The sequence below is a fragment of the Tepidibacillus fermentans genome, assembly GCF_004342885.1.
Classification (GTDB): domain Bacteria; phylum Bacillota; class Bacilli; order Tepidibacillales; family Tepidibacillaceae; genus Tepidibacillus; species Tepidibacillus fermentans.
On the sequence record NZ_SMAB01000004.1, the window covers coordinates 1 to 166,284 of the forward strand.

The 166,284-nt window shown below is 36.9% G+C and carries 158 protein-coding genes, 19 tRNA genes, 2 rRNA genes, 2 pseudogenes, 1 riboswitch and 2 other annotated features; of the genes and pseudogenes, 39 read left to right on the forward strand and 142 right to left on the reverse strand.

Going from position 1 to position 166,284, the window contains the following annotated elements:
* Positions 1-223 precede the first annotated feature (223 nt).
* A complete protein-coding gene (locus EDD72_RS12475; RefSeq protein WP_165894955.1) occupies positions 224-385 on the forward strand; it encodes a hypothetical protein in 162 nt (53 codons plus the stop codon).
* On the opposite strand, the gene EDD72_RS03505 is transcribed toward EDD72_RS12475, so the two are convergent.
* The 6 genes from EDD72_RS03505 to EDD72_RS03525 form a co-directional block, all read right to left on the reverse strand.
* On the reverse strand, positions 378-1,379 hold the full coding sequence (locus EDD72_RS03505; RefSeq protein ID WP_132767303.1) for a phosphotransferase: 1,002 nt from the start codon (positions 1,377-1,379) through the stop codon (positions 378-380). The two genes, EDD72_RS12475 and EDD72_RS03505, sit on opposite strands and share 8 nt — an antisense overlap.
* A 48-nt stretch (positions 1,380-1,427) precedes the next feature.
* A complete protein-coding gene (locus tag EDD72_RS03510; RefSeq protein ID WP_132767306.1) occupies positions 1,428-2,408 on the reverse strand; it encodes a protein kinase family protein in 981 nt (326 codons plus the stop codon).
* Positions 2,409-2,426: 18 nt separating this feature from the next.
* Complete coding sequence (locus EDD72_RS03515) at positions 2,427-3,833, reverse strand: LysM peptidoglycan-binding domain-containing protein (protein WP_165894956.1); 1,407 nt, start codon at positions 3,831-3,833, stop codon at positions 2,427-2,429.
* Between the two features lie 113 nt (positions 3,834-3,946).
* Complete coding sequence (locus EDD72_RS03520; RefSeq protein ID WP_132767310.1) at positions 3,947-4,453, reverse strand: ferritin; 507 nt, start codon at positions 4,451-4,453, stop codon at positions 3,947-3,949.
* Between the two features lie 95 nt (positions 4,454-4,548).
* Complete coding sequence (locus EDD72_RS12930; RefSeq protein ID WP_279388081.1) at positions 4,549-4,680, reverse strand: hypothetical protein; 132 nt, start codon at positions 4,678-4,680, stop codon at positions 4,549-4,551.
* Between the two features lie 70 nt (positions 4,681-4,750).
* Complete coding sequence (locus tag EDD72_RS03525; RefSeq protein WP_132767313.1) at positions 4,751-5,656, reverse strand: LysR family transcriptional regulator; 906 nt, start codon at positions 5,654-5,656, stop codon at positions 4,751-4,753.
* Positions 5,657-5,903: 247 nt separating this feature from the next.
* Between EDD72_RS03525 and EDD72_RS03530 the strand changes: the two genes are divergently transcribed.
* On the forward strand, positions 5,904-6,326 hold the full coding sequence (locus EDD72_RS03530) for a universal stress protein (RefSeq protein WP_132767315.1): 423 nt from the start codon (positions 5,904-5,906) through the stop codon (positions 6,324-6,326).
* A gap of 25 nt (positions 6,327-6,351) precedes the next feature.
* Positions 6,352-7,386, forward strand: coding sequence for a YeiH family protein (locus EDD72_RS03535; RefSeq protein WP_132767317.1), 1,035 nt, complete (start codon positions 6,352-6,354; stop codon positions 7,384-7,386).
* A 71-nt stretch (positions 7,387-7,457) separates the two neighbouring features.
* Here EDD72_RS03535 and uptA read toward each other — a convergent pair whose 3' ends face one another.
* The 9 genes from uptA to hemA all read right to left on the reverse strand — a co-directional run bounded on the left by uptA (position 7,458) and on the right by hemA (position 16,920).
* On the reverse strand, positions 7,458-8,045 hold the full coding sequence (gene uptA / locus EDD72_RS03540) for an undecaprenyl phosphate transporter UptA (protein ID WP_132767319.1): 588 nt from the start codon (positions 8,043-8,045) through the stop codon (positions 7,458-7,460).
* 148 nt (positions 8,046-8,193) lie between these two features.
* Entirely contained in the window at positions 8,194-9,486 is a 1,293-nt protein-coding gene (hemL, locus tag EDD72_RS03545; RefSeq protein WP_207893635.1) for a glutamate-1-semialdehyde 2,1-aminomutase, read from the reverse strand.
* 5 nt (positions 9,487-9,491) lie between these two features.
* Entirely contained in the window at positions 9,492-10,544 is a 1,053-nt protein-coding gene (gene ahbA / locus EDD72_RS03550) for a siroheme decarboxylase subunit alpha (protein WP_132767321.1), read from the reverse strand.
* Between the two features lies 1 nt (position 10,545).
* On the reverse strand, positions 10,546-11,526 hold the full coding sequence (gene hemB / locus EDD72_RS03555) for a porphobilinogen synthase (protein ID WP_132767323.1): 981 nt from the start codon (positions 11,524-11,526) through the stop codon (positions 10,546-10,548).
* A gap of 105 nt (positions 11,527-11,631) precedes the next feature.
* A complete protein-coding gene (gene cobA, locus EDD72_RS03560) occupies positions 11,632-13,140 on the reverse strand; it encodes a uroporphyrinogen-III C-methyltransferase (protein WP_132767326.1) in 1,509 nt (502 codons plus the stop codon).
* Positions 13,141-13,145: 5 nt separating this feature from the next.
* The gene (gene hemC / locus EDD72_RS03565; RefSeq protein ID WP_132767328.1) at positions 13,146-14,069 is read right to left on the reverse strand and encodes a hydroxymethylbilane synthase; all 924 of its coding nucleotides are present in this window, start codon (positions 14,067-14,069) and stop codon (positions 13,146-13,148) included.
* Between the two features lie 2 nt (positions 14,070-14,071).
* Positions 14,072-14,716, reverse strand: coding sequence for a precorrin-2 dehydrogenase/sirohydrochlorin ferrochelatase family protein (locus tag EDD72_RS03570; RefSeq protein ID WP_132767329.1), 645 nt, complete (start codon positions 14,714-14,716; stop codon positions 14,072-14,074).
* Positions 14,717-14,725: 9 nt separating this feature from the next.
* Complete coding sequence (gene ccsA / locus EDD72_RS03575; protein ID WP_132767332.1) at positions 14,726-15,544, reverse strand: cytochrome c biogenesis protein CcsA; 819 nt, start codon at positions 15,542-15,544, stop codon at positions 14,726-14,728.
* 14 nt (positions 15,545-15,558) lie between these two features.
* Entirely contained in the window at positions 15,559-16,920 is a 1,362-nt protein-coding gene (hemA, locus tag EDD72_RS03580; RefSeq protein WP_132767334.1) for a glutamyl-tRNA reductase, read from the reverse strand.
* Between the two features lie 161 nt (positions 16,921-17,081).
* Here hemA and EDD72_RS03585 point away from each other — a divergent pair, with 161 nt between their 5' ends.
* Positions 17,082-18,086 carry an ABC transporter substrate-binding protein gene (locus EDD72_RS03585; protein ID WP_243643766.1) on the forward strand — a complete coding sequence of 335 codons (1,005 nt, stop codon included), beginning with the start codon at positions 17,082-17,084 and terminating at the stop codon, positions 18,084-18,086.
* A 165-nt stretch (positions 18,087-18,251) separates the two neighbouring features.
* Here EDD72_RS03585 and EDD72_RS03590 read toward each other — a convergent pair whose 3' ends face one another.
* The gene (locus tag EDD72_RS03590) at positions 18,252-20,021 is read right to left on the reverse strand and encodes a M3 family oligoendopeptidase (protein WP_132767338.1); all 1,770 of its coding nucleotides are present in this window, start codon (positions 20,019-20,021) and stop codon (positions 18,252-18,254) included.
* Positions 20,022-20,190: 169 nt separating this feature from the next.
* Between EDD72_RS03590 and EDD72_RS03595 the strand changes: the two genes are divergently transcribed.
* The 4 genes from EDD72_RS03595 (at position 20,191) to EDD72_RS03610 (ending at position 24,655) form a co-directional block, all read left to right on the forward strand.
* The gene (locus EDD72_RS03595; protein WP_132767340.1) at positions 20,191-20,961 is read left to right on the forward strand and encodes an ABC transporter ATP-binding protein; all 771 of its coding nucleotides are present in this window, start codon (positions 20,191-20,193) and stop codon (positions 20,959-20,961) included.
* Positions 20,948-21,775 (forward strand): ABC transporter permease, encoded by an 828-nt coding sequence (locus EDD72_RS03600; protein WP_243643767.1) that lies wholly within the window; start codon positions 20,948-20,950, stop codon positions 21,773-21,775. The genes EDD72_RS03595 and EDD72_RS03600 overlap by 14 nt, the downstream gene beginning before the upstream one ends.
* A 247-nt stretch (positions 21,776-22,022) precedes the next feature.
* Positions 22,023-23,711 (forward strand): HD domain-containing phosphohydrolase, encoded by a 1,689-nt coding sequence (locus tag EDD72_RS03605; protein WP_132767342.1) that lies wholly within the window; start codon positions 22,023-22,025, stop codon positions 23,709-23,711.
* Positions 23,712-23,728: 17 nt separating this feature from the next.
* Positions 23,729-24,655, forward strand: coding sequence for a DMT family transporter (locus EDD72_RS03610; RefSeq protein ID WP_132767344.1), 927 nt, complete (start codon positions 23,729-23,731; stop codon positions 24,653-24,655).
* Here the strand turns inward: EDD72_RS03610 and yihA are convergent.
* The 15 genes from yihA to EDD72_RS03685 form a co-directional block, all read right to left on the reverse strand.
* The gene (yihA, locus tag EDD72_RS03615; RefSeq protein ID WP_132767346.1) at positions 24,650-25,234 is read right to left on the reverse strand and encodes a ribosome biogenesis GTP-binding protein YihA/YsxC; all 585 of its coding nucleotides are present in this window, start codon (positions 25,232-25,234) and stop codon (positions 24,650-24,652) included. The two genes, EDD72_RS03610 and yihA, sit on opposite strands and share 6 nt — an antisense overlap.
* Complete coding sequence (gene lon / locus EDD72_RS03620) at positions 25,231-27,555, reverse strand: endopeptidase La (RefSeq protein ID WP_132767348.1); 2,325 nt, start codon at positions 27,553-27,555, stop codon at positions 25,231-25,233. Before lon ends, yihA begins: the two co-directional genes overlap by 4 nt.
* 47 nt (positions 27,556-27,602) lie before the next feature.
* The gene (gene lonB / locus EDD72_RS03625) at positions 27,603-29,294 is read right to left on the reverse strand and encodes an ATP-dependent protease LonB (protein WP_132767350.1); all 1,692 of its coding nucleotides are present in this window, start codon (positions 29,292-29,294) and stop codon (positions 27,603-27,605) included.
* Between the two features lie 243 nt (positions 29,295-29,537).
* Positions 29,538-30,806, reverse strand: a complete 1,269-nt coding sequence (gene clpX, locus EDD72_RS03630; RefSeq protein ID WP_132767352.1) for an ATP-dependent protease ATP-binding subunit ClpX — start codon at positions 30,804-30,806, stop codon at positions 29,538-29,540.
* 98 nt (positions 30,807-30,904) lie between these two features.
* Complete coding sequence (tig, locus tag EDD72_RS03635) at positions 30,905-32,188, reverse strand: trigger factor (protein ID WP_132767354.1); 1,284 nt, start codon at positions 32,186-32,188, stop codon at positions 30,905-30,907.
* 359 nt (positions 32,189-32,547) lie between these two features.
* A tRNA-Arg gene (locus EDD72_RS03640) sits at positions 32,548-32,624 on the reverse strand.
* 9 nt (positions 32,625-32,633) lie between these two features.
* Positions 32,634-32,707 (reverse strand) — tRNA-Gly (locus EDD72_RS03645).
* 352 nt (positions 32,708-33,059) lie between these two features.
* Positions 33,060-33,680, reverse strand: coding sequence for an XTP/dITP diphosphatase (locus tag EDD72_RS03650; RefSeq protein WP_132767356.1), 621 nt, complete (start codon positions 33,678-33,680; stop codon positions 33,060-33,062).
* Positions 33,652-34,440: a ribonuclease PH gene (rph, locus tag EDD72_RS03655; protein ID WP_132767358.1), complete on the reverse strand. Its 789-nt coding sequence runs from the start codon at positions 34,438-34,440 to the stop codon at positions 33,652-33,654. Before rph ends, EDD72_RS03650 begins: the two co-directional genes overlap by 29 nt.
* 188 nt (positions 34,441-34,628) lie before the next feature.
* Complete coding sequence (locus tag EDD72_RS03660) at positions 34,629-35,690, reverse strand: GerMN domain-containing protein (RefSeq protein ID WP_132767360.1); 1,062 nt, start codon at positions 35,688-35,690, stop codon at positions 34,629-34,631.
* An 84-nt stretch (positions 35,691-35,774) separates the two neighbouring features.
* Positions 35,775-36,608 carry a glutamate racemase gene (gene racE, locus EDD72_RS03665; protein ID WP_132767362.1) on the reverse strand — a complete coding sequence of 278 codons (834 nt, stop codon included), beginning with the start codon at positions 36,606-36,608 and terminating at the stop codon, positions 35,775-35,777.
* Between the two features lie 56 nt (positions 36,609-36,664).
* Positions 36,665-37,102 (reverse strand): MarR family winged helix-turn-helix transcriptional regulator, encoded by a 438-nt coding sequence (locus tag EDD72_RS03670; RefSeq protein ID WP_132767612.1) that lies wholly within the window; start codon positions 37,100-37,102, stop codon positions 36,665-36,667.
* Between the two features lie 126 nt (positions 37,103-37,228).
* Positions 37,229-37,453 carry a helix-turn-helix domain-containing protein gene (locus EDD72_RS03675; RefSeq protein ID WP_132767364.1) on the reverse strand — a complete coding sequence of 75 codons (225 nt, stop codon included), beginning with the start codon at positions 37,451-37,453 and terminating at the stop codon, positions 37,229-37,231.
* A 137-nt stretch (positions 37,454-37,590) separates the two neighbouring features.
* Complete coding sequence (locus EDD72_RS03680) at positions 37,591-38,781, reverse strand: M24 family metallopeptidase (RefSeq protein ID WP_132767366.1); 1,191 nt, start codon at positions 38,779-38,781, stop codon at positions 37,591-37,593.
* A 63-nt stretch (positions 38,782-38,844) separates the two neighbouring features.
* Complete coding sequence (locus EDD72_RS03685) at positions 38,845-39,243, reverse strand: hypothetical protein (protein ID WP_132767368.1); 399 nt, start codon at positions 39,241-39,243, stop codon at positions 38,845-38,847.
* Between the two features lie 118 nt (positions 39,244-39,361).
* Here EDD72_RS03685 and EDD72_RS03690 point away from each other — a divergent pair, with 118 nt between their 5' ends.
* The 3 genes from EDD72_RS03690 to EDD72_RS03700 all read left to right on the forward strand — a co-directional run bounded on the left by EDD72_RS03690 (position 39,362) and on the right by EDD72_RS03700 (position 42,683).
* Positions 39,362-40,273, forward strand: a complete 912-nt coding sequence (locus EDD72_RS03690) for an RluA family pseudouridine synthase (RefSeq protein WP_132767370.1) — start codon at positions 39,362-39,364, stop codon at positions 40,271-40,273.
* 371 nt (positions 40,274-40,644) lie between these two features.
* Positions 40,645-41,151 (forward strand): thiol peroxidase, encoded by a 507-nt coding sequence (gene tpx / locus EDD72_RS03695; protein WP_132767373.1) that lies wholly within the window; start codon positions 40,645-40,647, stop codon positions 41,149-41,151.
* 248 nt (positions 41,152-41,399) lie between these two features.
* Entirely contained in the window at positions 41,400-42,683 is a 1,284-nt protein-coding gene (locus EDD72_RS03700) for an Nramp family divalent metal transporter (RefSeq protein ID WP_132767375.1), read from the forward strand.
* Between the two features lie 208 nt (positions 42,684-42,891).
* On the opposite strand, the gene sdhB is transcribed toward EDD72_RS03700, so the two are convergent.
* From sdhB to EDD72_RS03745, 9 genes are all read right to left on the reverse strand, one after another.
* The gene (gene sdhB, locus EDD72_RS03705; protein ID WP_132767377.1) at positions 42,892-43,641 is read right to left on the reverse strand and encodes a succinate dehydrogenase iron-sulfur subunit; all 750 of its coding nucleotides are present in this window, start codon (positions 43,639-43,641) and stop codon (positions 42,892-42,894) included.
* Positions 43,638-45,398 carry a succinate dehydrogenase flavoprotein subunit gene (gene sdhA / locus EDD72_RS03710; RefSeq protein WP_132767379.1) on the reverse strand — a complete coding sequence of 587 codons (1,761 nt, stop codon included), beginning with the start codon at positions 45,396-45,398 and terminating at the stop codon, positions 43,638-43,640. Before sdhA ends, sdhB begins: the two co-directional genes overlap by 4 nt.
* A gap of 15 nt (positions 45,399-45,413) precedes the next feature.
* Complete coding sequence (locus EDD72_RS03715) at positions 45,414-46,064, reverse strand: succinate dehydrogenase cytochrome b558 subunit (protein WP_132767381.1); 651 nt, start codon at positions 46,062-46,064, stop codon at positions 45,414-45,416.
* 525 nt (positions 46,065-46,589) lie between these two features.
* Complete coding sequence (locus tag EDD72_RS03720) at positions 46,590-47,801, reverse strand: aspartate kinase (protein ID WP_132767383.1); 1,212 nt, start codon at positions 47,799-47,801, stop codon at positions 46,590-46,592.
* A gap of 118 nt (positions 47,802-47,919) precedes the next feature.
* Positions 47,920-48,110: riboswitch (Lysine riboswitch) on the reverse strand.
* Between the two features lie 79 nt (positions 48,111-48,189).
* Complete coding sequence (gene uvrC, locus EDD72_RS03725; RefSeq protein ID WP_132767385.1) at positions 48,190-49,980, reverse strand: excinuclease ABC subunit UvrC; 1,791 nt, start codon at positions 49,978-49,980, stop codon at positions 48,190-48,192.
* A gap of 371 nt (positions 49,981-50,351) precedes the next feature.
* Positions 50,352-50,669: a thioredoxin gene (gene trxA, locus EDD72_RS03730; RefSeq protein WP_132767387.1), complete on the reverse strand. Its 318-nt coding sequence runs from the start codon at positions 50,667-50,669 to the stop codon at positions 50,352-50,354.
* A 138-nt stretch (positions 50,670-50,807) separates the two neighbouring features.
* Positions 50,808-52,223 carry a spore germination protein gene (locus EDD72_RS03735; RefSeq protein WP_424565523.1) on the reverse strand — a complete coding sequence of 472 codons (1,416 nt, stop codon included), beginning with the start codon at positions 52,221-52,223 and terminating at the stop codon, positions 50,808-50,810.
* A 76-nt stretch (positions 52,224-52,299) separates the two neighbouring features.
* On the reverse strand, positions 52,300-53,535 hold the full coding sequence (locus tag EDD72_RS03740) for an MFS transporter (RefSeq protein WP_132767391.1): 1,236 nt from the start codon (positions 53,533-53,535) through the stop codon (positions 52,300-52,302).
* A gap of 103 nt (positions 53,536-53,638) precedes the next feature.
* A complete protein-coding gene (locus tag EDD72_RS03745; RefSeq protein WP_132767393.1) occupies positions 53,639-55,990 on the reverse strand; it encodes an endonuclease MutS2 in 2,352 nt (783 codons plus the stop codon).
* A 172-nt stretch (positions 55,991-56,162) separates the two neighbouring features.
* Here EDD72_RS03745 and EDD72_RS03750 point away from each other — a divergent pair, with 172 nt between their 5' ends.
* Together EDD72_RS03750 and EDD72_RS03755 are read left to right on the forward strand one after the other, a co-directional pair.
* Positions 56,163-56,516, forward strand: a complete 354-nt coding sequence (locus tag EDD72_RS03750) for a phage holin family protein (RefSeq protein WP_132767395.1) — start codon at positions 56,163-56,165, stop codon at positions 56,514-56,516.
* 73 nt (positions 56,517-56,589) lie between these two features.
* Entirely contained in the window at positions 56,590-56,796 is a 207-nt protein-coding gene (locus tag EDD72_RS03755; protein ID WP_132767397.1) for a DUF1657 domain-containing protein, read from the forward strand.
* Between the two features lie 16 nt (positions 56,797-56,812).
* On the opposite strand, the gene EDD72_RS03760 is transcribed toward EDD72_RS03755, so the two are convergent.
* From EDD72_RS03760 to EDD72_RS03825, 14 genes are all read right to left on the reverse strand, one after another.
* Positions 56,813-57,538 (reverse strand): prolipoprotein diacylglyceryl transferase family protein, encoded by a 726-nt coding sequence (locus EDD72_RS03760; RefSeq protein WP_132767399.1) that lies wholly within the window; start codon positions 57,536-57,538, stop codon positions 56,813-56,815.
* A gap of 3 nt (positions 57,539-57,541) precedes the next feature.
* Positions 57,542-58,078, reverse strand: coding sequence for a TlpA family protein disulfide reductase (locus EDD72_RS03765; protein WP_132767401.1), 537 nt, complete (start codon positions 58,076-58,078; stop codon positions 57,542-57,544).
* A 160-nt stretch (positions 58,079-58,238) separates the two neighbouring features.
* On the reverse strand, positions 58,239-58,445 hold the full coding sequence (gene copZ / locus EDD72_RS03770) for a copper chaperone CopZ (protein ID WP_132767403.1): 207 nt from the start codon (positions 58,443-58,445) through the stop codon (positions 58,239-58,241).
* An 83-nt stretch (positions 58,446-58,528) separates the two neighbouring features.
* A complete protein-coding gene (locus EDD72_RS03775; protein ID WP_424565524.1) occupies positions 58,529-60,919 on the reverse strand; it encodes a heavy metal translocating P-type ATPase in 2,391 nt (796 codons plus the stop codon).
* Positions 60,920-60,937: 18 nt separating this feature from the next.
* Positions 60,938-61,228, reverse strand: coding sequence for a metal-sensitive transcriptional regulator (locus EDD72_RS03780; RefSeq protein ID WP_132767407.1), 291 nt, complete (start codon positions 61,226-61,228; stop codon positions 60,938-60,940).
* Between the two features lie 219 nt (positions 61,229-61,447).
* Positions 61,448-61,681 (reverse strand): DUF302 domain-containing protein, encoded by a 234-nt coding sequence (locus EDD72_RS03785; RefSeq protein ID WP_132767409.1) that lies wholly within the window; start codon positions 61,679-61,681, stop codon positions 61,448-61,450.
* A 56-nt stretch (positions 61,682-61,737) separates the two neighbouring features.
* Positions 61,738-62,307, reverse strand: a complete 570-nt coding sequence (locus tag EDD72_RS03790) for a class I SAM-dependent methyltransferase (protein WP_132767411.1) — start codon at positions 62,305-62,307, stop codon at positions 61,738-61,740.
* A gap of 136 nt (positions 62,308-62,443) precedes the next feature.
* Positions 62,444-62,710 (reverse strand): metal-sensing transcriptional repressor, encoded by a 267-nt coding sequence (locus EDD72_RS03795; RefSeq protein WP_132767413.1) that lies wholly within the window; start codon positions 62,708-62,710, stop codon positions 62,444-62,446.
* A 100-nt stretch (positions 62,711-62,810) separates the two neighbouring features.
* Positions 62,811-63,362: a CvpA family protein gene (locus EDD72_RS03800; protein ID WP_132767415.1), complete on the reverse strand. Its 552-nt coding sequence runs from the start codon at positions 63,360-63,362 to the stop codon at positions 62,811-62,813.
* A gap of 9 nt (positions 63,363-63,371) precedes the next feature.
* A complete protein-coding gene (gene zapA / locus EDD72_RS03805) occupies positions 63,372-63,665 on the reverse strand; it encodes a cell division protein ZapA (RefSeq protein ID WP_424565525.1) in 294 nt (97 codons plus the stop codon).
* A 396-nt stretch (positions 63,666-64,061) separates the two neighbouring features.
* Positions 64,062-66,476 carry a phenylalanine--tRNA ligase subunit beta gene (pheT, locus tag EDD72_RS03810; RefSeq protein ID WP_132767419.1) on the reverse strand — a complete coding sequence of 805 codons (2,415 nt, stop codon included), beginning with the start codon at positions 66,474-66,476 and terminating at the stop codon, positions 64,062-64,064.
* Positions 66,477-66,489: 13 nt separating this feature from the next.
* On the reverse strand, positions 66,490-67,524 hold the full coding sequence (gene pheS / locus EDD72_RS03815; protein ID WP_132767421.1) for a phenylalanine--tRNA ligase subunit alpha: 1,035 nt from the start codon (positions 67,522-67,524) through the stop codon (positions 66,490-66,492).
* Positions 67,525-67,562: 38 nt separating this feature from the next.
* Positions 67,563-67,822 (reverse strand) — a binding site (T-box leader).
* Between the two features lie 46 nt (positions 67,823-67,868).
* Positions 67,869-68,675 (reverse strand): TrmH family RNA methyltransferase, encoded by an 807-nt coding sequence (locus tag EDD72_RS03820; RefSeq protein ID WP_132767423.1) that lies wholly within the window; start codon positions 68,673-68,675, stop codon positions 67,869-67,871.
* 6 nt (positions 68,676-68,681) lie between these two features.
* Positions 68,682-69,350 (reverse strand): potassium channel family protein, encoded by a 669-nt coding sequence (locus tag EDD72_RS03825; protein ID WP_132767425.1) that lies wholly within the window; start codon positions 69,348-69,350, stop codon positions 68,682-68,684.
* Positions 69,351-69,498: 148 nt separating this feature from the next.
* Between EDD72_RS03825 and sspI the strand changes: the two genes are divergently transcribed.
* A complete protein-coding gene (gene sspI, locus EDD72_RS03830) occupies positions 69,499-69,708 on the forward strand; it encodes a small acid-soluble spore protein SspI (protein ID WP_341539464.1) in 210 nt (69 codons plus the stop codon).
* A gap of 49 nt (positions 69,709-69,757) precedes the next feature.
* On the opposite strand, the gene EDD72_RS03835 is transcribed toward sspI, so the two are convergent.
* The 8 genes from EDD72_RS03835 to EDD72_RS03870 all read right to left on the reverse strand — a co-directional run bounded on the left by EDD72_RS03835 (position 69,758) and on the right by EDD72_RS03870 (position 78,142).
* Complete coding sequence (locus tag EDD72_RS03835; protein WP_132767427.1) at positions 69,758-70,834, reverse strand: M42 family metallopeptidase; 1,077 nt, start codon at positions 70,832-70,834, stop codon at positions 69,758-69,760.
* A 149-nt stretch (positions 70,835-70,983) separates the two neighbouring features.
* Positions 70,984-72,132 carry a Na+/H+ antiporter NhaA gene (locus tag EDD72_RS03840; protein WP_132767429.1) on the reverse strand — a complete coding sequence of 383 codons (1,149 nt, stop codon included), beginning with the start codon at positions 72,130-72,132 and terminating at the stop codon, positions 70,984-70,986.
* A gap of 77 nt (positions 72,133-72,209) precedes the next feature.
* Positions 72,210-73,949 carry a B12-binding domain-containing radical SAM protein gene (locus EDD72_RS03845; protein ID WP_132767431.1) on the reverse strand — a complete coding sequence of 580 codons (1,740 nt, stop codon included), beginning with the start codon at positions 73,947-73,949 and terminating at the stop codon, positions 72,210-72,212.
* Between the two features lie 224 nt (positions 73,950-74,173).
* On the reverse strand, positions 74,174-74,533 hold the full coding sequence (gene rplT / locus EDD72_RS03850; protein ID WP_132767433.1) for a 50S ribosomal protein L20: 360 nt from the start codon (positions 74,531-74,533) through the stop codon (positions 74,174-74,176).
* A 36-nt stretch (positions 74,534-74,569) separates the two neighbouring features.
* Positions 74,570-74,767, reverse strand: coding sequence for a 50S ribosomal protein L35 (gene rpmI, locus EDD72_RS03855; protein ID WP_132767435.1), 198 nt, complete (start codon positions 74,765-74,767; stop codon positions 74,570-74,572).
* 28 nt (positions 74,768-74,795) lie between these two features.
* Positions 74,796-75,287 carry a translation initiation factor IF-3 gene (gene infC / locus EDD72_RS03860; RefSeq protein ID WP_243643769.1) on the reverse strand — a complete coding sequence of 164 codons (492 nt, stop codon included), beginning with the start codon at positions 75,285-75,287 and terminating at the stop codon, positions 74,796-74,798.
* Positions 75,288-75,345: 58 nt separating this feature from the next.
* Positions 75,346-75,457 (reverse strand) — a sequence feature (ribosomal protein L20 leader region).
* 51 nt (positions 75,458-75,508) lie between these two features.
* Complete coding sequence (gene thrS / locus EDD72_RS03865; protein ID WP_132767437.1) at positions 75,509-77,422, reverse strand: threonine--tRNA ligase; 1,914 nt, start codon at positions 77,420-77,422, stop codon at positions 75,509-75,511.
* Positions 77,423-77,758: 336 nt separating this feature from the next.
* Positions 77,759-78,142: a putative ABC transporter permease gene (locus EDD72_RS03870; protein WP_132767439.1), complete on the reverse strand. Its 384-nt coding sequence runs from the start codon at positions 78,140-78,142 to the stop codon at positions 77,759-77,761.
* 145 nt (positions 78,143-78,287) lie between these two features.
* On the opposite strand from EDD72_RS03870, the gene EDD72_RS03875 reads away from it, so the two are divergent.
* From EDD72_RS03875 to EDD72_RS03895, 5 genes are all read left to right on the forward strand, one after another.
* Complete coding sequence (locus EDD72_RS03875; RefSeq protein ID WP_132767441.1) at positions 78,288-78,896, forward strand: FmdE family protein; 609 nt, start codon at positions 78,288-78,290, stop codon at positions 78,894-78,896.
* A 12-nt stretch (positions 78,897-78,908) separates the two neighbouring features.
* Positions 78,909-79,715 (forward strand): sulfite exporter TauE/SafE family protein, encoded by an 807-nt coding sequence (locus EDD72_RS03880; RefSeq protein ID WP_207893636.1) that lies wholly within the window; start codon positions 78,909-78,911, stop codon positions 79,713-79,715.
* 134 nt (positions 79,716-79,849) lie between these two features.
* Complete coding sequence (arsB, locus tag EDD72_RS03885) at positions 79,850-80,902, forward strand: ACR3 family arsenite efflux transporter (protein WP_132767443.1); 1,053 nt, start codon at positions 79,850-79,852, stop codon at positions 80,900-80,902.
* A gap of 26 nt (positions 80,903-80,928) precedes the next feature.
* On the forward strand, positions 80,929-81,372 hold the full coding sequence (gene arsC, locus EDD72_RS03890) for an arsenate reductase (thioredoxin) (protein WP_132767445.1): 444 nt from the start codon (positions 80,929-80,931) through the stop codon (positions 81,370-81,372).
* Positions 81,373-81,408: 36 nt separating this feature from the next.
* Positions 81,409-81,732 (forward strand): ArsR/SmtB family transcription factor, encoded by a 324-nt coding sequence (locus EDD72_RS03895; RefSeq protein ID WP_132767621.1) that lies wholly within the window; start codon positions 81,409-81,411, stop codon positions 81,730-81,732.
* A 105-nt stretch (positions 81,733-81,837) separates the two neighbouring features.
* On the opposite strand, the gene EDD72_RS03900 is transcribed toward EDD72_RS03895, so the two are convergent.
* The 7 genes from EDD72_RS03900 to EDD72_RS03930 all read right to left on the reverse strand — a co-directional run bounded on the left by EDD72_RS03900 (position 81,838) and on the right by EDD72_RS03930 (position 87,656).
* Entirely contained in the window at positions 81,838-82,230 is a 393-nt protein-coding gene (locus EDD72_RS03900) for a DUF6858 family protein (RefSeq protein WP_132767447.1), read from the reverse strand.
* Between the two features lie 84 nt (positions 82,231-82,314).
* Positions 82,315-82,971 carry a phosphate signaling complex protein PhoU gene (gene phoU / locus EDD72_RS03905; protein WP_132767449.1) on the reverse strand — a complete coding sequence of 219 codons (657 nt, stop codon included), beginning with the start codon at positions 82,969-82,971 and terminating at the stop codon, positions 82,315-82,317.
* A gap of 15 nt (positions 82,972-82,986) precedes the next feature.
* Positions 82,987-83,739, reverse strand: coding sequence for a phosphate ABC transporter ATP-binding protein PstB (gene pstB / locus EDD72_RS03910; RefSeq protein WP_132767451.1), 753 nt, complete (start codon positions 83,737-83,739; stop codon positions 82,987-82,989).
* Positions 83,740-83,762: 23 nt separating this feature from the next.
* Positions 83,763-84,599 (reverse strand): phosphate ABC transporter permease PstA, encoded by an 837-nt coding sequence (pstA, locus tag EDD72_RS03915; protein WP_132767453.1) that lies wholly within the window; start codon positions 84,597-84,599, stop codon positions 83,763-83,765.
* Entirely contained in the window at positions 84,599-85,522 is a 924-nt protein-coding gene (gene pstC, locus EDD72_RS03920) for a phosphate ABC transporter permease subunit PstC (protein ID WP_207893637.1), read from the reverse strand. Before pstC ends, pstA begins: the two co-directional genes overlap by 1 nt.
* 92 nt (positions 85,523-85,614) lie before the next feature.
* Positions 85,615-86,706: a phosphate ABC transporter substrate-binding protein PstS gene (gene pstS / locus EDD72_RS03925; protein ID WP_165894960.1), complete on the reverse strand. Its 1,092-nt coding sequence runs from the start codon at positions 86,704-86,706 to the stop codon at positions 85,615-85,617.
* Positions 86,707-86,882: 176 nt separating this feature from the next.
* Positions 86,883-87,656, reverse strand: coding sequence for a Cof-type HAD-IIB family hydrolase (locus tag EDD72_RS03930; protein WP_132767457.1), 774 nt, complete (start codon positions 87,654-87,656; stop codon positions 86,883-86,885).
* Positions 87,657-87,833: 177 nt separating this feature from the next.
* Between EDD72_RS03930 and EDD72_RS03935 the strand changes: the two genes are divergently transcribed.
* Positions 87,834-88,133 (forward strand): MTH1187 family thiamine-binding protein, encoded by a 300-nt coding sequence (locus EDD72_RS03935; RefSeq protein WP_132767459.1) that lies wholly within the window; start codon positions 87,834-87,836, stop codon positions 88,131-88,133.
* A gap of 41 nt (positions 88,134-88,174) precedes the next feature.
* Here the strand turns inward: EDD72_RS03935 and thiC are convergent, their stop codons facing one another.
* The 6 genes from thiC to EDD72_RS03965 all read right to left on the reverse strand — a co-directional run bounded on the left by thiC (position 88,175) and on the right by EDD72_RS03965 (position 92,354).
* A complete protein-coding gene (gene thiC, locus EDD72_RS03940) occupies positions 88,175-89,947 on the reverse strand; it encodes a phosphomethylpyrimidine synthase ThiC (RefSeq protein WP_132767461.1) in 1,773 nt (590 codons plus the stop codon).
* A gap of 313 nt (positions 89,948-90,260) precedes the next feature.
* A complete protein-coding gene (gene mqnC / locus EDD72_RS03945) occupies positions 90,261-91,373 on the reverse strand; it encodes a cyclic dehypoxanthinyl futalosine synthase (protein ID WP_132767463.1) in 1,113 nt (370 codons plus the stop codon).
* A 340-nt stretch (positions 91,374-91,713) separates the two neighbouring features.
* Positions 91,714-91,802, reverse strand: a tRNA-Leu gene (locus tag EDD72_RS03950).
* Between the two features lie 14 nt (positions 91,803-91,816).
* Positions 91,817-91,891: transfer RNA gene (locus EDD72_RS03955), tRNA-Gly, on the reverse strand.
* Between the two features lie 43 nt (positions 91,892-91,934).
* A tRNA-Phe gene (locus EDD72_RS03960) sits at positions 91,935-92,010 on the reverse strand.
* A gap of 65 nt (positions 92,011-92,075) precedes the next feature.
* Positions 92,076-92,354: a hypothetical protein gene (locus tag EDD72_RS03965; RefSeq protein WP_132767465.1), complete on the reverse strand. Its 279-nt coding sequence runs from the start codon at positions 92,352-92,354 to the stop codon at positions 92,076-92,078.
* Positions 92,355-92,663: 309 nt separating this feature from the next.
* On the opposite strand from EDD72_RS03965, the gene EDD72_RS03970 reads away from it, so the two are divergent.
* From EDD72_RS03970 to ilvE, 4 genes are all read left to right on the forward strand, one after another.
* Positions 92,664-93,803: an NAD(P)/FAD-dependent oxidoreductase gene (locus EDD72_RS03970; protein ID WP_132767467.1), complete on the forward strand. Its 1,140-nt coding sequence runs from the start codon at positions 92,664-92,666 to the stop codon at positions 93,801-93,803.
* 16 nt (positions 93,804-93,819) lie between these two features.
* A complete protein-coding gene (locus tag EDD72_RS03975; RefSeq protein ID WP_132767469.1) occupies positions 93,820-94,227 on the forward strand; it encodes a DUF1641 domain-containing protein in 408 nt (135 codons plus the stop codon).
* A 259-nt stretch (positions 94,228-94,486) separates the two neighbouring features.
* Entirely contained in the window at positions 94,487-95,365 is an 879-nt protein-coding gene (pheA, locus tag EDD72_RS03980) for a prephenate dehydratase (RefSeq protein ID WP_132767471.1), read from the forward strand.
* Between the two features lie 61 nt (positions 95,366-95,426).
* Positions 95,427-96,332 carry a branched-chain-amino-acid transaminase gene (gene ilvE, locus EDD72_RS03985; RefSeq protein WP_424565526.1) on the forward strand — a complete coding sequence of 302 codons (906 nt, stop codon included), beginning with the start codon at positions 95,427-95,429 and terminating at the stop codon, positions 96,330-96,332.
* A 64-nt stretch (positions 96,333-96,396) separates the two neighbouring features.
* Here the strand turns inward: ilvE and EDD72_RS03990 are convergent, their stop codons facing one another.
* From EDD72_RS03990 to EDD72_RS04005, 4 genes are all read right to left on the reverse strand, one after another.
* On the reverse strand, positions 96,397-97,569 hold the full coding sequence (locus EDD72_RS03990) for an LL-diaminopimelate aminotransferase (RefSeq protein WP_132767473.1): 1,173 nt from the start codon (positions 97,567-97,569) through the stop codon (positions 96,397-96,399).
* Positions 97,570-97,758: 189 nt separating this feature from the next.
* A tRNA-Ala gene (locus EDD72_RS03995) sits at positions 97,759-97,834 on the reverse strand.
* Between the two features lie 50 nt (positions 97,835-97,884).
* Positions 97,885-98,814: a primosomal protein DnaI gene (dnaI, locus tag EDD72_RS04000; protein ID WP_132767475.1), complete on the reverse strand. Its 930-nt coding sequence runs from the start codon at positions 98,812-98,814 to the stop codon at positions 97,885-97,887.
* Positions 98,811-100,277, reverse strand: a complete 1,467-nt coding sequence (locus tag EDD72_RS04005; RefSeq protein ID WP_132767477.1) for a replication initiation and membrane attachment family protein — start codon at positions 100,275-100,277, stop codon at positions 98,811-98,813. Before EDD72_RS04005 ends, dnaI begins: the two co-directional genes overlap by 4 nt.
* A 170-nt stretch (positions 100,278-100,447) precedes the next feature.
* Between EDD72_RS04005 and EDD72_RS13010 the strand changes: the two genes are divergently transcribed.
* Positions 100,448-100,741, forward strand: a complete 294-nt coding sequence (locus EDD72_RS13010) for an IscA/HesB family protein (RefSeq protein ID WP_341539465.1) — start codon at positions 100,448-100,450, stop codon at positions 100,739-100,741.
* Between the two features lie 45 nt (positions 100,742-100,786).
* On the opposite strand, the gene nrdR is transcribed toward EDD72_RS13010, so the two are convergent.
* A complete protein-coding gene (nrdR, locus tag EDD72_RS04015) occupies positions 100,787-101,242 on the reverse strand; it encodes a transcriptional regulator NrdR (protein ID WP_132767627.1) in 456 nt (151 codons plus the stop codon).
* Between the two features lie 247 nt (positions 101,243-101,489).
* Positions 101,490-101,876: an adenosylmethionine decarboxylase gene (gene speD, locus EDD72_RS04020; protein WP_132767481.1), complete on the reverse strand. Its 387-nt coding sequence runs from the start codon at positions 101,874-101,876 to the stop codon at positions 101,490-101,492.
* Positions 101,877-102,196: 320 nt separating this feature from the next.
* On the opposite strand from speD, the gene EDD72_RS04025 reads away from it, so the two are divergent.
* Positions 102,197-102,433: an alpha/beta-type small acid-soluble spore protein gene (locus tag EDD72_RS04025; RefSeq protein ID WP_132767484.1), complete on the forward strand. Its 237-nt coding sequence runs from the start codon at positions 102,197-102,199 to the stop codon at positions 102,431-102,433.
* Positions 102,434-102,604: 171 nt separating this feature from the next.
* Here EDD72_RS04025 and EDD72_RS04030 read toward each other — a convergent pair whose 3' ends face one another.
* The 10 genes and pseudogenes from EDD72_RS04030 to EDD72_RS04070 form a co-directional block, all read right to left on the reverse strand.
* A complete protein-coding gene (locus tag EDD72_RS04030) occupies positions 102,605-103,642 on the reverse strand; it encodes a glyceraldehyde-3-phosphate dehydrogenase (protein ID WP_132767486.1) in 1,038 nt (345 codons plus the stop codon).
* A 231-nt stretch (positions 103,643-103,873) separates the two neighbouring features.
* On the reverse strand, positions 103,874-104,443 hold the full coding sequence (locus EDD72_RS04035; RefSeq protein ID WP_132767488.1) for a lytic transglycosylase domain-containing protein: 570 nt from the start codon (positions 104,441-104,443) through the stop codon (positions 103,874-103,876).
* 5 nt (positions 104,444-104,448) lie between these two features.
* Positions 104,449-105,045 carry a dephospho-CoA kinase gene (gene coaE / locus EDD72_RS04040; protein ID WP_132767490.1) on the reverse strand — a complete coding sequence of 199 codons (597 nt, stop codon included), beginning with the start codon at positions 105,043-105,045 and terminating at the stop codon, positions 104,449-104,451.
* A 63-nt stretch (positions 105,046-105,108) separates the two neighbouring features.
* Positions 105,109-105,753, reverse strand: a complete 645-nt coding sequence (gene ytaF, locus EDD72_RS04045) for a sporulation membrane protein YtaF (RefSeq protein ID WP_132767492.1) — start codon at positions 105,751-105,753, stop codon at positions 105,109-105,111.
* 66 nt (positions 105,754-105,819) lie between these two features.
* Positions 105,820-106,656 carry a DNA-formamidopyrimidine glycosylase gene (mutM, locus tag EDD72_RS04050; protein ID WP_132767494.1) on the reverse strand — a complete coding sequence of 279 codons (837 nt, stop codon included), beginning with the start codon at positions 106,654-106,656 and terminating at the stop codon, positions 105,820-105,822.
* A gap of 17 nt (positions 106,657-106,673) precedes the next feature.
* Positions 106,674-109,331, reverse strand: coding sequence for a DNA polymerase I (polA, locus tag EDD72_RS04055; RefSeq protein ID WP_132767496.1), 2,658 nt, complete (start codon positions 109,329-109,331; stop codon positions 106,674-106,676).
* A 147-nt stretch (positions 109,332-109,478) separates the two neighbouring features.
* The gene (locus tag EDD72_RS04060) at positions 109,479-110,321 is read right to left on the reverse strand and encodes a prohibitin family protein (protein WP_132767498.1); all 843 of its coding nucleotides are present in this window, start codon (positions 110,319-110,321) and stop codon (positions 109,479-109,481) included.
* A gap of 57 nt (positions 110,322-110,378) precedes the next feature.
* Complete coding sequence (gene pnpS, locus EDD72_RS04065; protein ID WP_481557236.1) at positions 110,379-111,707, reverse strand: two-component system histidine kinase PnpS; 1,329 nt, start codon at positions 111,705-111,707, stop codon at positions 110,379-110,381.
* Positions 111,708-112,151 (reverse strand): annotated as a pseudogene (locus tag EDD72_RS13155) (hypothetical protein); the annotation flags it as partial. It lies immediately after the preceding gene.
* Positions 112,148-112,855, reverse strand: a complete 708-nt coding sequence (locus EDD72_RS04070; RefSeq protein WP_132767502.1) for a response regulator transcription factor — start codon at positions 112,853-112,855, stop codon at positions 112,148-112,150. The pseudogene EDD72_RS13155 and the gene EDD72_RS04070, both read right to left, overlap by 4 nt.
* Positions 112,856-113,020: 165 nt before the next feature.
* On the opposite strand from EDD72_RS04070, the gene EDD72_RS04075 reads away from it, so the two are divergent.
* Complete coding sequence (locus tag EDD72_RS04075) at positions 113,021-113,416, forward strand: DUF3899 domain-containing protein (RefSeq protein WP_165894961.1); 396 nt, start codon at positions 113,021-113,023, stop codon at positions 113,414-113,416.
* Positions 113,417-113,519: 103 nt separating this feature from the next.
* Here the strand turns inward: EDD72_RS04075 and EDD72_RS04080 are convergent, their stop codons facing one another.
* The 20 genes from EDD72_RS04080 to EDD72_RS04175 form a co-directional block, all read right to left on the reverse strand.
* Positions 113,520-114,500: an ABC transporter ATP-binding protein gene (locus tag EDD72_RS04080; RefSeq protein ID WP_132767506.1), complete on the reverse strand. Its 981-nt coding sequence runs from the start codon at positions 114,498-114,500 to the stop codon at positions 113,520-113,522.
* Positions 114,490-115,515, reverse strand: coding sequence for an ABC transporter ATP-binding protein (locus EDD72_RS04085; RefSeq protein WP_132767508.1), 1,026 nt, complete (start codon positions 115,513-115,515; stop codon positions 114,490-114,492). Before EDD72_RS04085 ends, EDD72_RS04080 begins: the two co-directional genes overlap by 11 nt.
* 13 nt (positions 115,516-115,528) lie before the next feature.
* Positions 115,529-116,449 (reverse strand): ABC transporter permease, encoded by a 921-nt coding sequence (locus EDD72_RS04090; RefSeq protein ID WP_132767510.1) that lies wholly within the window; start codon positions 116,447-116,449, stop codon positions 115,529-115,531.
* Positions 116,450-116,451: 2 nt separating this feature from the next.
* On the reverse strand, positions 116,452-117,384 hold the full coding sequence (locus EDD72_RS04095; protein ID WP_132767512.1) for an ABC transporter permease: 933 nt from the start codon (positions 117,382-117,384) through the stop codon (positions 116,452-116,454).
* Between the two features lie 123 nt (positions 117,385-117,507).
* Positions 117,508-119,133: a peptide ABC transporter substrate-binding protein gene (locus EDD72_RS04100; RefSeq protein WP_132767514.1), complete on the reverse strand. Its 1,626-nt coding sequence runs from the start codon at positions 119,131-119,133 to the stop codon at positions 117,508-117,510.
* Between the two features lie 277 nt (positions 119,134-119,410).
* On the reverse strand, positions 119,411-119,965 hold the full coding sequence (locus EDD72_RS04105; RefSeq protein ID WP_132767516.1) for a Fe-S-containing hydro-lyase: 555 nt from the start codon (positions 119,963-119,965) through the stop codon (positions 119,411-119,413).
* A gap of 23 nt (positions 119,966-119,988) precedes the next feature.
* Entirely contained in the window at positions 119,989-120,831 is an 843-nt protein-coding gene (locus EDD72_RS04110) for a fumarate hydratase (RefSeq protein WP_132767518.1), read from the reverse strand.
* A gap of 163 nt (positions 120,832-120,994) precedes the next feature.
* Positions 120,995-121,933 (reverse strand): malate dehydrogenase, encoded by a 939-nt coding sequence (gene mdh, locus EDD72_RS04115; RefSeq protein ID WP_132767520.1) that lies wholly within the window; start codon positions 121,931-121,933, stop codon positions 120,995-120,997.
* Between the two features lie 90 nt (positions 121,934-122,023).
* The gene (gene icd, locus EDD72_RS04120) at positions 122,024-123,319 is read right to left on the reverse strand and encodes an NADP-dependent isocitrate dehydrogenase (protein WP_132767522.1); all 1,296 of its coding nucleotides are present in this window, start codon (positions 123,317-123,319) and stop codon (positions 122,024-122,026) included.
* A 274-nt stretch (positions 123,320-123,593) separates the two neighbouring features.
* Positions 123,594-124,931: a citrate (Si)-synthase gene (locus EDD72_RS04125; RefSeq protein ID WP_132767524.1), complete on the reverse strand. Its 1,338-nt coding sequence runs from the start codon at positions 124,929-124,931 to the stop codon at positions 123,594-123,596.
* A 381-nt stretch (positions 124,932-125,312) separates the two neighbouring features.
* A complete protein-coding gene (locus tag EDD72_RS04130; protein WP_243643770.1) occupies positions 125,313-125,708 on the reverse strand; it encodes an FxsA family protein in 396 nt (131 codons plus the stop codon).
* A 12-nt stretch (positions 125,709-125,720) separates the two neighbouring features.
* Positions 125,721-126,146 carry an acyl-CoA thioesterase gene (locus EDD72_RS04135; RefSeq protein WP_132767526.1) on the reverse strand — a complete coding sequence of 142 codons (426 nt, stop codon included), beginning with the start codon at positions 126,144-126,146 and terminating at the stop codon, positions 125,721-125,723.
* Between the two features lie 274 nt (positions 126,147-126,420).
* A complete protein-coding gene (gene pyk, locus EDD72_RS04140) occupies positions 126,421-128,169 on the reverse strand; it encodes a pyruvate kinase (protein ID WP_132767528.1) in 1,749 nt (582 codons plus the stop codon).
* Positions 128,170-128,199: 30 nt separating this feature from the next.
* Positions 128,200-129,159: a 6-phosphofructokinase gene (gene pfkA / locus EDD72_RS04145; RefSeq protein WP_132767530.1), complete on the reverse strand. Its 960-nt coding sequence runs from the start codon at positions 129,157-129,159 to the stop codon at positions 128,200-128,202.
* A 160-nt stretch (positions 129,160-129,319) separates the two neighbouring features.
* Entirely contained in the window at positions 129,320-130,276 is a 957-nt protein-coding gene (locus EDD72_RS04150) for an acetyl-CoA carboxylase carboxyltransferase subunit alpha (protein WP_132767532.1), read from the reverse strand.
* Positions 130,276-131,133 (reverse strand): acetyl-CoA carboxylase, carboxyltransferase subunit beta, encoded by an 858-nt coding sequence (accD, locus tag EDD72_RS04155; RefSeq protein WP_132767534.1) that lies wholly within the window; start codon positions 131,131-131,133, stop codon positions 130,276-130,278. Before accD ends, EDD72_RS04150 begins: the two co-directional genes overlap by 1 nt.
* A 37-nt stretch (positions 131,134-131,170) precedes the next feature.
* Positions 131,171-131,353, reverse strand: coding sequence for a glutamate decarboxylase (locus EDD72_RS04160; protein ID WP_132767536.1), 183 nt, complete (start codon positions 131,351-131,353; stop codon positions 131,171-131,173).
* A 76-nt stretch (positions 131,354-131,429) separates the two neighbouring features.
* Positions 131,430-132,107, reverse strand: coding sequence for a FadR/GntR family transcriptional regulator (locus EDD72_RS04165; protein ID WP_132767538.1), 678 nt, complete (start codon positions 132,105-132,107; stop codon positions 131,430-131,432).
* Positions 132,108-132,142: 35 nt separating this feature from the next.
* Positions 132,143-133,375, reverse strand: coding sequence for an NADP-dependent malic enzyme (ystJ, locus tag EDD72_RS04170; RefSeq protein ID WP_279388082.1), 1,233 nt, complete (start codon positions 133,373-133,375; stop codon positions 132,143-132,145).
* Between the two features lie 162 nt (positions 133,376-133,537).
* Complete coding sequence (locus EDD72_RS04175) at positions 133,538-136,951, reverse strand: DNA polymerase III subunit alpha (RefSeq protein ID WP_132767540.1); 3,414 nt, start codon at positions 136,949-136,951, stop codon at positions 133,538-133,540.
* A 121-nt stretch (positions 136,952-137,072) separates the two neighbouring features.
* On the opposite strand from EDD72_RS04175, the gene EDD72_RS04180 reads away from it, so the two are divergent.
* Entirely contained in the window at positions 137,073-137,402 is a 330-nt protein-coding gene (locus tag EDD72_RS04180; protein ID WP_132767542.1) for a YtrH family sporulation protein, read from the forward strand.
* Positions 137,402-137,881, forward strand: a complete 480-nt coding sequence (locus EDD72_RS04185; RefSeq protein ID WP_132767544.1) for a sporulation membrane protein YtrI — start codon at positions 137,402-137,404, stop codon at positions 137,879-137,881. The genes EDD72_RS04180 and EDD72_RS04185 overlap by 1 nt, the downstream gene beginning before the upstream one ends.
* Before the next feature lie 104 nt (positions 137,882-137,985).
* Here the strand turns inward: EDD72_RS04185 and EDD72_RS04190 are convergent, their stop codons facing one another.
* The 4 genes from EDD72_RS04190 to EDD72_RS04205 all read right to left on the reverse strand — a co-directional run bounded on the left by EDD72_RS04190 (position 137,986) and on the right by EDD72_RS04205 (position 141,775).
* Positions 137,986-139,299 (reverse strand): DRTGG domain-containing protein, encoded by a 1,314-nt coding sequence (locus EDD72_RS04190; RefSeq protein ID WP_132767546.1) that lies wholly within the window; start codon positions 139,297-139,299, stop codon positions 137,986-137,988.
* 133 nt (positions 139,300-139,432) lie between these two features.
* Positions 139,433-139,720 (reverse strand): hypothetical protein, encoded by a 288-nt coding sequence (locus tag EDD72_RS04195; protein WP_132767549.1) that lies wholly within the window; start codon positions 139,718-139,720, stop codon positions 139,433-139,435.
* Positions 139,721-139,832: 112 nt separating this feature from the next.
* Complete coding sequence (locus EDD72_RS04200) at positions 139,833-140,519, reverse strand: metal-dependent hydrolase (protein ID WP_132767551.1); 687 nt, start codon at positions 140,517-140,519, stop codon at positions 139,833-139,835.
* Positions 140,520-140,674: 155 nt separating this feature from the next.
* On the reverse strand, positions 140,675-141,775 hold the full coding sequence (locus tag EDD72_RS04205; protein WP_132767553.1) for a DUF445 family protein: 1,101 nt from the start codon (positions 141,773-141,775) through the stop codon (positions 140,675-140,677).
* Between the two features lie 99 nt (positions 141,776-141,874).
* Between EDD72_RS04205 and EDD72_RS04210 the strand changes: the two genes are divergently transcribed.
* The 5 genes from EDD72_RS04210 (at position 141,875) to EDD72_RS04230 (ending at position 147,567) form a co-directional block, all read left to right on the forward strand.
* Positions 141,875-143,242 (forward strand): YheC/YheD family endospore coat-associated protein, encoded by a 1,368-nt coding sequence (locus tag EDD72_RS04210; RefSeq protein WP_132767555.1) that lies wholly within the window; start codon positions 141,875-141,877, stop codon positions 143,240-143,242.
* 17 nt (positions 143,243-143,259) lie between these two features.
* Positions 143,260-144,375, forward strand: coding sequence for a YheC/YheD family endospore coat-associated protein (locus EDD72_RS04215; protein WP_132767557.1), 1,116 nt, complete (start codon positions 143,260-143,262; stop codon positions 144,373-144,375).
* Between the two features lie 68 nt (positions 144,376-144,443).
* Positions 144,444-145,748: a YheC/YheD family endospore coat-associated protein gene (locus EDD72_RS04220; RefSeq protein WP_165894962.1), complete on the forward strand. Its 1,305-nt coding sequence runs from the start codon at positions 144,444-144,446 to the stop codon at positions 145,746-145,748.
* A gap of 26 nt (positions 145,749-145,774) precedes the next feature.
* The gene (locus tag EDD72_RS04225; RefSeq protein ID WP_132767561.1) at positions 145,775-147,091 is read left to right on the forward strand and encodes a YheC/YheD family endospore coat-associated protein; all 1,317 of its coding nucleotides are present in this window, start codon (positions 145,775-145,777) and stop codon (positions 147,089-147,091) included.
* On the forward strand, positions 147,088-147,567 hold the full coding sequence (locus tag EDD72_RS04230; RefSeq protein WP_132767563.1) for a GNAT family N-acetyltransferase: 480 nt from the start codon (positions 147,088-147,090) through the stop codon (positions 147,565-147,567). Before EDD72_RS04225 ends, EDD72_RS04230 begins: the two co-directional genes overlap by 4 nt.
* 121 nt (positions 147,568-147,688) lie before the next feature.
* Here the strand turns inward: EDD72_RS04230 and EDD72_RS04235 are convergent, their stop codons facing one another.
* Entirely contained in the window at positions 147,689-148,699 is a 1,011-nt protein-coding gene (locus EDD72_RS04235; RefSeq protein WP_132767565.1) for a C40 family peptidase, read from the reverse strand.
* A gap of 248 nt (positions 148,700-148,947) precedes the next feature.
* On the opposite strand from EDD72_RS04235, the gene EDD72_RS04240 reads away from it, so the two are divergent.
* From EDD72_RS04240 to EDD72_RS04260, 5 genes are all read left to right on the forward strand, one after another.
* On the forward strand, positions 148,948-150,546 hold the full coding sequence (locus tag EDD72_RS04240) for a spore germination protein (RefSeq protein ID WP_132767567.1): 1,599 nt from the start codon (positions 148,948-148,950) through the stop codon (positions 150,544-150,546).
* The gene (locus tag EDD72_RS04245) at positions 150,543-151,727 is read left to right on the forward strand and encodes a Ger(x)C family spore germination protein (protein WP_132767569.1); all 1,185 of its coding nucleotides are present in this window, start codon (positions 150,543-150,545) and stop codon (positions 151,725-151,727) included. Before EDD72_RS04240 ends, EDD72_RS04245 begins: the two co-directional genes overlap by 4 nt.
* Positions 151,728-151,763: 36 nt before the next feature.
* Positions 151,764-151,994: a hypothetical protein gene (locus tag EDD72_RS04250; protein WP_132767572.1), complete on the forward strand. Its 231-nt coding sequence runs from the start codon at positions 151,764-151,766 to the stop codon at positions 151,992-151,994.
* Between the two features lie 26 nt (positions 151,995-152,020).
* Positions 152,021-153,124 carry a GerAB/ArcD/ProY family transporter gene (locus EDD72_RS04255; RefSeq protein ID WP_132767574.1) on the forward strand — a complete coding sequence of 368 codons (1,104 nt, stop codon included), beginning with the start codon at positions 152,021-152,023 and terminating at the stop codon, positions 153,122-153,124.
* An 80-nt stretch (positions 153,125-153,204) separates the two neighbouring features.
* Positions 153,205-153,960 carry an ATP-binding protein gene (locus EDD72_RS04260; RefSeq protein WP_207893639.1) on the forward strand — a complete coding sequence of 252 codons (756 nt, stop codon included), beginning with the start codon at positions 153,205-153,207 and terminating at the stop codon, positions 153,958-153,960.
* 45 nt (positions 153,961-154,005) lie between these two features.
* Here EDD72_RS04260 and EDD72_RS04265 read toward each other — a convergent pair whose 3' ends face one another.
* From EDD72_RS04265 to EDD72_RS04390, 26 genes and pseudogenes are all read right to left on the reverse strand, one after another.
* Complete coding sequence (locus EDD72_RS04265) at positions 154,006-155,415, reverse strand: SpoVR family protein (RefSeq protein WP_132767579.1); 1,410 nt, start codon at positions 155,413-155,415, stop codon at positions 154,006-154,008.
* A 14-nt stretch (positions 155,416-155,429) separates the two neighbouring features.
* On the reverse strand, positions 155,430-156,578 hold the full coding sequence (gene yhbH, locus EDD72_RS04270; RefSeq protein WP_132767581.1) for a sporulation protein YhbH: 1,149 nt from the start codon (positions 156,576-156,578) through the stop codon (positions 155,430-155,432).
* Positions 156,579-156,598: 20 nt separating this feature from the next.
* Positions 156,599-158,494 carry a PrkA family serine protein kinase gene (locus tag EDD72_RS04275; protein WP_132767583.1) on the reverse strand — a complete coding sequence of 632 codons (1,896 nt, stop codon included), beginning with the start codon at positions 158,492-158,494 and terminating at the stop codon, positions 156,599-156,601.
* Positions 158,495-158,773: 279 nt separating this feature from the next.
* Positions 158,774-159,058 (reverse strand): antibiotic biosynthesis monooxygenase family protein, encoded by a 285-nt coding sequence (locus tag EDD72_RS04280; RefSeq protein ID WP_132767585.1) that lies wholly within the window; start codon positions 159,056-159,058, stop codon positions 158,774-158,776.
* A 53-nt stretch (positions 159,059-159,111) separates the two neighbouring features.
* A complete protein-coding gene (locus EDD72_RS04285; protein WP_132767588.1) occupies positions 159,112-159,600 on the reverse strand; it encodes a metallophosphoesterase family protein in 489 nt (162 codons plus the stop codon).
* 68 nt (positions 159,601-159,668) lie between these two features.
* Positions 159,669-160,505: an MTAP family purine nucleoside phosphorylase gene (locus EDD72_RS04290; protein ID WP_132767590.1), complete on the reverse strand. Its 837-nt coding sequence runs from the start codon at positions 160,503-160,505 to the stop codon at positions 159,669-159,671.
* Positions 160,506-160,519: 14 nt separating this feature from the next.
* The gene (gene trmL / locus EDD72_RS04295; RefSeq protein WP_132767593.1) at positions 160,520-160,984 is read right to left on the reverse strand and encodes a tRNA (uridine(34)/cytosine(34)/5-carboxymethylaminomethyluridine(34)-2'-O)-methyltransferase TrmL; all 465 of its coding nucleotides are present in this window, start codon (positions 160,982-160,984) and stop codon (positions 160,520-160,522) included.
* A 140-nt stretch (positions 160,985-161,124) separates the two neighbouring features.
* Positions 161,125-161,622 (reverse strand): annotated as a pseudogene (locus EDD72_RS04300) (amidase domain-containing protein); the annotation flags it as partial.
* 101 nt (positions 161,623-161,723) lie between these two features.
* Positions 161,724-162,257 (reverse strand): methylated-DNA--[protein]-cysteine S-methyltransferase, encoded by a 534-nt coding sequence (locus EDD72_RS12815; RefSeq protein WP_132767599.1) that lies wholly within the window; start codon positions 162,255-162,257, stop codon positions 161,724-161,726.
* Positions 162,258-162,299: 42 nt separating this feature from the next.
* On the reverse strand, positions 162,300-163,466 hold the full coding sequence (queG, locus tag EDD72_RS04310) for a tRNA epoxyqueuosine(34) reductase QueG (RefSeq protein ID WP_424565527.1): 1,167 nt from the start codon (positions 163,464-163,466) through the stop codon (positions 162,300-162,302).
* Between the two features lie 94 nt (positions 163,467-163,560).
* The gene (locus EDD72_RS04315) at positions 163,561-164,154 is read right to left on the reverse strand and encodes a ribonuclease H family protein (RefSeq protein ID WP_132767604.1); all 594 of its coding nucleotides are present in this window, start codon (positions 164,152-164,154) and stop codon (positions 163,561-163,563) included.
* Between the two features lie 402 nt (positions 164,155-164,556).
* Positions 164,557-164,642, reverse strand: a tRNA-Leu gene (locus EDD72_RS04320).
* A gap of 86 nt (positions 164,643-164,728) precedes the next feature.
* Positions 164,729-164,817: transfer RNA gene (locus EDD72_RS04325), tRNA-Leu, on the reverse strand.
* Between the two features lie 12 nt (positions 164,818-164,829).
* A tRNA-Cys gene (locus EDD72_RS04330) sits at positions 164,830-164,903 on the reverse strand.
* Between the two features lie 6 nt (positions 164,904-164,909).
* Positions 164,910-164,984: transfer RNA gene (locus EDD72_RS04335), tRNA-Gly, on the reverse strand.
* A gap of 21 nt (positions 164,985-165,005) precedes the next feature.
* Positions 165,006-165,081 (reverse strand) — tRNA-His (locus tag EDD72_RS04340).
* 15 nt (positions 165,082-165,096) lie between these two features.
* Positions 165,097-165,170, reverse strand: a tRNA-Trp gene (locus tag EDD72_RS04345).
* A gap of 3 nt (positions 165,171-165,173) precedes the next feature.
* Positions 165,174-165,257: transfer RNA gene (locus EDD72_RS04350), tRNA-Tyr, on the reverse strand.
* Positions 165,258-165,351: 94 nt separating this feature from the next.
* A tRNA-Thr gene (locus EDD72_RS04355) sits at positions 165,352-165,427 on the reverse strand.
* 7 nt (positions 165,428-165,434) lie between these two features.
* Positions 165,435-165,510: transfer RNA gene (locus tag EDD72_RS04360), tRNA-Phe, on the reverse strand.
* A gap of 88 nt (positions 165,511-165,598) precedes the next feature.
* Positions 165,599-165,675, reverse strand: a tRNA-Asp gene (locus EDD72_RS04365).
* A 14-nt stretch (positions 165,676-165,689) separates the two neighbouring features.
* Positions 165,690-165,765, reverse strand: a tRNA-Met gene (locus EDD72_RS04370).
* Between the two features lie 20 nt (positions 165,766-165,785).
* Positions 165,786-165,877: transfer RNA gene (locus EDD72_RS04375), tRNA-Ser, on the reverse strand.
* Between the two features lie 4 nt (positions 165,878-165,881).
* A tRNA-Asn gene (locus tag EDD72_RS04380) sits at positions 165,882-165,957 on the reverse strand.
* A gap of 13 nt (positions 165,958-165,970) precedes the next feature.
* Positions 165,971-166,087: ribosomal RNA gene (gene rrf, locus EDD72_RS04385) — 5S ribosomal RNA — on the reverse strand.
* Between the two features lie 103 nt (positions 166,088-166,190).
* Positions 166,191-166,284, reverse strand: a 23S ribosomal RNA gene (locus tag EDD72_RS04390); the annotation flags it as partial.

A 166,284-nucleotide genomic window follows, 5' to 3' on the forward strand; every position in this document is an offset into this window, starting at 1 on the left:
TGCTTACGCTTAGTGTCCTCCTCATCCAGACAACAGAAATTCCGTTATCTGGATGAAGAGGTTATTTTTTCTCCCACAATAATTTTACTCATACTAAGGTAACAAGGTATCATCTTTCAAAAACGAACGTTGAAGATCGATTTGCTTCTTATGGGCAAGAACGAAATGAAAAATTAGATCATAACATATGGATAGAAGTACCGATATACTAGGAGTGAGAACCATGGATAAATACAAAAAATTTCGGGAAGCATTTCGCGTGATTTTATTTCCTTTAATTATTCTTCAGTTTTTACGAACGATGTTTTTTCCTACACCAGTTGACGTCTTTATTTTGTTTTTGTTTTTTGTGATCTATGTCAGTATCATGATGAACATTATTTGAGATTTTGATCGATAAACCAGAGTAATTCCCGCATCTGATTCCAACGAACTTGTAGCTTCTTTAAATAAGTTTCTTCTGACCAATGCTTTTCTTTGTCTTCATACCCTTTTATTAAAGAAAACATTCGTTCAGGAAAAAGAAGAAAAATGGATAATAATCTTTTTTCTGCTTCGTTTAAGGGCATTATTTTTTGATAGGCTTCTAACCATTCCATCGCCAAGATCCGATTTCCCTTATTTAAAATATAATGACGGATAAATTGAGCGATATCCCGAACTGGTGTGTCAAATGATACTTCATGAAAATCTAGAACAACGATTTTTCTTTGGTGAAGGATAAGATTCCGATGATGAAAATTACCATGACAAATTGTTTTTCTTTGATTCACAATCGAATGATATTCAATGACCCATTGTTCTAACTGTTCAATTGCTTCTTCTCCCCAGTCCTTTAAAAAAGGAATATAGGTAGATACCACATGTTCAAATGTCGATAGCCCTGTTTTCCGACGTAATTGTTTTTGGTATTTTTTTAACCAGATCATTCTCTGTTTCCAAGTATGAAGAATCTGAATTTCATTCATACTTGGGTAATTAGAGAGTTTTGGCGAGAAGTCTAGTCCCAATTTATGCATTTTGGCCATAACCTTAGTTGCTGCTAAAAAGTGGGGATGGTAATTCAATTTCAGATGTTCCCCCTCAACCCATTTCCTTACATAAACAAGCCCATCCCCAACAGGTACATATAGATCGCCAAATTTATTTCGGATCAACTGATTCACGAAAAATTGTTGATCATCGTAATATCTCAATACTTCTGACATACGATCCAATTGTTCAGGTTTCATATTTGTTTTTTTCATAGCAAATTCTCCAAGTTGTGTGGTCAATTTGATCGTTGAATGGTAGATTTCAGCTTGTTGAATCTCAAAATCGTATTCTCGAAATACATGGGGATGGATCCCTATCTTTTCTAGGCCACGAACTTGAAACATCGTAAGGCCTCCTTTGAACCATTCGTGGTTATGAGCCGACACCTAGTGCTAGAGCTGAAAATAACGATAGAGTGAACGATAAAGACGCTCATGATGTTTTTGTAAGTCAATCAATTGAAAATATTGTTGTTCATTCGCAAAGCGTGTTTGTGAAAATCTACTTAAATATCGGATGTATAAGAATTTCCAAAGATGATGGGGAAATGTAATGTAGGTTAAAATCCACAGTTTCTCTTCTTTTTCTAAAGGGATGAATTCTTGATAGGTATTCAAAAATTGAAATACAGGCTCCTCTTGATAATTTGCCTTCAAATATAAGTGGACAAGGAATTTCGCAACGTCATACGCTGGTATATCATAAACTGGAATCCCAAAATGGATGAGCCATGGCACATCAAACTGATCAATTCGGAACCATTTTAAGTCCAGATTTCCATGACACCATTGGGGTATTCTACCAGAGCGAAAATGATTTTTTTCGACTTTGTCTGCCATTAATATACTTTGTTTAATCTGTTCAATTTGAGAGTCAATGTGTGTCAATATTGCCTCATCGAAAGAATTTTTTTTACCTTTTGTTATAATCTTGTCCTTTATCTGGTGTAAATGTTGTAAACCATGGTCAAATTGCTTCGACCATGGTTCCCAGTCTTGATCAACACGAATTTTTGCTAAACCTATATGAAGTTTTGCGATTTGTTTACTGACCCTTTTCAGATCATCCTTATTGGTAACCTGAGGGATCCGACCATCGATCCAATCCGTAATGACCATATATTCATCACCATTAAGAATATATGGCTCACCTGATGTGGTACGAATAAACCGATCGATGGTCCGAAAACCGCTATAGGCTAATTGTTCACGAAGGTGAAAGGCGCTAGAAAGTGTTTCATTATCATTCCATACCTTTACCAATTTAATCCCCCGATTGGTATATAGTTTATAGCTACCTTGGTAGTGATCCCATTTCTCGATGTTTAAATCGTAATTTTCTTTGATCCGATCATGTAGAAGATATTGGGTCATCGAGCTAACTTCCTTTCTTTACCTTCCAATCGGGAGATAAAGGATTTGTCCTTCATGAATCTCTTGGATAGATAAATGATTCTTCTCTACTATCGTTTGTACCTTGATTTGATATTTTTCAGCGATACTTTGTAAGGTATCATTCTTCTGAACAAAATAGAGTTTCATTGTTGTCCGTGATTCTTCGTTACCTTGCAATAAACTGTATAATAGACTTTTACTCCTTTGCTTTGTTTGTTCTTCTTCTCTTTCTTTCACTTGTGTTTCTTCTATTCGTTCAGTTTCCCCTTCTTGAACTGGTTTTTCACGAATGACCTCTTCGACAATTTTTACAGATTCTTCAATTGGTTCTTTCTTTTCGTTACTGTTAAAAGCTACATCCGTAGGACTTTCATCTATTTCCATACTTAAAGGCTGCTCAATCGTATTTTCTGAGTTATCTTCACTCATACTTTCTTGTTTTTCCTTTTTAATTAATGAATACAAAGGATTCGAACCAATAAACTCATTTTGTTTTGGAGCATTTTCTTTCTTCTTAAACCCAATTTTCATCTTTGGAGCTAGTTGTTCTGAACTATCCTTTGATTCTTCTATAAGTGATTGATTCTGATCAACAGGTTCTAAATTCGTTTCTTTCAGAGCAACGATTTCTTCTGTCTCTAGTTCTTCCATCGTATCTATTGCTTCTTGTTGCTCTTCTTTTGCTTCTACTTGTTCCACTTCTTTTTGTTGACCTTCTTTGGCTTCTACTTGTTCAACATCTTCCTCCTTCTTCTCATTGTCTTTCATTTGTTTAACTTCTTCTACATCCCCTTGTTCTGATGCTGTTTCCGCCATATTTTGCATTGTCGACTGCTCATTTTTCTCAGGATCATTCGATATATTGGCTGAACCTTCTTGGTAAGCTTGCTCATTTGAAGAGGAGTCAGAAGAAGATTCTTCAACCATTAACCCTTCGGCGTTAAGAGACAAATCGACGGGTGTGTCTTGTTGTTTGTAGGGATGAACACCTAATAATTTCACATGAGCAATTAATTCCATCTCATTGTCTGATAGAATCTCATAATCAAAAAAATCAATATCGATAAATATTTCTGAAGGTTCTTTAACGCGATCTGCTTGGATTTGAATAGAAATCGGAATTTGATACTGAAAATTCAATGGTTCATCCGTCTGGTCAAAAATTGACCCCGAATGGACTCCATCCGATTGTTCATATTGTTCTTCCCATTCATCATCAACTTCATCTTTTACGAATTCACCGTTCAATACTAAATAACCTGAGATTTCTATGTTATGTTCCGATTCATAAACTTTAACAATCGGTTGTAACTCTAAACTGGCTAATTGGTAAAAACTATTATTCTCTTTTAATTGACTCACTTTCTCACGTATTTCAAATTTCATAAATGGCTGTTCCGACAACATGATCACCCCTTGCATAGGTTTCCTCGAATAAAATATATGACCATGCTGTCTAGAATAGAACTTTTTTAAAAAAATTGACCCCGTTATGGGGCCTATTTTTGATTATTCCATTATTCGGTAGGTGGTGTAAAAACTCGCTTAGCTAACTCTGCATCGAGTTGGTAAAGGGCATTTATATCTGTACCAATTCGTTCCAGCTTTTTTATGATTGTTTTAAATGTTGCTTCTTCCTCTACTTGTTCATCAATGAACCATTTTAGGAAGCTGATTGTCGCATGCTCTTTTTCTTCCATTGCTAAGTCTGAAAGTTTATAGATACGGTTAGTTACTTCTTGTTCGTGTTCATATGCTTTTTGGAATACATCAAGTATCGACTCATAATCGTTTTGCGGAGTTTCGATTCCTTGAATTCTTACTCGACCATCACGATCATTGATGAAACGGAAGAATTTCATCGCATGGAAATTCTCTTCTTGGGCTTGTACCTCAAAAAAATGAGCAAATCCATCAAAATCTTCTGAATAACAATAAGCTGCCATTGCTAAATACAAATTTTCTGAGTAAAATTCAAATTTCACTTGTTCATTTAATTCGTGTAATAAATTATCACTAATCAAAAGAATTCCCTCCTTCATTTCTTTACATCTATAATATCATCACATTCATGGTAATGTAAAACATACTACAATCGCACTGAATTTCTACATATTTTTTACATGTTCAATTTCCTCATCAGAAAGAATCTCATAATAAAATATTCAATGTCCACAAATACTTGTGATGGTTCGGTCACCCGATTGGCTTGAATAATGGCTGTTCCGCCAACATGATCACCCCTTGGCATAGGTTTCCTCGAATAAAATATTGTCTAAAATAGAACCTTTACCATCATGAATTTTTCTCTTAACAAAGTTTTATCTCTCTAAGAAATTTTGTTGATTTGCAAGATAGTGATGAAGTGTATCGATAAACGTCTTTAACGCCTTTATTTGATAGGGAGTATTTGTAATCATTGAAAAATCGCGCTTAAATGGTAATCCTTTTACATTAATAATTTCAATCGAATGGTTCGTTAACTCCTTTTCAATCGCCCATCGCGATAATAAAGTGATTCCAAGACCTGCCTCAACAGATTCTTTTATAAGTTGAGTACTACCAAATTCTCTCAATCTTTTCGGATTCAATTTATGCATTCGAAAAAAATTTTCTGTAGCTTCTCTGGTTCCTGATCCAATTTCTCTTAAAATCCAAGTTTCTTTATCTAAATCAGAAATACAAATTTCTTTTTGCATTTTAAATAATGGATGTTTTGGAGAAGCGACGATAAACATCTCATCTTCTAAGATCACTTCACTTGTTAAGTGCTCATTCTTTAAATTCCCTTCAATAAATCCAACATCCAATTGATGATCCAACACAAGTTCTATAATTTCTTTCGTATTATGTATCTGAATTGAAGGAGTAATTTCTGGATAATTTTGTTGTAATTGCGCAATAATGTGCGGTAGAATATATTCCCCAAATGTATAGCTAGCCCCAATTATAATGGAACCAGTCGCCTTATTGATTAAATCATCAACTGAATTCTGCATTTTTACGTAAAGCCCTAGGATCTCTTTTGCATAATGAAAAACAATTTCTCCTGCTTTATTTAAACGAACATATTTATTGCTCCGCTCTAATAATCGGGTACCCATTGATTCCTCTAATGCTCGAATATATTGACTTACTGCTGGTTGGGTCATATGGAGTTCTTCTGCAGCTCTAGAAAAATTTTTTTTCTCAGCAACCATTACAAACACCTCTAAATATTGTTTCATTGATAAACCCTCCCCTAGACAGAACTACTACTCGTATTATAACAATAACTGTTCATTGTTTACTTCGATTTTATATCTAACACACATACATAAGTTTTTACTTATCATCATCATTACAATGATTTATTTAATTTATGTGAAGATTTGCTTTATACTTACTACTGAATTGAAGCAAATGATTATAGTTTATGTTTAATGAATACTTCTCACATGAACTTACAAAATTTGATCATGGAGGTTGATTATAATGAATAAGATTCTTTTTGCAACAGATGGCTCTGAGTATTCTGAACATGCTGCGAAAATGACAAAAGAATTTTTAGAGGCTTGGCCTAAAGCAACAGCCATTGTACTATACGTTACTGTTAAAGAAAATTACGCATATGACCTCGTACCAAATGTTGTAGACAGATATGAAGAAACCATCACAAGACAAATTGAAAACGACGTGAAGAATCGGTTATTTTCTTCTTTGAAAGACCGGATACAATTTATGCATCGAACAGGCCATGCAAGTATAACGATTTGCAATGTTGCTGAAGAAGAGCAAGTTGATCTCATTATTGTTGGAAGTCATGGGAGAGGATTCATTGATCGCGCATTTTTAGGTAGCGTAGCACAAGGTGTGATGCACCGATCTTCAATTCCTGTATTAATCGTTAAAAAGTAAAAATTCAAATTAAAGAGGAGATATCATGGAAAATCAAAATGCAAAGATTGTTAAAAAACCTTTAGTTAATTCTAATTCTAAAGGATTATGGTTAGCAGGTATTGCCTTTACTTTTGTAATCGCTGCTTTTGGATTTGCACTCTCAACGATACCAGGATTTAGTCGAATAGGTCCGCTTGCTAGTGCAATCATTATTGCAGTAATCTATCGTCAGTTTTTCGGCTATCCAGAAGCAATTCGGTCAGGCATCCAATTTTCAGCAAAACGTTTATTACGGTTCGCAATTATTTTATATGGATTAAAATTAAATATTGATGTCGTCATTCATCAAGGTTTAGGACTTATCGTTCGCGATTTGTTTGTCATTACTTTTGCTATTTTAGTTACTGTATGGTTAGGAAAGCTTCTGAAAGCTGATTCTTCTATCTCTTTACTTCTAGGTGTCGGCACAGGGGTATGTGGAGCAGCCGCCATTGCCGCAGTCTCTCCAATCTTAAAGGCAAAAGATGACGATACAGCAATCTCTGTAGGTATTATTGCATTAGTAGGAACTGTCTTTTCGATCACTTATACGATTCTAAGGCCTATTCTTCCTTTATCTAACATTCAATATGGCATATGGAGTGGAATTAGTCTTCACGAGATTGCTCATGTAGCGTTAGCTGGAGCACCAGCAGGCCAAGATGCTTTAGCAATCGCTTTATTAGCAAAACTAGGTAGGGTTCTATTACTTGTACCCTTAAGTTTTATTTTAATGTATTGGATGAATCGAAAAAATGCCGCAGTTTCTGGAACTACAAAAATTGAGTTTCCTTGGTTTTTAATTGGCTTTATTCTCATGAGTTTATTTGGAAGCTATGTTCTAGGGAAGTATATTACGATTTCAAAAAGTACTTTAAATGACATTTCCAATTTTACGTCTTTTATCTTAACAACCGCAATGGTGGGTCTTGGCTTAAACGTTAGTCTTCGTGACCTGCGCACAAAAGCATTAAAACCTTTAATTGCAATGTTAATATCATCTATCCTCCTTTCCATTCTTGCTTTTTTTATTGCGTAAAATGACTTATATAATACAAAGGAGTCCTTGATCTAGCAATAAGATCAAGGACTTTTTTGGTGTTTATTTTTTTACCTTTTTTTCCTCATGTTAAATAGAAAATACAGAAGAATAAGAACGACTGCTGCGATGGCTAGCGGTGTGGTATACTTACTAGCAACGTCTCCAATCTGATCCCAACGATTCCCAAGTTGAATCCCCAACATAATAAAGAGGATCGACCAGGGAATAATTGCCAATGTGGTATATATGATGAACTTCCATACCGACATTTTCGCAATCCCTGCTGGAATCGAGATGGCGTGTCGAACCACAGGAATAAAGCGAGCCGTAAAGATGACACCTACACCATATTTGTTAAACCAGTTTTCGGCCACATCAAGGTGATGTTTCTTTATCAATAAGTACTTCCCGTATTTGTCCAACACAGGACGACCGCCATAATAGCCTAACCAATACAAGAATAATTGAGAGAAAACCCCGCCAATTGTTCCAGCAATCACAGATCCGACGATGGTGATCTCCCCTTTTGAAACCAAATAGCCTCCATAGGCTAATACGATCTCACTAGGAATCACCTCAACCATTAAACCTAGCATAATCCCAAAATACCCTAAATCCATAACCCAAGATAATATTGTTGATACTAAATTCGCCATTATCTTCCATCTCTCCAATATCTTTTAATATAAGAACTATAACTGCAAACAAAAAGGCATGTCAAGCAGACATGTCTTTTTGAAATTGTATTCCTGTTAAAGGACGGAAGTAAATTGAAAAAAGTTCTTTCAGTAAAAAGAACGATGATTATCTTTTTAACGCCTTAAAGGCCTCATATTGAATTTCTAACGTTTTAGCAATATCTTCATCCGTATGAACCGTTGACATAAAAACTCCCTCAAATTGGGATGGTGGAATATGAATGCCATGATCAAGCATATAGCCATGATATTGCTTGAAATACTCAAGATTGGATGTCTTTGCCGTCTCATAGTTGTATACTTCTTCTCCTGTAAAGAAGAAACCAATCATGGCTCCTACACGGTTAATATGATGAGGGATCTCCAATTCTTTCGCATTTTTATCCATGCCTTCTGCTAATAAGCGTGATTTGCGCTCTAATTCCTCATAAACTCCTGGCTCTTTTAATAATTGAATCGTTGCAATGCCTGCCGCCATCGCCACAGGATTGCCTGATAAGGTTCCTGCTTGGTATATTTTACCTACAGGAGCAATTTGTTCCATGATTTCACGTTTTCCACCATAAGCTCCAACTGGTAGACCGCCGCCAATGATCTTCCCTAATGTCGTTAAATCTGGAGTAACGTCATATAATCCTTGAGCACTATTTGGTCCTACACGGAAGCCAGTCATTACCTCATCAAAAATTAATAAAGCACCATATTGTTCCGTAATATTTCGAAGACCTTGTAAGAATCCTGGTTTTGGTGGAACAACTCCCATGTTACCAGCAACGGGTTCAACGATAATCGCGGCAATGTCTTGTCCGAATTTTTCAAATGCAATTCTTACTCCTTCTAAATCGTTATAGGGGACCGTAATCGTTTGTGCGGCTGTTCCTTCTGGAACACCAGGGCTATCTGGTAGTCCGAGCGTCGCAACTCCTGATCCTGCTTTAATTAATAAACTATCACTATGTCCATGATAACTTCCTTCAAATTTAAGGATCTTGCTTCTTCCTGTATATCCTCTTGCTAGGCGAATTGCACTCATCGTTGCCTCTGTACCAGAATTGACCATTCGAACCATTTCAACAGAAGGCACTAATTCAATAATGAGCTTGGCCATTTCCGTTTCCAATTCCGTGGGTGTACCAAAGCTTGTTCCCTTTGCTAAGACTTCTTGGACAAAGGAAATGACCTTAGGATGAGCATGTCCAACAATAAGGGGACCCCATGAAGCCACATAATCGATATATTCATTACCATCGATATCGTAGACCTTTGAACCTCTTCCATGATCCATATAAACAGGATTGCGTGAAACAGAACGAAAAGCACGAACTGGACTATTCACACCGCCAGGCATTAACTCTTTGGCAATTGCATATTGTTCGATTGAATTTCGATATCGTTCCATCATTCTTACTCCTTTATCTGATATTGACGAATAACATTTTCTTCCCATTCTTCCATTTCTTTTGTAAAATATTGCACTCTTGTCTTTTTGTATTCCTTTGTCGAATATAGAACCGCACGCTCTGTAATTCCTGTTTCTTTTGCCATCATCTCAAGAATTTCTTCCACTTCTTGTTCACTTCGTCCATGAACCATCGTAAAGATGTTATATGGCCAATCTGGATAAGTTGGACGAAGATAACAATGGCTTACTGCTTGGTAAGCAGCCATTTTATACCCTATTTCTTCTTGAATTTCTTCAGGAACGTTCCATACGCCCATACCATTCGCGGTAAATCCTGCTTTTCGATGGTGTAAGACGGCAGCAAACCGTCGCATTTGCCCTTTTTCTTTAAAAACCTTCGCTTGATCCAGTAACTCTTGTACCGTAACTCCTGCTTCTTCAGCTAATGAATCAAAAGGACGAGGAATAATTTCTAAATCTTTTTGTAAAACACGAATCATTTGAATCTCTTTCTCGGTTAATGGTTGGATTTCTTTTCTTTTTTTCTCACTATAAATTGGTGCTTCGGTTTTGCTTTTTGTTTCTTTCCCTGTCATATCTAGCTGAACGCCGATTTTAAATAGTTTTAAGGTTGGTAAGACCCGAATGGATTCTACTTCAGCCATCTGACCAAGTATCTCTATCGTCTTTTCCAAACCTAATTTGCTATTTGGAGGAATTGCAATGGTAAACCAAAGATTAAATTCATGATTCCGTTTATAATTATGAGAAACTCCTGGGTGTTGATTGATGATTTGCGCAGCTTGATCTAATCGTTCTTGGGTTACTTTCGCAGCCACAAGACTAGATTGATAGCCAAGACTCCTTGTATCAAAGATGGCAGAAATTTGCCGAATCACTGTTCCTTTTAATGCTAGTAAACGTTCGATCACTTCTTTTTCAGAAATTCCTAATTTCTCTCCCATTGCAAGGAAAGGTTGTTCTACTAAAGGGAAATCTTTTTGGATGAGATTCAATAATTCTTGGTTGATGGTATCAATTGGTTGCACACTCATGTTAATTCCTCCCTTGTAACCACTTGGCCACATCCTTGGCGAAGTAGGTAATAATCATATCCGCTCCTGCTCGTTTCATTCCTGTTAACATTTCTAGGACAATCTTTTGTTCATCAATCCAACCGTTTTGCGCTGCAGCTTTGATCATGGCATATTCGCCGCTTACATTATAGGCAACCACTGGAAGGTTAAATTGCTCTCTTACTCGCTGAATAATATCCATATAAGCCATTGCAGGTTTTACGATTAATAAATCTGCACCTTCAGCAACATCGGATTCAGCCTCACGAAGCGCTTCTCTAGCATTTGCAGGATCCATTTGATAGGTTTTGCGGTCACCAAATTGTGGGGTGGAATGGGCCGCATCTCGAAATGGACCGTAGAAAGCAGATGCATATTTGACGGCATAGGACATAATCGGTACGTCAGTAAATCCCGCTTGATCAAGACCATAGCGAATTGCTGCCACAAATCCATCCATCATGTTCGAAGGGGCAATGATATCCGCTCCTGCTCTCGCTTGAGAAACTGCCGTTCTTGCCAACAGGTCAAGTGATGGATCGTTTAGAATCTTGCCCTCATGAACCAGACCACAATGTCCATGATCGGTAAATTCACAAAGACAGGTATCCGCAATTACAATTAGTTCTGGAGCCAACTTCTTGATGAGACGAATCGCTTCTTGGACGATACCATGATCATCATAAGCTCCGCTTCCTACTTCATCTTTGCTTTCAGGAATTCCAAAAAGAATCACAGCTTGAATATTGAGATCAACGACTTCTTTGATTTCTTTTTCTAGTTCATCTAAGGATAGTTGGAATACCCCAGGCATAGAGGGTACTTCATTTCGAACTTTTTCTCCATAAGTAACAAATATAGGATAGATGAAATCATAAGGATGAAGTTGGGTTTCACGTACTAAGTTACGAATTGCTGCATTTTGGCGTAATCGACGATGTCGTTTAAATTGTAGTTCCATATTGCTACTCCTTTCATGAGAAATGTTATTGCAACGCGTCTGTGTTCTCCGTGCACTCCGTAAAGTCGTCGCTTTTGCAAATCACGAACCCCTTTGATAGAGTACTCATTCAGAAATTGCTTTTACCAGTCCTGGTATGGTATATTCATCGGCCGTAACCGTTACATTCAAGCCAAGAGATGTAGCTGTATCAGTCGTAATAGGTCCAATACTCGCTAAAGTAACACCCTCAAGCAACTCTTGTAGTGGCTCCTCCTTAAAGGCTTCTACAAAGTTGCGAACCGTTGATGAACTGGTAAATGTAATGATATCGATCTTCTTCTCTTTTAATAGTTCCAGAATCTCATCTTTATTTTCCGCATCGATCACCGTCTCATAAGCATCGATTTCTACTACTTCTAAGCCTTTTTCTCTTAATTGTTCAGGTAGAATCTTTCTTGCAATGTCTGCTCGAGGTAGTAAAACTTTTTGAGCTGGCTGTAATTGGTCTTTGATCGAATCAAGCAACCCCTCCGCTCGGAATTCTTGGGGAAGTACATCGACAATAAGGCCTTTTTCTTCTAATAGTTGAGCGGTTTTGGGGCCAATGGCTGCAATCCGAGCCTTTGTCATTTTCCGAATATCCACTCTCATCTCTTTTAGCTTATCAAAAAAGGATTGAACACCATTAACACTGGTAAAAATCACCCAATCAAATTGTTCTAACTGTTGAATCGCTTGGTTATATCCTGAAGAATCTTTTGGTGGGACGATTTTAATCACAGGGAATTCTACAGGTTCCCCTCCCAATTCTTGAATCAATGAAGATAATTCACTTGCCTGACTTCTCGCCCTTGTAACAAGGATTCGTTTGCCAAATAAAGGCTTTTTCTCAAACCATTGTAGTTTTTCTCGCAGTGTAACGACTTCGCCAATAATGATGATCGCAGGAGAAGTTAATTTTGCTTCTTCTACTCTTTGAACGATATCTTTTAACGTACCAACAACGGTTTTCTGTTCAACACGTGTTCCATAACGAATCAAGGCAATAGGTGTATTTTCATCTCTTCCATGTTCAATCAGTTTCTTTTGAATAAGCGGGAGATTGGCAACTCCCATCAAGAAGATTAACGTACCTGTTGCGGTAGATAGTTTCGCCCAATCAATATTGGATTCGTTCTTAGTCGGATCTTCATGACCTGTAACAATGGCAAGAGATGAAGTGAAATGACGATGTGTGACAGGAATACCGGCATAAGCAGGAACGGCAATTGCTGAAGTAATCCCTGGGACGATTTCAAATGGGATATCATGTTCAGCTAAGCTTTCAGCTTCTTCCCCTACACGTCCAAAAATAGTAGGATCTCCACCTTTTAGACGAGTCACAATATGACCCGCAAGCGCTTTGTCCACTAATAATTGATTGATTTCTTCCTGCTGCAATGTATGGTGATCCGGTCGCTTCCCTACATAAATTTTTTCCGCACCTTTTTTGACGTATTTTAACAGGGAGGGATGGGCAAGACGGTCGTAAACGATCACATCTGCTTGTTCAATTGCTTCTATTCCCCGAAGCGTAATCAACTTAGGATCACCAGGACCAGCCCCAACTAAAAACACTTTTCCAGTCCTCATTCATTTCATTCTCCTTTCACTTGAGCTAAAATTTGATCAGCTCCCATTTCTAATAAATGCTCTGCCACTCTTATTCCTAAAGCGATCGCCTCGTCCTTTGTTCCGTTATCTTGATATTTCAACACCGTTTCTCCATCTACTGAAGCAACTAGACCAACTAGGTAAATCTTGTCATCCTTCCATTTTGCATATGCTCCTATTGGAATCTGACACCCGCCTTGTAACCGATGAAGAAACGCTCTTTCCGCAGATACCAGAGTTCTCGTTGACGGATGGTCAATTTTCGCTAACATTTGCAGAATGTTGCCGTCATCTTCTCTTGCTTGAATCCCTAATGCACCCTGACCGACTGCAGGGATCGAAATCATCGGATCAAGATACTGTGTGATTCGCTCATTCCACCCCATCCGATGAAGGCCAGCTGCTGCTAAAATGATGGCATCTAATCCTTCTGACTCTAGTTTGATAAGTCTCGTATTGATATTTCCCCGAATCGATTCGATCTTAAGGTCATTCCGATAAGCAAGAATCTGAGCCGCTCGTCGCAAACTACTGGTTCCTACTTTAGCCCCCTTTGGTAAGGTGTCAATAGTGTAATTATGCCGCGAAATGAGACAATCTCTTGGATCTTCACGCTTCGGAACTGCTGCCAATGTCAACCCCTTTGGCATCTGTGCTGGCATATCTTTCATACTATGTACTGCAAAATCGATTTCACTATCCAATAACGCTTGTTCGATTTCTTTGACAAATAAGCCTTTTCCCCCCACTTTTGAGAGGGTGACATCAAGAATTTTATCTCCTTTTGTAACAATCTCTTTAATCTCAAATTGAACATCGGGATAAAAGGTTTTCAATTGCTGGATCACCCATTCGGTTTGAACGAGTGCCAATTGGCTTCTCCTTGAACCAACGATGATTTTTTTCATTTTCAAACATTCCTTTTCTGAATAATCTCTTGCTTGATTTCATCCATTACCCGCTCTTTTCCACCCTTTTTTATCCGGGTCAATATCTCATCTTCTAACATTTTCGCAAAATAGTATTGCCGAGTTCTAGCATTTAAATTTTGTTGTAAAATCCACTCTCTCATTTCGGCTAAAAAAAGAGTATAGGTTTCATATTCTTCTCCAAATGTGTCCTCAATTTCTTGACGGATTTTTTTTGCTAAACCTGGACTAGCTCCGTTTGTTGAGATTGAGATCTGTAAATATCCTCTTGTTACAGTTGATGGAACGATAAACGTACATAAATCAGGAGCATCCACAACGTTCACCAATTGGTACTGATGATTGACTTCCTGATAAATCAGTTGATTCATTTCTGCTTGATCCGTCGCGATAATGACCAAGAAATACCCTTCTAAATCTCCTCTTTTATATTCCCTTTCTTTCCAAATGATTTGTTGTTGGTCTACCCATTGTCGGATTTGTTCTGTAATGGAGGGGCTGATCACCGTCAAATGGGCTCCAACTTGAAGCAATCGTCCAATTTTCCTTTCAGCAACCTTTCCTCCACCAATGACAATACAGGGACGGTTTTTCATCTGAACAAACATCGAGTAATACGCTTTCATTAGTTCCTCCTACAACCAATGGTGAAAAGATTCGAAATAGTAGGAAATTAAAAAGTTAATTAATACCATCACAAAACTGAGTAAATTCCACTGGGATAATTGTTTACTGATCCAATTTCCCTTTTGCCTTTGTATTAAAAATACAAGATACATGATGAATACGATGATCGAGATTATCACTTTAAGATCGTAGAAAAATTTCAAGTGAAAAAAAGAAGTGGCCCAGATCGAACCAAACAACAATCCCATAAACAATAATAAAGTACCAAAGAGATTGGCTAAAAATATATTCTTCTCTAATCGCTGCAGACTTGGCATCTTTTTCGTTAACAAATTCCATTTCTTCTGTTTCAACAATCGATCATACATGAGAAAGAAGATTGAAAATAAAGCTGAGAGTGAAAAAACTCCATAGCTAGTTAACGTTAAACCAATATGCAAAAATAAAAATCGAGATAAAAAGTGTTCATCAATCGTAGGTGAAGTTTCCCCGACTGATTCTGCAAGTAGCAATAAGATCAACCCGATAAATAAAACGAATAGAATTAGAATCTCAAAAACATCCACTTGAAAAAATTGCTGAATGAAGATAGCAAGAATAATCATAATGAAAGAATAAAAATAAAGAACTTCAAAGATGGTTAATAAAGGAAAATAACCTTTTTCTATGAAATTGATGAGAAAAATCAATAGATGAAGCAAGCCTCCAAAGAGCAGACTTATTTTAGCCCATTTTTTCAGCTTGAATGATGTAATGAACTGATTCGTCATTCGTATTCCAAAACTAGATGAATAGATAAGCAAAAGAAAAAGAATCCATCCATTCATATTTATCACAAAACCTACTTAAATAAAGATGTTTTCAGTTCAAATCTTCGCTCGGATTGGTAAATCTCTTTATTTTTTCTATGCTCGTATTGTACTGATTCCCTTAGTTCTCCCTCTTCGATCCCAAAAATCTTCCTGAAATACTCCATCATTAATTCTGCGTCAGGTTTGATTGCATTTTCTTTCAAATTGAGAATTGGCTCTTTTAACATCTGATTCACAATACTTTTGGTATGTTTGCGAATAATGGTTAAATCCCGCTCAGATAGATGAGAAAGTTTATTCTCAAGGGATTTCATTGTTTCTTCTTGGATTTTCTCACTCTTCTCCCGCAATTTGGAAATTAATGGAATAACACCAAGCGTATTCACCCATTGGTAGAATTGATCAACTTCAACAGTAATTTTCACTTGAACCTCACCAGCAATCCGTTGTCTTTCACGAATGTTCCCATCTACAATTTCTTGTAGGTCATCAATATTAAATAAATATACATTCTCACAATCCTGAATAGCTGGATCGAGATCCCGTGGAACAGCAATATCAATCATAAATAGCGGTCTGTTTCCTCTTTTTTTCATTACGTCAGCAACTTGTGCACGTGATAGAATCAATGAATCAGCTCCTGTCGAACTGATCACAATATCTGCTTTTAATAAAGCGTGGGATAAATCTTCCATCGAATAAGCTTTTCCACGAAAGGTCAAAGCTAGTTCTTCTGCCTTCTCTATCGTTCGATTGGCAACCATCACGTTTTGAACACCTTGGGAATGAAGGTGAATAGCGGTTAATTCACTCATTTCCCCTGCCCCAATAATCAATACTGATTTATCTTCAAAGTGTTCAAATACCTTCTTTGTTAATTCAACCGCAGCATAACTGATCGATACAGCATTTTGGCCAATTCCCGTTTCAGTATGAACTCTTTTTCCAAACGTAATTGCCTGTTTAAATAAACGATTAAATAAAGTGCCTGTTGTCTTATATGTTTGTGCTATAAAAAATGCTTCCCGAACCTGCCCTAAAATCTGAGTTTCCCCGACGATCATCGAATCTAAGCCTGCAATCACATGAAAAAGATGTTCAGTTGCTTCCCTATCTTGCTTCACATATAAGTGATGAGCGAATTCCTCTTTTGGAAGATGAAACCATTCAGAAAAAAATCTCTTAATAAAATGTTCTCCGGTATGCAACTGATCAACCACAGCATAAATTTCCGTTCGATTACAGGTGCTGATGATCACGGCTTCTAAGATACTTTTCATTTGCTTTAGTCGTGTTAATGCATCTGGTAGTTCTTGTTCTTGAAAGGTAAATTTTTCGCGAATCTCTATAGGGGTTGTTCGATAATTTAACCCAACGACCATCACATACATTTCTTATTCCCACCCATAGTTCCAGTTTAAATACGTATCCATTTCAATTTAACTTCATTATAACATTGAAAGTTCATTTCCACACATTTTTTTGAACCGATTCTGATACTCTTTCATATGATATTGGTGATAGAAATAGGCAAATGCGGAGGTGTTTGATCTTGACAAAAGCTTTAAAGATAAGTTTCATCATTCTAATCTTTACAACATTTACCTTTTTCGCAGGATGCTCTGATTCAGCCACACCCAAAACTCAAGAGAAAATTCGTTTAGCAGAAGTGACTCATTCCATCTTCTATACCCCATTATATGTAGCAATTGAGAAAGGATTCTTTAAAGAACAAGGATTAGAAGTCGAACTATTTAATGCCAATGGTGGGGATAAAACAATGACAGCACTTGTCAGTGGCAGTGCAGACATCATTTTGGTCGGAACGGAAACGACCATCTATGTATATAGCCAAAATCCGAAAGACCCTGCCATTAACTTTGCTCAATTAACGCAAACAGATGGATCGTTCCTCGTGTCAAGAAAACCCATTGATTTCTTTAAATGGGATATGTTAAAAGGAAAAGTCCTCCTTGGTCAAAGAAAAGGCGGAATGCCGGAAATGGTTAGTGAGTATGTGCAAGTGAAACAGGGAATTCGCCCAAAAGTGGATAACACTATTATTCAAAATGTGGACTTTGCTAACTTAGGTACAGCATTTGTCTCTGGTACCGGTGACTTTGTCCAATTATTCGAGCCGGTTGCTTCCAAAATTGAAGCAGAAGGAAAAGGCTATGTGGTCGCTTCTTTTGGAAAAGATAGTGGAAAATTGCCTTATACCGTATTTATTACTCGCCAAAGCATGATTAACCAAAGTCCCGAGAAAGTACAAAAATTCACCAATGCCATATATAAAGCACAACAATGGGTCGAAAATCACACGATTGAGGAAATCGCAGACGTAATCCAACCCCAATTCCAAGACTTGGATCGCAAAATTATGTTGCGAGTCCTTGATCGTTATCGTTCTCAAGGTTCATGGGCAACTGATCCAATTATTGATGAGGCTGAATACCATAACCTTGAAAGAGTAATGGAAAATGCCGGCGAATTGAAGTCGAAAGCCCCTTATGAAAAAATCGTAAATACTGATTTTGCAAGAAAAGCAATGAGATAAGAAAAAATCATATTTCTTAGAAAAACGGAGCATTCCGCTCCGTTTTTCTCATTATGTGGTTTGTGATTGCAACGCGTCTCCGTTCTCCGTACCTTTTTCTAATTAAAGTAATCGGTGAAAAAGGTACTCCGCAAAGTCGTCGCTTTTGTAACTCACAAACCACCTTTATGTTAAATTCACAAACGTCTCAATATCTTGCTCAATCAATTTGAGTGAATTACGCCAAAAATCAACCTGTGTCACATCAATCCCCATGGTTTTGGTGACATCAGCAATCTTCATTTTTCCTGTCACCGACAGAAGTTGATCGTACTCTTTGACAAATTCTTTTCCCCGTTTTAGATACTCTGCATATAACCCTTTAGCAAATAATAAGCCAAAGGCATAGGGAAAGTTATAAAAATTATAATCGGCAAAATAATAGTGAGGCTTACATACCCACATGTATGGATGTAAGTATTGATGATCTAACCCATTGCCATATGCTTCTTTTTGCGCATTGAGCATCACTTCTTTTAGTTCATCCACCGATAATGAGCCTTCTTCCCTTCGTTTAAAGACTTCACTTTCAAAGAGAAAACGGCTATAGATATCGACGATGACCTGACCCGCATCGGAAATATCGTTTTCTAAAATGAATAAGGCTTCCTCTTCTTCAGCCTGTTGTAAAGCTGCATTCTTAACGATCGTCTCACAAAAGATGGATGCTGTCTCTGCAAGGGGCATGGGATAATCGCTATTTAAAATCGATTCTTCTGCTAGACAAGCCCCGTGATAAGCATGACCCAATTCATGGGCTAAAGTGGTGACATCGCTAAAACTACCTGTAAAGTTCGATAAGATACGGCTTTCTTTAATTTCATGTAAATTGGAACAAAAAGCTCCACCGCGTTTTCCTTCTCTCGGTTCTGCATCAATCCACTGATGTGTAAACGCATGCTCGGCAAAATCGGCTAGACGGTCACTAAATTGGCGGAAATGAGTCACGATGAAATCCCTTGCCTCTTCATAGGTATACTTTTTGTCAACTTTACCGATTGGTGCAAATAAGTCGTAAAAGGGTAGACCATTTTGATGCCCTAATATTTCGGCTTTTTTGCGATAGAATCGATGGAAAGATGGTAGACTTTCGCGAATGGCGGTAAGCATTGCGTCTAAAATTTTCTGATCCATTCTAGAATCGATTAAGGTTTTTTCTAATGGTGATGTATAACCTCTCATTTTACTTTCAGTAATCACTTCACCTTTAATTCCGTTAAGACTTGCCGCTGAAGATTCTTCAATCTTTCTATAAGCTTTAAGTTCTGTTTCATAAGCTGTTTTTCGAACGGTAGGGTTCGCATCATAAGCCATATTTCTGACAACAGGCAAAGGGAGTTGTTTGTCTTCACCATCAATCGTAATGTCAACGAGTAAAGTAGAAGTTAATAATTCCTGCAATTTCGACCAAGCACTAGATCCCGTATTTTTCATTTTTGCAAGAACCACTTCTTCTTTATCACTTAGAAGATAGCGGCTTTTCTCCACTAACTCTTGGAGATAAAAACGATGTTCCTCAAGGGTTGGTGAGGTTGAGATCAATTTTTCTAAGTTAGGGATTTGGGAAAGCCACTTTTGGAATTTGACATTAGGTTCCTTTAATTCTGTCCCTAATTCTTCTAATTGTTCCAGAGTTTTTAAAGCCTTTTCATTTTTTGCTTCTACACTTAAGGTTAACTCAGCGAAATGGTAGAGGCGACTGTATTGGTTTAAAAAAGATATTTGCATTTGTAGATAGTCTTCTATCTTTTTCACGGCATTCTCTAAAGAATCCAACTCAATCTCGGCCCATTTCTTTATGTTCTCAATTTCCTGAACCGTAGCTTCAAAATCTCTTTTTAATTTTTCGGAATCTATGGATGAATATAACGCATCTAAATTCCATCTCATCTCCATGGTCTATTTCTCCTTTGCAAAAAGTTTCTAAAGATATTTTAGCAATTATGATTTGATCCGCTATTATAAGCATTTCCACTATATTCAAGAAAATCCTTCCTAATGATTACATTTCCTCATGAACCCAACTCCTGCCTAGTGAATAGGATAATACGAGGGAGTGATGAGGATGAATAACATCTCCATTACATTAGATAAGGTTAGCAAAAACTACCATACAAAATCAGAAGAAATCATCGCAGTAAAAGATATCACTTTTACGGTAAATAAAGGTGAGTTTGTCAGCTTAGTTGGACCAAGCGGATGTGGGAAAAGTACGATTTTATCCATGATCGCAGGATTATTCCCTCCGTCTGAAGGAAAAATTATGATCGATGAACAAATTGTAGAAGGTCCTTCGCGAAAAATCGGCTATATGCTACAACAAGATTACCTATTAAAATGGAGAACGATTGAAGACAATATCTTTTTAGGTCTTGAAATTCAAGGACGTTTAAATGCAATTACCAAAAAAAATGCTCTATATCTATTAGATGAAATGGGATTATCTGAATATGCAAAAACCTATCCGAATCAACTTTCAGGAGGAATGAGACAGCGTGTTGCACTAGTAAGAACACTAGCAACCAATCCAGATATTCTTTTGCTTGATGAACCTTTTTCTGCCCTTGACTATCAAACGAAACTAAAATTAGAAGACCTTGTTGCAAAAACCATTAAAAAGCATCAAAAAACTGCGATTTTGGTTACTCATGACCTTGGTGAAGCGATTGCCATGTCTGATCGAGTGATTATTCTTGGGAAAAACCCCGGCTATATCAAAAAAATCATTGAAATCCCAGAGTCCCTAAGAAATACAACGCCATTCTTAACGAGAGAAAAACCCGAATTTCAAACCTATTTTGAGATGATTTGGGAGGAGATGGATGACCATGATTAAACGCTTTTTAAGCCAGGGTGCCAAGTCAGAAGATCATGCACAATATCTTATCCAAATTCGCAAGAATCAAATCTATGTAAAAATTACACAAATCATTTTATTAATTTTTTTAATCGGAATATGGGAAGTATCTGTTCGTTTTGGCCTTCTCGATGAATTCATATTTAGTCGTCCGAGCAAAATTTGGAGTCTTTTCCTGCAAATGCTTGCTACTGGAGAACTACAACATCATATTTATGTGACATTGCTTGAAACAGTTATTGGTTTTATTTTAGGCACCGTTCTTGGGACACTCATAGCCACCTTGATATGGATCTCCCCTTTTATGGCTAAAGTCTTGGATCCTTATTTGGTAGTTTTAAATGGAATGCCAAAAGTCGCTCTTGGTCCTATTTTTATTGTTTCTTTTGGGGCTGGATACGTATCGATTATTGCAATGGCATTAGCGATATCGATTATCATTACTACGATTGTCGTATATACAAGTTTTAAAGAAGTAGACCCTAATTACTTAAAACTGGCGCAAACATTTGGTGCGAAAAAATATCAAATTTTTTTCAAAATTATATTGCCTGCATCGTTTCCTACGATCGTTTCTACGTTAAAGGTTAATGTTGGCTTATCTTGGGTTGGTGTGATCGTTGGTGAATTTCTTGTTTCCAAAGCAGGATTAGGTTATTTGATCATTTATGGATTTCAAGTGTTTAATCTTGCATTAGTCATGATGAGTCTGTTAATTATTAGTATTGCAGCGACACTCATGTACCAAATCGTTGCTTATATTGAAAAGAAAATCCTATCGATCCATGAATAGTTTACTATTGTTACTTCTACATAAGGCTACCATCTGGTGGCCTTCATTTTTTGTAAAGTAAAATTTTTCTATAAGAAGGCAGGATTATATCCAATTAAACTAGAATTATTATAATCTAGGATAGCAATCAGACAAATTCCTGATAAAAATATGAACTTTTAATGGAAGTCCAAAAAAAAGATAGGTGTTTTCGACAAAATCTGCTATATTCAAACTAGAATTACTTTTAAAAAAGGGAGATTTTTTAATGCGACTGCGGAACCAACTGCTCCTTTATATTTCCATTTATATTCTCATTCCTTTTCTTATTTTTGCATCAGTAGCGATTTATCTCGTCTATCAATCTTCGATGCAAAAAGAAAAAGAATACTTTATAAAAAACATTGATAATCTATCAATGGAAATGAGTCAATACCTATCTTCTGTTGAATCAAGCTTAGATATATTTTCGCGAAACTCAGCAATCGTTTCATCCTCTCTCAATGAGAAAAGAGCGTTATTAAAAAATTTTTATGATCAGATGGACAATGTGGTTAAAACGATTTATCTGATCGATCAAAGGGGGCAAATCATTACCCTCTATCCAGAAGCAAAAGAAGCTGCTTCCCTAACGTTTAAAAATAAACCTTGTTTTCTAGAAGTAAAAAAAAGTAAAGAGAAACTTTTCACTGGACAAACCACTTCATTGCTTACGAAGAAACCAACTTCTTGTATCGCAGAACCCTTACTTCTTTCGGATGGTCGATTTGCTGGAATGATCGGCGTTGAATTAAGTTTTGATAAAGTAAAAGAGAACATTCTAAAAAAAGGGTATTCTGACTATTCCTATTTTCTATTAGATGGAAATCAAAATATCATAGTATCGGACCAAAGAGATTTAAATCCCCATCCAACTTTCTTTAAAAACTTAGTAAATGATTCTTCTCCATTACAAATTCAAGAGATCACATTAAATGATGAAAAACATTATGTAACCTATTCTACTTTAAAAGATTACCCTTATACGATTGCCGCATTTGTACCTGAAGAGCGGTTTTTAAAACCTGTCTATCAATTACAACTTCAATTCATCATCTGGGTGATCTTCTCGATTGGTAGTGTGTTACTACTCGGTTATGTATTTCGCAAAAAAATCTTAGATCCGTTAGAGCAATTTGCAAAAATGACGAGAAGAATAACCGAAGAAGTCTTGGGTGATTCTCTTTCTTCATTCAATGAAAGGATTGAAATTAAGAATAAAGGGGAACTCAGTGATCTAAGTGAACATTTTAATCAGATGCTGCACGCATTAAAATTAAGAGAAGATCGCCTCTATCAACGAAGGCTTGACCTTATCCGAACGACTGTTGAATTGCTAGAATTAAATGATCCTTATACTGCTGGACATTCCTATCGCGTCTATGAATATTCTTCTTTAATCGCAAGTAAGCTCGGATTACCGAAAGATCAGATCCGGGATATTGAAACAGCAGCGATTCTTCATGATATCGGCAAAATCGGGATTTCATTAGACATTTTAAATAAACCGGGTAAATTAAATCCGAATGAATATAAGTGTATCAAACAACACCCTGTGATCGGTGCGCAAGTTCTCGAAAGAATTGACCAATTTGATCGGGTAAAAAATGCAATCCTTCACCATCATGAACGTTTTGATGGAAATGGGTACCCTGCAATGCTTAAAGGCGAAGAAATCCCAATTGAAGCTCGAATTATTAGTGTGGCAGATGCATTTGATGCAATGATTTCCAATCGTCCCTATCGCCGAGGCATGAGTATGGAACAAGCTTTTCATATAATTGAAGAAGAAAGTGGAAAACAATTCGACTCCCTAGTTGTTGAAGCCTTCACAAGTGTATATAATCAGCATTATGATCTATTAAAACAAATCAATATGACCCAAGAATATGGCCTTGTTTCCTATTTAGCGAATTGAAGAGTGGAGGATTTGCAGTGAAAAAGAGAATGATTGCTGATTTGATCTTATTATCGGTGGCTCTAATTTGGGGGACCACCTTTGTTGTTGTTCAAAATGCGATTGCGATTTTACCCCCATATACGTTTAACGGGATTCGTTTCTCTATCGCATCGATTCTTTTACTTCTTTATATCCTGATGAAAAATCGAAAAGGAGTCGTTGATCTTGGTAAGAAAGGATGGCGTTCAGGGATTATTCTTGGAATCTTCCTTTTTGGCGGATATGCCTTCCAAACCATTGGATTAGTCTATACAACTGCAGCAAAAGCAGGGTTTATTACAGGATTATCTGTGGTTTTGGTTCCTTTATTTTCTATTTTCTTGCTAAAAATTTTGCCAAAATGGCCAACGATTCTAGGAGTATCGTTAGCTACCATTGGCCTTTATTTGATGACGATGATTGAGGGAGGACGTTTTGCATGGGGGGATACACTTGTGTTCCTTTGTGCGATCTTTTTTGCTTTACATATCGTATTTATGGGGAGATTTGCTCCCCAATATGAAACCCTTCCCCTTGCTTGGATCCAAATTACGACGGTTGCATTATTAAATGGAATCATGATGTTCTTTTTTGATGATTTCGAGCAACTAAGTTTTCACAATTTCATTCAAAAGGATGTTTTGATTGCAATATTGATTACTTCACTTTTTGCAACAGTATTCGCATATGTTGCCCAAACAACGTTTCAAAGTTATACCACACCTACAAGAGTAGCAATTATTTTTGCAATGGAACCTGTATTTGCTGCCATTACCTCCTACATCGTTCACGATGAGGTGATGAACCATTGGACCATCATAGGAGGTTTACTGATTTTTATCGGTATGATTATGGTCGAATTGCCCAAAGATCTATTCCAATCCTTCTTTCAATTGATAAAGCGAAAAGGTCGCGTCTCATGACACGACCTTTTTTAGTTCATCCCACAATTGATCCCGACCCATTCCTGTCTCTGAAGAAAAAAGAATAAAGGTATCATTTGAGTCCAATTGCAAGGTCTCTTTTGCGATTTTCTTATGGTTTTCCCATTTTCCTCGGGGGATTTTGTCAGCTTTGGTTCCGATTACTATAACAGGAATATCATAATGTTTTAGCCAATCATACATCATCTGATCGTCTTTGGTGGGAGGATGACGTAAATCGATAATTAATAAAACGACCTTTAAATTCTCCCGACTGGTTAGGTACTTCTCGATCATTTTTCCCCATTGTTCACGAACCGTTTTTGACACCTGTGCAAACCCATAGCCGGGTAAATCAACAAAATAAAAATTTTTGTTAATCCGATAGAAATTAATCGTTTGCGTTTTTCCAGGTTTGGAGCTGGTACGTGCTAAGGATCTTCGTTGCAACATTTTGTTAATTAATGAAGACTTTCCAACATTGGAACGCCCTGCCAAAGCAATTTCTGGTAGTGTATCTTTTGGATACTGTTCTGGTTTTACCGCACTAATTACCATTTCTGCATCGACGATTTTCATTCTCTCACCAGTGCCTTTTCTAAGACCTGATCCAAATGTTCAACGGGTATAAATTCAATGTCCTCTTTAATACTTTCGGGGATATCCTCTAAATCTTTTTCATTCTCTTTTGGAATAATAACAATTTTAATGCCTGCTCGATGGGCTGCTAAGGATTTTTCTTTTAATCCTCCAATCGGTAGAACTCTTCCTCGTAATGTAATCTCTCCAGTCATTGCAATATTTTTTGAAACCGGTATTCCTGTTAATGCTGAAACGAGTGCAGTTGCCATCGTGATTCCAGCTGAGGGTCCATCCTTAGGAATTGCGCCTTCGGGTACATGAATATGGATATCGTTTTTCTCCGTAAATTCTGGGTCAATATTCAATTCTTTGGCTTTCGAACGAATATAGCTAAATGCAGCCTGAGCCGATTCACGCATCACATCGCCAAGTTGTCCTGTCAAGGTAAGTTTCCCTTTACCTGGGAAAATTGAGACTTCAATTGTTAGCGTATCTCCACCCACCGGGGTCCATGCCAATCCCGTGACAGCCCCAACCTGATCTTCTGTCTCGGCCATTCCATAACGATATACCGGTTTTCCTAAGAATTGATTTAGGTTCTTTGCAGTGACAATCACTTTTTTCTTTTCTAAAGAAACTATCATTTTGGCTGCTTTTCGACAGATGGTAGCCAAGGTTCTTTCGAGATTTCGTACACCTGCTTCTCTCGTATAACGACGGATAATGTCCATAATGGCTTCATCCTGAACCTGTATCTTATCTTTTGCCAAACCATGTTCTTTCATCTGCTTAGGTAAAAGGTAGTTTTTGGCAATATGCAACTTTTCCAATTCGGTATAGCCTGAAATCTGTAATACTTCCATTCGGTCCAAAAGAGGTCTAGGAATGGTGTGAATCGAATTCGCTGTAGTGATGAACATGACTTTCGATAGGTCATAGGGTATTTCGATATAATGATCACTAAAGGAATAATTTTGTTCAGGGTCAAGAACTTCTAAAAGTGCCGATGCTGGGTCGCCGCGAAAATCAGAAGCCATCTTATCAATTTCATCTAGAATAAACACTGGATTCACGGTACCTGCGGTTTTCATTCCTTGAATAATCCGTCCTGGCATAGCTCCTACATAAGTCCTACGGTGACCTCGTATTTCCGATTCGTCTCGAACTCCTCCTAAAGAAATGCGCACGAATTTTCTTCCGAGTGCCCGGGCAATCGATTTTGCTAAAGAGGTTTTTCCTACACCTGGAGGACCAACTAAACAAAGGATCGGCCCTTTTAATTTTTTCACTAACTTTTGTACAGCAAGATACTCAAGAACTCGTTCCTTTGCCTTTTCTAACCCATAATGATCTTCATTTAAAACCTCTTCTGCATGTTTAATATCTAAATCATCTTCTGTACTTTCTGTCCACGGCAAATCTAGTAGCCAGTCGACATAGGTACGAATCACTCCACCCTCCGCAGAAGTGGTTGGAATCTTTTCCAATCGATCGATCTCTTTTTCTATCTTCTCTTTGACATAATCAGGAGCCTCTAATTTCTTAAGTTTTTCTCGCAGTTCATCAACTTCTGCTTGACGACCTTCTTTGTCTCCTAATTCTTTTTGAATGGCTTTCATTTGTTCACGCAAATAATATTCTTTTTGTGTCTTTTCCATTTGTTTTTTGACACGTTGGTTAATTTTTTTCTCTAATTCTAGAACTTCTCTTTCATTGTTTAAGATATTTAATATTTTCTCTAACCGTTCTTTTACCGAGGTGATCTCTAAGATCTCTTGTTTGTCTTTGATTTTTAAAGGTAGATGGGATGCAATGACATCCGCTAACTTTCCTGCATCATCAATATCACTCACCGCTGCTAAGGTTTCTGGAGTGATCTTTTTCGATACTTTTCCATATTGGTCAAATTGCTCTAAAACCATGCGCATTAGAGCTTCAATTTCGATCCCTGTAGTGTCAGTTTCCTCTAATTTGGTGAATAATACTTCGAAATATGTATCTTCTTTTAAATACTCTATAATTTTTGCTCGAAAAAGCCCTTCAACCAATACACGAATCGTTCCATTCGGGAGTTTTAACATTTGTCGTACTTTTGCCACTGTACCGACCCGATAGATGTCGTGGATACTCGGCTCATCGATTTGAACTTCTTCTTGTGTTGCTAAAAAAATCAATGTATCTTCATTTATCATGGCTTGATCTAGGGCTTTCACTGATTTCTCTCGCCCTACATCTAAGTGAATTACCATGCCTGGAAAAACCAAAAGTCCTCGCAATGACAATAATGGGAGTACATTTCTTTCTTGATTTGTTGCCATGATCGTCACCTCCATGCTGAAATTTTATCCTATCTTGATGTTTTTGTCTAATTCATAGGATCAAAATGAATCGTAGCTGGTGTAGCAGAATATACTTCAGCAGTTCCGAGATACGATTTGTCTGTTTCGTTTACCAGTGCAATTGCTAGTACTTCTTCAATATTTTCTACTTTCACAATTTTAATTCCTGGATAATCTTGAAAACTTTGTTGCCAATTATCTTTTGGAATGATGACTCTTTTAACTCCTGCCTCTTTTGCCGCTTCAATCTTAGCGATCACTCCACCGATTGGTTTTACTTTCCCATAGATACTAATCTCGCCAGTCATCGCTATCTTGGAATCTACAGGAATCTTCTTAATAGCGGAATAGATCGCAGTTGTCATCGTTATCCCTGCTGATGGCCCATCAATCGGTGTTCCTCCTGGAAAATTCACATGGATATCATAATCGTATGGATTGATATCTGTTTGATGATGAAGAACGGTAAGAACATTCTCTAATGAACCTAGTGCCATACTTTTACGGCGAATTGTTTTTAGGCCACCACCAATTTCTTCTTCTTCGACAATTCCTGTAATCTTTAATTTTCCTTGGCCTGTTCTCACCTTTTTTGCAGTTACTTCCACTTCTAGAAGTGTTCCCATATTTGGCCCATAAACTGCCAATCCATTCACGATTCCAATTTGTGGTTCAGAGGATACTTTTCGATCAGGTCGAGGCGAGATCTGACTACTATTAATGACCCATTCCATATCTTTCACTTCAACTCGCTTCCTCTGTTCGGATAGTGCTATACCTGCGGCAATCTGAACTAAGTTTACTGCCTCCCGACCATTGGTAGCATAGCGTTTTCCTACTTCAATAACCTCTGGGTCATAATCTAACGCGATTTTCTCAATTGCATTTTTCATAATCTCTGCAATATGTTCCATTGTAAGTGGTTTAAAAAAGATTTCTAAACAACGCGAACGGATCGCAGCAGGAATCTCATGTGGTTGTCTTGTTGTTGCCCCTACAAGGCGAAAATCTGCCGGTAATCCATTCTGAAATATGTCATGGATATGTTTGGGAATATTTGAATCTTCCGAATTGTAGTAGGCACTTTCTAACATAACCTTACGATCTTCTAAAACTTTTAGTAGTTTATTCATCTGTATCGGATGCAATTCTCCAATCTCGTCAATAAACAAAATACCGCCATGAGCTCTTGTCGCAGCTCCTGGCTTTGGTTGCGGAATGCCTGCTACTCCCATAGCTCCAGCCCCTTGATAGATTGGATCATGGACAGAGCCAATCAATGGATCAGCGATTCCACGTTCATCAAAGCGTGCTGTAGTCGCATCCACTTCAACAAAGTTTGAGTCTTGATTAAAAGGTGAATAGGGAAGTTGTTTGGCTTCGTCAAGGACTAAGCGGGCGGCAGCAGTTTTTCCAACGCCCGGTGGACCGTAAATGATCACGTGTTGGGGATTAGGACTGCACAAAGCTGCGCGTAAAGCTTTTAATCCTTCTTCTTGTCCTACGATTTCTTTAAAATTACGAGGTCTTGTTCTTTCTGCTAAAGGTTCTGTAAGAGAGATTTGTCTAAGTTTATATAATTTTTCTAATTCTTTTTTTGAATCACGATCAATTGCCGTTTTATTTTGATGTTGGCTTTTTAATAGATTCCAAAAATACAAGCCGATTACAATTCCAAAAAAAACTTGTATACTCACTAACAATGCTGTAATATTCATATTTACCTCCCAAAAGCGATTTACATTTTTTTACTCGATAAATTATAGTATTACCTATTGGGAGGAGCCATAATCAATAGAAACGAAAATACATGGTAATTTTAGATGTTAAAGGTGAGATGTGGAGGTTGGATTAATAAGTTGAAATTGACGTATGGCAATTTCTAAATAAAAATAGGTTTGTATATTCCAACCTTATTGAACATACAAACCTTCAGAACACTTCCGATTGTGACTTCTGTATTACGCACTTTCTTCTTGCGGAGTTAAACGGACAATTCTTCCTTCTTTATTATAAAGTGTAGGGGGGAATTTCTTGATAATCGTATCTTCCGAGATTACACATTTGGAAACATCTTGTCGTGAAGGCAACTCATACATCACATTTAATAACGCTGTTTCAATAATCGAACGTAATCCCCGCGCACCTGTATTTCGCTTTAAAGCCTCTTTTGCTATCGCAATTAAAGCTTCTTGTTCAAATTCAAGTTCAATATTATCCATTTCTAAGATTTTTTGATACTGTTTCACTAAAGCGTTTTTCGGTTCAGTCAGAATACGAATTAATGCATTTTCATCAAGTTGTTGCAACGTTGCGATGACTGGTAGTCGACCGACAAACTCAGGGATTAATCCGAATTTTAGTAAGTCCTCAGGTAAGACTTTGGTCAAAATATCATCGTTTTTCAATTCTGTGTTGACATGATCCGCACCAAAACCGATTACTTTCTTTCCAATACGGCGCTTAATAATATTTTCGACTCCATCAAAAGCACCGCCAACAATAAAGAGGATATTAGTGGTATCAATTTGAATAAATTCTTGATGTGGGTGTTTTCTTCCCCCTTGTGGAGGTACACTTGCCACTGTGCCTTCTAGGATTTTCAGCAAGGCTTGTTGAACACCTTCACCAGAAACATCACGAGTAATGGATGGATTTTCCGATTTCCTCGCAATTTTATCAATTTCATCAATGTAGATGATTCCTTTTTCTGCCCTTTCAATATCATAATCTGCGGCTTGAATTAATTTGAGTAAAATATTCTCAACATCTTCACCAACATATCCAGCTTCAGTCAACGAAGTAGCATCAGCAATTGCAAAGGGCACATGTAAGATTTTGGCTAATGTTTGGGCTAAGAGCGTTTTACCACTTCCAGTCGGTCCGATTAACAGAATATTACTCTTCTGAAGTTCCACATCATCAAACTTCTGTTGAGTATGAATTCGTTTATAGTGATTATATACAGCAACAGAAAGTGTTTTCTTGGCATTTTCCTGACCAATCACGTATTGGTCCAAAATCTCTTTAATCTCTGTAGGTTTTGGTACTTCTTGTAAAGTGAGATTTTCTTCTGTTCCAATTTCTTCTTCAATGATTTCATTACATAGTTCAATACATTCATCACAAATATATACTCCGGGACCGGCTACAAGCTTGCGTACTTGCTCCTGAGATTTTCCGCAGAAAGAACATTTTAGGGTTCCTTTTTCATCACTAAATTTAAACATTTAAATTCTACGCCCCTTCTACAAAGGTACTAAGAAAACAAATCTTGTGAAAAAGAAGGCACGGATTTCCGTGCCCTGTTTATTTTATTGTAATTCGATTATTTGCTTTGTTCAACTAAGAAGTCAATGGTTTTACGAATTTGGATATCGGATTTTATTCCTTCTAAACCATTAGAACGCGCTGTGAATAAGGAACGGATTTCTTCTACATCACGCTTGTATTGCTCTGCAAGTTTTTCAAGTTCTTTTTCTACTTCTTCATCAGTAACCTCAATATTTTCTGCCTTAGCAATCGCTTCGAGAACAAGGTTCGTTTTTACACGTTTTTCTGCATCATTTTTAAATTGCTCTTTTAAAGCTGCTTCATCGGAATTGGTGAATTGATAATATAGATCAAGGTTTAACCCCTGGTAAGCCAACTGTTGCTCGAATTCACGAATCATAGCCTGAATTTCATTCTCAATCATGACTTCTGGAATCTCAACAGTTGCATTTTCCGTTGCCTTTTCAATGACAGTGTCACGACGGTAATGTTCTTCCTCATGTTTTGCACGTTCTTCAAGTTTGTTTTTAATATCCGCTTTTAACTCTTCTAACGTTTCGAAATCAACATCTTTCGCAAATTCATCATCTAATTCTGGAAGTTTTTTACGTTTAATATCATGTACTTTTACTTTGAATGTCGTTTCTTTTCCTGCTAAATCTTCGTTATGGTAGTTTTCAGGGAAAGTGACTTGAATTTCTTTTTCCTCTCCCTTTTTCATTCCAATAAGTTGTTCTTCAAAACCAGGGATGAAGGTACCAGAACCGATTTCTAAGGAATACTTTTCACCTTTTCCACCTTCAAAAGGTTCACCATTTAGGAAACCTTCAAAGTCGATAACAGCGATATCACCATTTTGAACTTCTCCATCTTCAACAACTTCTAACTCAGCATGACGGTTTTGGAGTTGTTTTAATTCTGCTTCGATATCTTCTTCTTTTACCGAGAAATCTTTTTCTGGAACCTCTAATGCTTTATATTCACCAAGTTCAACTTCTGGTTTCACGATGACCGTCGCAGTAAATACAAATGGTTTACCTTTTTCAATAGTTTCAATATCAATTTCTGGACGATCTACCGGCTCAATACCATTCTCGTTGATGGCTTGCTCATACGCTTCAGGTAATAAAATATCTAAAGCATCATTATATAAAGCTTCTACCCCAAAACGAGACTCAAAAATTTTGCGAGGTACTTTACCTTTTCGGAAACCTGGTACATTAATACGTTTAACTACTTTTTTAAATGCTTTGTCTAATGCTTCGTCTAGTTTTTCAGCCTCAACTTCTACATGTAGGTTTACTTTATTTTTTTCTATTTTTTCCCATTTTGTTTGCATTCTATACTTTTCCCCTCCTAGTACTCTTCCAAACGGATCGTTTACAAAGGTTTTTTCCAAATATGTACTGAAACACTCTATCTGACAGTATAACCACTTCATTATAACATAAACCTTTTTCTTTTGAAACTCATGAAAAAACCTTTTACCACATGAAAAAAACGTCTTCTAGGTTGAAGGCGCTACATTAAATATACCTAATATTTGATTTGAAAACAATAGAATTTTATGGATATTGTCAAACCTTTTTATCCATTACGTATACACACATCGAAGAATAAGTAAAAAAAAAGAAGAATAAGTAAAAAAAAAAACGTTTCTTATAGACGTATATAAGAAACGTTAATTTGATTATGTAATGGCGTCCCAGGAGGGATTCGAACCCCCGACACACGGCTTAGAAGGCCGTTGCTCTATCCAGCTGAGCTACTGAGACAGATTGTTATGGAGCGGATGACGGGAATCGAACCCGCGTTGTCGGCTTGGGAAGCCGATGTTCTACCATTGAACTACATCCGCAAAAATATTCAATATCTCAAAGACAAAAGATATTATAACAAGTTTAAAATTCAAGGTCAATATTTATAGATGATTTTTTTCTGTTTTATGTAAAATTGTTTGTATATTCCAACGCGCTCCGTTGTCCGTACTTCGCACTCCCAAAAGTCGCTGCTTATGGAATATACAAACCCACTATCTTCGAATCACTGGCTTGTACGATTCTATAAGCTGCGACATAGCACGAATTGCAACTTTAGTTGCATAGCGTGACTTGTACCCTATGGGTGCTTTAGCGAGCGCGCTTTCATACCGACCGTTTATTCATGGAAAGCCATAAGGTTAGGAGCAGAGTTAGAACATACTAGCCCCGCTATTGTTCCCATTCACCTTTCAATAGATGAAATAATCTTCTCATTGCTTTACCACGATGGCTAATTTGATTTTTTATTTCTGGATCAAGCTCTGCCATTGTTTTGCCCAACTCAGGCAGATAAAATAATGGATCATATCCAAACCCACGTTGCCCCCTTGGAGACTCAAGGATATACCCCTCTACTATATCTTCTACACCGATTGTTTCTTTATTGGGAACGGCAAAGGCTAAATATGCGACAAAACGAGCTTTGCGTTTTTCCTTTGGTATACCTGCTAATGCATGTAACAGCTTCTGATTGTTTTGTTCATCGGTTGCGTTTTCGCCAGCATAGCGAGCAGAATTAATGCCTGGAGCTCCAGCCAATGCATCCACAACTAAACCAGAATCATCAGCAATGGTCGGTAACCTTGTAAATTGGCAAATCGTTTCTGCTTTCTTCTTGGCATTTTCTTCAAAACTAGTTCCATCTTCAATGATTTCAGGGACATTCTCAAATTCTTTTAACGATAAAATTTCAATACCAAGTCCTGAAAATAGCGTTTTAAATTCCTGAATTTTTCCTTGGTTTTTCGTGGCGAGAACGATTTTATTGTTGGGTGCTTGTCTGTTGTTCAACTTGCGTTTCTCCTTCAACCTCTATTTTTCCAATAAGATCAACATATTCTTTCATCACTTCTTTTTGAACTTGGATCAATTCTTCCACACCTTTTTTCCCTAAACGTAGTAACTGATCTAATTCATTTGCAGTAAAAGGAGTCTCTTCACCAGTTCCTTGTAGTTCAACATATTTTCCTTGATCGGTCATCACAATGTTCATATCAACGATTGCTTGAGAATCCTCTTCGTAGGATAGATCTAATCTCACTTCATTTTCGATAATGCCGACACTTGTTGCTGCAACAAAATTTTGAATAGGCATTTTGTTTACTTTTCCTTCTTGAACTAACCGATGACAAGCATCTGCCATTGCAACAAAAGCCCCTGTAATCGAAGCCGTTCTGGTTCCACCATCTGCTTGAATCACATCGCAATCAATCCAAATCGTTCTTTCTCCTAACGCTTCTAAATCAACAACAGATCGCAATGCTCTGCCAATTAATCGGGAAATCTCCATTGTTCGACCACTAACTTTTCCTTTCGTTGATTCTCTCGCATTTCGTGTATGAGTTGCTCTTGGAATCATTGCATATTCAGCAGTGATCCATCCCTTTCCTTCACCTCGCATAAAAGGAGGAACTTTTTCTTCAATTGTTGCTGTACAAATAACCTTTGTATCTCCCACTTCAATTAAAACAGAGCCTTCTGCATGCTTAATATAATGATTTGTGATTTTTACTTTTCGTAGTTCATCTACATTTCTGTTATCAGGTCTCATTTTCTTCCTCCAGTTCTTTTACTTCCTATTCATTTTCTATTATTTACATCTTTTCATTGGACATCCAACATTTTAGAAGATAGAGATCAGAAGTCAGATTTGATAAAATTGGAACGAAAAAGAAAAAGGGGTAGTTTACTACCTCCTTAATTTTTCGTTTTTCCTTATTATACTAGATTTTTTGCCATTCACAAAATTGAAGTATTAATTTTTTCTGGACGCATGATCGGTTTTGCTAAGTTATCTGTAAGAGTATCTGTTTTTCCATTCACTTTGATTTGAACTGATTTTGCACCCGTGTTTTCTGTTAATGACCAAACGAGAATATCCAATTCTTCCTTTGATACTTCTTTATTGGGACCTAAAATTTGATTATCAAAATTTGCAATGACCATTTGTCGTTCTACTTTTACATCAAGTATTTTGGTAGATGGTAAGATTGGCGATGTTAAACCTGTTCCTGCTTTTGGGCCAATTACTAATTGTTCAAGTGTTGCTTTTGCAAGATCGTTTGTCTCAGGAACCATTCTCGTTACAGGAACAAGATATTGTTTATCACCCATACTCCGATAAAAATATAGTGTTACGGTGGTGGTTTGACCAATCTTAATGTTATTTCCTAATTCCATATTGATTCCATCTGCTCTACTCAAAGGTCCAACAATCGGTGTTTTCCATGTTGGCATCGACTCTAACGGATAACCATTCACGCGAATTTCCACTTTATCAATGGTTGGAAATTCTGTTAATGTCCATGTAATCGCATCTAAAATTTTTTTCTCATCTGCAGCAGACTTTGCCTCATAAGATAAAAATTCCTTGGAGAAATCGACGATTGCTAATTTTTGATCGGCCTTCACAGTCATTGAAGACTTCGTACCTTTTGGTAAAACAGCTTTAAATCCTTGAGGGATTTTACCTTCAGCTGGACCACCAACAGTCATATATTTTAATACTTCTTGCCCAATTCCTTCCACCTTTGGGATATCCATTGTATATGGAACAACATCCCTTTTTTCATCGAAAAAGTAGATCGTAAATTTCACTTGCTGTTTTTGATCAGCCGTCGTTGCATCTCCATTTTCCTCTGTTGTTACATCTACCGTTCCTGTACTATCCTTTGCATCCAATGCAGGTGGTGGATCAATGTCTTTTGAAGTTTCTTCTGGCCCATATATTCCACAACCAGATAGTAGAGTGAATACTAGACTCAAGATTATCAATAATGATAATTTGTTTCGTTTAAACATTTTTTTCCCCTCCTCAAGGCAATTCTACTTCTATGTATACGAGCCTTGAGGAAATTTAGTACAATTTTGTCCAAAAAAATCCTATCATTTTTTGATAGAACTTTTTTCCTCATTTTTCTTTGCAAGTTCGATATGAGTGACTTCAATGGCTCTACCTAACCATTTCTCAGCAATTTGTTTAAAATGAACCACATCACCCGTAGTATAGAAATGATGTTCGGGTTCATTTTCCGTCTGATTGAGAAGGTTTTGGTGATGAAGAATGGTACTTACTTCCCTAGCTGTCTCTTCCGCTGAACTTAGTAATTTGACCTGATCACCAACTACTTCCTGGATGTATTTACTAATAAGTGGATAATGAGTACAACCTAATATTAATGAATCCATCTTTTGACTCAAAATCGGTTTTAAGGCGTCTTTCACGACTTGACGGATCGTGATTTCATCTTCAATACCGCTTTCGACAAGAGGAACCAAAGTTGGACAAGCATGACTAGTAACCTTTAATTTGGGATTAATTTGTTTTAAGGTATTTTCATATGCACCACTTTGAATGGTTCCTTCCGTCCCGATTACACCAATTTCTCCAGTTTGAGTATGTTTGATCGCTGATAAACTTCCTGGACGGATCACTCCAACAACAGGAATCTTGACCTTCTTTTTCACCTCTTGTAAGGCTGCAGCGGTTGCTGTATTACAAGCGATTACGATCATTTTAACGTTTTGTGCTAACAAAAAATCTACGATTTCTAATGTAAACTCTTTTACTTCCTCAAGTAAGCGAGGGCCATATGGACACCTAGCTGTATCACCAAAATAGATGACTTTTTCCTTTGGTAATTGTCGAAATACTTCTTTCACAACAGTCAAACCACCAACACCTGAATCCAAGATTCCTATTGCTTTTTGTTCTTCCATGTTTCGGTTCCTCCTAGAATTTTTGCAACTATTATATGTATGATCACAACAAAAGTTTAAACTTCTTCATCCATTTTTTTTAAAAGTTTTTTAAGTGAAATTGCCATTTGATCAACTTCTTCTTGATTCATATTCTCTAGAATATGGGCAAGGTATTCTCGTCTTGCTTCTAATACCTCGTTAATAATTTCTTTTCCTTTATTTAAAAGATGAATCTGAACCACTCTTCGATCTTTTTGATCCCGTACCCTTTCCACTAACCCATTTTTCTCCATTCGATCGACGAGATCAGTGGTTGTGCTAAATGCGAGATACATTTTGTTGCTTAATTCCCCAATAGTCATATCTCCGTCTTCATTTAACCATTGTAAAGCAATAAATTGTGGGAGGGTTATTGGAAAATCGTTGAGAATCTCTCTACCTTTCTGTTTGATAATTCCACTAATTTTGCGTAATAGATATTCAATTTCGCTGATTAGCTCAGGAGAATGCATCATGGATCTCCCTCCAAAAATGTTCAATCTAATGGCTTTATTATATCAAAGAACAAATCATTCGTAAAAAACATAAAAAACCCGACTAGTTAACCTAGTTGGGTTTTTTTCGGGGGTTCTCGAGGGTTAAATTTTCAGTTCCCCGAGCCGAACCAATTCAACAACCGCTTGCGAACGACCCTTCACACCTAGCTTTTGCATCACATTGCTAATATGGTTACGAACGGTTTTTTCACTTATGAATAGTTGCTTAGCAATTTCTTTGGTCGTTTTGTCTTGCACTAGTAATTCGAATACTTCTCTTTCTCGGTTTGTTAACAGTGGTTTAGCGTGCTGGTCATTACCCTTCAAAAGTTCCACCCCTCCTTGCTCGGGCTCATCAACTCACAAGGGAGATTTCAGATTATTTTATGTGTCTGGTGTTCAATAAGTGCATAACGGATTGAGGTTCATTCACCTATCTTTTTGAAGGGTAATGGAAGATGATGTTATTTTATTCGAATAATTTCTTCTGGTGCATAGGATAATGCCTGTAATCCATTTTCTGTCACAACATAAGTGTTTTCAATACCAACTACACCTTTCCCAGGAAAAGTGAATTTCGGTTCGATGGCAATGACCATTCCTACTTCTAAAGGCTGATCCAATCCTTTTGCTAGAACGGGTAACTCATCTAACTCAATTCCTACTCCATGGCCGAGGAATTTCGCCTGATCTTGCTTAAATCCCATAAAATAATCTTTTAGCCCTACCTCTTCTGCCATTTTAACCGCATGGAGATAATGTTCAGACCATAATGTTCCTGGTCTTGCATTCTTTTCTGTTTCTTTGATAATCGATAAAGCTACTTGATAAGCCTCTTCTAATTGAGGTTCTAATTCTCCGATCACAGCTATCCGTGATTGATCAACGATATAACCATTTACCGCTACTGCAATATCGATTAAAATCGGTTCATTTTCTCTAATTACTTTCCATCCAGCTCCTTGGGGCATTGCTGGGGATAGCCCTTCCCCTCCTGCTGGACCATCAAAGCCAGTCGGTTTTGCAGCAGCTTCACCCGAAACAACCATTCCGAGAAAAAGTTCTTGATTGAATGCCCGAAGCCTCATATTTCCAATGTGTCCCCGCAAACGCACAAACTTTTCTATCTCAGCGACAAAATCAATTTCTCTCATATTCGGTTTTAGAATCTTTGGCACTTCTAGTATCGCTTCATATGCAACTTTTGCAGACTGACGAATCAACTCAATCTCATATGGTGATTTTACACTTCTTTGGGCACGAATGATTGGCGAAATATCGACTAACTCAGTTGCTGCAAATACTTTTTGAATCCGTGCATACTGTCCATAAGGAAGAACGTCTAATTCTAAACCCATTTTCTGTAAATAAATACCTCTTTCCATCAATTGGTCAGGAAACTGTTTCAGACTAGGCATTGGCAACGTTTCGATCATTGTTTCTCTTTTTGCCCGTTCCAAGCTTTTTTTAACGAAAAGAATTGCTTCTCCAGTAGCAGGAATGACCATCATTGCGTTTTGCATGGTACCAGAATAATAAAATAAATCCACATGTTGGATGATCAATGCGCTATCAATTCCTTTTTTTTGCAATTGCATTTGTAGTTTTTCGATTCTTGACTTAATCTCACTTTCAGGTACCAAAGAGTAATTCATACTTACCTCCACCTTTCATTTTCATAAAATTCTTACAATTTATATTCTAGCGGAAATATTTGTTTATGAAAACATTTTCTTGACCATGATAAAAACAGGAATCTGTGGATAAAGTCTTTTTATTTTATTTATTAGTTCACGATTTTGAATGAAAATGGCCTTTGCTTTACGGGTATCGACTACAGGAACCCCTACCTCATGAGGAGAGAGTTGTAAAAGAGGTTGAGGTAACGATGAAAAAGCAAAGATCACGTTACCAAAATTAAAGCAAGCGTTTAAACATTTTTTTACAGAATAAGTTTTACTAGACTCTAAAAAATGCACAGGTTCAAAGCCAAATTGTTCTAATAAGTGTTTTCGGTCCTCTTTTTGAGAATGATTTTGCTGAAGAATGGTTAAACGTGGGGATAATACTGGAAATTGAATCAATAAATGTTGATAGTCGATTCCATGAAAAAACATTTTCCCTTCATTATCCTTTCAAAAAAATATGTTATGATGTAAAAGTATATTTAGTATTAGAATGATATGGATGTTCAAAAATAATTCTAAGGATAATCTTTTAAGAAGGAGTTTTCCTATGAATCCATTAATCCAAGTATCAATACCGATGGAATGGGACGGTTTAATGATCAAAGAGATTCTGTTTAATCATTATCAATTTTCACGAAAATCTTTAAGTAAAGTTAAAAATACAAAAGGAATCTATTTAAATGGTGAGCCGGTATATGTGACCGTACGTGTTCATCGTGGCGACCTTTTACAGATTTATGTACCGATTGAAACATCAGAATTTATTCCACCTGAACCGGTTGACTTTGAGATCGTTTATGAAGATCAGGATATTGTGGTTGTAAATAAACCTGCTGGTATTGTTGTTCATCCTACAAAGTCTCACCCAAACAGAACTTTGGCCAATGGTTTGGTTTATTATTGGAAAGCAAAAGGTGAACGATTTCGCTTTCGACCAGTGCATCGGCTTGATCGTGATACTTCTGGGTTACTTGTGATTGCCAAAAATCAATACGCTCATCATAAACTTGCTCTTCAGCTACAAGACCGAACCTTAAAAAGAACATATCGTGCCATTGTTCATGGTTACGTAGCCGAGGATAAAGGGATTATCGATGCACCTATTATGAAGGATCCAGAACATGCTTTGCGGCGAATTGTCGTAACTGATCTTCATCCCGAAACCAAACCTGCGATCACTTATTATAAAGTCATTGAACGATTCAGTGATGCAACTTTAATTGAACTGCAGTTAGCAACAGGAAGAACCCATCAAATCCGAGTCCATATGAGTTACATCGGTCACCCTCTTGTTGGTGATGAATTGTATGGTGGGGAAATAGGAGAAAATGGGATGCAAAGACAAGCCCTTCATGCCATTGAATTAGAGTTTCATCACCCAACAACAGAAAAGTCTCTACACTATCATGCACCTTTACCGTTAGATATGCAAAGTTTCCTTTTTCAACATCTGGCCTAATTTTTGTGCATTCGCTGAAAAATAAACGATCGATCATACACATCTCCCTATACAGAACCATATTCTGTGTTACTTTTTTATTCAATGGTCAAAATGCTTGGTTAAGTCGTGTGATTACAATTTTTTATGTAAAAAAAAGACCAAGGATCAAAAGCCTTGGTTAGTAAAAATTTACCGGGGGACAGTTTAATAAGGGGGGTTTTTGTTTTCACTGTATTATATTACCTAAACAAAAAAGTGTGATAAAAATAATTTGGAATATTTTCATTGATGAAGTGTAGTCATATCTTTACTTCTAATTTCTTCATTGTTATTATTGAAACATAATAAAATTATTACTATAAAAAAATTGTTAATTAAGGAGGATACACATGGAAGAACGTAATGGAGTAGTTACTTTTGGAGGAAAACCCGTCACTTTACTTGGACCAGAGATTAAGGTTGGAGATAAAGCTCCTGATTTTACCGTCGTAGATAACAGCTTAAACCCAAAATCACTAAAGGATTTCGAAGGAGTAAAATTAATTAGCGTCGTTCCTTCTTTAGACACACCTGTTTGTGATGCACAAACAAGACGTTTTAATGAAGAAGCTGCTAAATTAAATGCAACCATTTTAACGATAAGTGTTGATTTACCTTTTGCACAAAAACGCTGGTGTGGAGCAGCAGGAATTGATAAAGTGATTACATTATCTGATTATCAAACCATGTCCTTTGGTAGTGCATATGGTACATATATTAAAGATCTACGTTTAGAAGCTCGTGCTGTTTTTGTAATCAATTCGAAAAATGAAGTTACTTATGTTGAATATGTAAAAGAAGTTACTGAACATCCAAATTATGAAAAAGCACTAGAAGCTGTAAAAGCAGCACAATAATTTATTTGCATAGAGGGGGATGACTCATAGGGTTAACTCCTATCATAGGATAATTCTTCTAAGGACCTAGGAAATATGTATATTTGATGGCTGATCCTTTACTTTAAGGGTCAGCCTTTTTATTTGAAGTTTTTTTAGAATAAAAGCCCCATTCACATTAATGCATCTTTACACTATAATAATAGTATAAATGTTGCATTGAGGAAAAATTTTTTTGATTGTCTAACTTCACGATGGAGGTGAAGCTGATGAATACAAAACCATTGAATCGTTCCGTTTCAACAACTGCGATAGAGCAATTCCGTCAATTTTTTGATAAATGTTCATTAAAAAAATGGTTACCATTTATGGGGCCAGCCTATCTTGTTAGTGTTGGCTATATTGATCCTGGTAACTGGGCAACAAATATTGAAGGTGGGGCCCGTTTTGGTTACCAGCTTCTTTGGGTCTTGTTAATTAGTAATCTTATGGCAATTATTTTACAAAGCCTTTCCGTGAAATTAGGAATTGCTACAGGTAAATCTTTAGCAGAAAATATGAAAATACATTTTGCAAAGCCTCTTTATTTTTTTCTTTTTATGACCGCGCTAATTGCAGCGATGGCCACAGATTTAGCTGAATTTTTTGGAGCTGCATTGGGAATTCATATTTTATTTGGAATACCACTATTTCCATCTGCCTTTATTACTGGAATTATTGTCTTTGCAATCTTAGCTTTACACCGATATGGCTACCGACAAATTGAAATGATTATTTTTGGATTTGTTAGTATCGTTGCTTTTGCCTATATCTTGGAATTATTCCTTGTAAAACCAGATGTAGGTCTAATTATGAAACATACCTTTATTCCAGAATTAGATGCAAAGAGTATCTTTGTCGCAATAGGTATGTTAGGGGCTACTGTGATGCCACATAATCTTTTTCTACACTCTGGTGTTGTGATAACAAGAATTAATTCAGATCTAGAACACAATAAAAAAATATATAAATATGCGATCATAGATTCCCTATTTGCCTTAAATACAGCGTGGTTCATTAACTCTTCGATGATCATCATGGCAGCAGCAGCTTTTTTCAGCAATGGCCATATTGTTTCTTCCATCGAAGGAGCTTATCAAACATTGACTCCATTACTTGGAGGGTTTGCTAGTTTTGCTTTTGCTATCGCCTTACTATCATCAGGGTTGTCCTCTTCTGTTACTGGAACAATTGCTGGTCAATACATTCTACAAGGTTTTATTAATCGTTCTATTCCTTTTTGGGTTCAACGTTTGGTAACAATGATACCAGCTTTAATCGTGATTGGATTAGGGGTAAATACGTTTAAAGCACTCATCACTAGCCAAGTGATTCTCAGCTTGCAATTACCATTTACGATTATTCCCTTAATAATCTTGACGCGAAATAAAGAGGTGATGGGTAAATACTTTGTGAATAAACCGTACATGAATAAAATAGCTGGGACAATCGCATTGCTGATCATCTTTTTAAATAGTCTTTTACTTTACCAAACTTTTAGTGGAATGTTTTAAGTTTTTACAGATAAAAATAGGCTTGTATGATTCTATAAGCAAGGAAAGCCGTAAGGTTAGGAGCAGCGTTAGAACATACAATTCATTTCAGATTACACGAGCTAAAGCTGTTATCATGCTATGTAGCTGCTTATGGGAATATACAAAAAGGGCTTACCCCTTAAGGCATAAAGCTTTTGGGGTAGCCCTTTCATATTTTTCATATTTATTAACTTACAAAGAATTTCTTAAAGGAATAAATTGTTAATTGACGGTTAATATCAGCAATAGAAGTCGTTAATGGAATTCCTTTTGGACAAGCTTGAACACAGTTCTGTGAGTTACCACAATCTGTCGCACCACCATCACCCATCAGTGCCTCTAAACGTTCCCACTTATTCATTGCCCCTGTTGGATGAGTATTGAATAAACGGACTTGACTGATTGCAAATGGTCCAATAAATGCAGACTTGCTATTTACGTTTGGACATGCTTCCATACATACTCCACAAGTCATACATTTGGATAATTCATATGCCCATTGACGTGTATGCTCAGGCATTCTTGGACCAGGCCCTAAATCATAGGTTCCATCAATTGGAATCCAAGCCTTCACACGTTTTAAGGCATCAAACATTCTACTGCGATCAACCATCAAGTCGCGAATTACTGGGAATGTGCTCATTGGTTCTAAGCGAATAGGTTGTTCTAATTGGTCAATTAATGCACTACAAGATTGTCTTGGTTTGCCGTTGATCACCATAGAACAAGCACCGCAAACCTCTTCCAAACAGTTCATTTCCCAAACAACAGGTGTTGTTTTTTCACCTTTAGCATTGACTGGATTCTTTTGTATTTCCATCAAAGCACTAATTACGTTCATATTTGGGCGGTAACGAACCTTAAATTCTTCCTTATAGGGTTTGGAGTCTGGTCCATCTTGACGGGTTATAATTAAATGAATTGTTTTTTCACTCATTTTATCGTCTCCTCCTTAGACACTGCATAATTTCGAAGTCTAGGCTTAATTAAAGAGACATCCACATCTTCATATTCAAATTTAGGACCATCTGGTGTATAAGATGCCTTGGTTGTCTTTAACCATTCCTCATCATTACGATTTGGAAACTCCGGTTTGTAATGAGCACCACGGCTTTCATTACGATGATAAGCACCCAATGTAATAGCACGCGCTAAGACAAGCATACCTTCTAATTGACGTGTAAATATGGTAGCCTGATTACTCCATTTGGAAGCATCATCAATATTAATCCGCTTATAGCGTTCCATAAGCTCTTGAATCTTTTCATCTGTTTTGAGGAGACGATCATTATAACGAACGACAGTAACGTTCTCAGTCATCCATTTTCCAAGCTCTTCATGGAGTTTATATGGATTTTCATTACCGTTCATCTTAGTGATGGAATCGTATTTTTGTTGTTCTTTCCGCTTTTGCTCTTCAAAGAATTTACTTGATACATCAGCAGAAGCTTTCTTTAATCCTTTGATATACTGAACCATCTTAGGACCTGTGATCATGCCACTATAAATCGCAGATAATAAAGAGTTTGCTCCTAAACGATTAGCACCATGATATTGGTAATCCACTTCTCCAGCAGCAAAGAGACCAGGAATATTGGTCATATGATCGTAATCAACCCATAATCCACCCATTGAATAGTGAACGCTTGGGAAGATCTTCATTGGGACTTTTCTTGGATCATCACCGACGAATTTCTCATAAATTTCCATGATACCGCCAAGTTTAATATCTAATTCTTTTGGATCTTTATGAGATAAATCAAGATAAACTTTGTTTTCCCCATCTACCCCTAGGCCAAGGTCAACAACAACGTGGAAAATTTCTCTGGTTGCTATATCGCGTGGAACGAGGTTTCCATAAGCTGGATACTTTTCTTCTAAGAAGTACCAAGGCTTACCATCTTTATAAGTCCATACTCTTCCACCTTCTCCGCGAGCAGACTCAGACATTAATCGGTCTTTGTCATCACCAGGAATAGCGGTTGGATGAATTTGAATAAATTCTGGGTTTCCATAATATGCACCCTGACGATAAACTGCACTTGTTGCATAACCGGTATTAATCACCGAGTTGGTTGATTTACCGAAGATCATACCCAGTCCACCTGTTGCTAATAAGACTGCGTCACCGACAAAAGTATGTATCTCCATGCTTCTTAAATCTTGGGCTACAATACCTCTTGCTCTTCCTTCATCATCAAGGACAACGGATAAGAATTCCCAGTGTTCGTATTTCGTTACTAACCCTGCTACTTCCCAACGACGAACCTGTTCATCAGCAGCATAAAGTAATTGTTGTCCTGTTGTTGCACCAGCAAAGGCGGTACGATGATGTTGTGTACCACCGAAACGACGGAAATCAAGAAGTCCTTCAGGAGTTCTATTAAACATAACACCCATTCGGTCAAACAGATGGATGATTCCAGGAGCTGCTTCTGCCATCGCTTTAACAGGAGGTTGGTTTGCTAAGAAATCTCCACCATATACGGTATCGTCAAAATGAATCCATGGGGAGTCACCCTCACCCTTGGTATTTACAGCACCATTAATTCCACCTTGCGCACAAACGGAATGAGAGCGCTTAACTGGTACTAAAGAAAATAAATCAACATGTACACCTGCTTCTGCAACTTTGACAGCTGCCATCAAACCTGCCAATCCACCACCAACTATGATTATCCTCTGATTACTCATATTCTCACTCCCCCCTTAATGAGTAGTTAATTTCGCTGCTTCTTTAATATACTCCGCATTTGTGAAAGAGAATAGCGCAGAAACAGCAACGATCGAGACTAGTACAAATACGGTCATCCATACATAGGTTGAAATTCTTTGTGAACGTGGACCAATCGTAATTCCCCAACTTACTAAGAACGACCACATTCCATTAGAAAAATGGAAGACTGCAGAAATCACACCAACTAAATAAAAGGCCATCATCCAATTATTTTGTAAAATATCAGCCATCATGTTAAAGTTCAGTTCCTTCGTTCCCAAAGCCATCTGAGCACGTGTTTCCCAAACATGCCAACCAACAAAGATTAAAGTAATAATACCTGTGTATCGTTGTAACATAAACATTACGTTACGGAAGTAACCAAAGTTACCTACGTTATGCTTTGCTTGGAGTGCAATATAAAGTCCATAAATTGCATGGTATAAAAGTGGTAAGAAAATCAATACCCACTCAAGAACAGCGAGATAAGGTAGGCTTTCCATGAATCCTGCTGCATTATTAAAAGACTCTGGACCTCTTGTAGCCATGTAATTAACCGTTAAATGAATCAATAAAAACACACCTACAGGAATAATTCCTAACAAAGAGTGCAACCTACGATTAAAAAAATGCGAAGTTGCCATAAACAATTTCCCCCCTTTTAAGATTGAAAAGCAAAATGTGTGATTCCTTCATTCCTAGACCTCTTTAACTCCCTCCCCTTAACTTCCATTTTTAAAATTCTAAAAACTAGCAGAATCAGGTTTCATTTTTGAAACCAAAAAAAGGAACATTTTATGACAAATTTATTGTACTCCTCTGTCCTATAAAGCGTCAAAAAGGACAGGATGAAAAGAATAGGCATGAATCTAAGGAAATCATGGATATATCGCTCTTTTTGTTGTTTTTTAAAAAATTTAGAAAATATCAATGATTAAATAAATATTTTTATTTCTATCTATCATTTTTAATAAATTTTATTCTTTTTTAAAATGATTAAAAATAATTATATTATTTTAATTCTTCCTTTTTTTCTCTAATCCTTCTTAAAAAACAAAAAATTTAATTGATCAAGTTTAACTTAATTTTATTGCTTTCATGAGTAAACCTTTTCTCTACAGTAAAATGAAAATCCCTTCAAAGTTTGAAGGGATTTTGGGCTATTCAAGTTATTCCTTTCCTAGTTCAAAAGCGTCGTGTAAAGCTTGAACGGCTTCTTTTGCTTGTATCTTTGGCACTAGACAAGATACTTTAATCTCAGAAGTAGTAACCATATGAATCGTGATTCCTGCATCACTTAGGATCTTGAACATTTTTGCAGCGACTCCAGGGTTAGAAATCATACCGGCTCCAACGATAGAAACCTTTGCCAAATGATGATCATGACTGACTTTTGCTTGTTCTCCAAATTTTCGTTCTAATACTTTTAGGGTTGCATGAATATCTTGATCGGAGATAGAAAAAGAGACATTAATCCGATCTTTTTCATAATCACTGGTCACAATCATATCGACGTTGATGCTTTCATTCGCCAAAGTCGTAAATAAATCAGCTAATGCATCGATTTTGTTCTCTAAATCGACTACTTGAATGCGTGTCACATCCATATCGTAAGCTACCCCTGTAACGACGTGAACATTCTCCATTGATTTCTCCTCCTTAATTTCAGTTCCGGGAGTATCGACAAAACTGGAACGGACAACGAGTTTCACTCCATGATGTTTGGCATTTTCAACGGAACGCGGATGCAATACTACCGCTCCTAAATTTGCAAGTTCTAACATTTCATCATAACTTACCTCATCTAATTTTTTTGCATTCTTCACAGCCCTGGGGTCAGTCGTATATACTCCCTCAACATCGGTATAAATTTCACAAATATCTGCATGAAGAGCAGCAGCTAAAGCGACAGCACTTGTGTCTGAGCCACCTCTTCCTAATGTTGTGATTTCTTGATTGGCAAAAACACCTTGGAATCCAGCAACAATCACAACTTGATCATGATCTAATTCTTTGAAAATTCGTTCCGTATTAATATTGGTAATTCGTGCTTTTCCATGAACATCTTCCGTTTCAATACCTGCTTGCCAACCTGTAAGGGAGATCGCCCGATGTCCCATCTCTTGTAAGGTCATCGCTAATAAAGAGATAGATACCTGTTCCCCAGTCGTCAATAGCATATCCAATTCCCTAGAAGAAGGATTCGCCGAAATCTGATGGGCTAAGTCTAACAATTCATCTGTATGATCTCCCATTGCGGAAACAACCACAACACATTGATGTCCTTGATCTTTTGTATTCGCGATGATTTTTGCTACTGCTTTGATTCGGTCAACATTTGCTACCGACGAGCCACCAAACTTTTTTACAATGATCCCCATATTACTCACTCCAATACACTAGCCATTTGTAAGATAAAGAATGATTCCTACGATAAATAAAAACAACAGGTAGACTTTACCTGTTGCCGTTGACAACAAAAAGTCCTTCACCTCCCAAGATCAAGATAGTTCTCCACAGTTAAATTGGGATGTTTAACTGTGACAGTCTTACACCTATTCGATGTAAGCCCAGCTATACTTATGCGGGATTCATAAGTATGCTTCGGCAAAATCCCCTTTTATCTACGTTCATCATTTTCCCGACATTCCCGTAGACGACTCATGAATTTTGCAACCCCTACCTCACAATGGAAAGTGAGGCATCTTAATAATTTTTTGTATTATAACATAGATTAAGTCTTTTTTGAGTTCCTTTTTCGAGAATTTTCTAATCTTTTTTTTCCTCAGAGCGTAGAGCGGTTAAAATCTGTTGTGCTAATTTATCCCCTATGCCAATTTTTCGAAACTCTTCCACCGTTGCTTCCCGCATATTTTTGATCGAGCCAAAATGCTTTAACAATAATTTTTTTCTTTTCTCTCCGACACCAGGTATCTCATCTAATTGAGAATACAACATACTTTTACTTCGGGCCTGACGATGAAAGGAAATCGCAAAACGGTGTACCTCATCTTGGATTCGTTGCAAAAGATAAAATTCTTGGCTATTCCTCTCCATCAGAATTGGTTCTAACGGATCGCCATAAAGTAACAATGCTGTTCGATGCTTTTCATCTTTCTTTAAGCCAGCTACTGGAATCGATAAACCCAATTCATTTTCAAGCACATCTATGGCTGCAATGATTTGCTGTTTGCCACCATCGACAATAATTAAATCAGGAAGGTTTAATCCTTCTTTCAATATTCTAGTATATCTTCGACGAATGACCTCCTGCATGGTATGAAAATCGTCTGGCCCTTTTACATCCTTTACTTTATATTTACGGTAGCTTGATTTGTCAGGATAACCATCGATAAATACCACCATGGCAGAAACAGGATCGGTGCCTTGAATATTGGAGTTATCAAAAGCTTCAATTCGATGCGGGGTATGAATGCCTAGTAACTCTCCTAACCGTTGAACAGCTTGAATTGTTTTTGCCTCATTTCTTGCTTCTAGATTGAATTTTTCCTCTAGTGCTGCCTTGGCATTTTCCATTGCCATTTCAACCAATTTTCTTTTTTGACCTCTTTTTGGTTGATGAATTTTGATTTGTAGCCATTCTTCTAATAGTGCATAATCCAATTCAATATCTTCTGAAAGTAAGATTTCTTTTGGAAGAACAGGATTTTCAAAATAAAATTGAGTAATAAAGGACATAAAGTCTTCTTCTTTTGTTCCGTAATAGGGAAACATTGAGACTTCTCGTTCAATTAGATTTCCCTGTCTCATATAAAAGACTTGAACACACATCCATCCTTTATCAGTATACATCCCAAAAATATCGCGATCCATCCGATCGTTTAAAGTGATCACTTGTTTTGACATAATATTTTCGATATCTTTTAATTGGTCGCGATATTCTTTTGCCCGTTCAAACTCTAGATTTTCTGCTGCTTGTTCCATTTTTCGTATTAATTCATCAGCAATCTCTTTATAATCTCCTTGTAAAAAACGTGAAATCTTTTTCGTGATCTCTTCATAAATTTCTTGATTAACCTCGTATTCACAAGGCGCTAGGCATTGATCTAGATGATAGTAAAGGCATACACGGTCTTTTAAATTTTTACATTTACGTAAGGGATAGATTTTATCTAATAATTTCTTAACTTGTTGAGCTGATCCCGCATTGGGATAAGGTCCAAAGTACTTCGCTTTGTCTTTTTTAACTTTTCTTGTTACTTCAAGCCGGGGGTGTTCATCTGCAGTTAATTTGATATACGGGTAAGTTTTGTCATCTTTTAGCATAATATTATAATGAGGACGATATTTTTTGATTAAATTGTTCTCTAAGATGAGTGCTTCGACATTCGAATCGGTAATAATATATTCAAAGTCTACAATTTCACTAACTAATTTTTGTGTTTTCGCATCATGACTTCCTGTAAAATAGGAACGAACACGGTTTTTAAGAACTTTTGCTTTGCCAACATAAATGACTTGCCCATCCTTATTTTTCATCAGATAACAGCCTGGTTTATCAGGGAGTAGTGCAAGTTTCTCCTTAATGTTCAGATTCATTTGATCACCTCCTAGGGAAATAAATTTGACTTTGCTGTAATGTTAGGAAAAGATTTGTATATTCCAATGCGCTCCGTTGTCCGTGTATTTCTTTTGAATGAAAGGGATAAGCAATCAATGGCTTGTATGATTCTGTAAGCTGCGACATAGCACGACTTGCAACGTTAGTTGCATAGCGTAACTTGTATCCTATGGATGCTTTAGCGAGCATGCTTTCCCACTTACCTTATTTACGGAAAGCCGTAAGGTTAAGAGCAGCGTTAGAACATACAAGCCATTTCATGTTTTGTAAGGGAGTTTCTTATCTTTTTAAAAAACCCCCTAGTAAATAGGGGGTTTTTGATTAAGTATCCTATATTGATTCAATCAAATTATAGATGCTTGCTTAAAGTTGCCATTAATTGAGCTTTTGGTTGATAACCAACGATTTTCTCTACTGGTTTTCCATTTTGGAAAAGCAATAAAGTTGGGATTCCCATAATTCCATATTTTGCAGCGGAAGCTGGATTATCATCAACATTTAACTTTGCAATCGTTAATTTATCTCCGATTTCCTGATCGATTTCCTCAAGTACAGGCGCAATCATTTTGCAAGGTCCACACCAAGGTGCCCAGAAGTCAACAAGAACTGTACCTGTGCTTTCTACTTCAGTAGCAAAAGATTGATCAGTAACATGAACAATTGCCATTTTGAAAAGTCCTCCTTTTATAATAAAAATCTCGCAACAGATAAAAGTATAGCAAAGAATGAAGTTTCTTTGCAACCAAATTCGGTACTTCGTAACAAACAACTTAACACAGTTTGGTGAGAATAACAATTGAAAATTTTATTCCCCTGGACTTCGATCTAGATCCTTTGGAGATAGGATTCTCGGGCGTTTATTTTTATAAGGTATCGGTGATCGAACAATAACATCTAACAAAGCCTTCCCGTTAAACGGAATAAGTGGCCAAAGATAGGGTGTATCAAGAGACTTTGAGAACCCTAAAAGCAAAAACCAAAGAATAAGTCCAATTAGAAGTCCTATTACCCCAAATAGTTCAACAAGAATAATCAAGATGATCCGTACGATTCGATTCGCAAGACTTAGTTCATAGCTTGGCGTCGCAAATGTTCCAATTCCGGCTATTGATAAGTATAAAATCACTTCCTTTGTAAATAAACCAACATCAATTGCCATTTGACCAATCACGATCGCTGCAATTAATCCCATTGCTGTCGCTAAAGAGGAAGGAGTATGGATTGCTGCCATTCGCAAAATATCCAATCCAAGCTCAGCAAACATAAATTGCCAAAACAAGTGAATTTCACCTGGTTTTTTCGGTTCGAGAAAATGTAAAGAGTCTGGAAGTATGGAAGGATCCTTAACAGCCGCATACCATAAAGGTAACAAAATGACAGACATTATTAATGCAATAAAACGTACCCAACGTAAATAAGCACCAATTACCGGTTTTTGCCGATATTCTTCTGCATGTTGGACATGGTGAAATAACGTAGTTGGCGTAATCATCACACTAGGCGACGTATCCACATAAATCAGAACATGTCCCTCGAGTAGATGTACAGCCGCTACATCTGGTCTCTCCGTATAGCGAACCATCGGATAAGGGTTCCAATGATTTGGAAAAAGATACTCCTCTAATGTTTTTTCTGCCATGGGTAACCCATCAATTTCCATCTTATTGATTTTTTCTTTAATCAATTCTACCAAGTTAGGATTGGCTACATCTTCAAGATAAGCTAAAACAATATCTGTTTTTGAACGTTCCCCTACCTGCAAATATTCCATCCGTAAAGAAGGATCTCGTAAACGTCTTCGGGTGAGAGCGGTATTAAAAATTAAGGTTTCGACAAAACCATCACGGGATCCACGCACCACCCGTTCAATATCTGGTTCCTGTGGCCCCCTTGCAGGATAAGTTCTTGCGTCAATAAGAATCGCTTTGTCTTCTCCCTCGATGAATAAAGCCAATGGCCCAGCAAGGATTTGTGAAACAATCTTTTTAAAATCATCAGCTTCTTCAACTTCCAAATAGCCAATATGGGTTTGTAACAACCGTTTTAATGTATCAGGGGTTAAATCTTTCGGTTCTAACTTTCCTAAATATCTCATAATTTGGTTCATAATATCATCTTTCGCAAAGCCATCAATAAAATAAAGGGCAAATTCCTTTCCTCCATAATGGAGTTTGCGGTAGATCACATCAAAACTCTTATTGATACCCAAAAATTGGTTCATGAAATTTATGTTCTCTTGGAGATTTGAACTTAATTTTCTTTCTTTGATTTGGCCCATTGTGAATCTTTCACACCTTTCAGCTAGAAGCTAATACTTTTCTAAACGATAGCCACGTAACAACTTGTAACGTACCAGAGATTAAAAGAATGTAGCGAAGATGGTGAAGTCCAACCCATTTGATAAAAACGATAAACACTAGAAGTATCATCATTCTACCAAGGTTTGAGCCAATTTCCCTCAAAACAATATACTCAGATCTTAAACTCACCGTTTCTTCATTTTTACCGATGAAGTCAAAAACGACAGAAGTTAAAGGGATGAAATAAAGTGGTGCAAACAAACTGGTTCCAATTCCATAAATCAATAATGTGGTATAGGATGTCTTTAAAAACATAGGGATCACAACCACTGCCATCATCAATGAACCGATCATCATCGACCGATTTCGCGACACTTTTTTCATCCATTTTCCGGCTAGAAAATAACTGACAAGTGCGACAAGTGAAATCAACATCGAATAGGTACCTAAAGAAAACTCATTATTCGTTGAAATATAAACCAATAATCCTGTAAGGAAAGTAATCACCCCTTCTCTTCCACCTTGAGCCATCATTCCCAGGGAAATATTACGCCAAGGTGTTTGGGTGATACTTTGTTTTAATACTTTGGTTAAACGATACCTTCCCTTTAAAGGACGCTTATAAAAGAGAAAACTAACCATAACGGCAAGCAAAAATACAAATAAGGAGATAAAAAATATGAGTCGGTAGCCAGTAAAACCCGGTTTATGCGAAATAAACCATCCTGATAAAAATGGTGCTACAATCCCCCCAGCAGAAGTAAATAAACCATTCCACCCATTAAAAATATCCCGATTTTTCGATGTTGTAATCTCAAAGTATAAATGATTGAAGGAAAACCAATAAAATCCCTGACCAATTCCAAGCAAAGATCCTAATAAAACCGAATGTTCGGCAGAGCGAGAGCCAAGAACAAGGACAACAAGGTAAAAAATTGTCAATATCACTACGCCGATTCGAAGTAAAATTACACGATCTAAATTCTTGGACAATTTCCCCGCAAGAACAAAAATGATTAATGTTGTTAAATATTGCGAAAAATTGAACCACCCAATCAGGATATAATTTTTCTCTAATTTCCACAAATATACATTTACAAATGTATTTGATAATGCGATGGCAATCGTATATAAAGTACTCACTAGTAAAAGTAGACGAGCATCTTTATTTAATATTTTGGGGTGATTGATTTTCATTTTATGACTTAATTTATGATGAATTTTTTGTTCCACCAATATCACTCCAAAAAAAGTGTCTTTTTCATCATTCCCCAATTTCAATGAAAAATGAATAAAAAAAGGTTGGTTTTTCAACCAGCCTATTTTTTAACCTTCATTATGCTTTTAATTCAACAACAGTTACGCCATTACCACCTTCACCATATTGTCCCATCCGAATGGATTTCGTTAATTTATGTCGTTTCAAAAAATCCTGAACCCCGATTCGTAGGGCTCCTGTTCCCTTCCCATGGATGATGGATACTTGTTTATATCCAGCCATCAACGCATCAGCTAAATAACGATCAATATCAATCAATGCTTCATCTACCGTCTTCCCTCGAAGATCTAATTCTGGTTTTACAAAGTCTTTTGTTCGTTTTACTCCTGTCATCATCATCTTAGGTGTTGAATTTTTCTGCTCTTCAACTAATTCTAAATCCTGTTTGTTAACCTTGGTTTTGATAATTCCAATTTGAACAATATATTCGTCCTTACTAACTTGTTCAACGATCAACCCTTTTTGACCTAAACTTGAAACCTTTACTTCATCGCCGACTTTAATCTTCTGGTTTCGCTTTTTAGAAACAAGTTGTGGTTTTTCTAATTCAGGTGCAGACTCATTTAACCGCCTTTTCATCTCAATAAATTCATGTTCTTTTACATCTGCTCGTCTTTCCTGAGCCAATTTTCTTAATTCACGAATAATCCCATCTGCTTCTTGGGTTGCTTTCCGAATAATTTGGACAGCTTCTTTCTTAGCTTCTTCAAGGATTCGATATCTGGTTGCTTCTAAAGAATCCAGTTTCTCTTCTACTTCTTTTTTCATCTCTTCCGTTTGCTTCCTTAAACGTTCTGCTTCTTCCCGTTCTTTTTCTGCTTTTCTTTGGTTCCATTCTAGGGAATGAATCATCGATTCCACGTGTAAATCTTCTTCACTCACTTGATTCTTAGCAAATTGAATCATATCCTCAGGAAGCCCTAACCTCTTTGCAATCGCAAAAGCATTACTTCGACCAGGAACACCAATTAATAATCGGTAGGTTGGCCTTAATGTTTCCACATCAAATTCAACGCTCGCGTTTATCACACCTGGGTTGTTATAGGCATATGCTTTTAGTTCACTGTAATGAGTCGTAGCAACGACCTTTGCATGAAGTGAACGTATTTTTTCTAAGATTGCGATCGCTAATGCCGCCCCTTCGGTTGGGTCAGTACCTGCTCCCAATTCATCTAATAAAACTAAACTATTCGAATCCATTTTCTTTAAGATCTGAATAATATTTTTTAAATGACTGGAAAATGTACTTAGACTTTGTTCGATACTTTGTTCATCACCAATATCTGCAAAGATTGATGAAAAAACAGCAACTTCACTATCTTCTTCTGCAGGAATATACAAACCAGACATCGACATTAAAGTTAGTAAACCAATCGTTTTTAAGGTAACGGTTTTTCCCCCTGTATTTGGCCCAGTAATGATTAAGGAGTGAAACTCTTTTCCTAAATGAACATCGATGGGAACGACCTCATCCATCTTAATTAATGGATGTCGTGCCTTTTTTAGATTTATAAATCCTTGTTGATTTAGTTTTGGTTGAGTCGCTTTCATCTCTCGTGCAAGATCGGCTTTTGCTTGGATAAAATCCAATACTCCCAAGTGTTCCATCATCTCTTCAAGGTGATTTGCATCAAGACGGATTAATTCTGTCAATTGTTTTAGGATTTTTTCAATTTCCTTTTCTTCTTTTAATTGAGACTCTCGAAGTCGGTTGTTCATTTGAACAACAGATTCAGGTTCAATAAATAAAGTAGCTCCTGATGCAGACTGGTCATGAACGATACCACCAAAAACCGCCCTATATTCTTGTTTTACAGGGATAACATATCGTTGATTCCGAATCGTAATAATCGGATCTTGTAACATTTTTTGATACGCAGGGTTTCGTAAGATAAATTCTAATTTTTCTTTCACCCTCGTTTCAATCGTGCGAATTTGCTGGCGGATCGTCTTTAATTCATGACTAGCAGAATCCATGATCTCATTATATTCATTGATACTTTCATTTATTTTCCCTTCGATTTCCATAAAATTCCCTATAAGTTCAGCATGGGATTGTAAGATTGGTAATGGAAATTCTTCATTTAATTGCAGAATCAACTTCTTTATTTTCCTTCCTGCCATTAATGTGGTAGATATTTGTCGCAATTGTTCTGCGCTAAGCATTCCACCAATTCTTGCTCGCTTAATCGACCCACGAATATCATGAACACCATGAAAAGGGATTCCGCCTTTTAAGCGAATCAGATTAAAGCCTTCATAGGTTTCTTGTTGACGGTAAACAGCTTCTTCGAAATGATAAGTAGGTAATAAAGATGCTGCTAATTCCTTGCCCATTTCAGTAGCCGCTTTTGCAATTAACCTCTCAATAATTTTATGAAATTCTAAAATCGTGAATCCGCGATCCACATGAAGTCCTCCTTATTCAAGAACATACTTTTTATATTATAGCATTCTAAGATAAAAATAACTTCTTAACTTTTTTTAATGAAAAATGTTTATCTGATAAATAAAAGCAACACAATAGGGAAAAGATATGAATATCCTTGATTTCATTTATTAAAAGGGAGGATAAAAGATAATGACAATTATTAGACATATTGTTCGTTTTATCGTTGCAGCCTTAGTTTTATTATTTGTAGGAGCTATCGTTCCAAACTTTGTGATCAATGGTTTTTGGAACGCATTTTTAGCAGCACTCGTCATTGCAGTGCTTGGATGGATTATTGAGGCCATTTTCGGAGAGAATGTTTCCCCATTTAGTCGTGGCATTGTCGGCTTTCTTACAAGCGCCTTAGTCATCTATCTAACCCAATTTTTTATCCCAGGTGTAAGAGTCACCGTTGTAGGTGCTTTAATTGCAGCTTTAGTGATTGGAATTATCGACCTATTCGTTCCAATAAAAAGAAAATTTACTGGTGAGGAAAGATCATAATTTACAGAAACTTACATTTATATTTAAGAAACGGTCAGGACATTATAATCTCTGTGAAAGTGAGGTGAATCGAATGACTGTTGGTACACAATTACAACAAACGATTGCAAGTGCTCAAAGTGTAGCTGCCAACTTAAAATCTTTTGCTCTTCAAACTCAAGATCAACAAGCAAAACAAATGTTTAACCAACTTGCTCAAAATATGGATAACACCATTTCTGCATTACAAGCAAGATTTAACTATATCTCGAGTGAAGAGCCGCAATATAAGCAACAATAAATGGAAAAGGAAGGCATTAACTTATGCCTTCCTTTTTTTTCAACATGCCAATGATCCCAATACAAGCAAGGATAAAATTTCGCCATTGTTCTAGTGTCAATCCGAAGACCAAATTCATACTTACATCAAAGATCGAAATGATTAATAAGCCAAATCCTAGTCCGATATATAAAAACATTAGCCGAGTATAAGTTATCTCTTTTCTCCAAAAGTAAAACAGGAGCAAAAAAAATCCTAACCATAAGGATCGATAAATATTTACAGGATGATAGTGAATCCGGGATTGATCATCCGCTTGAATCGAAAGGAAAAAGTTTGTCGCTTTCCCATAATCTTTAACAAGAAAAGAATAGAAAAAAAGTGTAATGGTAAAAGTTAACCATAAAAATTGCAAAATATCAATCCAAGAAAACCTTTCTTTTCTAACTTTGAGAAAAAAATAGAAACCTGCGACCAAAATTCCTAACCAGAAACTAGCATTTGTTCCCGAAGTCCAGATGATCGCTTGTGGATTTTGGATCACTCGTTTTAAATCAAACATAATCCAACCAAATTTATAAATCACTAAAACGATTAAAACAGAAGTAAAAACGAAATCTGACCATTTCTCTTTTTCCCATCTTTTTGTTCGTGCCACTTGTTCACTGACCAAAGTTCCGATAAAAAGCCCAATAAATAAAATGATCCATTGAATGGGAAGTTGAATCGGACCGATTTGAAAAATTTGACTCTCCTCGAACATCCATTACTCCCCCAAAATCTCTTTAATATTTGCTTCAATTGTTTTATAATCCATCGCTCCCGTATGTTTTACTCGAATCACACCCTCCTTGTCGATAAAGAAACTAGTCGGAATGGTATTGGCTCGATACAATTTGGCAACTGTATGATCTGGGTTTGGATTTTCATCGAATAAGATCGGCATTTGATACCCGTTTGATTTCATGAAATTGATTGCCTCAGATTTTGAATCATTAAAGGTTAGATTAATTCCATAAAAAGCGACCTGATTTTTATATTTTTCATACGCTTGTTGAATATATGGCATTTCTACTTTACATGGGGGACACCAAGAGGCCCAAAAGTTTAAAAATACTGGCTTTCCTTTTAACTGACTTAATGAAATGCTTTCTCCCTGTTCATTTTTTAAAGTAAAATCAGGGGCAAGAAACCCTTCTTCAGGTCGAACATCCTTCTGCCCGCCTCCACTGGTTTGATTATAATAGATAATTCCTCCAACCAGTAAGATCGCAATGAGAACACTAATCCATCCTTTTTTCAAAGCACCCTACCTTCTTTCTATATATTTTTTCTTTTCTCTATCTACATTTTTTATCAAGATATGGTAACTTCGTCAATGATTGAAACATTATAGGAACCAAAAACGAATGATGGCTATTGATAATTTCCATCAATAGCCATTTTACCCATCTTAGATTCCTTTAGTCAACAACATCATATCCTTGATCTTCAATTGCTTCTTTCATCTGTTCAAATGTTACTTTTTCTTCATCAAAAGTTACGGTAACATTTTTATTTTCAAGACTTACAACCGCATTAATAACACCACTTAATTTTTTTAATGCACCTTCTACTGCCATTTTACAATGATTGCAAGTCATTCCTTCGACACGAATTATTTTTTCCATTTGTTATTCCCTCCAATACAAATTTTTATTTTATATGAAACCCTTTCTTTTTTTGTTAGGGTCACAAGCGAAAATCGTCATCTTTATACTTTTATATTTTTTAAGCGCAAGGAATTTAAGACAACGGATACTGAACTCAATGCCATTGCTGCCCCAGCTATCCAAGGAGCTAGTAAACCGGAAATGGCCACAGGAATACTAATTGAGTTGTAAAATAAAGAAGCAAAAAGATTCTGCTTAATATTTTTTAAGGTTTGCTTACTTATATAAATCGCATCTGCGACCCCTTTTAGGCTGCCACCAATTAATGTTACATCAGCAGCTTCAATTGCGATATCTGCCCCAGTACCAATGGCAATTCCTACGTCAGCTGTTGCTAATGCAGGAGCATCATTAATCCCATCACCAACCATAGCGACAATATAGCCTTGGTCTTTCAATTTTTGCACTTCTTTTGCTTTATCTTCTGGTAAGACTTCTGCCCGAATTTCATCTACACCCACTTGCTCCGCAATACTCCTAGCTGTACGCTGGTTGTCACCAGTAATCATCACAACTTTGATGCCCATCTCTTTTAATTTCCGAATTGCCTCTTTTGAATCATGTTTTACAGTATCTGCTACAGCAATCAATCCTAAAATCCTTGTTTCAGTTGCAGCTAGTACAACGGTTTTCCCCTGTTCTTCAAATCTAGCCATTTTTTCTTCTATGGTTTCAATACTCAATCCTAACTCACTGATTAATTTACGCGTTCCAATATAGACCATTACTTCATTTACTTTCGCTTTTAGACCTTTTCCTGGAATAATTTCAAAATCACTTACAGGTAATAGAGGAATTCCTTTATCTTCCATTCCTTTTACAATAGCTTTACCAATGGGGTGCTCAGAACTTTTCTCTACAGAGCCTACGAGTTGTAGTAATTCTTCTTCTGAAGCATTTACAGGAATTGTATCCGTTAATTCAGGCTCACCTTTTGTAATCGTTCCTGTCTTATCCAAGACAATCGCATTGATTTTCTTGGCATTCTCTAAATGTTCTCCACCTTTAAACAAAATGCCATGCTCTGCTGCCTTACCCGTTCCAACCATAATCGAAGTTGGTGTTGCTAAACCTAAAGCACATGGACAAGCGATAACAAGAACAGCAATTGCATTCACAAGCGCGTGTTCAAAATTATAAGGATCTACAAAGAAATAATATCCTAAGAAGGTGAGTAATGCGATGGCAACAACGATTGGAACAAAGATCCCTGAAATGACATCAGCCATACGTTGAATGGGAGCTTTGGTACTATTTGCTTCTTCTACTGCTTTGATAATTTGAGCTAAAGCGGTATCCTTCCCAACCTTAGTTGCTTTAAATTTAAAAGTGCCATGTTTATTAATCGTTGCACCAATAACGGTATCCCCTATTTTTTTATCAACCGGGATACTTTCACCCGTTAACATGGATTCATCTACCGAAGAGAAACCATCGATAATTTCACCATCGACAGGAATTTTTTCCCCAGGGCGAACCATCACGATATCGCCTTTCACAACCTCTTTAATGGGAACTTCAATAAACTCTCCATCTCTTTGTACCATCGCCGTTTTGGCCTGTAAATCGATCAGCTTTTTAATCGCATCAGATGTTCTACCTTTTGCCAACGCTTCTAAATATTTACCAAAAAGTACTAAAGTTATTAAGATTGCACTTGTTTCAAAATAGAGTTGATGTGTTCCCACAATCATTCCATAAATACTATAGAAATAGGCGGCTGAAGTTCCAAGTGCAACAAGAACGTCCATATTGGCACTACCATTTTTCAATGCTGAATATGCACCATGGTAAAATTGATAACCAATATAAAACTGAACGGGAGTGGCTAAAAGAAGTTGAAACCAAGGGTTCATCATAAATCCTGGAACTAAAAACATCGCTCCCATATGACCAAGCATTGTCCATAATAACGGCAAAGACAAAATTGCAGAAGTAATTAATTTATTTCGCTTTTTCCGTAATTCCTTTTCCTTCGCTGATTCACCGATTTGTTCATCTTCATGAGCTTTGCCATCGTAACCTAAATCTCGAATCTTTTTAATGAAATCATCGAGATCGACTTCATCGGCATTGTATTCGATAACTGCCCTCTCCATTGCAAGATTTACCGTTGCAGAATAAACACCTGGCATTTTATTTAGACCTTTTTCAATTCTTGCTGAACAAGCCGCACAAGTCATACCGAAAATATCTAATTCTACTTTCTCTTTCCTTACACCATAGCCTAAATCTTTAATTTTTTGTTCAATTTGTTCTAACGTTACTTTACTAGGATCATAAGTAATCGCAGCTTTTTCTAAGGTTAAATTTAAAGATGCATTTACCCCATCTAATTTATTTAACCCTTTTTCGATCCTTGTTGAACAAGTTGCACATGTCATCCCCTCAATTTTTAATGTAGCTTTCGCTTCACTCGCCACGCAACTCACTCCTCATATACTTACGATCTATTTAATAAAAAGATTGATAACATCCATTAATTCATCAATAATAGCGTCGCCTTCACCTGATTTAATCGCCTTTTGGACACAACCATGCGTATGTTTTTCTAAAACTGCTAATCCTACTTTATCTAAAGCAGCTCGAACAGCAGCAATTTGCGTAAGTATATCAACGCAGTAGCGTTTATCCTCAACCATTTTTTGAATGCCACGTACTTGGCCTTCGATTCGTTTTAATCTTCGAAGAATCTTTTGATCTGTCTCATTTGGTAACAGATCACCCGTTAAACGTTCCATACCTATACCCCCTTTAGGTATTATTATAAAAGATTTTATTTAAAATGGGAAGAACTGATTAACTTTATATTTTATATCATGATTTTTCAAGTTATCCGTTAATTTATTTTTCAAATTTAAACTATGTTTTTATTAATACCCTATATAGGTATTATTTAATAAATAAGATTGGAAACTGAAAAAAAACGGCCGAAGTTGGCCGTTTATTTATTCATCTACTTATACTGCCTTTTCAATCGCTTGAATTAATTTATTTTCGATTTTCTTTGCAATCTCCGTTAGGTTTTCTTGTTCCATAAGCCCAATTAGTATTGATGGACGAACCAATCCCACTTTTGTTTGTCCTTTTTGTTCGGAAACGATAATCTTGCAAGGCAAGAAATAGCTAGACATCGGGTCTGCTGCTATAATTTCTGACGATTCATTCGGATTACATACTTCTAAAACAACGATTTTATGTTATCTGTGAATCAGCAAAAAATAATAATCTGAACTTTCTCTGATCTCATTCAGTCCTTTTTTAATTCTCCAATTAGTAGGTATTGATCTGGATTTATCCGTTTTAGAGAGACTTGAAAATAGTTGTCCTCCAACACCCGTTTTAATTGAAAGGATTCTAATCGTTCCTCAATCGGAGGACCGGATTTACTTATTTTCTTCTCCCACTCAATGACTAATAATTTACCTTTAGGATGTAATACCCGTCTAATTTCCCTAATTGTCTGATTTAAATCTTTCACTTCGTGTAATACTAGAGATAAAATGACTTTATCTGCAATCCGGTCATTAAATGGTAAGGTTTCTATTTCGTGTAGAATCGTCTCGATATTATCTATTTTTTCACGTTCCAATTCTTGCTTCAGATGATCCAGCATTTCCTCTGACACATCAACTGAAATGACTTTTTTTACCAGTTTTGCGATTGGTATAGAAAAATAACCTGTACCTGCTCCTAAATCAAGCACAGTATCCTCTTTCTTCAAATCTAGATATTGCAGAACTTTATCAGGAGGTAACATTTTTCTTCTTTCCTCGTTATTTAATTTCCCCGCATGTATTGGATCAAAACGGTGCCCCATAAAACAATCAACTCCTGTAAATGTTTAACTAAGTATATTTTTACCAAATTCATTGAAAAACTATCAAAGTTTAAAGTGTGAATTTTACACTTCAGAAAAAAAAGACCAGAGAAATATATCCCTGGCCATAATTAAACTATTTGATTTTTAATAGAAGTTGTAGTGTGTCTTTTATAATTTTATCTGTATCCAGTTGATCCTTATCTTTTAGATGCTCGACTAAGCAATTACCCATATCCACTCCAACCACATTCACAATAATCCGGTCTACAGCATTTCGTATTGCAGATAATTGGTGTATGACATCCTCACATGCTTTTCCATCTTCCATCATTTTAAGGACGCCACGTATCTGGCCTTCGACTCTTTTCATGCGGTTTAATACATCTGTCGGATATTCCAAAAAGTTCACCTCTTTGAGAATAAAATTGCTCCGCAACATTATTCAGCACTAATCCCTATACCCTTAAAGGTATTATAGTATACCATCCATGGGAAGGCAATCAGAGAGAACTGATCGTCGATGTATTCCAAAGATTATACAACTCTTTTGTAATCATGGGTGTCCATTTATATATATATTGGGAGAAAAGAGAGCCTTCTATCCATCGATTAAGCTCAAGAGATGGCATAACAGAAAGGATATTCACTAGAATAATCAAAATGAGAAGCATTTGAATGAAACCTAAGGTTGCACCTAGAGTCTGATTTACAATCGCTAGACCAGGTAAGCTGGCTACTTGATGAAGAATTGCTCCGCCCAAATTTAATACAAACTTCGTCAACATAAAAATAAGAAAGAAAGCAATCGCATGATAAAACATGACTTCCAATTGAAATGTGTCCGAGAACATTCGGACTGAGGATTGCTGAAAGGTTGGTGTTGGAACGATTTGTTGAATCCAAGGAACAATGTCCTTAGAAAAGTGAAAGGCCATAAAAAATGCCACGAAATAACCAACAAAGTGAATGACTTGACGAATAAGACCGATCTGATATCCTCTCATGATCGAACCGACCAAAGCGAAAATAATAATTAGGTCTAAAAGATTCATCTTATCCCTCTATTCTCCATCTTCAATTAACTTTCGTAATTCGTCATATTCTTGCTTTAAACGAAAATATTCATCGGCAATATTGACTGCTGTTAAAACAGCAATTTTCGTTGTATCAAGCCTTGCATTTGATCCTGCGATTTGCCTCATTTTATCATCTACATACCCGGAAACCATTCTTAGATAATTAGAACTTGCCTTCCCTACTATTGTATATTGTTGTCCATATATGGAAATCGTTAAACGATTTTTTTGCTCTTCATTCACTCGGCAGTTCCTCCCTGCTGCAAAATTAAAATCCATCCATAATGATAAGTATACCATGGATAAAATAAAATTGCCCCGCAAATTTATTGCGCCATTAAAATAGGTTTGTATATTCCAACTTGCTCCACTTTCTTTAAATATTGATTAGGTGAGAAAGTGGCTACCAAAAGCACACAAAGTGTACAAGTTACGCTACACAGCTAAAGTTGCTAGTCGTGCTATGTCGCTACTTATGGAATATACAAACACACTTCTTCGAACCACTTGTTTGTATGATTCTATAAGCTGATTCTTTAGAGTGAGCTTTCCCACTTACCTTATTTACGGAAAGCCGTAAGGTTAGGAGCAGCGTTAGAACATACAAGCCATTTCATGTTTTGTAGGAGAAAAAGACTGTTGGAAGTTTTTCTTTCCAACAGTCTGAAATAGGACCTATCGAAGTTCTGCGTGAATTTTTTCCTTTAGTGCTTGAATCACTTTCTCTTGCATGGATACAATCTCTTCGTCTGTTAATGTACGCTCTTTGTTTCGATAGGTTAAGGAGAAAGCCATACTTTTTTTATCTTTGCCTAATTTCTCACTTTTGTACACATCAAATAAAGTAACCGATTCAAGTAAGTGACCTGCTGCAGCTTCAATAATATCGATTAATTGTTGTGAGGTCACGTCATTTGAAACTACTACAGCCAAATCTCGTTCTACTGCTGGATATTTTGGCAATGGACGATAAACAATCTCCCTATCAGCAAGTTCAAGTAAAATATTTAGGTCTAATTCAAAAACATAAGTCTCGTCTAAATCATATTGTTGTTGAACTTTGGGATGGATTTGACCCACATAACCTAATAAAATGCCATCTTTTTTCAATGCTGCAGTTCTCCCAGGGTGATAACCTTTAATTGAAACAGGATCAATTTCGATAGAGTCGATTCCTAATCCTGTTAGGATCTGTTCCACGATTCCTTTCGTATAATAAAAATCATAAGTTTCATTTGTTTTCTTCCAATAAGTTGGTACCTCACCCGTTACAAGTCCAGCGATTAGCTGTTTTTCTTTTGGCAATGTTGTTAAATTGATTTCATCAGAACTAAACACTGTTCCTAATTCATAGATTCGGATATTGAATTGATTTCGATTTCGATTATACTGTGCTACTTCTAAAAGATGTGGGAGCAAATCGGTTCGTAAAAATTGTCTTTCTTCACTCATGGGAAGAGCTAGCGAAATCGGTTTTTGACCTGTTACTACTCCTTGATTCAATTGAAGTTGTTGTTCCCCTGTAAAAGTGTAAGTGATCACTTCTTGTAGTCCCATTGCTTCTAATTGATCTTTGATTAATCGTCTAAGTTGTTGATTTCGCTTTAGCCCACCTTGCGAGTACTTACCACTTGGCATTGTCGTTGGTATCTCATCATAACCGTATATTCTTGCAATTTCTTCGATTAAGTCCACCTCTTGGATAATATCTGGTCGTCTAGTGGGCACAGTAACAATCAATCCATCATCTACCTGATTTGTATCAAATTGCAATCGTTCAAAGATCTTTTTCATTTCATAAACCGTTATCTGGGTACCTAATACTTTATTCACCCAATCTGTCCTTAGATGGATTTTTATGTTTTCAGGTTCTGAAACTTTCTTTTCTGTGATATCTCCTTCAATACTTGCTCCGGCTAATTGTTGTAAAAGGGTTGCAGCACGATTGACAGCCGCATAAATGCGACTAGGATCTACTCCTTTTTCAAAACGCATACTTGCCTCTGAACGAAGTCCTAACTTCTTCGATGTTTTGCGAATAGAGATACCGTCAAAGTAAGCCGATTCTAACAGAATTTGAGTCGTATGCTCTGTGACTTCACTATTTGCTCCACCCATGACACCTGCTATGGCGATCGGTTTAACTCCATCTGTAATTAAGAGCATCTCTTCATCTAATGTTCGTTCCTGATCATCGAGAGTGACGATTTTTTCCCCTGGCTTTGCCAATCGAACAACAATCTTGGATTGATCTAACCGATCAAAATCGAAAGCATGTAATGGTTGCCCATACTCTAACATCACATAGTTTGTGACATCGACGACGTTATTGATGGGGCGAATTCCTGCTGCGATCAATCGATTTTGCAGCCACTGGGGCGATTCTGCAATCTGAATATTTTTAACAAGACGTGCTGCATAATGTTTACATGCTTGAGGAGCATCGATTTCAATTTGCACAAAATGGTTGGTATCAATTTTGACCCCTAATAGATCTTCTGGTAATTTTATTGGTCGATCTAAAATCGCGGCAACTTCATAAGCCACTCCAATCATACTTAGGCAATCTGAACGATTAGGGGTTAAATCAAGCTCTAAAACATAGTCATCAAACCCAAATAAGGGTTCAATCGACTCACCAATTGGTGCATCCTCTTGTAAAACTAAAATCCCTTCTGTTTTTTCTTTAGAAAGATAACGTTCATTCATACCAAGCTCTTCGGCTGAACAAATCATTCCTTGGGATTCAACGCCACGTAATTTTGCCTTCTTAATCTTCACCCCACCAGGTAATTTGGCACCAACTAAGGCAACTGGGACCTTTTGTCCTGCTGCAACATTGGCTGCTCCACAAACAATTTGTAAAATTTCCTCTTGACCTACATCAACTTTACAAATATTTAATTTATTAGCCTCAGGGTGTTTTGTTGTCTCAAGAACATGACCGATTACCACCTTCTCTAAGTCGGGGTTGACTTGTTGAACCACATCAACAGCAATACCACTTCTCGTTAATTTTTCTGCCAATTCATAAGGACTTATATCATCAATATCTACATATTGGGATAACCATTGGTAGGACACTTTCATTCCATTTACCTCCTTACATCCGTTTAAATTGATTGAGTAAACGCAGATCGTTGGTATAAAATTGGCGAATATCATCGATTCCATATTTCAACATGGCAATTCTTTCTACTCCCATACCAAAGGCAAAACCAGTATATTTGTTGGGATCATAACCTGCATTTTCTAATACTTTTGGATGTACCATCCCTGCTCCTAGGATTTCAATCCATCCTGTTTCTTTACATACGCGACATCCCTCTCCATGGCAGATCATACAGGAAACATCGACTTCTGCACTAGGTTCAGTAAAGGGGAAGAAGCTCGGACGCAAACGAATTTTGGAATGTTCACCAAACATGCGCTTAGCAAAACTTAATAATACCCCTTTTAAATCACCCATACTGATGTTCTCGTCAACAACTAATCCCTCAATCTGTGTAAACTGATGCGAATGGGTCGCGTCATCATCATCCCGACGATAAACCTTTCCAGGGCAAATAATTTTAACAGGCACTTCTCCTTTTTTTTCTAGCATTGTACGGACTTGAACAGGAGAGGTATGCGTACGCATTAAGATATCATCTGTAATATAGAAAGTATCTTGCATATCTCGCGCTGGATGATCTTTTGGCAAATTAAGTGCTTCAAAATTATAATAATCCGATTCTACCTCTGGTCCTTCTGCTACTTCGAAGCCCATGCCGCTAAAGATATTCTCAATTTCTTCAATGATTCTCGTTAACGGATGACGATTACCTTGGATTGATGGTTTTCCAGGCAAAGTGACATCGATGGTTTCTTCTTTTAATCTTTGTTCCATTTCTTTTTCTTGAAGGAATTCTTCTTTTTGTCTCAATACCTGTTCAATTTCTTCACGAATCTCATTGACTAATTTGCCGATCAGAGGACGTCCCTCGGGAGATAGGGATCCCATTCCTCGTAATACCTCGGTAATTGGGCCTTTCTTTCCTAAATATTTAATACGAACCGATTGAAGGGATTGCAAATCAGCTACTCGATCAATCTCAGCTAAAGCATCCACTCGAATTTGCTTCAACTTTTCTTGCATATCTCAAAACCTCCTTAAAAATAAAAGGCTTTTCATCCCTAAGGGACGAAAAGCCGTGTTACCACCCTAATTCAAGGAAAAATTGCTCCCCTGTTCTTTACTTTAATCACCACATAACATGAAGAGTTTTTTCCTCCTCGATGTCTTAACGTCGACAAACGGAATACTCCTACTGTCTTTCAGAGTTCTGCTCCAGAGTGAACTTCAACAACATGATCTTAAAAATGCTTTCAGTCTATGGCATCTTCTCCCTAAGAAGATCAAATTTGTTGTCTACTCTCTCTTTCCTTGCATTTTATATGTATAATTTTTATTCCCTATTATAACGATCTGAAAATAAAACTTCAAGCCTGTTTCAATAATTGTCTTACTCTTTCAAATAAGATGATACTAGTAGCTGTCGCTACATTTAAAGATTCAGCCTGCCCCATAAATGGAATCTTTACCATTTGGTCAACCTGATCTTTTCTTGATTCGGATAATCCTCTTGATTCATTGCCAACAAGAATCACTGTTTTTTGTTTGTAATCGACATCAAAGTATGCCTTTTCTGCATAAGGACTGGTCCCAATCACTTGGAAATCAGATTGCTGCAAGTGGAAAATCACTTCATCTAAACTGGCTTTTACAATGGGAAGATGAAATATTGAACCCATTGCAGAGCGGATCACTTTATCATTATACGGATCGACCGTTCCATTCCCTAAAATAATTCCTTCAACTCCTGCGGCATCCGCACTCCGAATGATCGTTCCTAGGTTCCCTGGATCTTGGATTTCATCAACAAGAAGTAAAAACGATCGTGATTTCAAAGTTTCAAGAGAATGTTGTTCTTGTTTCAATATGGCAAAAAAACCTTGGGGAGTTTTGGTGTCGGATAACTTATCAACGATACTTTGGCTAACCTGATAAAAATTTATCGGTTGCATGGATTGTTCTATTTGAATTTGCCAAGAATCCGGAATCTCCTTGTCTCTTGTATAAATAATACTCATAACTTCTTGTCTAGAATTCAATGCTTCTTCGATGATCTTTATCCCTTCAATCAGATATAACCCTTGTTCGTTTCTTCCCTGTTTAGTCTTTAAGTTCATCCATGTTTTAACTTTTGGGTTTTTTAACGATTGTATGATTTCGAAATTTTTTTTCATCTATTTTCATCGCTTTCCATTCATGACAAAGTCTTGGAATTTTTTTAGATCATTGTTATGACCAATGACAACCATGATATCTCCCTCATGGATAATATCTTTTGCACTTGGTGCAATATTAATCTGATCTTGATTTTTAATCGCCATTACGTTACAGCCAAACCTTGCACGAATATTCAATTCGACTAAATTTTTCCCTGCTAATTTTTCACTGGCAATAATTTCAACAATGCTATATTCATCAGAGAGTTCAATATAGTCAAGAATATTGGGCGTAACTAAATTGTGTGCTACTCTTGCTCCCATATCTCGTTCTGGGAAAACAACTTTTGTTGCCCCGATTTTATATAACACCTTAGCATGAAGTTGGTTTTGTGCTTTTACCACAATGGTTTCTACACCTAATTCTTTTAGAATTAATGTGGTTAAAATACTGGATTGGATATCTTGTCCAATGGCAACCACCACAACATCAAAATTTCGAATTCCTAATGATTTTAAAGCCATTTCATCGGTTGAATCGGCTTGTACCACATGAGTAACCAAGTTCATATTTTCTTGAATTCTTTCACTATCTTTATCAATCGCTAAGACTTCATAATCTAATTCGTGTAATGTTTGCGCCACACTTAACCCAAATCGGCCCATGCCAATCACCGCAAACTGCTTTTTCATATGAAATCTCCCTTCAAAGCATTTTAAAATTCATTATAACATAATCTTTGTTTCAAATCGAATTGGGTATACTAAATAAAGCCCTATTATCTAAAGTTTTGACCATTCATTTTCTATTTTGGCCACAATGGAAAAAGGAGGTTCTTCAATGAATATGAATTTTGATCTTCGTCAAGCGATTATCAATAACATCAAAGGAAAAACAGAAGAAGAGTTAAAAGATATGATCGTTACTTCCATCGAAGAACATGAAGAAAGAACGTTACCTGGTTTAGGGGTTATTTTTGAAGTGATCTGGACACACGCGGATCCAAACACACAAGAGTATATGGTCGAAACTTTAAGTAAAAATATTTAAGCGAGTGGAAAAAGAGTGCTGCCAATCGGAGCACTCTTGCTTTTATTGATTATGCTTGCTTCTTAATTTGATTCACTGTATCTTCATCTAATCGCTTGATCACCTTAACGAGAAGTTCAACGGCTTGTTCAAAATCATCTCGGTGTATAATCGCCGCATGGCTATGAATATAACGAGTAGCTATACCAATAACAAGAGAAGGAACCCCTTTGCCATGTAAGTGAAAACGTCCTGCATCGGTACCGCCGCCAGCCATTGCATCAAACTGGAAGGGGATCTTTTCCTCTTCCGCTATATTAATCACAAAATCACGGAGACCACGATGAGGAACCATGGTTGCATCATAGAGTAGGATTTGTGGTCCTTTTCCCATCTTACTTGCAGCTTCATCCGCAGTAATACCAGGTGTATCACCTGCAATACCAACATCAATCGCAAAGGCAATATCAGGTTGAACCGTATTGACAACGGTTTGGGCTCCCCGTAATCCTACTTCTTCTTGAACAGTACCTGCGCCAAAAACAATATTTGGATGTTGTTCATTCTTTAATCGTTTTAACACTTCAATCGCAATCGCACAACCAATTCGATTATCCCAGGCTTTTGCCATGAGCATCTTTGGATTTTTCATCACCGTAAATGGAGATATTGGGGTAATTGGATCTCCAGGACGTACTCCAAATTCCTCTGCCTCTTCTTTACTTGTTGCCCCAATATCGATGAACATATCCTTTTTCTCCACTGGTTTTTTCCGGGCTTCTGCTGGCAAAATATGTGGGGGTTTGGAACCTATAATGCCAATAACTTCTCCTTTGCGAGTATGTACAGTAACACGTTGGGCAAGCATCACTTGCTCCCACCAGCCACCTAATGGTTGAAATTTTAGAAAACCTTCATCAGTAATCCGTGTTACCATAAAGCCAACTTCATCGAGGTGACCGGCAATAAGGATTTTTGGCCCTTTATCCCCTTTTCGAGCAATTAGACTTCCAAGATGATCTGTAAAGACTTCATCGGCATATGGAGAAATATATTTTCTCATGACCTCACGAGCAGGACCTTCATTACCAGGAACCCCAGGTGCTTCTGTTAATTCTTTCAACATTTGTAAAGTTTGGTCTTCCATTTCGCTAAACCTCCTTGATTAAGATTAGTACGTTTAAACAAACTTATTATACCGAAAAATAAAAACACTTTATACAAATATTTCGGGAGGCGAATAAATAAAAAAGGATTGAAAAGAGTTGATTCTCTAATCAATCCTGAATTCAGAGGTTAATTGATCTTCTTTACCCTTAACATTTTACCAACAATAAAAGCAATCAGGGCAGTACTTGCGCTAAAGAGCGCTCCCATTTTCGCTGCACCTTGGATTTTCAGATCTGTAAATGCTGCTCCAGCAACAAATAGAGCAACCGTTAATCCCATCGCAGCAACAACCCCTGCTAAAAACAGCTCTTTTTTACCCATGCCGTTTGGTAATGGAAATCCTATTAGATTAGCGATCAAACCTAATGTAAAGATCCCCAATGTTTTACCGACAAGTAGTGCAATAAACACTAACCATGTCGCAGTAGCGATTTCAGAGAATTCAACTCCTGCATTTGCCAAGCCAAAGGTAAATAGGCCAAAATCAACGAAGGCTTTCCACTGATGCTCAAACTGATGTAATGTTGACATATCTGATTCATCTTCTTCAAATAACTCCCCAGGATTTTGAATAGGATGGGGTAAAAATGGAATGATGAAGACCAAAGCTAATGCAGGATGCAAGTGGGCATTGTGCAAGCCTGTCCAACTTAATGCTCCGCCTATGATAAGATATGGCCAATAGCTCTTTACATTCGCTTTTCTTAAAATAAAAGCAACAGCCATCCCTGCTAATGTTAATAATAACCATATAGGTTCAACAGGATGGGCAGGATCTGGGTAAAAAATAGCGATAATGGCCAATCCAATGGCGTCATCTGCGATCGCTAATAAAAGTAAGAAAGACACAGCCGGGTGCTTATTACCAAAGACAAATCTTGCAACCAACCAAGCTAAAGCAATATCTGTTGCTGTTGGTATACCCCAACCCCGAAAGAGTTCTGGTGAGCCAATGATCGCATTTAATGTCATATAGACAATAGCTGGTCCTAATACCCCACCCAAAGTGGCCATAAGTGGGTTAACCGCTTTTTTGATGGGATTTAAAGCACCGCCTGGCATAAAGCTTTGCGTAATCTCAACCGCAGCAATCGCAAAGAAAAAGACCATAAAAATATCATTAACAAAAAAATGAAAATCATATTCACCAAATAATTTTCCGTAAACAAAGCTTTTATAACTCTCTGGTGAGAGATTCGCCCATATTAATGCGACAATGACACCGGAAATCAATGGAATTGAGAATTCTCTTAATAAATTTACCGTTTTTCGCAATCAGCATCCCCCTTTTGTAGTTCAATTCTGTCACAATACTATAACAAATCCGATTTTAACTTTACTTCCTTAGGATGTCAAATCTCTTTTAAAAAATAAATAGGGTCTTTCGGAGGATTAAAGTAAACAAGGAATAAGGTATCTTTTTTGACCATTGCTCCTGTTTCAAAATAATGTCCTAGATCATAAGGAAGGATCTCTACCATCGTATGTTTATGCAAATCTTTTTCGCTCAAACCTAGCATCTGGAATTTAGCAGAAAGTTTTTCAGGTTGTTGAACCAACTGGTTAAAAATCTCATTCAATTTCTGTTTAGAAATCGCAAATTCCCACCAAGTTTTCCTCGGCTTATGGTTAAAATTTAAAAAGTAGTCAAATTTCATTAAACTGATAATAAAATCGATGTTGTTTGTTTTCCGATTCTTGAGAAATTCAAGCAACCTTTGGAATAAAGTTTCTAATTGATGTCCGATCCGATTCCATCCTTTTTCTGTCCAATAATCACCCAATTCCTGAAAAAAATCAAACGGGGAAGAAAATTCGTTTTCAATTAAATATTCCACTGTTTGGTCCATCCGGTGGGAGTTCCAATATTTTTCTAACACATCCTCTACTCTTTTGATGCGAATCACATCGTCAAATGGCAAAACGTCATTTTTCAGAATTTCATAAGGAGCATAATCTTGATAGACATATCCATATTGTTCTGCTTCATACCAGATTTTTGTTCCCCGCAACATCTTGAGAAATCCAAGTTGTAATTCTTCAGGTCGCAGTGCGAATACATCATTAAATGTATTACGAAAAGAAGCATAATCTTCTCTAGGTAGCCCGGCGATTAAATCTAGATGTTGATCGATTTTTCCACTTTCTTTGATTTTCAAAACCGTTTGGCTTAGTTTTTTGAAGTTCTGTTTTCGATTCACAAGGGCATTCGTATAGTCATTGGTCGATTGAACGCCGATTTCGAAACGAAAAATCCCCTTTGGCGCATGATCGACAAGATATTGAAGGACATCTTCCTTCATAATATCAGCGGTGATCTCAAATTGAAAAACAGTCCCCTGATGATTCTCAACTAAAAACTGGAAGATCTCCATTGCATACTTTTTATTTAGATTAAACGTTCGATCAACAAATTTAATGGTCTTAACCCCGTGTTGAATCAATCGGAGTAGATCCTCTTTTACCCGGTCAATAGCAAAATAACGGACCCCAGTTTCGACTGAAGATAAGCAATAGGCACAGGAAAATGGACAGCCACGACTAGCTTCAAAATAAACGATTTTATCTCGTAATGAGGCTAAATCTTCTTCATCTTGGTACGGGCTTGGAATCTGATTGAGATCCAATTTTGGCCGAGGAGGATTAATATAATAACCCGTATCTGTTCGATAAGCAATTCCTTGTACCTGATTTAATGTTTCTCCCTTTTGAAGAGTTTGCAAAAGATGAAGAAATGTTGCCTCTCCCTCACCGTAAACAATCACATCAATTTCTTCTATACGATTAAACCAATAGGAGATATCGTAAGAAACTTCAGGCCCACCTAAAACGATCGTTAAATCAAGTTTTACCTTCTTTAACATCTGAATCAATTGGATCGTCTCTTCAATATTCCATATGTAACATGAAAGCCCGATCACATCTGGTTTTCTTTCATAAAGATCGGTTAAAATCGTCATTAAGGGTTCATTAATGGAATACTCACAGATTTCAATATTAGGAAACTCTTTTTGACTATATGCCTTGAGATAGCGTAAAGCAAGTGACGAATGGATGTATTTCGCATTCAAGGTTGATAAGATGATTTTCATCGCAATCCTCTTCCTTTTTACTAAAAATAGGTTTGTATATTCCAACGCGCTCCGTTGTCCATGTATAAATACACTCCCAAAAGTCGCTGCTTATGGAATATACAAACCCAGTTAGAACATACAAGCCATTTCACGTTTTGTAAGGGAGCTATTGCTTCAAAATATTATGCTTTCTTATCTTTGAAAAAAAACACCCGCTAAGGGTGCTTTTTTCAATAATCATATTAAGCATTGATTTTTTCTTTTGCTAATTGTGCTAACTCAGAAAATGCTTTTGCATCATTTACAGCTAAGTCAGCTAATACTTTACGGTTCATATCTACGCCAGCTACTTTTAAACCATACATAAATTTGCTATAGGATAAACCATTCATGCGAGCAGCTGCGTTGATACGAGCAATCCATAGCTTACGGAAATCGCGCTTACGTTGACGACGGTCACGGTAAGCATATAACAAAGATTTCATCACTTGCGCATTTGCTGTTTTAAATAAACGGTGTTTAGAACCGAAATAACCTTTTGCTAATTTTAATACTTTTTTACGACGACGACGACTTACATATCCGCCTTTTACTCTTGGCATATCTATTTCCCTCCTAGATCATTACCATGTTCAATATTATAGATAAGTCACCAATTGTTGAATACGTTTTTGGTCACCTTTGCTTACCAAAGCACCTTTACGTAAATGACGAGCACGTTTTGGGCTTTTACTTTCTAAAAGGTGGCTAGTATAAGCATGACTTCTTTTTAATTTACCACTACCCGTTTTCTTAAAACGTTTTGCTGCTCCACGATGTGTTTTCATTTTTGGCATAACGAATTCCTCCAATCTATCATGACTCTTATTTAGGCGCTAAAATCATAACCATACTTCGACCTTCCAGTTTTGGCTTACGCTCAATAACAGAGATCTCTTCTACTTCTTTGGCTAAACGATTTAAGACATTTTCACCAATATTTTGATGAGTAATTTCACGTCCACGAAAGCGAATCGTAACTTTTACTTTATTGCCGGCTTTTAAAAATTTAATCGCATTACGAAGCTTGGTTTGAAAGTCGTTTTCTTCAATCGTTGGACTTAGTCGAATCTCTTTCGTATTGATTACTTTTTGATTCTTCCGTGCTTCTTTTTCCTTTTTACTTTGTTCGTAACGGAACTTCCCGTAATCCATAATCCGGCAAACGGGTGGTTTTGCTGTTGGAGCAATATTCACTAAATCAAGATTTTTCTCCTCAGCAATTCTCAATGCTTCTTTTAAAGGAACAATCCCAATCTGTTCACCATCTGGCCCGATTAGACGAACTTCACGTGCACGAATGTCCTCATTAACCAAATATTCTTTGCTAATAACTTGCCACCTCCAAAAAACTTTCCATGGATAAAAAAGCAAGAAAAAAGAAAAAGTGTAGACACAACACGCCCACACTTAATAAACCATCATGTTCATATTAACCCATTGACCCTTGTCAATAAGGTGAGAAGCGGGCGCTTCTGCTTGATTATCCATATGATTTCTAGATAAGAATAACATAATTTTATATCAATGTCAACAAACTATCTTGCTTTTGATTTTATTTCTTCTACAATTTGAGCAATCACTTCGTCAACCGGTTTAGCTCCTAAATCCCCGTGACCACGTTTGCGAACAGATAGAGTTCCATTTTCTACTTCTTTATCCCCGATGACTAACATATAAGGAACCTTATGCAACTGAGCTTCACGAATCTTATAACCGATCTTTTCATTTCGAGCATCCACTTGTACACGGATTCCATATTCCCGCATTTTTTTGTAGACTTCATTTGCATATTCGATATGTGGCTCTGCAATTGGAAGTAATTTTACCTGAACAGGTGCTAACCAGACTGGAAATGCCCCTGCAAAATGTTCGGTGATGATTCCAATAAAACGATCGATGGAACCCATAATCGCGCGATGAATAACAACTGGGCGATGACGACTATTATCTTCAGCAATATAATGTAAATCGAATTTCTCTGGCATTTGGAAATCAAGTTGGATTGTTGCTAACTGCCAGCTTCGTTTTAAGGCATCAAGGATATGGAAGTCAATCTTTGGTCCATAAAATGCCCCGTCCCCTTCGTTAATGACATAATCCATACCTAAATGGTCGAGGACATTTTTTAATGCGGTTTCTGCTTGCTCCCATAACTCATCTGATCCCATCGAATCTTCTGGACGAGTGGATAGTTCAACGCGGTAATCAAAACCAAACACACCATAAATTTGATCAATGAGACTAATCACGTTTTTGATTTCTGATTCAATTTGATCAGGGCGAACAAAGATATGGGCATCATCTTGAGTAAAAGTACGAACACGCATCATTCCATTTAAGGCTCCAGATAATTCATGGCGATGAACCTGTCCAAATTCTGCGATCCGAAGTGGCAAATCGCGATAGGAATGAAGTTGACTTTTATAGATTAACATATGTCCTGGGCAGTTCATTGGTTTTAGCGCAAACTTTGTATCATCTACTTCTGTAAAATACATATTCTCATGATAATGATCCCAATGTCCCGATTGTTCCCAAAGACGCTGATTCATCATTAAAGGGGTGCGGACTTCCTTATAGCCAGCACGCTCTTGTAGTTTTCGCGAGAAGTTCTCCAGTTCATTACGAATAATCATTCCCTTTTCAAGGTAAAAAGGCATTCCAGGAGCTTCTTCTGAGAACATAAAGAGTTCCAGTTCGCGACCTAATTTGCGATGATCGCGTTTTTTTGCTTCTTCTAGGAAATGTAGATATTCTTCAAGCTGAGATTCTTTCGGGAAAGAAGTTCCGTAAACTCGCTGTAACATTTGGCGGCTAGAATCCCCTTTCCAATAAGCACCAGCTACATTTAATAGTTTAATCGCTTTTATTTTTCCTGTGGAAGGAAGGTGTGGCCCACGACAAAGGTCAAAGAATTCTCCTTGCTCATAAATGGAAATTTCTGCATCTTCAGGTAACTCTTCGATGATTTCCAGCTTAAGATTGTCACCTATTTCGTTAAAAATCCGTAAGGCTTCTTCACGTGACACCACGCGACGCCGAATCGGTAAGTCTTCTTTAATAATTTTTTTCATTTCGTTCTCAATTTTTTCAAGATCTTCACTTGATAAGGTAACAGGTACATCCATATCATAATAAAATCCATCTTCAATGACTGGCCCGATTCCAAACTTTGTTCCAGGGTATAAGCGATTGACCGCTTGCGCAAGGAGGTGGGCAGAACTATGGCGATAAACTTCTAATCCATCTTCCGAGTCTAGTGTAACGACTTCAAGTGTCGCATCTTCTTCAATGGGGATATATAGATCGACCAGTTTCCCATTTACTTTTCCTGCGACAGCTTTTTTCTTAAGACTAGGGCTAATCGATTCTGCGATTTGTTCTGTCGTAATACCTCTTTCATACTCCTTTACAGATCCATCAGGTAATGTAATCTTGATGTTGTCCATTTCTTTCACTCCTTTTTTTGTGTTATAAACAAAAAAGACACGTATCATCCCTATGGGACGATCGTGTCGTGGTTCCACCCAAATTCGGTTTAGATGTGTAAACAGAAATCTATACATTGATCTAAACCCTCTTCGTTGATAACGGGGCCATTCCCGATCAAAGCTACTGGTTTCACCTTGATTTCTTCGAGGTGGTAAATCATCATTCTTCGTTAAGAACCTTTCAGCCAGTGGGTTCTCTCTCTGGAAACGGGTGTTCTGATGATTCATGTCCTCATCATCGAATCTGAAATTCATCAAGTTGTAGCATTGATAAAAATTATAGTGATTCCATAGTCAAAAGTCAAGTTTTTCAAACAAAAGCCCAACAGTGAACCATGCAGGAAAATAATCATAGCGAATCAAACCCATCAATGTTATGCTTGTAGTCTGTCGATAATCCCATGGACATTCTCCCAAAATGAGTTGTAGTAAATATCCAGTTAAGAACTCTATAGCAAAAATAAGAATCGCCCATGTCGATCCCCGAATAATAAAATGCCACCTCCTGATCCGACCATGAATGGGCTCTAAGAAAACCGCTGAACCATAAATGAAAAACATCCAAATATACGTGTGTCCTGATAATGCCAGATTTCCAGAGAGAAGGGACCAAAAACCTGTCCAGATCACTTTCATTAATAATCCGAGAAATCCGTAGATTAGAAAATGCGTTTTCATCGTAGTGTTATGGTTACCAACATATGGCTTGCATATTCTTTTTACAAAAGATTCATAAATTCAAAAAGAATTATTGTAATTAAAAGAGTAAAATTATTCTATAATTAAATTAGTAATTAATTATATAATGATGGGAGAGATTAAAATGGTAAATCCAAAAGATTATTTAGAAGCTGGTCAAAAATTCCACGGACATAAGTGTCCAGCCATGCCAATGGGGTTACGTGTAGGTGCAGCAGCGATGAATAAATTAGGAGTAGATCGTGCTAAAGATGGTCAACTCATCGCATTGGTCGAAATCGGAAAGGATCACTGTGCGACTTGTTTTGCCGATGGCATACAAATGATCACGGGTTGTACCCTTGGAAAAGGAAATATCCAAAAACTGAATTACGGAAAATGGGGCGTAACTCTAATTGATCGTAAAAGTGGAAAAGCGGTTCGTGTGGCTCCAAAGGCCGAAGCCATGGCCAACAATAAAAAGTCCAAATTCTTTAGCGATTATCGAATGAAAGGTCTTCCTGCAAGTTCTATTCCAGCTGAAATTGCCGATCCACTAGTGGAAAATGTCATGAATGCCCCAGATGAAAAGATTCTTATTATTGGCGATGTATTTGATTATCAAGTAGAAAATCATCCACATACTTTCGATTCTTTTGTTTGTGAAGAATGTGGGGAAATGGTAGTCGAAGCTTACGGTCGAATTAAAGGGGACAAAAAGGTTTGTATCCCATGTTCGGGTTGGGAAGCGTAATCAGGTGGTCCTATGTTTACTTTGATCATTTTCACTCTCATATTATTATCATCCTTTCTCTTCGCCATGCTTGGGCTTGGCGGAGGGATGGTTTATATTCCAATCCTTAAGTGGGCAGGACTTGATTTTAAGGAGATCGTCATTCCTTTAGGATTGTTATTAAACGGATTAAACACTTTATTAGCACTCATCCCTTATCATAAAGCAAAACTCGTCGATTATAAAGGGATGTGGCCAATGGGTGTTACAGCAGTGATCTTTGCACCGATTGGAGCATTGGTCACACCTTATATCTCGAAACCAGTATTAATTGTATTATTTGCAATCCTTGTTCTTCTAGCGGCTTTTAAAGTCTTTTACGATTTGAATAAAGCGAAGAAGAAACAAAAAATTGCTGCGACGAGCAGTTTGTCGAGAGAAATTGCAGCAACTTCCGAAGCAAGAGTGTACACATTACGACAAAAACAAATCATAGGTGCTTCCACTGGTGCAGGAATTGGCTTTATTGGCGGACTTTTAGGCGTTGGCGGCGGCTTTATTATTGCTCCGATCCTAATGATGCTTGGTTATAAAACGAAGGAAGCTGCAGCCACAACCGCATTTGTTGTTACCTTCTCCTCGTTTTCGGGATATTTAGGTCACCTTAGCAAAGGGCTTCCATTAACTTGGTTAACCTTTTTCGCCATTCTCGCCGTAATCATTGGTTCACAGATTGGCAGCAATTTTATGGTGAAAAAAGCAAAAGGTTCAACCGTCAAAATGATTTACGGAATTACTCTTGTTCTAATTGCAATTAAGCTTATTGTTGATTTATTTTAATCAATTCGAAATTTGAGATAGACCTTTGTACCTTTTTTTGAAGGTCTATCTTGTTTTTTAGGACTTTTTAATTTAATATATAAGCATGTAATTATATTTTACATAGTTTTGAAGGTAAGGGAGTGTGTTTACAGTTGAGTGAAAAAGTCAGCAAAAGATTATCTTTTTTGGATCGTTATCTTACGATATGGATTTTTACAGCGATGATTGTTGGGATTGGGGCTGGATTTTTGTTTCCTAACTTTGTTTCCTACTTAAATCAATTTCAAGTGGGAACGACCTCTATTCCAATTGCAATTGGATTAATCCTGATGATGTATCCTCCATTAGCAAAAGTTCGTTATGAGGAGATGGGTCAAGTTTTTCGTAATGGCAAAGTTTTAGGACTTTCGTTAATCCAAAACTGGCTAATCGGTCCATTATTCATGTTTTTCCTTGCCATTATCTTCTTACGAGATTATCCAGAATACATGATTGGTTTGATTATGATCGGATTGGCCCGTTGTATTGCTATGGTTATCGTTTGGAACGATCTTGCCAAAGGAGATACCGAATACGCAGCTGGTCTTGTAGCGTTTAATTCTATTTTCCAAGTGTTATTTTATTCCCTTTACACCTATATTTTCATTACTATCTTACCAGGTTGGTTTGGTTTACAAGGATTTGCTGTCGATATTACGATTGCTGAAGTGGCGAAAAGTGTCTTTATCTATTTAGGGGTACCTTTTATTGCCGGAATGATTACTCGCTATTCTTTAGTCAAAACAAAAGGAAAGGAATGGTATGAGAAAAAGTTCATTCCAAAGATCAGTCCAATCACATTGATTTCATTGCTCTTTACGATTATTGTTATGTTTTCTTTAAAAGGAAACATGATTATTAAATTACCTCTTGATGTAGTTCGTATCGCTATTCCTTTATTGATCTATTTTGTGGTTATGTTTTTAGTCTCTTTCTATATTAGTAAAAAAGCCAGCGCTAACTATTCCATTTCCACGACCTTATCCTTTACTGCTGCAAGTAACAACTTTGAATTAGCGATTGCTGTTGCTGTAGGCGTATTTGGAATCAATTCTGGAGCCGCTTTTGCTGCTGTTATCGGTCCACTTGTAGAGGTTCCAGTTATGATTGGTTTAGTGAATGTAGCATTATGGTTTCAAAAGAAATATTTTCCACAATCTATGTAAAATTCTAAGAATGTGAGGTTGACATCATGGCAAAAAACAAACCAATTATCTACTTTATTTGTACAGGGAACTCTTGCCGTAGTCAAATGGCCGAAGGCTTTGGGAAAAAATATGCGGGTGGAGACTTTGAAATCTATAGCGCAGGTGTCGAAGCCCATGGATTGAACAAAAGAGCGGTGGAAGTAATGAAAGAAGTTGGAGTAGATATTAGCAATCATACATCCGATATCATTGACCCAGAAATTCTAAATAACGCTCTTTATGCGATCACATTATGTGGCGATGCAGAAGAACGTTGCCCATACACCCCTCCACACGTGAAGCGAATTCACTGGCCACTGCAAGATCCAGCGAAAGCGAAGGGGACACAAGAAGAAATTATGGCTGTTTTCCGTAAAGTAAGGGATCAAATTGACAAATTAGTTTATGACATCATTGAAGAAGCAAGGCAAACGTTAAAGGAGGAATGATCTTTGGACAATCCTCATATCCAAAAAATTGATGAGATGGCAGAACTATTAAAAATACTTGGGGATAAAACGAGACTCACTCTTTTTTCCCTATTAAAGGTAAGAGAGCTATGTGTTTGTGAGCTTACCGAATTACTTGATGTTTCTCAACCAGCCATCTCTCAACACCTGCGTAAGTTGAAACTATTGAATCTGGTAAAAGAGCGAAAACAAGGACAGTGGGTCTACTATTCCCTACGAGTACCAGAGGAAAGTGATCCATTGCGAAAAGCAATTATTGAGCTATTACCTGATCTCACAAATTGGGTCAACTCTATTGATGTGGGAGATACTTGTAGCTTGCCTCCTAGTAAAAAGTAAGATTCGTTCCTGTGAATGCTACAAACTATCCCCACTCAAGAACCAAAAACCCGTATGATTTTTTCATTTATACGGGTTTCTTTATATTTTTTTTACTTACTTCCTTTACTTATTTTCTATGGACTCTACCCATTCTATCATTGTTTTGTTAGCATTCTCCATTGGTGCCTCCATAAAACTTAGGACAAACTTATCTTCATATTCCACAACCCCAATCGAACGAGGACGTAATGCTAAGGTATTGGGATTTGGGATTCTCACGCCAAAGCAAAAGATGAAATTCTTTGCATCGATGATTCCCTCCGCAATTTCTCCATTTTCTAGATTTTTTGTATGTTGATAATGGTCATATATTGCAATAAATTCTGCTGCTGGATGTGCTGTCGCTTTTTGTTTCAGATGCTCCATAATTTCATTGACAGTTTGATATGTGCTGTTTGCTTTCAAAATGGTCTTGGTATAAATCGAATAATTCTCCATAAATGTAATCTTTTCCATTTATGATCCCTCCGATGTAGTGTTTGATAATGAAAAAAGGATTGCAAAATTAATTATCTCGCAATCCTTTATTCTTCCGCAATACTATAAGTTTAAGTCAGGCTTTTTCCCCTTAACTAAATAAATCACACTTTCTCCAATGTTTGTTGCGTGGTCTCCGATTCGTTCTATGTAACGAGCAACAAAAGATAAGAGCATGGCTTGACTTAACGTTTCTGGTCTTTCTGTCATAATCTCTAATAGATCACGTAAAACTTGACTGTATAATTTGTCTACTCGATCGTCAATTTCTGCCAACCCAAATGCCAATTCTACCTTTTCATGAATATAGGATTCTATCCCATTTGCAAGCATTTCTTTAACCATTTCTGCCATCTTTGGTATATCAATGAGTGGTTTCATTAGTTGATCTTCCTGAATACGAATCGTCACTTTTGCGATGTCAACAGAAAGATCTGCCATTCTTTCCAAACTACTTGCAATTTTAATTGCAGCTATGATTTTACGCAAATCCTTTGCAACGGGTTGTTGTGTTGCAATTAATTGAAGAGCCAACATTTCAATTTCAGCTTCCATTTCATTGACTTTAATATCATCATCTACCACTTTTCTAGCAAGCTCACGATTCAAATTAGATAAGGATTCTAACGCTCGTTCTAATGCTTGCTCAACAAACTGGCCCATATGAACGAGTTTCTGTTGCAAGTTGTTCAATTCTTGGTCAAAAGTTTTGCGATGCATATGATCACTCCTTTATTAACCAAAACGACCAGTAATATAATCTTCGGTCTTTTGGTTCTTTGGATTTGAAAAGATGGTTACAGTATCATCATATTCAATTAATTCCCCACTTAGGAAAAATGCGGTTTTATCAGATACACGAGCTGCTTGTTGCATATTATGGGTAACAATAATAATGGTATATTGATTTTTTAAAGAGTGAACGAGTTCTTCTACTCTTAAAGTAGAAATAGGGTCAAGCGCTGAAGTTGGTTCATCCATTAAAATAATACTAGGCTCTACAGCTAAAGTTCTTGCAATACATAAACGTTGTTGCTGACCACCAGATAAACCCATTGCGTTTTTATTTAAACGATCTTTAACCTCATCCCAGAGGTTAGCTTGAATTAAACTTTTTTCTACAACCTCATCTAATATTTTCTTGTTTTTAATTCCATTTAGACGTAATCCTGCTACAACATTATCATAAATGGACATGGTTGGAAATGGATTCGGTTTTTGAAAAACCATTCCAATCTTATGGCGAACGTTTACTGGATCAACATCCGAATCATATATATTTTTCCCATCAACAATAATTTCACCCGAGACTCTTGCTCCTTCTACCACTTCATGCATACGGTTAATGGTACGTAAAAAAGTTGATTTTCCGCATCCCGAAGGTCCGATTAATGCAGTTACTTGTTTATCGGCAATATCTAAATTTATATCTTTAATCGCATGAAAATCCCCATACCAAGCATTTAAATTGTTGACTTGAATCGACATTGTTTCACCTCATTTGAACAAAATCACGATGATCTTTGTCTTGTTAAAAACCGCGCAGAAACATTAAATAATAAGACCAAAAGAATTAATGTTAAAGCCCCAGCCCATGCTTGAGCTTGCCAATCTTTATATGGAGATGTGGCATAAGTATAGACTTGAACAGGCAGAGAAGCCATTGGTTGTAATAAAGATGTACTAAAATAAGAATTACCAAAAGCCGTAAATAATAAGGGCGCTGTTTCTCCAGATACACGTGCCACAGCTAACATGACGCCCGTCACAATTCCTCGTAAAGCAGAAGGAATGACAATAAATAAGATGACTCTCCACTTTGGTAAACCAAGGGCTAATCCAGCTTCACGAATATCGTTTGGGATTAGTTTTAGCATTTCTTCTGTGGTACGTGTAACCGCAGGAATCATAATGATCGCCAAAGCTACACCACCAGCGATTGCGGTAAAACCGCCCATTGGAATAACTAATAGTGTGTATACGACAATTCCTACAACAATAGAAGGTACTCCAATTAAGATATCTGTTAAGAAACTGATGATCTTCCCTAAACGATTTCTCCCATACTCAGATAGATAGATACCGGCCATTAAACCAATTGGAATTCCTATTAATGATGCAAGTATAATTAAAATCAATGTTCCTATTATGGCCTGTGCCATTCCTCCTCCTGGTTCACCAGCAGGTGCAGGAAGTTGGGTAAAGAAATCAATATTTAATGCAGGTAAACCTTTTGCAAGTACATAACCAAAAATACTAAAAAGGGGGATTAAAGCAGCAATTGTGAATATAACTGTGATGCTAATCATGAGGGCACTTTTTATTTTTCTACCTTTTAATGACTTCATCATTTCACCTCTTGGACTCCCTTTGAAACAGACCAAATTAATAATCTTGCAATAATATTAATTAACAATGTAACTCCAAATAGTAAGAGACCAATCTCGATTAATGCAGATAGATATAGGTTAGAAGATGCTTCAGTAAATTCGTTTGCAATAACACTAGCCATCGAATAGGCAGGTTGGAAAATCGTTTCTGCAATAGCAGGACGGTTTCCAATCACCATCGTAACAGCCATGGTTTCCCCAATCGCTCGTCCTAATCCAATAATCATACCACCAATGATTCCTGTTCTCGCATAGGTTAATACAGCCATACGAATCATTTCCCATTTTGTTGCACCCAATGCTAATGCAGCTTCCCGTTGAGTATTTGGCACAGTCATAATGACTTCTTTTGCTATTGAGGCAATGGTTGGTGTAATCATGATGGCTAAAATAATTCCTGCTGTAATGAGTCCAACCCCAAACGAAGGACCTCTAAAAAAAGGAATGATTTGGCCAAGGGTCTTATCAACAAACGGTGCTACATCTTCGGCAATGATCGGGGACAACACAAAAATGCCCCATAAACCATAAACTATCGATGGAATGGCAGCCAAGAGCTCAATCATAAAGCCAACCACATTGCGAACCCATTTTGGTGCCACTTCTACTAAATAAATACCAATTCCTACACTGATTGGCGTTGCGATCAATAACGCAATCAAGGAAGATACAATGGTTCCATAAATAAAAGTCAAAGCTCCAAAGTTTTCTTCAACAGGATTCCAATCTTTTTGAAAGATAAACCCTAGCCCAAACTCACTCATCGATAATTTTGAGCCCTGATACATTTCGTAGACCATGAAAAGCAATAAAAAAAGAATCGAAAACCCAAAAACATATGCGATTCCTTTAAAAATTTTATCCCCTAAATGTTTTTTCAAGCCATACACTCCTTGCCAGATAAAATACACAAGCTAAAGCAAAAAACCCTAATGGAAGGGCTTTTTGCTTTAGCAGAACCACTATGATTTTACTATTTTACTTTCACTTTGTCTAATTCTTTTAGATCAAGCTCCTGAATTTCTTTTGGTAATGGAGCATACCCTAAAGCTTCTGCATATTGCTGACCGTCTGTTACTAAATATTTTAAGAAGTCAACGACTTGTTTTGTTTTTGTAGCATCTAATGGAGATTGCTCATATACTAATGCCCATGTCGTTCCGACGATCGGATAGCTATCTTTCCCTGGCTGATTCACTAAAGAACTTTTCATATCTTTTACAAAGCTTTGTGCTGCACCTACCGCTGCCGCAGTAACAGAAGCAAGAGTTGGTTTTACAAATTGACCGTCTTTGTTTTGAATGGAAGCAGCAGTCATATTATTTTGAATCACATAAGCTAACTCAACATATCCAATAGCACCTTTTGTATTTTGGATTTGAGCTGCTACCCCAGCATTTCCTTTCGCACCAATAGCATTTTTATTCGCAGCCATATCGATGTTTTTATCCACTTTCTCTTTTGTCCAAATGCTTGGAGCCGCTGCATTTAAATAACTTGTGAAGATAAAGGTTGTTCCAGATCCTTCTGAACGATATACAGGAGCAATTAATAAATCAGGTAATTGAACCCCAGGATTTAGATCTGCAATCTTCTTATCATTCCATTTTGTAATTTTCCCCGTATAGATTTCAGCGATGATATCAGCGGTTAATTTTAGATCCTTTACCCCTTCTAAGTTATAGGAGATAGCTACTCCACCAAGGGTAACTGGAATATGAAGGACATTTCCGCCAGCTTTCTGAATTTCATCTTCTTTCATCGGAGCATCAGAAGCACCGAATTCAACAGTTTTTGCAATCAATTGCTGAATTCCAGCACCACTACCAGTGCCTTTGTAATTCACGCGAATTCCCGCTTTTTGTTCGTACTCTGCCCTTGCTTTGTCAATCAATGGATAAACAAAAGTAGATCCAGAACCATTAATAAGTGTTCCATTTCCCTTTGCTGGTTGATTATTGTTGGATGCACCTTGCCCACCTTGTGGTTGTTGAGCTTGACATGCTCCTAAAGTAAAGATAATCACTAATGCTAAGAAAAACAAGCCTATTTTTTTTAAATTCACGATCGCTTTTCCTCCTCAAATTTTCGTGTTTTCTTAACTTACATTTTGGATTATAGCTCGTCTTTTTCAAGCTTACATGAACAGAATGTTAAGAAATTGTAAATTCGTAAAGATTATTTTTTCATATGTTCCCCTCATCTTATGTTTTCATGCTTAATATTTTTGGTTTTCCAAAATTAAATCAGACATAGTTGTTTAAGGGCATAACTGATACCGCCATTGTTAACATGTTTTGTGACGAACTTGGCAAAAGGTTTTACTTCTTCATGAGCGTTTCCCATCGCAATTCCTGCACCGACAAAAGAAAGCATCTCTCGATCGTTTAAACCGTCACCAAAAGCTACAGCCTCTGATGGAGAGATCCCTAAGTAATTAAGCATCATCTCGATTCCTTTAGCCTTTGAGCCCCCTTTTGGAATAACATCCATCGAATATTGATGCCAACGAACAAATTGAAGATCAATAAAGCTCTTGATATAATAACTTTCTTCATGATCTTGACAATAGAGTAATGCTTGGTAAATGGTTTCTTCCTGCCAATAAGATTGACGGTAATTTGGCGAATTTAATTTTAAAGAATGAAAAGATTCAATGATATGGTGATGATCCTTTACATTAGCAAAACAATCTTTATCACTCAAATAAACTATCGGATGATTCCTTTCATTTGCGTGTTGCTCTAGTAATGCCAAATCGTTCTTGCTAATAGAATGTTGATATATAATTTTGCCTTTATAAACAACATAAGAACCATTAAAACTGATAAAAGAATCAATCCCTAATTCTTCTCTTATTTCTTCAAAGTGAAAAGGAGCTCGTCCTGTAGCTATTGCAATGAGAATTCCCTTATTCTTTAAGTCTTGCAATGCTTCTTTGGTATCGGGGAGAATCCTTTTTTCTTCGTCCACTAATGTTCCGTCAATATCAAAAAAGACAATTTTGTATGACATGTTTCACGCTCCTAATTTCATAACAAATTTCAATACATAGGAAATTATATCATAGGAATATGCTGTTTTTGGATTAAGATGTTTGTTGTGTTTTATTTTATCTACTTCGTATAAATTCTGCTTTATTAACCATTCTATAAATAAAGCGAAAACCAATCAATCAAAGGAGTGACAAACATGCCATTGCTTGAAATCAGCGTTGTTCCCGTTGGGACAAATTCGCCAAGTTTTAGTTCCCATGTCTCCAATGCTGTACGTTTAATTGAACAAAAGGGATTAAAATATCAGATTACCCCTACAGCAACGATCATTGAAGGAGACATTAATCAATTAATGGATGTAGCAAAGGAGATTCATCAAAATGCCATAACCAATGGGGTACAGCGTGTCATCACGAATATAAGTATTGATGATCGCGTAGATAAAAATATGGAAATGAATCAACAAGTATCTGCCATTCAACAATCGTTACATTAATCAAAAAAAAGATGCCACTTTGTTGTGACATCTTTTTATCATTATTTATAAATCTCACTACCACTTTCTCTAAATTCTATTGCCTTTTCTTTTAGCCCTTCATCTATTGCCTCTTCAAACGAGATTCCTTTCTTTCTCGCATATTCGCGAATATCCTGAGTAATCCTCATACTACAGAATTTTGGCCCGCACATGGAACAGAAATGGACCGTTTTGGCTGCTTCTTCTGGAAGGGTTTCGTCATGATATTCCATTGCCTTTTCTGGATCAAGGGAAAGATTAAACTGATCGCGCCAGCGAAATTCAAACCGTGCCTTAGAAAGGGCATCATCTCTTATTTGCGCCCCTGGATGTCCTTTGGCAAGATCAGCAGCATGAGCAGCAATCTTGTAAGCAATCACTCCTTCTCGCACATCATTTTTATTTGGTAATCCAAGATGTTCCTTTGGCGTTACATAACATAGCATCGAGGTGCCAAACCAGCCAATCATCGCCGCGCCAATTGCTGAAGTAATATGATCGTATCCAGGAGCAATATCGGTGGTTATAGGACCTAACGTATAGAATGGGGCTTCATGGCAAACTTCAAGTTGGCGTTCCACATTTTCTTTAATCTTATGCATGGGAACATGACCTGGACCTTCGATCATTACTTGAACGTCGTGCTTCCAAGCGATCTTTGTTAGTTCCCCGAGAGTCTCTAATTCAGCGAATTGTGCTTCATCATTGGCATCAGCAATTGAACCAGGACGAAGACCATCGCCAAGGGAAATAGCCACATCATAGGTCTTTAAAATCTCGCAAATCTCTTCAAAATGGGTATAGAGGAAGTTCTCCTCATGATGAGCAAGACACCAAGCAGCCATGATGGAACCGCCCCGAGATACGATCCCTGTCACCCGTTTTGCTGTCAAAGGAATATAACGCAGTAAAACCCCTGCATGGATGGTAAAATAATCCACCCCTTGCTCTGCTTGCTCAATTAAGGTATCCCGGAAAATTTCCCACGTTAAATCCTCTGCTTTTCCATTCACTTTTTCTAACGCTTGATAGATGGGAACCGTTCCAACAGGAACAGGAGAATTGCGAATGATCCATTCCCGTGTGGTATGAATATTTTTCCCAGTAGAAAGATCCATGATCGTATCTGCGCCCCAGTGGATTGCCCAAGTCATTTTTTCCACTTCTTCTTCAATGGAAGAAGTAACAGCTGAATTCCCAATATTGGCGTTGATTTTAACATGGAAATTACGGCCAATGATCATCGGTTCACTTTCTGGATGATTAATATTGGCAGGAATAATTGCCCGTCCCCTTGCTATTTCTTGCCGTACAAACTCTGGTGACACATTTTCACGAATGGCAACAAATTCCATTTCAGGAGTAATGATTCCTTGACGAGCATAGTGCATTTGGGTTACAGTTCGTCCAGCTTTTGCCCTAAGGGGTTTTCTTTTAAAGCTAGATGGAATTTCCAGATCATTCTTCGTCTCACCTTTACGGAATCCATTATCCTCTGGTTTAACTTTACGTCCTAGATATTCTTCCACGTCCCCCCGTTCTAAAATCCACTGACGGCGAAGAGCAGGTAATCCTTTACGAACATCGACAGAGTAGGAAGGATCGGTATAAGGGCCACTTGTGTCGTAAACACGGACTGGCGGATTTTTCTCTTCTCCAAATGGGCCTATAGACGTAGCTAGTTCGATTTCTCGCATTGGCACTTTTAAATCTGACCTCGACCCTTGAACATATACTTTTTTACTCCCAGGAAACTCTTTTATCATGATAACAACCTCCTTTAAAATATCCATTATTAACTGAAAATTGAACCTTCTCTAGGAGGCGGAGAAAAAACATGTAAACAAAAAAGACCGCCTAGGTAAAAGCGGTCTTATGATTACATGTTCTTTGTACATCTAGATGTTTAATCGTGATCCCATTGTACGTTGATTCCTCCGCTGGCATTACCCAGTTCAGGTTCGGCGGTCGATAACAGAATAGTTATCCTCTCAGCCTAGTTCCCCTAAGCTCCCGCATGATTCAATTTTAAATTAAAATTATCTAAATTTTTTCTTTTTGTCAATCTATTTTAACCTTAGTTTCTTTATCAAACCTTTATTTTGATTAATTTTGCATGATAAAATCTTTTTCGGCCTTTTCATCTTGATCAAAGATATGGAGAATCTCATATTTTGTATTTCTTTGTGCAGGAATATGCCCCGTTTCACGAATGAGTTGAATGATTAAATTTGTATTTACTTTATGTGTTGTACCTGCTGCTGATACAACATTTTCTTCCATCATGGTACTCCCAAAATCATTGCAACCGTAAAATAGAGATTGTTTACCAACTTCCGCTCCCATCGTCACCCATGAGGATTGAATGTTAGGAATATTATCCAACATCAGTCGGCTAATGGCTACTGTTTTCAAATATTCTTCAGGCGTTACTTTTTCTGCTTTTAAGTTCGTATTATCAGGTTGAAATGTCCATGGAATAAACGCAAGAAATCCACCTGTTTCATCCTGAGCTTCACGAATTCGAATTAAATGTAGAGCGCGTTCTTCCATCGATTCACCAAAGCCAATCACCATTGTACCTGTCGTCGTCATTCCAATCTTATTTGCTGTTTTCATCACCTTGATCCAATCTTTCCAAGAACCTTTCTTTTTGCTAATTTTCATCCTCGTACGATCATCAAGAATTTCTGCTCCTGCTCCAGGTAAAGAATCAAGCCCTGCCTCATGCAACAATCGGATCGTTTCTTCTAAAGTAAGACCAGATATTTCTTTCATTTTCAAAATTTCCGCCGGCGAAAAAGAGTGCATATGTATATTTGGAAAATGCCGTTTAATCTCCCTTAATAAATTAAGATAATAATCAAATGGTAAATTGGGATGGGTTCCCCCTTGCATTAATACTTCCGTACCACCAACATCCACGAGTTCTTGAATCTTATGTAAAATTTCCTCATTCGATAGTACATAAGCGCCTTCTTCTCCTGGCTTTTTATAAAAGGCACAAAAACGACAATAGGTATCACAAACATTGGAATAGTTGATATTTCTGCCAATGACAAAGGTCGTAATCGGTTCTGGATGGAGTCGTTTTTTGATCTCATTGGCTGCTTGACCGATTTTTTCAACCTCATTACTCTCAAATAGTTCTATTCCATCTTCCAGCGTTAATCGTTCTCCATTTAACGCTTTTTCTAAAATTTGATCGATATGCGACATATTTCTCCCTCCACGATGTCCAAATCACTCATTTCCATCGTAACATAAACCAGAAAATTTGCCTATATTTCAGGGGTATTCATCAGGACCTTAATGATATTTATCACTGTTAAAGTAGTATAAGATATGGTTAGCTTTACATGATATGGAGGTTTAAATATGTCATGATATTCAACAAATGATTCAACAACATGAACTTGTAAATAGCCAACACGACGAATTCGCAAAACTAGTATTCAACAGCTAGAATTGGCAATTAAAAAATAATAAAGAGATAAAACAAAAAAAACCCACATCATATTCAAATGAGGGGTAATTTTTATGTAATATTCAAAATAAATGGTGCCGAGGACCGGACTTGAACCGGTACGGTAGTCACCTACCGCAGGATTTTAAGTCCTGTGCGTCTGCCAATTCCGCCACCCCGGCAGTTTAAGATAATATGGAGCGGACGACGGGATTCGAACCCGCGACCCTCGCCTTGGCAAGGCGATACTCTACCACTGAGCCACGTCCGCATACTAGATGTGAGAAGTGAGGAGTTTGATGCTTGATAAAAAATGGTGGCTCGGGACGGAATCGAACCGCCGACACGAGGATTTTCAGTCCTCTGCTCTACCGACTGAGCTACCGAGCCTTTTTTCGGACAAAAATTATGTTATCATTTCTCAAATTTCATGTCAACGTTTTTAAAAAATTTTTTTACTTTTCCTGACTATTATTATTCTTTCTATTAGCTACATATTCCATTGTATTTTTCCCTGTAGAATAAATTCCTATAGCTACAACACCATCACGTATTCCCTGCCTAATCGCATCGATTACTGCATGATCGCCAAATAGAATCGTATTCGCGATATTTAAAAGTACAATCAATACAAGTGCCGTCCAAGCTCGCATTTTTTTATGGATATGAAGCTTTTCGCTTATTATTGGTGTTAAAGAAATGGCCATTGCAATGATAATACCGATATCAATCATCCGTACCCCTCCCTTAAATTATCTTTTGATTTATTATATGTACATCTTTTTTTCTCTCCTATGTATTTGTCTATTAATTTTTGTCTATAGATATTTTTAGAAAATTATAATCAGTATTTTATTATAATGCCTAAAAACCATTGGAATTTTGTCTAAACTTGTATAAAATATTTGTTAGAGAATTAACGTCTATAATCTTTGTTTATAAGAATTTTAATTCTAATCATAATAAGTTCATTATTGAACAAAGATGAATTGGACGTCTCAAATGATTTAAGAGAGAAAAAGCAATAAGGAGGGTAAAAAGAAATGGCTAAAAACATTGTAATCCTTGGCGGTGGTACTGGCGGTACAATGGTAGCGAACCACTTAGCAAAAGGATTAAAGCATGACATTAAAAAAGGTGATGTGAAAATCACCATGATCACAAATGCAGAGGAACATATTTATCAGCCTGGTTGGTTATTTGTCGCTTTTGGTCTTCAACATCCTGAGCACTACATCAAAAAACAAAGAGCAATTACACATCCTAGTATAAATCTTGTGATTGCAGAAGCAACCAAAATTGACAAAGACAAAAAAGTCGTACATACCAACAAAGGTGATTTCTCCTATGATTATTTGGTCATTGGTACAGGAGCAGTTCCTCGTTTCGATTTGATCCCTGGATTGCCAGAAGCAGGGGACGATTTCTATTCACCAGAAGGTGCTCTTAAATTAAGAGAGAAAATCACCAACTTCAAGGGTGGAAAAATTTTGATTACTATGGGTATGCCCCATAAATGTCCAGTTGCACCTATAGAGTTTTATCTCATGGCACATGAATTCTTTGAAAAGAAAGGAATTCGTGATAAGGTTGAACTTGTTTATACTTACCCATTAGAAACTGTACACTCTGCAGCTAATGTAGCAGCTTGGTATAAACCTCAAATGGAAAAACGTAATATCCGTTACGTAACCGAATTCGTTCCTGCAAAAGTTGATCCTCAAAAGAAAATCCTTTACTCCAAAGATGGCAAAGAAGAATCTTTTGACTTGTTAGTATCTATCCCACCTCATCGTGGTGCAAAAGTGATTTTTGACTCTGGCCTAGGAAATGAAATGGGCTTTATTCCTGTTAACCAGTATACATTAAAGGCCATCAACGATAACTATATTTACGTGATTGGTGACGCTACTGCATTACAAATTAGTAAAGCTGGTTCTACCGCTCACTATGAGTCTGAATACGTCGCTAAGAATATCGAACAGGAGCTACACGGTCAAACACCTACCAACTTCTATGATGGTAAAGTATTCTGCTTCATTGAGGCGGGTCTAGAAGAAGGAACATACATCAATATGGATTACAATCATCCGCCAAATCCAGTTCCACAATCTGCAATGATCCATTGGTTTAAACATGCATTTAATGAAATGTATTGGATGACAGCTCGGGGACTATTATAGAAAGGGGTGTTGAAAAATGAGTGTTGCAAATGAACAACAATTACAATTAACCGCGGAAGAAATGGCAATGGTCAAAGAATTATTGCAAACTCTTAGCGTTTTAAAGGAAAAAAATGTATTAAAAGATCTAGTAGAATTAGCTACTTTTGTTTCAAGTGCAACTAGAGCTTTAAATACAGGTGCAGTTATTAAATTAGCAGCGATTGCAGGTACAGCGATGGAATATGGTGATCGTGTTTTTGCAGATATCGGTGGTATGGACACTATTGACAAACTACTTGATGCTGTTGAAGAGACTCAACAACAAATTAAAGATGATACCTCTAAAGTAGGTATTGGCTCTTTATTAAAGCTATTAAAAGATCCTGGAGTTCAAAAAGCTCTAAAATTTGTGCTAACCCTATCCAAAAATTTATCAAAATAATCTTCATTTGAAACAAAACCCCTTTTTAACGAAGCTGGTTAAAAGGGGGTTTATCTTTTAGATTCGTATAGGGAATTTTGTTCTTGTATACGCCCAATTGAAAAATTAGTTATAAATCCCCGAACAGGTGTAATTTTCTTCTATTTTCATCGAATTTAAGCGGTTTCATACAGGAAAAAGCAGAAAATTAATCGATTGACATCGCACCTGTAAAGTAGTAAAGTTTATAAAAATCAAAACCTTCTGAAGGAGATGAAAAATGTCAAAAAAGATTGCATTCTTAGGTCCACATGGAACATTCACAGAAGAAGCTGCCCATTCCATTTTTGAAAATGATCAAGTACAATATATTTCTTTTGGTAGTATTCCAGATGTCCTTGATGCTGTTGCCATGAAGAAGGTTGATTATGCAGTTGTTCCATTAGAAAATTCAATAGAAGGCTCTGTTAATCTAACCCTTGATTGGATCATTCATGAAATGGAATTACCTATATTAGCTGAGCTGGTATTACCGATTGCTCAACATTTATTCGTTTCAACAGCTCAATCTTCCATTTCTCTTTCACAGATTCAAAGAATATATTCGCATCCTCAAGCAATTGCCCAGTGTCGTCGCTTTATACATAACCATCTAACACATGCTGAGATCATCTATACAAATAGTACGGCAGAAGCAGCAGAAACCGTTAGCGAAAATCCTGAAAAACCATGGGCTGCTATAGGTACACGACTGGCGAAAGAACTTTATTCATTAACTTTTTTGAAAGAGAGTATCGAAGATTATAAAGATAATTACACCCGTTTTATTGTCGTGGGAGAAAATCCATTACAGTTAAGATCAACACAAACTCCTTCATATCGTACCATGATCCTTGTTACACTACCAAAAGATTATCCTGGAGCCTTATATCAAGTTTTAGCAGCTTTCGCTTGGAGGAAAATCAACCTATCGCGAATTGAATCCAGACCTACTAAGAAAGGGCTTGGAAACTACTATTTTATTATTGACATTGAACAGAAAATGGACGACGTCTTACTACCTGGGGCCTTTGCTGAAATTGAGGCTTTAGGATGTCAAATACGAATCTTAGGAAGTTATCCGTATGATGTGAAAACAAAAGATGAAGTTCACTCTTGATTATTTCTTTTGGTCTCGTAAATTATCAAAATATTTTAAATTATTTCAAGGGGGAAAAATTATGCCTGATTGGATCTATATGAACGGGAAATACGTAAAAAAGGAAGATGCAAAAGTTTCAGTATTTGACCATGGGTTTTTATATGGGGATGGAATTTTTGAAGGAATTCGTGTATATAACGGAAATGTTTTTCGATTAGATGAACATATTAAGCGACTTTACGATTCTGCAAAGTCGATTATGCTCGAAATTGGAATGACTCCAGAAGAAATGACAGAAGCAGTCGTTGCAACCGTTCGAAAGAATAATTATCGTGATGCCTATATAAGACTTGTTGTTTCTCGTGGTGTAGGCGATTTAGGATTAGATCCTTACAAATGTGAGAAACCAGAAGTGATTATTATTGTTCAACCCCTTGCACTATTTCCAAAGGAACATTACGAAAAAGGGATACGGATTGTTACGGTTCCAACAAGAAGAAATACGCCAGATGCTCTAAATCCACAGATTAAATCATTAAACTATCTCAATAATGTTCTTGTAAAGATTGAGGCAAATCGTGCAGGTGCCAGTGAAGCTTTAATGTTAAATGCAAATGGTTATGTAGCTGAGGGGTCAGGGGACAATATCTTTATTGTAAAAAATGGTGTACTCTATACTCCACCTACGTATCTCGGTGCACTTGAAGGAATTACCCGAAAAGCCATCATGGATATCGCAAAAAAATTGGGGTATCAAGTGATCGAACAACCATTTACACGTCATGATGTGTATGTTGCAGATGAGGTATTGTTAACAGGAACAGCCGCCGAGGTGATTGCAGTTATTGATGTAGATGGTAGACAAATTGGTGAGGGAGTTCCTGGGCCAATTACCAAACATCTATTAACAGAGTTTCGGAAAATTGTTCAAATTGAAGGTACAAAGGTTTACCAAGATCTAGAACAAAAAGCACAAATTCTATAATGTGAATGTGAACAACGATACCAAAAGTCTACATGCTTTAAGCAAGTAGACTTTTTTCATGGATTTATATCTTTCTCTTCAAAATTCCACTTCGATCAATCAATTGAATCGCTCTTTTCAATTTTTCCTCTGATTGAACTAAAGCAATCCGTACATACCCCTCTCCTTGTGCGCCAAACGCATTTCCAGGAGTTACCACAACACCAGCTTTGATCAATTCTAATGCAAATTCCTTTGAAGCCCAACCTTTAGGGATTTCGGCCCAAACAAACATGGTAGCTGGTGGTTTATCCACATGCCACCCGATCGCTGATAACCCATCCACTAATACATCCCGACGATCCTGATAGATTTTCGCATTTTTTGTCAAAAATTCGGAATCATCTTTTAAAGCAGTAGCTGCTGCCTTTTGAATCGGTAAAAAGGTTCCATAATCTAGATTCGATTTCACTTTCGCTATTTCTTCAATAATTTCTTCATTTCCAACAATATAACCGATACGAGCTCCTGCCATGTTAAAACTTTTTGATAGAGAATTAAATTCAATGCTAACTTCTTTCGCCCCGTCAATTTCTAAAAAACTAATTTTCTGATGTCCATCAAAAATTAATTCGGAATAAGCAAAATCATGAATCACAATGATCTCGTATTTTCTTGCAAATTGAACAACTTCCTCGAAAAATTCCTTTGTCGCTAAAGCAGGAACTGGATTACCTGGGAAATTTAAAATCATTACTTTTGCTTTTCTTGCAATCTCTTCAGGGATCTCATCAAGACGTGGTAAAAATTGATATTCTTTTTTTAATGGCATTGGATAGAGTGTAGCACTCGCAAGATGAACCCCTGCTTCATAAGCCGTATAACCTGGATCTGGAACAAGAATCACATCACCAGGATCAGCAAAGATCATCGGTAGATGAACTAGGCCATCCTGAGAACCCATAAGCTGTAAAACCTCTTTTTTGGGATTCAGTTGAACGGAAAACCTTTTATGATAATAATCAGCCACTGCTTCATGAAACTCATCTGTTCCCTTTAGTGCATATCCGTATTGAGTTGGATCCTTTACCGCATCGACCAAAGCTTCCATTACATATACAGGTGGTGGTAAGTCAGGACTACCAACACTTAAATCGATCACTTCTAAACCTTGTTCGATTCGTTGTTTTTTGTAATTGGCTAACTCAGAAAAAACATTCGTTTGGAAAACCTTCACCCGATCTGATATTGAAATCATACTCACTCCCCCAATAGAACCCAATACTAAACCATTATTTTGAATAAATAATCAAAATATTTACATATATATTACGATAAAGTTTCTTGAAAAACTAGTAGAAAACACGGTTTCTATTGTGGATTAGTAGACATAAAAAAAGCAAGGTATGTATATTACATAACCCCTTGCTATTACTGGCTTTATTTATGGTGGAGCATAGGGGGCTCGAACCCCTGACCTCTACGCTGCCAGCGTAGCGCTCTCCCAGCTGAGCTAATGCCCCATTTGAACAATAAAGATTATAGCATGTCCATTTTGGACACGCAAGTCCTTTTATCCAACGTATTCTTTTCTCCGATTAGGCCCATCGAGAAAATAAGGTACGGTATAATGACGAATTCTCTCCATGATCCGTTTCGCTTTCAGCTCTTCAATTCCACCTTTGTTCGAATAGGATAAGTGTTCTTCTAGATCATCATAATTCAAATTCGAGGTATACAAAGTATGCAACCCTTTTACCATTCTGGCTTGGAGAATTGCTCCCAGAATTTCATCTCTTTCCCATTGAGAGATCGTTTCTGCCCCAATATCATCTAAGATTAGAACCTCAATCTCTTTCAATAATTTCATTTTCTCATGTAATGATTGATCTTGGATTGAGTTTTTTATTTCCCGGAAAAAGTCAGGAACATAAATCATCAATGTCGATATCCCTTTGTCCGCTAGTAGTTTTGCTGTTGCAGCCATTAGATGACTTTTTCCTACTCCTAATGGACCATAGAGATAGATCCCTTTTTGTTTCTTACCTGCTTGTAGATTAGCGATGAACATCAATAACGCTTTTATGACCTCTTGTCTTTCAACAGTTTTGTCTAGATCTTTAAATGAAGCATTAAGTACATCCTTCGCAATATATTGACTATGAAACAATTTTTCTTTATAGATTTGTTCTTGATGTTGAATCAAATAATGACATTTCGTCAAACTAGATTGAATTTGTCCATAGGAAAAATTCAAACGTGTATAATGCCCTTTTAGAAGGTTTTGACAATTGTCTAGTCCCTTACACATTTCACAATGTTTTTTTTCTTCAATATATTGATATAGCTGATTAAAAGCAGGTAATATTTGATCTTTTGTAAGTTGATTACGTTCAATCATTCCTTGTAATTCAGGATGATGTTCAAAATATTGCAACCAATTTTGTTGATCAATCAGTAGATGAGGGAGCATTTCACTTAATACTTCTCCTAAACGGTTCATTTTTTCACTTCTTCCTCCGTCTCTCCCAATTTTCTCAATAATTCTTCGATCTCTTCTTGCGTTTTGGGATCTATTTCTTTCGAAGATTTCGCGCTTGATTCCCTATGATAATTCTTTTCCTGATTCAAAATGTAATCTGGAACTTTTTCTCTCTTTTCTGTGTTTCTTCCTCTATTCGTTCTCGTCGTTCCATTTGTTGCTTTCTTATTTCCTTCTTTCCATCCTCTATATAATTGATGCTCTTTTTTCGCAATTTGTAATGCCTCTTCAACAGTTGTGATCTTTAATCTTTTCCAATGACCAGCAATCTTTTCTGTTAATTTTTTCGGTAATTTGTATTGATTAGATAATAGGATATATTCGATTAAAACATTTACCACCTGGAAAGGTAATTGATAATCGCGAACAAGCCCCTCGACTAAAGCTAAATCCGCTTCAGGGATTTTCGCACCGCCTTGGTATTGCTTTAGTAGTTCAATTGGGGAATAATGTTCCAAAATCCATTTATGTCTTTTTTCTATATCACCATGATTGATTGGCTGACCTTCCCTTTGTGAGCTAGAGATTCCTTCTTTTTCAATGATCAGCATTTCTTTTTGTTCAAACTGTAATCGATCTTTGACTCGTTCTCGCAAAAGCTCTTCCTGAATCATTCCTGATGAGTCATAAATATAGGGATCATGTAGTAAATGAATAATGTCCATTTCCGATAATTGATAAAGAAAAGCAAGTTCATGAAAGAGTTGGATGTTTTCTTTTGAAAAAATCTGCTCAACTTGAAATAAGTTGCTCATCATGCCTTTGATAAATTCAATATCTAAATACTGGTCTTTAATTACAATTGGTTTTCTCGTTGATTCTTTCTCTGGAGTTAGGGAATAAGGCTTAATTAACTGATCTACCTCTGACCCAGGTTTAACTGTAATCTCGGAGAATAAGATAGAATCAAAAACCTCATCAAAAGATTTTGTGATTTCGCTCTCAATATATTCAGATGGAATCGTCGTTTTTTCATAGGTTAGTAATTGTTCCATCAGCTCTAGATATGCATTTTTCCCAATTCGATTTAATAACAAAATACTTAAAATGTCACTTTGGAAGAAATTCACAGGGTCTAATGGTGGAACAAGAATATATTCAATAAATTGTTTTTCTTCAACTTGATGTTGGTATTTCTTGGTTCGTAATAAACCAACAGCTTCTAAAGTTTTCCTTGCTTTCATCAGAACATGAAAGGGAACAAATAATTGGTTTGCTAAATGACGATGGAGATGTTGTGAAGAAACACCTATATATTGTAATGGCAAATGATTCCGTAATGTCAGATATAAACTGACAGCTTCAGGTCCAATAATCGGTTGATATAAATGAATAAGATAGGAGATTTGAGATATCTCAATCGATTCAAACATTCTCACTTGATATTGGTCTTGTGGTGTGATTTCATTAGAAGTATATCGCATGATCTCATCCCCTTTATATTCAACAGATCATTTTTTTATTATACCATCAGTTGAAATTGGACGAAACTATCTATTGCTCTATCGCACTAAACTATATATAATGTTTTTATGAGTTATAATAATTATTATCTTATACCTTGTTTTTTTGAGATTAGGAAAGGAGATTAAGGATGGTAACCGTTACACCTAATGCTAAGGATAAGCTAGCACAGATCCTTAAAGAGAAAGAAAGCAGTGCAGCAATCCGTGTATATATTGCTGGTTTTGGCTGAGGAGGTCCCTCTTTAGGGTTGGCTCTGGATGAGCCAAATGATGAAGATAAAGTATTTGATCAAGGTCTTTTTAAAGTTGTTGTGAATGCCCAAGAATTAGAAAATATTGGTGAAGTAGAGATCGATTTCAAAGATTCCCGTTTTGGAAGTGGATTTACAGTAAGATCTACTTATGGTTCGACTTGTTCATAATAAAGAAGAGATATGCCCCTCGAAGAGGGGCTTTTTGTTTTCAAATCATGATTTTCGCAAAAGTTCTGTAATTTCTTTTAAAAAGACATTAATATCTTTAAATTGCCGATATACAGAAGCAAATCGAACATAAGCGATTTCGTCAGTGTGATATAAACGTTCCATCACCATTTCTCCAATTTTTTGACTTTCCACTTCGGAACGCAAATCGTTCCTTAATTCTCTCTCAATATCGGCAACAATACTTTCTAATTTTTCCAGTCCAACCGGTCTCTTTTCACAGGCTCTTATTAACCCGCGTAATATTTTTTCTCTACTAAATTCTTCACGACTTCCATCTTTTTTGATCACAAGGATTGGAGTTTCCTCTACTTCTTCATACGTATTAAATCTTCGGCCACAGGATTCGCATTCCCGTCTTCTTCGTATCGATTTGCCGTCATTAATCGGTCTAGAGTCTAAAACTTTTGTTCCATTATAATTACAATAAGGACAACGCATAGTCCTATTCACCTCAATTTTTCTAACTATCGCTATTATTAGTTTCTCCTACTTTGTAAATATGGTCAAGTAAATTAAAAATAGGTTTGTATAATTCATGGAAAGCCGTAAGATTAGGAGTAGCGTTAGAACATACAAGTCATGTTTTGTAAGAGAGCTAAGCTATTGTTCCCAAAATCTTATACTTTCTTTTACGCTAAAAAAGGAAGGATATGATTCATATCCTTCCTTTTGACTCCATTTTAAATTAAGCAAAAGTTTCTACTTTCATTGGGTCAATTTTGACAGGACCCATACCTCGAGGCACTTGAACAGATTCACGTGTCTTTGCTTCTAATTGTTTGGTAATGTAATCTGCAGCAACTTTTGGATCAATTCGATCGCCGCAAGTATAAACATCAATACTTGCATAGCCATGTTCTGGAAAACTATGGATAGTCAAGTGGGACTCAGATATAATCACCACTCCACTTACTCCCATTGGCGCAAATTTATGAAAAGCTACTTCACGAATTTCTGCACCAGCTTCTAATGCTGCATCTACCATCATTTTTTCAATAAATTTAAAATCGTTTAGTTTTTCGACGTTACATCCCCATAATTCTGCAATAATGTGACGTCCCATAGTATCCATCATTCAATCCCCCTTGAATCAATAATTTCATGCCCTTTCAAGCATGCGGGACCTACGCCATCTACCACGGGGGCAAGTTAGTCCGATGAGGTCCTAACCCTTTAAGTAGATACTGGTTCCTTAGTTATTTAAACGTAATGAATTTCACGAATTTCAGTATACTGGTTTTAATCTAGTTTTGCAAGAATTTTTTTTATGTATTTTCACATCTCAGCATGATGAGAAAATATGCGAAGTTAGCAAAACAGGAATGACTTACCTGTATTTGTTTTAAAAATTTAATACAAACTACAAATACAAACCTAAAGGAGGTGACAATCATGGCAAAAGGTCAAGAACGTAGTAGCAACCAATTACTTGTACCACAGGCTAACCAAGCTTTAGACCAACTTAAATTTGAAATGGCTACTCAATTAGGAATTCAAATACCTCAAGATGGTTACATGGGCTTTATCGCTTCCCGTGATAACGGTGCTATTGGGGGCCACATTACTCGTCATTTAGTCCAAATTGCTGAACAACAACTTGCAGGAGGAACAACATTTCCTCAAGCTTAATTGAATATCCTTTTTTCTAACCATTTGGAAATATGGTAGAAAAATATGGAGAGGGCGAGATATCTCGGCCTCTCCAATATTAAAAGTGAGAAGTTAGAAATGAGATGTTAAACTGAAACGACCCTATGTAAAAAAGCACTAAGGATATCCCTAGCGCTATTATTTATGGCTTCACGCAGATAATACCTTGTTTTCTTGTTTACTTACTTGATAATTCGATACGAATCGAGCTAAATCAACGACTCGACAAGAATAACCCCATTCATTATCATACCAAGCCATAACCTTAATCTGATGTTCACCAATAACCATTGTTGATAACGCATCTACAATCGAAGAATGCTCATTTCCAATAAAATCGGCAGAGACTAAAGGTTCTTCACAGTATTGAAGAATTCCCTTTAATTCTTCCTGACTCGCTTTTTTCAATACTTCATTGACCTGTTCAACTGTAACTGCTTCTTTTACATTTACTACTAGGTCTACAATTGAAACATCAGGCGTCGGTACACGAAGTGCAATTCCGTTTAATTTACCTTTTAATTCTGGTAAGACAAGTGAGACAGCTTTGGCTGCTCCGGTAGTTGTTGGGATAATAGCTTGACCTGCACTTCTAGCTCTTCTTAAATCTTTATGCATATTATCAAGAACTCTTTGGTCATTAGTATAGGAGTGAACAGTGGTCATCATCCCTTCTTTAATGATGAAATGGTCATGTAATACTTTTGCAACAGGTGCTAAGCAATTGGTTGTACAAGACGCATTGGATATAATGTGATGTTTTTCATGATCATAGATTTCCTGGTTTACTCCCATTACAATCGTTACATCTTCACCTTTAGCTGGAGCTGTAATGATTACTTTTTGCGCACCGGCAGTTAAATGTTTGCCAGCACTTTCACGATCTCGATGTTTACCCGTTGATTCAATCACAATTTCTATATCCATCTCTTTCCAAGGTAAATTTTCTGGATTTCGCTCAGGTATGATTTTGGTTTCTCTTCCATTCACAATAATCGAATCATTAGTCGCTTCAATTTCAGCATCTAACTTTCCGTGAACGGTATCATATTTTAACATATGCGCCAAAATTTCAGGTTTATAACTCGCATTGATTGCCACAATCTGAATTTCTGGAAATTGTATCGCACGTCGGAATACCATCCTTCCGATTCTCCCAAAGCCACTGATCGCCATTCTAATTGACATTATTTGTTTCTCCTCCCCATATTTATTACATACTATTTATATAATTCATTATAATCAGCATAACATATTTTGCAACAAGATGGTAAAAATAATTTTTTGGACAAATAATTTTCGCTAAAAAATCCTCTTTATTTATAAATGTGTTATATTAACGAAACATTATTATTTTATTACTTTTTTAAAAAAAATAGCACTTCAAAATCTGAAGTGCTTCGAGAATATCATGTAAGATTAAAAATCATATTTGTAGATCCATTGATATCGATCATAAAAATGTAAAACTCTTTGTACATAATGTCTGGTTTCTCCAAATGGAATCCTATCCAAGTGTTCCAAAGAACCATCCCAAAGACCTTGTTGAATCCATTTTTCAACATTACCTGGCCCAGCATTGTAAGCTGCAATCGTGGCATAAATATTACCGTTAAACTGTTGATTCATTTTGGATAAGTACCAACTCCCAAATGCAATATTATTCTCAGGCTGGTGTAAATTTTGAACCATTTCCGAGGGAAATTCCGCCCTTTTAGCGATCCAATTCGCCGTTTCCGGCATAATTTGCATCAATCCTACTGCACCCTTTGGAGAATGCTTATCTTTCTGAAAACGTGTTTCCACTTGAATAATAGCCAAAACCAAATAGGGATCGACATGAAACTTTGAAGTATAGATCTTAATTTGCTTCTCGTATTTAATCGGATACATAAACTTCCAAACAGTACGAGAATTGATTGAAAGAAAGACAAGGAATAATAAAAAAAAGAAAAAAAGCGGCTTTTTATAACGTTTTAATTGTAACATTTGAATTAAAACCTCTTACTTTGCCAATCCGTTATAATTTTTACTACTTGTTCTTCCGTTTGTTCGATCCCCTTATCATTATAGATAACTATATCTGCCTTTTTTTTCTTTTCCTCTAAGTCAATCTGTGACTTCATTTTTCTTATTGCTTCCTCTTTGGAAATTTGATCTCGTTTCATTAAACGCTTTAGTTGAATGGCAAAAGGAACATAAACCACAATGATTTGATCAAATAACTTTTCTCTTTTTGACTCAAATAATAATGGAATATCAACAATTACGTAGGAGTTCTTTTTCTCCAATTCCTTCGCATTTTCTATTGCTGTTCGAATAATTATAGGGTGAGTGATTTCATTTAAAATTTTTCTTTCCTTTTCATCTTGAAAAATAATATTTCCTAATTTTTTGCGGTCGATCTGTTGATTCGGTAACAAAATTTTCTCTCCAAAATGTTCGATTATTTTCCTCCATGCTTCCTTACCCGGTTCAACAACTTCGCGAGCAATCAAATCAACATCAACAACGGGAACCCCATATTTTCTGAAAAGCTTTGCTACGGTACTTTTTCCACTACCTATTCCCCCAGTTAAACCAATAATCAATTGACTCACCCCAATATTAGAATTTAAAAATTAGAAATTTGACTTTTTTCAATCTAAACCTCATCAAAAAAAACGATAAAAACCCATTAAAATCAAAATAATCCCTGGTATTAGAGTAAATTTCTTCAACCATCTGATTTCCGAAAACCAAAATCCAATCTTTATACCAATTAAAATAAAAAGTCCACTCATCCCTGCGATTGTAATCGCAGTTATTAAAGGCTTAAAACCAATTAAGGAAGCACCTAGACCTGCTCCAAAAGCATCTAGAGAAAGAGCCAAACCTAAAAAAATAGCCTCGATTGAAGATATACTTCCCGATCGATCAATATCTGCTTTCATCGGTGTTTTTAAGATTTGAATCATCAAACCTAATTTTTTCAATTCAATTGTCAATATTTTTTGAATGTCATAACTAATTTCATGATCGTCATCTTCATTTTTTTGACGAAAAACTTGGATAATCGCCCATAAACCAATAAAAATCAAAATTGTCGCTCCAGTAAATTTTGCCACGTGGGGCGATAAGAAATATTGGATCCAAATCCCTAACTGCATGGACAACAAAATCATTGTTGCCGAGGCAATGCTTATGATCATAATCGAATAAATCGGAATAATCACTTTACGAAGCCCATAAGTCACACCCACACTAAAGCTATCTAAACTTACAGCCAGTGATAAAATTAGTAGTGATACGATATTCAAACTGCATCTCTCCCTCTCCAATCTTCATTAGATATATTATGGAAAGGGATAAAGAGAAGTGCTTATTTATTCTTTTGCTGCCTTTTGGCAATGAGGACAGAAATGGGTGCCTCTACCTGCCACTCGAATTTTTTCGATCGGGGTACCACAGACGATACAAGGTTTTCCTGTTCGACCATAAACAATGAGGTGGTCTTGCATCGAACCTCTTCCATAAAATGACTCAAAAGAACGGATCGTTGATCCACCTTTTTCAATTGCTTTTTCCAACACCTGCTTCATGGACATAATTAAGTTTGCGATTTCATCATCGGTTAATGATTTTCCTGACCGTAATGGATGGATTTTACTCAGAGCCAGACTATCATCCACATAAATATTTCCTAAACCACTGATGATTTCTTGATTGAGTAATATCTGTTTAATCGGTGCCATTCTTTGTTTTACCTGCTTTTTAAATCGTTCTAAATTAAATTCGGGATCGATTGGTTCTTGTCCTAATTTCTTGATCCCTTCTAATTCTGTTTCGCCGTCCCTTTTTACCACATCCATTGTCCCAAATTTTCGTACATCTCGATAACGTAATTGGGAGCCATCGGTAAAAGAAAATATCACGTGAGTATGTTTATCATAAGGCTCATTCGGATTTTCGGTATAGATATACTTTCCTTCCATACGCAGATGGGAAACAAGTGTATCATCTGTAAGATGAAAAAGCAAATATTTTCCTCTCCTACCGATCGATTGAATCACTTGCCCGATAAGAAGAAATTTAAATTGTTCAGTATCTTGCGGAGACCGAATAATTTTTGGATAATAAACCTGAATATCTTTTATTTTTTTCCCTACTATAACCAATTCTAATCCACGTCTAACAGTCTCTACTTCTGGTAGTTCAGGCATATTCATCCTCTTTCTTATTATTTTGCATCATACCAAGTTTTCCCAAAGTGAAGATCCACTTTTAAAGGAACTTTTAATTGGATAGCGTTCTCCATCGTATTTTTTACAAGGCTCATCATCATCTCTTTTTCATCTGGATGAACTTCAAAGATTAATTCATCATGTACCTGTAATAATAAACGACTTTTAAGGTATAAACGTCTCATCTCTTGATCGATATTGATCATGGCAATTTTTATGATATCAGCAGCTGTCCCCTGAATCGGTGTATTCATCGCTGTCCGTTCAGCAAAACTACGTATATTGAAATTGGAACTATGAATATCAGGTAGATATCTCCTGCGATTCATTAAGGTACTGACATAGCCATCTCGTTTCGCTTGTTCAACAATCTTTTTCATATAGGTTTTCACTCCGGAAAAGACGGAGAAATAGCGCTCTATAAACTCAGCAGCCTCTTTTCTTGAAATATTTAAGTTTTGTGATAGACCGTAATCGCTAATTCCATAGACGATTCCAAAATTGACCGCTTTGGCCTGTCTTCGCATTAATGATGTAACCTCATCTTCTTTGACTCCAAATACATCCATTGCTGTCTTTGTATGAATATCCATATCCTGATTAAACGCTTCAATCAAGTTTTCATCTTCAGCTATATGGGCAAGTACACGAAGTTCAATTTGTGAATAATCAGAGGAAAGAATCAGCCAATCTTCGTACGAAGGGATAAAAGCCTGACGAATTTTTCTACCCTCTTCTAAGCGAATCGGAATGTTTTGTAAGTTAGGTTCCGTACTGCTTAACCGGCCAGTCGCTGTAATCGCTTGATTAAATGAAGTGTGAATTCGCTGAGTTTCTTTGTCCACCATCTTTAATAAACCTTCGATATAGGTCGATTGCAATTTGCCAATTTGGCGATACTTCAGAATCAGCCCGATGATTGGATGGTGTGGTTCCAATTTTTCCAACACATCTGCGCTGGTTGAATAACCTGTTTTTGTTTTCTTGATGATGGGAAGTTGAAGTTTATCAAAAAGGATTTCTCCTAATTGTTTTGGTGAATTAATATTGAATTCTGTACCCGCAAGTTCATAGATTTCTTCCATTAAAGTAATAAGTGTTTGATTCAGTTCTTCTCCCATCTCTTTTAAACGTTGGCTATCAATCCGAACACCGATTTTCTCCATTTTCGCTAAAACTCTAGACAATGGAAGTTCTATTTCGTAAAATAATCGGTCTAGATTTGTTTCCTTTAATTTTTCATCAATCGTAGGAATTAAAGCAAAAATGGCATGGGCTTTTCGGCTAATATGATCTACATAGACCGTTTCTTTAGGAATTGCATATTTGGCCCCCTTACCATAAACCAACTCATCATCTTGCAGACCAGAATAATGATACTGTTTGGCAATCTCAGCTAAACTCGGTGAACCATCTTGTGGATTGAGCAAATATGCCCCTAACAACAAATCGGAGGCGATCCCTTTTATTTCTATTTGGTTCCAAAAAAAGACCATCTCTACTCTTTTCCCGTCAAAAACCCATTTCGTTTTTGAAGAATCTTGTAGCCATTCCTGAAAATCTGTCCATTGTTTTAATTGCTGATCATTAATAAATAAGATTTCTTTTCCATTCGTTACGGCTAATCCCAAAATTTGGCGACCATGAGGTTGTTCACCAATCGTCTCCACATAAATGGCATGTGGGCCTTCCTCACCCAATATTTTCTCCCACTTTGTTTTGTTCTTCTCTGTAAGTCGATCGATCAACAATACATCTTTTTGCTCAGTCTCTTCCTCTTTCGATTTTTGCATACCTAAACGTTCGATCAAACTATGAAATTCCCATTTCACAAATAATTGATAAACCTCATCACGATGATACCCTTTATCATCCACTTTTAAATCTTCCCATTGAATCTCGATCGGAACTTGCCGATAAATGGTAGCAAGCTGTTTGCTTAAAATGGCTTGGTCTTGGTAAGTCGTCAAATTCTCCTTCAATTTCTTAGCTGTAATCTGATCTAAATGAGTATATACTCCTTCTACCGTTTGGTATTCATGCAATAACTTCAAAGCTGTTTTTTCGCCGATTCCTGGAACACCTGGAATGTTATCTGAAGGATCCCCCATTAAACCTTTTAAGTCAATAATTTGCTTCGGTTCTAGACCATACTTGTCCATAATCTCTTTGGGTCCGAATGGTTCTACTTCGGTGATTCCTTTTCGAGTTAAATAAATCATAACAGAATCAGATGCCAGTTGAAGCATATCTTTGTCCCCAGTATAAATAACCGTTTCGATTCCTATTTCTTCAGCTCTTTTAGAAAGAGTACCAATGATATCGTCTGCTTCATATCCTTCTAATTCAAAATGTTGTAAATGAAACGCATCTAATAGTTCACGAATCATCGGAAATTGCCCCGATAATTCAGATGGGGTTTTCATTCGTTTTCCTTTATATTCCTTAAAATCGCTATGGCGAAATGTAACTTTTCCAGCATCAAACGCAACTAAGAAATAATCTGGTTTCATTTCCTCTAATATTTTTAATAAAATTTGTGTAAATCCATAAACTGCATTGGTAAAGAGACCTTGCTTATTACTTAGCAATGGCAAAGCATAAAAAGCACGATTTGAAATACTATTTCCGTCAATTAAGACTAACTTTTTCATGAAACTTCTCCTCTTTCATTATTCTTCAACTATCATATCATAAGCAGAATTTGATGCAAAACTACCATAATCCTTTTTTCAATAAACGAAAAACTTTAACAACAAAAACAGCCTTCAATAAAGAAGACTGTTGCGAATTGATAATTTTCATTTTTGTAGTCCATTCACATCAATAAATGGAACACTACCTCCAGTTACATTAGGTAATTTCCCATCCCATTTCTTGATCGCTTCCATTTGTGCTTCAATCTTTCGCAGTTCAATTAATTCTTTGGTTACTTCTTGTTTTTGTAATTTTAAGGATTCAGCTTCTGCTTTTGCCTGTTCAATCTTTTGTTTTGCCTCAATCTCTACTCGTTGGAGATCAAGTTTTGCTTTTAAGGCTTGTTGTTCAGCAATTTGCTTTTGTTCAATGGCTTGGTTATATTCGTCACTAAATTTAAATTCCGTTATATTAATCTCATCCAATTGCATATAATATGTTGCTAATTTTTTGGCTAGTGTTTCTTTTACTTTTGTACTTACTTCTTGACGTTTAGAAATCAGTTCCTCTGCTGTATATTGAGCTGTCACGGCTTTTAATGATTCACCAATTGCTGGTGCAACAATCCGTTCTTTGTAAGACATACCCACTTGTTGATAAAGCTTATTTACTATATCAGGATTTAAGTGAAAGTTGACCGCTACTGTGGTTGTAACTACTTGCAGATCTTTTGATGCAGCTGTTTGTTCTGTTTGTTCTTTTTGTACGCGAACCTCCATAGGAATTATCTCTTGGATAAAAGGTATTTTAAAATGTAATCCTTCATTTAGAACACGATCTTGAACAGCTCCTAGTTGTGTGACGACACCACGATTACCTGCATCAACAATAACAAAGGAATTAAAGATTAATAAAATTACAATGAAAATAATGAAAGAGAAAACGAATATTTTTTTTAAGTTTTTGGGATTCTTTGGAATCATATCCACAACTTTTTCTGTTTCCATACTTTTCTCCTCTTCATATTTTTATTCTTACCAAATCATTATTCTTCTAAGAAAAATCTATACCTTAAATCTCTTTTTCGGGAGTAAAATGGAGAATTTCGTTCCCTTTTGCACCTCACTTTCTACCCTGATATTTCCACTATGGGATTCAACAATATGTTTCACAATGGCTAGTCCTAATCCAGTTCCACCTGATTCCCTAGATCTTGCCTTATCTACCCGGTAAAACCGTTCAAAAATTCGGGGTAAACTTTTCTTCGGAATTCCAATTCCAGTGTCCTCTACCTCTATCGTAAAAATTTCTTCTGAATCTTCATAAAGACGAATCGTAATCGTACCTTTTGGTGGAGTATATGCGATGGCATTGGTTAATAAATTAATAACGACTTGGCGAATACGATCTTCGTCCACTTCTGCTTGAATCGGGTTTAATTCTTCGATGATTGTAAGTTCTTTTTTTAACGCTTCGGGTCTAACCATTTCAATCGTAGATTCAATAAATGGTTTCAGATCTACTAGTGTATATTTAAGTAGATCTTGATTAAATTCTATTTTTGAAAGATCAAGAAGATCATGAATCAAACGATGAAGGCGATCACTCTCTTTGTAAATAATTTGGAGAAACGACTTACAGATTTCTTCATCTTTCATCGCACCATCTAATAATGTTTCTGCAAATCCCCTTACAGCTGTAATGGGAGTTCGTAACTCATGAGATACATTTGCCACAAATTCTTTTCGCATATTCTCAAGATTCTTCAATTTTGTTATATCATGTAAAACGGCAACAACGCCATTAATTTCACCTTTTGCATCATGTATCGGTGCTAAACTGCTATCTAACGATTTTTTAGTGGGATAATAGGTATCGATTTCGGTACGAATGGATTCGCCTGTGTTTAACGATCGCTCTATCAATTCACTCAAAAGATAGTTATGGCCAACCTCCATATGATATTTGCCAACCAGTTCTTCCACTTTAACTCCAAGTAGCCATTCTAAAGCAGGATTTGCCAAGATGATTTTCCCTTTGCGGTCAACTAAAATGATTCCAGAAGTCATATTATTGAGGACCGTACTTAATTTACTTTGATTTTCATGAATCATTTCAATTTGATTTTGCAAACTATCAGCCATCAAATTAATAACAGCAGCTAATTGACCAATCTCATCTTTAGAATGAACTTGGACACGTGCATGATAATCTCGATTGGTGATTCGTTTTGCAATATAGGTAATATGCTCAATTGGTCTAGTGATCTTCGTAGCTACTTGATTACTAATGAAAATGGTAATGAGGAAAACAATCGTTAAGCTAAATACAAGGCTGTACCAAAAATAGTTGATGGAATTTTTAATTTCTTGAAAGGGAATAGCTAGACGAATAGCTCCTACAAGGTGCTTTTCGTAATATACTGGTGATGCAATATATAACATTTCCATTCCTAATGTACGACTATAACGTATTTCTTTTCCTACACCACCTGCTAATGCTTGCTTAAATTCAGGACGAGAAGCATGATTTTCCATTTTTTTTTGATCAAAATCGGATTCTGCTAACACATATCCATGAATATCGATCATCGTAACTCTTGCGTTCAACTTTTCTTTTATTCGTGTCGCATCTTTTCTAAGAGCTGTTGTTTCAGCAAAATTCATTGCCCAGGAAATTTCTTCACCTAAAAGTGTAGATTCTTTAGTGAGTCGATCCCCAATTGCATCAATATAAGTATCTTCAATTAATTTTGTTAAAAATATACCTAAACCAACGACAAAAATCCCAATAAGAATAATATAGGTTAACGTCAAACGAGTTTTTAACTTATTCATTTTTGTGGATCACCAAATTTATAACCAATTCCACGAACCGTTTTGATATATTTAGGTTGCTTCGTATCTTCCTCAATTTTCTCTCTTAAGTGACTAATATGAACGTCCACAATTCTGGAGTCCCCTATATAATCATAATTCCATACTGCATTTAATAATTGATCTCTGGTTAATACTTTCCCTTGGTTCTTCGCTAAATAAAGTAAAAGCTCAAACTCTTTTGGAGTGAATTCTAATAATTCTCCCTTTAATCTTGCCTCAAACTTTTCTGGCTCAACCACTAAATCACCAATAACAATTTTCTCCGAAATTTCTTCCTCTACATAAGTTGGCGTGACTGAAAAACGACGTAAAACTGCCTTCACCCTTGCCGTTAATTCTCGTGGACTAAACGGCTTTGTCATATAATCATCTGCCCCAAGTTCTAGACCTAAAACTTTATCAAATTCATCGTCCTTTGCTGTTAACATTAGTATTGGAATGTTAATCTGTTTCTTTTTTAGCTCTTTTACAACTTCTAACCCATCTAACTCGGGTAACATGACATCGAGTACCATAAGATCATATTGAACTCTTTCACAACGTTCCACAGCTTGTCTACCATCAGAAACTGTTTCCACATCAAAACCAGCCTTCTCAAGATTAAACTTCACGAGAGTTACAATTGATGGTTCATCATCGACCACTAAGATTTTCTTTGCCAAATAATTCAGCTCCTTTTACCTTACTCTCTTATGATTATTTTATCATTTCAATTACAAATATCATAATAATTTTCAATCATAATTACTATTGAGCTTTTGATACAAAATATCATATAATACCTCTTGTTTATAGGTTATATTATAATTCTGGGAAAGAAGATGGATATGATAAAACGAATTTGGTTCATTCGAGCAATCATGAGTCTTTTATTTACGCTTATTTCCATTCTCATTGCTTTTTTTCATAAGGGCAATTTTCTTTTAAACTATTCTAATACAACATTTATGATTGGATTGACTCTTTTGTTAATATCTGGTATTATGATCGTTCACATTTCTGGCTTTTTCCGTGTGTTTTGGCTTGGTTGGAAAAAGATGTTCTTTCGAGAAGACCCTTATACTGATTCTGCGCATTGGAGTCAGGAAAAAACAGAAATACCTGATGAAATGGCATTGCGAAGAAAACAAGCAAAATATGAACTTTTAATCTACCTCCCATTATTCATCGCATTAATTCTTATTTGCCAAGCGGTTCTATTTTTATTTCTCCTATTAAAATAGGTTTGTATATTCCAACGCTCTCCGTTGTCCGAATATTTCTTTTAAATAAATATAGATAAAAAAACTCCTTTATCGATTAATCGATAAAGGAGTTTTTATTTCATTAGTTATATAAATGACATGCTACAAAGTGACCCGGTTTTATCTCTTTTAATTTTGGTGTTTCAATCGCACACTCAGGCATTGCCTTAGGACAACGCGTCCGAAAACGGCAACCACTTGGAGGATTCATTGGGCTTGGGACATCCCCCTCTAAGATAATCCGTTCTCTAGTCCGTTCAACCTTTGGATCGGGTAATGGAATAGCAGATAATAATGCTTCTGTATACGGATGTAATGGGCTCTCATATAACTCAACACTTTCTGCTAACTCTACTAAATTACCTAAATACATAACCCCAATTCGATCACTGATATGCTTCACCATTGATAAATCGTGGGCAATAAATAAATAGGTTAACCCTTTCTCTTTTTGTAAATCTTGTAGCAAGTTAACGACCTGCGCTTGGATTGAAACGTCAAGAGCTGAGATAGGTTCATCAGCAATAATAAAATCAGGTTCAACTGCTAATGCACGAGCAATACCTATCCTTTGACGCTGCCCACCACTGAACTCATGGGGAAAACGATTTGCATGTTCTTTATTCAATCCAACTGTTTCTAACAAATGATAGATTCGTTCCATTCTTTCCTTGCCTGTTGCCAAATTATGAATATCAATACCTTCACCGATGATATCAGCTACAGTCATCCTAGGATTTAAAGAAGCATAAGGATCTTGGAAAATCATTTGCATTTCACGGTTAAATTGCTTTAGTTTTTTTCCTTTTAATTTTTCAATTTTATTTCCTTTAAAGATAATTTCGCCACCTGTAGGTTCATATAATTGGATAATCGTTCTACCTGTAGTAGATTTACCACATCCAGACTCACCAACTAATCCCAAGGTTTCACCCTTTTTCACACTAAAAGTAACACCATCAACAGCCTTAACTATACCTTTTCCAACATGAAAATGTTTCTTCAAATCTTTTACTTCTAAAATATACTCATTGTTGTTTTGATTTGTCAGCTTATCTGCCATTATGAGCACCTCCTATTTTTACAGGAACATCATCTTTTGGTGCATCGGGGTGCTGTAACCAACAATAGGTTTTATGTCCAGGTACAACCTCTGTCTCATCTGGGAAATGTGTTGTGCATATTTCCATCGCGTAAGGACAGCGAGGATAAAATGGACAACCCTTTGGAGGTGATAATAAGTCTGGCGGAGTCCCTTCGATTGATTCTAAACGATGACCCTTAGAATCTAATCTTGGTACAGACCGTAATAATCCCCATGTATACGGATGTTGCGGGTTATAGAAAATCTCATCGACTGAACCTTGTTCAACTACTTTTCCTGCATACATGACAATAACTTTTTGGGCAATATCAGCCACAACCCCTAAGTCATGAGTAATGATAATAATGGATGTATCTAATTTGTTCTGCAAGTCCTTCATTAAGTCGATGATCTGTGCTTGTATTGTAACATCTAGAGCTGTCGTTGGCTCGTCAGCAATTAATAATTTTGGACTACATGCAAGGGCAATTGCAATCATTACCCTTTGTCTCATACCACCACTGAATTCGTGAGGATATTGTTTTATACGGACTTCAGGATTCGGTATACCAACCAGTTTTAACATTTCAACCGCACGTTTCATCGCATCAGACTTACTTAAACCCTGATGTTTCATAAGTCCTTCAACAATTTGTCTTCCTACGGTCATCGTTGGATTTAACGATGTCATTGGATCCTGGAAGATCATGCCGATCTCCGAACCGCGAATCGACTCCATTTCTTTATTTGAAAGTTTAATTAGATCTTTGCCGCCAAACAAAATTTGGCCGTTTTTGTATACACCAGGTGGTGTAGGAATTAATTTCATGATGGCTTGTGAAGTAACGCTTTTCCCACTACCTGATTCACCAACAATAGCGACTGCTTCCCCTTTTTCCACATCAAACGAAAGGCCGCGTACCGCTTTCACCTCTCCAGCATATGTCAAGAAGGAGACTTCTAAGTCTTTAACTTGTAGTATTTTTTCAGCCATACTTTCTCCTCCCTTATTTTCGTAATTTAGGATCTAATGCATCTCGTAATCCATCTCCAAAAACGTTAAATGCAAACATCGTTAGTGAGATTAAGGTTGCTGGGAAAAATAATCGCCACCAGTAACCCGAGATAATTGTTACAACAGCATCATTAACCATTGTTCCCCAGCTAGCAAGTGGAGGTGTAACACCTAGTCCAATAAAACTTAAAAATGCTTCACCAAATATCGCACCTGGTACAGATAATGTCATACTGACAATAATTGGACCTAACGTATTTGGAATTAAATGAGTAAAGAGTAATCTCTTTGTATCAGCCCCTAATGTTCTGGCAGCTAATACGAATTCCATCTGCTTTAGTTGCAAAATTTGTCCTCGAACTAAACGTGCCATTCCAATCCAACCAGTAGCACCTAATGCTACAATGATCGGAAATAGTCCTTGTTCCATTACAACCATAAGCAATATAACCACGATTAGATAAGGTAGTCCATAAAGGACATCCACAATTCGCATCATAATTTGATCAATTTTTCCACCTTTAAATCCAGAAATACCACCATATACTACTCCTATTAAAAGGTCAAACATCGCAGCTGCAAAACCGATAAATAATGAGATACGCGCTCCTTCCCAAGATCTCGCAAATACATCTCGCCCTAAGTCATCTGTTCCAAACCAATGCTTTGCTGATATTGGTTGATTCGTATTACTTAGATTTTGTGTCTTATAATCATATGGGATCAAATGTGGACCAATAATTGCCATTAATATTAAAAAGATGATAATTCCTAGTCCAAACATCGCTAACTTGTTTTTCTTCAGGCGTCGCCACGCATCCTGCCAGAAATTGATACTAGGACGGCTAATTTGCTCTGACTGATGAATATCTCTTTCAATTCGTTTGAAGCTGTCTTTTGTGATTTCTGGCATTCTTATTCCCCCTTAGCTCCTATTTTGATTCTTGGATCAATCAGTCCATATGCGATATCTACTAAAAAATTAGCCGTAATCAGAATTGCACTGTAGAAAATCGTAGTCCCTAAAATCATTGGGTAATCTCGGTCACTAACACTTTGAACAAAGTATTTTCCTAGACCAGGAATACCGAAGATCTGCTCGACAACGAATGTACCAGTCAATAATGTAGCGGCTAATGGACCTAGAATGGTAATAACGGGTAAAATTGCATTTCGGATTGTATGTCTCCAGACAACAACAAAAGAACTAAGCCCTTTTGAACGAGCCGTACGAATATAATCTTGGTTAAGTACCTCAAGCATATTGGAACGCATTAATCGTGCGATGACAGCCATCGAATGAGCCCCTAATGCAATCGATGGTAATACCGTATGTGCAAAAGTTCCCCACATCGCAATTGGGAACCACTTAAGTTTCACCGCAAAAATATTGATCAAAATAGGAGCTAAGACGATATTTGGCACAGAAACCCCTAAAACAGCAATAATCATCGCTGTATAATCTAATGCAGTATTATGCCTAAGGGAAGCAATGACTCCTAAGGTCAACCCAAAAACAAGTGCTATTAACAATGACTGAATACCTAGTTGAGCAGATACTGGGAAGTTATTTGCAATATAATCATTTACTGTTAATGTTTTCGATTTAAAAGATGGGCCAAAATCTTGATGAACAACGATATTCTTCAAATAATTCACATATTGAACGGGTAAAGGTTTGTCCAATCCATAAAACGCTTTTAAATTTTGAATGGTTGACTCAGGTAATTTTTTCTCTGAAGTAAAAGGATCACCTGGTATGGCATGCATGAGTATGAATGTTAGTGTGATTACAACCCATAACGTAACCAATAACATGGTTAATCTTTGTAGTACATATCTTAGCAAGTATAACACCTCCGGATAAATGGATAAAAGACGGAATCAGAGAGGTATACTACACCATAGCATACCTCTCTGTTTCCATATGTTATTTCTTGGTCTATTCAATTGTTCGGAAATTGATATTAATTATTCGATATATGCCCAAGCATATTCAGTGGTACCATCGGCATGACGAACTACGCCTTTTACATTATCTTTTTGCATATATACTCGAGTATAATAGTAAATTGGTGCAATTGGCATTTCGTCCATAAGAATTTTCTCTGCTTTTAACATAGCATCCATGCGAACTTTTTGGTCCCCAGTAGATTTTGCTTGTTGAACTAATGCATCGTATTCTTTGTTGCCCCATCCTGTATTGTTATTTCCACCATTAGTTACAAAATAATCAATAAATGTCATGGGATCCATATAGTCCGCTAACCAACCCATACGAGAAATTTGGAAATCGCCAGCATTTAAGGTATTAAGATATACTTTCCATTCTTGGTTTTTCAATTCAACGTCAACACCAAGATTTTGTTTCCACATTGCTTGGATCGCCTCAGCAATTTTCTTATGGCCTTCACTTGTGTTATAAAGAAGTGTTACTTTTGGCAATGTTTTAAGCCCTAGTTCTTGCAAACCTTTTTGTAACAATGCTTTTGCATCAGCTGGTTTTTTCACAAAATCCCCGTTTTCTTTGCGGAAATCAGCTCCCATATCCGGAGAAGCATTTGGTGGAACTAAAGCATATGCTGGGATTTGGCCGCCTTTAGTTACATTATTAATCAACGCTTCACGGTCAATCGCTGCTGCAAATGCTTGACGAATATATTTATTGTTGAATGGCGGTTTTTTCACATTAAATTGATACCAATAATTACCTAATATTGGCTCAGCTTTTGCCTCACCTTTATCAATTAATTCTTTGGTTAATTCTGTAGGAGGTGCAGCAATATCGAATTGATTGTTTTGATATAATTGATACTCAGTGTTCTCATCGTTTATCATTGCCCAAGTAATCTTGTTAAGTTTAACTTTATCTTTATTCCAGTAGTCTGGGTTTTTCTCCAACACAACTTCTTTATCATGTTCCCATTTCGTTAATTTGAATGGGCCATTAGATACATAAGTAGAAGCTTCAGCCGCCCAGTTTTTGTTAGCCTCCACTACTTTTTTGTTAACAGGCATTAAAGTATAGAATGCTGTTAATTGCAAGAAATATGGTGTTGGGGCTTTTAATTCCACTTCCAAAGTATAATCATCAGTTGCTTTAACCCCTACATCCTCCGCTTTTGCTTTACCTGCATTATACTCTTCGGCATTTTTTATATAGAATAATTGATACGCATAGTCAGCAGCAGTCTTTGGATCTAATACGCGTTTCCATGCATACTCAAAATCATGTGCTGTTACAGGATCACCATTGGTCCATTTCAGACCCTTTTTCAACTTAAAGGTATACTTAAGACCATCTTCACTAATTGTCCAGTCTTCAGCAACACCAGAACCTTTCTCTACTTGGCTTTTCTCATTCAATCGAACAAGGCCCTCCATTACTTCACGTAGGATATCCCCTGAAGTAGAATCAGTTGCCGTAGCTGGATCTAAACTTGGTGGCTCAGTTCTTGCATTTAATTTTAAAACTTGTTCTTTAGCTGGTTGTGCTTTCTCCCCGGTTGAGCTTCCACCACCACAGCCTACTAAGCCAACGCTTGCAACCATGATGATTGCAATCATAAGTGCTAGCCATTTGTTAGCTTTTTTCATGTATTAACCCCCTTAATTTTTGTATATGTTAAGGTTGATTACAACCTTAAACTCTATTATTACCAAATTCATACTTGACGATTTTTAAAATAATCGCAAATATAATCGTCTGAATATTTTGTTAATCATGATTATTAATAAATATACTTCAAACAAACTACATATTCATTATACATAGAATGTATCAGATGACAAGTATTATTTTTTTCCTATACTTTGTGGATGAATAACCACAAAGTATAGGATGATCGATATTTTTACAACTTTTTTTAAATTACTAGTCAATTCGATATTTTGCAGCACCTTGAATGTATAGATCATTTCCATGGACATCGTTTACGACGATCGCAGGGAAATTCTCAACGACTAATTTGCGGATCGCTTCCGTTCCTAAGTCTTCATAGGCAATAACTTCTGCACTTTTAATAGTTTTTGCAATCAAGGCAGCAGCACCGCCAACAGCTGCTAAATATACGGCTTTATTCTTCACCATCGAATCCTTTACTTCTTGGCTTCTACTTCCTTTACCAATCATTCCTCTTAAACCAAGGTCTAAAAGTGTAGGAGAATATTTATCCATACGGTAACTCGTCGTTGGTCCTGCAGATCCTATGACTTGACCAGGTTTAGCTGGAGTTGGCCCGACAAAGTAAATAAATTGATCTTTCACATCAAAAGGAAGCTCCTTACCTTGTTCAACTAATTCCACAAGGCGTTTATGAGCAGCATCCCTAGCAGTATAAATCACACCTGAAATCAATACCTGGTCTCCAGCATTTAACTTGGAGACTTCTTCGGCTGAAACAGGAGTTGTGATATGAACGGTTGCCATTTTCCTCTCCCCCTTCTTCCTCTTTATAATACTACTTCTTTATGCCGTGAAGCATGGCAGTTAATATTGACTGCAACAGGCAAAGAAGCAATATGGGCTGGATAAATTTCAATATGAAGGTCAAGTGCGGTTGTTCTGCCGCCTAACCCCTGTGGTCCAATCCCTAATTTATTTATTTTCTCTAATAACTCTTCTTCTAATTGTGCGATATCTTCTAAGTGACTACGTTTTCCAACCTCACGGAATAAAGATTTTTTTGCTAAATAAGCGGCTTTTTCAAATGTTCCACCAATTCCAACACCTACTACAATCGGTGGACATGGATTAGGTCCTGCTTGTCTAACACAGTCAATGATAAATTCTTTTACTCCTTCTACTCCATCAGATGGTTTCATCATTTTTACGAAGGACATATTTTCACTACCGCCACCCTTAGCAGCCATATGGATCTTCATTTGATCACCATCAACGATTTCTACATGAATGACGGCCGGCGTGTTATCTCCAGTATTTTTCCTTTCTAGTGGATGCCCAACAATGGATTTGCGAAGATAGCCATCTCGATAGCCTCGACGTACCCCTTCATTGATTGCATCGTTAAGATTGCCACCTACCACATGTACATCTTGGCCTAGCTCAACAATAAAAACTGCAAAACCTGTATCTTGGCAAATCGGAACTCTTTCCGTTCTAGCAATTTCATAGTTTTGAAGCAATTGATTCAATACATCTTTTCCAGTTTGTGACTCTTCTGTGTTAAGTGCATTTTTGATAGCGTTTTCAACATCTTGTCCTAAATCATAGTTCGCTTCTTGAACCATCTCTGCTACTGCATCTATAATTTGGTCCACATGTATTTCCCTCACAATTTCTCCCCCCAACCTATTAACGATGATTGTGCTATAAGTTCATCTTTATTGTAACATAATTTTTTAAATCTTCACTTAATTTTTTTAAATCATTTTTTCAAAAAACCCCAGAGAACTCTCTGGGGTGTCTTTCTATTTAACGTCTATTATTTAACGTCTATTATCTTACGAGTTTAATTACACTTTCAACTGCTTCAGCTGATTTGTCTAATGCAGCTTTTTCTTCTTCAGTTAATTCTAATTCAAACACTTTTTCGATACCATTTCCACCAATTAGGGTTGGTACACCTAAATAAATGTCATGATATCCATATTCTCCTTCGAGATAGGCAATGGTAGGGATAATTCTCTTCTTATCTTTTAAGATGGCTTCTGCCATTTGGGCTAAAGCAGCTGCTGGAGCATAGTAAGCACTACCATTTCCTAATAAGTTAACGATTTCCCCGCCGCCTTTTCTTGTGCGCTCAACGATAGCATCCAATTGATCCTTTGGTAATAATTTTTCTAAAGGAATTCCACCAGCGAAAGAATAACGGATTAATGGAACCATGGTATCTCCATGCCCACCTAACACGAAACCGTTAACATCTTCCACAGAAACATTAAGGGCTTGAGCTACGAATGTACGGAATCTAGCTGTGTCAAGTACTCCAGATTGACCAATCACGCGTTCTTTTGGAAAACCTGTTGTCTTATATGCAACATATGTCATTGCATCGACTGGATTGGATAATACGATTACGTAAGAGTTCGGCGCGTATTCTTTTACTTGCTCAGCTACAGATCTCATAATATTTGCATTGGTATTCACAAGATCATCGCGACTCATACCAGGTTTTCTAGCAATACCAGCCGTAATAATAACTAGATCAGAATCCTTAATATCTTCATAATTACTCGTACCAATGATATTGGCATCAACTCCTAAGACTGGAGTAGCCTCAAGCATATCTAATGCTTTTCCTTTTGTTGGGTTCTCTAATTGTGGAATATCTACTAAAACAACATCACCCAATTCTTTTTGTGCCAAGTACAATGCAGTCGTTGCCCCCGTAAAACCAGCACCAATGACAGCAATTTTTCTACGTGTGAAAGCCATTTCATTCCCCTCCTAATTCAAATTCTTTTTATAAATTTGAATCTACAGATATAAACACCCTTTATACCTGCAGATATTTTTTGAAAAAAATTACATATTTTTAATCAACTCATCACCAAATTCAGAACATTTTAGTTCTGTAGCACCTTCCATTAAACGCGCAAAGTCGTAAGTAACGGTTTTATTGGAGATGGTTTTTTCCATTGCAGAAATGATAAGATCTGCTGCTTCGTTCCAACCCATGTAACGTAACATCATTTCACCAGAAAGAATAACAGAAGATGGGTTTACTTTATCTAATCCAGCATATTTTGGTGCAGTACCGTGAGTTGCTTCAAATAATGCAACACCTGTATCGTAATTAATATTTGCACCTGGAGCGATACCAATACCACCAACTTGTGCTGCTAGAGCATCAGAAATGTAGTCTCCATTTAGGTTCAATGTGGCAATTACATCATATTCTTTTGGTCGAGTTAAAATTTGCTGTAAGAAAGCGTCTGCAATAACATCCTTAATTAAAAGTTTACCAGCAGCAAGCGCTTCCTCTTGGGCTTTATTTGCAGCTTCTGTACCTTGCTCTGCTGCAATACGATCATATTGAGCCCAAGTAAATACCTTGTCGCCAAATTCCTTCTCAGCAACTTCATAACCCCAGTTTTTAAATGCACCTTCCGTAAACTTCATGATGTTTCCTTTATGCACAAGGGTTACACTCTTACGATTATTATCTAAAGCATATTGAATTGCAGAACGTACGAGACGATATGTACCTTCTTTCGATACTGGCTTAATACCGATACCAGAGGTTTCTGGGAATCGAATCTTCTTCACGCCCATCTCGTCAATTAAGAAGCGAATGACTTTTTTCACTTCTTCTGTTCCTTCTTGCCATTCAATACCGGCATAAATATCTTCGGCATTTTCACGGAAGATGACCATGTCTGTCCACTCCGGATGTTTGATTGGTGAAGGAACACCTTTAAAATAACGTACTGGACGTACACAAGCGTAAAGATCTAACTCTTGACGCAAAGCTACGTTTAAAGAACGAATTCCTCCACCGATAGGAGTGGTTAAAGGTCCTTTAATACCAACCAAATATTCTCTCATCGCTGTCAATGTATCTTGTGGTAACCATTCGCCCCATTTATCAAAGGATTTTTCTCCAGTGTATACTTCAAACCATTCGATTTTTCTTTCACCTTTATATGCCTTTTCTACCGCTGCGTCTAATACTCTTACAGAAGCAGCCCAAATATCTGGACCTGTTCCATCCCCCTCAATAAATGGAATAATTGGATTGTTTGGTACTTTTAACTTTCCATTTTCAATCGTGATCTTTTCCCCTCTAGTTGGCATGTCGAACTTCTCAAAAATTGACATCGTCAGTTACCTCCCCATTCTCCATAAATAATTATTTATAAGAAATTATACATTATGTATAACTCCTTATTAAATTAACACAAGTATGTTTCAGGAATTTCTTCCTGAAACCCCTCGTCCTATTTCTATTCTGTACCCAAACAGAATAGAACGTCAATCTATTTTTTGTTCTTTTCTAAAATTTTTATATTTTATAATTATTGTTCATGATCAAGGGATTATTGTTCATGATCAAGGGGAAACGCTTTCAAAACATTTCCCCTATCACTGAAGATTAAGCAGTATGTCCGTTTTCCTTTGCTTCTTGAGCCTGTTTAGCAAACTCCTCTAACATATCGGTTGTAACTGATTTTGGTCTTTCGATTGGATACCCAAGCGCACGATCCCAAGTAATATTGGATAGAACTCCCAAAGCTCTTCCGATTCCAAAGAGCACGGTGTAAAAATCGTATTCAGTTAGACCATAGTACCATTGAATTACACCAGATTGAGCATCCACGTTTGGCCATGGATTTTTTGCTTTACCGTGTTGTTTAAGAATATCAGGAACTACATCATAAAGTTTGCTAACAAGTTGGAATAATGGATAATCAGGTAAATATTTTAAGCAATATTCTCTTTGCGCTGTATATCTTGGGTCTGTTTTACGAAGAACAGCATGACCATAACCAGGAATTACCTGACCGCTATTGAGCGTATCCCATACCGCTTGCTTTAATTGCTCCTCTGTAGGAACTCCTCCACCGAATTTTTCCATGAATTTTTGAATCCAAGCCAATACTTCTTGATTAGCAAGCCCGTGTAACGGACCAGCCAATCCGTTAATACCAGCAGCAAGTGAATAATAAGCATCAGATAGAGCAGATGCTACTAAGTGAGTAGTATGAGCAGAAACATTACCGCTTTCATGATCAGAGTGAAGAATGAAATACATTCTAGCTACTTCGTCATATGGCGGATCGATTCCCATCATACGTGCAAAGTTACCGCCAAAATCTAAATTTGGATCTGGATCAATCTGTGTATCACCTTTATATTTCAATCGATAAATAAATGCACCGATTTGTGGAAGCTTAGCTAATAAATTTAATACATCTTCATACATGTATTCCCAGCTGTTGTATTTATTAAATTTACCTTCGCTGTAAGCCTTTGCAAACACGGATTCTCTTTGCATGGATACGATTGCTGCAGAGAACATCGCCATGGGATGTGAATCTCTTGGCAACGCTCTTAGCATATCAAATACATATTGAGGTACTTGAGATCTCTTCCTCATATCTTCAACTACTTCTAAAGCTTGCTCTTTTGTAGGAATATCACCAGTTAATAGTAGATACAAAAAACCTTCCACATATGGATAATCTTTACCTTCAGGTTTTGGTAATTTCTCCATTACTTCTTGAATGGTATAACCTCTAAACCGAATCCCCTCGTATGGATCTAGATAGGAAATGTCTGTTACTAAACTTTTTACCCCTCTCATTCCCCCAATCGCTTGCGCAATCGTAACTTCACTAATCTTGACGTCACCATGTTCTACTAATAGCTTTGTTGTTCTTTTTCTGTGTTCTTCGATTTTTTTCGCTAGTACTTCCTTCAAAGTTGTCATAAAAATACCTCCCTTACCTATCCCCTTTTTATTTAAATTACTTACTATTTTAGAAGATAATGAATATCTTCCAAATAACCAATTATCGTATTGATAAGCCTACCGCTTTTGTAGCCTTTTTCTTTTCGTTTGATTATTATTTTAAACTATTTTGACTATTTTGTGAACTACTAATCGAAATTTTCTTAAAATTATATTTTTTTATATTTATTGATTTTTAGATTCATTATTTTTATACGATTATATTTCATTTACTCTTCCTTATATTCCACAATTTTTTTGACATAAAAAAACTACTTCATTACTAAGTAGTTGAAAATTTGCTATGTTCATCTCTACACAAACTTTTTTAAGAAATATAAAATTCAAAATATCCGCAAATTAACGCCGAATAAAAAAATAATATTGCCCACTACGAATTTTCTTTTCTAACCACTTTTTTATGTAGTATTGAAAAATACGTCGAGTAAATGGGTAAATCAACAAAAAGCCGATTGTATCTGTAAAAAAACCTGGTGTTAATAAAAGCATTCCTCCTGTAAACACACTTAAGCCATCTAGAATCGCTTGGCCAGGTATATGTCCGAAACTTAATTCTTTTTGTGCCTTCTTCCAAATCTTAAGTCCTTCTTTTTTTGCTAGATAAGCCCCAATCACACCTGTTGAGATAATCACTAAAAAAGTTTGCCATCCACCGATCCATTGAGCCGCCTTTACAATTCCCCAAATTTCTAAAGCAGGAACAAGTATCATCAATAATACAATAATTCGAAACAAAAAAATACCCCCTTAGTTTTCCGTATTCATTTGTGTGCGTAAAACTTGATCTATCTCAGATGCAAACCGATCTAGGCGAACAGGTCGATACTCTTGATCTAACCATACATGCTTTGTCTTTCCAGTAGCCAAAAGTTTTCCGTCTTCTTTACGAATCACTTCATATTCCATGGTTAGTCGCAAGCTACTATATTCTGCGATCCTTGAACGCACAATAATTTCATCATCATATTTTGCTGACAGTTTATATTGACAGCTAACATCTACGACAGGGAGATATAACCCCATTTTTTCTAATTTTCTGTAATCTACTCCTAATGCTCTTACCAGTTCTGTACGAGCAACTTCAAACCAAACAAGATAATTGGCATGGTAAACGACCCCCATTTGGTCCGTTTCTTGATATCTTACTCGAATTTCTGTATCATACCATTTCATGGTCCATTCCCCCTTACCCAATTCCAAACAGACAACTTAATAATATGTTTGTATATTCCATAAGCAGCGACATAGCACGACTAACAGCTTTAGCTATGTAGCGTGACTTGTACACTTTGTATGCTTTTGGTAGCCACTTTCTCACCTAAACCATTATTAAAAGAAAGTGGCGTACAACGGAGCGCGTTGGAATATACAAACCTATAGACAAGCCATTTTAATCTTTTTCAAAAAAAGAGACTGTCTAAAACAGCCTCTCCTATTTTATACCATATTATATCATTTTATTTCCTGCGTAAACATGTCCACGTTCAGGATCAACGGTCACATACATTCCATCTTCAAACTTTTCATAAGCCTTTTCCGCACCAACAATCACTGGAATACCATGGTTAATCCCTACTACAGCAGCATGGGAAGTTAATCCGCCTTCTTCCGTGATCACCGCTGCAGCCTTTTCAATCGATTTCATCATATCTTTATCGGTTGCAATCGTAACTAAAATCGCTCCTTCTTTCATCTTTGCTTCGATTTCTTCAGGAGTTTTTCCTTTTACAACTACTCCTGTGATGATCTTATTCCCAATACCTTGACCTTTCGTAGCAATGTCTCCAACCAAATGAACTTTCATTAAGTTTGTTGTTCCAACTTTTCCTACAGGAACACCTGCTGTGATAATCACAAGATCACCATGTTTAATATATTTTGCTGCTAAGGCCACATCAACCGATTCTTTTAACATTTCATCAGTATTTTCAACTTTTTTACCTAAAAGTGGATAGACTCCCCAACTCAAGCTTAACTTTTTCAATACTTTTTCATTTGGAGTAATCGCAATTATTGGTGCTTGTGGGCGATATTTCGAAACGAGTCTTGCCGTTTGGCCACTCTCAGTTGGAGTTAGGATTGCATCTGCATCTAAATCAATGGCAGTATTCACTACAGCTTGGCTAATCGCATCTGTAACATTGGTTTGTTGGAATGTGCTCCTTTTACGGAAAATCTCTGAATATTTTAATGCTTCTTCCGTTCGTAGGGCAATGCGAGCCATCGTAGCAACGGATTCTACGGGATATTTTCCTGCTGCCGTCTCACCGGATAACATAATGGCATCTGTTCCATCAAATATTGCATTTGCAACGTCACTTGCTTCTGCGCGAGTTGGTCTTGGATTTCGTTGCATCGAATCGAGCATTTGGGTTGCGGTAATAACAGGTTTCCCCGCTTTATTACATTTTTCAATAATCATCTTTTGTACTAGAGGAACTTCCTCAGCAGGAATTTCAACCCCTAAATCTCCTCTCGCAACCATGATTCCATCAGAGACTTGAAGAATTTCATCAATATTTTCAACACCCTCATGATTTTCAATTTTAGAGATGATGAGAATATCTGCGTTATATTCTTCTAAAATCTCTCGGATTTCTAATACATCTTGTGCCTTACGAACAAAAGAAGCAGCAATAATGTCGATTCCTTGTTCAATACCAAAGCGAATATCGTCCGCATCCTTTTCTGTAATTCCAGGGAGATTGATTCTTACACCCGGAACATTGACCCCTTTTTTACTTTTCAATATTCCCGTGTTTAAAATCTTACAATAAATTTCTGTTCCTTCAATTTTTTCAACTTCCAAACCAATTAATCCATCATCAATAAGAATTCTTGAACCTGGATGAACATCTTCTGGAAGACCTTTATACGTAACAGACACACGAGTTCCGTCGCCAACAATTTCTTCTGTAGTTAAAATAATGGAATCTCCCTGTTTTAATTCTACCTCAGGTACCCCAAGGACGCCTGTTCGAATTTCTGGACCTTTTGTATCTAAAAGAATGGCAACAGTTTTTCCTGTCTCTTTTGCGGCTTGACGAATATTTTGGATTCGGTTCCCATGTTCCTTATGATCTCCATGAGAAAAATTCAAACGTGCTACATTCATTCCAGCATCAATTAATTCTTTTAAAACTGCAACTTTCTCACTAGCAGGTCCAATCGTACAAACAATCTTCGTCTTTCTCATGTAAATAATATCCACCCTTCTCACATTCAATTATATCGCTAAGATACTAGCTAGTTGATATAATGAAAGGTCTACAGTATGTTTTTGCATTAATGCTTCATCGATACCTAAAGAGATAATTTGATTGTTTTTAATCCCTACCATTTTACCTGACTGATTTTTCAATAATAATTCTACCGCTTCAGCACCAAGGCGACTGGCTAATACACGGTCAAAAGCAGTAGGTGATCCCCCTCGTTGAATATGACCAAGAACGGTTACTCTTGTTTCAAAACCAGTTTTTTGTTTAATTTGATTACCAAACTCAATACCACTACCAACACCTTCAGCAACAATAATAATACTATGTTTTTTGCCACGTGAATGGCCATGCTTTAATCGTTCAATAATTTCATCCATTTCATAGTAGGCTTCGGGAATAATAATCGACTCAGCTCCATCTGCTAATCCTGACCATAGTGCAATATCACCAGCATTTCTTCCCATTACCTCAATAATATATGTTCTTTCATGTGAAGTAGCAGTATCACGGATTTTGTCAATCGCATTGATGACAGTATTTACTGCTGTATCAAATCCAATCGTAAAATCTGTTGCAGGAATATCATTATCGATGGTTCCAGGAACACCAACTGTTAAAATCCCTTGTTGTGCTAATTTTTGAGCTCCACGGAATGAACCATCTCCACCGATAACGACTAAACCCTCAATCCCATATTTATTTAATTGTTCAATGGCTTTCTTTTGCCCTTCAGGGGTTTTAAATTCCTCACTTCTCGCTGTATATAACATCGTTCCGCCTCTATGTATGATATCCCCTACAGAACCAAGATCCAATTGTTTAATCTCTCCATTGATTAAACCACTATAACCATGATAAATCCCAAAAACTTCTAAATTGTGGTAATAACCTTTCCTGACCACAGCTCGAATAGCCGCATTCATTCCAGGGGCGTCTCCTCCACTTGTTAACACACCAATTCGTTTCATCCATCACACCTCTTTCTACTGACCGGAAAAATGTCCAATAGGGATAATTTGAGTCCATATATGGCTAAAAAATAGTGTACCCTTATTAGGGTACCCTTTTTTTGTTTCCTTATTGAAGTATAACATGAAAAACGTCGTTTTGATTATCTTTTTAAACTTTCTAAATGATTGAAACATATTCTCCAATTGAACGGAATTTATGATATCGATGTTCCACCAATTCTTCGCGACTTAGAGCTGATAAGTCCTTCAACCCTTGTTCGATATACTTTTTGATCTGCATCGATTGAAAATCCACATCTTTATGAGCACCACCAAGTGGTTCTGGGATGATACCATCACAAATTCCAAAGTGAAATAAATCTTGTGCAGTAATTTTCATCGAGTTAGCTGCTTTCTCCGCTTTCGAACCATCCCGCCAAAGAATAGTCGCTGCTCCCTCTGGCGAAATAACCGAATATATAGTATTCTCCAACATATAGAGATAATTTCCTACTCCTAATGCTAAGGCTCCTCCACTTCCACCTTCTCCAATGACAATACAAATCATTGGAACCTGGAACAAAGCCATCTCTCTAAGATTTCTTGCGATCGCCTCACTTTGTCCTCTTTCTTCTGCACCGATTCCCGGGTATGCACCTGGTGTATCAATAAAGCAAATAATCGGACGGTTAAATTTATCCGCTTGTTGCATTAAACGTAGTGCTTTTCGATATCCTTCTGGGTGAGGCATCCCAAAATTCCGGTAAATATTTTCTTTCGTATCCCTACCTTTTTGATGACCAATGACCGTAACTGGAATTCCATTGAACTTGGCGATTCCGCCAACAATCGCTTTATCATCTCCAAATGCTCGGTCACCATGTAATTCGATAAAATCTGTAAAGATACGTTCAATATAATCTAGTGTCGTCGGTCTTTGGGGTAATCTAGCAATCTGTGTTTTTTGCCATGAGGTCATTTTCCCATAGATTTGTTGTTCTAGGTCTTTTGCTTTTTTTTCTAATTCCTCAATTTCATTTGAGAAATCAATACCCTCAAGATGTGTAAATCGCTTTAACTCTTCAATTTTTTTCCGTAATTCAATGAGAGGGCGTTCAAATGATAAATCAGCCATTACATCCTCCCCTTTACCATATGTAAATCTAATAATTGATTCAGCGTAGCCTTTAGATCTTTACGATGAACAATCAGATCGAGTTGACCATGTTCTAATAAAAATTCGGAGGTTTGGAATCCTTCAGGTAGCTTTTGACGAATGATTTGTTCAATGACTCTTGGCCCCGCAAAACCGATTAAAGCCCCTGGTTCCGCTATATTAATATCTCCTAGAGAAGCAAAGCTGGCAGATACTCCACCTGTTGTCGGATTCGTCAATACAGAAATAAATAGAATCCCCTCTTGGTGAAGTTTGGCTAAAGCAGCGCTCGTTTTGGCCATTTGCATCAAACTAATAATTCCTTCTTGCATTCTAGCTCCACCTGAAGCCGAAAACATGATAAAGGGATAACGTTTAATAACGGCTCTTTCAATGGCCCTTGCAATTTTTTCACCAACCACAGCACCCATACTTCCCATTCGAAAGCGGGTGTCCATGACGCCAATAACAACAGGAAAACCTCCAATTGTTCCCTCTCCAGTTACTACAGCTTCATTTAGGTTGGATTTCCTCATATCGCTTTTTAATTTTTCAGTATAACCTTCGAACTTTAATGGATCGGAAGAGATTAAATCAGAATCGTATTCAAAAAAATGCCCTTGATCCATGATCATTTTGATTCTTTCTGGGGCAGATAGGGCAAAGTGATAGTCACATGTGGAACATACGTATAGGTTCTTTTCTAATTCCTTGACGAACGTAATCGTACCACAATGCTCGCACTTTTTCACTCTTCCTTCAGGAATATCTTTCTTCGCATGTTCCGACGGAATGGTAGCAAATCTTTTTTGTTTAAAAAAGAAATCTTTTAACACATCAACACCTCACATGGGATTGTAAAGAAAAGCCAAGTTAAGATAGGATCGTTGCCAAAACTTCTTGTATCTCCCTTAATTCTCCTTTTGGTACTAAGATTTCAAATTGTTTTGAAACCTGACTTTCTCTTATTTTTACTAGGAATCCTTCAGCAGTTAGTTGGTCTTTGATTTTGCTTGCGACATTTTCGTTTGGTGCTATATAGATGACTGTCCACATGATGATCCTCCTCGTAACTCCTAGCTTATTACAAGACCATTTCTTCTATTTTAGTCGATTTTTCTTAGGGATACAATCAAGCAAAGAATTGGCTTTTCTCTAAGTGCATTTTCATCCGTCTCTCCGCTTCTTCTCTATCTTTCATTTTGAGCGCTTCTAAAATATACCGATGCTCTTGAATGGAGATTTCTGATCTCCCATGACGTTCAAGTGAGTCTTTTAAAATGGTTCGACCAAAATCGATAATCGACCGCCAAATACGATACAATAAATAATTATTAGTTGCAAGTGCGATATATTGATGGAAGAGGAAATCTTCTTGTACAGGTAATAATCCCGATTTAATTCGTTGTTCTGTCTTATCTAATAAACGCTCGATTTTTTGAATTTGTTCTTTCTTCATTCTTTCCGCTGCTAATCGCACAGCATCTAATTCAATGATCTTTCTCATTTCTAAAAGATCTTTTTTTGATTTTTGATCTCTTAAGATAAAGAAAGCAAGTATCTCCACAAGATGATGTGAAGTCGATTCCTCGATAAACGTCCCTTCTCCATGGCGAGTCGATATTAAACCAAGTAACTCTAATGCTCTCAACGCTTCACGAACAGATGACCTTCCCACATTGAGTCGTTCTGCTAGTTCCCGTTCCGAAGGTAACCGATCACCTACTTTGAGATCATCCTCTTTGATAATCTCGTTTATCTGAACCAAAACTTCTTGATATAATTTTCGATTCTTCGTATCATCGAGCATTGAGCCACCCTCATTCTACTATAACTAAATTCTCATTATTTAATAACAGATAATCTTCTTGTTTTCTCTTCAATTTCTTTCACATCTACTTGAATACGTGCAACCCCTGTATCCATTGCTGCTTTTGCAACAGCTCCTGCTACTTTTGGAGCGACTCTAGGATCAAATGGATTTGGAATCACATAATCTTCCGTTAATTCCTTTTCTTCAATTAGATCAGCGATCGCATAAGCTGCTGCAATTTTCATCTCTTCATTAATCTCTCTCGCACGAACATCAAGTGCCCCTCTAAAGATTCCTGGGAATGCTGATACATTGTTCACTTGATTTGGTAAGTCCGAACGACCTGTACCAACGACTCTAGCGCCTGCTGCTTTTGCTTCATCTGGGAAAATCTCTGGTACTGGATTTGCCATGGCAAAAATAATTGCATCTTTGTTCATTGATTTTACCATATCCTGAGTAACTGCACCCGCTACAGATACACCGATGAAAACATCGGCACCTTTTAATGCATCTGCAAGAGTACCTTGTAATTTTTCTTTATTCGTAATCTTTGCAATTTCCTCTTTTACAGGGTTCATACCAACCTGACGACCCTCATAGATAATTCCTTTTGTATCACACATAATCACATCTTTTACGCCAACGCTAATTAATAATTTAATGATTGCAATACCTGCAGCGCCAGCACCATTCGCAACCACTTTAATCTCATCCATCTTTTTATTCACAAGTTTAAGCGCATTAATTAAACCAGCTAAGGTTACAATCGCTGTTCCATGTTGATCATCATGAAAAACAGGAATATTTAATTCTTTTTTCAAACGTTCTTCAATAATAAAACAATTCGGAGCTGCAATGTCTTCTAAGTTCACCCCACCAAAAGTAGGTTCTAGGAGTTTAACAGTTTCTACAATTTTATCAACATCTGTTGTATTTAGACAAATCGGGAAAGCATCCACACCTGCAAAATTCTTAAATAGGACCGATTTTCCTTCCATTACAGGCATAGCTGCTTCTGGTCCAATGTTACCAAGCCCGAGCACAGCAGTCCCATCAGTTACAACGGCAACGGTGTTTCCTTTCATCGTATACTCGTAAACTTTTTCCTTGTCATCATGGATCGCCATGCACGGGTCGGCTACTCCTGGTGAATAAGCCAAACTGAGATCGTGTGCGTTCATTAGTGGTACTTTTGCACTCACTTGCAATTTCCCATGATTTTCACGATGCATCTTTAAAGCTTCTTCTTTTAATGTAGACAAGATCAACAACTCCCCTACTTTATTTTTCTAAATAGATAATCCAGACAGTCATCCGCAGTGGTCTGACCACTACCATTATAGCAAAAGTTTCAATTACGCAACACAAAAAAATTCGACTTGAACCAAAATTTACGCCATAAAGAATATTCTGAATATGTTCAACTACCCAAAATGAATAGCATAACTATTCTTTCCAAGAATGGTTTCGATTTCTTCTTTCAGTGTTTGGTCGACCTCAATCCAATATTTATTGGACAAACGTCGTGATCTTTTCTCTCGTTCGTAATATAAGATAACAGGTACGTTACCCTTTCTTTTCATCAGTACGTTCTTTAGTTTTGTTAAAGTTGCAGTTTTTTCATTGCCCTTTGCGATTTTTATCATGACGAATTTTGGCCGAAAATCATTCTTCAATTTAGATAACAGGGTTGCTTTCTCAACAATAATTTTCACTTTTTCACCTTGTTTGTCGATCTTCCCTTTAACTAGAAGCCCTTGATCGATTTGTAACTCAGAAATATATTTCTGATAAACCATAGGAAACAATACCAATTCCACTAGATTGCCATTCACTTCCATTTCCGCAAAAGCCATTGGATCTCCCTTTTTAGTTACAATGGGTTTTAACTCTGTTAATAAACCGCCAATCGTAATAATTTCTCCCTCATTTAGATGTATCAATTCCGAAAAATGATGAGAAGTATAGGAATTTAAGAGCTCCCTACTTTCTCCTAGAGGGTCTCCAGATAAATAGACTCCAAGTAACTCTTTTTCTTTTTTTAATCGTTCCTGTTCTGGGTAAGGAGCGACCTCGATCCAATCGAACTCAATCTTTGAAGTAGGCTGAAGATCTTCAAATAAATCAATCTGTAAATCATTTTGCAGTTTTTTCCGTTTTTGAATTCGTTCTAACAGGTCATCCAAATTAGCCATCAGTTTCGCACGATGAATCCCAAAAGAATCAAAAGCTCCGCTAAGAATGAACGACTCCATCGTTTTCCGATTGCATACTTTTGGATCAACTTCCAGACAAAAATCGATGATGCTCTGAATTTCTTTTTCACTTTTACGCAGTTGAAGGATCGATTCAATGACTTGGACACCAATATTTTTAATTGCACCAAGACCAAAGCGAATTTTATTCCCTTCTATAGAAAAAGAATAGAGGCTATGTTTGACATCTGGAGGCAAAACTTCGATTCCCATTTTCCTCGCTTCTTCGATATATTCGGTTACTTTTCCTTGGTTTCCCATCGACTCTGAAATCAACGCTGTCAAAAATTCAACGGGATAATGAGCTTTTAAGTAGGCGGTTTGAAAGGCAATGAATGCATAGGCTACCGCATGGGATCGATTAAACCCATAATCTGCAAATCGTACGATCATATCATACACATCATTAGCTACCTTCTCTTCATATCCATTTTGGATTGCACCATGGACAAAATGTTCCCGTTCTTTTAATAGAATCTCTCTTTTCTTTTTCCCGACTGCTCTTCGTAAAAGATCCGCTTCCCCTAAACTAAATCCTGCCATTGTCGAAGCAATCTGCATGATTTGCTCCTGATATACAATAATTCCATAGGTATCTTTTAATATGGGTTCTAGGCTTTTATGAGGGTAAGTCACTTTCCTTTGTCCATGTTTGGCTTGAATATATTCAGGAATATACTCCATTGGACCAGGACGATAGAGTGCAAGAATAGCGACAATATCTTCGAAACGACTTGGTTTTAATTCTTGTAATACACGAATCATTCCAGGAGATTCTAATTGAAAGACACCTTTGGTATTTCCTTGACTTAATAGTTCATAGGTTTTGCGATCATTCTCATCGAAGTGCTGAAGTTGAATTCGCTTACCTCTTGCTTTCTCGATCCAATCCAACGTTCTTTCAATAATGGTTAAGTTACGAAGACCTAAGAAATCCATTTTTAACAAGCCAATCGTTTCTAAAATACCCATTGAATATTGGGTAAGCAAAATATTACCTTGCCCTTCCTGTAACGGGGTATAATTCTCTAATGGTTGATCAGCAATAACGACGCCAGCTGCATGAGTGGAATGATGTCTAGGCATTCCTTCAATTTTCATTGCAATCTGTATCATTTTTTTCGTCTCTTCATCTTTCTGATAGATCGAGTATAGTTCTGGATTCTCTTTCAATGCTTGACCAACTGTAATCCCCAATTGGTTCGGTATGAGTTTGGCAATTCGATCTACTTTACTGTAAGGAATGTTTAAGACTCTACCCACATCACGGATTGCAGCTTTTGCCGCAAATGTTCCAAAGGTAATAATTTGCGCTACTCGGTGTTCACCATATTTCTCTGTCACATACTGAATCACTTCGTCGCGACGCTCATAATGAAAATCTATATCAATATCAGGCATATTGACTCGTTCTGGATTTAAAAACCGCTCAAATAATAATCTATACTTTATCGGGTCAACATTGGTAATTCCTAATACATAGGCCACTAAACTTCCTGCTGCTGATCCTCTCCCTGGTCCAGTCATAATTCCTTTTTTATGAGCGTATTTCATAAAATCCCAAACAATAAGAAAATAATCAGAGAATCCCATTTTCTTAATGACCGATAACTCATAATCGAGACGGTCTTTCACTTTACTTGTAATATTTTGATACCTTTTTTCTAGCCCCTTATAAGCTAAAGCTTCTAGATATTGATCAGAAGTAACCGATTCAGGTAAAGGAAACTTTGGTAAGATCGATAAACGGCTTGGTATCTCTACATGACAACGATTCGCTATAACGATGGTATTCTCCAATGACTCTTTTAGAAGAGGGAAAAGATCACTCATCTCTTGCGCACTTTTTAAGTAAAATTCTTTGGTTGGAAAGCGAAACCGTTTCTCATCTTCTAATGTGGTTCCTGTACCAATCGTCATTAATACATCTTGAATCAGTGCATCCTCTTTTTCCACATAATGTACATCATTGGTTGCAACGATTGGAATCCCCGTTTCCTGCGACAACTTGATAATCAAATCAAATAATCGTTTTTGTTCAGGTAGACCGTGATCCTGAATCTCTAAATAAAAGTTCCCTTTTCCGAAAATCAATTGGTAGTCAATTGCTACCTCTTTTGCTTTTTCAAATTGACCCTGCAAGAGATAGTCATTCACTTCTCCCTTTAAACAAGCACTTAACGCAATAATTCCTTCATGGTACTCTCTTAATACTTCTTTGTCGATCCGTGGTTTATAATAAAACCCTTCTAAATGAGCAATCGAAACTAGTTTCATCAAATTCTTATATCCTGTCTCATTTTCAGCCAATAACACCAAATGGTAAATTTTTTGTTCTTGTCTTGATATCCGATCGGTTCGGTGGCCTGCTGTGATATAGGCTTCTACACCAATGATGGGCTTGATTCCTTCTTTCATGCATGCTTGATAAAATGGAATCACTCCATACATCGAACCATGATCCGTAATCGCTAACGCAGACATACCAAGGCTCTTTGCCTTCTTCACCAAATGGTCGATTCGACTTGCACCATCCAGTAGACTGTATTCTGTATGAACGTGTAAGTGAACAAAATTCGTCATGGCTGCCACCTCTTAAAAATTGGTCGATTCTAATCATGATTTAAAAATTTGTCCCATACATTCTAGTATAAAGGAAATTTCTTTCAGGTAGAGTTTTTATCTTTCAATAAGGAGAAGTAAGATGGGAACGTTCATTACAAATCTAATTATGTCATTTTTACTTGCCTTTGGCGTTGTCATTGGTGGTTCACTTTTTGGTGGAATTGGTGCTTTTTTGACTCATCAGCCACCCATTCTTACCATCAAGCAACTTTCTAATGACCTGAAAATTTGGGCACTTGTGGTTTCCCTAGGAGGTACTTTTGATTCATTTAAAACTTTTGAAAGTGGTCTATTCGACGGAAATTTATCAGGGATGATTCGTCAACTTTTAATGATTATTACTGGCCTAGCTGGGGCCTATTCAGGTAGAATCGCAATCCTTTGGCTCATAAAAGGAGATATTGAATAATGCGATATATTTCTTGGGTTTTGCATAAAGTTTGGATTCGTTGTTTCATTTTTTTTGTGATGGGAATTTTTCTTGGAATGTTCTTTTACTTATCCCTTCATGGCAAACAGATTGACGCTTTGATTACTGAAAATGAAAAATTAAAAAATGAATTAAGAGAAACAAAAGCTGACCTTGAAGTTTTGCAATTAGAGAAAAAAATCAAAAGTAAAAATCAGCTGATTCGTTCTGTTCAATTTCACATTCAAGAAAAATTAGATGGATTCATTGAAGCAGAACTGCTTGAAGTGTTAATTGACGAAACCTATTTTCTCGTCGGTAAAAAAGTAGAAGATATTGGCGAAGCACCAGAAATGATCTATCAATTATTGAATAATAAGGATTTTACCGCTGGGAAACGTCAATACAATGTAAAAGTAAAAATTATTTACGTAGGTCCAACGACGAGAATCTGGATATCGGCACAAGAACATAAATAGGAAAGCTTTTCAATCGCTTTCCTATCCTTCTTATAAATACGTTGCATGGATTATATGTTTCTATAAGCTGCGACATAACAATACTATAGAACATACAAGCCATTTTACCGTTCAATCACTTGTGATGAAATTAAAGCCTTGCTTACGAGTTGGTTTTTATGATAGATTTCCACGTCGACTTTACCAAACTTTCGACTTACCTCGATGATTTTTGGTCGAATTTCTAATTCACTCTCGATTTGTACAGGTTTCACAAAATAAATCATCAAATTCTCGGGAACAAGATCACCTTTTTTATACTGCCGTAAAATTCGGTGAGCAGATTCTGTCACTAAACTGATCAGTGGCCCCGTTGATAAAGAACCAAGTTGATTGGTCATTTGTGGAGTAACTTCTCCTTTAAAGATAATTGTCCCATCTTCAGCTTTGTGTTCTTCAAATGGTTTCATGATAATATCATCAATCGTTTCTCCTATTTGTGGTTGTTTTTGAATATATTGTAAGGCTTTTAACACATCTTGACGACTAATCACCCCAATTAATTTTCGATAAGTGTCGATCACAGGTAAGAGTTCAATTCCCTCCCAAACCATCATATGAGCTGCTGAAGCAATTGAAGTTTTTGCTGTAACAGAAATTGGGTTTTTCGTCATCACTTTATCAATCGATAAATTTTTATCTTTATCTAAAATATCCTTTGAAGTTACAATTCCTACTAATTTCATTTGTTGATCTACTACTGGAAAACGGCTATGCTTTGTCTTTTCTACAAGGGAATGATAGTCTGATACCGTTTGTGAGTCTGTTAAGAACATAACCTCTTTTTGTCCAAGAATAATGTCATCTACCATCATGATTTCTTTTTTAATTAAACGATCATAAATTGCCCGGTTGATTAATGAAGCGACCGTAAATGTGTCATAACTCGTTGAGATCACAGGTAATTCTAGTTCATCCGCCAGTTCCTTTACTTCGTTACTGGTATCAAATCCGCCAGTAATTAAGATGGCTGCACCTTGTTTAAGGGTTAACTTATGGGCTTGGACACGATTTCCCACAATTAACAAGTTGCCAGGGTCTACATATTTCATCATATCTTCTAATTTCATGGCACCGATGACAAATTTGTTGAGAGTTTTATATAATCCATTCCTTCCGCCAAGGACACGACCATCGACAATATTGACCACTTCAGCAAAGGTCAACTTCTCAATATTTGCTTTATGCTTTTTCTCAATCCGAACAGTTCCTACCCGTTCAATCGTACTTACAAAACCTCTATTTTCTGCCTCTTTTATCGCTCGGTAAGCTGTCCCTTCACTTACTTTCATCTCTCTGGCAATCTGTCTAACAGATATTTTGTGACCTAATGGTAAACTTTCAATGAACTGCAGAATCTTCTCGTGTTTGGTTGACATGGCATCACCGTACTTTCTTCTATTCTGTTATACAATCTTTTAGTATATCTGTTGTATTATATTATAACAGATGAAAGAGCAAAAGAAAAAGACATTCCAATTTTCGAAATGTCTTGTCGTTAATTTGTCACATTTATCTTTCCTTTACCATCCGCTTTCCTTGTGATTGAAAGCGAAGGAGTTCTTGTTCTTTTTTTAGGCGTTGATAGTTTCTGATTCTTGCCAGATGTTTTCTTTTATCTTCATCTGACAATAACAGCTGGTCTAAATGCGCACCAACGACAAGGAGCGCAAAGATGATCCAAGCGATCGCAAACATTTGATCTGTAGAATTCGCTTGAAACAATGGGATTCGTGGGAGTGCGTAAAATAAGCTAGCCAAAGCAAGAATAAAGTAAATGATTGATTTTACCATTCTCATAGTCTGTCCCTCCTATATTTTACACTATGATGGAAGGGACTCGGATAGAACTATATCATTGCATATACAGGTTCATTTTGGTCACCAGATCATAATACCTTATTATTTACCCTTATAACTTCACCCACTGATTCATGGGAAGAACTTCGCCACTTAATCCTTTTTCTTGTAAACGATTGACAAAGGTTTGTGGATCTTGTTGGATTACAGGAAAGGTATTGTAGTGGATCGGAATCGTTTTCTTCGCTTTGATCCATTCAGCGGCTAACAATGCATCCTCCATTCCCATCGTGAAATTGTCTCCGATTGGCAAAAAGGCAACATCTAATTGTTCACGTTCTAGTAACTTCATATCGCCAAACAAGCCTGTATCCCCAGCATGATAAATTTTCTTTCCGTCCATTTCAACAATGACTCCACTAGGCATTCCTAAATAAATGATTTGTTTATTCGTATCATCAACAAATCCCGAACCATGAAATGCCTGGGTTGCTTTAATCCGACCAAAATCAAAGCCAAAGCTTCCTCCAATATGTAATGGATGAGACTTAACTCCTTGCCATCCCATATATGTCGCTAACTCAAAAGGAGCAATCACTGTTGCCTCATTATTTTTTGCAATTTGCACCGCATCACCAATATGGTCACCATGACCATGAGTAATATAGATATAATCGACCTTTATTTCATCTACGGCAACTTTTGCATGACTATTTCCTGTAATAAATGGATCAATAATCAGAGTGTGTTTTTCTCCTTTTAACTCCACACAACTATGCCCATGGTAACGAACTTCCATATAGATCCCACCTTTTTCAGTTTTATTTTTAAACTTTTTCTAAATTCTTCCACAATAGCTCAGTTAACGTAACTATTGGTATTCTTCCCCCTCCTTTTTGTAAATCCTTATCTATAATTTACCATATCACTTCTATATTCTGAAAGTTAAAAAAATTAATAGAAGAGAAAAAGAATTCCTTGAAAGAATCCAATCAACCCTCCTAAGATTCCACCAAAATAAGTGATCATTTTCAGTTCCCGAGCGGATACTTCTACAATCATCTTTTCCAATTCTCGTAATGAAAAACGGTTCACTTCTTCTTTGACCACTTTTGCAATCGATAAATAAGAAAACCAACCCTCTAAACGTTCTTCAATCCATTCAAATAATTGGTTATAAGAACCTCTCAATATGTCTTTTTCCAGCAGGAATTCGATCACTTGTCCAATTGGTTTTTCTTCAATCTTTATTATCCCTTGATCGACCCACTTCTCTATTTGTTCTCTTAGATATGGTTCCATTGGATCAAGCCAAGTCTCAATCGATTTAGTCTTTAATTGATTCCATTCCTTTATAAGAAATGTTACAAATAGTTGATAAAAATCTGGCTTATCAAGTAGTTCATCAAGATAAGCTTGTAATTTGTGTTGAATTTGTGTGTGATCAAAAAGCATTCCTGCTAAAAAACCTAACATCTTTTTCCCTTCGAGAAGGTAAAGAATAATCGATTCTAACCATTTAGCCCCTTGTTCCGAATGTAAATATTCTTTTATCTCTTGGATAAATGTTCTTACTAAATCATCCATCTGCTCTTCAATCCGTGATAAAACATCATCTGGAAGAATTTCTGCAACGCTTTTCTTTTTAAAAGAACTTGAAAAGAGAAATTGAAAGACTTTCTCTTTACTATATTCCGACAAATTAATGCGAAGATCGAGTTGAAAAAGCTCAGAAAATACATCTCCAATCCTTTTCTCTTGTTCTTTATAAATCATGAATTTCTCAATCAATTTTTGGTATAGCGTTTCTTTCATTCCCGTATTCTCAATAAATTCCTTTAACCCTTTTGCTGTGAATAAATACTTTTCAACCATAATCCCCAATTGCTCTGCAATTTCCTTTCGCCGTTTTGGAATCAAACCAGGTGTAAAAGGAAGCTGCCAATTTCCTATTTTCCATGGATGATAGGGACGAAATAACATTCGGATTGCCAATTCATTGGTAATGGCACCGATAACTGCTCCAATGAATATCGATAAAAATAGTTGAATCATTATCGTATCTCCTTTCGCAGGCTATCGCCTAACACCATCTAAAAGCCTAGAACATATTATGAAAGTAGCCTATTTTTGTTTTTGGAAGGGGAGGATAGGATGAAGATCGTGCAAATACAAGTAGACCAAGAACAAAATCAGCCTAGGCCAATAATCTACGCCAATATAGCAACGATTAATCGACTCAGCCTTCCGTTAAATCAACCGATCACCCTCCATTTTGGAAAAAAAAACGTCGAGGTTCGGGTTTCCATTAGTACTAATACAGGCAATTTAATTCGAATTCCATCTGAACTTGCCGCACAACTTCTTCTCCCAAATGGTATCCAACTTCATGCTAAATTTGATAAAGAAAAGGGACTTTTTTTAGGTCCGATCTTTGGAATACTCATTCAAACAGTAAACCCTAAACAGCCCCAAACTCCATTTGGAAAATTAACAGAATTCCTAAAAGAGGTTGCACTTCTCGCACGAAATCAGGGGATTTTATTTTATGTTTTCACCATTCAAGATATTTATCAACAAACGCAAATGGTGAAAGGATGGTTCTATTCAAGTAACCAATGGGAACCTAGAATTTTTCCCTTACCTGATGTCATATATAATCGAATATCTTCCCGAAATCAAGAAAAAAAATTCAAAGTGAAGATCACTGAATTACAAAAACAAATTCCTTTTTTTAATGAACATTTTTTAAATAAATGGCAAGTTTATGAAATGTTGAAAAAAACACCGATTCAGGATTACATGCCAGAAACCAATTATTTTAAAGGAAATCAATCGATCAAAGAGATGATTGCAAAGTATCCCATCATTTATTTAAAACCAACCAATGGTGCATTAGGAAGGGGAATTATTAAAATTGAACATTCCCTTGATCAATATATCGTTCAATATTCCCGAATCAATGGTGCTTCTACTTTTTATTTTAAAAACTTAAATAAGCTATTAAAGCACCTTTACCCTCGATTACATTCAGAGCCTTATCTGATTCAAGAAGGATTAAACTTAATTCAATTCAATCGTCGACCCATTGATTTTCGCATTCTTGTTCAAAAAAATGGTCAAGGTCTTTGGTCGATTACATCAATGGTCTGCAGAATCGCAAATGATCAACAATTTGTCTCAAATCTCGCTCGAGGCGGTACTCAAGCAAATGTGATGGAAACCATTCGCTCTGCAAATCCTGAATTGAGTAAAAAGATAAAAAAAGATCATTTTCGAAAATTAGCTCTACTTATTGCAAAAAATCTCGAAGAATCAACATCTGGTCATTTTGCAGAATTAGGCATTGACCTTGGGTTAGATAATAAAGGGAAAATTTGGCTTCTCGAAGTCAATTCTAAGCCATCCAAGACTGAAGATACGGCCTTAGCCGGACCAAGGCCTTCTGTGAATCGTCTGATTCAATATGTACGTTTCCTTACTGGTTTCCCTGAAGAGAAAAAGCGGCATAGGCGAAAATAAGTGAGGTCGGTGGATTTATGAAAAGCAGTAAACAAACCCTACTAGGCATTATGGTATGCCAGAATAGAAAACACTTATTTTATGAAAAAGATTATATAAAAAGATTATATACGATTGGTAAAGAAAACAATATTGATGTGTTTGTCTTCTATCCAGACTCTATTGATTGGACAAAGAGAAAAACAAGAGGTTTTCAATATAATCCCTATACGAACTGTTTTGAAGCCCAAACCTTTCCAATCCCATCGTTTATCTATGATCGATGTTTTTATACAACTGCAAAAGAGTACCGCACTTATCTACCTTATGTGAAACGAATCAGACAAGAACAAATCCCATTTCTAGGAAAAGGTTTAAGCGGAAAATGGAAAGTCTATCAAATTCTTTCAACCAATCCCATTTATAAATCCCACCTCCCAAAAACCTCCATCTATCGGGATAAAAACCAGCTTCTTCTATGGTTGTCAGCTAACCCGATCATTTTAAAACCAATCGGGGGAAGCCATGGAAAAGGTGTCATAAAAGTATGCATACAAAAAAATTCTTTTGAGGTCGTTGGAAGAACATATCTCAATCAAAAATTTCATCTTATTCTTAAGAACAAAAAAGATTTTTACAATTGGATTCAATCATTCACGCGAGGAAAAAGATACCTCGTTCAACAATATTTAAATTTAACCACTTCGCACAATCAACCATATGATATTAGGGTGTTAGTTCAAAAAAATGAAAACGGTCAATGGGAAACCACTGGAATGGCTGCAAGGATCGGTGATGCAAAGAATATCACATCGAATCTTCATGGTGGAGGACGAGTTGACTCAGCCATTCACCTCATCCAAAAAGAATTTTCACCCTATAAAGCAAAAGAAATTCTTGAACAAATTCACTCTTTTGCGAAAACCATTCCACCTTTTATTGAACAATCCCATGGTTCACTTTTCGAATTAGGTCTTGACCTTGGAATTGATAAACAGGGAAAAGTTTGGATCATTGAGGTGAATTCAAAGCCTGGGAGAAGTGTATTTTCGATCCTAGGAGAAGAACAGGCAATCCGAAAATCTTTGAGCCAACCCATCTTATACACGAAATATTTAGCAAAAAAACAACTATTAGGAGGAAATGTACAATGACATCCATTTCCACCAAACTCCTTGTCTTTCCCTCGGGGAGCGACATAATCTTTTTATCAAAAAGGATCATGAATCAAATGGGACTTATCCCCAATCAAAGGATTTATCTTTTCTTTGGTATGAAGGAAGTAACAGTAAAAGTGTTAGAGAAAAAGAGCAACCAACATCTCATAATCCTATCTTCAGCTGTTCAAAGGAAAATACATCTCCCATACCAGAAACAAATCATGATCAAACGAGAGACAGATGGAATTCGAATAGGACCCATCATCGGGATATTAACGACTGATTATACAGGAAAAAAATTCAGCAATTCATCATTAAAATATCCACAGCATTTTAGTCAATTTTTTAAAAAATTATTAGAACCTGAATCCATCTATCCCGCTTTTTATTTTGTCTTTACTCCTGATCAAGTTAATTGGCAAAGTAAAACTGTAAACGGACTTTTTTACCTTCCAAAGAAAAAAGGAGAAGAGTGGCAACAATCAAAAGTTCCTCTACCTGATGTTGTCTATAACCGAGTTCCAAACCGAACTACAGAAAAAACCCCTCTCGTTGTTCAGTTTAAAGACAACTATCAGCAACTTGGTGGAAAACTATTTAACCAAGATTTTTTTAACAAGTGGGAAATGCATCAACTCCTCTCCCCAGATGACAGAATTAAACAATACTTTCCTGAAACCTATATTCATCCACATCTTCATACGATGGAATACATGTTAAACAAATACCCTCTGATCTATTTAAAACCAGCAGGAGGTAGTCTTGGTTTAGGAATCTATAAAATACAGAAAGAAAAGAACCACTATCTTCTATCTTATCGTCAACAAAATAGAAATCGAATGATTGCATTTAAAAATTTAGATGCTTTATATCGAGCTATTTTTAAAAATAAACAAAAATCTAATTATTATTTGATTCAACAAGGTATTCATCTACTGACATACAATAAACGGCCAGTAGATTTTCGCGTACATTTGCATAAAAACAGAGCAAACAAATGGAATGTTGTCGCCATAGGAGCAAAGGTTGCCGGTAATGGAAGTGTAACGACACATATTCGGACTGGAGGCAAATTGCTGGATGCAAAACAATTTATTGAACTCAAGTTCCATTCTGAACCCTCAAAGATGATTGCAAGATTAAAGCAAGTTGCAATTCAAATCGCTCAAATTGTAGAAGAAAAATTAGGAACTCCGATTGGCGAATTAGGGCTAGACATGGGAATCGATCATGATGCACAAATTTGGTTATTTGAAGTGAATTCAAAACCAGGTCGATCTATTTTTAAGCACCCCCATTTAAAAATGGCTAGCCATACTTCATCACGATATCTTCTTGAATATGGAATCTACCTATCCGGTTTTTAAACAAAATATAAGGGAGGAGTTATCCTATGGCCATACCCCAATATGCCTGGTTACAAATTCACCCTTCACAATCATGGAAAATAATCCTTCCTTCTAAAACGAATACAAAAAAATTTGATCATGCCATTTATCCCATTGCTGTAGGTTCACACAATCAAATCAAAAACATAGCGACGACATCTTATAAAATCAGCCCAGCAAAATTGACTTATACCTATCCCATTCGCTTGATCAAAAAAGATAAAGGTTACAAAGCTGGACCTTTTGTTGGCATCCTAACGACAAAAGGAACTCAAGGATTTAAAGGAAATGTCAAAAATTTCATTGATATTATCCAAATGGGCAAAAAAGCAGGAGTATTCATCTTTGTTTTCCCTGCTGAAGAGGTAGACTTAATCGACCAAACAGTAAAAGCATATATTTATGATTCCAATCAAAAAAAATGGGTAACACAGATTCTTCCTTTCCCTGATGTGGTGTATAATCGCATCCCAAGTCGAAAAGAAGAAAACAAACCTAGTGTAAAGGCAGTTTTAGAGTATTTAGTTAAAGAAAACATTCCTTTTTTTAATCCTTATTTTTTCAATAAATGGGCTTTACATCAATGGATGAGTGAGAATAAAGAAATGACCAAAATCCTTCCAGATACCACCATTTTAAAAGAAGAAGATCTAAGGCGCTATCTTCAACAATATACCATGCTATATCTAAAGCCAGTAAATGGAAAAGCAGGAATCGGATTTATGAAAATTGAAAAAAAAGAAAATCATTTCTATCTTACCTATCAAACCAGGCAAATGACCTATCACCAAAGTTTTAGAAACTTCCAATCCTTATGGCAGAAAGTCCATTCCCTTGCCAAGAACAAAAAATATATTATTCAACAAGGTATTTTTCTAAACACTTATCAACAACAACCCTATGACCTCCGAGTATTGGTCCAAAAAAACGGGAAAAACCAGTGGAAAGTGACTGGTATCGGTGTACGCGTAGCTGGAGAGCAAAGCATTACCACCCATGTTCCCCAAGGTGGATATATTCAATCGGTGGATCAAGTCTTTAAAGAAACCTTTAAAGATGATCAACAGTCAAATGAATGGAAAGAAAAAACAACAATGCTCGCAGTGAAAATCGCTGAACATATTGAAAGCAAAATCAAACATCCCCTTGGTGAAATGTCAATGGATTTAGGAATTGACAAAAACGGAAATCTCTGGTTCTTTGAAGCCAATGCCAAACCGATGGAATTTGACGAACCAAATATTCGAGAAACATCTCTTTTACGCTTAATTCAATACTTCCGCTATTTATCTGGTTTTGTCCCTAAAGGAGGGAAAGTATGAGGATGATCAAAATCACAAGAGATACGAATGACCAACATCGGCAAATGCTGATTCGCTTTATCCAAAAATATGGAGATAACCATATTACCAAAAAAGCCATCGATTGGTTAAAACAAACTCCTTTCAAAAAGCTTACCCCTGAAAATGGCGACCTTATTTATGTCATAGTTGATCAGAAAATAATTGTTGGTGTTTTAGTTATTATCAATTATGGACTCAATCAAGCGTTTATCGTTGTCCATCCAAAATTTCGTAAGAAGGGTGTAGCCTATGAACTGATAACAGAAGCACAAAAATTCTTAGGCCGTTTCTATGTAAAGGTGGCTAATGATAATATACCGAGTCTTAAACTTTGTTTCGCAACGGGAATGCAAGCTTTTGCCTTAACAAGAGGACCAACCGGAAAACCAACATTGATTTTAGGATGGGGAGATTGGAGCATAGAAGAGTGGGAAAATAGAAGTTCATTGAAATAGGTTTGTATATTCCAACTCGCTTTAAAGAATCAGCTTATAGAAGATACAAGCCGAGCGTATTAGGGTAAGGAAGATATTGCTCCCAAGAAATGAGGCTCGGATAATCCGAACCTCATTTTTATTATTGAATCACTCTTTTTGCAAATAAAAAGGTCTTATTCCAGTATCCAGAGTTAGGATACATCATTGATGTCGTTACTCCAAGCCCTGGCTTGTAAGTGTGGAGAATTTTAATTGTTCCATTCGATAATACTTCTTGAGCAATCCCTACATGGTCAACATAAGGTTTACCATCTACATACTTACCAGCAGTTGCAAAGAATAATAAGTCTCCTTTTCTGATGTCACTTCTCTTTATATAAGTTCCTACCGTTGACTGTTGTCGAGAACTACGAGGAAGTTTGATGCCATTTTCCCCGTAAACTTTTTGCGTAAAGCTAGAACAATCAAATAGATAGGAACCATCTTTATCATAATCGGCGCCAAATTTATAATCCACACCCCAATATTTCAAACCTGTTTGAATAATGGCATCTGCTAATTGATTTGTTAGCGTTGGAGATTGATGCGTTGTAGTTGGTACATTACTTGAACTAGAGCCTGTATTACTTGTTGTATTATTTGATACTACAGTTGTAGGCTTTGCTACAGCTTGTCCATCTGTGATAAATCTTCTAGCGCCAAAATACTTACTATTATAATAGACAGAAGTTAAAGAGTGGATAGCCACCTTTCCACTTACTGATGAAACAAATTGGCCATTTCCTACATAAATTCCTACAAAATTGGGATAATCACCTTTATAGGAGAAAAAAACAACGTCTCCAGCTTGTAATTGATTACGCTCCACATGAATTCCATAAAATGCTTGGTATTTTACCGTTCTAGGAACGTTCATACCGCTTTTTTGATAGATATAATAGACAAGCCCTGATGTGTCAAATCCAGTCTGTGGGGATGCTCCACCATATTGATATGGCGTACCGATTAAACTTATCGCTTGCTTTGAAATGTCTGTACTTGATACTGTTGCTGCTTGAACTGATGTACCTGGCCAGAAGGCAAAAGAACCCCCAAAAACCATCGTAAATGCAAGTGCCAAAGCAACCAGCCGCTTCGCTTGATATCTCATACATACCTCCTATTTTTCTCTAAATCTATGAAACCATCAGATGGATTAAATCCGATTTTTCATAGATTTAGATTTATTTGTTTGTGTAGTTACATAGTAACATAGATCAACGTCGATAAGGCATGTAAAATCTACCAAAAACGAAAAGCCATTGAAATAGAGGGAATTGGGAAATTTTTGTTATGCATAATCTACAAAAAAAATTACCATACTATCAATTAATCACCAGAATTGGGAAGTGAGAAGAGATGTCCATTCGCTCTTGGTTTCAAAAATTATATAGAAGAAATAAACAGCATTTACAGATAGAAGAAAAAAGTCCCATCACACCCATTTCAACTAATTTGGAAGAAACCATTTCGCAAATCATGAATCTTTTGGGAAATAGTCCGGATGTGATTGTAAGACGCTTTACTTTGGGGAAGGAAAAAAAGATTCCTGCTGCCCTGCTCTTTACCGATGGTCTTGTAAGCAACAGTATGATTAGCAACTTTTTCAAATCCTTATTAACCGAATACCCAACTGACCGATCCAGCTTATCTCCGTTTAATATCGTTAAGGATCAATTATTAAATATTGGCGAAGTAAAAGAATCCCAAGATCAAAAGAAAATCATCAATGATCTTCTCAGAGGATCTTCAGTAATTCTTATCGATGGTGAAAAAAGGGCGATCCTTGCGAGTACGAAAGGTTGGGAAACTCGGGGAGTAACGGAACCAGAAAATCAAGTGGTCTTAAGAGGTCCACGGGAAGGGTTTACAGAAAATATTCGCACCAATACTGCTCTGATTCGGAGAAAAATTCCCAGTTCCAAGTTGCGATTAGAACAAATGAGAATTGGAACATTAACAGAAACGACTGTCGGGATCATGTATATCGAAGGGAATGCCAACCCAAAAATCGTAGAAGAAGTGCGAAACAGATTAAGCAAGATTAAAATCGACAGTGTCCTAGAAAGCGGCTATCTTGAAGAATTTATCCAGGACGCCAAGTGGTCGTTATTTCCTACTATCTTTAATACAGAACGTCCTGATATCGCTGCAGCAGAATTATTAGAAGGAAAAATTGTGATCCTCGTGGATGGAACCCCATTCGTTTTGGTTGTTCCTGCCACAATTGTTAGGTTTTTTGATGCAGCAGATGATTATTATATCCGCGCTCCTATGGCTTCCTTATTGCGCTTATTGCGGATTGCCACTTTTATGCTTTCGATGATTTTACCTTCCCTTTATGTGGCAGTTACTACCTTTCATCAAGAGTTATTGCCAACCACCTTGTTGATTAGCATAGCAGCACAACGAGAAGGGATACCTTTTCCTGCTTTTGTAGAAGCCCTGATGATGGAATTAACGTTTGAAGTGCTGCGGGAAGCAGGAATAAGGATGCCAAGAGCAGTAGGGCAAGCGGTCTCCATTGTCGGAGCATTAGTTCTTGGAACAGCTGCCGTTGAAGCAGGAATTATTTCAGCAGCAATGGTAATTATCGTCTCCATGACAGCCATTGCTGGTTTTACAGCTCCTTCTGTAGATTTAGCCATTGCAGCACGGATTATCCGCTTTGGTTTGCTTGTTTTAAGTGCAAGCTTTGGTCTGTTTGGGATTTTTTTTTGTTTAATGATGATTGCCATCCATTTAGTTGGGTTGCGTTCCTTTGGAATTCCTTATTTAAATGGACTCGCGCCTTTTAATCTTAGCGATCAAAAAGATATCTTGATGCGCATTCCTTGGTTTATGATGTTAAGCCGGCCAAGACTTTTTAGTCAAGCAAATGAAGTTCGCGAAAAACCTACTATCCCCCATCCGCCAAAAAGCCGAAGGCGCAATAAACAGGAGGGCGATCCATCATGAACAAAAGGATCCTATCTCTTTTTCTTTTTATCAGTTTTATCATCTTCTTTTCGACAGGGTGTTGGAATCGGCGTGAACTAAATGAACTTGCCATTGTCACAGCAGCAGGTATTGATCCAGGCCCTAAAAAAGGAGAAATTACCGTGATTTTTCAGATCGTTAACCCTTCTTCAATCTCTGGGAAACAAGGAGTAAGCAGTACGATGACTCCTTTTATTACTATAAAGTCTACAGGGAAAACGGTATTTGACGCGGTGCGCAAAGCAACAAGAGAAATGTCTCGCAGGCTTTATTTTGCCCACACTCAGGCATGGATTTTTAATGAAGAATTGGTGCGAAAAAGCGGGATTAAAGCTTTTGTTGATTTTTTAATCCGGGATGCAGAGATACGGATAAATGCACCTGTTTTAGTTACGAAAGGGCAAAAGGCAGAAGAGATCTTAACCACTCAATTAGCCCTTGATTCAATCAATGGGGTTTCCATCAAAAAGCACCTAGAAAATGCGCAAAAGTCTGGGGGTTTTACTCTTACCGTGGAATTAAGGGAGTTGATCAATGTTTTATCAAATCCTACAAGGGGCGCCATTATTCCTTATGTTTTTAACTCGCCGATTAGCCCTAATAAGGATACATTGGAACACACACAATTGTCAAAACCAGACACTATTATAAAAACGGAAGGGTTTGCCGTCTTTAAGAAAGATAAATTAATCGGTTTTCTTAATAGTGATGAAGCAAGGGGTCTCCTTTTTGTAACCGATAAGGTCGATAAAGGCGTGTTGCCCATTTCTTTTCATGGGCATCATCATACAATGGAAATTATAAGCTCCAAAACCAAAATGAAAACAAAACTTGTTCATGGGAAACCTCAAGTTGATCTAGAGATCAAGCTCGTTGTTAATGTTGCAGAGATAAGCATGCCTTTAGATTTAACAAATCAATCGCTCATTAAAAAACTAGAAACGGTCACGAATCATGAAGTGAAAAAAGAAGTAGAGCATGTCATTCAAAAGGCGCAAAAAAAATATAAGGCAGACATCTTTGGTTTTGGAGAGGAGTTCAAACGAGAATACCCAAAGGAATGGAAAAAACTTGAAAACAATTGGGAAAAAGAATTTGGTGAATTAACCGTCAGAGTAAAAGTGAATACCACTATTTATGAAACCGGATTGTTAAAATAAGTTTTTCTAAATTAAATTGATAATGAAAGGAAATCAATGATGGTCATCGGAGTCGGGCTTTTTATTTTGTTTGTTTCTTACATTCAACTGAAACCTCTTTTTCGAGAAAAACAAAAAAAAGAAATTTACGCTTATATAGGTTTGATGATTTTGGCTGCTTACCTAGCGATTGGCAAGATGTTAAACCTTTATATCCCTAACCCAACCAATGGCATCCGACTTCTTTTTCAACCCGTTCAACAATGGATTGATCAATTGTTGAATTGAATTCAACGACATTTGGAGGTAGATGTATGTTAGAAAACGGAGTGATCAATCGATTACAATTTGGGCTCTTAGTGATTAGCTTTACAGTAGGAAGTGCCGTATTAATGATCCCATCAACTGTAGTGGCTAAAGCAAAACAAGATGGTTGGCTCTCTATATTATCGGCAACCATTTTAGCAATCGGATTCATATCGATCATGGTGACCCTAGCGAAGCAATACCCAAAACAAACGTTAATCGAAATCATGGAAACGCTACTAGGTAAGCCAATTGGTAAAGTCATCGGATTATTGTATGCATGGTTTTTCCTTCATTTAAGCGCCTTAGTGATGCGGAATGCGACAGATTTTTCTACTACTGCGATTATGCCAGAAACGCCACCGATTACATTTGCATTAATGGCTGGTATCTTAATCTATATGGTAACGGTGCAAGGGATTGAAGGAATCGGACGTTCCAACGAACTTTTTACACCTTTTATGGTTAGTGGCATATGGTTCACTTTATTTCTACTTTTTCCTTTAATAGAAACAAAAAGGATATTTCCTCTTTTTGCCGAAGGAATAAAACCAATCTTAAAAGGAGCTATGCCTGTCCTTGGTTTTCCCTTTGCAGAATTAGTGGTATTTCTTATGATTTTCCCTTTTGTAAATAACCAAAAACATCTCAAGAACGTGTGGATAAGTGGAGTAGTGATTGGCGGTTTAACTTTAACGCTCATTACTCTGGGCGCGATCCTCGTATTAGACGTACCACTAACCGAAATGGCTATTTTTCCTACGCTAAAGATGGCTCGATTAATTAAAATAGGGGATTTTTTGACAAGGTTGGAGGCTATGATTTCTCTATCTTATTTACTTACCCTCTATATAAAAATGACTCTTAGTTTTTATGCAGGGGTATTAGCGTTTGCACAAGTATTCAATTTAACGGATTATCGCATCATTGTTCTTCCATTACTCATAATTGTGATTTCTTTATCAATTATTCTCAATAAAAATATTATAGAAGTTTCTGAATTTGCGACAACAACTTGGACTCCTTATGCCCTGCTTTTTGGTTTTATGATTCCCTTGCTATTGTTAGGAATTAGCTTTTTTAAACAAAAGCAGCAAAAAGTAAGAAACTAATGCATCTCCATTTCATAAATTTTAAAAAAATTATGAAAATTCTTGAATTTTATGTTAAAATAAAGAAAAATTTTACAAGGGTGATAGGAGTGGTCATTACGCCGTTGATTGATAAATTTGAAAATTTGATCAATAAGACTGAAAACAAGAAGATGTATGAAATAGCAAGAAATATACAAAAATTATCTTTGATTGGCCAACTCTCCGCAGCATTAGTTCACGAAATCCGTAATCCCCTTACCTCGATAAAAGGATTCTTACAATTAATTGAAAGTGGTATCATCGAAAAAAATTATTTCGATATCATTCATTCAGAATTTCAGCGTATTGAATTAATCCTTAGTGAATTATTAGTCGTTACTAGACCTCAAGTTACTGTATTTCATAAGCAATCGATTCAATCGATTATTCATCACGTGATTGCGCTTATGCAGCCTCAGGCCACCTTACATAATATTGAATTAATCAGCAACTTGGCAAATGAACCTTTATGGATCGAATGCGATGAAAACCAATTAAAGCAAGTCTTTCTCAATTTAATTAAAAATTCAATTGAAGCGATGCCTAATGGAGGCCAAATTAGAATCGACGTAACCAAAGCATCCTCTTTTACAAAGATCCGTATTATTGATCAAGGTTGTGGTATTCCTAAAGACATAATGGATAAAATTGGTCAACCATTTTTTACAACGAAGAAAAATGGTACCGGCTTAGGAATTATGATCAGTCGCAAAATTATAGAAATTCACAAAGGAATAATGAATATTCAAAGCGAGGAAAAAAAAGGAACCACGATTACGATTCAATTACCGCTATACACCTTAAATATTTCCTAAGTGACTTGTAAGTTAACAAAAATAAGGTGGGTTAAGATACCCACTCTATAAAAATTTCCTGAATACCTTTTTGCCGTCGTAGGAAAATAGGACTGAACGTTCTTCAATCTTCGTTTCAAGATGTACCGTTTTTCCCCAGAGCTGATAGACATAGGGAAGTGTCTTTTCCACATAGCGGATATCGAGTTCGATTCCTTCATATTGATGTTTCAGATAAAGTTCACCGTTACGTAAGAAATCTCCATTCTCTACGACAATATATGGAAATCCACCATTCACCTTGGCTTGAACCAATTGATCTCGAATTTTTTCCCAATCCTTCTCGACGATCACCCATTCGTTGCCCTTTTTTTGATAGAGATAAAGCTCCATCTCTTTCACATTTTCTTTGGTTAAATAATTTTGCAGAAATGAAATATCTCGTTCCACTTCCCTCACTTCAAAGATTTTTTTCCTTCCTTGCCCTGGTTTTCTTCCAAATCGTTCTTGTTCTTCTTTCGTTGGGTTATCCCAACGCTTTTCAATATCTTCAAAGAGTTTAATCCCTAGATAATATGGATTGATCGATGTCCTCGATGGCTGTACGACAGCGGCATTTAACTTGGCAAATTCAATTGTCTCCTCCTCTGTTAAATCCATCTCTCGCAAAATTTTGGTGTGCCAATAAGAAGCCCAACCTTCGTTCATGATTTTGGTTTCAATTTGTGGCCAGAAATAGAGCATTTCTTCTCTTAACATTGTCAAGATGTCTCGTTGCCATTCTTCGAGGATGGGACTGTATTCTTGAATAAAAAGAAGAAGATCCTTTTCCGGTCGTGGTGGAAGTTTGCGTTCTTTTTGTGGCGTTTTTATTTCTTTCTCATTCCGATCTAATTTCCATAGATCATCATAAGGTGTTGGTGGTTTCTTGGGAGCAACTTCTACTTCTTCCTCTTGTAAATCATATCTTAGTTTAGGAACCACTAAACTTGGATCCACATGCTCCTGAATCGACAACGCGGCGTCTAAGAAATTCTCTACTACATCTTTTCCGTACTGAATTTCATAATTATGAATTCGTTCTGCTGTTGCCGACATACTTTCGACCATATCTCGATTTGTTTTCGAGAAATACGCATTATTTTTAAAAAAATCGGTATGAGCCAAGACATGTGCCACGATTAATTTATTCTGAATCAGTGAGTTTCCTTCAAGTAAAAAGGCATAACTGGGATTGGAGTTAATCACAAGCTCATAGATTTTACTCAATCCCAAGTCATATTGCAGTTTCATTCGATGGAATGCCTTCCCAAAACTCCAGTGAGAAAAACGAGTTGGCATTCCATAAGCGCCAAATGTATAAATAATATCTGGAGGGCAGATTTCATATCTCATTGGAAATGGATCGAGACCAAATCCTTGGGCAATCTCATTAATCTCTGCAATTGCTCGCTCTAATTCTTTTAAGTCATCCATTCATCTCCCCCCCCCTAATCCTGATTCGCCTCATTTTTTGAAAAGAAGGTCCTTAATGCTTGATATACCTCTGATTTCTCGCGTATTACGGCGGAACGAAACTTCTCATCTTTTATATTTTTAAACACACTCATCAAAGTCGAGTGACGGTTATAAGAATTAATCTCCCCATAGCCAAACATATTGGAACGTTTCAATAGTTCTTTTACAGCATTTAGACTTCGCTCATTATCTGAAGTTAAATTATCTCCATCGGAAAAATGTACAGGATAAATATTGAAACGGTCTGGTGGATATCTAGAATCAATGATTTCAAGTGCTTTGCGGTAAGCGGAAGAACAAATGGTTCCCCCACTTTCCCCACGTGTGAAGAATTCCTCTTCCGTCACTTCCTTTGCTTCTGTATGGTGAGCAATAAAAACAATCTCAACATGCTCGTATTTTGTCCGTAAAAACCGAACCATCCAGAAGAAAAAAGTACGTGCTACATATTTCTCAAACATTCCCATACTGCCACTCGTATCCATCATCGCTATGACTACCGCTTGAGAATGTGGCTTGATAATTTCTTCCCAGGTTTTGAAGCGAAGATCATCGATCGAGATGTTTTTAATCATTGCTTTACCATTCAGACTGTTTCGTTTTAAATTTTCTAAAATCGTCCGTTTTTTATCGATATTGCCCATCAGACCTTTCTTACGAACATCATTGAAGCGAATATCTTCAACAATCATCTTCTGATTTGGTTTATTTTTTAGGTTCGGTAACTCCAGATCAGCAAACAACATCTGCTCGATTTCTTCTACTGTAACTTCTGCTTCATAAATGTCTACTCCAGGCTGATCTCCAGCACCGTCACCTTTTCCAGGTCCCGGTTGGCCGCTATCATCTCTCCCTAGTACATCGCCAACCTTTCCTTTTCCTTGACCGACTAATTTTTGTTTATTGTAATTATAACGAAAACGGTATTCATCTAACGAGCGAATGGGAATTTTCACAATTTCTTTTCCATTAGAGAGGATAATACTCTCTTCACTTACTAAATCAGGGAGATTTTTTTTAATCGCTTCTCGGACTTTTTGTTTATGCCGCATTTGATCTTCGTACCCTTTTCGGTGTAAAGACCAATCTTCTTTGGAGATGCTAAAGAGAGGTTCATTCAAATTTTATTCCCTCCTCTCAACTAGCGATTTAAGAGGCTACCCACATATTTCAATAGATCATTCGCACAAACTGGACAATACCCATATTCATCAATTAATGTCTTACTAACTTCATTAATCTTTTTTAATTGATTTTCATCAGGCGTTTTTGATGTAGTGGTAATCTTAACGACATCTTTTAAGTCAGCAAATAATTTTTTCTGAATCGCTTCACGTAAACGATCATGGCTCTTATAATCAAATTTTTTCCCTTTTCTAGCATAAGCAGAAATCCGAATTAAGATTTCTTCGCGAAATGCCTTTTTCGCATTTTCAGAAATACCAATTTGTTCTTCAATTGAACGCATTAATCGTTCATCTGGTGGAAGTTCTTCACCTGTTATCGGGTCACGAATTTTTGTCATATTGGCATAGGCTTCAACATTATCCAAGTAATTATCCATTAAAGTTTTTGCAGATTCTTCAAAAGAATAAACAAATGCTTTTTGTACTTCATTTTTAGCCTCGATATCATATTCCTTTCGAGCGATTGAAATAAAGTTTAAGTACTTTTCTCGTTCTTCTCTTGTAATCGATGGATGTTGATCTAATCCGTCTTTTAATGCACGGAGTAAGTCTAACGCATTGATACATTTCGTATCTTCTTTAATCAATGCACTCGAAATTCGGTTAATCACATAACGTGGGTCAATACCCGTCATTCCTTCGTCTGGATATTCTGAACGTAATTCCTTTATATCTGCTTCTGAGAAACCTTCTACATCCTGACCATCATAGAGACGCATTTTCTTTAAAATATCCATCCCTTGTTTTTTGGATTCTCTTAGTCGTGTCAGGATACTAAAGATAGCAGCCGTTTTTAAAGCATGTGGCGCAATATGCACATCTTTAATATCGCTTTGGAAGATCAACTTCTTATAGATTTTTTCTTCTTCTGTTACCCTCAAGTTATAAGGAATGGGCATGACGATAATCCTTGATTGTAAAGCCTCATTCTTTTTATTACTAATGAAAGCTTTATATTCTGCTTCATTCGTATGGGCCACGATCAGTTCATCTGCTGAAATCAGCGCAAATCTTCCTGCCTTAAAATTTCCTTCCTGAGTGAGAGATAATAGATTCCATAAGAATTTTTCATCGGCTTTTAACATCTCTTGAAATTCCATTAAACCTCGGTTGGCCTTGTTTAATTCCCCATCAAACCGATAAGCACGTGGATCTGATTCTGATCCATATTCAGCAATGGTGGAAAAATCGATACTTCCTGTTAAATCAGCAATATCTTGGGACTTTGGATCAGAAGGGGAAAACGTTCCAATGCCTACACGTTTTGTTTCAGAAAATAAGACCCGTTCTACTTCTACATCTTCAATTCTTCCCTGATATTTTGTTTCCAAATTTAACTGACATAATGGACATAGATTCCCTTCAATTTTTATTCCAAATTCTTCTTCAAATTCTGGTCGTAAATCGTAAGGGATTAAGTGAAGAGGATCTTCATGCATGGGGCAGCCTTTAATCCCATATAAAGCGCCTTTATCTGTGCGTGTAAAAGCCTCAAGCCCCCTTTTTAACATCTGAACAATGGTGGATTTCCCTCCACTAACGGGTCCCATAAGTAGAAGTACCCTTTTTCTCACATCTAAGCGTTTTGCCGCAGAATGAAAATATTCCTCCACCAACCGTTCAATCGCTTCATCTAATCCAAAAAGCTCATTGCTAAAAAATTTATATTGTTTATTTCCATCAATCATTTCAATACCATGATCAACAATCATTTGATAAACCCTAGAATGGGCAGTTTGAGCTACATGTGGATTTTTCTTCACGATCTCTAAGTAATCAACAAAGGTGCCTTCCCAAGCCAACTGTTTTTCCCTCTCTTGATACCTTGCAATCTTATTTAAAATATCCATAGTAGCCTCCTTTCTTTCTCTTAAAAAGAGATTTTATCACTTTTCCTTTATCAACATAAAACTTTCTTTTTACTACTATATTCTTCTGTCTTATGGTACATGATGAAATTGATGAATAAAGTGAGAACTTTGGGTGAAAAAAATATAATTATTTTAAATTGTATGCATCCGAACTAGGTTTGTTTCTACTTTCAAAAGCAAAAAAATCCAGATACAATTTTCATGTATCTGGATAAGGAATGAAAAGTTTTTGGAGCAATGGAATATACAAACCTATTTTTATAGCGGAATAATATTAAACGTTTCTACTTTTGAGTCTATTTTGCCATCATGCATACCTTGATGGGCCTGATGAAAGGCTTCACTGTTCTTCCACGCATGATAATCATCTTGACTTTGCCATTTGGTATAAACTAATAGATCCTGTTGATCATTCGAATACATCAGTTGAAAATCAATAAACCCTTTCACTTGCTTCATAGATTCCGTACTGTGTACAAACACTTTTTTGAGATGTTCAACCTCTTTTTCTGGGACAAATAAATGATTCATGACTACATACATGTTCTCACCTCATAAAAATTAGTCTTTCATTATTCTACCCAGAAAGAAGAAAATTACAAAAAGTAATGAATTTTGGGTTCAATTTTTTCCCCAAGTTCAAGTTCACCAAAAGAATATTTAGGACTCCTTCGTTTATCTGTTGGCGAACCTGGGTTAAAATAAAGTACTCCGTCATCCCATTCTTGGTAAGCCTGATGACTATGACCAAAGACCACAATATCCACTCTATCTTTTGCAAAAGCCTGTTTCACTCGTTGAATCGTTGTACCATATATTCCATCTCCATGAATGATGCCAATGTGATAGCCTGCATATTGCACAATTTTTTTCTTTCCTAATTGCATGAGGATTTCCGGCCCATCGTTATTTCCAGCAACCCCTTCAAGTGGTTTGATCGATTGAAGATCAACTAATAACTCATAAGAGGTAAAGTCCCCTGCATGAATAATTAAATCTGATGATTCAATCGACTGAAACACGATGTCAGGAATCCACTTTCCCCTTCTTGGAATATGGGTATCAGATATTACAGTAATTTTCATAGCATCCCCCTGTTCGCATCATAAACTTGTCAAAGAGCAAAAATTTAAACTTCACCAAACTAATCCATTTATTTTTCTTTTAGTAACGTATCTTTCCGATATTCAAGACAATGACAATGCTCTTGCCGTTCATCAATTTCATTCATGGCATCGATTAGAATATTGCCAATCGTATAGGATTCTTGGTAAAAAATATCGCTGAGATCCTTGTGCTCCCAATCTTTAATGATTCCTTCCGCATAATTCACAACCATATAAACTCCGGCATAACAAGCCCCAATTTCCCTTGCTAGATAGACCTCAGGTGCAATGCTTTGCCCGACAACATCAGCAAACCATGTACGAAACATCTGAACCTCTGCTCTCGATTCAAAGTGTCTTCCATCAGTATTCACATAAATCCCACGATGAAAAACATGACGGCCTAAAGATTCTACACGTTGTTTTGCGACTTTCGTTAGAGCTTGCGCTTGAGTAGGACAGATCGGATCTCTCATTGTCAGAAGGTAAGGTCCGCCTAATCCAACATCTTGTCGCATGGAATGGTCAATATAGTCATCCACAATAACTAGATCGCGTAACTCAAGTAGTCGATTAATACTACCAACGCCACCTTCTGCAAAAATTTTCTTAACCCCTGCCTGTCCAAAAATCCAAAAAAGTTGTTGAGATGCAACTCCCCTTGGAATCCCCTCTTCAGGTCTCCATCCATGCATGCGAACGGTTAGAACTTTTTTATCTCCTACTTGAATCAACTTCAATTTTGGTCCTTTACCAAAAGGTGTGTCAAAGACAAGCTCGGTTTCCAAAACTTTAACATCATCACGCTTTAAATCTTCTGGAAAGTTGATTGAAAATGTACTTGAACCTTGGATAATTGCAAAATGAACGTGTGGTATATTCATTATTCATTTTCCCCCTATTTCAATCCTATAAAATTAAGTTGTCGTAATGCTTCATATATGACAATCGCTGCAGAGTTCGATAAATTAAGAGAACGTACTGCTTCTCCCATGGGAATCGTAATTGTGTGATCCCAATTTTTCTTTAAAATCTCCATTGGAATACCAGCCGTTTCTTTCCCAAAAACAAAAAAATCCTCATCTTGATAGGCCATATCCGTATATTTTTGATCTGTTTTTGTTGTTGCATAAAAAAATCGAGCATTTGGGTATTTCGCATACAACTCCTCGATCGAATCATAATAATAGATATCAACCGCATGCCAATAATCTAGTCCAGCTCTTTTTAACATTTTATCATCGGTTGAAAAACCAAGTGGTCGAATTAAATGAAGCCTTGTTCCCGTCGCGGCACAAGTACGGGCAATATTGCCGGTATTAGCCGGAATTTCTGGTTCGTGTAGGACAATATTTAACGCCATTTCTTTTTCACCTCATAGCAAGTCTAACCAAATAATCCCTTCCATTATACTACAAATCCATTTATGAAAGAAAAGGAAAATAGCATCTCAATATTGAGATGCTTATATTCTTGAGATGCTTATATTCTATAGTTCAGAATCTAGAAATGATCATGAATATGGAAAAATTTATATTGAATTTGGGGAGTCCAAGCATACGAATCTTGATAGGACCAATACCTCATTCTAGAATTAACGGTGTGAGCATTTACTAATGGCATACCTAATGCATCAAACCCTGCAACAATCGTATTATGCTGCCAATGTCCATCTCCATTAAAATCATAGCAGATGACATCACCTAATTTCAGTTGATCAGGTGAACTTACTTCTGTAGCTCTTAATCCCGTTTTACTTGTCTGCAAATACCAGCGTAAACTATGAGCAACAGACCAAGAATAACTCCATGTATCCGTTGATTTTCCACTTCCTTTATACCACCATCCTTTTCCCCGATCCCCTAAATAGGTCATTGGAGCTCCTCCTGCTAATAAACATTGGGAAATATAATTTGTACAATCCACTTCAAACCGTCGAAAACGAGGATTATAACTATTCCACCATCGCTCCGCATAGGCCACGGCACGTTCACGGTCATAAATGCCCATATGATCCCCCCTCACGCACAATTTATGATAAAGGGAAGAAAAATATGAAAAAAGGATGCCCGACCAGAGCATCACACAATCTATTTTAGCTATTAACTTTCTTCTACTGGATAACCTTCTAGGTTAAGAAGAAATTTCTTAATCTCAATTCCTCCACCATACCCTACCAAATTGCCATTTGTTCCAATTACACGATGACAAGGGACAATAATCGGCACAGGGTTCTGATGGTTTGCTCCTCCAACTGCCCTTACTGCTTTTGGAGCATTAATTTGTATGGCAATATCTTTATAAGAACGGACTTGTCCATAAGGAATGGTAAATAGACTTTGCCATACTAACTTTTGAAAAGATGTACCATAAAGATCGACTTGAACGTTAAATGTCCTTCTCTTTTTATCAAAGTATTCGGTTAACTGCTGTTTTACCTCATCTAATTCATTTTGAGCAGGTAGAAATTGTTCCGTATTTAGCCAGCGTTTCGTCCATCTTTGCAAGGACGGGAACGTATCTTTACTGTTTCCAAAGTCTATCCAACAAACACCCTTTGTCGTTGCTGCAATGGTTAAATAGCCAATCGGTGTCTCTAATTCCGAATAATAAATCACTCTCGATGATGATTTCATCGATCTCCCCCCAAGAGGTTGGTTTTTACTAATGGTAACGGTTTATTTCTTGCATGGCGAATCGAGTATATCTTCATTTGCAAGACTTTTTAAGGATTTGATAATCTGATTGAACACTTTTCCGTCTTTTTCTTTAAATTTCGCAGATTCCAAAATCTCTTTTGCTTTTTCTCCTCCAATTTTTCCAATTGCCCAAGCCGTTGTTTGTCGAATCATCGGCCTCTCATCTTCTTCTAGGATTTTTTTTAATAAAGGTAATGATGATTCATCTTTAAAATGGGCTAAGCCGATGATCGCATTTCTTTGTAGTGGTTTTTTCCCTCGCCAAGCAGCTGCTGTCTGGCCCCAAGTCTGTTTAAATTCTTTGTTTGATATGGTTAACAAAGGTTTTAGTAAAGGTTTTGCTAATTCAGGATTAGGGAGTGTCAATTCTTGATGTATCGGATTAATTCCTTTATTTTTCGGGCAGACAATTTGACAAGTGTCACAACCATAAATCCGATTCCCTAACTTTTCCATCCAATGTTCTTCTAACATATCTTTCCTTTGAGTAATGAAAGATAAACATTGTTTTGCATTTACTTGGTACGGATTTACAATCGCTTGAGTAGGACAGGCATCTATACAACGGGTACAATCTCCACATTGATTCTCCATCGGATGATCTTCAGGAAAAAAGATGTTCGTAATAATTTGCCCAAGGTAGACATAAGAACCAAATTCAGGAGTAATCAGTAGCGAGTTTTTTCCAATCCAACCAATCCCCGCCCTTTCTGCTACAGCATGGTCAGATAATGCTCCTGTATCAGACATTACGACATATTCAGCTGAAGGAACCAACTCTTTTAAAAACTGACCCAAATGGTTTAATTTCTTATGAAGTATGAGATGGTAATCGATTCCCCATGCAGATCTTGATACAAACCCCCTGTATTCCCCTTTTGTACTTTTTGGGGGTGTTTCTATTTTAGACGGATAAGCGATTGCAATCGCAATCATCGATTTGGCATCTGATAAACTTAATTTAGGATCGGTTCTTTTCTCTAAATCCTTTTCCTCAAAACCAGATTCATAACCTAATTCCCGATGACGAATGAGAATTTCTTTTAATTCTGGAAATGGATCTGCAGAAGTAAATCCAATTTTATCGATTCCGATTTTTTTTGCATATTTAATCAATTGTTTTTTTAGCTCTTGATTCATTTTCATCACTCTATTCTAATCATAGCTAGAACTATATTATAGGACATACGAAAAAAGAATAGTAGTGATGAATTTCTGGTAATCATGTATTTTCTTTGCGTTAATCCTGTCTTATTAATTCGTTCAATAGAATTTTTAGGGAGGGATCTTGTTCCGCCAATTGGCTAAGTTTTTCCACTAATAAATCATAATTTGCCTTGGACAAAGTAATCGTAATCGGTTGATCTTCTTTTAAATCATCTTTTTTTAAATCATCTTTTGCTATTGCCTTAACCGCTAGTTGATCAGCCAACTCATTCCAATGGTTTCCTGCATGACCCTTTACTTTCACCCACTTTACTGTTCGATCTTGCACGAGAGGAATCAAAACCTTCCAAAGATCCTGATTTTCTACAGGTTTTCCTTGGGAAGTCTTCCAGCCATTTCGTAACCAATTTTTAATCCAATTTTGGTTAAAAGCATTAATCACATAAGCAGAATCAGAGTAGATGGTTACAAGACTACCAGGCGGGGTATTTTTCAGTGCTTCAATCACAGCAGTTAGTTCCATGCGATTATTTGTCGTCTTTTTTTCTCCACCTGAAAAAGATCTTCCATCAGTAAAAACAACACCCCAACCTCCTGGTTGCATACCAGACGCTTGATTATTCGAACAAGCTCCATCAGTATATACTTCAAATGATTGAGAGATCATAAGTAACCTCCTTTCGAAAATACATTCGTTCAATTTCCTCAAATACCTTTTATTAATTGTGAAAATTTATCAACATTCTGTTTATAAAATTAAAAAAACGCGACTCCTCGTCCATGATCGGAACGAAAAACCGCGTTGGGACTAGCTTATGTAACTTCGACAAAAATCTACATTAAATTCATGACAAAAGATAATATACCATGACTTTTGGCTTAGGTCAACAATTTTGTAACAAAATCGCAATAAAAATTTCATATCTCTTTCCCTAATCCAATAAAGAATTGAGTACTCAAGGCACGATTTTTTTTGAAGCAACAAATTCGTTCATAAATAAAAAGAATCTTAACCAATATTAGGTAAGATCCTATTAGAGACTAAATATTAAATTTGAATTAGTATGTATGGTGCCGGTGAAGGGACTCGAACCCCCACTCCTTTTGGGAACGCGATTTTGAGTCGCGCGCGTCTGCCAATTCCGCCACACCGGCGTAATTTATTATTTTCTAGAGAGTTGATTGATACAACAATCTCTCTTGAACAAGAAAATTAAATGTGTTTTACTCGAGAATAAAGATGGTGCCGAGGACCGGACTTGAACCGGTACGATAGTCACCTACCGCAGGATTTTAAGTCCTGTGCGTCTGCCAATTCCGCCACCCCGGCATGTCATTCAATTGGAGGCGGCAACCGGATTCGAACCGGTGGTAAAGGTTTTGCAGACCTCTGCCTTACCGCTTGGCTATGCCGCCATTATCTGGAGCGGACGACGGGATTCGAACCCGCGACCCTCGCCTTGGCAAGGCGATACTCTACCACTGAGCCACGTCCGCATAATAAGTGAATCATCATCATGGGGCGACCGATGGGGATCGAACCCATGAATGCCGGAGCCACAATCCGGTGCGTTAACCACTTCGCCACGGCCGCCATATTAAACTTTAATGGCAGGGGTGGCAGGAATCGAACCCACACTAACGGTTTTGGAGACCGCTGTTCTACCATTAAACTACACCCCTAAATGGTGGAGGGGGTAGGATTCGAACCTACGAAGCTTCCGCAACGGATTTACAGTCCGCCCCATTTGACCACTTTGGTACCCCTCCATATATAATTACCAAATATTAGACTCCGATCATCATTTTTTTACATTTGAAGTATTATTTCTTACTTCTAGCCTAGATTTCCTAATTTCTGAAATGGTGCCGGCAAGAGGACTTGAACCCCCAACCTACTGATTACAAGTCAGTTGCTCTACCAATTGAGCTATGCCGGCATAATAATGGTGGCTCGGGACGGAATCGAACCGCCGACACGAGGATTTTCAGTCCTCTGCTCTACCGACTGAGCTACCGAGCCATATAGAAGATGAGTAATATATTAGCATTTATAATTTGAAAATGTCAATATGTATTCAATTTATTTATATTATTTTATTTTTATAAAATGGCGGAGCTGACGGGATTCGAACCCGCGGTCTCCTGCGTGACAGGCAGGCATGTTAGGCCTCTACACCACAGCTCCATCTATTAGAGGATTGGTTGCGGGGGCAGGACTTGAACCTGCGGCCTTCGGGTTATGAGCCCGACGAGCTACCAACTGCTCCACCCCGCGTCATGATTCAAAATAATCCATGGCGGAGAGGGCGGGATTCGAACCCGCGAGACGCTGTTAACGCCTACACGATTTCCAATCGTGCTCCTTCGGCCAACTCGGACACCTCTCCACACTGGCTCCTCGTGCAGGACTCGAACCTGCGACAACTCGGTTAACAGCCGAGTGCTCTACCAACTGAGCTAACGAGGAATATTATATTTTTGCCTGGCAACGACCTACTCTCCCAAGACCCTTCGGTCCAAGTACCATCGGCGCTGGAGGGCTTAACGGTCGTGTTCGGGATGGGTACGCGTGTGTCCCCTCCGCCATCGTCACCAGATAAAGGACTAGAACAAATTGTATTTTACAATAGTTTCTTAATTTGTTCAACTATTTTTTAATGTATACCCTCAAAACTAGCAGCAAACCACCAAATGAGAAATTAGGTTAAGCCCTCGATCCATTAGTATCCGTTAGCTCCATACCTTACGGTACTTCCACACCGGACCTATCAACCTCATCATCTTTAAGGGATCT

Excerpts from the sequence above, each read along its gene's own strand:
- EDD72_RS12475 (WP_165894955.1), top strand. The coding sequence starts at position 224 with ATGGATAAATACAAAAAATTTCGGGAAGCATTTCGCGTGATTTTATTT.
- EDD72_RS03505 (WP_132767303.1), bottom strand. The coding sequence starts at position 1,379 with ATGTTTCAAGTTCGTGGCCTAGAAAAGATAGGGATCCATCCCCATGTA.
- EDD72_RS03510 (WP_132767306.1), bottom strand. The coding sequence starts at position 2,408 with ATGACCCAATATCTTCTACATGATCGGATCAAAGAAAATTACGATTTA.
- EDD72_RS12930 (WP_279388081.1), bottom strand. The coding sequence starts at position 4,680 with ATGCCAAGGGGTGATCATGTTGGCGGAACAGCCATTATTCAAGCCAAT.
- EDD72_RS03525 (WP_132767313.1), bottom strand. The coding sequence starts at position 5,656 with ATGAAACAATATTTAGAGGTGTTTGTAATGGTTGCTGAGAAAAAAAAT.
- EDD72_RS03530 (WP_132767315.1), top strand. The coding sequence starts at position 5,904 with ATGAATAAGATTCTTTTTGCAACAGATGGCTCTGAGTATTCTGAACAT.
- EDD72_RS03535 (WP_132767317.1), top strand. The coding sequence starts at position 6,352 with ATGGAAAATCAAAATGCAAAGATTGTTAAAAAACCTTTAGTTAATTCT.
- uptA (WP_132767319.1), bottom strand. The coding sequence starts at position 8,045 with ATGGCGAATTTAGTATCAACAATATTATCTTGGGTTATGGATTTAGGG.
- hemL (WP_207893635.1), bottom strand. The coding sequence starts at position 9,486 with ATGGAACGATATCGAAATTCAATCGAACAATATGCAATTGCCAAAGAG.
- ahbA (WP_132767321.1), bottom strand. The coding sequence starts at position 10,544 with ATGAGTGTGCAACCAATTGATACCATCAACCAAGAATTATTGAATCTC.
- hemB (WP_132767323.1), bottom strand. The coding sequence starts at position 11,526 with ATGGAACTACAATTTAAACGACATCGTCGATTACGCCAAAATGCAGCA.
- cobA (WP_132767326.1), bottom strand. The coding sequence starts at position 13,140 with ATGAGGACTGGAAAAGTGTTTTTAGTTGGGGCTGGTCCTGGTGATCCT.
- hemC (WP_132767328.1), bottom strand. The coding sequence starts at position 14,069 with ATGAAAAAAATCATCGTTGGTTCAAGGAGAAGCCAATTGGCACTCGTT.
- EDD72_RS03570 (WP_132767329.1), bottom strand. The coding sequence starts at position 14,716 with ATGAAAGCGTATTACTCGATGTTTGTTCAGATGAAAAACCGTCCCTGT.
- ccsA (WP_132767332.1), bottom strand. The coding sequence starts at position 15,544 with ATGAATGGATGGATTCTTTTTCTTTTGCTTATCTATTCATCTAGTTTT.
- hemA (WP_132767334.1), bottom strand. The coding sequence starts at position 16,920 with ATGTATGTGATGGTCGTTGGGTTAAATTATCGAACAACCCCTATAGAG.
- EDD72_RS03590 (WP_132767338.1), bottom strand. The coding sequence starts at position 20,021 with ATGGAGATGAGATGGAATTTAGATGCGTTATATTCATCCATAGATTCC.
- EDD72_RS03595 (WP_132767340.1), top strand. The coding sequence starts at position 20,191 with ATGAATAACATCTCCATTACATTAGATAAGGTTAGCAAAAACTACCAT.
- EDD72_RS03600 (WP_243643767.1), top strand. The coding sequence starts at position 20,948 with ATGACCATGATTAAACGCTTTTTAAGCCAGGGTGCCAAGTCAGAAGAT.
- EDD72_RS03605 (WP_132767342.1), top strand. The coding sequence starts at position 22,023 with ATGCGACTGCGGAACCAACTGCTCCTTTATATTTCCATTTATATTCTC.
- yihA (WP_132767346.1), bottom strand. The coding sequence starts at position 25,234 with ATGAAAATCGTCGATGCAGAAATGGTAATTAGTGCGGTAAAACCAGAA.
- lon (WP_132767348.1), bottom strand. The coding sequence starts at position 27,555 with ATGGCAACAAATCAAGAAAGAAATGTACTCCCATTATTGTCATTGCGA.
- lonB (WP_132767350.1), bottom strand. The coding sequence starts at position 29,294 with ATGAATATTACAGCATTGTTAGTGAGTATACAAGTTTTTTTTGGAATT.
- clpX (WP_132767352.1), bottom strand. The coding sequence starts at position 30,806 with ATGTTTAAATTTAGTGATGAAAAAGGAACCCTAAAATGTTCTTTCTGC.
- tig (WP_132767354.1), bottom strand. The coding sequence starts at position 32,188 with ATGCAAACAAAATGGGAAAAAATAGAAAAAAATAAAGTAAACCTACAT.
- rph (WP_132767358.1), bottom strand. The coding sequence starts at position 34,440 with ATGAGACCTGATAACAGAAATGTAGATGAACTACGAAAAGTAAAAATC.
- EDD72_RS03660 (WP_132767360.1), bottom strand. The coding sequence starts at position 35,690 with ATGTTTAAACGAAACAAATTATCATTATTGATAATCTTGAGTCTAGTA.
- racE (WP_132767362.1), bottom strand. The coding sequence starts at position 36,608 with ATGGAAGAACAAAAAGCAATAGGAATCTTGGATTCAGGTGTTGGTGGT.
- EDD72_RS03670 (WP_132767612.1), bottom strand. The coding sequence starts at position 37,102 with ATGCATTCTCCTGAGCTAATCAGCGAAATTGAATATCTATTACGCAAA.
- EDD72_RS03680 (WP_132767366.1), bottom strand. The coding sequence starts at position 38,781 with ATGAATTACTCTTTGGTACCTGAAAGTGAGATTAAGTCAAGAATCGAA.
- EDD72_RS03685 (WP_132767368.1), bottom strand. The coding sequence starts at position 39,243 with ATGTTTTTTCATGGAATCGACTATCAACATTTATTGATTCAATTTCCA.
- EDD72_RS03690 (WP_132767370.1), top strand. The coding sequence starts at position 39,362 with ATGAATCCATTAATCCAAGTATCAATACCGATGGAATGGGACGGTTTA.
- tpx (WP_132767373.1), top strand. The coding sequence starts at position 40,645 with ATGGAAGAACGTAATGGAGTAGTTACTTTTGGAGGAAAACCCGTCACT.
- EDD72_RS03700 (WP_132767375.1), top strand. The coding sequence starts at position 41,400 with ATGAATACAAAACCATTGAATCGTTCCGTTTCAACAACTGCGATAGAG.
- sdhB (WP_132767377.1), bottom strand. The coding sequence starts at position 43,641 with ATGAGTGAAAAAACAATTCATTTAATTATAACCCGTCAAGATGGACCA.
- sdhA (WP_132767379.1), bottom strand. The coding sequence starts at position 45,398 with ATGAGTAATCAGAGGATAATCATAGTTGGTGGTGGATTGGCAGGTTTG.
- EDD72_RS03715 (WP_132767381.1), bottom strand. The coding sequence starts at position 46,064 with ATGGCAACTTCGCATTTTTTTAATCGTAGGTTGCACTCTTTGTTAGGA.
- EDD72_RS03720 (WP_132767383.1), bottom strand. The coding sequence starts at position 47,801 with ATGGGGATCATTGTAAAAAAGTTTGGTGGCTCGTCGGTAGCAAATGTT.
- uvrC (WP_132767385.1), bottom strand. The coding sequence starts at position 49,980 with ATGAATCTGAACATTAAGGAGAAACTTGCACTACTCCCTGATAAACCA.
- trxA (WP_132767387.1), bottom strand. The coding sequence starts at position 50,669 with ATGGCAATTGTTCATGTTACTGATCAATCTTTTGCTACTGAAGTAGAA.
- EDD72_RS03735 (WP_424565523.1), bottom strand. The coding sequence starts at position 52,223 with ATGAACCAATTTTTGGGTATCAATAAGAGTTTTGATGTGATCTACCGC.
- EDD72_RS03750 (WP_132767395.1), top strand. The coding sequence starts at position 56,163 with ATGACAATTATTAGACATATTGTTCGTTTTATCGTTGCAGCCTTAGTT.
- EDD72_RS03755 (WP_132767397.1), top strand. The coding sequence starts at position 56,590 with ATGACTGTTGGTACACAATTACAACAAACGATTGCAAGTGCTCAAAGT.
- EDD72_RS03760 (WP_132767399.1), bottom strand. The coding sequence starts at position 57,538 with ATGTTCGAGGAGAGTCAAATTTTTCAAATCGGTCCGATTCAACTTCCC.
- copZ (WP_132767403.1), bottom strand. The coding sequence starts at position 58,445 with ATGGAAAAAATAATTCGTGTCGAAGGAATGACTTGCAATCATTGTAAA.
- EDD72_RS03780 (WP_132767407.1), bottom strand. The coding sequence starts at position 61,228 with ATGGAACGTTTAACGGGTGATCTGTTACCAAATGAGACAGATCAAAAG.
- EDD72_RS03790 (WP_132767411.1), bottom strand. The coding sequence starts at position 62,307 with ATGGGGCACCGTTTTGATCCAATACATGCGGGGAAATTAAATAACGAG.
- EDD72_RS03800 (WP_132767415.1), bottom strand. The coding sequence starts at position 63,362 with ATGAATCTTTTAGACCTAATTATTATTTTCGCTTTGGTCGGTTCGATC.
- zapA (WP_424565525.1), bottom strand. The coding sequence starts at position 63,665 with ATGGATTTTAATTTTGCAGCAGGGAGGAACTGCCGAGTGAATGAAGAG.
- pheT (WP_132767419.1), bottom strand. The coding sequence starts at position 66,476 with ATGAAAGTGTCCTACCAATGGTTATCCCAATATGTAGATATTGATGAT.
- pheS (WP_132767421.1), bottom strand. The coding sequence starts at position 67,524 with ATGCAAGAAAAGTTGAAGCAAATTCGAGTGGATGCTTTAGCTGAGATT.
- EDD72_RS03820 (WP_132767423.1), bottom strand. The coding sequence starts at position 68,675 with ATGAAAAAAAATTTCGAAATCATACAATCGTTAAAAAACCCAAAAGTT.
- EDD72_RS03825 (WP_132767425.1), bottom strand. The coding sequence starts at position 69,350 with ATGAAAAAGCAGTTTGCGGTGATTGGCATGGGCCGATTTGGGTTAAGT.
- sspI (WP_341539464.1), top strand. The coding sequence starts at position 69,499 with ATGAATATGAATTTTGATCTTCGTCAAGCGATTATCAATAACATCAAA.
- EDD72_RS03835 (WP_132767427.1), bottom strand. The coding sequence starts at position 70,834 with ATGGAAGACCAAACTTTACAAATGTTGAAAGAATTAACAGAAGCACCT.
- EDD72_RS03845 (WP_132767431.1), bottom strand. The coding sequence starts at position 73,949 with ATGAAAATCATCTTATCAACCTTGAATGCGAAATACATCCATTCGTCA.
- rplT (WP_132767433.1), bottom strand. The coding sequence starts at position 74,533 with ATGCCAAGAGTAAAAGGCGGATATGTAAGTCGTCGTCGTCGTAAAAAA.
- rpmI (WP_132767435.1), bottom strand. The coding sequence starts at position 74,767 with ATGCCAAAAATGAAAACACATCGTGGAGCAGCAAAACGTTTTAAGAAA.
- thrS (WP_132767437.1), bottom strand. The coding sequence starts at position 77,422 with ATGGACAACATCAAGATTACATTACCTGATGGATCTGTAAAGGAGTAT.
- EDD72_RS03870 (WP_132767439.1), bottom strand. The coding sequence starts at position 78,142 with ATGAAAACGCATTTTCTAATCTACGGATTTCTCGGATTATTAATGAAA.
- EDD72_RS03875 (WP_132767441.1), top strand. The coding sequence starts at position 78,288 with ATGGTAAATCCAAAAGATTATTTAGAAGCTGGTCAAAAATTCCACGGA.
- EDD72_RS03880 (WP_207893636.1), top strand. The coding sequence starts at position 78,909 with ATGTTTACTTTGATCATTTTCACTCTCATATTATTATCATCCTTTCTC.
- arsC (WP_132767445.1), top strand. The coding sequence starts at position 80,929 with ATGGCAAAAAACAAACCAATTATCTACTTTATTTGTACAGGGAACTCT.
- EDD72_RS03895 (WP_132767621.1), top strand. The coding sequence starts at position 81,409 with ATGGCAGAACTATTAAAAATACTTGGGGATAAAACGAGACTCACTCTT.
- EDD72_RS03900 (WP_132767447.1), bottom strand. The coding sequence starts at position 82,230 with ATGGAAAAGATTACATTTATGGAGAATTATTCGATTTATACCAAGACC.
- phoU (WP_132767449.1), bottom strand. The coding sequence starts at position 82,971 with ATGCATCGCAAAACTTTTGACCAAGAATTGAACAACTTGCAACAGAAA.
- pstB (WP_132767451.1), bottom strand. The coding sequence starts at position 83,739 with ATGTCGATTCAAGTCAACAATTTAAATGCTTGGTATGGGGATTTTCAT.
- pstA (WP_132767453.1), bottom strand. The coding sequence starts at position 84,599 with ATGAAGTCATTAAAAGGTAGAAAAATAAAAAGTGCCCTCATGATTAGC.
- EDD72_RS03930 (WP_132767457.1), bottom strand. The coding sequence starts at position 87,656 with ATGTCATACAAAATTGTCTTTTTTGATATTGACGGAACATTAGTGGAC.
- EDD72_RS03935 (WP_132767459.1), top strand. The coding sequence starts at position 87,834 with ATGCCATTGCTTGAAATCAGCGTTGTTCCCGTTGGGACAAATTCGCCA.
- thiC (WP_132767461.1), bottom strand. The coding sequence starts at position 89,947 with ATGGATATTTTAAAGGAGGTTGTTATCATGATAAAAGAGTTTCCTGGG.
- mqnC (WP_132767463.1), bottom strand. The coding sequence starts at position 91,373 with ATGTCGCATATCGATCAAATTTTAGAAAAAGCGTTAAATGGAGAACGA.
- EDD72_RS03965 (WP_132767465.1), bottom strand. The coding sequence starts at position 92,354 with ATGATTGATATCGGTATTATCATTGCAATGGCCATTTCTTTAACACCA.
- EDD72_RS03970 (WP_132767467.1), top strand. The coding sequence starts at position 92,664 with ATGGCTAAAAACATTGTAATCCTTGGCGGTGGTACTGGCGGTACAATG.
- EDD72_RS03975 (WP_132767469.1), top strand. The coding sequence starts at position 93,820 with ATGAGTGTTGCAAATGAACAACAATTACAATTAACCGCGGAAGAAATG.
- pheA (WP_132767471.1), top strand. The coding sequence starts at position 94,487 with ATGTCAAAAAAGATTGCATTCTTAGGTCCACATGGAACATTCACAGAA.
- ilvE (WP_424565526.1), top strand. The coding sequence starts at position 95,427 with ATGCCTGATTGGATCTATATGAACGGGAAATACGTAAAAAAGGAAGAT.
- EDD72_RS03990 (WP_132767473.1), bottom strand. The coding sequence starts at position 97,569 with ATGATTTCAATATCAGATCGGGTGAAGGTTTTCCAAACGAATGTTTTT.
- dnaI (WP_132767475.1), bottom strand. The coding sequence starts at position 98,814 with ATGAACCGTTTAGGAGAAGTATTAAGTGAAATGCTCCCTCATCTACTG.
- EDD72_RS04005 (WP_132767477.1), bottom strand. The coding sequence starts at position 100,277 with ATGCGATATACTTCTAATGAAATCACACCACAAGACCAATATCAAGTG.
- nrdR (WP_132767627.1), bottom strand. The coding sequence starts at position 101,242 with ATGCGTTGTCCTTATTGTAATTATAATGGAACAAAAGTTTTAGACTCT.
- speD (WP_132767481.1), bottom strand. The coding sequence starts at position 101,876 with ATGGATACTATGGGACGTCACATTATTGCAGAATTATGGGGATGTAAC.
- EDD72_RS04025 (WP_132767484.1), top strand. The coding sequence starts at position 102,197 with ATGGCAAAAGGTCAAGAACGTAGTAGCAACCAATTACTTGTACCACAG.
- EDD72_RS04030 (WP_132767486.1), bottom strand. The coding sequence starts at position 103,642 with ATGTCAATTAGAATGGCGATCAGTGGCTTTGGGAGAATCGGAAGGATG.
- EDD72_RS04035 (WP_132767488.1), bottom strand. The coding sequence starts at position 104,443 with ATGTTACAATTAAAACGTTATAAAAAGCCGCTTTTTTTCTTTTTTTTA.
- mutM (WP_132767494.1), bottom strand. The coding sequence starts at position 106,656 with ATGCCTGAACTACCAGAAGTAGAGACTGTTAGACGTGGATTAGAATTG.
- polA (WP_132767496.1), bottom strand. The coding sequence starts at position 109,331 with ATGAAAAAGTTAGTCTTAATTGACGGAAATAGTATTTCAAATCGTGCT.
- EDD72_RS04060 (WP_132767498.1), bottom strand. The coding sequence starts at position 110,321 with ATGGAAACAGAAAAAGTTGTGGATATGATTCCAAAGAATCCCAAAAAC.
- EDD72_RS04075 (WP_165894961.1), top strand. The coding sequence starts at position 113,021 with ATGATAAAACGAATTTGGTTCATTCGAGCAATCATGAGTCTTTTATTT.
- EDD72_RS04080 (WP_132767506.1), bottom strand. The coding sequence starts at position 114,500 with ATGGCAGATAAGCTGACAAATCAAAACAACAATGAGTATATTTTAGAA.
- EDD72_RS04085 (WP_132767508.1), bottom strand. The coding sequence starts at position 115,515 with ATGGCTGAAAAAATACTACAAGTTAAAGACTTAGAAGTCTCCTTCTTG.
- EDD72_RS04090 (WP_132767510.1), bottom strand. The coding sequence starts at position 116,449 with ATGCCAGAAATCACAAAAGACAGCTTCAAACGAATTGAAAGAGATATT.
- EDD72_RS04100 (WP_132767514.1), bottom strand. The coding sequence starts at position 119,133 with ATGAAAAAAGCTAACAAATGGCTAGCACTTATGATTGCAATCATCATG.
- EDD72_RS04105 (WP_132767516.1), bottom strand. The coding sequence starts at position 119,965 with ATGGCAACCGTTCATATCACAACTCCTGTTTCAGCCGAAGAAGTCTCC.
- mdh (WP_132767520.1), bottom strand. The coding sequence starts at position 121,933 with ATGGCTTTCACACGTAGAAAAATTGCTGTCATTGGTGCTGGTTTTACG.
- icd (WP_132767522.1), bottom strand. The coding sequence starts at position 123,319 with ATGTCAATTTTTGAGAAGTTCGACATGCCAACTAGAGGGGAAAAGATC.
- EDD72_RS04125 (WP_132767524.1), bottom strand. The coding sequence starts at position 124,931 with ATGACAACTTTGAAGGAAGTACTAGCGAAAAAAATCGAAGAACACAGA.
- EDD72_RS04135 (WP_132767526.1), bottom strand. The coding sequence starts at position 126,146 with ATGAAATGGTATGATACAGAAATTCGAGTAAGATATCAAGAAACGGAC.
- pyk (WP_132767528.1), bottom strand. The coding sequence starts at position 128,169 with ATGAGAAAGACGAAGATTGTTTGTACGATTGGACCTGCTAGTGAGAAA.
- pfkA (WP_132767530.1), bottom strand. The coding sequence starts at position 129,159 with ATGAAACGAATTGGTGTGTTAACAAGTGGAGGAGACGCCCCTGGAATG.
- EDD72_RS04150 (WP_132767532.1), bottom strand. The coding sequence starts at position 130,276 with ATGGCTGATTTATCATTTGAACGCCCTCTCATTGAATTACGGAAAAAA.
- EDD72_RS04160 (WP_132767536.1), bottom strand. The coding sequence starts at position 131,353 with ATGTGGACAGTCATCTATATAGCACCAAACGAAAATGTCGCAAGCAAA.
- EDD72_RS04165 (WP_132767538.1), bottom strand. The coding sequence starts at position 132,107 with ATGCTCGATGATACGAAGAATCGAAAATTATATCAAGAAGTTTTGGTT.
- EDD72_RS04175 (WP_132767540.1), bottom strand. The coding sequence starts at position 136,951 with ATGACGAATTTTGTTCACTTACACGTTCATACAGAATACAGTCTACTG.
- EDD72_RS04180 (WP_132767542.1), top strand. The coding sequence starts at position 137,073 with ATGGGAACGTTCATTACAAATCTAATTATGTCATTTTTACTTGCCTTT.
- EDD72_RS04185 (WP_132767544.1), top strand. The coding sequence starts at position 137,402 with ATGCGATATATTTCTTGGGTTTTGCATAAAGTTTGGATTCGTTGTTTC.
- EDD72_RS04190 (WP_132767546.1), bottom strand. The coding sequence starts at position 139,299 with ATGTCAACCAAACACGAGAAGATTCTGCAGTTCATTGAAAGTTTACCA.
- EDD72_RS04195 (WP_132767549.1), bottom strand. The coding sequence starts at position 139,720 with ATGAGAATGGTAAAATCAATCATTTACTTTATTCTTGCTTTGGCTAGC.
- EDD72_RS04200 (WP_132767551.1), bottom strand. The coding sequence starts at position 140,519 with ATGGAAGTTCGTTACCATGGGCATAGTTGTGTGGAGTTAAAAGGAGAA.
- EDD72_RS04205 (WP_132767553.1), bottom strand. The coding sequence starts at position 141,775 with ATGATTCAACTATTTTTATCGATATTCATTGGAGCAGTTATCGGTGCC.
- EDD72_RS04210 (WP_132767555.1), top strand. The coding sequence starts at position 141,875 with ATGAAGATCGTGCAAATACAAGTAGACCAAGAACAAAATCAGCCTAGG.
- EDD72_RS04215 (WP_132767557.1), top strand. The coding sequence starts at position 143,260 with ATGAAAAGCAGTAAACAAACCCTACTAGGCATTATGGTATGCCAGAAT.
- EDD72_RS04220 (WP_165894962.1), top strand. The coding sequence starts at position 144,444 with ATGAATCAAATGGGACTTATCCCCAATCAAAGGATTTATCTTTTCTTT.
- EDD72_RS04225 (WP_132767561.1), top strand. The coding sequence starts at position 145,775 with ATGGCCATACCCCAATATGCCTGGTTACAAATTCACCCTTCACAATCA.
- EDD72_RS04230 (WP_132767563.1), top strand. The coding sequence starts at position 147,088 with ATGAGGATGATCAAAATCACAAGAGATACGAATGACCAACATCGGCAA.
- EDD72_RS04235 (WP_132767565.1), bottom strand. The coding sequence starts at position 148,699 with ATGAGATATCAAGCGAAGCGGCTGGTTGCTTTGGCACTTGCATTTACG.
- EDD72_RS04240 (WP_132767567.1), top strand. The coding sequence starts at position 148,948 with ATGTCCATTCGCTCTTGGTTTCAAAAATTATATAGAAGAAATAAACAG.
- EDD72_RS04245 (WP_132767569.1), top strand. The coding sequence starts at position 150,543 with ATGAACAAAAGGATCCTATCTCTTTTTCTTTTTATCAGTTTTATCATC.
- EDD72_RS04250 (WP_132767572.1), top strand. The coding sequence starts at position 151,764 with ATGATGGTCATCGGAGTCGGGCTTTTTATTTTGTTTGTTTCTTACATT.
- EDD72_RS04255 (WP_132767574.1), top strand. The coding sequence starts at position 152,021 with ATGTTAGAAAACGGAGTGATCAATCGATTACAATTTGGGCTCTTAGTG.
- EDD72_RS04265 (WP_132767579.1), bottom strand. The coding sequence starts at position 155,415 with ATGGATGACTTAAAAGAATTAGAGCGAGCAATTGCAGAGATTAATGAG.
- EDD72_RS04275 (WP_132767583.1), bottom strand. The coding sequence starts at position 158,494 with ATGGATATTTTAAATAAGATTGCAAGGTATCAAGAGAGGGAAAAACAG.
- EDD72_RS04280 (WP_132767585.1), bottom strand. The coding sequence starts at position 159,058 with ATGTATGTAGTCATGAATCATTTATTTGTCCCAGAAAAAGAGGTTGAA.
- EDD72_RS04285 (WP_132767588.1), bottom strand. The coding sequence starts at position 159,600 with ATGAAAATTACTGTAATATCTGATACCCATATTCCAAGAAGGGGAAAG.
- EDD72_RS04290 (WP_132767590.1), bottom strand. The coding sequence starts at position 160,505 with ATGAATATACCACACGTTCATTTTGCAATTATCCAAGGTTCAAGTACA.
- trmL (WP_132767593.1), bottom strand. The coding sequence starts at position 160,984 with ATGGCGTTAAATATTGTCCTACACGAACCAGAAATTCCGGCTAATACC.
- EDD72_RS12815 (WP_132767599.1), bottom strand. The coding sequence starts at position 162,257 with ATGAAATCATCATCGAGAGTGATTTATTATTCGGAATTAGAGACACCG.
- queG (WP_424565527.1), bottom strand. The coding sequence starts at position 163,466 with ATGAAAATGAATCAAGAGCTAAAAAAACAATTGATTAAATATGCAAAA.
- EDD72_RS04315 (WP_132767604.1), bottom strand. The coding sequence starts at position 164,154 with ATGATCTCTCAATCATTTGAAGTATATACTGATGGAGCTTGTTCGAAT.